We start from the raw sequence: 230686 nt of genomic DNA, 5'->3' as shown, positions 1-230686 counted from the left end.
GAGTGTTTTTGCAAATTTGTGGCCGTCACCTGTTGAGCCTGTCTGCGGCACGCTTTTGCCACCGGTCGTAATAATGACATTGCGGGCGTTAAATGTATCTCCATCGCTTGTTTTTACGCCGGTAATTTTATCGCCTTCAGTTAATACTGCAGCAACTTCCGTTTCAAAACGGATGTCTACTTTATTCTGTTCGAGCTGTTCTAAAAATACATTCAGCACATCTTTTGCTTTGTTCGAAACCGGGAACATCCGGCCATGGTCTTCTTCTTTTAATTTTACACCGTTGGATTCGACGAAATTAATAATTGATTCATTGTCGAAGACAGAAAATGGGCCGTATAGAAATTTTCCGTTACCCGGTATATGTTTAATAATTTCTTCATAAGGCAGACGGTTGGTAACATTGCAGCGGCCTCCGCCTGAAATCAGCAATTTTTTGCCGAGCTTTTTATTCTTTTCGATTAAAAGCACCTTGTTATTGTTTAAACTTGCAGCGTAGGCTGCCATAATTCCGCTGACACCGCCGCCGATTACTATTGTATCGTACATGAGTTTTCTCCTTTTAGTTTTAAAGTATTCCTTTATCCATTATAATAATGGGTATGTTTATTATAGATAAGAAGGGTTAATATATGTCGGATCAGAAAAAGATGTTTCGCGGTACATTCCTTTTAACCGCGGCTACATTTACTACCCAGATTTTGGGAATGCTTTATTTAATTCCATTTTACAGCATAATGGGCGGAGAAGAAAACCTCGCTCTTTACGGGTATGCTTATACACCGTACACAATTATGCTGTCGATTGCCGCAGCCGGCGTTCCCGGAGCGGTATCGAAATTCGTTGCAAAGTATAATGCGCTCGGTGCTTACGAGACTAGTCAGAAACTTTACAAATCAAGTCTCGTTGTCATGATGGTTTCAGGTATTCTTGCTTTTCTTGCTTTATATTTCATGGCGCCGGTTATCGCTGAAGCACAAAGTGCAGCAGGCGGGGGCGGAGAACACCGCTGGAGCACCGAAGATATCACCAGTATTATACGCGTAATCAGTTTTGCAGTCATTGTTGTACCATTTATGGCAACGTGGAGAGGGATTTTCCAGGGACACGAGTCATTCGGCCCGACGAGCGTCTCTTCAGTTGTCGAGCAGATTTTACGTATCGCAGTATTGTTATCAGGTGCCTTTATTGTTATTAATGTAATGGACGGTTCGATAAAAACCGCTAACGAAATTGCCGTTTTTGCTGCTTTTATCGGAGCGGTCGGTGCAACTGTAACACTCGCCGTATTCTGGAGAAAACGCAAACCGTTTATGGCTGAGCAGCGTAAACAGGATACGAGCGGCATTGACTTGTCCTACGGTGAAATGTATAAGGAAATTATCCGCTACGGTCTGCCGTTTATCATTGTCAGCGTGAGTATTCCGGTCGTCTTATTTATCGACCAGATGACGCATAATAACGCATTGACACTCGCTGGCGTGCCAGGCAGTGTGCAGGATTCATGGTTCGGGATGCTGAACCTGACAACGCACAAACTCGTGATGATCCCAACAGCATTCGCATCTGCCTTTGCGATTACTATTTTACCGTTCATCACAAAAAACTATCAGCAGAAATTATTTGATAATGTTCATAGCCAGGTGAAATCGATGATTCTGATGCTCCTGTTTTTCGTTATCCCGGCAGGTATCGGGATGATGATTTTATCAGCACCGATCTATACATCGTTTTACAGCTATAATGAAGTCGGAATTATGATACTGACTTTTTATGCACCTGTCAGCATTATCATTTCCTTGTTTTCTGTGACGTGCTCCATCGTTCAGGGAATAGACAAGCAGCACCTGACGTTTTACGTAGTCATTGTCATGCTTGTCATCAAAGCGGCTATCAACATTCCGCTGATTATGAACTTTTACACAGTCGGCGCAGTCATGGGGACAGCCATCGCTCTCGGTGCCGGAGTAATTATGAACCTGATTATTATTAAAAAACACGGAAAAATTCGTTTCCGCGCCTTCGTCGCACCGATCTTTCAGATTATTGTATGCGCGCTGGCAATGCTGTTGGCAGTAGAACTTGTATACTACCTGCTGATGATTAATATCGATGAAATGACGACTTTAAATTCTGTTTTAACACTGTTAATTACAGTTCCGGCAGGTGTGCTTGTTTATCTGTTTATTTCATTTAAAACAGGACTTGCAGATGAAGTGCTCGGAGACCGGGCAGGGAAAATCCGACAGAAAGTGAAGTTTTTATAATGAGACTGGATAAATATCTTGCGAATGCAAATCTCGGCAGCCGCAAAGAAGTCAATAAACTGATTAAAAAAGGAGATATTTCCGTTAACGGGGATATCGTTAAAAGTCCAAAGACAGACGTCAGTTACGATGACGAAATTTATTATATTGATGTTCCGATTGTCCTGGAGGAATTTATTTACTTTATGATGAATAAGCCGGACGGAGTAATATCTTCAACGGAAGAAGGGCCGACGGAAACAGTCATCGATTTAATCGCCCATCCGCAGCAGGGTGAATTATTCCCTGTCGGCAGACTGGACAAAGATACGGTGGGGCTTTTGTTTATTACAAACGACGGCAAACTTGCCCACCAGCTGCTGTCTCCTAAAAATGAATACTATAAAACGTATCACGTGACACTGAGAGACGAAGTGTCACCGGAAGATATCATCAGGCTTGAAACGGGAATTGAATTGAAGGACTTTACAACTAAACCTGCAAAAGCGGAACTATTAAGTCCAAACGAAGTATCGCTGTCGATTACTGAAGGAAAGTTTCATCAGGTTAAGCGGATGTTTTCAGCCACCGGCAATGAAGTTATCAGGCTGAAGCGGACGGGCTTTGCATCATTGATACTGGATGAAACACTTGCTGAAGGCGAATACCGCAGGTTAACTGAAGAAGAAATAAAAAATTTAAATAATTAAGTTTAGAATATCCAGACCAGGGTATATTTTATATTAAGTCCAATGAAAAACAATTTTATAATATGAGGTGTATCAAATGGGAAAATTATTTAATTTAGTATTTAAAGTCGGTGCGGTACTCGGTATTGCATATGCTGCAAAAAAACTTGCAGACAATAAAGATGCTGTAAAAGAAGAATATGCGAAAGCGAAAGAAGATCCGAAAGGCTATGCACAGAACGTGCAGGAGAAAGCAACTGCAAAAGTGCAGGATGTTCAGTCTAAAGCTCAGGAAGAGTATTCTAAAGCAAAAGAAGATCCAAAAGCTTACGCAGAAAACATGCAGAATAAAGTAACTGACAAAGCAAAAGAAGTACAGTCCAAAGCAAATGAACAGATGGACGCTGCTAAAGACAAAGCCGAGGAAGTACAGTCTAAAGCGAACAAAAAAGTAGATGAAGCAAAAGACAAAATTGATGATGCGCAAACTAAAGCAAACGAAAAGGTAGATTCAGCGAAAGACAAAGCTGATGACGTTCAGTCTAAAGCGAATAAAGAAGTAGATCAAGCAGCAGAAGACCCTGAAGCTTACAAAGAAAAATTAAAAGAAAAAGGTCAGAAAAAAGCGGACGAAGTAAAAAAAGACGCTAAAAAAGAAATGAATAAAGATAAATCTGATGCAGATGCTAAACCGGATAGAGAGACTCCGGATAATGTTGATCAAAGAGAATCTGTACTCGCAGATGAAGGTGGACTTTCAGAAAGCGAAGTAGAGAAATTCGAAGAAGAGCACGATGTTGATGTTGTTGGAGAAGCAGGCGCTAAAGATGAAAATCATAACGTTCATGTCGTTACTGATAACAATAAAAACAGTAATAACAACAAGAACAAAAACAACAATAATAAGAATAGCGGCAAAAACAAGCAATAATTAAGCAAATTTAAAAGGCTTAGACAAAAGCCTTGAAGCAATAAGAGAGATGGCTTGAAAATCTTGATTTTAAGATTTTCAGGCCGTTTTTTTATAGAGTAGATTAAAGACGGATTGTCAGAAAAGTTTCCTCAAGATCACTGTCATGCCAACCTGGTTTGATGGGGTTGGCATGACCGGAGCTCATGTATACGCAAGACTCGGTGCGTTGGCATGACGGGATCTCATGTATACGCAAGACTCGATGCGTTGGCATGACGGAAGCTCATGTATACGAAAGACTCGATGCGTTGGCATGACGGGTGCTCATGTATACGAAAGGCGCGATGCGTTGGCATGACGGAAGCTCATGTATACGAAAGGCGTGATGCGTTGGCATGACGGAGTCTCATATATATCCCAGTCCCTTTTCTCAAAATTTCTCCCACACCAAAACTGAAAAAACTTATTAAAAAGTATATAATAGAAGAAAATCTCTTGCTGGAGCTGATAATAATGGATGCGAAACAATTAGTTAGTCAATATAAAGATGATTTAATCAAGGATTTGATGGGGCTGCTCTCAATTGACAGTGTAAAAAGTGATGCAGTTAAGGACGCGCCTGTCGGTGAAGGGCCGAAACAAGCACTCGAATATATGATTAATCTCGGAGCACAAGAAGGACTGCCGACGAAAGTTGTAGATAATCTTGCCGGTCATATTGAATTTGGTCAAGGTGAGAAATTGTTCGGTGTTCTCGGACATGTGGATGTAGTGCCGCCGGGCAAAGGATGGACGTCGGAACCATTCGAACCGGTCCTTGCCAATAATGAAATTACCGCGCGCGGTGTACAGGACGATAAAGGCCCGACAATGGCTGCTTATTACGCCTTGAAAATTTTACATAACGAAGGGTATAAATTTAATCAGCGTGTCCGTCTAATTGTCGGCACGGATGAAGAGTCAGACTGGCAGTGTACGGATGCTTACTTCAAAAGTGAAGAAATGCCAGATGCCGGATTTTCTCCCGATGCTGCTTTCCCGGTTATTCACGGAGAAAAGGGAATTACTTCGTTTAATATCGTCCAGACGAATCTCGATGATGAATATGTCGACAGCGATATTGAATTAAAAGCATTTATTTCCGGTGAGCGTTACAACATGGTGCCGGAGTCTGCGGAAGCGAAACTAAAAGTTCTGACACAAATGAGCTCAATTATTCAGGCTTACGAAGGGTTTATCCGGAAAACAGGAAATACCGGAAAATACGAAATTGACGGCGGCTTCTTAAAACTTGAACTGTCCGGCAAAAGTGCACACGGTTCGACACCGGAAGAGGGTGTGAACGCCGGTACCGAGCTGCTTAAGTTTCTTGCGGAAATTGAGCTCGACACAAATGGCAGGCAGTTTGTCAATTTTGCAGAAAAATACATCATCGGCAATTTAAGCGGCGAACAGTTCGGCATGGCGCATCATCACGAGGAGATGGGAAATGTCAGTGTAAATACAGGCATGATTAACTATACGGAAGTTGACGGCGGTATTTTCGGGGTGAACTTAAGATATCCGGCTGGTCTTGATTTTGATCAGGGCATTGAAAATTTGGAAGAAACGATAAAAGAAACAGGTTTTACAATTGAAGATATCAGTGACCAGAAACCCCATTATGTCGATAAGAATGACCCGCTTGTTTTAAAATTGCTGGAAAGCTACCAGAAGCACACCGGTGATGACAGTGAAGCATTTACTATCGGCGGAGGAACCTATGCGCGCACCCTTGAAAGGGGTGTCGCTTTCGGTGCAATGTTCAGCGATACTGTTGATACGATGCACCAGAAAGATGAGCGTATGAATATCGATGAACTGCTGCTGGCAACAGCGATTTATCTGGAAGCTTTATATAATACGTGTGTGGTTAAACCTTGACTTTAATGCTTCAATTTACACATTAAATGAATATCTGCTGCTTAATGGACAGGCAATAATAACAGATATTTTTGAAGAATCAAACATCGGGTATACAGTATATGAAAGAATGAAATCCTCTATTCCCAGAAGGCGTAAAACCTGTTATACTAACATTTGCTTCTTTGCTCGTGGAACGGGTCCGATTCAGGCAGCCGAGTAAAAATTGAGCTTTAAAATCAGTACATCATTCAGTTAACTTTAAACAACATTTTGTTTAGTGTATAATAATTTATCTGAACAACATCACAGTTGCTATGTACTAACATTCAGTTGGCAAAAGTATTACATCTTTTGTCCTTGAAATAAAACATTAAACCCGATAAAATTTTAAACACGAACTAAATTTGCGCTATCTAATTAAATATTATAGCGCAAATTTTTATTTGAACGATGAAACGAGGTGTAAGAATTGGATCATTTCTATCAACTCGGCTGGCAATTAGATCCTTTAGGAGGCCCATCCGGTGAAGCTTATAAAGCTGAGCAGGACGGCCGCAAATTATTCCTGAAAAGAAACGCCAGCCCTTTCCTAGCGGCGTTATCCGCAGAAGGCATCGTCCCGAAACTCGTTTGGACAAAACGGATCGAGACGGGCGAAGTGGTAACAGCACAGCATTGGAAAAATGGCCGGGAGTTGACACGTGAAGATATGGGAGGGCTGCGGGTCGCAGCGCTGATGAGTAAGATACACACATCAGAACCGCTTCTCACGATGTTAAAACGTCTCGGCATGAAACCGATGCTGCCGGAAATTTTACTTAACAAAATACAGTCATCGTTATCTCCGAAAGTTAACGCCCATCACGTCGTTAGAAATGCTATCCAATACCTCGAGAACGCAGTGCCGGAAATTGAGGTTGCAGATTGCAGAGTGTGCCACGGTGATGTAAACCATCACAACTGGCTGCTTTCTGATACGGACGAGCTCTTTTTAGTCGACTGGGAAGGTGCAATGATTGCAGACCCGGCCATCGACCTCGGAATGATCTTATATCCGTATGTTGAACACAGCGAGTGGGACAGCTGGCTCAGAGACTACGGAGTAGAACTCGATAACGACCTCCGCTCCCGCATGAAGTGGTATACTTTTGTACAGGCAATTACGATGATTCAATGGTATGAAGACCGGAAACGATTTACTGAAATGAACGAATGGATATTATTCCTGTCGAAAGCTATGGACAAGGACCGTCTTATTTAATAATTGAGAGTAGTGAATATTTTTGAGAATGCGCAATAAGCCCTGGGCGATTGATTATCTGGAATCAAATGACCAGCTTGTGGATGTTAACAATAATTACAGTAAAAAAATAAAAGAGTTTTTCAGTAAGGATCAGCCGCTTCATATCGAAGTCGGTACAGGCATGGGGACTTTTATTACGACGCTTGCACAGAATAATCCCGATATTAATTACGTCGGGATTGAAATAGACAAGAACGTTATGATCCGCGTAACGGAAAAGGTAGTAGATCTCGGGTTAGAAAATGTAAGACTCGTGCTTCTGGATGCCAACAAACTGATGGATTACTTTAATGAAAACGAAGTCGATAAAGTCTATCTGAACTTTTCCGATCCATGGCCGAAGAACCGTCATGCAAAGAGAAGGCTGACACACAGCAATTTTTTATCGAGTTATAAACAGCTGTTAAAAGAAAACACAATTGTGGAATTTAAAACGGATAACAGAGGACTGTTCGAATTCAGCCTGATATCGATGAATACATACGGCATGAAATTCGAAAATCTGAACCTCGATGTTCACGCTGATGAACCCGAAACGAATATCCGTACTGAATATGAAGAAAAATTCTCGCAGCGCGGTCATAAAATATATTGGATTCAGGCATCTTTCTAAGGGAAGGTGCTTTTTTATATTCGTGTATTATCCCTTAAACAATGTTAAAATGTAAGGATACAAAACATTTAGAGTGGAGGAATATAATGACACAGTTCGATTTCAATAAAACTACGTCAAGAGAAGGTACATACAGCGTTCAGTACGACGGCACCGAAGCTTTATTCGGAGCGACAGGACTCGAACCTTTCTGGATTGCGGACATGGATATAGAAACACCCGAAGTCATCAGAGATGCGATTAAAAGACGTGTCGACAACGGGATATTCGGTTATACGATGTGGCAGAACGAGCGTTTTTACGAACCGATAAAACACTGGTGGAAAACGCGCTTTAATATTTCTTTAAACGAAGATGATATTCACTATGCTGCTTCGGTATTATATACTGTCGGGGAAGTGATGAGGCAGACGACAAACGAAGGAGACGGGGTTATCTTAACGACGCCATCCTACAACTCATTCCCGAATTTAATTAAAGGGAATGACCGTAAAATAGTGGAGACACCTCTGATTTACGATGAGAGTAAAAAGGAATACTTTTTAAATACAGAAGAGTTTAAGAATCTGTGCGCGCGTGAAGATGTAACTTTATATATTCACTGCAACCCGCACAATCCGACCGGCAAAGTCTGGTCAAAAGAAGAGCTGTCTGAAATTAAGAAAATCTGCCAGGAAAACAAGGTATATTTAATCAGCGATGAAATTCATATGGATTTTGTCCGTCCGAAAGAGGATTTTGTGTCGATGGTATCGCTGCTTGAAGAAAATGATTCCGTGCTCGTAACGACCGGACTCGGGAAGTCATTTAACCTGGCGAGTATTCCGCACTCTTATTTTATTACAAAAGACAGAAATATTACGGCTGATATTACTACTGCAATGGGGAGCAGATATAATGTCAACACAGCTTCCAGTCTCGCACTCGCGGCGATAGAGGCTGCTTATACGGAATGCGGGGAATGGATTGACCAGCTGAACGATCATGTGGCAGAGAACTTCCAGCTGATCAGCGACTATATCGACGAGCATCTGTCCGAATATTTATCATTTGATATTCCGAAGGCAACTTATCTCGGCTGGATCAGTTTTGAAAAATCCGGCCTGGATGCATCAGAGGTCCACAGAGCTCTTGTGGAAGTCGGCGGAATTGCTGTGTCTCCGGGCAAACTGTATCTGGACGATGAGAACAAACATTTCAGATTCAATGTTGCTTCGAGCAGGACACGTATAGAAGACGGTCTTGACCGCATCAGAAAAACATTTGAACATTTAAGCAAATAAAAAAATCATGGGGATTACTGAACAGTAATCTCCATGATTTCAGCTGTGTAAGGATCTGCTAAAAAGTTATATTTCACCGTATTTTCATCATTGCCGACATGCAGCACACCGCTTACGGTGTTTGTATTTAAACCAAAACGGTTTTGGCCGTCTGCCTGGTAGTCGAGTGAAATGAATGAAATGTCTTCAAATTGAAGGTGCAGGTTATCGACAATTTTCTTCGTATCGACTCTGCGGTGCAGTAATAACCATACTAATAGCGGAATAACCGTTACAGCCAATAATGTAAATACAATCAAATTACGCTTCATATGTACATCCTCCTTATGAAGTAGTTTAACACAGAATATTAAATAATTAACAATTAAAAGGGGTATTTTCATGGAACTGTCGAAAAAAACATTGGAAAGAATGAAGGCTTTAACAGAATTGCACGGTGCTCCCGGATTTGAAGATAAAGTACGTGAATACATGAGAGCTGAACTGTCGGAATATGCTGATGAAATTATTCAGGATGGCCTCGGCGGTATTTTTGCAGTCAAAAAGAGCAAAAATAAAAATGCTCCGAAAGTTCTTGTCGCAGCTCATATGGACGAGGTCGGTTTTATGGTCACTGAACTGACGGACAACGGCTTCCTTAAATTTACGCCGCTTGGGGGCTGGCCGACTGATGTTTTATTAAGTCAGCGGTTTTCAGTACGCACAGCATCGGATGAAGAAATTACAGGCGTTATCGGCAGCGTGCCGGTTCACTTCAGAAGAGGTGAAAACAAGGAGACTAAAATCGAAGACATGCTTCTCGATGTGGGTGCGGACTCAAAAGAGGAACTGCTTGAAATGGGGATCAATCTCGGTGATTCTATCGTGCCGAAAGTCGATTTTCAGGTTCTTAAAAATGACAAAAAATTACTTGCCAAAGCTTGGGACAACAGATATGGCTGCCTGATTGCGATTGAAACGCTCGAGTCGCTTAAAGATACTGAGCTCGACTGCGATTTGTATATTGGAGCAAATGTTCAGGAAGAAGTTGGACTCCGCGGAGCGAAAGCCAGCGCTAATATGATTAAGCCCGATATTGCTTTCGTTGTTGACTGTTCACCGGCCAACGATATGATGGGCAAAAAAGACGATCTTGGCAAGATAGGAGAGGGAACTCTGCTTCGTCTGTTTGACCGCACTATGATTCTTTCTCCTAAAATGCGGGAGTTTCTGCTCGATACAGCCAAAGCTTCGGATGTTAAGTATCAGTATTATCACTCACCGGGCGGAACGGATGCCGGCAGCATTCATGTCTCAGGGAACGGAGTGCCGTCAGCTGTAGTCGGTATTTGTTCACGCTATATTCACACGGCGAACTCCATTATTAACTATGAGGATTATTTGCATGCACATAATTTATTAACTTCACTGATTAAAAACGTCAATAATGAAACTGCAGACAGAATCCGGGGATAAGCTATGAAAAACATACTGCACCGCTGGTTTATAGAAGCGATGAGTTTTATGGCACTCGGCTTATTCGGCACTTTAATCATCGGTCTGATTATTAATACTGCGGCATCTTATATCCCGTTTTTAAGCAGCCTGTCGGTAATCGGCGATACAGCACAGAGCTTAACAGGCGCTGCGATCGGTGTTGCCATTGCTTACGGCTTGAAGTCTCCCCCGCTCGTTATTTTCTCGGTGCTCGCTGTCAGCCAGCACGCTTATGATCTAGGCGGGGCGGCTGCGAGTTTTATCGTAAGTTTAATAATTATTGAAGCGGCGAGACTTTATCAGCAGAAAACGAAACTCGATATAATCTTGACACCGCTGTTTACTTTAATTGCCGGTTTTCTGATCGCCGGTTTAATCGGCGAAGCAGTAGGCGGTGTAATGACGGGGCTTGGCGATATTATCGTCTTTGCGACTGATCAGCAGCCGTTTATGATGGGCATTCTTGTAAGTGTCGTCTTCGGCATCACGCTGACAGCGCCGCTGTCGAGTGCGGCTCTTGCTCTCATGCTCGACTTAAGCGGTGTAGCCGCCGGTGCAGCAGTTATCGGCTGCTGCTGCCATATGGTCGGGCTCGCTGCGATGAGCTACAAAGATAACGGCGTATCCGGTGTCATTTCAATCGGTGTCGGCACATCGATGCTGCAGGTGCCGAATATACTGAGGAATCCTTTCATTATTATGCCGTCAGTTATCGCCAGTGCAATTATTGCACCGATTATGACTGTCTTTTTTCCGATGGAAAATAATGCAGCCGGCGCAGGCATGGGAACGAGCGGCTTCGTCGGCCAGATTATGGCAGTTGAAACGATGGGGCTGTCGATGTCCACTGTTATGCTGATTCTGGTATTTCATATCGTTTTACCTCTAATTGTAACTCTGATATTCTATAAACTGTTTAGCTTTTACGGGTTTATTAAACAGGGCGATCAAATTATTAGCTTAGGTAAATAACACAGGAGGTAAATCATGAATATTTATAAATTGCGTGATCTGATTATTGAAAGAATCACGGCAAAAAGAAATGATGTTTCACATAAATTCAACCGCGAAAAGGAAGAACTGCGCGTTGAGCGTACTGATAACGGCCAGGGAATTACAATTGCTTTATCAAAAGCACTGAATAAAGCGAAGAATGATGATAAAATTATAGATGAACTTGTTTATTATATCGATGAATCTCTGACGCGTATGGGCGAAGAGAAAATCGATGCGGAGACAGCGGCGATTTACCCCGTTGTCCGTGCAACGAGTTTCCCCGATAAAACTAAAGGCGGCGAGCCGTTTATCATTACACCGCATACGAATGAAACGAATATTTATTATGCAGTTGATTTTGATAAGAGTTACCGATTAATCGACGAAGCATTGCTTGACTCTCTCGGCATGTCGGAAGAAGATATGAAAGTGCTCGCGGAAAACAATTTAAAAAATCTGCCGGTTGAAATTAAAAAACAGACAGTTCAGGACAATGATTTTTACTTCATTAATCATAATGACGGCTACGATTCGTCGCGTATTTTAAATACGGACTTCCTGCATGAAATGCTGGAAAAAACAGAAGGCGAAATGCTGGTCGGCCTGCCGCATCAGGATGTGCTGATTATAGCGGACTGTAAAAATAACGTCGGCTACGATATTATGGCACAGATGATGATGCAGTACTTTGCAGAAGGACTGACACCGATAACATCTCTGTCGTTTTCATACGACGGAGCTAAGCTGCAGCCTGTATTTATATTAGGCAAGCAGAGAAATTACAATAACAAAAACAAATAGCGAAGAAAGTAGTGAATGATGTGAGACTCACATACAATGAAAACGTTGGAGATGTATTATTTGTAACATTAAGAAAGACGAAGAATGTCTCATATGAACACCATGGCGATATTACTCTGATTAAAGACGGCGATGAAGTCATCGGCCTGAATATTTTCAAGGCAGCGGATAACCTGTCACTTGAAAATACAGACATCAGCGACTATGAAACGATGGTGCCGCGTATTAACGAACTGCTCCAGAAGAATGGTCTTGAAACAATTGAGTTCGATTTGACACCGAAGTTTATCGTCGGCAAAGTAATCGAAAAAGAAGCGCATCCGGATGCGGATAAACTGAAGGTAACAAAAGTGGATGTCGGCACAGAAGTGCTGCAGATTGTCTGCGGCGCGCCGAACGTTGATACGGAACAGAAGGTTGTCGTAGCAAGAGTCGGTGCTGTAATGCCCGGCGGTTTATATATTAAGCCTTCCACTCTCCGGGGTGTGGATTCAAACGGGATGATTTGTTCTAAAAAGGAACTTAACTTAAAAGATGACGGGGTAAAAGGTATCTATGTTTTAGACGGCAGTTACAGCGTCGGCCAGCCGTTCCCGGTCGGATAAAGGTGAGATTAAATGACGAGAAGAAAAAGACGAGAATTTAATAAGGAACGCCACGACAGAGAAGAGAGTAAAGAAGCATTCAAGTTTCCTCTTGATATCGGCAGTCCGGACGATGCGGATAACGAACCTGAAACTCCATTATATTCACCGCCTGCCTATGTCAGACGGCCGCAGCAGGAAACGAAATACAGCACGTCAAAACCGTCGGTAAAACGGCCGACGAGAATGACGATTTCTAAAGCGCGTCAGGTTCCATCGTCAGTTTACGGCTTGAAAAAGCCGGAACGGCCCGAACGGGATGAGCGTGAAATTTACCTTGAAAAATTTAAAAATTATAATTCTGTCATTGTCGATAAAATTGTGCAGGAACGTACCGAACGTGAAAAAAGGAAAGATAAACAGAAGATAAAAGAGCAGCAGCGGCGTACGGAACTTGCTGCGCTTAAAAAGAAACGCGATTCAGAAAGAGCAGGCGGCGCAAAGTCCAGGCAAAAAGTGCCAGCGAGAGAAAAGCAGCATGATACACTGAGTGTACTCGGTTCAAAACAGAACAAGCTGCGCGAAAAACAGCAGGCGGCAAACGGCAAACGAATCGGCCCGAATGCAACGCAGCCGGGTATAAGCATACTCGGAAGTGCTCAGGCAGCTGATTACAAAGAACCGGACAAAGCGCTGTCAGAAAAAATTGACGAAGCATTTGTTAAACTGAATGTGGAAGGCCGTGTCATCAGTTATACTTCAAACGGTATTATCGGCCGCTATGAAGTGAAGCTGAACCGTGCCTTTAGAGTCAGTAATATACCGCGTCTGAATGCAGCTTTGAAAGAAGAACTCAGCCTTAATGAACTGCGTATTATGAGCCCGCTGATCGGCACGTCCAACATTGGTCTCGAAGTTCCGCTTGAAAATCCGCGTCCGATTACTTTCCGCACGCTTTTTGAAGCGAGCAGTCTAAAGCTTCGTAAAAGTGATTACAAATTTGCAGTCGGTAAAACGGTTGACGATAAAATTTTCAGCTATGAATTATCAAAAGCAGGACATATTTTAATTTACGGCAATCAGCCGAATTACGATACGAATGTAATCGACAATATACTGCTGTCGCTGTTAATGAACCACAATTCGAACGATTTAAAAATTGCAATCGCAGCTGAAGATGACAAATATGATGACTATCTCGACGTGCCGCATTCATACAGCAGCAGAGTTTCACCGACAGACAAAGAAGCACTGAAAATGTTTCTGCACGAGCTGAATGAACGCAGTGTGGCGTTCAGAAGGGCACATGTCAGAAATATTCAGAGTTATAACAGCCGCGTGAAATTCGAGTCGAGAAAAGCAACCCTGGTAATTATTATCGATGATCTTGCTGCCTTATTGCAGAATAAAAATCCGGATGCAGTACGCGCGCTGATACAAATTTTAAAACAGGGAAAACCTCTCGGCATTCATGTCATTGCAAACCATATGGATACAAAAATCGATATCCGCTACGAACTTTTGCAGCTGCTGCAGACCAAGATTGCCTTTTGCGATCCGGATAATAACGCAGTCAGCGGCACAGATGAACTGACACAGGGCAATGATGCACTTGCTGTCATTCCTACTTCCAACAAACCGAACCGGATATCAATCGGCACGGTGAACAAAACAGTAAAACAGAGTGTATTTGATCATATAAAATATAATAATCGATGAAAGATTGGTGTAATCGTGAAGAAATATCATTTTATCGGAATAAAGGGTGCGGGAATGAGCGCACTTGCTCAGGTTCTCTATGACATAGGTCATGAAGTGCAGGGTTCTGATATTGAAAACGAAGTATTTACAGAGGGTCCATTGCGTAAAAAGGGAATAAAAATATTGCCTTTTTCCGAAGATAATATCGTCGAAGGCATGACATATATTGCAGGAAATGCATTTAAAGATGACCATCCTGAAATAAAAAAAGCTTATGAAATGGGCTTTGAAGTCATCCGCTATCATGTGTTTTTAGCAGACTTTATGAGCAGCTATATTTCAATCGGCGTTACCGGTTCGCACGGTAAGACATCGACGACAGGTCTTCTTTCGCACGTGATGAACGGAGATGTAGAAACGACGTATCTGATTGGTGACGGCACGGGATTTGGCCTGCCGGACAGTAAGTATTTTACTTTTGAATCATGTGAATATAAACGTCACTTCCTGAGCTACTATCCCGACTATGCAATCATTACAAACATAGATTTTGATCACCCTGATTACTTTAATGATATTTCAGATGTAGTGGACGCATTTAAGGAAATGGCATCGCAGGTGAAGAAATGTGTTATTGCTTACGGCAATGACCCGTATATCGGACAAATTAAAGAACACGTGAAGGATATGCTGACCTACGGTATTGAGAGCGGTGATGATATCATTGCGAAGAATATTAAAGTGACTGAATCCGGCACTGTTTTTGATGTGGAAATTAAAGGTGTTCATTATGATACATTTAAAATTCCGATGTTCGGTGATCACCTCGTCTTAAACTCGCTGGCAGTAATCGGAGTCTCTTATCTCGAAGACCTGGATATCGACTTGATTAAAGAATCATTTTTAAATTATAAAGGTGTAAAACGCCGTTTTTCTGAAACTAAACTTCATAATATGGTAATTGTTGACGATTATGCCCATCACCCAAAAGAAATCGATGCAACACTTGAGACAGCACGTAAAAAATATCCGGATCGTGAAATTATCTCGGTTTTCCAGCCGCATACCTTTTCGCGCACGGAAAAATTCCTGCAGGAATTTGCCGATGTACTGTCAACGTCCGATAAAGCCTATATAGTTGATATCTTTGGCTCAGCTCGTGAAACTGCCGGCAATTTATCGAGCAAGGATCTGGTCGATTTAATACCCGGGGCAGAGCTGCTGACGGAAGCCGACCTCGAACGTCTCGATAAACATGCAGACGGCGTTATTATATTTATGGGTGCAGGAGATATCCAGAAATATGAAAAACGCTTCACTGAACTGCTCTCTTAAAATAACGAAGAGATATATAAAATAAATGTTTATATCATTGTGAATTAGGTTATGATAATTAAGAATACAGAAAAGAAATATTGGAGGCGTTAGAATGGATTGGCAAATAGTTTTATATATTGCCGCGGGTATTGCCGCGATTGCATTTTTAGTACTGTGTATCGCAATTGCAGTTGTACTGTTCTCGGTTAAGAAAAACCTGGACCACGTAGCCAGCACCTTAGATGGACTGGATGGTCAGATTCAGGGAATTACACGCGAGTCAACAGACCTTCTGCACAAATCGAATCGTTTAGTTGAAGATATTCAAGGCAAGTCTGAAAAACTTAATGCTGTAGTGGATGCAGTGCAGGGTGTCGGTTATTCTGTAACCAACTTAAATGATTCTGTCGACCGTGTTACGAATTCAATTACACATAACATTTCTCAAAATGAAGAGAAAATTTCACAGGTTGTACAATGGTCAAACGTTGCTATGGAAATTGCGGATAAATGGCAAATAAGACAGCAGCAGCGCAACAGAGCTTACAATAAAGTGAATGTGGACGGGCAGTCAGAGAATTTATAAGTCTCAATGATTGATCCTGTTTGGAGGTTAAATCATGGAAACGTATAATAGAGACAGACACGTAAAAGGTGTCGAGAGCTACGATGCGCAAGTAGAAACATCGACCGGCCGCGATTTTACGGTAGGTCTCGCATTGGGATTATTCGTCGGCGTTGTCGGCGGTCTGTTTATCGCTCCTAAATCGGGAGATGCTTTAAGAGATGACATTAAGAAGCTCCAGGATTCTGTAGTCAATGAACAGAATGACGGACCTTCAATCTCTGAAAAGCTCGATGAGAAAGTCAGTGATGTTAAACAGATGGTTAAAGACAAGAAAGCTGAAATGGACGAAAAATCGAGAGTTAAGAAACTCGATGACTCAGCAGTCCAGCTTCAGCAGCAGGCAATCCAGGAGGAAGTCGCAGACAGTAATCTGAAGCGGCCGAACGTGGTTGATATGTCGAAATACGCGGAGAAATCCGTTGCAAAGCCCAAAAAATCGGATAAATAATTCAGTCACTCCATGTGACTGAATTTTTTTGTTATAATATTGTTACATATACGGTACCAAAGAAGCCAAAAATTTGGTATTATTGATTAAAACGTTTACATTTTCACATTAGACTCGGAGGGATATTATGACAGTTACTATATATGATGTGGCTAGAGAAGCAAAAGTCTCCATGGCAACAGTTTCTAGAGTCTTAAATGGTAATCCAAACGTCAAACCTGAAACAAGAAAAAAAGTTAAAGATGTTATAGATAGATTGAACTATCGCCCGAATGCGGTGGCAAGAGGACTTGCAAGCAAGAAAACGACGACAGTCGGCGTGATTATTCCGGATATTTCAGATCTTTATTATTCAGCGCTGGCGCGGGGCCTTGAAGACATCGCAGAAATGTATAATTATCAAATTATTATTACGAACACAGATCAGGATCCTAAGAAAGAACGCAATGCCTTTTTAAACCTAGTCAGCAAACAGGTTGACGGCATTATTTTCCTCGGCGGGAAACTGAACAGCGATGTGCTTCAGGATATTGAAACTTCAAGAGTGCCTGTAGTGATTTGCGGATCAGGTGAGGAAGATAATGATATTCCAAACGTTAATATTAATTACTATGAAGCAGCAAAAGAAGTTGCAGGGAAGCTCATCGCTGACGGCACTAAAAATATCTGTTTTGTTACAGCAGGATACTCCCGTTATCAGGAATCACGTATGATTTCAGGCATGAAAGAAGCATATGAAGAAGCGGGATTCAACGGCGACGATTATTTGATGACAGAAGATGCCGGAGATTACGAAAAAGGTAAAGAAATCTTCGGCAAACTGCTCGATAATGAACGCGATGCAGTCATTGTTATCAGTGACGAAGCAGCGATAGGTATACTGCACGGCGGGCATGAACATGGAGTTGCAATGCCTCAGCGTCTGCAGATTATCAGCTGTTCAAATACGCGTCTGGTAACGATGGTGAGACCGAAAATTTCGAGTGTCGCAGTACCATTATATGACCTTGGCGCAGTAGGCATGAGACTGCTGACAAAACTGATGAATGAAGAAGAAGTCGATACTACATCAGTCGAACTGCCTTACAGTATCGATTACCGTACGACCACAAGATAATGAACAAAGAAGAAACCGGAGGACCTCTTGATGAGAAGAGAGCCTCCGGTTTTTTGTTTTGTATGTACTTTGTTAAATCGACAACGTACATGGGATGAGCTGTATGAACGTTGTTAAATCGACAACGTACATAGAAAAAGCTGCATAGACTTTGTGAAAACAACAACGTCCATACAGCTCAAAAACACACCTCAAAATTCACAACCTACCGCATCTTAATGAACTTACCATAAAAAGATAAACACCCGCTCACTGTTCCAGATACATCATAAGCCGGTCGAGCGTACTCTTATTTTTCTCCGCAATCTCAACACGGCGCGGAATATCTGTAAAATCTTCCAGTGTGTCTTCCCACAGCACAGGGAAGTCCACTTGACATTTTTCCTTGTATTTATCGATAAATTTCTCCGGCAGCGGTCCTGACGGAGCATCGATATCTTTCATGGCTAGCCATACCTGGCTCCACATCCGGGGGACAACCTGCCAGATATTGTAACCGCCGCCGCCAACCGCAATCCACTTGCCGTCAGTATACTTATCTGCGAGCCCGCGAACGAAACGCGGTATTTCCTCATATGATCTGGAAGTCAAAGCTAAATGAGTCATCGGGTCCCGGAAGTGCGCATCTACGCCGTTCTGGCTCAGAATAATGTCGGGTTCAAAAATCTGGATTGCCTGTTCAATACTTGTTTTAAAGACTTCGAGAAATGACTCATCTTCAGTAAATGCATCGATGGGCAGATTCATCGTGAAACCGAAGCCTTCTTCTGTACCGCGTTCAGTAGCACTGCCTGTTCCGGGAAATAAATATCTGCCGGTTTCATGAATCGAATATGTCACAATATCGCTCCGGTTGTAGAAGGTCCACTGCACACCGTCACCGTGATGGGCGTCTGTATCGATATACATCACTTTTTTGCCGTATTTTTGGGCGAGGTATTCACACGCAATCGCAGTATCATTATAGACACAGAAGCCGTTCGCCTTGCCGCTGAATCCGTGATGGAGTCCTCCGGCTAGGCTCAAGGCCTTATCGGTCTGTCCGGTCATTACCAGATCGACAGCTGTCAGCGTGGCACCAACGAGAGCCGCACACTTTTCATGCATATCTTTAAAGCTCGGTGTATCTTCCGAATCCAGACCGTACTTCGCCAATTCTTCTTTCGACAGTTCGCCGTGTCCCGCTGCCCGCACCGCTTCGATATAATCACGGGAGTGGACGAGAGCGAGTTCCTCGTCTGTTGCTTTACGCGGTTTAATAATATCCTCATCAGTTAAAAATCCGGCATCCGTTAATAAGTCCGTCGTTAATTTTAAGCGCATCTGATTAAAAGGATGAGTATCGTTAAACCGGTATTTAAGCAGTTCATCGGTATAAACATACAAGGGTTTCATTACGACATCTCGCTTGGATCCAGTACATTAAATCCGGATTCTTTTAATTTTTCTATAGCAATTAACGGATTCATTGCATCGATGCGCAGTACGATAATTTTGTGATCTTTTTTATCTGCATTCGGATAAATTGAAATGCTGACGATTTTAATATTCAGGTCTTTGAATACTTTTCCGATATCAAATATGACTCCCATGCGGTCCTTAATATCAATTTCGATAATAGAACCGGGCTCTTTAATGCCTGTCAGCTCGAGGAAAGTATTAAGCATGTCTTTCTGGGTAACGATACCTACGATTTCTGCCCCGCGCATTACTGGAATTGCTCCAATCGCATAATGATAAAAATCTTTAGCGATTTCTTCGACGAAGTCGAGCGGATGGCAGGTGGTGACCTGCTGGCGCATAATCTTATTCAATTCGAGATCGAGCGATAAATCAGCATCCTTATTTGTAATGGACGGCAAGGCGAGATTCACATCTTTATCGGAAATAATACCTGCCAGACGGTTATTGTCATCCACAATCGGTATATGCCGGATTGATAGGCGGCTCATCAGGTTCATCGCTTCGTGTATCGTATCGTTGATGTGGAGTGTCTCCACGGGAGAAGTCATAATTCTTTCTACTAGCATTTATCATCGCACCTCTCGTTAAATTAAAAAGCGGTTTTTAAAACGGATTTCATCAAATTGCTGCATTTGTCTGTCATTAATATTTTTACCTATACGTGCCATCAGTGTGTTAGCCGGGTGACCTGTAATTTCAGGATCATTTGTCTGGAATACTTCGTAGCCCGCCCGCTGCATCAGACGGATCATAAGATTTTTGTACTCGTAGACATCGAGGCCGCTGTTTTTTAAGTCCCAGTGCCAGTAATATTCTGTCGTAATGATAATATAATTTTCGATAAAATCATCGTAAGTGGACAGTTCCAGCATCTTGCCGGCAAGACCGAGTCCCCGGCAGGGCAGGACGACTTCGACTGCGCCGAGCTCCATAATGAAAGAATGATTCCCATCTGACCAGCGCTCGAGCGGGTCGGGGTGAAGAAATATAATATAGCCGACAATATGCTTATTTATATGACTGACGATAATTCTGCCTTCCGGAAGTTCCGCAATTTCCACGAGCGCCTGAAACTGTTCATCCGGACGTCTGAACGCGGTTAAATTATCGTCAAATGTATACGTTCTTAAAGTGTCGCTGTCAACAGGGCCTTCAATAATGACCATGTCAGATTCTGTTTTAGTTTCCATTTTAAAATAGTGTTTTTGATGCCTCAATGGAACACCCCTTTTAAAAGTAATTAAATGTTATGAAAAAACAAATTCATTATCATTATATATTATCGGCTATTCATACTAAAGTGAAAGCGGTTTTATTTAATAAAAATAAAGAAAATAAAAGAAATCAGGCGTTTTCATAGAATTCTGAACTGTCTTTCAATATAATGGCTATATGAAAGCGAAATCATAAATACAAGCAAGGGGTGTCGTTAAGGATGAAAGTAGAACTTTACGAAGCAACAGATCAACATGCGAACATGCCGAATTACGAAGCGGCAAAAGAAAATTTCTCATGGGAAGAGATTGAAAAAGAATTTTCATGGTACGAAACAGGAAAAGTAAATATGGCTTATGAAGCTATTGATAAACATGTGGACGAAGGATATGGAGATAAGATTGCGCTTCACTATAAGCTGAATGATGATATTCAGTCGTTTACTTTTAAAGAAATGAAAGAGAATTCAAATAAAGCAGCTAACATTTTAAAAGATGCCGGAGTGAAAAAGGGAGACCGCGTATTTATCTTTATGGCACGGTCACCAGAATTATATTTTGCACTGCTCGGCGCTTTAAAAATCGGTGCTGTAGTCGGACCGCTGTTTGAAGCGTTTATGGAGAAAGCGGTCAAAGACAGACTTGAAAACAGTGAAGCATCAACTATTATTACAACGACGGAATTGCTGCCGAGAATTCCCGTTGATGACTTGCCTGATTTAAAAAATATTATCGTTGCAGGTGACGATGCAGAACATCAGTACACTAATTTTAATAAAGAAATGGAAAAAGCATCGAAAGAGTTTGATATTGAGTGGCTGGATAAGGAAGACGGTCTGATTTTACATTATACAAGCGGATCAACAGGGCAGCCGAAAGGTGTACTCCACGCACAGTACGCCATGGTGCAGCAGTATATTTCAGGTAAATACGTGCTCGACTTAAAAGAAGATGATGTCTACTGGTGTACAGCCGACCCGGGCTGGGTAACAGGTACTTCCTACGGAATATTTGCTCCATGGCTGAACCGGACGACTAATGTTATTGTCGGCGGCAGATTCTCTGCAGAATCATGGTACAGTGCTCTCGAACAGCTGAAAGTAACTGTCTGGTACAGTGCACCGACAGCATTCAGAATGCTGATGGGCAGCAGTGACAATGTAGTAGAGAAATATGATTTATCGTCACTGAGACACATACTGTCAGTCGGAGAACCTTTAAACCCTGAAGTTGTTAAATGGGGGATGGAAGTATTTAACCTCCGTATCCACGATACTTGGTGGATGACAGAAACAGGTGCGCATATGATTGTGAATTTCCCTTCTGTGGATATTAAGGGCGGCTCGATGGGTAAACCGCTGCCTGGAATTGAGGCGACCATTGTTGATGATCAGGGCAATGAGCTGCCGCCAAACCGTATGGGGAACCTTGCTCTGAAAGCAGGCTGGCCGGCGATGATGCGTGAAATTTGGAAAAACAAACCGAAGTATGATTCTTACTTTATCGGTGACTGGTATATTTCGGGAGACTCTGCCTACCGTGATGAAGACGGCTACTTCTGGTTCCAGGGACGCGTCGACGATGTCATTATGACAGCGGGCGAGCGTGTCGGTCCATTTGAAATTGAGTCCAAACTTGTCGAACATGAAGCAGTGCAGGAAGCGGGCGTTATCGGTAAGCCGGATCCTGTCAGAGGAGAAATTGTGAAGGCGTTTATCGCGCTTAGAAGCGGTTATGAGCCGACTGACGATTTAAAAGAAGAAATCCGTGTATTCGTAAAAAACGGTCTCGCAGCGCATGCGGCACCGAAAGAAATAGAATTTAAAGACAGTCTGCCGAAAACGCGCAGCGGTAAAATTATGAGACGGGTGCTTAAAGCATGGGAACTCGATTTACCGGCAGGCGACCTGTCATCGATGGACGATGATTAAATTAACAAATTATAAGAAAATTTAAATAGTAATCGAAAAGTAGGCCGTTTACAATGGCCTGCTTTCATTTTTTATGTCATAATGAATAAGAGTTGTGAAATCGTTTTACAACGCAAATTATACTTAGGAGCTGAGAAGATGGCACATTTGACTGACCAAGAAATTGCGTCAAAAGCCTCAATACAACCAATTCAGGAAATTGCTGAAAAAGCAGGAATTCCTGAAGACGCATTAGAAATGTATGGTAAATATAAGGCAAAAGTAGACATCAACCAACTGGAAGGAAACAAGGAAGATTCTAAGATAGTTCTTGTATCCGCGATGAACCCGACACCTGCAGGTGAAGGTAAATCAACAGTAACTGTAGGATTAAGTGATGCTTTTAATAAAATCGGTAAAAAGGTAATGGTTGCTTTACGCGAACCTTCCCTCGGACCTGTAATGGGTGTTAAGGGCGGAGCAACAGGCGGAGGCCATGCACAAGTATTGCCGATGGAAGAAATCAACTTACACTTTAACGGTGATCTACACGCAATTACTGCAGCAAATAACGCACTGAGTGCATTTATTGATAACCATATTCACCAGGGCAATGCATTAAACGTTGATCCGCGCCGTGTAACCTGGAAGCGTGTTATCGACATGAATGACCGTGCGCTTCGTCAAGTTGTTGTCGGTTTGGGCGGACCTACTAGAGGGGTTCCGCGCGAAGATGGATTTGATATTACAGTTGCAAGTGAAATCATGGCTGTCTTATGTTTATCAAACGACATCATCGATCTTAAAGAAAAATTAGCTAAAATTGTATTCGGTTATACTTACGACAAAAAGCCAGTAACAGTTGGAGAGCTTGAAGTTGAAGGTGCTTTGGCACTTCTTCTTAAAGAAGCGATTAAACCTAACCTGGTACAGACTATGGAAGGCACACCTGCCTTAATTCACGGCGGTCCATTCGCTAACATCGCTCACGGCTGTAACTCAATTATTGCAACAAACACAGCAAGACAGCTTGCTGATATCGTTGTAACAGAGTGCGGATTCGGTTCTGACCTCGGCGGTGAGAAATTCATGGATATTAAAGCACGCATGGGCGGCTTTAAGCCGGATGCTATCGTTTTAGTTGCAACAATCCGTGCACTTAAGATGAACGGCGGCGTCGCTAAAGCTGACTTAGGCGAAGCTAATGTTGACGCACTTAAAGAGGGTGTTGTGAACTTAGGCAAACACATCGAAAACGCTCGTAAATTCGGCGTTGAGCCGGTAATTGCTTTAAACGACTTTGTAACTGACACTGATGAAGAAAGAAACTTCGTTCTTGACTGGTGTAAAGAACAGGGCGTACGCGTTGCCTTAACACAAGTATGGGAAAAAGGCGGAGAAGGCGGCGTTGACTTAGCTAACGAAGTATTAGCAGCAGTTGAAGCTGGAAACGACTTCCACCACCTGTATGAAGATGAACTGCCAATCGCTGACAAGATTGAAAAAATTGTTACAGAAGTATACGGCGGAGACGGTGTTATCTTAACGGATAAAGCTAAAAAACAAATTGCTGATATCGAAGCTAACGGCTGGGGCAACTTCCCGGTATGTATGGCTAAGACTCAGTACTCTTTATCAGACGACCCTAAAAAACTTGGACGTCCGACAGGTTTCAATGTAACTGTCCGTGAAGTTATCGCCAAAGCAGGTGCAGGATTTGTTGTAGCACTGACAGGTGATATCATGACTATGCCTGGACTTCCTAAAGTACCATCAGCTGTGAAGATGGACGTAAATGCTGACGGATCTTCAACTGGATTATTCTAAAACTGAATTAAAATGATAAAAGCCCAAAATCTTCGAATTTTGGGCTTTTTGTGTTTGGTTTTGGGATGTTAGATGTTTGAATGACAACGCCGCTCATATCTCAACTAAAACACCTATCTGCACAAAAAAACACCTCCACATGTGGAGGTGTTCCTGGTAAATTAATCATCGTCATCGTCGTCATCATCATCAGATGAGGAACTCGAACTACTTGAGCTGCTCGATGATCTGCCGCCGACTGTATATCTGTCGTCATATGTCCGCGTGACACGTCCTCTTAAGTCACTGTTAGAAAGACTGCTGTCAATCGCTGCACCCATACGGGACTGGATTGCAGGGTCGCTTAGCGAACTCTTATCTGAGAACTGTGTGTCTTCTGCGATTAATCCTGTAATAGCTCTATCCATGCTGCTTGAGCAGTCATCTTCAAGTTCCATCGTCAGGGCACAGAATTCTTCTTCTCTGACTGAGGAAGGCTGCTGGAATTCTTCGTATGCACCAAGCTGTTCCGGTGCAACGTTTGTTAAGGCCTGCGCCATATTTCTCCAATTATACAGATGGTAGTACTGCTCAGCATCCGTACTGTAAACTTGAGGAATATTCCGGTCATAGCCCATCCAGATACCAAGTGTTACTTTCGGGTTAAATCCAATCATCCATGAATCGACGAATTGTTCAGATGTACCGGTTTTCGCTGACCAGTCATATACGCCCTGTACTGATTCATAATAATCTTTAATGTGATAAACAGATCCGGTCACAAACGATTCTTTAAGCATATCAGCCATTAAGAACGATGTTGAATCTTTGAATACTCTTGTCGGATCCTGCTGCTGTTCGTAGATCACTTCACCGCTCGGATTTGTAATAGATTCAATCATATAGCTCTCCGTCATTTCACCTTCGTTGCCGAAGACAGAAAATGCATCGACGTTTTCTACAACTGATACATCATTCGTACCGAGCGGTAGTGAAGTCGTACTGAGCAGTTCATCAGACACGTTCAGATTCATCTGTTCTAAATACTGTCCCGGATTATGATTTTGAACTTCGGACCATAATCGGAGCGTACTCAAGTTATACGAGTTGCTGAGTGCGTGTTTTGCTGATACGAGACCATATTCTTCAGTAGAATAGTTTTTTGGTTCATAGCCGTTAAAATTGAACTCTTTATCCAGCAGTACCGTATCCGGAACTATCAGCCCCTGATCGATAGCGGGAGCATAAGTGCTCAGCGGTTTCATAGTTGAACCTGCCTGGCGTTCTGTCTGAGTTGCATGGTTGATTTCAGATTCTTCGTAATCACGTCCGCCGACAAAACCGAGTATTTTTCCGGTAGCATTGTCTTTTAAGACCATGCCGACTTCGTGGTCGAGCATAGTTTCCTCTTCGCCTTCAGTTGCGTTCAGTGCATCAAGGCTGCTGCGCTCTCCGTAGTAGCTGAAGCTGTTATCTTTCGTTTCCTGCATCGTGTCGTAAATTGTCTTATCGATTGTCGTTTCAATCTGGTAACCTTCATTACGCATTGCTTCGTTCGCTTTCTGCGTATATTCCTGATTGATTAACGGCGTTGAATCGACATCTTCACGGCTGATGCCTTCTTCTTCTGCGAGAATATATTTAATAATCTCGACACCGCGGCGTTCTACTTCATCTGTTAAGAACGGATAATTCTGATTTGGTACGACAACACTTGAAGCCATATTTTCATATATATCAAACGAGAGCGCCTGATCGTATTCTTCCTGTGTAATCGCGCCTTCAGTCAGCATTCTTGAAAGTACAAATTCCTGGCGATTTTTACCCGCTGCAAGTAATTCTTCTTCTTTCATAGAACCGTCCTGGTTAAATGGTGTATATGCGTAAGGGTTTTGAGGCAGTCCTGCTAAAAATGCACTTTCAGCAATGTTCAGTTCTGCTGCAGGCTTGCCGAAAACACCCTGTGCGGCAGATTCAATACCTGCGATATTTTGTCCGTTGGCATTACGGCCAAACGATACTGCGTTTAAGTATGCTTCCATAATTTCTTCTTTGGACATTATATTTTCTACCCGGAATGCAAGCAGTAATTCTGCTGCTTTACGGTCGAATGTCGGATCGTTGGTCAGCATCTGATTTTTAACCAGCTGCTGTGTAATCGTACTTCCGCCCGAACTTTCTTCGCCGCCTGCAACCTGCTGCAGTGATGCGCGGAGAAATGCTTTAGGTACGACACCGTTATGTTCGTAAAAGTGTTCATCCTCAGTAGAAATTAATGCATTTGTGACGTTCTCAGAGATGTCATCATAATCGACGGTTTCTCGGATCAGGTCGGATCTCAAGGTTCCGAGCTCTTCGCCGGAGCCGAATGTTACAGTCGTACTTTCAGTCATTTCGGTAAGGTCAGTTAAAATTTCTTCTTCAGCCAGCACATCCTCATCCGAGACGAGTGCTGCGAAGTAGCCGAGACCGATGCTGAAAAGGAATATTCCGAGCAGGGTGAATGCTAATAGTAAAAATAAAACTACATTCCATATAGTGTCATATGCTGTAAAAAATGACACCCTGAGCGGGGAACCTGCTTTTTTAAAGCGGGCGACTGTATTATGATACTTGTCCTTCGCAGTTGCTCCATGAACTTTGTCTTTCTTTTTGTCAGGATCTTTACGCGAGAACATCTTTTTTATATTATCAATAAAGTCATTTTTCTTTTCCATGCCTACCTCCTGTTAAAAAGATTATATCATATGTTCTTCTTACACTCATAGTGATAAAAGCCCGTGTAAACATATTGTAAATCAACCCTGTAATCGTATCTCAAAACTGTTGAATGTCAAATGAAAAGTACGCAAAAAGGAATGCAAACTTGACTTTTAATTATACTGCTAATATACTTAGATAAAATTTAATGAATAATTTGAACGATGAGAGAAGTAGTATTTTTATTTGATTCAGAGAGCCGGCGGGTGGTGCGAGCAGGTGATGATAATTTTACGAATACACTCATTGTAAAAGTTCAAATCGTAATAGAAAACGTAAATTCTAATTTAGAGATAAATTGTTTGGTGGTACCGTGTAAAGCACCCATACTGTATAAGTATGGGTGCTTTTTTTATTCATTAAAATAACATTATTGGAGGAAATTATGACTACATTATTGGAAGATTTGCAATACCGCGGCATTGTATATCAGATGACTGACGAAGAAGAAATTAATGACATGCTCGAACAGGAGAGAATTTCCCTGTACTGCGGGGCGGATCCGACAGCGGACAGCCTGCATATCGGTCACTTAGTACCGTTTTTAACATTGCGCAGATTCCAGCAGTACGGTCATCGTCCGGTAGTTTTAATCGGCGGCGGAACAGGAATGATTGGCGACCCTTCATTTAAAGCAGATGAGCGTAAATTGCTGACAGAAGACGAAGTGGATGCGAACGTCGAAGCGATTAAACGCCAGATGGAAAACATTTTTGATTTCAGCGATGAGAATGCGGCAGTACTTGTTAATAATAAAGACTGGCTCAAAGATATCAGCCTGATTTCATTTTTACGCGATTACGGCAAGCATGTCGGCTTGAACTACATGCTGTCAAAAGATGCGATTCAATCCCGTCTTGAAACAGGAATTTCTTACACTGAATTTACGTACACTATTTTACAGGCAATCGATTACGGGCATCTAAATAAAAATTTCGATGTCAGAATTCAAATCGGCGGCTCTGACCAGTGGGGGAATATTACAAGCGGCCTTGAGTTAATGCGCAGAATGTACGGTACAACGAACGCTGAAGGTTTAACAATTCCGCTGATCACAAAAGCGGACGGCAAAAAATTCGGCAAGACTGAATCAGGCAATATCTGGCTCGACAGAAAACGTACTTCACCTTATGAGTTCTACCAGTTCTGGCTGAATCAGAGTGATGAAGATGTTATCAAATTCCTTAAATTATTTACTTTCGTTGAACGTGAAGAAATTGAAGAGCTTGCCGTTTCAGTTGCAGAAGAGCCGCATTTAAGAAAAGCCCAGAAGCGCCTTGCAGATGAAATCACTGAATTCATCCACGGCAGCGAAGGACTGGAAGAAGCTAAAAAAGTAACGGAAGCTTTATTCAGCGGCGACATTAAATCACTTGATGCTGCACAGATCAAAGACGCATTGAAAGATGCACCGTCAGCAGAAGTTGATGCCGAAGATAATACTCTTGTCAACGTGCTTGTCAACGCACAAGTTTCCCCGTCAAGACGCCAGGCAAGGGAAGATATTACGAATGGCGCGATTTATATCAATGGCGAGAGAATGCAGGACGTCAACCACAAAATTACTGAAGAAGATAAAATTAACGGTGACTTCACCGTCTTCCGCCGCGGCAAGAAAAAATACACTATTGTTAATTATAAATAGGTTAGTAAATCAGCAGCAGAAGCTCATTAATTCTGCTGCTGATTTTTGATTTTGCACAGAGTGAGGGTGCCGGATCCATATGAAATCCTGTCATACCAGTCCTGAGAGTGTCGGATACATATGAAACCCGATCATGCCAATCCCGAGAGTGTCGGATACATATGAAACCCGATCATGCCAATCCCGAGAGTCTCGGAAACATATGAGATTCTGTCATGCCAGTCCTGAGAGTGTCGGAAACATATGAGATTCTGTCATGTCAATCCTGAGAGTGTCGGAAACATATGAAACTCCGTCATACCAGTCCTGAGAGTGTCGGATACATATGAAACCCGATCATGCCAGTCCCAGAATCCCATCTTAAAACTCATAAAAAAAGTTCAGCATCTGCTGAACTTTTTTTATTAGAAAATAATATGTGCTGCAACGATAACAATCGGTAAAGTAATTGCTGTTCTGATTAAGAAAATAACAAATAGTTTTCCGAGTCCTAAAGGAATTTTCGAACCGAGTATCACGCCTCCGACTTCGGATAAGTAAATGAGCTGAGTAATACTCATTGCTCCGACGATAAAGCGCGTCATTTCACTTTGAACACTTTCAATTAAAATGGCTGGCAGGAACATATCTGTAAAACCGATAAACATAGTTTCACTCATTGCCTGTGCTTCAGGAATGCCAACGAGTTCAAGCAGCGGCACGAACGGTGCTCCGATCCAGGAGAATATTGGTGTATACTCTGCAAGTATTGTCCCGAGCGTACCGATAGCCATAACAATCGGAAGAACACCGAACCATGTATCAAATACTGTTTTGATACCTTCTTTAATCAATGGAAGAGGGCCGGGCGATGCTTCTGCTTTGTCCATCGCTTTTTTATAGCCCCATGACAAAGGATTATGGCTGTCCGGAACTGTCTCTTCGAGGACCGAACCTTCGTTGTAATAAGTATCTTCAATTCTGGATAAGGGCGGGATGCGCGGCATAATAAGTGCTGCAATAATACCGCTGACTATAATCGTTATGTAAAAAGGACCGAACATATGCATTAATCCGATTAAGTCCAGAATAACGATTGTAAATGTAATCGATACTACCGAGAAAGTTGATGCAATAACACTGGCTTCGCGTTTCGAGTAATACCCATCTTCGTACTGTTTACTTGTTAAAATAACACCGACAGTACCATCGCCGACCCATGAAGCAAGGTTATCGACAGTTGAGCGTCCCGGCAGAGTGAAGAGCGGACGCATAACTTTAGCAAATAGTGTACCGATAAATTCCAACAGACCGTAATTCAGAAGAAGCGGCAGGAAGAACCCGGCAATAATGAAGACCGTGAACAGTGTCGGCAGCAGATCGTTTAAAATCATTCCGCCGGTATTTTCTGAAATGATCATTTCAGAGCCGACCTGTATATAAGCAAGCACAGCAAAAACTGCGCCGATTGTTCTGAGAATTACCCAGAAGTTCGTTGTGTTAAATACGTCATGCATAAATCCGGATCCGGATTTAATAATCCAACTGTATATAATACTGAGCAGTGCAGACAAGACGATTGCTGCCACCGTTAAAAGTATTATCATATCAAGTGTGATAAAATTTATGATAACATCTGCGAGAAAAGCAACGGGAACCGTAGTTTCACCATCGATCTTCAGCGGTACCAGGAACATAAAGATACCGATGACAGAAGGAATGAAGAACTTTAAAAATGTAGTAAAACGCGACATAGCATACCCTCTTTTTATTAGTAATTTAAGTAATTTCATTAATGTACTAAATAATTATACAATAAAATGAATAATAGTAAAGTAGAAAACGTTTTCATATGTATTTAATTCTATTATAATGGACATAGAGAGAAAAGGGGAGATAATTATGAATATTATTGATACACATTGTGATGCACTGCTGAAATTACAAGGCGATGCAAGAGCGGCTCACGGGTATTTTCAAAAGAACAGAACGTTGAATTATTTAAATTCGGACGAACTTGATACGAACATGGAGCGGAGAATTGAAGGACAGGTGAAAGTGCAGTTTTACGCAATATTCATTTCTCCCGGCATACCTGATAATGAAAAATGGCAGCATGCACTCGAACAAATTGATGCGTTTTACGAAGAAGTGCTGACGATGGACAATATGGTGCATATTAAACAGCTGTCGGATATCAAAACTTTAAAAAATCATGAATACGGCGCAGTGCTGACACTGGAAGGCTCTGATGCTTTCGGTAATGATTTAATGAAACTGCGCACCTTATTCAGATTGGGTGTTCTGTCAGTGGGGCTTGTATGGAATAACGGCAACCTGGCAGCGGACGGAGTAGGAGAAACACGCGGTACGGGATTAAGTGAATTCGGATTCAAAGTGGTTGAAGAATGTAACAAGCATAATGTCTTAATCGATGTCAGTCATTTGAATGTTCACGGCTTTGAAGATGTAATTGAACATGGGAAATATGTATTTGCGAGCCACTCCAATGCCTGGAGCATTCATAATCATGCGAGAAATCTGCACGATGAGCAGATTATTAAGCTTATTAAAAAAGGCGGCATGATTAATATCGTTTTCTGTCCGCCGTTTATCGGAGAAGGAAAAGTGACTCTGGAAAATCTGTTAAGACATGTCGATAAAATTATCGAGCTCGGCGGAGAAGAAAATATTGGTCTCGGTTCTGATTTTGATGGTATCACTGAATTTGTAGAAGGCTTGGAAGATGCTTCTGAATACGGTAATTTAATAGAAGCTTTACGTTCAAAATACGGCGAGGAATTTACAGAAAGAATCGCTTCACGAAACTTTGTAGAACGTTTTTGTTAAAAATAGGCAGGGACAAAAGCTCATAGAAGGTAGTATTTTTAATGAAATATAAATAAAATCCGTACGTTAGACTTCTTGGGGAATAGCCTCATCGTAAGACTACAGGCTTACGCGATGCCCCAGGAAAGCTGACGTACGGATTATTTGTTCTAGAGACATTGATGTTCAAATCTCGATTTTGTATATTATTCCTCTTCATTTTCTCCGATGAGTTCATGGACATGGGTTCTTGCTGCCTGCATAGCGTCTTCCTGCTCGCTTATTTTATCCATTTCTTCATTTAAAGTTCCGTCAATGGACTCGTCGCCGAGGGGATTAACGAAAAAGAACTCTTCATTGAAACTCGAGTATAATCCCATTAAATCTTCAACCTCATTTAAATAATCAATCATCGCATCTTGAACTTCGATATGATTTTCATCAGCGAGTGTGTAATTGGAGACCGTCTGGCGGAAGTCGCTAATCCTTGGAATAATATCCTCATTTATATTTTGCAGAGCTTTTTCCCGGTTCGAATCACTGCTGATATTTTGTGCTGTTTCATCGAGCATCGTATTAAGCTCACTGTCATTACGTTCAAAAGCACTAAGCATCTGTGTATAGTTTTCTTTAGATTCACTGCTGCACGCACCGAGGAACAGTACGATAAATGGCACTAAAAACATTATTTTCCTCATATTTACACCTCATAAATTAGTTAAACACAAAAAGACATTTGAAACGTTTATACTTTATTGTATAATAATCAGGTTGCCTTTTTAAACTATATTATATTAAATGTGGGGAAAACATATGAATAAAAAGTTAATCGTTACCTTTACAGTAGGAATATTCCTGCTCGGAATGATGGAATTAATCGTTTCCGGAATTTTGGAGCTGATGAGTAATGACCTCGGAATCAGCCATGCTTTAACAGGTCAGCTGATTACCGTATATGCGGTCAGCTTTGCTTTGTTTGGGCCGCTGTTAATACGCCTGACTGAAAATATATCACCGAAAATTGTTGTGCTGCTTTCATTGACAGTATTCATTGTAGGTAATATTGTGTTCGGTCTGGCTGACTCATTTTTAACATTATCACTCGGCCGTGTGATTACAGCCATGGCTGCTGCAGTATTTATCGTAAAAATACTTGATATGACAGTAGTGCTGTCGGAACCGCATATCCGCGGGAAAATGCTTGCACTTGTTTACATGGGATTCAGTGCGGCAAACGTGTTCGGTATACCGATCGGCACGATTATCGGTGCGCAGTTCGGCTGGAGAGTTATCTTCGGCATCGTTATTGTGCTCGCCATCTTAGTCGGGCTCGGCGTGCTGTTTTTCGTCCGTCCGGAAGCTCTCGCTGATGACACTCCTGCAGGTGTGCAGAAGAGCAGAATTAAATCTAAAAAGAATGTGGCGCTGTATATTACGGTGACACTTGCGGTTTTAATCGGAAACTATATTATTCTCGGCTATATTTCGCCGCTTATGACGTCACACGGATTTACTCTTGAAAATGTTTCATTCGCTCTGTTAATTACCGGTATCGGCGGTATGACAGGAACATATCTCGGCGGTAACTTAATCGATAAAATCGGTCCGAAGAAAACCGTGATGATTATGATGTCTCTCTTCCTTGTTAGTCTCGCAGTAATGCCGTTTCTTTACGGCACGCCGGTCCTGTTCTATATCAATATGTTTGCCTGGAGTCTTTTCCAGTGGGCGACATCACCTGCGGTACAAGGCGGGCTTGTTGAAAATGTTGAAGGTTCAAGCTCGAACGTGTTCAGCTGGAATATGTCGGCACTTAACCTCGGAATCGGTGTCGGTGCTGTAATCGGAGGGCTGTTTATCAGCAACTTCGACATCAGCTACGGTCCGTGGCTTGGATTTGTTATTGTACTTTGCGGACTGATTGCTGCAACACAAATTAAACCGCAGACTGTGTAAATTCTTGAATAATAAAGTAAATCCATTATAATTAAATAACGATAAGAGGGAGCGGTTAATGTGTTAATGCGTTTAGTTATGATAGTCTTAGCCAGCGTCGCATCGATTTTTGTTATTAATTATACAGGGATTTATATACTGGATTATACATGGCAGAACATACTGTATGGTGCACTGATCATTATCGGCATCATGATTTTATATAAAATACTGACTAAGTTTTTAAAACTGTTTTTATTTGTAGTAATAGTGGTACCGGTGCTCGGTATTTGTTTCTATTATATATATTCATACATTACAGGTGAGCCGCCAGCATTTATGCAGTTCTGATACGGTGCCCGGAAATCTTAATTAAGATTTCCGGGTTTTTTTGCGGCCGTTCTTATATTCTGCCTTCTAATCCGGCTTCTGTTTTAATTTTTTCTTGATACAAGTATACTTACTGTAAATGGAGGGTGAATTATGGGAGACAATAATCCGATAGAGTTTAACAAAAGAATTTTTGAAATTGACGGCATCCGCGGATTTGCGCTGCTCGGCATACTGATGATGAATATTATGTCGTTTGCGGGCCCGGATATTGATGACAGTTTTTCAGGAACACGAAGTGAAATTTATACCGGTTTCTGGAATGAATTATCACTGTTTTTTATTAATACGTTCGTCACGGCTAATTTTTACACAATGTTTTCATTTTTATTCGGTCTTGGTTTTTACATATTTTTATCGCGTGCTGAAAAGAAAAAGCAGTCGACTTCAGCATTGTTTTTAAGAAGAATCGGCTTGCTTTTAATTTTTGGTCTGCTGCATGGAATTTTATTATGGTACGGAGATATTTTATGGACGTATGCAATTACAGGCTTATTACTGCTTCTGTTTTATAAATTCAAGCCGAAAGTGAATTTAATTATTGCAGTAAGCCTGCTCGTTATTATGACAATTATGATTATTTTAAGTGCTGTAGCGGCCTATATGATGAAGATGTACAATTCAGGCACAGGTCTTGAGACGGAAGGTTTTGTCTTTTCACTGCACATGACAGAGACAATTTTAAACGGCTCCTACGGTGACCTCGTCAGTATGAATGCAATAATTCTCGGCTTATCCGCTGCCGGTGCGATTTTTGTAATTCCAAATGTACTGGCAATGTTTTTACTTGGTCTGTATGCGGGACAGAAAGGTTATTTTAATAACTTGCGCAAGTCTCTCGGACTATTAAAAAAAGTTGCAGTTATCGGCATTGGCATCGGCTTACCGGTGAAAATATTTACAGGCTATTTAACAACGTATCAGTCACACGATGATGTATTTGTTCAGCTGGCCCAGCTGTCCAGCACCATCGGCGGACCGCTCATGTCACTCGGCTACATTGCGGCACTTGCATTAATTTTACTGAAGCTGCCGAAACTGGTCAGTCTGCTCCAGCCGGTTGGCCAGATGGCGCTGACGAACTATATCGGCCAGACTGTTATTATGCTTGTAATATTTTATGTGTTCGGGCTGTTTAACAGCGTTAATGCGGTATGGTTTATACCGATTGCACTTGGGGTCTTTATCCTGCAGCTGCTACTGAGCCATTTCTGGATGAAGTACTTTAGCTACGGTCCGCTCGAATGGCTCTGGCGCAGCTTTACCTATTTAAAAATAATGCCTCTTAGAAAACGGTAAGGAGTTTTTAAATGAAATTACTTATAATTGAAGACGATCCGGTACTGATGGATGAACTGGCAGCGCGTTTTAAAGAGTGGGATATTGACGCCTACGGCGTGACGGATTTTAATGATGTGATGAACGATTTTATCCGGTATAATCCGGAACTCGTTATCGTTGATATTACACTGCCGAAGTACGACGGATTCTACTGGTGCCGCATGATCAGGAATGTCTCCAGCGTCCCGATTATCTTTCTCTCTTCAAGAGATCACCCGGCAGACATGGTGATGAGCATGCAGATGGGGGCGGACGATTACGTGCAGAAGCCGTTTAACTTTGAAGTGCTGAATGCGAAAGTACAGGCGCTCTTAAGGAGAACGTATGAATATCAGCATAAGGAAATTGATGTGTTTAAATTCAGAGATGCGGTATTCGATTTTAAGAAACTGACGGTCACAGTAAATAATGAAACTTTGGAACTGACAAAAAATGAATCTTATATTTTGTCGATTTTATCGCAAAATACCGGGGATACGGTATCACGTACAGAAATTATCGAGTCGCTGTGGGAGGATTCAAAATTTATCAGTGATAATACGCTGACAGTCAATGTCAACAGACTGCGTAAAAAACTCGAATCCGTCGGTCTGTCGGATGCGATACTGACAAAAACCGGTATCGGTTATATTTTAAAGGAGTAGATGGTTATGTATTTTAAAGAAAACATTCCTGTCTTCCTGCTGTTTATGAGTTTTAACGCGGTGATTCTGTTTATCGGCTATGTGGATAACAGCATACCGAATGTTGCTGTGACCTACATTTTTTGCTTCAATCTGCTGATTTTTGCGGCATATATTCTGTGGGACTTGCTTAGAAAGAGACAGTTCAATAATGAGTTTCAAAAGCTCGAATCACTGGAGGATGTTGCCGGGATGACGGAAGGAAATACTCCGCAGCAGCGTATAATCTACGGCAAACTCAATGAGATGAGAATGATTCACCAGCATGAGCTCGACCGGGAATCGCAGAAAACACGTGAAAATCTGGATGAGCTGACTCGCTTTATACATGACATGAAAATGCCGGTGACGACGATGAAGCTGATGATTGATGATTTGGACGTGAAACAGAGGGAGAAACTGGCTGTGGAATGGACCCGGCTCAACAGCATGCTGAACGAGGTGCTGTACTTAAAACGTTTGCCGAATATTAAAAATGATTTATATATAGAAGAAATTAATCTTGAGAAGCTTTTAAACGTTTCCATAAAAAAACTGAGGGATATATGTATGCGGAAGAATATCGGTTTTGATATTCATCTCCATGAAAGAGCCGTCCATACAGACAGAAAATGGATGCAGTTTGTCATCGACCAGCTTATTACGAACGCAGTCAAGTATTCGGAAGATAATGATATTGTTATAAAAGGACAAATGATAGAAGGTCGGATGATTTTAACTGTAACGGATTACGGCAGAGGAATTAAAGAAAAAGATGCAGGACGCATATTCGAAGCGGGCTTCACTTCGACGAGCAATCATGACGATGAACAGTCCACCGGCATGGGCCTCTATTTAACGAAAGAAGTGTGCGACGTGCTGGGTATTTATATAGATATTGAGTCTGTCTACGGTGAATATACAACGGTAACTTTAACGTTCAGCGAGGCGAATGAATTCAGTAAAATCACTATGAAGTGACGAAAATGTCACTTTATAGTGTTTTTTGTTCGCTGAATCAAACGATTAAGCAATAAAAACAGTATAAACTGAAGTTAACCAATGAAACAGGAGGAGTTCTTATGCTGTTAAAAGCAACAGATATTAAAAAAAGTTACGGTAATAAATTCAATCGGACAGAAGTGCTGAAAGGCATAGATATTAATTTAAATAAAGGTGAATTCGTTTCAATTATGGGTGCATCGGGTTCAGGCAAGACGACGCTCTTAAATGTACTCAGTTCAATTGATAATGTAACAAGCGGTCATATTTATATAGACGGCGTAGATTTCACGACTTTAAAAGATAAAAAACTAGCTGACTTCAGAAAGAATGATCTTGGATTTATTTTTCAGGATTACAATCTTCTTGATACTCTGTCGGTCAAAGAAAATATTATGCTGCCGCTGTCCATACGTTCTATGTCAAAAAAAGAAGCGGAAGCGCAGTTTGACAGCGTAGCGGGGCAGCTCGGCATTAAAGAACTCGCGGGGAAATATCCGGGACAGATATCGGGCGGTCAGGCCCAGCGTACGAGCGCTGCCCGGGCTTTTATTCACCAGCCGAAAATCATCTTTGCGGATGAACCGACGGGTGCACTGGATTCAAAATCCGCAAGCGGCCTCTTAAAAAAATTACAGCAGTTAAATGAAACATTAAATACGAGCATTTTAATGGTAACGCACGACCCGACAGCGGCAAGTTTCTCACACCGGGCAATTTTCTTAAAAGACGGTCAAGTGTATACCAGCCTGTCGCGCGGTGAAATGACGCAGGATGCGTACTACAGTGAAATTCTGGATACGCAGCGTGTATTAGGCGGTGTCGTTGATGAAGCTGAATAATCTGGTCATAAAAAACTTTTTACGCAACCTTAAAAATTACGCGCTGTATATATTTGCTCTGGTATTCAGTGTAGCGCTGTTTTTCTCGCTCTTAACGCTGACGCTCGATGAGACAGCTATGGAAGAAATTGCCGGCAGCACACCGATGACAGCTTTATTCTCAGTCGGTTCAGTAACTGTTGTTATTATAATCATTCTGTTTGTAATGTTTGCGAATATGATTTTCATCAAAAGACGCCACAAGGAGCTGGCACTGTTCCAGCTGATTGGTATGAACAGAAATAAGGTTTTCAGAATTTTACTGCTTGAAAATTTCCTGATATATTTTGGCAGTCTGCTCGGCGGGATTGTACTCGGTTTCTTTATTTCGAGACTGCTCCTGATGCTGCTCTTAAAAATTATGCGTGTTGATATGATGGTGGAGATGAACTTCTCACCGACTGCTGTAGTGATTACAGCTGCAGTATTTGTATTTATCTTTATCGTGCTGATGATTCAGAACTACGTATTCTTAAGGCGCTCATCACTGATTAAGATGCTGAAACTGAACAAGACTTCGGAGAGCACCGGCAAACCGCTTGGTAAAATGACGATTGTGCTTGGAATCACCGGTATTGCTATGATTGGGCTCGGCTATTATATGTCGCAGACGATGTTTGAGCGGGCGATGGAAAATCCGATAATGCTGCCTGTCTATATGGTTGCAATCTTATTCCTGACGATAGCGGGGACCTATATCACTTTTAAATACTCAGTCGCATTTATTTTAAACATGATCCGCAAAAGCAAGAACGGCCACGTCAATGTGAACGATGTACTGTCAGTAACAAGTGTTATGTTTAAAATGCGCTCCAACGCATTTCTGCTGACAGCGATTGCGGTCATAACGGCTATCAGTATTACCGCGATGTCATTATCGTATATCACATATTATTCTACGGATAAAATGCTCGAGAGCACGACCCCTTACGATTACACAGTTGAGAATTCCGAAGATCTGGACTTCTATGAAAAACTGCTGAGTGATAACGATTATGAAATTGACAGAATTGAAAAATCATTTATGCACTACAGCATAGTAAGAACAGATGAAAATACCGATCTGTCTGAAGGTGAAGAGACCGGAATGGACAGCAATGAAATAGGTATTGTTGTTGCCAGCGATAAGGAATTTGAAGGATTTGACGTTGCAGAAAATGAAACGAAAGCTACGGGAACGCTTGCGATACTTGATATCCTCGTGTCATTTGAAGAAGGCGATCCTGTAACATTTACCAACGGGGCCGATTTTGATAGAACAGTTGAAGTGACAGATACGACAAGCGATGGCATCTTACCATCGAACTTATCATTCGGTTTACCGGTACTCATTATCGATGATGCTGTCTATCAGGAACTCTCTGACAATCAGCCTGAAGAAAATGAAGAATTTGAAATGCCGTCGGAATTGTATGCCTTTAATATCGTCGGCGGGGATAATGATGAAGTCCTTGAAATGATGGATAAGGAAGAACATCCATCATTCAGCTCGAAACTGCTGGACTATAAAGAAATGACACAGATGTCAGGAATGATGGCATTTATAGTAGGCTTTCTCGGCTTTGCTTTCCTGCTGACATCCGGCTGCATTCTGTACTTTAAACAAATTGATGAATGCGAAGAAGAAAAAGGCAGTTATAAAGTGCTGCGCAAACTTGGATTCTCAGAAGGGGAAATACTAAAAGGACTCGCACTGAAAATGATTATTTCATTCGGTATTCCTTTAGTTATCGGTCTTCTGCATTCACTGTTTGCAGTTAAATCCGGATGGTTTATCTTCGGGATTGAAATGTGGACACCAACCCTGATCGTAATGGGTGTCTACACGGTACTGTATTCAATATTTGCTTTAATGTCACTCGGTTATTACCGGAAAATAGTTAGAAAAAGTATATAAAACTAAAAAACTTCCGCTGTCTTTTGGACAGTGGAAGTTTTTTTAGTTTCTGACACAATGAGCGGTTCTCATCGTCACGAAAGCCGGCTAATACAGCTGTTCAGTGACATTTTTCAATAAAGCCCGTTCTTTATCGAGCTGTTTTCGGACAACACCGACGAGCAGATACACTATCGGCGTATCCAGCAGCACGATAATAATTTTAGCGATGTACTGCATAAAGATCATGCTGATTAATACATTCGCCGGTACCGTACCAATAAAAGCAATCACGATAAAAATACTCGTATCAGCAAATTGTGTAATTACTGCTGAAAAGTTATTGCGGAGCCACAAATGCCGTCTGCCGTGACGTTCTTTTAATTTATGAAAGATAAACACATCGATGTTCTGACTGACGAGATAAGAGACCAGACTCGCGATAATGACCTGGAAGCTGCCCCCTAAAATCATCTCGTATTCCGTCTGCATTTCAAAGAACGGTGCAGCCGGCACTTCTATTGCTATGTAGATAAAAAATAAAACGATGAGCTGTGTAACAAATCCTGCGCGTATAGCGCGCGCCGCCATCTTTTTACCGTATACTTCACCGATAACATCGGTAATTAAAAATGTTGCCATATAAACGATAACAGCGGCGGGTAAATCAAATCCAAAAACCGTAAATACTTTAACTGCCAGTATGTTTGAAACAACGAGCAGTCCCGCAAACAGTGCGGTTAAATAAAATATCAATATGTACCCTCCATTTTAAAATGGAAGAAATTCTTAGCCGGTCACTCTTATCTGTTGTCTATCTTTTCCGGGTACAAATCGTGATTCATCATGCGGTGGTCAGCCATCTCTTCATATTTTGTTCCCGGTCTCCCGTAATTTACGTACGGGTCAATGGAGATGCCGCCGCGGGGTGTGAACTTGCCCCAGACTTCTATGTATTTCGGGTCCATCAATTTAATGAGGTCATCCATAATCATATTCATGCTGTTTTCATGGAAGCCGCCGTGGTTGCGGAAGCTGAACAGGTATAATTTCAAGGCTTTGCTTTCAACCATTTTCACATCGGGAATGTAGCTGATGTAAATCGTTGCAAAGTCCGGCTGGCCCGTCATCGGACACAGCGTTGTAAATTCAGGACAGTTAAATTTAACAAAATAATCGCGGCCGATATGACCATTTTCAAACGTTTCCAGAATTTCCGGATTATAATCAAATTTATATTCTACATTTTGATTTCCCAATAAACTTAAATCTTTTGAATAATCTTCTGTCATTATAAAAATCCTCCTTAAATTAAAAAAACATGAGCCCGAAGGCACATGTTGTGTGTCTTAGTTTTTTTAAGAGGGTGCGGCTAAGAACCTCTTCGTAATTTATTTTCCAGTACTCATTATACATAGAGCGGAGAGAAAGGTCTATACTGTGTTTTTTGTAAGTGGATACATGATTCTTCATATAGTCTGCAGTTTTTTGGTACTATTAAAGTAACAAGAGTACGGAGGTACGGATGATGGAAATCAAAAAGTTTAAAGTAGGTAATTATCACGCAGAAGTCACAGCTTTTTTAGGTGATTCAGGTGTCAAAGTCGAAGCGAAGCCGGCCGTCGTCATTTGTCCCGGCGGCAGTTATATGTATGTATCAAAACGCGAAGCTGAACCAGCAGCTTATGAATTTCTGGCTCAGGGCTATCAAGTATTTATACTGCGCTATTCAACGATAGGAACAAGGCTTGAAGCTGAAGGAAAAGAAGCGACGCGGGATGAAATGTACAAAATCGCTGCAGGGCTGGAACCTGAAGAAATTCTCGGTTCCGAGTTTCCGAACCCGTTAATTGAGCTGGCACTTACGATGACTCATATCCGCGAAAATATTCATGAATATAACGTGGATGCGGATAATATCGGTGTCCTCGGATTTTCAGCAGGCGGCCATCTGGCAGCAAGTCTCGGTGTGCATTGGAATCAGCCGTGGCTGAGTGATCGGGTTGGGAAAGAATCCAGATGGTATCGCCCGAACTTTCAAGTATTAAGTTATCCGATACTGGATTATGATCTTAACAGAATTATTGCCGAAGAAAGAGGCATCGGAGATCCTAAATATATGTCGATGGCGAGTCGTATGGTATTCGGGCAAGCGATAGAAGCGGATACTCTCGATAAAGCAACAGTGAAAAATTATGTATCTGAAAACACGCCGCCCACTTTTATTTGGCATACGGGTGAAGACAAACTTGTGTTTATAAAAAATGCGCTGGATTTTGCTGATGCGCTCGAACGTCACAATGTGCCCTGGGAACTTCACACTTTCCATAAAGGCGACCACGGTTTAAGTACCGCGACAAAAATAACAGGAAAAGTAAATACCCACGTACAAAAATGGGTGCCGCTAATGTTTGAATGGCTGGAAGATATTAAATAAAAAAACAGCCGTATTTTAACGGCTGAAATTTAAATTATATTCCAAATATAATTCTGTATGATCCGGATAGATTAATTCAACCAGTATATTGTCTTCATCAAAAGAATTATTTTTACTCATACAGTTATATATAAAAGAATCTAAAGGTGGTTTTCCCACATCTTTATCAGTGATCAGTTTAAAAAATGTTTTGTCATTGCTGGAGTTCATACATTTCACTAATATATTCATTTTACACCAACTCCTCAATATATTAATAACCGATTTCAAGAGTTTTAAACATCATTATAATATGGAAGGAAGAGATAAATATGAACTTTGTAAAACTGACTTTAAATGATATCGAAGAGATTTTAGAACTGCAGAATTCCGTGTATGATTTTTTAGAACAAAAGGAAGTTCTCGAAAAACTGTCGAGGGAAGAATTTGAGAAAGGTGTAAACCAGGGCTATGTTGCAGGTGTTTTTTATGAAGATAAATTAATTGCAGTGCGGACAATGTATATCCCGGATATTGATGAAGAAGAGCACCTGGCTGATGATGTCGGGGTTAGGAGAGAACGATCCATTTACTCTGAAATCTCTCTCGTTGATCCTGAGCACAGGGGGCAGGGGCTGCAGACAGAAATGGGCAGGTATTTAATTGAGCAGGTACGTGCGAGCGGAGATTTTGATTATATCTTTTCAACTGTAATGCCGACGAATCTGCCAAGTTTGAAAGATAAATTTAAACTCGGCTTTAAAATAATGAGAACAAGATTGAAATATAACGGCAAGAGACGTCATGTTCTCTATCTGCCTTTAAATGAAAATATAGAAGTTTCAGGAGAAGTTTTGAAAATTAAATACGATAATTACGACTGGATGATGAACGCCGGACAGGATTATATCGGAGATGCTTTAAACGGTGAATTTATTGAATATTATAAGAAATAATTATATAGGGAGTGAGATGCAGTGGACATAAATGAAAATATTATTAACGATGCAATCGAATTTAGGAGAGTACTTCATCTTCACCCGGAATTAAGCACAGATGAATATGAAACGTCAAAACGCATTCAGGAAAAATTAACAGAGTTTGATATTCCCTATCAGACAGGGTTTGCTGATACAGGAGTCCTCGGGATTATAAAAGGTGAACAGGAAGGCGGAATTATCGGTATCAGAGCGGATATCGATGCACTGCCGATTACTGAAGCTTCCGGAGAAGAATTTACTTCGCTGAATGAAGGTGTCATGCACGCCTGCGGTCATGATGCACATACGTCAATGCTGCTTCATGCCGGGAAAGTGCTGAATGACAATAAAGATAAAATTAAAGGAACTATACTGTTGATTTTCCAGCCGGCGGAAGAGCTGTCACCGACGGGCGGCGCAAAACGCATGCTGGAAGATGGAGTGTTCGATGAATACACTCCGGATATGCTGCTTGCCCAGCACGTCTGGCCGGATCTTGAAGTCGGGAAATTCGGTGTAATGGCCGGACCGATTATGGGGAATTCAGACCGTTTTAAAATTACAATTAAAGGTTCCGGCGGGCATGCTTCTATGCCTCACAGTACGACGGATGCACTTATTGTCGGCAATCAGGTTGTCAGCGCACTGCAGACAATTGTGAGCCGCAACACGGATCCTATGCAGCCGGCAGTTGTAACAGTCGGGCGTTTTACAGCCGGAACAAAACACAATGTTATCGCGGAAACAGCGGAACTTGAAGGAACGATCCGCACCCAGTCGGATAAAACCAAAGAGATTACTAAAAAACGCTTTTTTGAAATTGTTGAACAGGTTACTGCTGCTATGGGAGCAGAGGCTGACATTGAGTTTTACGACGGATATCCTGCAACGGTAAACGACACAGAATGGGCGGCACAGCTGAAAAAATCGGTTAATAAGCTGTACGGTGAGGAAGCGACACCGGCCCTCCTGCCAAGTCTCGCTGGAGAAGATTTCAGCCGTTTCCTTTTAGAATATCCGGGAGTGTACTACTGGCTCGGTACATCGGTTGGAAAAGGACAAAAACCGCTGCACAATCCTGCTTTCAGACTCAATGAAGATGCTTTTAAATACGGCATTACAGCGATGGTTCATATGGCATTAGATTCTTTAAATAAGCTTTCGGGGGAACAATAATGACAGATATTCAGCAAAAACTGACTGCAACACGCCGTAAATTTCACCGTTTTCCGGAAGTCGGTTTTACGGAATTTATAACGACATATGAAATTTATAAAACTTTGAAACCGATGGACTACACTCTTTATCTTGGAGACGACGTGCTCTTAAGAAGTGCCCGGGTAGGTGTGCCTGGAAAAGATGCATTTCTGCACAGCTATAAAAGGGCAGCAGAATATGGTGTTCCTGAGGAGTTTTTAGACTATGTAAAAGAAGGCACTACAGGAGTAATTGCTACACTCGATACGGGAAAACCCGGTCCGCATTTTGCAGCGAGATTTGATATAGACGGCCTGCCGATTACAGAATCAGCGGATGAAGATCATATCCCGAAAAAGGGAGATTTTAAATCTCTTCACGAAGGAGAAATGCATGCCTGCGGGCATGATGGTCATATTACGACAGGTTTATTTTTAGCTGAGTATATCAATGCTGAAAAAGACAATCTTAAAGGCAGGTTTACGCTGATTTTTCAGCCTGCGGAAGAAAGTGTGCGCGGAGCAAAATCAGTCGTCGAAAAAGGATGGCTGGATGATGTTGATTATTTCTTCTCCGGTCATCTCGGCATTAGAAATCTGCCTGTCGGGACTGTCAGTGCCGGAACGACCGATTTTCTGGCAAGTTCAAAATTTGATGTGAAGTTCACAGGAAAGTCAGCACATGCAGGTGTTGAACCTGATTCAGGGAATAACTCTCTCCTTGCAGCTTCGGCCGCTGCCTTAAATTTAAATGCGATTGCACGTCACGGCAAGGGCAGAACGCGTATTAACACCGGTACACTCAGTGCAGGCAGCGGCAGAAATGTCATTGCTGACACTGCATTTATGGAAATTGAAACGCGCGGAGAAACAACTGAACTTAATCATTATATGTACAATAAAGCAAAAACAGTCATCCAGGCCGCTGCTGATATGTATGAAAATGAAGCTGAAATCATAGATATGGGTGAAGCACCGAATGCCGCATGTTCAAAAGAACTGATTGAAACAGTTAAAGAAGCGGTCAAACACAACAGCAATATTACTGATTTGAGAGATACACTGCCGCTTGGAGCTTCGGAAGATGTGACGATGATGATGGAACGGGTTGTCGAAAAAAATGGCAAAGCGACTTATATGCTCTTTCCGTTTGCTTTGAAATACGGTCATCATCATCCGAAATTCGATTTGGATGAGAGCGTTTTACACGTTGCCGTATCAACATATATAGATATTGTGAACTGGCTGATGAAAAACGGCTAAATATTTAAATAATTAACCTGAATCAGTTGGACAATTTAACAAATAATGTTATCTTAAAAATGCGGAAACAATTAAATAAGTTTTATATTTTCATCAAAAAACAAAGGAGAATTTATTTTATGATACCGTACAAGCACGAACCATTTACAGATTTCTCGTTAGACGAGAACAAAGAAGCATTAAACAAGGGGTTTGAAACAATTAAAAAAGATTTTGGATCGGATTATCCGTTAATCATTAACGGTGAACGCATCCTTACTGATAAAAAACTGGAATCATATAACCCGGCTAAAAAATCAGAAGTCATCGGCAACATGTCACAAGCTGGTGAGAAAGAAGCACTGCAGGCAATGGATGCTGCTAAAGAAACATTTAAAGAATGGAGAAAATCTTCATTTGAATTCCGTTCTGATGTACTATTCAAAGCAGCTGCAATTGTACGTAAAAGAAAATTCGAATTTACAGCAGTGCTAGTAAAAGAAGCCGGAAAACCATGGAAAGAAGCGGATGCAGATACTGCAGAAGCAATTGATTTCCTTGAATATTATGCAAGACAAAACCTTGAATTAAAAGACGGACGCAAAGTTGAATCACGTCCGGGTGAATTCAATAGATTTGATTACATTCCACTAGGCGTCGGCCTTGTTATTTCTCCATGGAACTTTGCTTTTGCAATCATGGCAGGTACGACATCAGCTGCGCTTGTAACAGGGAACACAGTTTTACTAAAACCATCATCTAAAGCGTCGGTAATTGCTTACAAATTTATCGAAGTGCTCGAAGAAGCTGGCCTGCCTAAAGGCGTAGTCAACTTCATTCCAGGTTCAAGCCGTGAAATCGGTGATCTGTTAGTTGAACACAAAGATACTGCATTTGTCTCATTCACAGGTTCAAGAGATGTCGGTATAAGCATTTACGAAAAAGCAGCCATCGTTCAGGACGGGCAGGTTAACCTTAAACGTGTTATCGCTGAAATGGGCGGTAAAGATACTATCGTTGTTGACAGCAGTGCAGATCTTGACCTTGCAGCAGATGCAATCGTTAAATCAGCATTCGCCTTCAGCGGACAGAAATGTTCAGCATGTTCACGAGTTATCGCCTTATCGGACATCCACGATGAATTACTTGAAAAAGTAGTGGAGAGAACGAACAAACTGACAATCGGCGACCCTGAAAATGACAATTACATGGGTCCTGTTATCGATGACGCTTCTGTTGAAAAAATTGAGAAGTATCTTGAAATCGGTAAAGAAGAAGGAGAACTTAAAGCTGGCGGCAAGATCGACAACGAAACAGGCCACTTCGTTCACCCGACAGTATTCGCAGGACTTAAGCACGATGACCGCTTAATGCAGGAGGAAATTTTCGGCCCTGTAGTCGGTTTCGCAAAAGCAGACAACTTCACAGAAGCTGTTGAATTTGCAAACGATACAGACTACGGTCTGACAGGTGCTGTTATTACTAAAAACAGAGAGCACATTGAAGAAGCACGCCGCGACTTCATGGTAGGTAACTTATACTTCAACCGCGACTGCACAGGTGCAATCGTCGGCTACCACCCATTCGGCGGATTCAAAATGTCAGGTACAGACTCTAAAGCAGGCGGACCGGATTACCTTCAGTTACACATGCAAGGTAAAACAACGTCAGAAATGCTTTAAGATATTAAATTTTAAGGATAATCAGTTCTATTTGAACTGGTTATCCTTTTTTATTTGCATTTATTGAGGGTCTGGGACTTTGGATTGTCATGAAACTCTGTCATGCCAGTCCTGTTGGTTGCGGACACACATGAGACCCGATCATGCGAGTCCCAGAGTCCGCGGATACACATGAGACCCGCTCATGCCAGTCCTGTTGGTTGCGGGTACATATGAGATTTTGTCATGTCAGCCCCAGAGTCCGCGGATACACATGAGACCGGCTCATGCCAATCCTGTTGGTTGCGGGTACATATGAGATTTTGTCATGTCAGCCCCAGAGTCCGCGGATACACATGAGACCGGCTCATGCCAATCCCAAAAGTATAGACAATAAAAATTAAACATATTCTTTTATATTATAGAAATTTTTTTGCTGGTTCTATAAGTAAAATTAATTACTAACAAATAATTCTAAATATTTCAAGTCTTTAAATATAAAAAATCTTATCTTATAATGAAAACTTATTAAGAAAATCTTAGGGGGAAGGTTTATTAATAAATGATCTTGAAAGCGTTTGCTCAATTTTGTAAGCGCTATAGTAAACATGGTTTTTCCCTCCCACCAGATATATAAATAGGGGGTATTTCTTTGCTTAGTATTATCGGTTTATTGGTTATTTTAACGATTGTTATTTTACTGATCACTCAAAAGCTCAATCCGATTGTAGCGCTAGTGATCATACCGTTCATCGGTGCTCTCGTTGCCGGTTTCGGTCCGGGAGAAATTACAGAATTCTTTAATGACGGAATCAGTTCTGTTATTTCTGTAGTAATCATGTTTATCTTTGCGATTCTGTTCTTTGGAATTATGCAGGATACAGGAATGTTTAATCCGCTTATTACCAAAATGGTCAGGTTATCCCGGGGGAATGTTATTCTGGTTTCCATGGCTACGGTAATTATTGGGGCAATTGCTCACTTGGATGGTTCGGGTGCTTCGACTTTCCTGATTACCATACCGGCTTTGCTGCCTTTATATAAAAAATTGAATATGAGTCCTTATATGCTCGTCATGCTAATCGGTATGAGCGCGAGTATTATGAATATGGTGCCGTGGGGCGGACCGCTCGGACGAACTGCCGCGGTACTCGGTGTGGATTCCTCAGAATTATGGCAGCCGCTTATTCCGCTCCAGGCTGTGCTGATTGTACTGCTTATTGCTATGGGAGCACTGGTCGGCAGTTTGGAGAAAAAAAGACTCCTTAAAAATGGAACGCTGACTGAAGGAATCAATTTTGATAATTTCAACGTGAATGGTGACAGTAACAGTGAAGCAACATCTTTGGAAAGACCGAAACTTCTCTGGTTTAATCTCCTGCTCACACTTGCTGTGGTCGGTCTGCTGATGTCAGGGCTACTCCCTGCAGGGTTGATATTTATGCTGGCGGTAAGTATTGCTTTGCCGATAAACTACAGAAATATGGATTTGCAAATGGACCGTATTAAAGCCCATGCACCAAGTGCTTTAATGATGGCAGCGATTATTCTGGCAGCAGGATCCTTCCTTGGCATCCTCGGGAACACAGGGATGCTTGATTCACTTGCAGAAGACATGGTAGTTATCCTCCCTGCCTTCCTCGTGCCGTTTCTGCATTATATTATCGGTTTCTTTGGTGCACCACTGGAACTGGTACTTAATACAGATGCATATTATTTTGCTCTCCTTCCAGTAGTAGAGCAGATTGTATCCACTCACGGTGTTGACAGTATTACCGCAGCTTACTCTATTATGGTTGGAAATGTTATCGGAACCTTCATCAGTCCGTTTTCTCCGGCCTTATGGCTGGCTGTCGGACTGGCAGGAATTGAGATGGGCCGTTATATAAAATATGCTATCTTCTGGGTTTGGGGATTTAGTGTCCTTGCAATGGTGGCAGCGTTTGTAATGGGAATTATTTAATACTTAATAATTAAAGCAGTATGAACTCTTAGGAGATCATGCTGTTTTTAATTAGTTAATTATAAGCTTGAAAAGATTGAGCAGTTAGAGTATAACTGAAGTGAAAATTGCTGCAGACTGGAGTGGTAATATGGAGAATACGGATGATTTAAGCATCACTGTCAAACGCCGAACCTGGTTTTTAGGAATGACGACACCCGTAAAGATTCAATTTAATGGAAGACTAATAGGAACCGTTGAATCTTTTAAAGAGAAGGAGATGTACATACCAGCAGAAAAAGGACAGCTGATTTGTACATCTCCTATGGAGAGGGAGTCAAAGGCTAATGTTAAAGCCGGCGACAGTATACTGATAAAAGATACACTGTTCAGTAAAACTGCAAATATTCTTTTGGCAGTATGGACTGTTATATTTTTAAGTAATCTTATAGTTTCAGCTCTGTCTGATCCAAATACAGAACTATTTATACCAGTGAACGGTCTGGTTATTTTAATAATATACCTCGTCTTATGTACTGTTTCTTACTTTTCGCGGCAATATAAAATTGTGATAGAACCAAAGATATAAGGACGAAATTATAAAAAATACTCAAAATGGTGCATTGAGACGTGCTAACTTGTTCAAAGTTTCCATTAAATGTTTATTCACAGATGCTTTTTATCACGTATAATAAATAGATATGAATATTAATGGAGAGTAGACAAAATGAGTATTATATTCGGTTTTTTGATTTTTATTTCAACAATTTCTACAGCGGTCTTGTTTGGACTTGCGATGCACGGGCACTGGACTGATAAAGATCAGAGCGGATCTTTTTGGAAGCCGGTATTTGTACTGCTGGCTGTGTCAGGCATTCTGATGATTAACCGTGCGCTGATTGTAGACGGTGCGACGATTAATGAAGCATTTTTAATTCTATGGGTTATGGTGTCAATCGCGATGTTTATATCGATGGCATCAAGCCGTTTTTATAAATTAAAGTACAAGGAAAAAGGGAAATTCAGTAAAATTTCACGCAACGCATTTATTCTCGGTTTTATAATATTTCTCTTATTTGCATTTACTTTGCCGGGAACAAATGTTGAAGAAGGGGCAGCTGCTGCTGAGTCAGAAACTGTAGAGAAAGCTAAGGATATTGCACAAGATAATGAAGCAGACCCAGAAGCAGAAAAGCAGGTAGAAGAAGAACGTTTGGCTGCTGAGAAAGAGAAAGAAGAAGCTGCGAAGGAAAAAGCTCAGGCTGAAAAAGAGGAAAAGGAAAAAGCTGAACGAAAAGCTGCGGAGAAAGAGAAGGCAGAGAAAGAAAGGGAAGAGAAACTTGCTGCCGAAAAGGCAGACAAAGAAAAAGCCGAACAGGAAAAAGCTGAAAAAGAAAAAGCTGAAAAAGAGAAGCAGGAGAAAGAGTCTGCTGCTAAGGATGGCATCGCGGAAGTAGAACTTTATCGTGTAGTCGATGGTGATACTGTTCATGTGCTGGACAGCGACAACAATACATTGAAGTTAAGACTTCTCTTGATTGATACGCCGGAAACGGTTCACCCGAACAAGCCTGTAGAACCATTTGGTCCTGAAGCTTCGGCAAGAATGACGGAGCTTATGAGTAATGCAGAGGAACTGCATATTGAGTACGATGAAGGAGCAGAGACGGATCATTACGGCAGACATCTTGTGTACCTGTATGCTGATGGCGTAAACGTGCACGAAGTGCTGCTGGAAGAAGGGCTTGCGAGGGTCGGTTATATTTATGAACAGCAGCGCTATCTCTCAGAATTCCGGGAGAAAGAGCAGTATGCAAAAGATAACCAGCTTGGCATCTGGTCAATTCCCGGCTACGTAAACGAGGGCGGTGAAGGTTTTAACAGTGAAGAGGAAGAAGTTGCTGCTGAAGCGGAACCTGAGATTAACACGGAGCAAAATGTAGAAAGTGATTCAGGTACTTCATATAACTTCGCCAACTGTACCGAATTAAGAACTGTATTTCCGGAAGGCGTAGGAAGTGACCATTCTGCTTACCAGCCGAAAATGGACAGAGATAAAGATAACTGGGCGTGTGAAAATTAAAAATATTTCTAATTTAGGTTGGCTTATTGGTCAGACCATGGTATATTAAGAATGTAGTTTTTAAGGCAAAGTTTAAATAGTTTCTCTTCATTATTTGAAAAAACTCTTTTAAATGTTTAAAACTGCAAAAATAACACGTGCATAAGCACAAGGAGGTTTTTTCAATGAATGAAGGAACTGTAAAATGGTTTAACGGAGAAAAAGGTTTTGGTTTCATCGAGCAAGAAGCAGGAGACGACGTGTTCGTACACTTCTCAGCTATCCAAGGTGAAGGATACAAAACTTTAGAAGAAGGTCAAAAAGTTACTTTTGAAATCGAAGAAGGACAACGCGGACCACAAGCTGTCAACGTTGCAACTGTTTAATAAATAGTTTAATTTTTTAGAGAGACACCTCAGGGTGTCTCTTTTTTTGGTTTCTATATTTATATGATTACCTGGATAAGGAATAGATTTATGTTAATTTTTTGCGGTTTTTCTCCTCTGCTTTTGAGAAGATGTTGCACATTGTCAAAGTCACAGTGACCCGGTAACAGCTCTAGCGGGTCATTGTCAAAGTCACAGTGACCCGACAACGACTCTATCGGGTCATTGTCAAAACCACGGTGACGGGATGGAACTGTTAAAGTACGATACTAAATCACCGTCGTCGTCCAGCTCTCCAATCACTCACACCAAAATCTCAAAATACCCATTTAAAACACAAAAAAACCCGAAACCATTTAATAATGATTTCGGATTTCTCAAACTTATTATCTTGAGTAGAATTCAACGATTAACTGTTCGTTAATGTCGGCATTTAATTCACTGCGTTCTGGCAGTCTGTCGAAAGTAACTTCTAAGTTATCTTTGTTGAATGTTAAGTACTCAGGTGTGAAGTTGCTTAATTCAACAGCTTCAGCAATGATATCAAGGTTACGTGATTTTTCACGAACTCCGATAACCTGACCTGGTTTAACGATAAATGAAGGGATATCTACACGTTTGCCATCCACAGTGATGTGACCGTGGTTAACTAACTGACGTGCTTGACGCTGTGTGCGGGCAAGTCCTGAAGCACGAACGATTGCGTCTAATCTAGTCGCAAGCAAGATCATGAAGTTCTCACCGTGAACACCTTTCATTTTACCTGAACGGTCGAATAAAGTGCGGAATTGACGTTCGTTAATTCCATACATGTAACGGAGTTTTTGTTTCTCCTGTAATTGCATACCGTACTCTGATAATTTAATTCTTTGTGTTGGACCGTGCTGACCCGGCGGGTACGGACGACGTTCCAATTCTTTGCCTGTGCCAGTCAGGGAAATTCCTAAGCGGCGTGATTTTTTCCAGATTGAACCTGTAAAACGAGCCATAATTAGCTCCTCCTTATGTTTTATAATATATGCAAAAAACATCATAAGGGAATAATCTCCTGCGAGGGTATACGATTTAAAGTGCCTTCGCCTCATAGCATTGGTTACGCAGCACACCAACCGCGGGGACCGCATACTTACTTGCAATGATTATCCGCTACTTATACTGTTCATTTACACAATAATTCATTTTACACCTTCGGATACCCAAAGTCAATATTAAATGTAGTTAATTAAAGTATCAACAAAGGCTTTTAAGCCGTTGCGGTCTTCTTCTGTGAAACGTTCGTAAATCGGCGCATCGATATCGAGCACTCCGATGCCTTTGCCGTCTTTGTAGAGCGGCAGAACGATTTCGGATTTGCTGTTTGCGTCGCAGGCGATGTGACCCGGGAATTCATTTACATCATCCACGATAAAAATATCGTTGCCGCGGAAAGCTGTACCGCATACGCCTTTGCCGTTTTCAATGCGCACGCATGCAGGGAGCCCCTGGAACGGTCCGAGTACTAATTCATTCGTTTTTTCTTCATATAAGTAGAAACCGACCCAGTTAATATCTTTAAGGAAATAATTTAAAAGGCTGGATGCGTTTGACAGATTCGCAATTCTGTCCGATTCATCTTCGATAAGACTTTTCAGCATTTTGTTGAGTGTCTCGTAATCTTTAATTTCAATATTAGTAAACATATTATGCCTCCGTGCTTTTTATGTATATTGGTGATTTTAAAGAATTATACATTTATATGTTTTGCAACGCAACGTTTTGAGCTATAATTGAGTATATATCTAGGAGGTAAAGTGTATGTGGGTGTATATATTAATCGCGATTATCATTTTGGTTATCGTGGCAGCAGCTGTACTGCTGTACTTAAGATCTGTAAAAACACAAATGATTGATACTCAATACAGCAGACTGCATGAAGTAAATCAGCTTCCATTTAAATTGGATTTAGTGAAATTAAAAAACTATAACCTGCACGGCGAAGCGAAAGAGCTTTACGACAAATGGCAGGATGAATGGAACGAAACATTAAATACTCATAGTACACATGCAACAAATGCACTTGAACAGTCTAAAACAAACGTTGAGCAATTTAAATTTGCCAAAAGTACAAAAAATAATGAGCTCGCAGGGGAAAATATCGAGATTATTAAAAATAAGTACGATGAACTGACTGAAGAAGTTGCAGGGTTTACAAAAGCTGTTGAAGAGGGGAAGCATCAGAATATTGAAAGCGAACGCTTGTACCGCGAAGCAAAACGCGATGTACTCGCCAACGGCCACAAATTCGGAGATGCGAAAAAACCGCTGGAAGAAGTTATTAAAGCTTATGAGCCGGAAGTTGCAAGGTACGAAAAAATGGTCAATGATGGAAACTATCTGCGTGCCAATGAGTTTATCTTCAACACTTACAACGAACTGCTGAACTTAAAAGACAGCATGGATGAAATTCCGAAACTTATTAAAGAAGTTCAAAAAGAACTGCCGCAGCAGTTCCAGGAACTGCGTTACGGCTGCAGAGATTTGCGTGCTAAAGGATACGATCTTGATCACATCAAAGTAGAAAACAGATTGTCAACGCTGAAAAGCAACTTAAACCGCGTTGAACCGCTGGTTGCGAAACTCGAGCTTGAAGAAGCCGACTCTATTTTAGAGAGTATTCACGACGAGCTGGATGATATGTATGAACTTGTAGAGCATGAAGTTAATGCAAAGAATAAGTTCGACGGCGGCAAGGATGTTATTACAGATGAATTATTTAACGCCAAAGCATTGAACTATACACTGCGCACTGAAATCGATTATATTAAAGATCAGTATCATATCGATGAATCCGATGTTCAAAAGGTAATGAATTATGAAAACGAAATTGAAAATCTGATTTCGATTTACAGCGGTATGATTGAAGAAACTGAGAAAAACACGACGCGCTACAGTGCTATCGTGGATAATATCGATTATTTAAAAAATAATGCGCATACGATTCATGAAGAACAGAACAGCATTCAGGAGCATCTGGTCAGTTTGCGTGAAGATGATGCGGAAGCTCGTGAGAATCTGCGTTACGTCAATGACCGGAAAGAAAAGGTGTACCGTGAACTGATGGCATCGAACCTCGTAACATTGCCTGAGCAGTTTATCGTTATGAAACATGAAATTGAAGTAAATATCAAAGAAATTGAAAATTACTTCAGCCGGCGCCCGCTGAATGTGGAATACGTTAAAGCCAAAGTAAATGATACTGTTCTGATGATGAATAAATTTGAACAGGAAGCATATGCGGTGATGAGAGATTCAGAGCTGACGGAGCTGATGATTCAGTACGGCAACAGATTCCGCAGTATGGATGCGGATTTGAATGCTCATTTAAATGAAGCAGAGCGCTTATTTAAAGAAAACCGCTACAAACGTGCACTGGACGTTGCTAAAGATGCAGTGGAAAGTGTGGAACCCGGCAGTGCAGCGAAAATAGAAAAACAATATGATAATAATTAACATCATGACTTAGGATATGTCATATCCTAAGTCATTTTATGTGAGAGGTGAATTAGGATGATATATTTTGATAATGCGGCGACGACAGCACCTTACAAAGAGGCGCTTGAAACATATATAACAGCGAGCGAAAAATATTTTTACAATACAGCAAGTATTCATCAGAGCGGTAAAGATGCAGCGAAGCTGCTTGAAGCGGCTCGTGCTCAAATACTGGATCTGATGGGCTTGAAGACTTATGATTTAGTTTTTACAGCAAGTGCGACGGAAAGTAATAATATAGCGATTCAAAGTATGCTGAGACGGAAGAAACAGTTCGGCAGTACGATATTGATGAGTGAGCTCGAGCACCCGAGTATCGTCAACGTGCTGGAAGAAATGAAAAAGGATGGTTTTACGGTTAAGTATATTAATACCAACGAAGACGGTACGGTAAATTTAGATCATTTAAAATCATTGCTGGATAGCGATGTTGTTTTCGTAACAGTGATGGCGCTGAATAACATTATCGGCAGCATCCAGCCGATAGAAGAAATTATCCGGATGCTTAAAGACTATCCAAAAGTTCATTTCCATGTCGATGCGACTCAAGCGATTGGCAAGACGGACTTGAATTACAACGGTGTCGATACAATCAGTATTTCCGCCCATAAATTTAACGGAGTAAAAGGCATCGGGGGACTGTTTATAAGAGATCTCGCAACAATGAGACCTATCCAGTACGGCGGAGGGCATGAGTATAATGTCAGAAGCGGGACAGTCAATCTGCCAGGAGCGGTATCAATGTCTAAAGCGCTCCGTCTGACGCTCGGTGAGGCGCGTGAAGTAAAGGAAAGACTATCGCAATTTAATGAGAAAATAAGAACGGCTGTACAGGACCTCGAATTTATTTATCTTCAGCCGAAGGCAGCGTCTTATATCGTGAACATGTCATTTATCGGTGCAAAAGGCGAAGTAGTCGTAAACGCCTTATCAAAACGCGGTATTGCGGTGTCGACGACAAGCGCCTGCGCATCCAAACTGGCCACGTTGAACGAGACGCTGCTCGCCTTAAATAATGAAGATAAAATTATCGAAGGCAGCATCCGTATATCGATGGGGCGTCATACCACTGAAGACGATGTAAATAAATTGATTACAGCATTACGAGAGGTTTACGAAGAATTAGGAGATGTACTGAAATGAAATTTGATCATATATTAATACGCTACGGCGAACTGACCCTGAAAACAAAAAACAGAAAAATGTTTGTAAATGCACTTCGCGACCGGATGATGAAAGCATTGAAACAGTATGACGTACAAATTAAAGCGAATCGAGACCGCGCTTATATCGTTTTAAACGAAGAAGATCCGCATGAAATTATTGATAAACTGACTAATATCAGCGGTATTTTAAGCATGTCGCCGGTCGTCAGACTGGAAAAAACGGATGAGGCAATGAAGGAAACAGCTCTTAAATTTGCTAATGAAATTGAAGCGGGCCATTCTTTTAAAATAGAAGTGAAACGGGCGGACAAGCAGTATCATCTGGACACTTACGGCGTTCAGCAGCTGCTGGGCAACCATGTCTTCGAAAACACATCGCATCTTACAGTTAACGTCAAAAATCCAGATTATAAAATACTGGCAGAAATAAGACCAGATGCAATTTACATGTACTACGAAACGATTAAAGGACTTGGCGGCCTGCCGCTCGGCACCGGCGGCAAAGCGCTGCTCATGCTGTCAGGCGGAATTGACTCGCCGGTAGCGGGAATTGATATTATGCGCCGCGGTGTGGAAATCGAAGCGATTCACTTTCACTCTCCGCCTTACACGAGCCCGCAGGCGACTGACAAAGTTAAGGCACTCGTCGATATTATGAGTGAAAGAACGGGTTATGATATTAAACTTCACATCGTTCCGTTTACAGAACTGCAGACAACCTTGTATGACCGAATTCCGGATAACTTGTCGATGACTTCGACACGCCGTATTATGCTCCGCATCGCTGAAAAATTAACTAAGAAAATTGGCGGAGAAGCAGTCGTCAACGGTGAAAACCTCGGGCAGGTTGCTTCGCAGACCTTGACAAGCATGTACGCGATAAATGAAGTGACCACACTGCCGGTTCTCCGTCCGCTGCTCACTTTAGAGAAAAATGATATTGTGAAAATGGCAAAAAAAATGGGAACATATGAAACTTCCATTCTGCCATTTGAAGACTGCTGTACAATCTTTAAACCGAAAGCACCGAAGACGAAACCATCATTGGAATCGGTGAAGAAATTCGAAGACGTCGTTGACTTTGAACCGATGATTGAAAAAGCGATGGAAAATATCGAAGTATATATGCCGTCGAAAAAAGAAAAAATTGAAGATGACTTCAGCGATCTGCTGTAAGGCGTGTTATCCCCGGAAGATTGACTTCCGGGGATTTTTTATATAGCTTGAAACTAAACTGAGAATTAAAGGGGGAAATTTATGAGAAGTTTAGGATTCTTATGTCTGCTAGGTGTAATTTTGTTATTTGGTACACTGGCTTTGGATTTACATAACTTTGGTCTGTTGACTTACGGACTTGGATTCATTTTAACTATTCTGGCAGCGTATTTTTTTGCTAGAGATAATAAAACGCAGAGAAGGTAATTTCTTTTAATACTGAACCGCCGTCGTACTCGGGGTTCCGTTCAAGTCCAACGGCCAATCCCCGTCGTACTCGGGAGTCTTATTCAAGTCCAACGGCAAATCGCTGTCGTACTTGGGGTTCTGTTCAAGTCCAACGGCCGATCACCGTCGTAATCGGGAGCTAGTTCAAGTCCAACGGTAAACCGCCGTCGTACTCGGGGTCCCGTTCAAGTCCAACGGTAAATCGCCGTCGTACTCGGAAACCGTCGAAAATCGTTAATTCTCCAAAAAGCCACACAAAAAGGCAGATTCTCTTCGAAATCTGAGGGTCTGCCTTTTAAATTTGCTTATATATCCCAGCGCTCAGGAAGCAGCGCGCTCAAGGGAACAATTCTGTCTCCGGATACATGAACATTGCATTCATAATTTCTGTTATTTATCTGCACGATAAACTCCCTGCATCTGCCGCATGGCGGGAGTACACGGCCGTCACGGTGCACCGCGATAATTTCTTTAATGCGTGTTTCGCCTGCCGTAACCATCGCTGCAATTGCTGAATGTTCTGCGCAAAATCCGATGGAGCAGGCGACATCAATCGCAACGCCGGTGAATACATTATCATTTTCCGTCAAAAGTGCAGAAGCAACATAGCCGGCTTTGCCGTTTCGCGCAAGTTTTCTTGGGCGCAGCGTATTTTGTGCTATCTTATGCAAATCAAGATTTTCTGTCATATTCCTCCGCCGCCTTTACAGGAAATTCCTCTGTGTTTTGTGCCAGAATGTATTGTTGTGCAGCCTGATAGTTTTAATTGTTTTATCACTTAACTTGATGCTCACTTTTTCAGTATTCTGCACACTTAGCGCTTCATTGTCCATGCTCATAATCGGATAGTAATTATCGGACTGGTCGATAACTATTGTAATAGGACGCTCCTTCGACAGGAGAAAACTCGTGCCGAGTGTACGGTGATTATTATTATTGACACTGCCGAGTTCCGTTACCTGCATGGCATTAATCAGCGGATCAACTACAGCGCCGCCGAGCGATTTGTTATAGCCCGTAGAGCCGGTCGGTGTCGAAACAACGATACCGTCTCCGTTAAAATGTTCAAACAGAAAATTTTCTATGTAAATATCCATCATAATTGTGCGGACCAGGCTCGAACGAAGCGTAAATTCGTTCAGACAGTAATTGGGCTGATTATTATTTACTTTTACTTCGATCACAGGATAGTTGCGCATCTCGAAGTTATTCAGATTAAATACCTGTCTGATTTCAGCCAGATTATGGTAGTTGAAGTCCACATACATATAATTGCGTTCTTCAATACCGATGCCGATGTACATACAGTCGTTTCTGAAATCATTTTTTCTGACCGCCTGTAAAAAGGCGCCGTCTCCGCCAATTGATGCAACAATACTCGCGTCATTACAATTATCGACAGTTTTAATTCCGAGATCATCAAACAGGTTCACGAGATCGCTGACAATTTTTTTAGAATTTTTATTACTGGGTTCAAAGAAATAAATAGTGTTATTTACCATATTTAAAGTACTCCTATATCTAAATAATTGTTTTATCGATTTTAGTTAAAATTAAATAATATAATTATTTCAAATTATATACTAATGAATAATTTTATGCATGACTATCGTTTAAATATAAGTCTTCACAGCATATCTTGTGTCTTGTCAAAAACGATAAAATCTCTACTGTAATTTGAAGATAAAATTTTCCGGCTGTGAGGCGAAACGTATTTAAAAAAATGTTATCATAAAATGGACTTTTAAAAATAGGAGGATCTTTCATGAAAAGAATTATCGCTTTAGTTTCAGCAATCGCGCTTGTGATACTCGGTCTCGGCACGTCGTTTATGACATCGCTGTGGGCGAGTGACTGGCAGGATATGTTCGATGACTTTTCAGATTCAGGAGCACCGATTTCCCAGGTGCTTGAAGAAGGGGATGCAGGCAGTAAAATTGCCGTCGTAAATTTTGACGGCGTGATTCAGGATACAGGTTCTATGGGCGGCGGAATGTTCGCAACAGAAGGTTACGACCACCCGATGACAATCCAGGCCTTAAAAGATATTGCAGCTGATGATACATACAGTGCAGTATTGCTGAATGTTAACTCACCGGGCGGCGGTGTCTTCGAAAGTGCAGAGATACATAAGTATTTAATGGAAATTAAAGAAAGCGGCAAGACAATTTACAGTTCGATGGGGAATATGGCAGCGTCCGGCGGCTACTACGTATCTGCACCGGCTGATCAGATTTTCGCCACTGATGAAACAATAACAGGTTCAATCGGTGTTATTATGCAGAGCATGAACTACAGTGAACTTGCTGAAAACTTCGGCATTTCTTTCGATGTGTACAAGAGCGGCAAGATGAAAGATATGATGTCCGCTTCACGCGAAGCTACTGAAGAAGAGCAGGATTACCTGCAGAGCATTGTCGATACGATGTTCCAGGATTTTGTTGATGTGGTAGCTGACGGCCGCGGCATGTCAGAAGAACAGGTAAGAGAGCTTGCTGACGGCAGAATTTACCTCGGCGGCGAAGCAATTGAAAATGGACTGGTTGACCAGGAAGGCTACTTTGACGATGCACTGGCTGCCTTGAAAGAAGAAATCGGCGGGACACCGCAGGTAGTTGAATTCGGCGGCGCGCAAACGACGTCATTCCCGTTCGGTGTTAAAGTCCAGAACGCTCTTGAAAGTATTACCGGCGGCGGAGAAGTTAAAATGGTTCAGGAACTGATTAACAACCGTCAGGGTGCCGAACCGATGTATCTATATGAATAAGGAGGGGTATCGATGGAAGAGACTAACGGAATTGTAAGAAAAGATACCGATTATATCCAGCAGCTGGAATATATGACCCACGCTGCCTTTTTCCCGAGATTCGTCAGCTATCTTATAGATATTATCGTCCTTTGGGCTGTGGCTCAGCTGACAATCGTGCCAGTTCTGACTATGCTCGGTGTTAGAGATGTCTTTTTCGGCATCGAAGCATTGTCGCTTGAAAATATCTCGACGACACTCTTGTATTTTATCTACTTTACACTGATGACTTACTTCTTTAAGCAGACACTCGGCAAAATGATATTAGGCATCAGCGTTATTTCTTCAAAAGGAAAGAAACTGACTTTTTCTCAGGTGTTTTTCAGGGAAACAGTCGGCAGAATCATTTCGAATACTTTATTGTATTTACCATACCTTGCAGTGCTGTTTACCGATTCAAAAATCGGACTGCATGACTTTATCGCTGACACGTACGCGGTGAATAATAAGTACAAGGCTTACGGTGATGCTATTAAAAGTGAAATGACTCCGGAGAATGCACAGAAGCTGCAGGAGAAAGAAGAATTCAGCACCGCATCAAAACGCAACTTCCAATAGAACCCGATGTTAAGTAATTGAAGCGGCGGGGACGATATAATATAATCAGGTAACTAGGACTATCCTAAATGGATAGTCCATATTTTTTTAAAGAGGGATATAAATGGCGAAAACTAAGATGGAACAAGTATATGAAGAACTGAATACCAGAATAGATGAGATTGTTAAAAAAGATGAAAAACCGAGACTGGAAGCACTTGCTGAAAGCCTGCTGCAGGTAAATGCGGAAGGTTCTTTAAGCGACCTCAGAAAAGCTTTTCAGTTTTCCTATCTGAACCAGGTCAAAGAAGAGCCGGTGCAGAGCAACCACCAGCTGACACCGGACGCGATCGGCTACCTCGTTGCACATATTATCGATTTATTTACTGCAGGCAAAGAAACTGAACTGCTCGATATCGGCAGCGGTACAGGGCATCTTGCGATGACAGTTAAGGAAATGGTCGATAATGTAAACTTGTCCGGGGTTGAAGTTGATCCGGCACTCGCGGAAATTAACGCAAACCTGTGCGAATTTTTAAAAGTGCCGATGTATATTCATCCGCAAAACGTCATTGAACCGAGCAGAATTCCGTCAGGTGATATCGCGATTGGCGATCTGCCTGTAGGGTATTACCCGCTGCCTGCTGCCAATTACAAGACAGCCTTTGAAGAAGGACAGAGCTATGCGCATCTTTTAATGCTTGAAGCGGGTATGAATTTAGTGAAAGACGACGGCCTCGGGGTCTTTATCGTACCGTCGAATATGCTGGAAGAAAATAACGAAACGATTAAAAAATATATTTCTGAAGATGCGACACTGCTGATGTTTTTAAATCTGCCGGCAACGATTTTCAAAACTGAAAAACAGCGGAAATCAATTATTGTGCTGAAGAAAGGTTTCTCGCCTCTTGTTAACAACGAAGTATTAATCGGCGATGTGCCTGACTTTAAAAATGCTGCGAAAATGCAGGAATTTTTACGTCAGCTGAACGACTGGTATGAACAGTACAGCGGAAAGCAGTGATAACACCATGACAAAAATACTTGCGATAAATGCCGGCAGTTCGTCTTTTAAGTTCGAGCTCTTTAATATGCCTGAAGAAACTGAAATTGCACGCGGGCTGGTTGAACGCATTGGTCTTTCCGGCGGGAAATTCACCTTGAACAGCGAAGGCGGCCGCGAAATAATTGAAAGAGATTTTAGAAATCATAAAGAAGCAGTTAACGTGATGCTGGAAACTCTAGTGGATAAAAATCTTATCCAATCAATCGAAGATATTGACGGTACCGGCCACCGTGTAGTGCACGGCGGAGAAACATTTACCGATGCCGTTGTTATCGATGAAGCAGTTACCAGAGAAATCGAGAAGCTGTCTGAATTTGCGCCGCTCCATAACCCGGCTAACCTCATGGGGATTCAGGCGATGATGGAGCTGCTGCCTGACGTGACTCATGTCGCAGTATTTGATACATCCTTCCATCAGACGATGCCGGAAAGTTCTTATCTGTACAGCCTGCCTTATAAGTATTATAAAGACTACCGCATCCGTAAATTCGGCTTCCACGGCACGAGTCATAAATATGTGACGAATCGTGCCGGCGAGCTGTTAAAACGTCCGCTTGAGGAACTGCGTCTGATCAGCTGCCACCTCGGTAACGGAGCGAGTATCGCTGCAGTTAAAGCAGGCGAGTCGCTGGACACATCGATGGGCTTTACCCCGCTCGCTGGTGTGACGATGGGAACGCGCTCGGGTAACATCGACCCGTCACTCATCCCTTACATAATGGAAAAAACCGATAAAAGTGCAGTGGAAGTGCTGAACGTGCTGAACAAAGAATCCGGTCTGCTTGGTGTCAGCGGATTTTCAAGCGATTTAAGAGACATTACTGAAGAAGCGAAAAATGGCAATGAACGTGCTGAACTGGCACTCGAGGTATTCAGCTCGAGCATCCATAAATATATGGGCTCCTATGCTGCCCGCATGGGCGGTGTGGATGCGATAATATTTACAGCGGGTGTCGGGGAGAACTCTGCACTGATCCGTGAAAAAGTATTGGACAGTCTCGAATTTATGGGAGTTTATCTGGATAAAAAAACGAACAATGAAACCGTCGGTATTGAAGCGACAATCAGTCATTCCTATTCACCGGTTAAGGTGCTGGTGATCCCGACGGATGAAGAAGTGATGATAGCAAGAGAAGTCTTGGGTAAGATGGCTTAGTACGAATGGCTGGAATTATACATTGTTAAATTTTCATTTGCCGCTTTCATCGGATAGTGATGGAGGCGGCTTTCTATTTTTAAAAAGAAAAAAAGCTCATGTCCGCTTGAAACACCTCTTGGATATCTCAAGCAGACACAAGCTCTACCTAAAGTTAATTTTACTATATATATTTTAAGTGTTCAAGTAATGTCATGCAGTTCAAAGGAAGATACTAGAAATAAAGGATGAGATGAACTTATGTTTGAATCTGTAAGACTGACTAATCAAATACTAAATGAACTGGGATTTTCTGAAGTAAACGATGTTGAAATTGAACCATTGAATATTGAGTATGAAAGCTGCCTTTTTTATATAGATCAAAAGAAGTACAGAAGCAGAAGAGCAAAAAAGACACCAAATAAAAAAGGTTATTTTACTGTATTTTGGATAAAAGACGATAATAATAAAAACCGGCCGTACAATTGGGAGGAAACTCCCGGGAAAATAATAATTACTTTTATAGACGAGGATAAAAAAGGCCAATTTATATTTCCGAAGGAAGTTTTATCGGAAAGAAATATTATTACAACAGATAATAAGAAAGGCAAGATGGCTTTAAGAGTTTATCCACCTTTCGAAACCTCACTGAATAAAACGGCTGAACAGACTCAGAAATGGCAAAGTGACTATTTTATTGATTTGACGGATAGTATTAATAAAACAAAATTTAGTGAGTTATATTAAAAATAAACAGAAAGGGTGATCTTTATTATGAAAATCAGAGCGCTCGAAGAAACAGATTTGGAGTTTGTCCATCAGCTGAATAATGAATATTCGATTATGTCCTACTGGTTTGAAGAGCCGTATGAATCACTGACCGAATTAAAACATCTATATAAAAAACATTTGATTGACGATGATGAGAGAAGATTTGTCATTGAGGACGACGGAGTACTGGCGGGAATTGTCGAGCTGGTTGAGATCAACTACATCCACAGAAACTGTGAAATCCAAATTATCGTGCAGCCGGAATTTAACGGCAGAGGCTATGCGAAATTTGCCTTCCGAGAATGTCTGGCATACGCCTTCGATATTTTGAATATGCACAAAGTCTATCTGTATGTCGATACGGACAATGAAAAAGCAGCTCATATATACAAAAAGAGCGGCTTTACGATAGAAGGAACTTTAAAAGAACAATTTTATACTAAAGGAGAATATCAGGACGCCTATCTGATGGGGCTGTTAAAACGCAATTGGCACCGGGGAGACTAACCAGTTCTTATGGGCTGTTTTTTTAATTCGGAAAAATAGGGTATAGAACAAGAGATAACTCTAAATTGTTTAGACAGGAGTGTAATTATGCTTGTAGTAATAGATGTTCAAAATGACACTTTTGATGAAAGAGGAAGCAACTTTGCGGAATGGTCCAAGGTCATTGAAGAGGGTGTCGCAAAAAGAATTGATCAAGCAATAGAGGATAACGAATCTATTATCTATACAAAAAATTTGTATCCCGATTTTGAATACGATGAACGCTCCGCAGAATCCATTCATTTTGATGAAGCCATATATCCGAAATTCTACAAACGGCTTGAGGATTACGGTGACGAATACACGAAAACTTTTTACGGCATTCCGCCGAACCAGGCGCAGAATATTTACGAAAATTATAGAGATGAAGTCGAGACGAACCAGATCATTGAATTTATCGGTGTCGAAACAAACGTCTGTGTCCTCGCAAATATTATGGTGATTCAAAATATTTTCCCGGAAGCGAATATTACGGTGAATAAAAAACTTGTGGCCGCAGCAAGCGATGACCTGCACGATAAAACGCTTGAAGTACTGTCGAATATGAATGTATTTGTAGTGGAATAAAGACTCGGGACAATGAATGTCCTGAGTTTTTTTGTTCTATGGGAAGTTAGGGGGGGTGGATGCCCATGTGGTTTTGACATGGGCATTTAAACGGTGTTGGATTCCCATGTGGTTTTGACATGGTCATTTAAAAGGTGTTGGATTGCCATGTAGTTTTGACATGGGTATTTAAACGGTGCTGGATTCCCATGTGGTTTTGACATGGGCAATTAAACAGTGCTGGATGCCCACCTAACTTGAACATGGGCACCCAACCAGCAAAAGTATCTCACCGCACATAAAAAAAGAGGATATCGCTCCGATATCCTCTTGAAACACTATTTATTTCTCTCGGCTTTTATCTTCTCAACGCCTTCACGCACGAGTGGTGCAACTTTTTCGCCAAACAGCTCAATCGTTTTAAGCACCTGCTCGTGCGGCATTGTACCGACCGGTGTCTGAAGTGTAAAGCGCTCAACGCCCATATGTTCATATAAGGCGATAATTTTTCTTGCCACAGTTTCGGGACTGCCAACGTACAAAGCACCTTCCGGATCGCACATATTATCGAAGGCTTCTCTCGTATACTGTCCCCAGCCGCGTTCGCGGCCGAGCTTTGACATCGAACTTGAAATTGCTGGAAAGAACAGGTCGCGTGCTTCATCGTCTGTATCCCATATGAATCCGTGTGAGTTTGTTGCGACTTTCAATTTGCTTTTATCGTGTCCTGCTGCTTCACCGATTTGACGGTAAAAGTCAGCGATCCTTGCAAACTGAAAAGGGCTGCCGCCGATTATCGCGAGGACTAAAGGCAGTCCGAGTTCTCCGGCGCGTTTAGCGGATTGCGGTGTACCGCCGCTTGCAATCCAAATCGGAATTTCATCCTGCACTGGTTTTGGGAAAATTTCAGCATTTTCTAAAGCCGCTCTGTGCGTTCCGGACCAGTTAATCTTTCCGCCTTTTTGCAGAGTCAGAAGCAGATCCAGCTTTTCATTAAACAGTGTATCGTAATCGTTTAAATTGTAGCCGAACAGCGGAAACGATTCGATAAACGACCCGCGTCCTGCCATTATTTCAGCACGGCCGCCTGAAATTCCGTCTAAAGTCGAAAAACGTTCATAAACGCGTACCGGATCATCCGAAGACAGAACGGTCACACCGCTAGACAGACGGATATTTTTAGACACTGCTGCGCCCGCTGCGAGTACGACATCCGGTGCACTGACTGCATAATCATTTCTGTGATGTTCCCCGATTGAAAACACATCGAGACCGGCGCGGTCAGCTGTTTCTATTTCGCGCACGAGTTCCTGCAGACGTTCTGCATGGGATATTGTTTTTCCGGTTTGAGGATCAAAAACCGCATCTCCAAACGTATTAATTCCAAGTTCCATAAGTAACCTCCGGTTATAAATTTGAATTCAGTGTAGCTGATATTCTTCAAATAAAAAAGTAATGAGCTCGAAAGCCCATTACTTTAATATAAATCATTCAATTTAACATTAGCGATTTTGTTCAATAAATTCTTCAGTCGCTACCATAGGCTCAAAGTCCGTAGGTAATGTTTCAGTGCGGACAACCAGCACGTCACATTTAGCGTTTCTTACGATAGCTTCAGAAACCGAACCGATAATAAAACGTTCTACAGCGTTCAAACCAGTCGATCCGCAGGCGATTAAGTCTGCGCCGATTTTTTCTACGGCTTTTTTAGGAATGATTGATTTAGGTGAACCATAGTCGATGATTTTCTCTACATGTTCAACACCTTTATCTAATGCGACTTTCTCATATCCGTCCAGCAATTTTTGCGCAAATTCGTTGGCACGTGCTGAAATTGAACGGTCGTACGCTTCAACAGACGCGAAAGAGCGAGTATCGATAACGTTGATAATAGAAAGTTTCGCGTTGTTACGTTTCGCAGCTTCGACTGCTTTCTGGAATGCCCATTCTGCTTCGTGTGATCCGTCTACTGCAACTAGGATGTTTTGATATTGTAACATTTAAAATCAACTCCATTTCCTCTTCTTAGTTATATTATACCACATGTATGCGCTCTCAAAACTTTAAATATTGAGACAATTATAGACCAAATTGTGACTTATTGTGATACAATATATTTGTTTGAATAAAGGGGGATTTGGAAATGATTATTGGTATACCGAAAGAAGTAAAAAACAACGAAAACAGAGTCGGTTTAACACCGGGCGGCGTTTACGCTTTCGTGCAGGCCGGACATACTGTTCGCGTAGAAAAAAATGCAGGCAGCGGTTCTTATTTTGAAGATGAAGCATACATTGAAATGGGTGCAGAAATCGTCGGTACTGCAGCTGAAGCCTGGGATTCAGAAATGGTTGTAAAAGTAAAAGAACCATTAGCCGAGGAATTCGATCTTATTAAAGAAGAATCTATTTTGTTTACATACTTGCACCTTGCTCCGGAAGAAGCTTTAACTCAAGTGCTTGTCGATAAAAAAGTAACGGCAATTGCCTATGAAACGATTCAGCTGCCGGACGGCTCGCTGCCCCTTCTGGCGCCGATGAGTGAAGTCGCTGGACGCATGGCACCGCAGGTCGGCGCTGAGCATCTGAAAAGCATCAACGGCGGAAAAGGTATTCTTCTCAGCGGAGTTCCGGGGGTAGAAAAAGCTAAAGTGACTATCGTCGGCGGGGGAGCTGCAGGTACGAACGCTGCTAAAATGGCAGTCGGCCTCGGTGCGGACGTAACAATTTTAGACTTGAATCCAAAACGCTTAAGAGAACTCGATGACTTATTCGGTCCGCGCGTACAGACATTAATGTCAACGCCTTTAAACATTAAAGACTCCGTAGAATCGAGTGATTTAGTAATTGGTGCAGTATTAATTCCGGGAGCGAGAGCACCGAAACTTGTCACTGAGGAAATGATTAAAAATATGGCGCCGGGCTCTGTAATCGTCGATATCGCAATCGATCAGGGCGGTATTTTTGAAACGACTGATAAGATTACAACCCACGATGACCCGACCTATGTGAAGCACGGTGTGATTCATTATGCAGTAGCAAACATGCCGGGAGCTGTACCGCGTACATCAACAAACGCACTGACAAACGCAACACTTCAGTACGGACTCTTGATTGCCAACAACGGCTACAAAGAAGCACTAGTTAAAAACCCTGTTATTGCAGGCGGATTTAACACCTTCCAAGGTCATGTAACTTATGAAGCAGTTGCAGAAGCTCAAAACAGAGAGTACGTCAGCATTCACGATTTACTGAAATAAAATAAGGAATGGCAGCCGTCGCAGCTGCCATTTTTATTTGAAATGAGATTCCATGAACGTTGTTAATTTAACAAAGTACATGCAGCACCTTCCATGAACGTTGTCGATTTAATAAAGTACATACAGCAGTTTCTATGAACGTTGTCACTTCAACAAAGTACATACACTAGATAAAACGCTCTATTTATCAATCACAGTAACATCAAACGGAATACTTTTCTTTAAATCCTCGAGCTGTTCAGTCCGGACCAGCGGAATAATCGACAGCCGCTTCTTCACGTGCATTTTTAATTTCGCAAGAGGCTGCAGTTCTTTAAAGTTTCTAATATCAATCTCCCGGAGGTCGTATATCACCCCGGACACGTCATGATCGATAAAAATCTCGGCGAGACGGCTGTGCAAAAAGTAGGGAACTTTCGTAAAGGACGGCCCGATGATAAAGTGCTTGTTCCTGATTTCATTCGACAGAGTTTCGATAAGCGCAGTATCCACATCGTGAAAGTCGCGTGTAAATATCTGGTCGACAATAAAACCGTCGGCTGCAGTTTCTCCGCGTATCGTTTCAATCAGTGTATTTTCAATCATGAAGTCGTTCGTCTCATGGAAGTTGTTTATCGCTATATAAATTTCGCCGGCTGGTGTAAGTGCGCGCTGCATGGCCGGCAGTGTTAAATTAGGTGTGTTAAAGTCAGGGTAGGCAAAGAGTGCAGCGTCAGCTTCCATACTGAGTGTATGTGTTAAATAAATATGTTTCATCGTATCGTCTCCTTATATGCAAAATGTCATTTTGATGATTATTAAAATGTATTTACGGGAATAGACTATTATTAATAATTTTAAACAGGAGTGGTAATTTTGACTGTAAAATTTCATGGACACGCGGTGCTTTCGTTCAATAATAATGACACGGATGTCATTATCGACCCGTTTATTAACGGCAACGATTTAACAGATTTAACGGTTGAGAACATTAAAGCTGATTATATTATACTAACACACGGCCACAATGACCATGTGGGCGATACAATTGAAATCGCTAAAAATAATAACGCGACAGTAATCGCACCTGTGGAACTCGCGGCTTATGTAGAATCACAAGGCGTGGAAAATACTGTCGGCATGAATGTCGGCGGGGAAGGCGAGTACGACTTCGGTAAAGTGAAATTCGTTCACGCATTCCACACGTCAAGCTATACAGATGGCGAAGGCGTAACCCATTACACAGGTGAGCCAATGGGCTTAATTTTAACAATTAACAATAAGAAAGTTTACGTTACAGGCGACACCGGTCTGTTCGGCGATATGGAACTCATTGCTAAAAGAAATGGACCGATTGATGTATGCTTTATTCCAATCGGCGACCACTTTACTATGGGCATCGACGATGCGGCTTACGCAATTAACGAACTGATTAAACCGACGATTGCTGTGCCGGTGCACTTCGATACCTTCCCGCCGATTAAGCAGGACCCGGAAGAATTTAAAGACAAAGTCAGAACGGTCTGCCAGGTGCTGAAACCGGGCGAAGCAGTCCAGTACTCATAGAAAGATGAAGGAAACTCTCTCAGCAGAGTTTCCTTTTTTCTTTTATACACACAGATTATTCGTGCTATGATAAATTTAACGGGAAATAAAGAAATTGGGTGAAGACATGTCGAAACATGAAGATATATTAAAATACATAAGAGGACTCAGAGAGGGCAGCAGTTTATCCGTCAGACAAATCTCAGGCTATATGGGCGTCTCGCTAGGCACGAGCTACCGTGCGATTAAACAGGCTGAGCAGGACGGTCTTGTGAAGACGGTGGAGAGAGTCGGCACCTTCCGCATCGTCCAGCGCGAAGTAAAAAGCCACGGTAAAATTATGTTCAGGGAAGTCAACCGCGTAATCCAGGGAACCGTTCTTTCCGGAGATAACTACCTCGATAAAGAGATTTCGAGAATATTAATCGGGGCGATGCAGACGGAAGATCTCGTAAAATATTTAGAACCGAACGGTCTGTTAATCGTCGGCAACCGTGAGAAGTCCCAGCGGAAGGCACTGGAAAATGGTGTCGGCTTATTAATTACCGGCGGCTTCGGCACCGGGGAAGAAATCCTGAAACTGGCGGAAGAAAAACAGCTGCCGGTTATTTCCACGACTCACGACTCGTTTACGTGTGCATCGATTATACACAGGGAAGTGTACAGCCTGTCGCTGTCGCAGAACATCGTTACCGCCGGCAGCCTGATGGTAAAACAGGAACAGTACACGATTGATATAAATGAACTCGGCACGGAAATTCATCCCGAAGATAAAAACATGATTCTCTTAAACGGCAACCGTTTCGTCGGAGCCATCCGTTCGAAATATCTCGATGAAATGACGAAGGATAACTATACTTCTTATTTGCTGCCGGATTACAGTGCAGAAGAGGATACGACGCTCCTGTCCCTTCGGCAGATTATGAGCTGGCATCAGCTGAATATAATTCCGGTGGTGGAGTCCGGTGATTACAGAGGCATCGTCCACCGGAGAGAAGTGTTTAAAAATATATCATCGAGAAACTTAAAATCGGGCATGTCGACAGATCAGCTGATCGACAGGGAAATTAAAATCGACAGCAATAAAATCAATATCCGGGTCATGCCGTTTATGGCGGACGAATACGGTTCGCTGTCGCAGGCAAACTTTATGCGCCTCGCGGAGCGTTTAATACTCGTTGTGCTTCAGGAGAATGATATTCACAGCTATCACATCGATACTTACAACATCATGAACTTTAAAATTGTACAGCTATATCAGGAAATAGAACTGACCGGTGAAATTATCGACCGGGGCGAGCAGTTTATCCGTCTGGAAATCATCCTCAACGTTCAGGGAACTGCATATTCCAAGGCGACCTTCATGATTCAGCATTTCAACGAAAAATAAAAAACATCCTGCTGTAAAATTTACAGCGGGATGCTTTTCTATGTATTGCTTTTATTTTTTGCGTTTGGCTTTGTTCGCTTTCATCGCTTCAAACTCTTTCCATGCCTGCTCTTCAATGGGCAGATTTCCCTTGAAGTATTTCCGCGCTTTATTAAAGTAAAACAGCTGGTAGGCACCGAGCAGCACGAACAGGCCGCCGATTAAATAAGCAACGGCAGTGTGGAACTGGACTATTGAGTTCAAACCGAACGCGATGAGAAACAGGGCAAGCCATATTCTCGCAATACTGTTATAATACGCGCCTCTGACGTCGCGGATTGTCCGTATCTTTCTGACTTTGAAAACCACAAAAAGAATAAAGGTAAAGACAATCGCTGTGACGAGAAATGACACGGCAAGCGTGTACAAGAATTCCATACGTTACAACTCCAATCTCTAATGTAGTATAATTGATTGATGAATGTAAGTAAATTAATATTGAGGAGTTTCGCCATTGTTTAATAAATTAACCGGACATTTAAATGACTTAAACACATATGCCAAAGACGTACTGGAACTGATAGAATCACACGATGAAATTGTTATACTGAGACATCAGAAACCGGATCCCGATGCCTACGGTGCTCAGCTCGGTCTTCGTGCATATTTACAAAATAAATATCCTGATAAAAGTATCAAGGCGCTCGGAAGCGGCGAGCCGTCACTTGAGTTTTTAGGAGAAATGGACCGCGTGAGTACAATTGAGCGGCCGCTGGTTATTGTCGTGGATACGGGAAACAAAGAACGCATTGACGGCACGCTCGACTACGCAGAAAAAATCGTCAAAATTGACCATCACCCGAATGTCGAATTGTACGGTGACGTGTCGATTGTTGAGACGGATGTATCATCTGCGAGCGAACTGATTTATCTCTTAATCGACAGATGGGACAGCTCAGCTATGAACGATGAAGCCGCAGCTTTGTTTTATATGGGAATCGTCGGTGACACGGGCAGATTTTTATACAATAATACGAGTGCTCTGACGCATGCAGTCGCATCCAAGCTGAAAGAGTTTAATTTCGATGCTGCGGATTTGAACAATCAGATGCATAAATCTTCTAAAAATAAATTTAAATATAAAGGTTATTTAATTAATAATGCAGTGTTTACGGATTCCGGCATCGCTTATGTGTACGTGCCGAAATCAGTCATGGAAGAATACGACTTAAGCGTCAGCGAAGCGGGACTGGATGTAAATATCTTCAGGGAAATTGAAGATGTGAAAGTATGGTTCATCGCACTGGAAGGTGACGGTGAAATCCGCGTCCGCCTCCGTTCAAAAGAGGTCGTAATCAACGATGTCGCTGCGATGTTCGACGGCGGCGGCCATCCGCTCGCTTCAGGCGTCCGTGTCAAAAACATGGATATGCTTAAAGAACTGCTTGTGAAAATTGAAGAAAAATTGTAAGAGTAGGTGTTTCAATGCTTAATTTAAATGTGCACAGCTCATTTGATTTTTTAAATTCAAATATTACATTGGAGCGTTTATACGAGAAATTAAACAGTGACGGCCAGAGCGCTGTAGCCGTCACGGATTTAAACCGCATGCACGCGGTATACCGGCTGATGGCAACAGCGCCGAAATACGGCATTAAACCGGTGCCCGGCATGGAAATTATTGTGGAGGACGGCATGAACGGCGTGCCGCTCGTGCTGCTGGCGAAAAATCATCAGGGCTATCTCGAACTCGTGCGCACTAGCGCCATGCTGTCGTACAGAGGTTCAGCGCGGACGTCGCTCAAGTTTCTTCAGGATACTATTAAAAACTGCCTCTTAATCGGCAAGACTTCGGAGGCGACGGCAATTTTAAGCGCCATGGATCTTCCGGAAGAAGATAAATATATCAGCCACGATTCAGACGGAGATTACAAGAAGGTGTTTATGAAAGCCGCGCATTACGTTAATTCAAATGAACGGGGCTCCTTAAAAGTGCTGAATGCCATCCGGGATAACGAGCGGCTCAGTATCGACAGCGTGCAGAATCTCGAGGGGGATGCCTGTATTCAGACCCGGGATATGGTGCCTGAAGCAGCACGCATGTATTTAAAAAATAATGAAGAAATTATAAATAAGTGTGAGGTGCCGATACCTTCTGTATCTCATACGCTGCCGAAATTTAATAATCCAGAAGGCAGCAGTTCAAAAGACTACTTATGGCAGCTTTTAATGGAAAGATTTGAAGCGGGAGATTTCAAAGACCGTAATGAATATATGGAACGGCTGAAGTACGAATACGGCATTATTACCGGTATGGGATTTGAAGATTATTTTTTAATTGTCCAGGATCTGGTAAATCATGCAAAATCAAACGGTATTTACGTCGGGCCGGGCAGGGGATCCTCCAGTGCAAGTCTCGTGTCGTATCTTTTGGATATTACCGAAGTCGACCCGCTTGAATACAATTTGCTGTTTGAGCGTTTTCTGAATCCGGAGAGGGTAAGCATGCCGGATATCGATATCGATTTTGAAGATTCAAGACGCGATGAAGTCGTTGAATATTTAATTAAAAAATACGGTGATATGCGGGTGGCGAACATCATTACATACGGAACGCTGAGCGCCAAAATGGCCGCGCGCGACGTGGGGCGAGTCTTCGGTTTTTCTGACGATGAACTGAAGCTCGTGTCCAATCTTGTACCGGATGAGCCGAACGCATCGCTTGAAGATGCATTTTCAAGCAGCCGTTTTAACACGCTTTTAGAAGCGGACAGAAAGTATAAAACATTTATGGATATCACGTTGAAAATTGAAGGGCTGCCGCGCCATACATCGACGCACGCAGCAGGCCTTCTTCTGAGCAGTGAAACGCTGACGAACAGCGTGCCCGTAATTTTCTCTGAAGGCCATGTAATGAGCCAGTGGCCGATGAAAGATGTTGAAGCGGCGGGGCTGTTAAAAATTGATCTGCTCGGCTTAAAAAACCTGTCGCTGATCCGCTATATGGTCCAGAGCATCAGGCGGACGGAGAAAAACTTCTCGCTTGATGATATAACAGAAGATAAAAGAGTCTATAAAATGCTGTCAAAAGGAATGACTCTCGGTATTTTTCAGCTGGAGTCATCCGGCATCAGACGGGTCATTGAAAACTTTCAGCCGGAAAGTCTGAAGGATCTCGCTGCAGTACTTGCACTGTACCGGCCGGGTCCGATGAAGGAAATCGATAACTTTATCTACAGAAAAGAACATCCTGAAACAATTAAGTATCCGCATGAAGATCTGAAAGATATTTTAAAAGAAACGTTTGGTGTCATCGTCTATCAGGAGCAGATTATGCAGATTGCCGGTAAAATTGCCGGCTTCAGCTACGGGGAAGCGGATATTTTAAGACGCGCTATGGGCAAAAAGGACCGTCATGCGCTGACTAATGAGCGCGAGCATTTTATTGCCGGAGCAGTGAAGAAAAACTACACTGCAGAGCTTGCAGAAAATATTTTCAATCTGATTATGGAGTTTGCGGACTATGGTTTTGTTAAGAGCCATGCGGTTGCCTACGGTAAAGTCGCCTACACGATGGCCTATATGAAACTGCATTATCCCGAACATTTTTACGCGGTCATATTAACACACCACCGGGGCAACGACGAAAAAATCAGCCAGCTTCTAACCGAGCTGAAGATGATGCGTATCCCGCTCCTCGCTCCGGATATTAATACATCCATATGGCAGAACTCGCAGCAAGAAGGCATCCTGCTCGGCTTTTCGATGATCAGCGGAATTTCAAGACCGCTATATGAAGCGCTCATCGCAGCGCGTAAGCACGGCGGTCCTTTTAAGGATATATACGACTTGGTTTCCCGCACAGATTTTAAATTCAATGAAAAAATCTTAAGAAACTTAATTATCTCGGGGACACTCGACGGTTTTGAAGAAAACAGAAAAACGATGCTGCAGACATTGCCCGATATTTTATCGACGGTGAGCGACGGTTATCAGCACGACTCGTTCTTAAGCTCCCTCGGTTTTAATCTTAAAAAAGAATACCGGTACAGCGAAGAAATGGACGGCGCTGAAAAAATTGAAGGCGAAAAAGAAGCGCTCGGATTTTATATTTCAACGCATCCCATCCTCTTAAAGCACCGGGAACTTGAATTTATTCCCTTTTCTCTGATTCATCATAAACGTAAACACGGTACCTATCTTCTCTATATTGAAGATTTCCGCACGATTAAAGTGAAGAAAACAGGGCAGAATATGGCCTTTTTGACACTGACTGACGGGCATTCTAATATTGACGGGGTCCTATTTGCGAAAGAGTATTTTAAATATCATCCTATGCTGAAAGAATCGATCGTGGCAGCGGATGCAACTTACGGCATGCGCCAGGGAAAACCGCAGCTCATTATAGACAGACTGTATCCGGCGGACGACTACGTCCGGACGTATATAGAGAAAACCAAGAAAATCTATATCAGGGATGTCAGTATCGATGAAATTTCAGAGCTGCTCGCAGAGAGCGGGGTGCCGATTCACGATTTTAACACGCAAGAATTCGCCGGATATATTCCAATCAGTAAAATAGAAACTTTAATTTCAAACATACAAGTCGAAAATATCCGTTTAATCGTGTAAATTTATTGTAAAATAAAAAAATTAATGATAATATACCGTGGTATGACCACTTTAGGAGGAACTAATTTGTCTTTAAAAAGCGATGCATTAGAACTGCACAAAGTTAACCAGGGAAAGCTTTCCGTCAATTCAAAAGTAGCATTAAAGGATAAAGAGGCGCTCAGCCTTGCGTATTCACCGGGAGTTGCTGAGCCGTGCAAGGAAATATACGAAGATGAAAGAAAGATATTTGATTACACGATTAAAGGTAATACTGTAGGCGTTGTAACTGATGGTTCGGCAGTGCTCGGACTCGGCAATATCGGAGCTTCAGCCAGTCTGCCGGTAATGGAAGGGAAGAGTGCGCTTCTTAAAAACTTTGCAGGCGTAGATTCTTTCCCAATCGCTTTAAAAACAAATGACGTCGATGAAATCGTCAATACAGTTAAACTGATGACTCCTGTTTTCGGCGGTATTAATCTGGAAGATATTTCAGCGCCGAGATGTTTTGAAATTGAGGAAAGACTGAAAAAGGAAACTGATATTCCTGTCTTTCACGATGATCAGCACGGGACGGCTATCGTTACGCTGGCTGGTCTGATAAACGCAGTCAAACTGACAGGCAAAACTTTATCTACTGTTAAAGTGGTACTGAACGGCGCGGGCGCTGCAGGTGTTGCTATTGTTAAACTGCTTCACAGTTTTGGTGTTAAAGATATGATTATGTGTGATTCGCGCGGAGCAATTTACGAAGGCCGTGAATCAGGCATGAACGCAATCAAAGATGAAGTTGCGAAGTTCACCAATATCGATAATGAAGAAGGCAAGCTTTCAGATGTTATTAAAGATGCAGATATTTTTATCGGTGTATCGGTGGAAAATGCAGTAACTGAAGATATGGTCCGTTCGATGAATGAAGATCCGATTATCTTTGCCATGGCAAACCCGACTCCTGAAATTATGCCTGATGTCGCAATTGCCGCCGGTGCTAAAGTAGTGGGCACAGGACGCAGCGACTTCCCGAACCAGGTTAACAATGTACTGGCTTTCCCGGGTATTTTCAGAGGTGCGCTCGATGTTCAGTCAACGCACATCAATGAAGAAATGAAAAAAGCGGCAGTGCTTGCAATCGCAGAAATTGTTAAGCCGGAAGAATTGAGTGCGGATTATGTGATTCCGGACGCCTTCCATCCGGAAGTAGCACCGATGGTTGCAGAGCGCGTGGCAGCAGCTGCTATGAATACGGGCGTGTCGCGTAAAAAAGTTGAAGCCGGTTACGTTTACTCCAGGACGAAAAAACTGATCAGCGAATTGAACGGTTAATCATGGAAAATAAAAAGGGTCTTCAGATGATTCTTGAAGAGATTAATAAAATTATTGTGGATCAGAATATCGGCATCGGAGAGAAGATACCGAGTGAACGCTATTTGAAAGAACGGCTGAATGTCAGCCGGCAGAGTGTAAGAGAAGCGCTGAGAGCGCTGGAACTTATCGGGGTTATTTACGTTAAACGCGGGGAAGGTACGTATCTTGCGAATATCGACAGCCACCAGCTCTACACTTTAATAGCGAAATATCTGCTTAGAACAGACAGACAATATGAAGAGTTAGTTGAATTGATGCATATGATTGATTATTATTACGAACATAAATATAATGGCATGAAAACTGTGGATGACGGTGATAATCAAGTGGTGCAGAGAATCTACAAACTGCTGAAAAAATATGCTGACGGCTATGACAGCTAACTTCGATGAGGTGTAAAAATGTTAAAGGATATATTTTTTAAACTGAACAAAAAAGCAAGTGACGAAAAGACGGACAAGGCTGAGAAACAGGAAACGATTATGACGAAGTGTCCGAACTGCAAGAAGATTCTTTATTCAAAAGATCTTCACAAGCGTTTGAACGTCTGTTCAAATTGCGACCATCATCTGCCGATTATAAGCACGGAGCGGATGGATGCGCTGCTCGATATTGACAGCGGCAAAGAACTGTTTGCAAATATTACATCGGTTAACCCGCTGAATTTCCCGAATTACGAAGAGAAACTTGCTTCCGATAAAGAGAAAACAGGTCTCGAAGAAGCATTAATCGTTTCCCACGGGAAAATTATGGGCAGTGAAGCGGTCGTCGCGATTATGGATCCGCGTTTCCGTATGGGCAGCATGGGTTCGGCGCTCGGTGAAAAACTGGCGCGCACTTTCCAGTATGCAACAGAACACAGACTGCCGGTCATCGTCTTTACAGCGAGCGGCGGCGCGCGCATGCAGGAAGGAATTTTATCGTTAATGCAGATGGCGAAGGTCAGCGTTGCGGTTGAAAGGCATAACAAAGCAGGTCTTCTCTACATCGCCTACATGACAAACCCTACAACGGGCGGAGTATCTGCGTCATTTGCATCAGTCGGCGATATCAACCTCGCTGAAAAAGGCGCTTTAATCGGTTTTGCCGGACGCCGCGTAATCGAAGAAACAATTAAAGAAAAACTGCCGGATGACTTCCAGACGGCCGAGTTTTTACTCAAGCACGGGCAGCTTGATGATGTCGTCAACAGAGTTAACATGAAACGCTATCTTGGCACGATTTTAAAGATGCATGAAGAGGTTGTGTAATTATGGTATTTGAATTTGAAAAACCGGTTCAGGAACTGGAAAACAAAATTAAAGAGCTTGAAAAATATGCCCATAAAAACAAGCTGGATCTGACGACTGAAATCAGCTTTCTGGAGAGAAAAGTGAAGGATAAAAAAGAAGAAGTATATTCTCAGCTTACACCCTGGCAGCGTGTTGAAATTGCACGCTACATAAAACGACCGACTTCAAAAGAATATATCGCCGCGCTGTTCGATGACTTTATCGAGTTTAAAGGCGACCGCGCCTACTCGGATGACAATGCGATTATCGGCGGCATTGCGATGTTCAAGGGACGTCCAGTGACCGTCATCGGCAACCAGCGCGGCATGGATACGAAAGATAATATTGCGCGCAACTTCGGCATGGCGCACCCCGATGGCTACAGAAAAGCACTCCGTCTGATGAAGCAGGCGGAGAAATTCAAGCGCCCGGTGATCTGCTTTATAGATACGAAAGGTGCATATCCGGGTAAAGCTGCTGAAGAACGCGGCCAGAGCGAGTCGATTGCAAGAAACCTGGTCGAAATGGCTGGTCTGACTGTGCCTGTAATCAGTATTGTTATAGGGGAAGGCGGTTCGGGCGGTGCACTAGCGCTCGGTGTCTGCAATAAATTATTCATGCTCGAAAACGCAACGTACTCGGTGATTTCACCAGAGGGTGCAGCAAGTATTTTATTTAAAGACGCTTCGCTGAAAGAAATCGCAGCGGAATCTTTAAAAATAACTGCAGCCGACCTGCTTGAACTCGGCGTGAGTGACGGCACGATAAAAGAACCGGCCGGCGGCGCTCATCACGATAAATCATTCGTTTTCAACAAAACGGATGAAGTGCTGCAGAATGCACTGGCGGAACTTACGCCGATGGACGGTAATGCTTTAGTCGATCAGCGTTACGACAAATACATGTCGATTGGACAGTTCAGTGAATAACAGGAATATATAAATCGCACTTGCCCGTATGGAGGCGGGTGCGTTTTTTTTGATTAGGTCGTCAATGACGTGTGTTCATTGGCCAGCTGGCGTCTTTACTCAGCCAATGAACTTAAGTCAGTATCGCACCGCAAGCCCGCCTTTCGATTTACTCGCATTTTCCCCGCCATATAGATAGACCGTGAAAGCATAATTATGCTATGTTTAAATGGACTGGCAGGTGGGTGATAATCATGAGGAAAATAGCGGTTTTGACAAGCGGCGGAGATGCGCCCGGCATGAATGCCGCGATACGTGCAGTGGTGCGTAAAGCAATTCATGACGGGATGGAAGTTTACGGTGTAAGTCACGGTTTTAACGGACTGATAAATAACGATATTAACAAAATGGATCTCGGTGATGTCGGCGATATTATTCACCGGGGCGGGACGGCTTTATATTCCGCACGCTGTGAAGAGTTCAGGACTGAAGAAGGCAGAAAGCGTGCGGCGGATAATTTAAAGACGTACGGTATTGAAGGTCTCGTCGTTATCGGCGGGGACGGTACGTACAAAGGTGCTTTTGAACTGTCGAAACTCGGTGTGAAAACCGTCGGTGTGCCTGCGACAATCGATAATGATATTGCCGGCACTGATGTAACTATCGGCTATGACACAGCACTCAACACCATCTTTGATATGATCGATCGTATCCGGGATACGGCAACGAGCCATGAACGGACCTTTATCATTGAAGTGATGGGCAGGGATTCCGGGGAACTTGCACTAAACGCGGGGCTCGCAGCCGGCGCGGAAACAATTTTTATTCCGGAGCGGAATACGAAGATGGAAGATGTGGCCGAACGTATTCAGGCCGGGCTTGACCGGGGGAAAAAACATTCCCTGATCGTCGTCGCAGAAGGGGTCATGACTGCAGAATACTGTAGCGCTGAACTGGCAAAGTATATTAATATAGAAACCAGAATCAGTGTTTTAGGACATATTCAGCGCGGCGGCAAACCGAGTGCCGGAGACAGGGTGCTCGGCTCGAGGCTCGGCGCTTATGCAGTGAGCCTTTTAGAGGAAGGGCAGTCGGGTGTCGGCGCCGGTATTTCCAAAAATGAATTAACAGCCACAGATTTTTCGTACGTACATGTACATGAGAAAAAGTATGACAACAGTATTTATCTGCTTTCAAAAGAGCTTTCAATTTAGGAGGAAAAGAAGAATGAGAAATACAAAGATTGTATGTACAATAGGACCGGCCTCAGAATCGGAAGAAGTGCTTGAAAAAGTAATTATGGCGGGGATGAACGTTGCGCGTTTAAACTTTTCGCATGGTGACCACAAAGAACACCAGGCGCGCATTGATACGATTAGAAAAGTAGCGAAACGCCTCGATAAAACAGTCGGTATTCTCTTGGACACAAAAGGACCGGAAATCAGAACGCACTCGATGGAAAATGGAGAGGTTGAACTTGTCCGCGGACAGAAAATCGAAGTGTCCATGACAGAGGTGCTCGGTAATTCAGAACGCTTCTCTGTTTCCTATGAAGGGCTGATCGATGATGTTGACCCGGGAGACTTTATTCTTCTTGATGACGGGCTAGTTGAACTTGAAATCGATGAACTGAATAAAGATACAGGCATTATTACGACGACTGTTAAAAACAACGGCCTCTTAAAAAATAAAAAAGGGGTTAACGTGCCTGGTGTCAGCGTAAAACTCCCAGGTTTAACAGAAAAAGATAAGGAAGATGTGAAGTTCGGCATCGAGCAGGGTGTGGATTTTATCGCGGCAAGCTTTGTCAGACGTGCCCAGGATGTGCTTGAAATCCGGGAGATGCTTGAATCACACGATGGCGAATACATTAAAATTATTCCTAAAATTGAAAACCAGGAAGGAATCGACAACATCGATGAAATCCTGAAAATTTCAGACGGCCTGATGGTAGCCCGAGGTGATCTCGGTGTGGAAATTGCACCGGAAACAGTACCGATGATGCAAAAAGAACTCATCAGAAAATGTAATTTACTCGGTAAACCGGTAATTACTGCAACACAGATGCTCGATTCCATGCAGACGAATCCGAGATGTACACGCGCTGAAGCAAGTGACGTGGCGAACGCAATTTACGACGGCAGCGATGCGGTAATGCTGAGCGGTGAAACTGCAGCAGGTGCATATCCGGTTGAAGCAGTGCAGACGATGGCGAAAATCGCAGTGTCGGCTGAAGAGGCTCAGGACTATAAGAAATTATTATCCGACAGAACGAAATCAACTCAGACGAACATGGTGACGGCAATCGGTGTATCCGTTGCCCACACAGCTCTGAATTTAAAATGTAAAGCAATTGTCGCCGCAACTGAAAGCGGACATACAGCGAATATGATTGCGAAATACCGTCCGCATGCGAATATCGTGGCGGTCACTCCTTATGAACATGTCGCGCGTCAGCTTAATCTCGTCTGGGGTGTCAACCCGATCGTTAAAGAAGCGGAAAGAGATACAGATGAACTGCTCAATACATCTGTAATGGCAACGCTTGAAAAAGGCTACGCAAATGAAGGTGACCTAATTATTATTACTGCAGGTGTGCCTGCAGGCAGAGCGGGCACGACGAACTTAATGAAACTGCACGTCGTCGGGGATACGCTGATTAAAGCACAGGGTATCGGCGATAAAACAGCAGTCGGAGAAGTAGTTACTGCAAGAAATTATAATGAACTGGAAGGCAAAGATACGACCGACAAGATTGTCGTTGTTCAGTCAGTCGACGCCTTAATGACGCCGCTCTTAATTAAAGCAGCAGGACTAATTACGGTTGAAGGCGGACTGACAAGCCAGGGTGCTATTGTCGGCTTGAATCTGGAGCTGCCGACCATCGTCGGTGCGAAAGAAGCACTTGAAGTGCTGGAAGATAATATGCTCGTTACCATAGACAGTGAACAGAGCGTAGTCTACAGCGGACATGCGCATGTGTTATAAGGATTAGAGGTGTGTTGGATGAAAAAAACGCTTGCTGCATTAGTCGGGAGTATATTGATTTTATCAGCATGTTCAGCCGGCAATGAAGAACAGCCGGCTGAAGAAGCAGCTCCCGAGACTGAGCAGGAAAATACAGAACAAGCTGCTGGCAGCAGCGATATGTCGTCAGCTGATTTAATTGAGAGTGCAGTTGAAAATAGTGAAGGTATTACGAGCTATGAAGCCCGCCAGTCATTTAAAATTACTATGCCGGAGGAAGAAAGTACAATTCGGACGATTATGACTTATGGCGGACAAAATGAGCTGAAACTCTCTGTGAATAACAATGGTGATATCATTACTCATTATATGGTTGAAGGTGACCACTTTATGTACCGGGACAATGAAATCGTCGATACAGAAGAAACAGTGGAAATTGAAGGCAGCGATTACGAGACAATCGTCTCGGCACTTCAAAACTACCCGGAAGGCGAAGTCAGCGAACTTGACGAAGGGTATGCACTCACGATAAAGATCGATGACATCTCAGGATTCAGCAGTTTTATCGATGAGGAAACACTCTCTGATATCGAATCGGCAGAAAGCATTAATGGCACGATTCAGCTGTACTTTGATGCGGAATATAAATTTACGGGCAGCGAACTTAAGGCGGACCTGGTAAATGAGGGCGAAGAAATTACGATTCACTCGACGGTCGATTATACGAATATCGACAAGGTTGACATGATTGAAAAACCGCATAATATGTCAGAATAAAATATGAAGATCAAGAAACCGGAGGCGGTGTATAAAAACGCCTCCGGTTTTTTATTAACAATTAACTTATACTTATGCTAATATATAAGATAATTAACTGATTCTTATTAAACGATAAATAATCAGTTAAACAGTAATAGAATCTCGCAGTATCAAAGGTTGCGCTTACATTTTGTATTCTTATTCACAAACTTGGGTCTGCCAGAAGATTAAACATAGATGTGACAATTTTGTTATACTTGGTTTAAAGATTCTGTTACATACTTAGGAGGGGGATTTATGACTGGAAACAGCGGTTTAGAAGGTGTTGTAATTGGAGAATCAAGAATCAGTTCAATTATCGGCACACAGCTGACTTATTGCGGTTATGAAATTGATGATTTAGCAGAAAATGCTGAGTTTGAAGAAGTGGTTTATTTATTATGGCACGATGATTTGCCAAATGCCGAAGAACTCAAACAGTTTAAAAAGGAGCTTTACGAGCACGCTTTTTTAACTGACGATGCAAAGAATTTCTACAAAACGTTTGTAGATAAATCTGTACACCCTATGAGCGCGCTGCGCACTGCGGTCTCACTGCTTGCGCATACGGACGAGAAGGCTGAAGAACAGTCTGAAGAAGCGACGCTCCGTAAAGGAATTCGCATTCAGTCGAAAATTCCTTCAATCGTTGCGGCAATTGCCCGCACACGTGAAGGAAAAGAAGTAATCGATCCGAATCCGGATTACGGTTATGCGAAGAACTTCCTGTATATGCTTTACGGAGAAGAGCCGACTGAAGTTCAGGTTGAAGCGATGAACACAGCCTTGATTCTTCATGCGGACCACGAAATCAACGCATCGACATTTGCAGCGCGTGTAATCGTCGCGACTTTATCGGATGTATATTCCGGTGTTACTGGAGCGATTGGCGCCTTGAAGGGGCCGCTTCACGGCGGAGCGAATGAACAGGTAATGGCTATGCTTGAGGAAATCGGTTCTCTTGATAATGTCGACAGCTACATCCATAAAAAATTAGACAACAAAGAAAAAATTATGGGAATCGGCCACAGAGTTTATAAAGAAGGGGATCCGCGCGCGAAATATCTTGAAGATATGGCTCGCCGCTTAACTGAAGAAAACGGACAGCCTGAACTTTATGAAATGTCTGTGAAAATTGCACGCATTATTGAAGAAGAGAAAGGTCTTTTGCCTAACGTTGACTTCTTCAGTGCATCTGTTTACCATTCACTTGGTATTGCACATGACTTATTCACTCCGATTTTTGCAGTCAGCAGAACGTCCGGCTGGATTGCACATATTTTCGAGCAGTACGAAAATAACAGATTAATCAGACCGCGTGCTGAGTACAACGGCCACACGGACAGAAAATACGAACCAATTGAAAAAAGATAATTAAAATACAACGGGGGTTTCATTAATGGCAGGAGAAAAAATTCAAACTAAAAATGGTGTACTGAACGTACCTGATAATCCGGTAATTCCTTTTATTGAAGGAGACGGAATCGGCCCGGATATCTGGGCAGCAGCGAGCAGAGTAATCGATGCAGCTGTAGAGAAAGCTTATAATGGCGAGAAGAAAATCGACTGGCTTGAAGTGTATGCGGGTCAGAAAGCATTCGACAAAACCGGCGAATGGCTTCCGCAGGATACACTTGATAAAATCAATGAGTATTTAATCGCTATTAAAGGACCGTTAACGACACCGATCGGCGGCGGTTTCCGTTCATTAAACGTTACACTGCGCCAGGAGCTCGACTTATTCGCGTGCCTGCGCCCTGTAAGACACTACAGCGGGGTGCCTTCACCGGTTAAACACCCTGAGCACTGCGACATGCAGATTTTCAGAGAAAACACTGAAGATATATATGCAGGTATCGAATTTAACGAAGGTACACCTGAAGTTAAAAAAGTGATCGACTTCCTGCAGGATGAAATGGGCGTTAAGAACATCCGTTTCCCTGAGTCTTCATCAATCGCTATCAAACCTGTATCAAAAGAAGGTACAGAACGTTTAGTGCGCTCTGCAATCAACTATGCAATCGAGCACAACAAACCATCAGTAACGCTGGTACACAAAGGAAACATCATGAAGTTCACTGAAGGCGGATTTAAAAAATGGGGTTACGAGCTAGCCCGCAATGAATTCGGCGACAAAACATTTACTTGGGCTGAATACGATGAAATCGTAGAAAAAGACGGTAAAGAAAAAGCTGATGAAGTGCAGAATCAGGCAGTTGCTGACGGCAAAATCATCATCAAAGACTCTATCGCAGATATCTTCCTGCAGCAGATTCTGACTCGTCCAAAAGAGTTCGACGTTGTTGCAACGATGAACTTAAACGGTGATTACATCAGTGATGCTCTTGCAGCTCAGGTTGGCGGAATCGGTATTGCACCGGGTGCGAACATCAACTACGAAACTGGTCACGCTATCTTTGAAGCAACACACGGTACAGCGCCTAAATATGCCGGTCAGGATAAAGTGAACCCGTCATCTGTCTTATTGTCAGGTGTCTTAATGCTGGAACACTTAGGATGGCAGGAAGCTGCTGATCTTGTGAACAGTGCAATTGAAAACACAATATCGAAAAAAATTGTCACATATGACTTCGCCCGCCTGATGGACGGTGCTACAGAAGTTAAATGTTCAGAGTTCGGCGATGCTTTAATCGAAAATATGCAATAATTCAGATTGTAAAATCTAAAGCTAAATATTATAATGGAAAAGCCGCTCCTCGGAGCGGCTTTTAATTTTGATACATATTGGAGGAAGTTTAAGCTGTGGACGAGAGTAAAAAGAAACAAGGATTGTTTCAGAAGTTTTTAGATTTTGTAGAATGGCTGGGTAACAAACTGCCGCACCCGGTTACGCTTTTTGCGCTGCTTGCGGTACTTACTTTAGTTTTATCATCAATTTTCGGAATACTTGGAATTTCCGTCACACATCCAGGTGAAGGCAATGAAACAGTTACCGTAAATAATCTATTAAATGCTGAAGGAATCAGTTATATATTTGAAAGTATGACGGATAATTTCATTAACTTCGCACCGCTCGGCGTTGTATTGTTAACAATGCTCGGTATCGGAGTGGCTGAGCGTTCCGGATTAATAGGCGCTGCTTTAAAAGCGTTTGTACTGTCAATTCCAAAAAACCTGATCACTGCAGGTCTGGTTTTTGCCGGGATTATGTCATCTGTAGCGTCTGATGCAGGTTATGTAGTACTGCCGCCGCTTGGTGCGCTTTTATACCTCGCACTCGGCAGACACCCGCTAGCGGGTCTTGCCGCGGCCTTTGCCGGGGTATCTGCAGGGTTTTCTGCGAACCTGCTCTTAAGCGGAACAGATGTGATGCTTGCTGAACTTACGTCAGCAGCTGCTGCAGTAATTGATCCTGCTTATGCAGACTCAATCAACGTGGCAATGAACTGGTACTTTATTATCGTGAGTGTGTTCCTGCTGACATTTGTCGGCTGGTTCGTTTCTGCCAAAATTGTTGAACCGCGCCTTGGTTCATTTAAAATGTCCAAAGAGCAGGAAGAAGAATTATCAGGTGAAGATGTGGACGGCATTCAAACACTTCAGCCTGTTGAGAAAAAAGGTCTGATATGGGCGCTTATCTCTGTCATAATCGGTCTCGGTCTTGCCGCACTGTTAGTAGTGCTGCCGAATTCACCGATGCGCGGATCAGATGACATCGGTTCTTACATGGACACGATTATCCAGTCACCGTTTATGAGTTCACTGGTGCCGATTATTGCGATACTCTTCTTCATTCCGGGTCTCGTATACGGTCTCGTAACAAAATCAATTAAAAACGATAAAGACGTAGCGAACCAGATGACTGACACTATGGCTTCCATGGGAATGTTTATCGTTCTGGCATTCGCAGCGGGTCAGTTTGTCGCTTACTTTACCGAATCTAATCTCGGTCTTGTCATCGGAGTTTACGGGGCTCAACTTTTAGACAGCCTCAGTCTGACGGGGGTACCATTGTTAATCGGCTTTATGCTTGTGACTGCGCTCATTAACCTGTTCATCGGAAGCGCGAGTGCCAAGTGGGCGCTTATGGCACCGATTTTCGTGCCGATTCTGATGCAGCTCGGATATTCTCCGGAACTGACGACGATGGCTTACCGTGTGGCGGACTCAAGTACAAATATTATTACACCGCTGATGACTTATTTTGCAATTATCATTGCTTTTGCACAGAAATACGATAAAAATATCGGTATCGGTACGCTGATTTCAGTTATGCTGCCGTACTCTATTTTCTTCTTTATCTTCTGGGCGCTTATGCTGATTGTCTGGAGTCTTCTCGGTCTGCCGCTCGGTCCGGATTCACCGGTTCACTATTAAAAAATACTTTAAAAACACCTGCCTCAATTTTGGGACAGGTGTTTTTTTAAAGACCTGGTCAACAGCAGGTCTTTTTTAATTGGCTAATATTCAATGGAACTGTATAATTTAAAGTAAGAATGAAGACTTAAGGAGAGTATTATGGCTAAGTTAATTCTCATGGATGGAAACAGTATCGCCTTCCGTGCATTTTACGGACTGCCGCTGTTAACGAATCAGAGCGGGCTGCACACGAATGCGATTTTCGGTTATGCGAGACTGCTTGAAAAAGTAATAAAAGAAGAAGACCCCGATTATTTTCTAGTGGCGTTTGATGCAGGTAAATCGACGTTCAGACATAAACAGTACACGGAATATAAAGGCGGCAGACAGAAAACTCCGCCGGAGCTCGGCGAGCAGTTCGCGCCGATCAGAAAGCTGATCGATGCCTATGGTATTAAACGTTTCGAGCACGAAGACTACGAAGCGGACGATATTATCGGCACATGGACCAAGCTCGCTGACAAAGAGAACTTTGAAACGATTGTTATTACCGGCGACAAAGACTTAACGCAGCTGGCAAGTGACCATACGAAAGTATATATTACGAAAAAAGGTGTTACGGATATCGAAGTGTACACGCCGGACCACGTTAGTGAAGTATATGACGGCCTTAAGCCGCTGCAGATTATCGATTTAAAAGGTCTGATGGGCGACAAATCGGATAACATTCCCGGCGTCCCGGGCGTCGGTGAAAAAACTGCGGTTAAACTTTTAAAAGAATACGGCAGCGTTGAAGAAGTACTGAATAACCTGGAAAATATCTCCGGTAAAAAATTAAACGAAAACTTAACGAACAATCAGGACATTGCGCTGATGAGTAAAGATCTTGCCACAATTTACCGCGATATGACGTTTGATTTCAATCTCGATGATCTCAAGTTCAAAAATGAGGATTCAGAAGAGAAATACGAGCTGTTTAAAGAGCTTGAATTTAATTCGCTTCTGAATAATATGGAAGCAGCCGAAGTGGAAGAGGTAGCCACTTTTACAGCAGAAACGACGGATTCTTTAAATGACTTCGGTGATGATATCAGCATTTATCTTGAAGTGCACGCGGACAACTATTTAAAACACAAACCTGAATATATCGGTATTGCTGATAAGAATTTTGTTCTCGTTAAAGCAGCATCTGAATTTGATTCCGACGAACTCAGCCAGTTTCTAAATACGCGTACTTCTGTCACGACCTATGATTTAAAACGGCAGGTTGCGCTGTTAAATCATCTGAACATTGAATTCGATCATTTTACAGAAGATATTATGCTCGGCAGCTTCTTATTAAATCCGTCTAAAAAAATTATCGATGTAGCTGAAACAGCAGCCGATTTTAACGTGTCGATTAACAGCGATGATTTCCATTATGGCAAAGGACGCAAGCAGAAAGACCCTTCAGCCGAGGAAACAAAAGCTTTTGTTGCCGATAAAGTCCAGGCGATTGAAAAAGTGGCGGAGCCGATGGCGGAAAAATTACGTGCAGATGAAATGTACGACTTATGGCATGACCTTGAAATTCCGCTGTCGAAGGTGCTCGTTCAGATGGAACTTAAAGGCATCAAAGTCAAAACGGACCGCCTGAAAGAAATGGAAACAGAACTGAGCGGCCGGCTGAAAGAGATAGAAGAGAAAATATACGCGCTTGCAGGTGAGGAATTTAATATTAATTCCCCGAAACAGCTCGGCGTAATTTTATTTGAAAAACTCGGACTGCCGGTTATTAAAAAGACAAAAACCGGTTATTCGACAGCGGTCGATGTGCTGGAGCAGCTCGCGGACAAGCATGAAATTATCGAACATATTTTAACTTACCGCACTATCAGCAAGCTGCAGTCGACTTACGTTATTGGACTGCAGGGTGAAGTCACTGAAGATTCGCGCATTCATACGCGCTTTAATCAGACACTTGCTCAAACGGGGCGTTTATCGAGTGTGGAGCCGAACCTGCAAAATATTCCGATCAGACTGGAAGAAGGACGCAAAATCCGTCAGGCTTTCGTGCCGTCGAAAGAGGGCAACGTACTGCTCGGACTCGACTATTCACAAATTGAACTGCGCGTCCTCGCTGCAATTACAAAAGATGAATCGATGATCGAAGCTTTTACGAACGATATTGATATTCATACGAAAACGGCCATGGAAGTATACGGTGTCGAACTGGATGAAGTAACACCTGAAATGCGCCGGAACGCAAAAGCGGTAAACTTCGGTATCGTTTACGGCATCAGCGATTACGGACTGAGCCAGAACTTAGGTATTACGCGGAAGGAAGCGGGCCGGTTTATCGAAACCTATCTCGAATCCTTTAAAGAAGTCAAACAGTTTATGCACGATATCGTGCAGGACGCGAAACGCGACGGCTATGTTACGACGCTGCTGCACCGCCGCCGCTACGTGCCTGACGTTAATAGCAGAAACTTTAATGCGCGCTCTTTTGCAGAACGTACAGCGATGAACTCGCCGATTCAAGGGAGTGCTGCTGATATTATTAAACTCGCGATGGTAAAATACGCACAAAGCGAAGAAGCACAGAAATTTAATGCAGAATTATTATTACAGATCCACGATGAGCTGATCTTTGATATTCCGGAAAGTGAAGTGGAAGCTTTTATTCCGGTTATCAGAGATATTATGGAGAATGCTATAGACATCGACGTGCCGCTGAAAGTAGATGCAGGCTACGGAACGGACTGGTATGAAGTGAAGTAGGTGGAAGAATGCCGGAACTGCCGGAAGTAGAACTCGTTAAGCGGGAGCTCACACCCGTTATCAATTTAAAGATTACGGATGTCGAGCTGTCGCAGTATATTTACAACGGGCATAAAACAAATAAAAGAACAATCGTCAAAGATAATCTCGAAGCCTTTAAGACTCTGGTTGCAGGCAAGACGATTATGCATATCGGACGGCGCGGAAAGTATTTATATTTCCTGCTCGGTGACGAGTATGAAACGACGCATTTAGTCAGTCATCTCGGCATGTCCGGGGCGTATTTTATCGTGTCGGATTTTGAAGATATTAAAGAACATAATTTTAAAAAGCACTGGCAGGTTATTTTCTCTCTGGATAATGGTCAGAAGCTCATATATTCCGATATACGCCGCTTCGGAGAAATGCATACGCATGAAAGTCTGCATGACTTTCCGCCGTTTGCCCGCATGGCGCCGGAATATACGGATGAACTCAGCCTGGATCATTATATGACGATGATGCGCGCGAAGAAATATGAAAACAAGCCGGTTAAGGCGGCGATTATGGACGGCGAAGTGATTCCGGGTGTCGGTAATATATATGCGGTTGAGAGCTTGTATCTGTCTCATATTCTGCCGACGCGGAAAGTGAAAAATATTTCCGATAAACGCCTCCACGAGCTGTTCGACCGGATTACGGAAGTGTTTGAACTGTCCTTATCGAGGGGCGGTTCGACGATTTCCGACTACCGGAGTGTTACCGGTGGCAAGGGCGAAATGCAAAACAGCTTTAATGTCTATCAGCGAAAAACATGTCCGCTCGGACATCCGCTCAAGACGAAAGTGATTAATACACGCAATACTTTTTATTGCACAACATGTCAGAGGTGACGAAGGTTCATGTATAAAATAATCGGTTTAACAGGCGGCATCGCAAGCGGAAAAACAACGGTGAGCGACTATTTGAAAAAGCGGGGCTACGTTGTGCTTGATGCCGATGCCTATTCCAAAAAAACAACAGCGAAAAACGGTCCGGCGATTCCTGCAATTATCGAAGCTTTCGGAGCGGATATTGTGAGTGAATCTGGCGAGCTTGACCGAAAAAAACTCGGCAGCATTATTTTTAATGATGCCGATAAACGCCGCGAGCTGAATGAAATCGTTCATCCGCTGATCAGGGAGATGATGAATGCGGATGAAGAGAAGTATATTCAAAAAGGACATGTCTTTCTCGATATTCCGCTGCTGTTTGAAAACGGGCTGAACGAACGCTGTGATCTCGTGGTAACGGTCTTTGTCGACCGCGATACGCAGATCAAACGGCTGACAGCCCGGAATGATTTAACGGTGGAAGAAGCGGAAGCACGCATTAACAGCCAGATGCCGCTGACAGAAAAAGTTCAAAAGAGCGACTTCAGGCTGGATAATAACGGGACTGTCGAAATGCTGTATGAACAAATCGACAGATTTACAGAAGACTTGGAAAGTATGTGAAAACGTGTTCAATCACGACTTTAAATGTGTTATACTATTTATGAAAAATGATCATTCAAAGGAGCTCTAGTCATGAAAAAAGTTGCAATTAACGGTTTAGGTAGAATAGGAAGAATGGTGTTTCGTATTGTCACGGAATCAAAAGAACTTGATCTCGTTGCTATCAACGCGACACACCCTGCAGAAACTATCGCACATTTACTGAATTACGATACTACGCACGGAACATGGGATAAGCATGTTGAAGTGAAAGACGGCAACCTTGTGGTAGACGGTAAAGAAATTACTGTAACAGGCGACCGCAATCCTGAGAACCTGCCATGGGCTGACCTCGGCATCGATGTAGTTATCGAAGCAACAGGCGCTTTCAACCACGGTGACAAAGCACAGTCGCACATTAACGCCGGTGCTAAAAAAGTGCTGTTAACAGGACCTTCTAAAGGCGGCAATGTACAAACTCTCGTACGCGGAGTTAACTGTGCAACCTTGGATACTTCATCATACGATGTATTCTCGAATGCATCATGTACGACAAACTGTCTTGCACCTGTAGCGAAAGTACTGAACGATGAGTTCGGCATTAAAAACGGTCTCGTAACGACAGTTCACGCTTACACGAACGACCAGATGAACATCGACAACCCGCATAAAGATTTACGCCGTGCGCGTTCAGCTGCAGAAAACATTATTCCGACTTCAACAGGCGCTGCAAAAGCAACTGCTTTAGTGCTCCCGGAACTCGAAGGCAAACTCGACGGTATGGCACTCCGCGTACCGGTATCTAACGTATCTTTAGTCGACCTTGTAGTAGACCTTGAAAAAGATGTGACTAAAGAAGAAATCAATGAAGCGTTCAAGAAATACGAAGCTGACGCAATGAAAGGTATTTTAGGCGTAAGCGACGCGCCGTTAGTATCAAGCGACTTTAATACAGATCCGCGCAGCTCTATCGTTGACTCAGCCCTGACTATGGTTATGGATAATAACAAAGTTAAAGTATTGTCATGGTACGATAACGAGTGGGGTTACTCTGTAAGATGTGTGGAACTGGCTGAAATGATCGCGAAAGATATTTAACAATACAGTCACAGGAGGATAGTTGATGCTATCCTCTTTTTTGATACAATAAAAGTAACAATATGAACGAAGGAGTGCTGGCATGAAATTAGTAAATAAAGAAGGACAAAGTACAGATTTGCTTATCAACGGCGAAACAGCATCATACAAAGGCGAAGAATACGATGTAATTATTCACGACGGAGACCTTGCAGGTGCTGGACATATTGCGACGAATAATTTTATCGTCAAAGAAGAATATATTAAAGAAATGATTAAAAGATTTAAAGGCCGGAAAGGCAACGTCGACCAGTACGACGGCTTTCAGGGCTTTATGCTGATAAAAAAAGACAACAAAATGTCGGTGCTGACAGGCTGGCAGACAACAGAAGACTTTACAGCCTGGGTGGAATCAGAAGCCTTCCAGAACTCGCACGTTAAAAAAGAACAGCGTGTAAAATCCGAAGGCAGCGATTACTTGGAAGCAATGCCGGTACGTGAAAACTTCAGCGTCGAAGGCTAAACTTTTTGTATGAAACAGTCGTGACACCTCTTACTTTGAGGTGGCGGGACTGTTTTTTTGATGAGGGGTGGATGGCGATTGAGACGGCGCGCCATTGTGGATGTGACAATGGCACAGTAAGGTGTCCAGCGCGCCACTGTGAAAGTGACAATGACGGGATAGGGCGGCTACTCCGTCACTGTGCCTCCTACAATGACGGGACAAGACGTTTACTCCGTCACTGTGATTTCCACAATGACGGGACAGATCGTTTACTCCGTCACTGTGCCTTCCACAATGACGGGACAAGACGTTTACTCCGTCACTGTGATTCCCACAATGACGTGACAAAGCGGCTACTCCGTCACTGTGATTCCCACAATGACCAGACAGCCGGCCTCCACCGCCCAATCCGCTTTCTTTTTTATGTTTCTTGCTTTCGGTGTTATAATAATTGAAACTAATCTATTACAAATGAGGTGAACATCATATGAGATGTCCAAAGTGTCAGCATACGAATTCAAAAGTGGTGGATTCGCGTCATGCGGATGAGATGAATGCGATTCGGAGACGCCGGGAATGCGAAGATTGCGCAACGCGTTTTACAACGTTTGAACGGATTGAACTGTCACCCCTTGTCGTTATAAAAAAAGACGGAACACGCGAAGTGTTCGACAGATCGAAGGTGCTTGACGGCCTTTTAAAAGCTTGTGAAAAACGGACGATTCCTTATGATGAAATTGAAAAGCGCGCGGATAACGTGGAAGCTGCTTTACGGAATTTAAACAAGGCTGAAATTTCCTCGAACGATATCGGCGAATCCGTTATGAAAGAATTAATTACTCTCGATCAGGTAGCATACGTGCGTTTTGCATCTGTGTACAGAGAATTTAAAGATATCGATCAGCTGATGGATATCCTCCAAAATCTAGAAAAAGGTAAGGCGTAAAATGAAATTTAATGAACGTTTAAAACCGAATACGGAGTTTATCGTTTACCAGCCGGGTACCTTATCCGACGATAATTACGAAGTGCTGAACGCCTTATATTTACCGGTTATCGGCACTGAAGCCTTCGGTATCTATCTGTATTTGTTTGAATCGACAAAAGTATACGATAAGCTTGCTGTCCGTTTTCATCGTGAGCTGATGGACGAGCTGTCGCTGAACTTATCGGATTTTGAAACGTCGCTCGATAAGCTCGAAGCCATCGGACTCGTGCGCACTTATGTATCGAATAAAGAACACGATGATCTCTTTGTCTACAGACTGCTGCAGCCGCTCACTCCGGAGATGTACTTCAAAGATCCCATGCTGTCCATGTATTTATACTCACAGGTCGGCTCTGCTAAATTCAACGATAAAAAAGACCGTCTTATCTATCCGGAACTGCCCGGTGACCTGACCGAGGTAACGAAGAAATTCACCGAGGTGTTCTACCACGCGAGAGATGCGAAATTCCGTACACCGGATGAGCACTTTAAACAGAATGACGTCTCCCGGGGACCGTCGATTGACCTCGATGATTTTGATTTCGAAGTGCTGTATACACACTTGAAGGGGACGCGCATCGATAAGCAGTTTTTTACAAAGGAAGTTAAAAAACTTGTCGTGCAGCTGAGCCAGCTGTTTAAATTAAATGCATATGATATTAAGCAGATTCTGCTGCAGTCATCGAGTCCTCAGTTCGGAATCGATAAAGAGCGCTTAAAAACCGAAGCCCGCAAATACTATCAGAAAGAATACGGGGAAGTTATTCCGAGTTTTACAACAGCTGAAGAAGCAGTAAGACCTTCCGGTGATGAATCGTATCTCGACAGCCTCGACAAGGTGAGTCCGCTCGACAGAATTAACGACCTCAGAAATTACAAACCTTCGGAAAACGATTTAAAAGTCGTGACGGAATTAATTGTTAAAACCGGCCTTGAAAACGGCGTGCTGAACGTGCTGCTGGAGTATGCTATTCAGATGAAAGAGGGCGATCTGCCGCTCAGATACGTGATGACCATCGCGGAAAACTGGGAAAAAGAAGGTTACCGCACAGCAGCGGAAGCGTATCAGTCGATTATGGAATTCCGTGAAGCCCAGGAAGAAAAACGTCGGAAACGCCAGTTTAAATACGCAGGTCCTGGTGAGGAACAGCCGGCCTGGCTGAAAGAGAAGACAAGCAGAAAAGAAAACCGGCAAGGAACCTCTAAGACTAAGAATACGAAGAAAACCGGTGAACCGATGAAAACGCTGAAAGATGATGAAGACTTCAGCAAACTGATTAATAAATTTAGAGAAAATTAGGTGAGGCGATGGAACCGATCAGCAGTTTCGTTAAAAATTCCAGCAGAATAGCGGAGAATAACGAACGTATTTATAACGAAATTATTAATCATCCGAAGATGAAGGCCTTTATGGAGGCACATGAAGGTAAAGTTACCCGCTCCATGATTCAAAATGATCTGATGATTTTAAAACATTATATAAATCAGCCGGCTGAATGCGAACCGGCGGGAGAGGGTAAATGCCTGAGCCATCCGGACGGCTTTATTATAAATCTCGATATCCGCCAGGGCCGGTTTAACATGATTTATACCAAATGTCCGATCAAAGCAAAACACGAGGAGTTCTTAAAACGGGAAAGTCTGATACAGAGCTTTCATATTCCGCGGGATGTGCGTGAAGCGACTTTCGATACGATTTTCTTAAATGACGGCCGCCGGGATATTTTAAAAAATGCTATTCAGAAAGCAGATAAAATTGCGCGCGGCGAAGACTTTCGCGGGCTGTATATACACGGCGAGTTCGGCATCGGTAAATCTTATATACTCGGCTGTATTGCAAACGAACTGAAAGAAAAGTCGATTTCATCGATGATGATCTACGTTCCTGAAATACTGCGCGATTTAAAGTCCGGCTTTAACGACGGCACGACAAACGAGCGCTACGATGCAATCAGAAATGCTGAAGTGCTGATCCTCGATGACCTTGGAGCGGAAGATGTAACTGCCTGGAGCAGGGATGAAGTTATCGTCAGTATTTTAAACTACCGCATGGTCGAGCAGCTGCCGACCTTTATCAGCTCAAACTTTGCAATTAATGAACTTAAAGGCCGCTACAGCTATACGAAAACAAACGGCAAGGAAGAAACAAAAGCGCTCCGCATGATTGAAAGAATCCGCGCCTTATGCGAAGAAGTCGAACTTACCGGTGATAATTTAAGAAACATATAGCTTGATTTATATGAATCGTTCGTGTACTATATAGCTATATTTCATTAATAATCCAAGGACAAGACAATTTTTAAAAGTTTATCGAAGAGAGTGCATGACTTGCTGAGACATGCATATAAACCGCGAATTGTTACTACCTGAACACGGATGCTTTTTTAATCGAAAGCCGGATGGACCGTTATCCCGAAAGCTTGAGGCACGGGATAAGTCTGTGTAAATCAGGGTGGTACCGCGGTAAAGTCGCCCCTATTTTTATAATAGGGACGGCTTTTTTTCTTGTTAAAAATAATTTGGAAACTGAAAGGATGTTTAGTATGGTTGAAAAAATCGAAGTAAGATTCCCGGACGGGAACGTAAAAGAATTTGATTTCGGCGTCACTACGGAAGAAATTGCCGGCTCAATCAGCCCGGGACTTAAAAAGGCTTCGCTTGCAGCAAAAGTGGACGGAGAGCTCTACGATTTAACACGTCCGCTCGAAACTGACAGTGAAGTTGAATTAATTACAAATAAAAGCGAAGAAGGCCTGGAAATCCTGCGCCACTCGACTGCCCACTTAATGGCCCAGGCGCTAAAACGCCTTTACGGCAACGTTCATTTCGGTGTAGGTCCGGTCATTGAAGAAGGATTCTACTACGACTTTGATATCGAAGAAAACATCTCTTCAGAAGATTTCCCTAAAATAGAAAAAGAAATGAAGCGCATTGTCGATGAAAATATCGAAATCGAAAGACGCGTGCTGTCACGGGATGAAGCGAAAGAATTATTTGCAGACGATCCTTATAAACAGGAATTAATCGAAGCAATTCCGGAAGATGAACAGGTGACTGTCTATACTCAGGGCGAATTTACGGACCTCTGCCGCGGCGTACACGTGCCGAGAACATCCAAAATTAAAGTCTTTAAACTGTTATCGGCTGCCGGTGCATACTGGCGCGGCGACTCGGACAACAAGATGCTCCAGCGCATTTACGGTACAGCCTTCTTTGATAAAAAAGAACTTGCAGCTTACATGGAGCTGCTTGAAGAACGCCGCGAGCGCGACCACCGCAAAATCGGTAAAGAGATGAAGCTGTTTGAAAACAATCAGCTGATCGGTGCAGGCCTGCCGTTATGGCTGCCGAACGGTGCGACAATCCGCCGCGAAATCGAACGTTATATAGTAGATAAAGAAGTAGCGCTCGGCTACAACCACGTTTACACACCGATCATGGCGAACACAAATCTTTATAAAACAAGCGGACATTCCGATCACTACCAGGACGATATGTTCCCGCCGATGAAAATCGGCAACGAAGAGCTTGTGCTCCGTCCGATGAACTGCCCGCACCACATGATGATTTATAAAAACGAACGCCATTCCTACCGCGAACTGCCGATCAGGATCGCAGAACTCGGCATGATGCACCGCTACGAGGCGAGCGGGGCAGTCAGCGGACTGCAGCGCGTACGCGGCATGGTTTTAAACGATGCACACGTTTTCGTCCGCCCGGATCAGATTAAAGAAGAACTAATCCGTGTCGTGGAACTGATTCAGGAAGTGTACAAGGACTTCGGTCTCAACGACTACAGATTCCGTTTAAGCTACCGCGACCCTGAAGACACAGAAAAATACTTCGACGACGATGACATGTGGCAGCGCGCTGAAAGCATGCTGAAAGATGCTGTTGATGAAATGGGTCTTGAATACGAAGAAGAAGAAGGCGAAGCGGCCTTCTACGGACCGAAACTGGACGTCCAGGTTAAAACAGCGCTCGGCAAAGAGGAAACTTTATCGACTGTACAGCTCGACTTCCTGCTGCCTGAACGTTTCGACTTAACTTATGTCGGCAAAGATGGCGAGGAACACCGTCCGGTCGTTATTCACCGCGGAGTTGTTTCTACAATGGAACGTTTCGTTGCCTTCTTAACTGAAGAATATAAAGGAAACTTCCCGTTATGGCTCGCGCCGCAGCAGGTGGAAATCATTCCGGTCAACGTCGACCTGCATTATGACTATGCCCGTGAAATCTACGATGAAATGAAGAGCCAGGGCATCCGCGTGCATATCGATGACCGCAACGAGAAGATGGGCTACAAGATCCGCGAAGCTCAAATGAAGAAAATTAAGTACCAGGTCGTTGTCGGCGATAAAGAAAAAGACGAATCACTCGTCAACGTCCGCAAGTACGGTGAAGAGAAACAGGAGAGCTTTGACAAGGAAGAATTCCTGTGGAACTTAATCGATGAAATCAGACTGAAAAAATAAGTTTGACAAAGATGACTTAATGCTGTATAGTATTAAGAGTTGAAAGAAACGGACAAGTTGGAGCTCCCGCTTCACACCCGCAAACGCTTTGAGTGACCGGGTAAATGGGGAAATGCAGACGCAGTAACTATTGCGCCTGCAACTTCTTAGGCGGGTGCAGCAATGCATTCGCCTTTTTTGTTCGTTAAATATTCTGGAGGTGCTAAACATAGCTAAAGATCAGACATTGATCAATAATCGTATTCGCGCAAAAGAAGTTCGTTTAATCGGAGAAGATGGTTCACAGCTGGGTATTAAAGCAACGAGAGATGCAATTGAGCTGGCAGAGAATGCCAACTTGGATGTAGTGCTTGTTGCACCAAATGCTAAACCGCCTGTTGCACGTATTATGGATTACGGTAAGTACAAGTACGAGCAGCAAAAGAAAGATAAAGAAGCTCGTAAGAAACAAAAGGTAATTAACCTTAAAGAAATTCGTTTGTCACCGACAATCGAAGAGCATGACTTTAACACTAAGTTAGGCCATGCTAAGAAATTCCTTGCTAAAGAAGACAAGGTTAAAGTCTCTATTCGCTTTAAAGGCCGTGCAATTACGCACAAAGAAATCGGACGCAAGGTGCTTGAGCGTTTCGCTGAAGCTCTGAAAGAAGATGGCCAGATTGAACAGAGACCGAAGATGGAAGGACGTTCCATGTTCCTGGTCGTTGCACCGCTTGCAGAGAAAAAATAACAATTAATCGGAGGACTTTATCATGCCAAAAATGAAGACGCATAAAGGTTATGCTAAACGAGTTAAAAAAACTGGTACAGGCAAATTCAAACGCTCACAAGCGTTTACTAGCCACTTATTCGCTAACAAAACTACTAAACAGAAACGCCAATTAAGAGGATCAGCTTTAGTTGCTAAATCAGATGCAAGAAGATTAGTTCACTTATTAGCTAAATCTGCTAAATAATATAAAAGGAGGAGTTAGAAATGGCTCGCGTAAAAAATGGATTAACATCTCGCAAGAGACGTAAAAAAGTATTAAAACAGGCAAAAGGTTATTTTGGTGCTAAGAGCACTTTATATAGAACAGCTAAACAAGCTGTAATGAAATCAGGTCAGTACGCATACCGTGACCGTAAACAGAAAAAACGTGAATTCCGTAAATTATGGATCTCACGTATCAACGCTGCTGCACGTCAGCACGACATCAGCTACAGCCGTCTGATGAACGGACTTAAAGTTGCAGGCATCGATATCAACAGAAAAATGCTTTCTGAAATTGCTATCGCTGACGACGCTGCTTTCGGTCAAATCGTAGAACAGGCTAAAAAAGCTTTAAATAACTAATACTGCTTTAATTTGAAAAGGGGCTGGGACATAAGTCCAGTCTCTAAATCAAAAAGCGCACTTGCTTTCCAGGGGCGTCGCGTGAGCCTGTAGTCTCACGCAGACGCTACTCCCCTAGGAGTCAAGTGCGCTTTTTTATATGGAAATATACGATATATCTACAAAAAAATAAGACCCTCAGATACAATGTAAGTAACGACACAAACAATGAAAAGAGGAATCTTATGTATAAAAATTATAACATGAACCAAATCACACTGCCACTCGAAACAGAAATCCTGATTCCAGACAACGATATATCAAAAGCAGTGCATACACTGGTCGAAAGTATGCCGGAAGATGTGTTTGATGGGTTCGGACAATCTCAAGGGGCGTCGTCCTATCATCCCAAAATGATGCTGAAAATCTTACTCTGTGCCTACAGTCAGTCTGCATTCTCTGGCCGTAAGATTGAAGCGTTACTGCAGGACAGTATCCGAATGATGTGGCTGGCGCAAAATCAAGTGCCGTCGTATCGGACCATTAATCGATTCAGAGCGCATCCGAAGATGGCGGCGCTGCTTCAGTCTGCCTTCATTCAGTTTAGAACTCAGTTGGAATCGAATGGGTTGATTGAGTCAGATGCGATTTTTATAGACGGTACAAAAATTGAAGCGAATGCCAATAAGTATACCTTTGTCTTTAGAAAGAATATTGACCGGCACGAGTCGGCACTGCTAGAAAAATCCAAAGCAAAATATGAAGCGCTGGTCGAATCAGCAGTGATTCCGGAAATGATTCGGGAATCAGATGGACCGTTGACGGCATCGGAACTGACGCATATTCATACGCAACTGACAGACACTGAAACCGAACTCACTGAACAGATCGAACGCACTGAAGATATACCCACCCGCAAAGCGATACGTACCGAACGTTCGGCGATCCGCAAATCCAAAAAAGCCATGAAAGATTATTTGGACCGGCGCTTAAACTATCAAACCCAACGGACGCTGATGAGAGACCGTAACAGTTATTCTAAGACGGATCATGATGCGACATTCATGCGCATGAAAGATGATCACATGCAGAATGGTCAGTTGAAATCCGGATATAATTTACAGATTGCGACCAATAATCAGTTTGTACTGGGATACGATATTTATTGGAATCCGACCGATACTCGCACGCTCGATCCCTTTCTCCATACGATGCAGCACACGTTCCAGCACTTACCAGAATATATTGTCGCCGATGCGGGGTATGGCAGTGAATCCAACTATGAGTGCGTGGCCGACACATATGAACGTCAGGCACTGATTCCCTACAATACGTACTATAAAGAACAAAAGAAACGGTACAAAACAGATGAGATGCATCCGAATCATTGGGAATATAACGCAATCGATGATTACTATATTTGTCCGAACGACCGCCGCTTACCTTTAAAAAGTCACACCACTCGAACAGACAAGTATGGTTACCAGCGGATATTTAAGATATATGAATGTGAAGATTGTCAGGATTGTCCGTTGATGGCGTTGTGTAAAACATCTGCACCAGACCAGCCGAAACGGATTCAAAAAAATAGGAACCTGGAGTATTTTAAAGCTCAGGTGAACCAGACGCTTTCAAGCCCGGAAGGTCGACGTCGATACGCGCAACGCAAAATCGATGTCGAAACGACTTTTGGAAACTTGAAGGCGAATTTGGGATTCACTCGGATGTCTGTTCGGGGGAATACTCCGGTCCGTAACGAATTGGGCATCGCTTTAATGGCGGTGAACCTGAGAAAACTCGTCCGGCAATCTGTGTTTACTATACTTAAACCAACAAAAAACGGCTGGGACATCTTAAAATCAAGATGTCCCAGCCGTTTCTCTTATTGCTTCAGAGCTTTTGTCCCAGCCCCTTTTTTTGTTTTATTGATGAAATTTAAGCACTTATATATTCAGTTTCAGTTTGCGGGTCTTAGTCGGGTGGTAAATACAGAAATGTAATGGTTAAAGAAAACTCAGGAGGTTGTGGAAATGAGTGAATTAGAAAAACAGACCAAATTATCCGAAGGAATTACTCCGCAAATACAGAATAGACAGCCCGGAATTGAGAGTGAGATGACTCCGGAGCCTATTTATGAACTGGAAAGCCATGTGGGTTCCGGCAAGCTGAAGGGCAGAGTCGCCTTAATTACCGGCGGAGACAGCGGAATCGGCAGAGCAGTAGCTGTCGGCTATGCTAAAGAAGGTGCTGATATAGCGATTTCCTATCTTGATGAACATGAAGATGCTGAAGAGACCAAAGCGCGTATCGAACAGGAAGGTGTCAAATGTACGCTGCACCCGGGAGATATTGCAGACGAAGCGTTCTGTTTCCAGGTTGTAGATGATGTGATCAAAGCGCACAGCAAGCTGAACATTCTCGTTAATAATGCAGCCCGCCAGGAAGTTAAAAATGGTATTGAGGATATTAGTATTGAGCAGTTTAAACACACCTTTGATGTGAACTTTTTCAGTATGGTGCATTTTACGAAGGCAGCACTGCCTCATTTAAACGCAGGAGACAGTCTGATTTATACAACTTCGGTCAATCCGTATATCGGTCATGATGCCTTGATTGATTACAGCTCTACAAAAGGCGCCATCGTCGGATTTGTACGCTCGGTTGCTAAAGAACTTGCTGAAAAAGCCATCCGCGTGAACGGCGTGGCGCCGGGACCGATTTGGACGCCTTTAATTCCTGCGACAATGACAGAAGAAATGCAGGAGTCATTCGGAGTCGCAACACCGCTCGGCCGTCCGGGACAGCCGGCGGATCTGGTGGAACCGTATATTTTACTTGCGTCTGAAGGTTCCGCTTATATGACGGGTCAATTTATTCACGTCAACGGCGGGCAGTTTATGACGACTTAAAGGAAGGTTTTACAGTCTCCATAAAGTTAAAATGATTTAAAGGGAGGATTTGCATGGCGCATTCAAAGGGCGGCACACCACTTGATTTTCGAAATACAGAAGACTTGAAAAAGCACGTATTCAGCATTCTCGATTTTTATTATCCCACCTGTATCGATTATGACAACGGGGGTTATATTAACGGTTTTTTAGACGACGGCTCGATTAATGATACGACGACAAAACATTTGGTCGCTACAAGCAGGTATATTTATATTTTCAGTATCGGCGGGCTTCTGGACGGTCCGGCCTGGTGCCAGGAAGCTGCCCGCCACGGCATTCGTTTTTTAAATAATCATCATCTCGATAAAGAAAATAACGGTTATTTCTTTGAATTGAACGGCACTGAGCCGGAAAATACGTCGAAGATGGCCTACGGCCATGCTTTTGTTCTGCTCGCATCGTCTATAGCCTTGAAGGCTGGTGTCGAAGAAGCAAAAGAGGTCCTTGAAAATGTCTATGAAGTAGTGGAGACACATTTTTGGGATTCGGAACATAATCTTTATAAAGATGAGTGGGATGCGGCATGGACAGAACTTTCATCTTACCGGGGGCAAAACCCGAATATGCATATGTGCGAAGCTATGCTGACTGCCTACGAAGCGACTGGAGAAGAAAAGTATTTAGATAAAGCTCATACGCTGGCAAAAGCAGTGACAGGTAAGCTGGCAGAACGCTCCGGCGGTCTTGTGTGGGAAAATTACACACCGGACTGGCAGCCGGATTTTGAATTTAATAAGAACAACACCAAAGATGAATTCCGGCCCTACGGTTTTATCCCGGGACACCAGTTTGAATGGAGCAAGATGCTGATGTGGCTCGACCGTTATAAATCGGAACCCTGGATGAAAGAAAGGGCAGAAGCACTGTTTCAAAAAGGATGGGATCTCGGCTTTGACAAAGAATACGGCGGCATATATTTTACCCTGTCACCGGAGTGCGACGTCATCGACACTGATAAGAACTACTGGGTAATGTCAGAAGCCATTGCCGCTGCTGCCTTGTTAGCTGAGAGAACGGGCAAGACAGACTATCTGGAATTTTACGATCAGCTGTTTAAATATTCTTCAGATTACTTTATCGATTATAAATACGGCGGCTGGTACCAGCTGCTCGACCGGGCTAATGAACGCTACAGCCATGTAAAAAGTCCGCCGCCGAAAACGGATTATCATCCGGTGGCAGCATGCTATCAGTCAATTATTGCCTTGAAGGCTTGAGAAAAACACCCGGTTTTGACGGGTGTTTTTATTTTGGGATTTTATGTAAGATTATTTTGTTTAGATAAGTAAATAAAATAACTTGTACGATAAAAAAATAATACAGCGATTTTCCCTATATATAGGATAAGAAGTATTTTATCTTGAGGAGGAAAATCATGATTCTGTTTGAGAGAACGATTGGCGCTGAACTGGCCTATTATCGAGCTTTAGCCGGCAGGGGCCGGCTGTCTGGTGAGGATGCAAAACATTTATCGGTACAGGAAAAAGGATATGCGGGGGAATGTGAATACGACCGGGTGTTTGACGAGACCGGTCATGGTTCTGTATTCGTGTTCAGAGATATTTACCTGCGGATTGAGGGAAATGTTGCACAATATGATTGTCTGATTGTCAGTGATGACGGGATAGTCGTTAATGAAATTAAAAACTATTCGGGTCTTTATCGTTATGACAGAGGGAAGTGGTATATTCGGGATTCCCAAGTGTCGGAAGATGCGCTCGCGCAGCTCCGCCGGGCGGTTGGGAAACTCGTGAAGCTGCGGTATCAGGTGAGAGGCCAGTTTGATATTACGGGGAAGATAGTGTTTCCGAATATTGAGTTCCGGCTGCAGACGAACGACGAAGAGCTTTTGGAGAATGTGGTGCTGCGGTCGGGGCTTCGGAATTACTTGCTGCAGTTTAAAAATTTGTATGCTGGGCGTGTAGCCGAGGAGATTGCAGAGCTGATTCGCGGGTATATTGTTCCCAATCCTTATTTCGATAAATGTGCCGATTTCGATGCGCTGCGTAAAGGCTTATACTGCGGCAGCTGCGGCGGATTTGAATTGGAAAATCGAAAATATCATTTGGTCTGTGAGTCATGCGGCTCGAAAGAAACGAAGGAAACGCATATCATCCGGGCGATTAGTGATTATATAGCTTTGTTTTTAGATGAGAAGCTGACTAATAAACGATTTATGAAATTTATTGGACAAAGCGTAAGTGAAAAAACAGTATTTCGAATGCTGAATAAATATTGTAATCAGCATCTGAACGGAGCAGCTACTCACTATACTTTTAAATACCGGGATTTTGATGATGCGTGTAAAAATGGTAATCGTTTATGGAGATATAAAGATTACTATACTGGAAATAAGCGGAATTGATTAGTCTTTTCAAGGATTTATCGACCTCTCTTGTCATTGTGGTTTTGACAATGACGGAATAAAGATGCTGCCCCGTCACTGTGGTTTTGACAATGACGGGATAAGGGCGCTGCCCGTCACTGTGGTTTTGACAATGACGGGATAAGGGCGCTGCCCCGTCACTGTGGTTTTGACAATGACGGAATAAAGGTGCTGCCCGCCCTTGTGGTTATGACAATGGCACAGTAAAGCCTCGAGGATCCAGCGCCGCCAATGCCGCTTTCACAAAACCCGGCCAAAATATAATCCCGAATCCACCATTGTTCAGCGCTTCTTTTATCGCTACAATATTTATAAAGGAGCGTGTTTATAATGATTCCCCAGTCGGAAATTATGATGATGGCTGCGACAGCAGTCGCAGCAGTCTTATTGCCTTTTATTTTTATGTTTATACTCAGAAAAAAGTTTAAAATCAGATGGCTGCCTTTTATCCTCGGTATCGGTATATTTATAGTTTTCGCATTAATTCTCGAACAGATTATGCACTATATCGTCCTCAGTCCGTCAGCGGACGGCACTATCGAATTATTATCAGCAGCCCCGTGGCTCTATGTGCTGTATGGCATATTCGCAGCGGGCATATTCGAAGAAACCGGCCGGCTGCTCGCCTTCTTAATTACGAAGAGACATTATAAAGATATCGACAGCGCGGTCTCGTACGGGATCGGGCATGGCGGCATCGAAGCGGCGACAGTCGTCGGCCTCGGCATGCTTAACGGCATAGTACTTGCTGTCCTCATCAATTCAGGTTCGGAAGCACTCAGCGCCTTGCCTGCTGCACCGGAAGATTTAATCCAGAGCGGCCCCTGGTATATGTATCTCGTCACGATTGGAGAAAGAATTCTCGCCATGACGCTTCATATCGGTTTGTCGGTGATCGTTTTCTGTGCGGTCATGATGAAAGGGAAGTGGTGGCTGTATCCGCTCGCGATTCTTCTTCATGCTCTGGCGAACACGACAGCAGCTATGATGCAGGCGGGTCTTCTTACCAATATTTATTTAATGTATGCAGGTCTGATAATTATGACCGCAGTGACAGTTGCTATCGCAGCAAAATTAGTCAAAGACTACAGAGAAAATATTTATTCCTTGTAAGATAAAAACCGACGGCCAGTGTTTATCGTTAAATTAAAGATTAATATTCAGATTATTCAACCTTATCCATTAAATGGATAAGGTTTTTAAATTCTGCTATCCTTTATATACCAAGGCTTTAAAGTCACAATGCTGATATATCAGCATTGTAAGCGGTAACAATATTTTAAAAAAGCATAGACAAGGGGATGTAAATAGACTATATTTGAGTGGTAATTTCTTATTATAGAAAGAAAACAAAAAAGAAAACAAAGGGGAATCATTCAAATGGAGACAGTGGTAACGTTTTTTAACGACATCGTCTGGAGTGCGGCACTGGTCATACTCCTCGTTGTCACAGGATTGTACTTCTCAATTCGCATGAGATTGTTCCAGGTGCGATACATAGTCGACATGGTCCGTCTGATGTTTAAAGGCGGCAAATCAGATGATGGAATTTCAAGTTTCCAGGCAATTGCCGTATCACTTGCAGGCCGTGTCGGAACGGGTAATATTGTCGGCGTGTCTACTGCGATCTTTATCGGGGGGCCGGGTGCTATTTTCTGGATGTGGCTCATCGCCTTCCTCGGTGCGGGGAGCGCCTTTGTAGAATCTACACTGGCACAGATTTACAAGCAGAAAGAGGATGGGCAGTACCGCGGGGGACCGGCGTACTACATCGAAAAGGGGATCGGTGGAACGTTTGGTAAATATTACGCCCTGCTGTTTGCAGTCGTGACTGTACTTGCGTGCGGGCTCTTACTGCCGGGTATTCAGTCCAACTCGATTTCGAGTTCTGCAACTAATGCGCTACCGATGATTGACGGCTGGATGATCGGTGCCTTTCTCGTAGTCATTCTTGCGGTGGTAATTTTCGGAGGAATCCGTTCAATCGCCAACGTAGCGACAGCTGTCGTGCCTTTCATGGCGATTGCTTATATAATCGTTGCGGTCATCATTGTAATTATGAACATTGGAGATGTACCTGCTTTAATCGGTTTAATCTTCAGAAGTGCCTTTGGTCTTGAACAGCAGTTTGCAGGTACGGTCGGCGCCATGATTATGATTGGTGTTAAACGCGGACTGTATTCAAACGAAGCTGGTCAGGGTACGGGAGCTCACGCAGCAGGTGCTGCTGAAGTATCCCACCCGGCGAAACAGGGTCTGGTTCAGTCGTTCTCAGTGTATATCGATACGCTGTTCGTATGTACTGCAACTGCACTGATGATTTTAATGACAGGCATGTATAACGTTTCTGACGGCAATGACGGTTTAATTATCGACAACGGCGTCTATCAGACTAACGCTGCGGGCGAAAAAGATGTCAGCGGTACGGTGACATTTACCCAAGCAGGTATCGACAGTGCTTTCCACGGTATGGATTCGTTCCAGGAAGGCTTTATCGGCTTCGGTTCGTACTTTATCGCATTCGCGCTGTTGTTCTTCTGCTATACGACCATGCTCGCTTACTACTATATAGCGGAAACCAACCTCGTCTATATGCTGAGAGGCAGAATGCCTTGGCTGAAAATTGTGCTTGGCCTCGTTTTAATCGGTTCTGCTTTTTACGGTACAGTGTCAACTGCTGACCTTGCATGGCAGATGGGTGACCTAGGTGTAGGACTGATGGCATGGATTAACGTTATCGGTATACTCATTCTGCAAAAACCGGCGCTTAAAGCGTTCAAGGATTACGAGCGCCAGTACAAGCTGCAGAAAAAAGGAGAAATCGACGAGATTGTCTATACACCGGAGCGCGGGGAATTTAAAGATCATAACTTCTGGGTGGATGAATACCCGAGAAGAGATGAAGAAGGCTACTCTTATCCGGACAGAAATTAATTTTTATGAAGCACTCTCTTAACGGGAGTGCTTTCTTATGCAGTGAAATTATTTCGAAACGTGAAATACTTATGCTAAAATTAAAGAAACAACAATTTAAAAGGGGAATTTTAAATGGATAAACAGCTTGAAATGTTAAAAGATTTAACCGATGTAAACGGTGTTGCGGGGTTTGAACATGCAGTCAAACAGAAAGCTAAATCTTATCTCGAGCCGCTCAGCGATGAAATTATTGAAGACAATTTAGGCGGCGTTTACGGAAAGAAAAATGCAAAAGACGGCAGTAAAACGATTCTGATTGGCGGCCATCTGGATGAAATCGGCTTTATGGTGACTGAAATCGATGACAACGGCTTCCTCAAATTTACGCCGATCGGCGGCTGGTGGAATCAGGTCATGCTGTCGCAGCGCATGCACATTACAACGGGTGAAGGAAAGGTCATCACCGGCGTAATCGGTTCGAAACCGCCGCACGTGCTGTCACCGGAAGAGCGTAAAAAGCCTGTTGAGATTAAAGATATGTTTATCGATATCGGTGTTGCCTCAAAAGATGAAGTGCTGGAAGCGGGCATTGAGCTCGGTGATATGGTGACACCGGCCTCGGAATTTGAAGAGATGACCAACAAAAATTACCTGCTCGCTAAAGCATGGGATAACCGTTACGGTGTCGCTTTATCAATCGATGTAATGAAGAATCTTGAAAAAGAAGATATTAATATTAACCTGGTGAGCGGGGCGACAGTCCAGGAAGAAGTCGGCCTTCGCGGTGCGAAAGTGGCGGCGAATAAAGTGAAACCGGACCTTGCCATCGCAGTAGATGTCGGTCTCGCTATGGATACACCGGGCATGAAATCATCAAACGGTACAGGAGATCTCGGCAAGGGTCCGCTGGTTCTCCTCCTCGACGGCTCGAACATCGGCCACGTACCGTTCAGAAAACACGTATTGGCAGTTGCCAAAGATAAAGATATCCCTGTACAATTACAAGTGATTCCGGGCGGAGGCACGGATGCAGGTTCTTTCCACGTATCGAACGAAGGTGTGCCGTCACTCGCCATTGGAGTACCGGTGCGCTACATGCATTCAAACGTGTCTATTATGCATAAGGAAGACTACCAGAACGCGGTGAAACTCGTAACTGAAGTAGTCAAATCATTAAACGACGATAAGGTGGACGAAATCATTTGGTAAAAGAAGTTATTTCTTCAAAAGATAACACGCGCATTAAAAATTACCGTAAGCTCCATACGGCAAAAGGACGCAGAAAGTCAGGCCAGTTTTTAATCGAAGGTGTTCACTTAGTTGAAGAAGCGGTTAATTATAACCAGCCGGTCGATACGATTATTATCGAAGACGGTTTTAAGCACGATTTAAACATTGAAAAATTTAAGACGCTGTACGTTTCACCGGATGTTATGAAATCTTTATCGACACTCGAAACACCGCCGGGCATCGCCGCTGTTATGAATCAAAAATCGCCGGGCAAACTCGATTTTAACCGGGTGCTGCTGCTTGAAAATATCCAGGATCCGGGTAATCTCGGTACGCTGATCCGCACGGCGGATGCATTCGGTTTTAAAACAGTCTTGATTACACCGGAAAGCGCGGATCCGTATAATCCGAAAGTATTAAGAAGTGCCCAGGGCAGCCATTTCCATCTGAATATTTTACAGCGCTCGGCAGCGGAAGCAGCTGAAAGTTTTAAAGGCATTAAAATCGGCACCTCGCTCAATGACGCGGTCTACATTGATGACTTCAATAAGCCCGACGGTGATATTATGCTTGTGCTCGGCAACGAAGGGCAAGGTTTGACAGACGAAACACTCAATCTGATGGATATCAATGCGAAAATTGCTATGCCGGGATCCAGTGAAAGTTTAAACGTTGCGATTGCCGGTGCGATTATGATGCATCATTTTAAATCTTGATTTTAACTGTATTTCAGCTATAATAAGTGTAACAATATTATAAATCTGCTTCGGTTGAAGTTAGGAATAAATGATTATCGAGACCAGTCACAGAGAACATTAATATCAGCTGAAAATTAATGTATGGTTTTAATCAGTGTTCACCTGATTGATGAAGTATTTGGGACCGCGTCACCATATAGACGTCAATAAGTGTCTGCAGCTGCAGAAAATTAGGTGGTACCACGGAACTCCGTCCTTTTATTAGGATGGAGTTTTTTGTTTTTAATAATATTTTTAAATATGAGGAGTGACGGGCATGACACAGGAGATGGAAACAATCCAGCTTGAATTTAACGATAAATTAAGCACAATCGATAACAGTAAAGCACTCGCTGATCTACGCGTTGAATATTTAGGTAAAAAAGGCAAAGTAACCGGATTAATGAAAGAGATGAAAAATCTTTCTAATGAAGAACGTCCGGCTTACGGTCAAAAAGTAAACGAGCTGCGGACTCACATTGAGCAGCAAATCAGCGAACTTGAAACTGAACTGTCAAAACAGGCAATGGAGAAAAAACTGGCAGAAGAAACAATCGACGTGACTCTGCCGGGCCGTACGCTTGAAATCGGCGGTTCGAATCCGATTGACCGCATCGTAGAAGACATCGAGGATTTCTTTATCGGCCTCGGTTATGAAATTAAAGAGGGCTATGAAGTCGAGCAGGACTACTATAACTTTGAAGCGCTGAATCTGCCGAAGTCACATCCGGCACGCGATATGCAGGACAGCTTCTATATTTCCGAAGAGATTCTGCTTCGCACGCACACGTCCCCGGTGCAGGCGCGCACACTTGAAGCGCAAAATGGTGAGGGCCCGGTTAAAATTATCTGTCCCGGAAAAGTGTACCGCCGCGACAGCGATGACGCGACGCATTCACACCAGTTTACGCAAATTGAGGGCCTCGTTGTCGATAAAAATATTCACCTCAGCGACTTAAAAGGCACGCTTGAGTTATTTGCGAAAGAAATTTTCGGCGCAGACAGAGAAGTTCGTCTCCGTCCGAGCTACTTCCCGTTCACTGAGCCGAGCGTTGAAGTAGATATTTCATGCTTTAAATGTAAAGGCGCCGGCTGCAATGTCTGCAAGCAGACAGGCTGGATAGAAATTCTCGGTGCCGGCATGGTGCATCCGAACGTACTTGAAATGGCAGGCTTCGATTCAAAAGAGTATTCCGGATTTGCTTTCGGAATGGGGCCGGACCGCGTAGCCATGCTGAAGTACGGTATCGAAGATATCCGTCATTTATACACGAATGATTTAAGATTTATCGATCAGTTTATTCCGACAGAGGATGGAGGAGAATTAAATGAGAGTATCTAGAGAATGGCTGGAAACGTTTATCGATATTAAAGTGCCGACTGATGAACTTGCTGAAACTATTACGCGCGGCGGGATTGAAGTGGACGATCTTATCGATTACACAAAAGATATTAAAAAACTTGTTGTGGGCTATGTGAAGTCGGTTAAACCGCATCCTGAAGCGGACCGTCTCAACTTGTGCGAAGTAGATACGGGCGAAGAAACGACGCAGATTGTCTGCGGTGCACCAAACGTGCAGAAAGACAGCTACGTTATCGTCTCGAAAGTCGGCGGCAGACTGCCGGGCGGCATCAAAATTAAGCGTGCCAAACTCCGCGGCGAAGTGTCGGAAGGCATGATCTGTTCATTAGAAGAGATTGGTGTAAAAGAAGAATTTGTCCCGGCTGAATATCAGGGCGGCATCTTCATGTTCAAGTCGGAGCAGACACCGGGCGAAGATGCGCTTAATGCTTTGTATCTGGATGATCAGGTGCTTGAATTCGACTTAACACCGAACCGTAAAGATGCACTGTCGATGATCGGCGCAGCATACGAAACGCGCGCTCTGTTCGGCGGCGAAGTTGAAGTGCCGGAAGCGTCGGTATCTGAAGCTGATGATCTTGTGACAATGACAGTTGAAAACGAAGATGCTGAAGCAGTGCCGTTTTACGCGGTCCGCGAAGTGCGGGATGTTGAAATTAAACCTGCGCCGTTATGGATGCAGATCCGTTTAATTAAAGCGGGTATTCGTCCGATTAATAATGTCGTTGATATTTCGAACTACGTGTTAATGGAATACGGCCAGCCGCTCCATATGTTTGACCGCGACCGCATCGGTTCTGATAAAATCGTGACGCGTTCCGCACGTGAAAACGAGAAGTTCACGACGCTCGATGGCAAGGAACGCACGCTGAATACTGAAGATATCGTCATTACGAATGGCGAGGTGCCAATCGCTCTCGCCGGTGTCATGGGCGGCCAGGATTCAGAAGTGACAGAGCAGACAGTGGACGTTGTCATTGAGTCGGCTTTATTCGACCCGGTTAAAATCCGCAAAGCGAGCAGCCGCCTGAACCTTCGCAGTGAAGCATCACAGCGTTTCGAAAAAGGTGTCTCGCACGAATTTATTTTACCAGCTGTAAACCGCGCAGCATATTTATTAGAAAAATATGCAGGCGGCAAGACGCTTAAGGGAATTGCATCGGAAGGACAGCTCGATTTGGAGCCGGGTGTGATTCAGACATCCGCGGACTTTATCAATAACCGTCTCGGTACGGAACTGACGGTGGCTGAAATTCTCGGGACACTGCAAAGACTGGGTCTCGGCGCGGAAGAGAAAGACGGTGCAATTGACGTACTGATTCCGTCACGCCGCGACGATTTGAAAATTCCTGAAGATATTTCCGAAGAAGTGGCGCGTATTTTCGGTTACGATAATATTCCGTCCACACTGCCTGAATACTCGGTCATTACACCGGGACGTCTGTCAGATGAGCAGCAGGAAGTCCGCGTGATTAAACGTCAGCTGAATGCGCAGGGCTTCTCGCAAGCGATTAACTACGCGCTCACCAGCAAAAAGCGCATCGGCGAGTTTACGACGCTGACTGATTCACTCGCACTGTTAATGCCGATGAGTGAAGACCGCGCAGTGCTTAGAAATTCACTTGTGCCGCACCTGGTGGATAACGCGACTTACAACGTCAACCGCCAGCAGAAAAATGTGTCACTGTTTGAAATCGGCAAAATTTTTAAGACGAACGGACAGGATCAGCTGCCGGATGAAATTGAAATGCTGGCAGGTATCGTAACAGGCGACCAGCATAAGACTGCCTGGACGAATACATCGGTGCCGTCTGATTTCTACACGGTAAAAGGTGTACTCGAGTCACTGTTTGAAAAACTCGGGCTCGTTGACCGCGTAACTTACAAACAGTCATCTGTACACGATGAACTCCACCCGGGCCGCACGGCAGAAGTCTATCTGGACGATAAAGTCATCGGCTTCGCAGGCGAACTGCACCCGCAGTACGCTGAAGATCATGACCTCGGCCAGACGGCAGTTTTTGAAATTAACCTCGCAGAAGTACTGCGCGTTAAAACAGGCAGCATACTGTATGAATTCCTGCCGAAATATCCGTCGATGTCACGCGACGTTGCGCTGGAAGTTGAAAGCGACGTGCAAGTATCTGATATTATCGGGAAAATTAAAACTGCGGCGCCGAAATATTTAGCGGATGTTTATCCGTTTGATGTATACGAAGGCGAGCATATCGCAGACGGCAAAAAATCTGTCGCCTTGCACCTCACATATTTAAACAAGGAAAAAACGCTCACCGATAAAGATATCGAAGCACTTCACACTCCTGTTGAAGAGGCTTTAAAAGAAGCGGGCTATATATTAAGAGGATAAAATAAAAAGAAGCAGAGACGAAATTTGTCTCTGCTTTTTTGCTTGATGGATGGTGAATTGCCGGGCAGTTTGCATTAGTGATGAAGATTTTGCGCTGGGTTATGCGTTTTGAGGCCGGTTTTGCATTAGTCTGGTCATTTGTGATTACACAAATGCATGAAAACGAGCAAGGTGGCGATAAAAACCATGACCCTGCTCATAATGAAGCCGAAAACGTGCAAGGTGGCGATAAAAATGATGACCTTGCTCATAATGAAGGCAGAAACGAGCAAGGTAGCGATAAAAATGATGACCTTGCTCATAATGAAGGCAGAAACGAGCAAGGTAGCAATAAAAACCATGACCCTGCTCATAATGAAGGCAGAAACGAGCAAGGTAGCGATAAAAACCATGACCTTGCTCATAATGAAGACGAAAACGTGCAAGGTAGCGATAAAAACCATGACCTTGCTCATAATGAAGACGAAAACGTGCAAGGTGACGATAAAAACCATGACCCTGCTCATAATGAAGGCAAAAACGAGCAAGGTGGCGATAAAAATGATGACCCTGCTCATAATGAAGGCAGAAACGAGCAAGGTCACTCCTAAAACGTCAACCTTGCTCAGAATGGAGGACTAAAAAGAAGAAAAACCCCCAAAATGGAGAGAACTCCCAAAAATCAGCTGCACTTATCATTAAAATCATCCGCAAACCCAATCCCGGCACCATTTTAATTCCTTGTATTAACATTAGGGGATAAGTATAATAAACTATTGAAATAGGTAAATGTGTGAGAAATTTTATCGAGATGGGGGCAATGTAATATGAGCGGAAAGAAAACACGCATTGCTGTAAAAATATACAATGAGTATTATACGCTGGTCGGCCGCGAGAATGAGGACCATCTGAGGCGGGTGGCTGATGCGGTCGACAGTAATATTACGGCGATTGCTGCTAAGAGTCCGGGGCTCGATACGACAAGAAAAGCGGTGCTTACGGCTTGTAATATTATGGATGATTATATAAAGTTAAAAGAAAAATACGAGGCGCTGGAAAAAGAACACAGCGCGCTTAAAAAAGGGAACTAGCTTATGACTTTGATACTTCTACTTATACTATTAATCGGACTGATTGCCGGTTACCGTCGCGGGGCAGTACTCCAGTTTATGCACCTGCTCGGTACAATATCGGCAATCGTCATTGCTTCATTAAATTATGAAACACTCGGCAGCAGATTTTATTTAATCATGCCGTATCCGTCCACTGCCCAGGAGAATCCGAATCCGGTGCTCAGCGAGGTCGGTAATTTTGAATATGCTTACTATTATATGTTTGCTTTCTTTATTATTTTTATCGTCAGCAAAGTAGTGATTCAGATTATCGTTAGCGGATTTGATTATTTCCAGCAGGTCACAACCGGAGGACTTGCAACTAGCATTACCGGTACAGTGCTCGGTCTCATCGAAGCGGTATACTTTATCGTTGTAATACTGTTTTTCGCTGCAACGATTCCTTATCTGCCCCTTCAGGAAGCTTTGGCGGAATCGGGCATTGCCACATTTATAATGGAACACACATTTATAATATCGGACAAATTAATAGAATGGATACAAGTAGAGTCATAGAGATATGGCTCTTTTTTCGGAGGTAGACATGAATAAAAAAGATGTAATCAGGCTGCTCGAAAAGATAGCAGTGTATATGGAACTGAATTTGGAGAATCCTTTTAAAGTTTCCGCCTACAGAAAGGCGGCGGCGTCTTTAGAAACTGACGGAAGAACCCTCGGGGAAATTCCTGATTTCAGCGCGCTGAAAGGTATCGGCAAAGGGACTAACGAGGTGATTACTGAGTTCGTTCAAACAGGCGAGTCATCGGTCTTAAAAGAATTAGAAGATAAAGTGCCGAGCGGCCTGATCCGCATGCTGAAACTCCCGACGCTCGGGCCGAAAAAAATTGCGAAAATTCACGACGAACTCGGCATCAGTACGCTGGAAGATTTAAAAGCGGCCTGCGAAGCTAATAAGGTCAGCACACTTACAGGCTTCGGCAAAAAGACGGAAGAGAACATTTTAAAATCGATAGAATCGGTGCTGACCAGACCTGAACGCTATCCGCTTGCACGCATATTAAAATTTAAAAAAGTAATAACGGACGTCATCGAGACGATTCCGGGCGTCGAACGCTACGATATGACAGGCAGCGGCCGCCGGACGAAGGAGACGTCGAGAGATTTGGATTTTATCGTCAAAGTGGAAGATTATGAACTGTTTACCGAAACGATGGTCAGCCAGAGTTTCGTAACAGATGTAGTGTCCCGGGGCGATAAGAAACTGTCGATTGAAATCGAGCACGATTTCGAACAGATTAACGTCGATTTCAGGTTTGTAAACGGCGAAGAATATATTTCAACGCTGCAGCATTTCACAGGTTCAAAAGACCATAACGTAAAAATGCGCCAAATCGCGAAAGCGCGCGGTGAAAAAATAAGCGAATACGGCGTTGAAACAAAAGAGGGCGTAAAAACTTTCAGCACGGAAAGAGAGTTCTACGAACACTTCGACCTGCCTTATATTCCGCCGGCTATGCGGGAAACGGGCAAGGAAACCGATATCGGCATTAAAGAAATCGTTAAACCGGAAGATATTAAAGGAGACCTGCACATGCATACCGTCTACAGCGACGGCGCCTACAGTGTGAGGGATATGGTAGAGGCGGCAAGGCAAAAAGGCTATGAATATATCGTGATTACCGATCACTCGAAAAGTCTGCGGGTGGCCAACGGCTTAAGCGACGAACGTCTGCTTCAGCAGCTCGAAGAAATCAGGGAGATCGATGCGGAATATGATGATATCGACGTTTACAGCGGTACTGAAATGGATATTTTAGCCGACGGCACACTCGACTATTCAGACGAAATATTACAAAAACTGGATTACGTCATTGCCGCAATTCATTCGAGTTTCCAGCAGTCTGAAGAACAAATTATGCACCGTCTGAAAACGGCGATGGATAATCCTTACGTGCGGCACATAGCTCATCCGACGGGGCGCTTAATCGGCGTTCGGGACGGGTATCCGGTAAATATGGACGACTTGTTTCTTTATGCACAGAAGACAAATACGGTGCTTGAAATTAACGCCAATCCGCAGCGTCTTGATCTGTCTTCAGAAGTCATTCATAACCGCGATGTTATGTTTACAGTCAACACCGATGCACACCATACCGATCATTTCGACTTTATGAAGTACGGCGTGGCTACGCTGCAGAAAGCCTTCGTGAAAAAATCGCAGGTATTGAACACATGCACAAGGGAAGAATTTAAAGCATTTATTAAAAAAGGTAAGCAGAGTGATATAAATGAATGACAAAACATTCACCAAACTGGAATTCGATAAAATTCTCGAATCCGTCAGAACATTTGCAGTCAGCGATAAGACGAAAGAGAAACTGAATTTTTCAATCGTCGAAACTGACTTAGCTACAGTAGTTAAAAATATAGAAGAAGTTGACGATGCCTCGGCTATGCTCCGTTACCGCCACGTTGAACTCGGAGGGATCAGCGACATTAAACCCTTCGTCAAGCGGGCGGAAATCGGAAGCATTTTAGGCGTGAGCGATTTTAATAAAATTAAATCGCTTTTAAACAGAAAGCATATGTTAGCGGGTCTCGTGAACGCTTTTGAAGAAGATGAAATCTTTCTGCCGAATATTAAACCGTATATCGCAGAACTTGAAGACATTCATTTTCTCTACAAGCGTATAACGGAAACTGTCGATGAAGTAACTGTCCTTGACCACGCGTCACCTGAACTTCTCCGTATTAGAAGGAGGATCGGTGCGGAAGAACAGAAAATCCGCGAACGCTTAAACGATATCGTCAGAAAAAATCAGCGCAAGCTCTCCGACAGTATTATCACCATGCGGAACGGCCGCTATGTGATTCCGGTCAATGTGGATTACCGGAGCGAATTTAAAGGCATTATCCACGACTCGTCACAGAGCGGACAGACGATTTATGTCGAACCGACAGCAATCGTTGATATGACGAATAATATTACGCGCTTAAAAGAATCTGAAGAAGCGGAAATCACCCGTATTTTAAGCGAACTGACCGGCCAGGTCAGCACAGTCGCGCATGATTTATATGAACATAATATAAATCTGCATCATATTGATTTCGTCTTTGCAAAAGCGAAATACGGTGCGCATATTAAAGGAACGAAACCGCTGATTGCAGATGATGAAAGCATTCGTTTAATCGGCGCCTTCCATCCCTTAATTGACAGTGATACGGTCGTGAAAAATGATATCGTCGTCGAACCGGAAACAAAAGCCGTTATTATTACCGGACCGAATACCGGCGGTAAAACAGTAACGATTAAAACAGTCGGCTTATCCGTCTTAATGGCGCAGGCCGGCATTCCGATTCCTGCCCGCGACGGCTCTGAGATTTCAGTCTTTAAAAATGTCTATGCAGATATCGGTGACGAGCAGTCGATTGAGCAGTCGCTGTCGACTTTCTCAAGCCATATGGTAAATATCGCTGACATTTTAAAGCGCGTTGACAGCGATTCGCTGGTTATTCTGGATGAGCTCGGCGCGGGCACAGACCCTGAAGAAGGTGCTGCACTCGCCATCAGCATTATTGAATACCTGCTCAAAAAACAGGCGAAAATTATTTCCACGACGCATTATCCTCAGCTGAAATCGTTCAGCTATACGCGCGAAGATGTTATCAATGCGAGTGTCGAGTTCGACGTGAGCACTTTATCGCCGACCTACAGACTGTTAATGGGCATTCCGGGTAAATCAAATGCCTTTGAAATTTCTGAGAAGCTCGGCCTTAGCACCAGTGTAATTGACCGGGCACGGAAGCTCACCGGCCGCGATAATATGGAAGTCAACGAAATGATTACAGCACTCGAGCGCCACACAACACTTGCGCGCGAGCACGAGCAGGATACACAGGAGCTGCTGAGAGAAGCTGAAAAACTGCATAAGGAACTGAAAGAATCGAATGAGCAGTTTACCAACTTTAAAGATAAATTAATTAAGAACGCTGAAGATGAAGCGAACCGCATAGTTAAACAGCGGGAACTTGAAGCGGCGGAAATTATTAAAGAGCTCGAAATGATGAAGGAGCTTGGTGCGGACAGCATTCAGGAACACGAACTCATCAAGGCTAAAAAAGAATTATCCGACAGTTATTACGCGCGTGACATTAAAAAAGACATCCGTAATGAAAAAGAAGAAACCCTGCAGACCGGCGATGAAGTCGATGTGCTGACTTACGGACAGAAAGGTGAAATCATCGGTCTTAACGGCGATGAAGTCACTGTGCAGATGGGTATTATTAAGATGAAGCTCGACAAGTCAGAAGTGAAGAAAAGAAAAGCGAAAAAAGCTGAAAAACCGGTGACCATCCGGCAGAATAAAACCCAGGTCAGCCGAACGCTTGATCTTCGCGGCGAGCGTTATGAAGATGCTTTAATTCGTCTCGAGCACTATCTTGACCAGGTGCTTCTGTCGAACTACGCAGATGTCGAGATTATTCACGGAAAAGGCACCGGCGCCCTGCAAAAAGGTGTGCAGCAGTATTTAAAACGCCATCCGAAAGTAGCTTCATTCCGGGGCGGCATGCCGAGTGAAGGCGGCTTCGGCGTAACGATAGTCGAAATGAAGTAGGTGATTCCGGTGGATAACTTTGATATGTATAAACTTGCGAAAGTACTTATTGTTATCAGTATGATAATGTTTATAAGCGGCATTGTTTACCTGATATATTTCGCCTAAGCAATACCGTTGAGTGACAAATTGAATTGTTGTATAATGAAATCATTACAAATATGGAGGTAGTTTTAGATGGCTATTATTGAAGTGAACGACGCAGGATTTAAAGAAGAAATTGGTAGTGGAATTACATTAGTAGACTTTTGGGCACCATGGTGCGGGCCTTGTAAAATGATCGCTCCAATCCTTGAAGAATTAGCGCCTGAAGTTGAAGGCAAAGCTAATATTGCTAAATTAAATGTTGATGAAAACCAAGCTACAGCAAGCGAGTACGAAGTAATGAGTATTCCAACTTTAATTCTTTTCAAAGACGGCGAGCCTGTTGACAAAGTAGTTGGATTCCAGCCTAAAGAACAACTTGCTGCATTAATAGAAAAACATGCTTAAATTTTAAAGCCGCCATTGAGGCGGCTTTTTTTATGAAGAAGGGATGAATCATGTCTGAACTTAAATTGAAACTATCAGTCCTGCCTGTTGAACCCGGCTGTTACTTAATGAAAAACAGCGACGGTGAAATTATTTATGTGGGCAAGGCGAAAAACCTGCGGAACAGGGTGCGTTCGTACTTCACCGGCGCGCATGATGAGAAAACGATGCGGCTCGTCGCCGATATCGTCGATTTCGATTTTATCGTTACGCAGTCGGAAGTCGAATCGCTCCTCCTGGAAAATACTTTAATTAAAAAACATCTGCCGAGATATAACATCCTGCTGAAAGATGATAAAAGCTATCCCTTCATTAAAATTACGAAGGAAAAACATCCTAAGCTGGTTGTCACGCGGACGGTAAAACCGAAAACCGGCAAGTTTTTCGGACCTTACCCGAACGCCTACAGCGCGCATGAAACGAAAAAGCTGCTGGATCGTATATATCCGCTCAGAAAATGTAACGTCATGCCGGATAAACTCTGTCTGTACTATCATATCGGCCAATGTCTCGGTCCTTGTGTGTTTAACGTTACAGACGAACAAAACCAGAAGATGATAGACGGCATCACAAACTTTTTAAACGGCGAAACTGACGAGGTAATGGCGGAACTGAAAGAAAAAATGCAGGCAGCTGCTGAAGAGCTCGAATTTGAGAAAGCGAAAGAATACCGGGATCTGATGGGGCATATTGAAAATACTATGCTGAAGCAGAACATGCTGACAGCCGATATGACCGCGCGCGACTGTTTCGGCTACGCGGTGGATAACGGCTGGATGTCGGTATCGGTGCTCTTTATCAGAAGTGGTAAATTAATCGAGAAAAAAGCGGAAATGTTTCCGATGAATGACTCGACGGAAGAAGAGTTTTTCAGATTTATCGTGCAGTTTTACGATTTGAATTCGAACCTCATGCCAAAAGAAGTGCACATTCCTAAAGAATTTAACGTTTCACTGCTCGACGAAGCGCTGCCGGCAAAAGTGAAAGCACCGGCGCGCGGAGCAAAACGCGAAATGGTGGACCTTGCGATTAAAAATGCCGGCATCGCCATCGAAAATAAATTTGAAATGATTGCGCGCGATGAAGAGCGGACGATTAAAGCGATTGAAACCCTCGGCGACGTCATGAATATCGAAACACCGCGCCGCATCGAAGCGTTCGACAACTCGAATATTCAAGGGGTAGACCCGGTCAGCGTGATGGTGTCCTTTATCGACGGGAAGCCTTCGAAGAAGGACTACCGCAAATATAAAATTAAAACGGTCAAAGGACCGGATGACTACGCCTCGATGGCTGAAGCGGTCAGACGCCGCTACACGCGCGTCTTAAAAGAACGGCTGCCGCTCCCTGACCTGATTATTGTAGACGGAGGAGTCGGCCATATGAACACGGTTAAAGGGGTACTCTTGAACGAACTGTCGCTCGATATTCCGGTCGCGGGCCTTGCGAAAAATGACAAGCACTCGACAGCGGAACTTCTGTATGGGGATCCGGCGGAAATTGTGCCGATGAAAAAGAACTCGCAGAGTTTCTATCTTCTCCAGCGGATTCAGGACGAAGTACACCGCTTTGCAATTTCATTTCACCGGAATACGCGTCGGAAAACGTCAATTGTGTCCCAACTGGATAATATCGAAGGGGTCGGACCAACTCGGAAACGAAAGTTACTTTCAAAATTCGGTTCAATCAAAAGGATGAAGGAAAAGAATGTGAGCGACTTCACAGAGATTGGCATTCCGAAAAATGTGGCGGAAAATATAGTTGAAAAACTAAATGAACAGGCATAAGACTGCGAATGTATAAGAAAAGTGTAAAAGATTAAACGGTATCTTGATTTGTAAAATTATTACGGGTAAAATAAGAGTTAAAGTTTGTTGACAAATAGTTAGGGGGGTCTTTTGTGTCGAATCAAGATTCAGGTTTTTACATTCGCAGATTACATTCATTGCTCGGAGTTATTCCGCTGGGAGTCTTTTTAATCCAGCACTTGCTCGTGAACTTTACCGCTACATACAGTGAAGAAGCATTTAACTTCGCTGCAGGTATTATGGGTAACCTGCCGTTCGTTATTCTGCTTGAAATTTTCATCATTTACTTACCAATTCTGTTCCACGGTATCTACGGTATTTATATCGCTTTTACTGCTAAAAATAATGTGGGCAGATACGGAACATACCGCAACTGGATGTTCCTGCTTCAAAGAATTTCCGGTGTTGTGGCGTTTATCTTCATCGCGGTGCACGTTTACCAGACTCGTATTCAGGTCTTTTTAGGTGAAGAAGTAAACTTCCAGATGGTTGAACAGATTGTTGCAAATCCATTCTGGCTTGTATTCTGGATTGTCGGTGTGGTTGCAACGGTATTCCACTTTGCAAACGGTTTATGGACGTTCATGATTACATGGGGAATTACGCAGTCCGACAAATCACAGCAGGTTATGAGCTACATTGCAATTTTAATTTTCTTAATCATTTCTACAATTGGAGTAATGGCAATTTTTGCGTTTGTATAAAAGGAGTGTAAATAATGGCGGATAATAAAGTAATCGTTGTCGGCGGGGGACTCGCAGGGTTGATGGCAACGATCAAAGCAGCAGAATCTGGTGCGAATATAGATCTATTTTCAATCGTTCCGGTTAAGCGTTCACACTCGGTGTGTGCACAAGGCGGAATTAACGGGGCAGTAAACACGAAAGGTGAAGGCGATTCACCGCTGATTCACTTTGACGATACTGTATACGGCGGAGACTTTTTAGCAAACCAGCCTCCGGTTAAGGCAATGACGGAAGCAGCGCCGAAGATTATCCATCTTCTTGACCGCATGGGAGTAATGTTCAACAGAACGCCTGAAGGTCTGCTTGACTTCAGACGTTTCGGCGGAACGCTTCACCACCGTACAGCTTACGCAGGTGCAACTACAGGACAGCAGCTTCTGTACGCGCTCGATGAGCAGGTGAGAAGCTTTGAAGTTAAGGGACAAGTCGACAAGTACGAAGGATGGGAATTCCTCGGTGTTGTCGTAGACGATGAAGGCAAAGCACGCGGTATTACAGCTCAGGAAATTACAAGCGGTGAAATTAAAACCTTTAAAGCTGACGCTGTGATTATGGCGACGGGCGGCCCTGGTATTATCTTTGGTAAATCGACGAACTCGATGATCAACACAGGATCAGCGGCATCGATCGTTTATCAGCAGGGTGCAGTATACGCAAACGGTGAATTCATTCAGATTCACCCGACAGCAATCCCGGGAGACGATAAACTCCGTCTGATGAGTGAATCAGCACGCGGAGAAGGCGGACGTGTCTGGACTTATAAAGACGGCAAGCCATGGTACTTCCTCGAAGAAAAATATCCGGACTACGGTAACCTTGTACCCCGTGATATCGCAACACGTGAAATCTTTGACGTGTGTGTGAACCAGAAACTCGGCATTAACGGCGAAAACATGGTTTATCTTGATTTATCACATAAAGATGCACATGAACTCGATGTAAAACTCGGCGGAATTATTGAAATCTACGAGAAATTTACAGGCGACGACCCGCGTAAAGTACCGATGAAAATCTTCCCGGCGGTACACTACTCGATGGGCGGTCTGTATGTAGACTACGATCAGATGACAACGATTCCAGGGCTGTTTGCAGCGGGCGAATGTGATTACTCGCAGCACGGCGGGAACCGCTTAGGTGCGAACTCACTGCTGTCAGCAATTTACGGCGGTATGGTTGCAGGACCGAAAGCGATGGAATACGTGAAGACACTTGAGACTTCCTACCAGGATCTTGATGAGTCAGTTTACGAGAGACATGCTCAGGCTGAGCAGGAGAAATTCGACAACATCCTTGCGATGGACGGTACGGAAAACGCTTATGTAATTCACAGAGAACTTGGTGAAATCATGACAGCTAACGTAACAGTAGTTCGTCATAACGATAAATTGCTTGAAACTGACAAGAAAATCTTAGAGTTAATGGAGCGCTACAAACAAATCAACATTAACGATACTAAGAAATGGAGTAACCAGGCGGCCTTCTTTACACGCCAGTTATGGAATATGCTTGTCCTTGCGCGCGTGATTACTATCGGCGCATACAACAGAAACGAATCGCGCGGTGCACACTTCAAACCGGAATTCCCGGACCGCAACGACGAAGAATGGCTGAAAACGACTAAAGCATACTACGAAGGACCGGCTGAAGCACCGAGATTCGAATACGAAGACGTTGACGTGAGCCTGATTCCGCCGCGTATTCGTGACTATTCAACTAAACATTAGTAGAAGGGGATGGCTAAATAAAAATGAGTACTACAGCAACTGAAACAAAAACAATAAAGCTAAGTATCAAACGCCAGGAAAATCCGGAAACTAGCAGTTACTGGGAAGAATTCGAAATTCCATACCGCCCGAATATGAATATCATCAGTGCACTTATGGAAATACAAAGAAACCCGGTCAACGCAAAAGGTCAGAAAACAACACCGGTAACATGGGACGCGAGCTGTCTTGAAGAAGTCTGCGGCGCATGTTCAATGGTTATCAACGGCACGGCGCGCCAGTCATGTACTGCGCTCGTTGACCAGTATGAGCAGCCGATTAAATTAGAACCGATGAGCACTTTCCCTATAGTGAGAGACCTGCAGGTAGACCGTTCATTCATGTTCGATAACTTAAAACGCGTCCAGGCTTGGGTACCGATCGATGGTACGTACGACCTTGGACCAGGACCTAGAATGCCTGAGAAAAAACGTCAAATCGCGTATGAATTATCTAAATGTATGTCTTGCGGTGTATGTTTAGAAGTTTGTCCGAACGTTAACAGCAAATCTAATTTCATGGGCGCAGCACCAATTTCACAAGTGCGTCTGTTCAACCTTCATCCGACAGGCAGCATGTCTAAAAACGAAAGACTAGATGCACTCATGGGTACAGGCGGCATCGCAGAATGCGGAATGGCGCAAAACTGTGTCGAAGCATGTCCAAAAGGTATTCCTCTAACGACATCAATCGCATCAATGCAGCGCGAAACAACATTCCACATGTTCAAATCATTCTTCGGAAGTGACCACGAAGTTAACTAATATTTATACTGGTAAGGCGAGACCCCCGCTGTTGCGGGGGTCTTTTTTGTTTGAGGAGTTTTTGTCCATGTGATGAGCAAGGTCGTCGTTTTTGTCGCCACCTTGCACGTTTCTGCCCTCATAATGAGCAAGGTCGTTGTTTTTGTCGTCACCTTGCACGTTTCTGCCCTCATAATGAGCAAGGTCGTTGTTTTTGTCGCCACCTTGCACGTTTTTGTCCATGTGATGAGCAAGGTCGTCGTTTTTGTCGCCACCTTGCACGTTTTTGTCCTCATAATGAGCAAGGTCGTTGTTTTTGTCGCCACCTTGCACGTTTTTGCCCTCATAATGAGCAAGGTCATCGTTTTTATCGCCACATTGCACGTTTCTGCCTTCATAATGAGCAAGGTCATCGTTTTTGTCGCCACCTTGCACGTTTTCGCCTTCATAATGAGCAAGGTCATCTTTTTTATCGTCACCTTGCACGTTTTTGTATTAGTTATAAGGAAAACGAGCTCACTAATGCATATCTAACCCCCAAACGCATTAGTATCGATAAAAATCAGCAGACCAATGCAAAATTCCCCCATACGCCTGTATTTCCACACCAATCTGCGGTACTATTTTCATAAAGAACCACCTCATTCCAAAATAAGGGCGTGATTCCGCAATGATTATGAAATTATCCTATTCAATTATAGGTATGTCCATAACAGGGGCTCTGCTGATCATCTCGATACCTTTCTTATTCAACAATCCGATAGGAAATATCTTGTATTTTATAATTGCAATTCTCGCAGCGGCCTTAATATTTTTCACCGTTACGTCAATCAGAACCCGCCGCAAATTAGATGAAGAATTTAAGCAGAAGTTTTATTAAAGAGCAGACCGCGATGTCTGCTCTTATTCATTTTCACCATCCGCACCAAACGCATCCGCCCATCTTCCTATTTTTTTCTTTCGATTTACGTTATTATATTGATAAAGGATGTTTAAGGGGACTGGCTACTATGTATGATGAGCAGGAGACTAAATCAATTGAAAAATCGTTGCGCTACATCGCGTCGCATGTCCGGGTGAACGGCAGGGAAATTCTAAAGCATCATGATATTTCGCCGCTCCAGTTTGTGGCGCTGCAGTGGGTGGGCGACAAGGACGGCATTACCATTGGCGAACTTGCGACGAGACTGTACCTTGCGCACTCGACGACGACGGATATTGTCGATAAACTCGAGAGCGGCAATTACGTCAGGCGTGACCGTTCCGATAAGGATAAACGCCTCGTGCTTGTGAGCATGGAGAAAAAAGGCAAAGAGATTATCCAGCAGGTCATCGATAAACGGATCGATTATATTGCGAAGATTACGGCGAACCTGGATGAAGCAGAACGTAAAATTCTGCCTGCAGCACTGGAGCATGTTCTCAGGGAAAGCGAGAGAATAACATATGAATAAACCGATAGGCATTATGGATTCGGGGGTCGGCGGGCTGACGGTAATGAAGGAAATTATTCACGCCCTGCCGAGCGAGGAAGTGTATTATTTTGCGGACAGCCTGCACTGTCCGTACGGACCGAAAAGTCAGGAGGATGTTAAACGCTACACGGCGGAGGCCGTGGAGTTTTTAATTAATAAAGGCGTCAAAGCCGTCATTATTGCCTGCAATACGGCGACGGCGGCAGTGATGCCGGAGCTCCGCGATGAAATTGATATCCCGGTTTACGGGGTAATCAATCCGGGCTCACTCGGTGCGCTCAGAAAGAGCGATAATAACGAAATCCTGCTTTTAGCGACCGAAGGCACGATAAAATCCGGCGCTTATGAGCAAGGTATTTTAAGTTTTGATCAGGATGTAAAAATTCACAATCTGGCCTGTCCGGAATTTGTGACGCTGATCGAAAGTCTAGATTATGAAAATCCGGATATTACTAGACGGACCGTAGCAGAAAAGCTCGCGCCCTACAGAGAGATTAAGGCAGATACGGTCATTCTCGGGTGTACGCATTTCCCGATTATCGAAAAGTATATCGATGAGTTTTTTAAGGGAGAAAAGCATATTATCGATGCGGGATTTGAAACGGTGTCGGTTGCGCTGGTGCAGCTGCATAAGAAGAAACTGCTGACAGCGGATAACAAATCAACGGTCCATAAGATTTTTATCCACGGAGAGAATCAGCGTTTTGAAAAGGTAATGAACAGCTGGATTCCGAATATAGATTACAGCATCGAAAATATTTTATTACAGGAGAGTTATTAATGACAAAAATAGTTATAGCAAGCGGAAACCAGGGAAAAATTAACGACTTTAAAGCAATATTTGAAGGCTTCGAAGTTGTCGGCATCAAAGAATTATTACCGGAATTTGAAGTTGAAGAAACCGGTACGACTTTCAGAGAGAACGCGATTTTAAAATCCGAAGCAGCTAAAGAAGCATTAAACCTGCCAGTCATCAGCGATGATTCGGGCCTGTCGGTGGAAGCACTGGAGGGCAGACCGGGTGTATATTCTGCACGCTATTCAGGCGAAGGTGCGACAGATGAAAAGAACAATCAAAAACTGCTCGAAGAGCTGGAAGGCATCGACAACAGAGCTGCATATTTCACATGTGTGCTCGCTTTATCGATTCCGGGAGAAGAAACACTTACTTATGAAGGCACTTTAGCCGGTGGAATTTTACATGAACCGCACGGCGATAAAGGCTTCGGCTACGATCCTCTGTTTAAAACGCTGAAAGGAATTTACCTCGGCGAGATTACTTCCGAAGAAAAAGGGGAAATCAGTCATAGAGGGAAAGCACTCGAAAAATTAATGAATGATACGAAAGCATTCGACAAGTTAAAAAAATAGGGGGATTTACAGATGAGAGTTTTAGTCATTAGCGACAATCACAGTGAAAGAAATATTTTAACTGAAGTGTATGACACGGTAAAACCCGACGCGGCGATACATCTCGGCGACAGTGAATTTCCATATGACGACCCGGACATGGAAAAATTTCTGCGTGTTCTTGGCAATACTGACCGCGATGACACTTATCCTGAAACGGGACTTTTAGAAGAAGCAGGCATGTTTTATACGCACGGCCACCTGTTCGGCATTAAATCTGACCGTCATACCCTCGCGGAAAAAGCGGCGGAAACTGGCGCAAAATATGCGCTATACGGGCATTCCCATGTAGCTAAAATCGAGAAAATCAATGGCGTTTACGCGATAAACCCCGGCAGCATTACGTCTTCAAGAAATGAGTATCCGGAAAGCTATTTAGTCATCGACACGGATACACAAATCGCCTCGTACTACAGCCGGAAGCATAAGCTGATGGATGAATTTAACCTCGGCAGCTAAAAAAGGGGGATTTGCAGCATGAAAATCAAAATTAATGAAGATCTGGAACTGAAACAGGTTCAAGTAAATGAAAGAAAAGAAATGTTTAACCTGATTGATGAGAACAGAGCCCAGCTCCGTGAATGGCTGCCCTGGGTGGACTTTATGAAGACGCCGGAGCAGTACGGACCGATTATCAAAGAGTGGATCGAAACGAACGATGCCCGGTCGGCCTTAACGCTCGGAGTGTATTATCAGGGAGAACTCGCAGGCACTTGCGGTTTCAACACGATTGACGGACTCAGCAGGCGCGGTCAGATCGGCTACTGGCTCGCCGAAAAATATACCGGTACAGGGACAATGTCAAAAGCTGTAGAAGGATTAGTCAACTACGGCTTTCAGGAAATCGGCCTGCACCGGATAGAAATTATAGCGGGAACAGAGAATATAAAAAGCAGAAAAATTCCGGAACGGCTGAATTTTACCCAGGAAGCGGTTATGAAGGATTATGAATTTTTATACGACCATTACCATGACTGCGCGCTTTATCGTCTCTTAAAAACAGAGTGGTTAACGTAAAATTAACATTATATTAAAAAAACCAAAAAATGCATTGACTTTCACTATGCGCTCTGGTTATAATAACTATTGTGTTAATTAAGTCCTGGTAGCTCAGCTGGATAGAGCAATGCCCTTCTAAGGCATCGGTCGGGGGTTCGAATCCCTCCCAGGACGTCAATGTTTAATAAGCTCTTACATCTGAAAATGGTGTGAGAGCTTATTTTTTTCGCATTTCTAAAGTGAATATTAAAACTGTAAATATTCAACATCATTTATAAGACTGAATAATTTATGTTTACAGCTGATGTATTTTATTTATAGAAATTTCGTCAAAGAAATAATTAATTTGAAAATAAAAACGTTAGAAGAAAAGATTTTATCCCGCACCATCAATTTCCCTCCTAAAATAGCAGCTGTGAGACTTTAGTCCAGTTAACCAACAAGATCCTAGCCTTGTCACTGCGAGGCCTTCAGACACCTTAAAATACGTCATTGATTCAATGACGTCATAACTCTTAATCGGGTGCGCTTTTTGTTATGATTGAGATATTAACCATAGGGGGAAGGTCATGAGTAACTTATTAGAGTTTAAAAGAAGTTTTATGAAATCCCAAATGCATTTTGGAGAACTCAGTGAGTATAGCAGTTATACATTCGATAGGAAATTGAAAGATTTCTATGAACATATTACAGAAGATGCTTACATGGAGCCTTATTTCTCTCAATTAAAAGAAGGATTCAAAGACTTCAACGAGAAAGACAGAGAAGAAATGGGACAAGGTGCTGTTTTCTTACCGGATGACAAAAAGGATAGACTGCCTTCTGTATTAGGAATGATGAATGAAGTAGCGCGAGGTAGTGACGTTGTAACAATTTTAAAACATAAGTACGGTGGTTCGTCTACTAGAGACGCCTTTAATGGTTGGTATCATGACATCGCAACATATGTAATAAATGATATATTTTCAGATATAGCGTTTGATATACAAGCGATTGAAAACAAACAAGAGAATAAAGATAAAGATGATGAAAATATAACTGTTCCTCAAAATGTATTCAATTATCATGGAGGAACGCACAACACGCAGATTGGAAATAACAACGTGCAAAATATAACTGCAGACGAATTTATAGGTGAGTTACACAAATCTGATCTATATAGTAATGATGAAAATAAAACTATCGTCGTTCAGCATGCGAGAGATTTACACGAAGAAGTATCTAAAGAAGAACCTTCCAAATCTAAAATTAAAAAATTACTCGGAAAGATTAAAGAAACGGGTGAGGACGAAGCGATAGAGTGGGTTTTCAGTAACTTAAAAGAGTTTCCTATTGTTATAGAAGCGTTAACTGATTTAATATAAAACAATTATGTAGAGACACCTCATAACGAGGTGTCTTTTTTGGTATCTGAACAACGTTCATACTAAAAATAGCATGAAAGGTTTGATATAATAAAATCAAAATAATGAGGTAGATATTGTGAAAACTGCAAAGCTATCAGATATACGCAAGAAAAATACAGAACGAAGAGAACGAGGACTTCAAGCGGCCAGACGAGTTAACCCTGATTTTGTTCCAGGCATGCGTGTATTCGACAAACCGCGCAAAAATTCAGAGAAACAAAGAATTCTTGAAGAAATGAAGAAGCGTGAACCTTAATTCGAAAAACTTTTGTTCCTGAAGCGGAGCCGTAGTTCTGTTATAATATAAATATTATTAAACTATGTCCCGGTAGCTCAGCTGGATAGAGCAGCGCCCTCCTAAGGCGCAGGCCGCGGGTTCGACTCCCGCTTGGGACGTTAAAACATTTACTTAAAATATCAGCTCTCATTCCGAAGTGGAATGGGAGCTTTTTTATACCTTAATAATAATTTTTAAAATTTTGTAAATTTCAACAATTTTGTGAAGAAGTTTAGTATCCTAGGTAAGAATACACTTTTATGGAGGTCAAAAATGAAATATAAGAATCGTTTAATTGTACCGACACTCGTTTCAACGAGTCTGCTGGCATCGACAATGGTTGCTAACGCAGAAGAAGTAGATCAGGATGAGCAGTACCAGAATCCGAACACAGAAGAATACGCGGTAAGTGAAGAAGAGCCAGAAAGAGAGCTCGACTTTATTGAATCAGAAGAAGACGAAGCATGGGATGAGAATGAAGAAGATAAAGCATCAGATGAAGCTGATGAAGAAAGTTCCGAACTAGAAGAAACAGAAGAGACAGAAACAGCGGAAGAAGAAGTCGCTGAAAATGAATTAGATGAAAGTAATATTGAAGAACAGGCTGCTGAAGAACCAGCAGAAAAACCGGTGGAAGAGCCAACAGAAGTAAACATTGTTGAAGAAGAAAGTGCTGAGCCGGCTGAAGAACAAGTTGAGGAAACGGCTGAAGCGGCTGAGCCTGCAGAAGCTGAAGAAATTATAGAAGCAACTTCAGCGGAAGAAACAGTTGAAGAAGATACTGCAGTTGAAACAGAAGCAGTTGAACCAGAACAGGAAGTTGAACCTGAAGTATCAGCAGAGCCTGAAGCTACAGTGACATCGGAAGAAGTTGAAACTGAAGAAACAGCTGAAACGGAGTCCGCAGAAGAACCGGCTGAACCAGCGGAAGAGCCAGTTCAGGAAACACAAGAATCTGAAGATGTTCAGTCTGAAGAAACTGATGCAGTAAAAGGAGCAGATTCTCAGGAAGGTGAACAGCCATCAGAGATCGAAAACGAAACTGAAACAGATCTCGAAGCTGAACCAGCGAACGAAGAAGCAGCTGCTGAAGAAACAGAAACAACCGAAACTCCCCAATCTCAATCAGAAGAAGCTGCTACATACAAATATAATTCTGATTCCCTGGAAGAGGAGCTTGAGAATTTATCGGCAGAGGAACAAGCTGCTTTCTTAGAAGAGAATGCGGACAATATCGAAGCGGACGAACAAATGTTAGCTGATTTAACTGAATCGCTTGCTTTAGAGAATGAAGAGTTAAATAGAGAGGAAGTCTACGCTGCAGCGAGCACCGTGAGCACCATGTCATTATCTGACGCAATTACTGACATCAACCAGTATATAGCTGACAATAATTTTGATGTGGCAGAGATTAAATATGATTATATTCCTAACCTGCCGAAATACGCATATCACTCCGATTATGGCTGGGAGCCTGAGAACGGTGAGGTCGGAAAGCCTAAGGGTGTCGTACTTCACGATGTTGGTAACGAGAACTCAACTATATATGGTGAAATTGAATATATGTCGCGTAACTGGGAGAACGCTTTTGTACATGCGTTTGTAGATGCGGATAACATTATTCAGGTCGCAGATACAGATTACCTGGCCTATGGTGCGGGTCCTGTATCAAACGATATGCACATGCACGTTGAATTAATGCGGTACGATAATGCGCATGACTTTGCGAAGTCGATTAACAACTATGCAGACTATATTGCGAACCTCTTATACAAATACAAGTTGCCGGTAGTCAGTGCCGAGGAAACAGGCGAGGGGACCTTATACTCTCACGTTGCAGTTTCGAATCACTTAGGCGGAACAGCTTCACCTGACCCTTATGAATACTTTGCACGTTTTGACTATGAATATAATGACGTAATTAATCTGATCGGCCAGCGCTACAACGACATGTACAATAAACTTACTGCGCCTGAGATTTCTATGCCTGTTGAGGAAGGAAATACAGATTTAGTCGCTGAAGTTAATCCCAATAACCTCGGCTTATACGAAAGTGTGACTGATGTCAGAACTAAAAATGCTGACGATCTTTTAGGCCAGCAGTTCCGTGTAGTCAGAACGGCGACTTACAACTATGATGATTATTACCTTCTTGAAGACGAGAACGGCGTTTCCCTCGGCTGGATGTATGCTGGTGATTTAACGACATCAGATTATGTTCCGGAAGCTGAAGAAGATGAAAACCTCGAGGAGGAAAAACCTGCAGAAACTGAAACTCCAAAAGAACCGGCTGAATCAGAAGAAAGTATATCTGAAGAAAAAGAGGACACAGATAACAGCACGGATAACGAGTCAAATCAAAACGAAGAAGAATCAAATGAATTTTTAGAAGATGAGGAAGCTAACGATACTCCGGATGAAGATTCAGACAGTGAATCCGTAAGCGATGATAACGAGACCGAAGAAGAATCAGCATCTGAAACTCCGGAAGCTTCAGATGACGATACTGAAGGCACGGACCAGCCTTCAAGAGACCATGAGGAATCAGCTGAACTTGAAGTTCAGGAAGAAGGAGAAGTTTTATCTTCTATAGAAGATGGAGCAACGGGGATCCGCGTAGTTAGTGAATCTGATGAACTGGACGGTAAGTCATTAGCTGTGACGGTCTTGAACCCTTCAAATGCTATTAATGCGGCGCACGATTTATACGACATCCATGTTCTTGACGAAAATGGGTTACTGTACAACCTGCAAAACCCGGTGACAGTGTACCTGCCTGCGAATGGCTACGTGTCGAACGTTTACTACCTGGGTGATATCGGTGAAACGCTTGAAGCGGTGAACTACAGAACTGAAGACGGATACGCTGTCTTTAATGTAAACAGCTTCAGTCAGTATGCGGTAGTTTACGGTAACGACAACGAAGACAATACAGCATTGCCGGTACTGACAAGCGAGAATGATACTGGCGGAGAAGAAGGCACAGCTGACAAAGAGAACGAACATCAGACTGTTTACACAGAGCAGGATGTGGATTCAGCAGATGAAACAGCTCCGGCTGCTTCGAATGATGTTAGTCAGGATGGTTCTGGAGAAGACGAAGAAACGCAAATGCTGCCCGACACAGGAACGCCGGCACAAAATACATCAATATTTGCCGCGATCTTAGCAGCGCTTGGACTAGGCTTCCTGGTGAAAAGAAGAAAAACGACAGAAAAATAGTTAACAGAACAGCTCTCATTCCTTAAAAGGGGTGGGAGCTTCTTTCTATGAAAGAATAATCTAGCAAATAAAAGGTAAAAGCATTATCTTTAATAATCTTTTTAAAGATGCAGATGATTAATAATACTTCAGCAATGAATGCGGGCATTAATTCCACCCCTTGAAAACACTTCTAATATTGTGTAAACTTCCATGAGTGAATAATTATCTTGATATTTGATATACTAAATATCATTTAATTTATATAGAACGATGGCTAATTTTCTTAAAAATGACTTTCTAAAGTTTTTTTAAAATTACTAAATACAGAGAAAGATTCACCCTGCGAGGAGACTATACATGAGTAAATTTGATGAACAGATATTAGTAGTAAAACGCGATACATTATTTAATGGGGAAGCGCATGCTTTTAACGGCTTTATTTCTAAAGATGACAACCGCTACAAGGAAATCGTGAAGTCATTCGGCGATTTCGAAGTGAAGCGCCGCGGTGATATGGAAGAGGATCCGAGCTACAAGCAGCTGATCAGCTATTGCATTATTACCAACAGTGACGAAACGCTTGTCTACAAACGTCTTGAAGGCGGCGGCGAGGCGCGTCTCCACGGTCTTCTTTCGATCGGGGTCGGCGGCCATATGAATGATGTTGAGTCTGAAGAGAATATCAACGGCAAGCTCCGCGTTAACGCTGCACGCGAGCTTGAAGAGGAAGTCGGCTTAAGTGCTGACGACGTGAGAAATATTGAAATTCACGGCTTAATCAACGATGACGATAACGAAGTCGGTAAAGTTCATATCGGTCTCGTTTTAAAAATCGACGTTGAAAAAGATAAAATTATTAATAAAGAAGAGGACACCATTGCACTTGAATGGGTTAAAAACGATATCCTCGAAACGATGTCTCCGTACGAATCGTGGAGTGAACTGATTATCCGTGATGCTTATGGACAATAAGGTTACGACGCACCACAGATTTATTAAGAAGTTCGAACGCGATCTGAAGGCTTATTTTGATGCAGGTGATGACGCGCGTTTCCTGTCAACGTTTTCTAAGTACACGAATCTCACAGAACCGTCAGAGCACGCTGAAGAGATGCTGTATGAAACACTGCTCCGGTCGAAACGTCCGGGGGAGCTCGTTGATTATTCTCTTGAACAGATGAACAACGGCGACGGCAATTACGAAACGCATATGGTATATATGCTGCAGGCGTTATCCGATATGGGCAATTACGAAGAGGTGCTGGAGTTTTCCGGCCACCTGCTCGAAGAGCCGATTCCTCAAGGTTTCCGCATCGATATTTTGTCCTTGAGACAAAATGCAGCCAACAAGCTCCGCGGAATGCTGAGCGACCAGGAACCGGTCATTTCTAAAGAGGAATTCGATAAATTCAACCTGTTTCAGCAGCTTGAATTTGTGGAAAAGATTACGGCAGCGCACGATATAACCTATACGAATCTCATAACGGAAGCTTTCAGCGAGGCAAATCGCAACGAGCTTAAGACTGCTATGCTTTTATATTTGCGAAGCGTACGTTCTAATGGTACGCTAACCATTGAGAAATGCGGCGTGAAGATGACAGTGCAGCCGGCAGAGCTCGGCAGTCTGGAAGAGTATTTTATCGTCAAGGATGTCCTGCCGAAGGTGTTGGATGAAGTTGAACAGTTCAACCCGTCCTTTACCGAGGCAGCGACAGAGCTCCTTATGGGGCACGCGATATATATGTATCCGGTGCAGCCTGATTTTACGGCTGAAGCGGCAGTGAAAGCTTACTGTGAACGTATTGAAGAAATGCTCGGCATGCCCGCGTCTTACGATGCGGACGCTGAAGTCAAACACTGGCTCGGTGAAATCGAACGCGAGATCGCAGAGAATTCGCTGTAAATCAATCATTTGAATCAATATTTGTATGTGTTATAATATACAGGTTAATTGAAAAAACGACTTAATGGAGGAAAATGTATTATGTCTCAAACATGGGAAAAACAAGAAGGTAACGAAGGGATTTTAACAATTACAATTCCAGCTGAAGAATTAAACACTGCTTTAGATGAAGCATTTAAAAAAGTTTCTAAGGACATTAACATGCCTGGATTCAGAAAAGGTAAAGTACCCCGTCAAATGTTTGAAAAACGTTTCGGTGTAGAATCTCTTTACCAGGATGCATTAGACATTCTGTTACCTGAAAACTACGCGAAAGCTGTTGATGAAGCTGGTATTACACCGGTTGCTCAGCCTGACGTGGATGTTGAACAGATCGAAAAAGGTAAAGATGTTATTCTTAAAGCAACTGTTACAGTTGAGCCTGAAGTTAAACTTGGCGAATACAAAAACCTTGAAGGTGAAGAAATCGACACTGACGTGACTGACGAAGAAGTTGATCACCAGATCGATCACATCCTTACTGAGTACTCTGATTTAGTTGTTAAAGAAGAAGGCACTGTTGAAGAAGGCGACATCGCTACTATCGATTTCCACGGATTCGTTGACGGCGAAGCTTTCGAAGGCGGACACGCTCATGACTACGAAATTGAAGTCGGTTCAAACTCATTCATCCCGGGCTTTGAAGAGCAGATGGTCGGCATGGAAATAGGCGAAGAGAAAGACGTTAACGTGACTTTCCCTGAAGAGTACCACGCTGAAGAGTTAGCTGGTAAGGAAGCTGTATTCCAAGTTAAAGTGAACTCACTTAAGCAAAAAGAAACTCCGGAATTAACAGATGAGTTCGTATCAGAACTTGAAAACCGCGACGCTAAAACTGTCGACGAATTAAAAGCTGCACTTAAAGATGAAGTGAAAGCTCAAAAAGAAAACAACTACGAAGTAACATTAAAAGAAAGCCTTGTTGCTAAAGCAGCTGACAATGCTGACATCGATGTACCGGATGCAATGGTGGATACAGAAACTTCACGCATGCTGCAGGAGTTCGAACAGAACTTATCACAGCAGGGTCTGAACCTTGAACTTTACACACAGCTGTCAGGTCAGGACGAAAACGGCCTCCGCGAACAGATGAAAGAAGATGCTCTGAAACGCGTACGTACTAACTTAACGTTAAGACAAATCGCTGAAGAGGAAAACATCGAAGTGACTGACGAAGATGTAGATGCTGAAATTAACCGTTTAGCTGAACAATTCGGCATGCCTGCTGACGATGTGAAAAAAGCACTCGGCGATGCAACGATGATTAAAGAAGATGTTAAAATCCAAAAAGCTTTAAACGTATTGGTAGACAACCGTAAAAAAGCTGAGTAATCTATAAATTGAACCACATACATGAAAAGCTCTGCACGTCTAGTGTAGAGCTTTTCATCAATATGCAGCTCAATTGATTTAAGATAGATTTTCTAGTATATTTTATTGGAAGTATATAATGAGGTGTATATAAATGTTTAAATTTAACGAAGATGATACAGATTTAACCTGCTCTTTCTGCGGTAAAGATCAGGAACAGGTCAAAAAACTTATTGCCGGCAGCGGCGTGTACATTTGTAACGAATGTATCGAGCTCTGCTATGAAATTATAGAAGAAGAACTGAAGATGGATACGACTGCAGTTTTCGATTATATTCCGAAACCTCAGGAGATTTTAGAGTCTCTTGACGAGTATGTAATCGGCCAGCTGAATGCTAAACGCGCACTCAGCGTTGCTGTCTACAACCACTACAAACGCATTAACAATATGGGCGAAGATGAAGTTGAAATTGCGAAGAGCAACATCGCTTTAATCGGTCCGACAGGAAGCGGTAAAACACTGCTTGCACAAACACTTGCACGCTCATTAAACGTGCCGTTTGCAATTGCGGATGCGACGAGCCTGACTGAAGCGGGTTACGTCGGTGACGACGTTGAGAACATTCTGCTCCGTTTAATCCAGGCAGCGGACTTCGATGTTGAACGCGCGGAACAAGGTATTATTTATGTCGACGAAATCGATAAAATCGCGCGCAAGAGCGAAAACACTTCGATTACAAGAGACGTATCCGGTGAAGGTGTCCAGCAGGCCCTTCTTAAAATCTTAGAAGGTACAACAGCAAGCGTGCCGCCTCAAGGCGGACGGAAACACCCGAACCAGGAGTCTATCCAGATCGATACGACGAATATCCTGTTTATTCTCGGCGGTGCCTTCGACGGTATGGAAGACATCATTAAACGCCGTCTCGGCGACAAGGTAATCGGCTTCGGTGGTGCAACTGAGGACTTCTCAGACAAAGATGCGCTGATGGCGAAAGTCCGTCCCGATGACCTTCAGAGTTACGGCCTGATTCCTGAATTTATCGGCCGTGTGCCGATTATCAGCTATCTTGAAGAACTCGATGTCGACGCCTTGAAATCTATTTTAACAGAGCCGAAAAACGCGCTTGTTAAACAGTATACGAGAATGATGGCAATCGACGACGTTGAACTGATCTTTGAAGAGGATTCACTCGATGCAATCAGTGAACTTGCTATTGAACGTAAGACAGGTGCCCGCGGACTGCGCTCTATTATTGAAGAACGCATGGTGGACATTATGTTTAAAGTTCCTTCAAATGACGATATTAAGAAAGTCGTTATTACACGGGAAACGATTATCGATGAAAAAGATCCGCTGATTTACGATGCAGAAGGCAACGAAATTAGAGCAGACCAGAAAAGTGCATAAATACTAGAGGCTGTCATTGCGACAGCCTTTTTTAAAGGAAGTGACAAGATGAAAATTAATCCAAGTAATGTAGATATTATAATTTCCGCAGTATCTAAAGAGCAGTACCCTGAAACAGGTCTGAAAGAGATTGCCTTAAGCGGACGCTCGAATGTCGGCAAGTCATCTTTTATAAATGCAATCTGCGGCAGAAAAGGTGTTGCACGGACATCTTCAAAACCGGGTAAAACGATTACGCTGAACTTTTATAATGCGGACAACAAGTTTGTCTTCGTCGATGTGCCGGGTTACGGGTATGCGAAACAGTCGAAATCAGAACGCGAAAAGTGGGGCGGCATGATTGAAGGCTATCTTAAAAACCGCGAAACTTTATCGTGTGTCGTGCAGCTGATCGATCTCCGCCATCCGCCGACAAATGATGATATCGCGATGTATGACTTCTTAAAATATTACGAGCTGCCGGTCATTATCGTGGCAACAAAATCGGATAAGATTGCCCGCGGCAAAATACAAAAGCATATCAGCGTGATTAAAAGAGAGCTTGAGATGGAGCCGGAAGACCAGATTTTTCCATTTTCATCTGTAGATAAAGTGAAATTGCCTGAAATTATGACAGCTTTACAAAAGTTTGTCTAGATTGCTTGATATCTATCTAATTTATAATTAGTATAAATAGGGAATAGGTAAACTCGCGCATTTTAAAAAATATGTGCGGATTAGTTTTGAGGGGGCATTATAGTGCATATTATTGCATTAAGTCTAAATTATAAAAATACCGGTGTGGAAGAGCGTGAGCAGGTTACCTTCCAGGACGATGAAGTCGTTGAAGCGCTGCACAAGCTGCGCGAGCAGAAGAGTATTTTGGAAGCGACATTGCTGTCGACGTGCAACCGCACGGAACTTTATGTCGTGAGTGATCAGGAACATACGGGGGCGTATTATTCCAGAAAATTTCTCGCGGACTGGTTCGACGTTGATTATGAAAAAATTAAGCAGCTGACGGATATGAAAGTGGCAGATGAGGCCGTGTCTCATCTCTTTAAAGTAACAGCAGGACTCGATTCTATGGTGCTCGGCGAAACGCAGATTCTCGGACAAATCAGAGACGCGTTTTTAACAGCCCAGGAAGAACATACGACAGGGACCATCTTTAATAAGCTGTTTAAAGAAGCGATCACTGTCGCGAAACGCGGTCATAACGAAACCGATATTTCGAAAAATGCAGTATCGATTTCTTATGCTGCGGTGGAACTTGCTAAACGCATCTTTGCGAACGTTAAAAAGAGCCGGGTGCTCGTTATCGGCGCAGGCGAAATGGCGGAAGAATCACTCTTGAATTTAACATCAAACGGCATCGAAGATGTTGTCGTCTTAAACCGCTCGCTGGAAAAAGCGGAAGAGCTTGCTGCACGCTTTAACGGCCGTGCAGAGAACCTGCACGCCCTGGAGTCTGAATTAAAAGAAGCGGATATCGTTATTTCAAGCACATCGTCACCGGATTATGTCATTAAAAAAGATATGATCGATGAGGTCAATAAAACAAGAGGCACTTCACCGCTGATTCTGATTGATATCGCGCTGCCGAGAGACATCGATCCTGCCATTGATTCGAGCGGCAATGTATATATGTACAATGTCGACGATCTGCAGGGCTTAGTCGATGCTAACCTCGCTTCACGCGAAGAAGAAGCAGAGAAGATTATGGCAATGATCGACGGCACGACAGCGGAATTCGAAGAGTGGCTGAACGTGCAGGGTGTCGTGCCTGTTATCCAGGCAATGCGCACGAAGTCACTTAACATTCACGACGAAACGCTGGATTCTCTAGAGCGCAAGCTGCCGGATATGTCCGACCGCGAACGCACGGTGATTTCAAAACATATGAAGAGTATTATTAACCAGATGCTGAGAGATCCGATTATCTTTACGAAAGAAATCGCCGGCGACAAAAAACGCGATGAGAAACTTGAAGATATTATGGCGATGTTCCACATCGAAGAAGAAGTCGAGGCTCAGCGTGAAGTTTCGAACTCCAAACAGAGAGAGAAACTGCAAGCAAGAAAAGAACAGCTTAACCTTAATTAGCAGGGTGGATATCTTATGGATATGATGTTCCGCGTTCAAGAAATTATATTACTGTTATATTTTATCAGCCTTTCTGCACTGTCATATGATTTGTTTTTAAGAAATCGACAAGTCAGAAAGGTTTCTCTGTATGTGCTGACCCCTGCTGTTATACTGCACTTTTTGTCGGTAGTGCAGCTCGGGGTCCAGCTCGGCAGAATTCCGATTCTGACACTCGCTGAAAGTATCTTCAGCTTAAGCCTGATACTGATCATCGTTGGAATTATTCATTTTATAAGGACGAAGTCGGAATTTATACTGCTGTTTTACTTAATGATTACTATATTTTTAATGACGATTTATACATTTTCATCGCTGAACTTCAGCTCGACGGCGCTGACGCTTGAAATTGTCAACGAACTTTTAGTCGTTCATGTGGGCAGTGCGCTGCTCGCTTATGTCGTCTTCTTTATCGGCATGCTGAACGCCGTTATATACTTAATTCAGCGCCGGAATTTAAAAGAGAAAAAGTTCAATAGAAGTTTCTTTTCGCTGTTCAGTATCGGCACGGCGGAAAAAGTAATGCTCAGACTGACCTTTATCGGTGTGATTTTAATGAGTATAAGTATTATAATAGGAATCGTCTGGGGACTCCAGATTATCGGTCCTTCTGTTCTCTACGACCCGAAAGTTATCGGCACCGTGTGTGTTATTATTATGTACAGCATCATTTTAACAATGGTTAAATTTAAAGCCGATACGGCTAAGTTTGCCGTCTACAGCATCGCAATTTTTGTGCTGGTCATGCTGAATTATTTAATTCTTTCAGAAATATCCAATTTTCATTTCTGGTCACTTTAAGGAGAGTATAAAATATGAGAAAAATTATTGTTGGTTCACGCCGGAGCGGCCTTGCTTTAACGCAGTCGAAGCAGTTTATAAAGAAGCTTGAAGCGGCCTTCCCGGAAGCTGAAATTGAAATAAAAGAAATCGTTACTAAAGGCGACCGCATCGTCGATGTTCAATTATCTAAAGTCGGCGGCAAGGGGCTCTTTGTTAAAGAAATCGAAGAAGCACTGAAAAATAAAGAAATCGATATGGCGATCCACAGTCTGAAAGACGTACCGAGCGAACTGCCGGAAGGCTTTACTATTGCCTGTGTGCCTGAGCGCGAAGATATGCGCGATGCGTTTTTATCGAATAACAAAGTCTTATTTAAAGACCTGCCGAAAGGGAGCATCGTCGGCACGTCAAGTCTCCGCCGCGGCGCCCAGCTGCTCTCTATGCGCGATGACATTACAGTCAACTGGGTCAGAGGAAATATCGACACGCGCATTAAGAAAATGGAAGCGGGCGAGTACGATGCGATTCTGCTTGCAGCTGCAGGACTGAAACGCATGGGCTGGAGCGACAGTGTCGTAACGGAATACTTTGATCCGGAAGAGTTCATCCCGGCGATTGCCCAAGGAGCACTCGGCATTGAAGTGCGCGAGGACGACAAAGAACTGATCGATATGCTGGCATCAGTGCATTCAGAAGAGGATGCAACGTGCACTACAGCAGAACGCACTTTCTTAAAACGCATGGACGGCAGCTGCCAGGTGCCAATCGGCGGTTATGCAACGCTTGAAGATGGAGAATTATATTTAACAGGCTTAATTATGTCTGAAGACGGCAACGAACGCTACGTCGTTAAAAAATCACATGAAGATCCTGTAAAACTCGGCAACCTTGTGGCGGACGAAATGGAAAAAGTCGGTGCCAAAGAGATTATAGATATGATTAATGAGAATAATGCCGGCAAGTAAACCGGTGGTCTATGTCACTCAGTCAACCTTTGAGGAGGCGCCGGACGACAATTTAACTCTCGTCCACGCCCCGCTCATTACGACTGAAAGTCTGCCTTTTGATACTGACGTCCTGAAGACGCATTATACCTGGCTCGTTATGACGAGTAAAAATACGGTGAAGCATTTTCTGCCGTATTTTAAAGAGGTGCAGGCGGATAAAATCTCGAGCATCGGCGTAAAGACGACGGAAGCTTTGAACATGCACGGCATCGACGTGGACTTTGAACCGTCGACGTATACGCAGGAAGGCTTTATCGAGGAATGCACGATTCATCCAGGCGATAAAATACTCTATCCCGCAAGCAGCCAAAAACGGCCGCTGATGCGCGATTATATGCGGGACAGAGGTGCTGACGTTACTGAAATCGAGCTGTATTACCCGAAAGTTCACGAAGGGTCAATTGAGAGAATCAGGGATAATCTCGGCAGCATCGATTATTTAACCTTGTCATCGCCGTCTGCGGTAGAAAGCCTTATGGGGCATTTTAGCAAAGAAGAGCTTAAAGATATTCATTTTATCGCAATCGGCCATGTGACCGAAACGCGTTTAAATAAGTACGGCTTAACTGCTTCAAAACCGGAGCATGAAACACTCGGACATATGATTAATTTTATTAAGGAGAGTATTCAATAATGAATTTTGACAGACACCGCCGTTTAAGACAAAGCGGTTTTATGCGCGATATGGTGCGCGAAACGAAACTATCAAAAGATGATTTAATCTATCCGATTTTTGTCGTTGAAAAACCGGACATAAAACAGGAAGTGTCATCGATGAAAGGTGTATACCAGATTTCATTGAACCTGCTTAAAGAAGAGCTCGATGAAGTGGTGGCACTCGGCATTAAAAGCGTTATTTTCTTCGGTATTCCGAATGAAAAAGATGCAGAAGGCACAGGCGCCTACCACGATCACGGCATCGTCCAGGAGGCCTGCCGCCTGTCGAAAGAACATTATCCGGAACTGCTCGTTATACTGGATACGTGCCTGTGTGAATATACAGACCACGGCCACTGCGGACTGATCGATCCCGTTACAGAAGATGTGGACAATGATGCATCCCTGCCGCTCCTTGTACAGACTGCGGTGTCGCAGGCTAAAGCGGGCGCTGATATTATAGCACCGAGCAATATGATGGACGGTTTTGTCGCAGAAATCCGCAGTGGACTCGATCAGGCTGGTTTCTCTCATATTCCGATTATGAGCTACGGTATTAAATATGCATCTAAATTCTACGGTCCGTTCAGAGATGCTGCGGAATCGACACCGTCCTTCGGCGACCGCCGCACTTACCAGATGGATCCGGCCAACCGTCTTGAAGCGCTCCGCGAATTAGAAAGCGATACGCTGGAAGGGGCGGATATGATGATCGTCAAACCCGCGCTGTCGTATCTCGATATTATCCGCGATGTGCGCAACAATTCCAACTTGCCGATTATCGCCTATAACGTGAGCGGTGAGTATGCGATGACGCGGACTGCGATTGACCTCGGCCTCGTCGATGAAGAAGTGATCGCAGAACAGATGATTTCCATGAAGCGAGCAGGCGCAGATATGATTATTACTTATTTCGCAAAAGAGCTTGCGGAAAAAATTAATAAGGGAGAGATTTAGGATGTATAACAAGTCAAAAGAACTCTACGATGAAGCGGTTAAAGTAATGCCCGGCGGTGTTAACTCTCCGGCCCGCGCCTTTAAATCAGTCGGCGACCACCCGCTCTTTATCGACCACGCGAAGGGTGCCCGTCTCTACGACGTCGACGGCAATGAATTTATCGACTACTCGCTCAGCTTCGGACCTTTAATTTTAGGCCACGCAGACGATAAAGTCGTAAAAAGCGTGCAGGACGCTGCGGTTAAAGGTACATCTTTCGGTGCGCCGACAGAGCTTGAAACGACTATGGCTGAGCTTGTTATGGAACGCGTACCGTCCATCGAAATGGTCCGCATGGTATCGTCAGGGACAGAAGCGACGCTGGCAGCACTACGTCTCGCCCGCGGTTATACAGGCAGAAGCAAGATACTTAAATTCGAAGGCTGCTACCACGGTCACAGTGATTCGCTCTTAATTAAAGCAGGTTCCGGTGTTGCGACCCTCGGTCTGCCGGACTCTCCAGGCGTGCCTGAAGGGACTGCGAAAAACACGATTACTGTGCCTTACAACGATGAAGCTAGCTTAACAGAAGCATTCGATAAATTCGGCGATGATATCGCAGCAGTCATTATGGAGCCTGTCGCAGGCAACATGGGTGTCGTGCCGCCGGTTGAAGGCTACCTTCAATTTGTGCGCAATCTTACAGAAAAAAATAATACGCTGTTAATCTTCGATGAAGTAATGACCGGCTTCCGTGTCGGCTACAACTCAGCACAGGGCTACTTCGGCATTACACCGGACTTAACATGTCTCGGTAAAGTCATCGGCGGCGGCCTGCCGGTCGGCGCTTACGGCGGTAAAAAAGAAATTATGGAACGTATCGCGCCAAGCGGTGATATTTATCAGGCTGGAACGCTTTCGGGCAACCCGCTCGCTATGAGCGCGGGACTTGCAACGCTCAGCCAGCTGACTGAAGAAAGCTACGATTACTTCGGCAAGCTCGCAGACCAGCTTGAAGCGGGACTGAAAAAAGTATTTGCCAAACACGATAAGCCGATTACGGTTAATCGCGCAGGCTCAATGATCGGTTTCTTCCTGACTGAAGGTCCGGTGACTGACTTCGACAGTGCAAATACAAGCGACCTGGAATTATTCAGAGCGATGTACCAGGCTCTTTTAGATGAAGGAGTTTACCTCCCGCCGTCCCAGTTTGAAGGTATGTTCTTGTCTACAAAACATACTGAAGAAGACATCGAGACGACAATTAATGCGTTTGACAAGGCATTAAGTAAAGTTACGGGTAAATAATTTAAATTTTGTACTTCATGACTAGAGCGACAAGGGATTGAGGGTTTTTATAAAACAGTAAAATTTATGGAAATAACGAAGTTTTAGCGCTTTATAATTTAAAATCTTTGAGAAAAATATACTTTATAGAAACATTACCTTGAGTTGCTTAGACTAAGTAATTTTTGTAATCATCTCCACTTTTTCATTTATTAAAAATGAAAAAGTGGATTTTTTAATGCTTAAAAAGAAGAGTAGACCAAGATTCACACGGAACAAACAGGATAAGATTTTTAAACTTAGAGAGTTTAGCAAAATTGTTTATGAACATAAAATGACTAATGTTACAAATGGACAAGCAAGAAAATATAGAAGAGTTCATATTGTTAATTTTTTGGATATTGGTATAGTTAGATATAAATTTAAATATTGGAGGAAGATGATATTGGGAGGAAAAGAGAAGGGGCTTGAAGAACAAGGTGAGAAAGCGCCAGAAAGTAGTAAATCTTTTAATAGAATAACCACAGTGGGACTAGTGTTGTATATTTTTATAATTGCTTTAATTGTAGTTATTAACTTCACAGAGAAAACAGAGAATATTAATGAACTAACTAATATTATTTTTATATTGTCACCCATATTATTCACAAAATTTTTAAAAGAGCGGTATGAATATCTTCACACTAAAGAATATTATAATAATTCAAGAAATGATAAGGAAATAGATTTTGAAAATAAAGCTCTAACTTTTTTACTGTCAGCTATGGCGACATTTCCGATGATCGTATATTTAGTTATTATCACATTAAGAAGTGTCGACCATGCTCTATATTTAGTGATTATTATTTTACTGGGGTTACTTGCTGCATTTATATATTATGTTTTCACTGCTGTCAAGTTTCCTGAAGATAATGATAAAAATGGTTCTAAAGAGAATTCAGAAGAAAATAATTCTATTCCACCAAGCAGCTAAAATATTAGCTGCTTTTTTCATCTAAATTTTCATTTCATTTTAAGTTTAAAAGGTTTTTTTGTTACTCAAATTTTGTATCTAGAGTAGTAAGATAAGAAGATTTTATAAAGGTGATTAATAGACTAGTAGATAAATAAAATCCATCTTCTAGAGCAACTTATCCTCGATTAGATATGGTGCTTTTTTGTATAGCTATTTCGATATAGTAATATTATACTTAATGTAAATATATTTAAAACGAGGTATAGAATTGAAAAAGCACATAATATTATTTATATCGTTATTTGTTTTAGGTGCATGTAGTAATGAGGGGAAAGTATCTTTTGAAGAATATGAAAACTTGCAAGCAGAGAATAAAAAAATTCAGGAAGAAAATAAACTAATCAGCACTCAGCTAGATGAAGTTATAGTAGAGAATAGTGAACTTCTAGAACTAAAGGAAGAACAAATCTCTTTCGAAAGTAACAATCTGAAAGAGAAGGATAGTGTTCAGAACTTTTTAGATGAGCTAGGGGCTGAGCTTGAAGATGTTGTATACACCGTTAATGAATTGACGTCCCAAGTTACAGTTACATATACGGGAGAGTTAGAGGAGGCAACAGAATTAGCTCTTTCTCAAGAAGGTACAGAGGCATATGAAAATGATTTAGATGCTATTAGAGAAATAATACAACTGTACTCAGAAACAATTATGCAAAAGTTTGGAGAAGGTTATACTGTTGCATTGCAGCTTGAAACAAACCCTATACCAGCTCTAATAATCTATAAAGACGGAAAATATTTAATTGATACATTTGAGTCTCACGCAGAAAGAATAATAGGAAAATGAAATCTATATTTAGAGAGCAACTTACTTATCGAGGTAAGTTGTTTTTAAATTTGCCTATAGCTATTTAGAATTAGAAACAATATAGTTAACGTAAATATATTGAAGATGAGGTAGATTTATTGAAAAAATTCTGTTTTATATCTATATGTTTTCCTGATAACTGCATGTAGTTAGGAAAAGAAATTTATACTTTAATGAGCTTATCTACAGAGAATTATCTATTTTAGCGTGTTAGGATTTAACAACTATTCAATGAGGTAGAAGCTGTGTTGACAATCATTACTCAAAGGGGTAAAGTTTAATTAAATGAAAAAGATAGAATTTATATTTCTCTCCTAAGTATTGATACACTAGCTTTTAATAGCCTTTCAAATTATTTTATTTCCCTGACTAATTCATATTTTTTTATCCACAAAACATACTGAAGCAGACATCGAGACGACAATTAATGCGTTTGATAAGGCATTAAGTAAAGTTACGGGTAAATAATTTAAATTTTGTACTTCATGACTTATAGATTATGTGTATAATAGTGAGTGATAGTATAAATGGGGGGTAGACATAATGAGTGATAACAAAAAACGTCCACGCGGAACAAAAGTCGATGGCCAACCTCGCTACATCGAAAAAAATCCGTCTGACAAAACTAAAGGCACAGTACACCTTTACTGGTTAGTACCTGTGATTATCGTTTTCTTAATCGTTCCTTTACTTATTTTCCACTTAGGCAGCGGCGGCGGTGATACTGCTTCCGAAGAAGAATCCGGAACTGAAGAAACAGCGGATTCAGGAGAAGAGTCGGGCGGCAGTGAAGGCGAAGAAGCTTCTGAAGAAGGCGGCGAAGAAACTGCATCGAGCGGAGACGTTGATGCTGAAGGAATCGCACGCGACAACTGTGCATCATGTCACGGTCAGGACTTCTCAGGTGCAATGGGTCCAGCTTTAGCAGGTACAAGCCTTGCTGAAGATGAGTTTACATCAATCGTCCGCGAAGGCCAGGGTTCAATGCCTGCCTTCAGTGAAGATCAGATTGCTGACGATGAGCTGACTGCACTTTATGAGTTCTTTGGTGAACAATAATATTTGAGATAAAGAGACAAACTCGTATTGTATGAGTTTGTCTTTTTCTATATATAAACAAACTTAGGGCAGGGGACTGGCACTATGAATAACACAAAGGAAAGAGGAAATTTAAAGGCGCGCAATCTGGTCATTGCCATATTAATTGTCGGTGCTTTTATTTCGATTTTAAATCAGACGCTGCTGGTGACGGCGGTGCCTGTCATTATGAAAGATTTGAATATTCCGTTCAGCACCGCCCAGTGGCTGACGACGGGCTTCTTTTTAGTGAACGGAATTATGATTCCGATATCCGCATTTCTAATTAATAAGTTTACGACGAGGAAACTGTATATGACCGCGATGATTTTATTTACAGCAGGCACGGTAGTGGCAGCACTGTCGACGGTATTTCCTATACTGCTTACAGGGCGCATTCTGCAGGCCGGAGGCGCGGGTATTATGATGCCGCTGTCCCAGGTCATTCTCCTGCAGATGTTCGACGTTGAAAACAGAGGAAAAGCGATGGGGCTGTTCGGGTTGATTATCGGTTTTGCGCCGGCTATCGGACCGACTCTGTCGGGTTATATCGTAGAATTCTGGCCGTGGCGCTCCCTCTTTATTATTATTGCGCCGCTCGCAGCACTGAATATCGTCTTTGCGTATTTTTATATGCGGAACGTTACAGAACAGACCAATCCAAAAGTCGATATACTGTCGATTGTTATGTCCACTTTAGGCTTTGGCGGTTTGCTGTACGGCTTCTCAGTCGCCGGAGTCAGCGGCTGGACGAGCTTAGAGGTGATCGTGCCTATTCTGGCAGGTCTCGTAATCGTTGGTCTCTTTGTCCGCAGGCAGTTTATATTAGTTCAGCCGATACTTGAAATCCACGTTTTAGCTAATCCGTACTTTCTCATGGCCTCGCTGATCGGGATTATCGTTTTCGTCTCGATGGTCAGCGCCAATAATATCGTCCCGGTCTTAATGCAGGACATGCTCGGCTTCACGGCCTTTCAATCGGGGCTATCACTCTTGCCGGGCGCTCTTGTGATGGGGATTATGTCGCTCGTCGCCGGCTGGCTGTTTGACCGCTACGGCATCCGGATTCTTACCTTTACCAGTCTCGGCCTGATTTTAGCGACCTCTGTGCTGCTGTCCTTTTTGACAGTTGAAACGACATTCACCTATATTACGATTGTTTATACTGTGCGCCTGCTCGGAGTCGGCTTATCCATGATGGCATTAACAACTTACGCCATGAATGCGCTCGAAAATCATATGATCTCCCACGGCACATCGCTGAACAACACGATGCGCCAAATCGGTGGGTCGCTTTTCACCGCACTATTTATTACGATTATGACGGGAGTCGCGTTCAATGTTTCGGGCGGCTCCGCTGACGGCCCGTCGCCTGCCGACGAAATCATCGGCGTCAATTATACCTTTATCGCCTCGGCAGTGCTCGCAGTCATCGGTTTGATATTCGCCTTCTTCTTAAAAGAGCAGGAAAGAGTTGTGAGCGATAAAGAAGACGGGGATAGCTAGTGTTTGTGTGATAAAGATTGTGAAAGTGAGGGGCGGCGGATAACAACGGCGACTTCCCGTTGTGAATCGGAGGAGCTGGGATAACAACGGCATTTTCCCGTTGTGAACCGGACAGCTTGGGATAACAACGGCATTTTCCCGTTGTGAATCGGGTGGCTTGGGATGACGACGGCGATTCCCCGTTCTATACCGGGCGTAAGCACAGCGAGTGTTAACGAAGAATGAGGGTATTGTGTCATTATAATACTTGTCCGCATGGACTTTTGATAAAATAAGCGGCTTCAAGTACGAAACGAAATCGCCGTCGTACTCGGGAACAGCTGCAAGTACGACACGAAACCGCCGTCGTACTCGAAATCAAGTTCAAGTACGACACGGAATTGCCGTCGTACTCGGGAGTAAGTTCAAGTACGAAACGAAATCGCCGTCGTACTCGGGAACAGCTGCAAGTACGACACGAAACCGCCGTCGTACTCGAGATCAAGTTCAAGTACGACACGGAATTGCCGTCGTACTCGGGAACAGCCGCAAGTACGACACGAAATCGCCGTCGTACTCGGGAACAGCCGCAAGTACGACACGGCACCCCCGCCGTACTCGGGATCAATCGCAACCAACCCCAAGTACATCACCGCCCGCACCTCGCATAAGTGTAAAAAGCAACTTACTTTATATCGAGCGTAATATAAGTTATTATTATAGATGACACTTGAATAGATAAGGTGATTTTATGAAAGTACTTCGTTTCCTGCTGCTCGTCGTTGCGGCGGCTCTGATTTCAACGGGCTTATCCGCACTCGGCATGATTTTGCCGTGGCTTTTCGGTTCGATGATTGCGACGATTCTTTACATCCGGCTGGTCCGCCGCGAGTTGTTTTTTCCGCGCTGGCTCGGTGATCTCGGGGTCACGATTATGGCCGTCGAAATCGGCTCCACTCTGACGCTCGATGCTTTAATGGACATGCGCGATGATTTATTTAACATTTTTCTTATGACCATTCTCGTTCTTTTACTCAGTCTCGCCTTGTCCCGGCTGTTTATCTACCTGACCGGCAGTACGCCGGAAACAGCAATTCTCGCTTCAGTTCCGGGAGCCCTCTCCCAGATGCTGATTATGGCGGAGGAGGAGAAGCGGGCGGATATTCTGCTCGTGACGCTCACTCAGATGTCGCGGATTATTTTAATCGTGCTGATTGTCCCTTTCGTTTCAGGGCTCTTCCAGCCGTCTTCTGAAATCGGGGCGGAGCCTGCCGCGGTCGATTACATCTCAACTATCTTTATACCGGAGATGCTGATTATTCCCGTCGCTGCCTTTGGGCTAATTTACCTTCTTCAGAAGATAAACTTCCCGGCAAGCTTAATGCTCGGACCGATTATCGTCTTAATTATATGGAATTTAACGACGGGCATTGAGTTTTCGCTGGATCTTGTTTTTATTAATATTGCGCAGATCCTCTTCGGTATCCGGATCGGCCTGCAGATCGCATCCCTGATGACACAGCTGAACAAGCGCCTGATATTTTCGATTCTCCTGCAGAATCTGATTCTTATCTTCGGTACGATGTTTATCGTCTTTATCTTCCAGCTGTTTACAGTGCATCAGTTTAACGACCTCTTCTTAAGTGCCGCACCGGGCGGGCTTGGGCAGATTATCGTTATAGCGATTGAAACAGGCGGTAATATCGCAATGATTTCGAGTTATCATATCTTCAGGATATTCTTTATCATTATCGTCGTTGTGCCGATTGTCGGCTATTATTTAAAATATTTGAACAGAAAACGCACGCAGTAACAGAGGCCGACTTCAATCTTGACAGTTTTTTAAAAGTCGCATACTATTAACTTATATAAATATGAGAGACGTAGAAGAGTAGCTGTATGCAGGCGTCAAAGAGAGTAAACGATAGTGGTGAAAGTTTACCGGTGCATACTGTGAAAGTAGCTATGATAAGTTTTGTGTGAACGCTCCAATAGGAGTGAGTAGCGCAAAACGTGCGGTGAGCGTTAATCACCAAGTTGAGATGCAGGCTCATAGCCTGAATTTAGGTGGCACCGCGGAACTCCCGTCCTATTACTGGACTGGAGTTTTTTGTTTTTAAAATAATAAGGAGTGATCGATATGGAAATGCCGAAAAAGTATAATCCGGCTGAAGTTGAAGAGGGCAAGTATGAGAATTGGGTTAAAGCAGGCTTATTTAAATCTGATGTAACAAGCAGTAAAGAACCGTTTTCCATCGTCATTCCGCCGCCGAACGTGACAGGGAAGCTGCACCTCGGCCACGCCTGGGATACGACGCTGCAGGATATTATTACGCGCATGAAGCGCATGCAGGGCTACGATGTACTGTATCTGCCCGGGATGGATCATGCTGGAATTGCGACGCAGGCTAAGGTGGACGCGCGCCTTCGTGAAACTGGCATTAAAGCATCTGATATCGGCCGTGAGAAGTTTTTAGAGCACGCCTGGAACTGGAAAGAGGAGTACGCTTCTCATATCCGCGAACAGTGGGCGAAAATGGGCCTCGGTCTCGATTACGATAAAGAGCGCTTTACGCTCGATTCAGGTCTGTCAAAAGCAGTGCGTAAAGTATTCGTTGACATGTATAACAAAGACTTAATTTACCGTGGTGAATATATTATTAACTGGGACCCGGAAACCGAGACGGCACTCAGTGATATCGAAGTTATTCACAAAGATATTGAAGGCAAGTTCTATCACGTGAAATATCCGCTGACTGACGGTTCCGGCTACCTTGAAATCGCAACGACGCGTCCTGAGACCATGCTCGGGGATACAGCAGTTGTGGTTCATCCGGATGACGAACGCTACCAGGACCTTATCGGCAAGACGGTTACTTTGCCGATTGTCGGCCGCGAACTGCCGATTATTGCAGATACTTACGTCGATAAAGATTTCGGCTCCGGCGCTATGAAAGTGACACCGGCACACGACCCGAACGACTTTGAAATCGGTAACCGCCACGATCTTGAACGCATTAACGTCATGCACCCGAACGGTGTAATTAACGAGCTCGGCGGCAAATATGAAGGGCTAGACCGTTTCGACTGCCGCAAACAGCTGGTTGGTGACCTTGAAGACGAGGGCTATATGCTGAAAATTGAAGCGCATATGCACTCTGTCGGTCACTCTGAGCGCTCGAACGCTATCGTTGAACCGTATCTGTCGACGCAGTGGTTCGTCAGCATGAAGCCGCTCGCTGAAAAGAGTCTCGACAACCAGAACACGGACAACCGCATCGACTTTGTGCCGAACCGTTTTGAGCATACCTTTAACGGCTGGATGGAAAACATTCGCGACTGGGTTATTTCTCGCCAGTTATGGTGGGGCCACCAGATTCCTGCCTGGTATCATAACGAAACAGGTGAAATTTACGTCGGTGAGGAAGCGCCGGAAGACAGTGAAAACTGGACGCAGGACGAAGATGTCCTCGATACTTGGTTCTCAAGCGCGCTCTGGCCGTTCTCTACGATGGGCTGGCCGGAAGAAACGCCTGACCTTGCTAAATACTTCCCGACTAATGTGCTGGTGACGGGTTACGACATCATCTTCTTCTGGGTGGCGCGCATGATCTTCTCATCTCTCGAGCAGACCGGCGAGAAACCGTTTGACGATGTGCTCCTGCACGGCCTGGTCCGCGATGAGCAGAACCGCAAGATGTCGAAATCACTCGGCAACGGGGTTGACCCGATGGATGTTATCGACAAGTACGGTGCGGATGCGCTCCGTTACTTCTTATCGACCGGTTCAACGCCGGGGCAGGACCTTCGCTACAGTGACGAAAAAGTGGAAAGCGTCTGGAACTTTATCAACAAGATCTGGAATGCTTCGCGCTTCGCACTGATGAACATCGGTGAGGACTTTACGCTTGCAGACATTAACTTAGAGGGCGATAAATCGCTCGCTGACAAGTGGATTCTCACTCGTCTTAACGAGACAATCGCAGATGTAACCCGCCTGTCTGAAGACTACGAGTTCGGTGAAGTGGGGCGGGCGCTCTACAACTTCATCTGGGATGACTTCTGTGACTGGTATATCGAGATGGCCAAGGTGCCGATGACTCACGGAACGGACGAAGAGAAACAGATGACGCGTTCAGTGCTCTTATATACACTCGATAAAATTCTGAAAATGCTGCACCCGTTCATGCCGTTCGTAACGGATGAAATTTATCAGACGATTAATAAAGAAACATCGATTGTCGTGAGCGACTGGCCGGTTGTCGACGAGACTTTAAGTTTCGACGATGCGTCGGCTGAAATGGAACTGCTCGTTAATATCATTAAATCAGTCAGAACGACACGCAACGAAGTCAACACGCCGTTATCGAAACCAATCGATATTAAACTGGAAGTGAAAGATGATGCGAGACGGGCTGCGGTTGAGCGCAACAAGCATTACATCGAGCACTTTACAAACCCGGAACATTTAACTATTTCTGCATCAATCGACAAGGGTGACGATGATAAGACAGACGTTGTAAAAGGAGCAACAGTTGTCCTGCCGCTCGCTGGACTTATCAACAAAGAAGAAGAAATCGCGCGTCTTGAAAAAGAACTGGACCGTCTTCAGTCTGAGTTAAAACGCGTGGCAGGCAAGCTGAACAATGAGAAATTTGTCAGCAATGCGCCTGATGCAATCGTAGAAGAAGAACGTAAAAAACAAGCGGGCTACGAGGCGCAGTATGAAGAAGTTGAGGCGCGCCTTAAGAGCTTGAGAGGTGTGGAATAGCCGATGGATTATCAGGACAGTCTGAAGTGGATACACGAACGGACGAAATTTGGCATTAAGCCTGGTGTGAAGCGCATGGAATGGATGCTCGGGGAGTTAGACCATCCTGAAAGAAAAATTACAGGCGTTCACATTGTTGGCACCAACGGCAAGGGCTCGACGTTGTCGTATATGCGGAGTGCACTGAATGAAAACGGCTATACAGTCGGGAGCTTTACATCTCCTTATATCGAAGTCTTCAATGAACGCATTTCGATTGACGGCAAGCCGATTTCAGATGAAGATATTGCCCTCTTAGCTAACCTCGTGCGCCCGGTCTCGGAGCGCATGATCGAAGAAACCGATCTCGGCAACGCCACGGAATTTGAGATTATTACGATGATGATGTTCGTCTACTTCGGTAACGTGCATCCGGTAGATTACGTACTGGTGGAAGCGGGCCTCGGCGCAACCCATGACTCGACCAATGTCTTTAGTCCGGTCATGACACTTCTCACCAGCATCGGTCTTGATCATATCGACATTCTCGGTGATACGCTTTTAGACATCACTAAGGATAAGTCCGGCGTCATTAAAGAAAATATTCCGCTCGTCTTTAACGTCAAAGACGATACATGCCGCGACTATATTTACAAAGTGCTGGATGAGAAGAACGCCAAAGGCATCGAATTCTCCCGGGATATTATTTTGACGGAAAACGGTGAGGAATTCAGTTTTAAATACGGCAAATTTGACTTTGACGATATTAAACTGGAAATGCTCGGCCGCCACCAGCAGGAAAACGCCTCGATTGCGATTGCGGCGCTCCTTGAAATGATGGAACGCGATTTAGTCAAACTCGACGTCAACAAGATGATCCAGGGTGTTGAGAAAACCTTCTGGACCGGCCGGATTGAGAGAATCAGCGAAGACCCGCTTATTATTTTAGACGGCGCGCACAACAATGAAGCGGTGGATGCTCTAGTGGATACGATGCGGTCGAATTACGGCGACAAGAAAATCACCGTACTGTTCTCCGCAGTCAAAGGCAAGCCGCTCGATACGATGGTATACAAAATCGGTATGCTTGCGGACACTTTCAATGTAACAGAATTCGACTTCTTTAAAGCAGAAGACGGGGAAGTGCTGTTTAATGCTATTGATCATCCGGATAAACACTTCGTTAAAGACTATGTAGACTATGTGAAACATTTTGACGGAGATCTGCTGCTCGTGACAGGCAGCCTGTACTTTATCAGTGAAGTGAAAAAAGGATTAAGAGAAGAATAGGAATTTAAAGCAGCAGGGGCGGGGGTCTCTGCTGCTTTTTTTCTCCTTGGAGAGGTTTATGGGAGATGCGGATATACATGAGAAGCGGTCATGACTATGTAAAAGTAAATGCGTATACATGACGCACCGTCATACCGATGAAAGAGGCTATGCGTATACATGAAACGGCGTCACGCCTATGCAAGGACAAATGCGTATACATGAAACGGCGTCACGCCTATGCATCGACAAATACGTATACATGACAGCCGTTCACGCCTATGCATCGACAAATACGTATACATGAAGCAGCCTCACGCCTATGCATGGACAAATACGTATACATGAAGCAGCTTCACGCCTATGCATCGACAAATACGTATACATGACAACCGCTCACGCCTACGCAACAACAAATACGTATACATGAGCCCGACAAAAAAATAACCCAACAAAAAAAGAGCACACCATGTGCTCTTCAAAAATTATAAACCAGTACCATCTTTTTTGCTGTCTTCCATACCTTTTAAGGAATCCCGCATTTCACGCAGCAGCACCAGCTGCTCGTCTTCTGCTTCTTCTTCGACAAAGCGGTTTCTGGTTAACTTATTGACAACTTTAACGAAGACAAATACTGCTGCACCAACGATGATAAAGTCGATAATTGCCTGAATGAAGACACCGTAAGTAATTCCCATGTACTGCCAGTCAGATGCAAAGTCCGTGTCTCCGAAAATCAAAGCGATTGACGGCATAATGATATTTTCAACCAGCGCCTGGACGATTTTACCGAACGCGGCCCCGATGACTACTGCGACTGCCAAATCTAGAACGTTGCCGCGCAACATAAAGTCTTTAAATTCCTGCCACATAATATGACCTCCTGTGTATTTGATTTGCTAACTTTAATTATATTACATGAAAAAACACTGATTTCAAGTGTGATTTTACATTTTAATAATATCTTAACACAGCGAAAATAAGCATTTTATTAATAATGTTTAGTTATGAATGTTATAATTAAAGATAAATAAATGTTATCCATATCACAAGCTTATTCATATCACTAATTTTTCTGAAAGCATTTACTTTAGCTTCGGAGTAAGTATACAATTAGGATGACTAAATTTAGAGGGGGCTTTTAATGATGTCAAAGAATGTGAAAGACAATTCTCGTCAGACATTATCGGTAAATGGTAAAGATTATACTTATTACAGCCTGCAGTCGCTTGCAGACAAAGGCATGAGCAAATCTGAAAACCTGCCGTATTCAATTCGTGTATTACTTGAATCAGTATTAAGACAGTACGATGGCAGAGTCATCAATGATGACCACATTGAAGCATTGGCAAACTGGGATAAAGGGGATATTAAAGGTAAGGAAGTTCCGTTTAAACCTTCCCGCGTTATTCTGCAGGACTTTACAGGGGTGCCTGCGGTAGTTGACCTTGCATCACTGCGTAAAGCTATGGATGATGTAGAAGGCGACGTTCAGAAAATTAACCCGGAAGTACCGGTTGACTTAGTCATTGACCACTCGGTGCAGGTTGATGAGTACGGCAGCTTAAATGCCTTGCAGAAAAACATGGACCTTGAGTTCGAGCGCAACATGGAGCGTTATGAGTTCCTGCGCTGGGCAACTAAAGCCTTCGACAACTATCAGGCAGTTCCGCCAGCGACTGGTATCGTTCACCAGGTCAACCTTGAGTACCTCGCAAATGTAGTGCATTCAAGAGAAGAAGACGGCGAACAGGTACTTTATCCGGATACATTAGTGGGAACTGACTCACACACGACAATGATAAACGGTCTCGGCGTTCTCGGCTGGGGTGTCGGCGGTATTGAAGCTGAAGCAAGTATGCTTGGACAGCCTTCATACTTCCCGGTTCCAGAAGTTATCGGTGTGAAGATGACTAACTCATTACCTGAAGGTACAACTGCAACTGACCTTGCTCTAAGAGTAACTGAAGAGCTTAGAAAGAAAGGCGTTGTCGGTAAATTTGTTGAGTTCTTCGGTAAAGGGGTAACAGAATTACCGCTTGCTGACCGCGCAACAATCGCAAACATGGCGCCTGAATACGGTGCGACTTGCGGATTCTTCGCAGTTGACGATGAAACTCTCGATTACTTAAGACTGACAGGCCGCGACAGCAACCACGTAGACGTTGTCCGCGAATACCTGAAAGAAAACAATCTCTTCTTCGATCCATCAGTCGAGCCGACTTATACTGACGTTGTCGAGCTTGATTTATCTACAGTTGAATCATCACTTGCAGGACCAAAACGTCCTCAGGACTTAATCAACTTATCAGATATGAAAGAAGAATACAGAAAATCAGTAACAGCTGAGAGCGGCAACCACGGCCACGGCTTAACTGAAGAAGAATTCGATAAAACAGCAGCTGTAGAGTACAACGACGGCGACAAAGATGAGCTGAAAACAGGTGACCTTGTAATCGCAGCGATTACATCATGTACCAACACATCTAACCCGTACGTTATGCTCGGTGCCGGTTTAATCGCTAAAAAAGCAGTCGAAAAAGGACTGACTGTGCCGAAATACGTTAAGACGTCACTCGCACCAGGTTCTAAAGTTGTTACAGGCTACCTAGAAGACGCAGGTCTTCAGCCTTACCTTGACCAGCTTGGCTTCAACTTAGTTGGTTACGGCTGTACAACATGTATCGGTAACTCAGGTCCATTACGCCCTGAAGTCACGAAAACAATCGTTGATAACGATATGCTTGTATCATCTGTTTTATCAGGTAACCGTAACTTTGAAGGACGTATCCACCCGTTAGTGAAAGCGAACTACTTAGCTTCGCCTCAGCTTGTTGTGGCATACGCACTGGCAGGTACAGTAGATATCGATCTTCGCAACGAGCCGTTAGGAAAAGATAAAGATGGCAATGATGTGTACATGAAAGATATCTGGCCTTCAATTAAAGAAGTCAGAGACACAGTAATGTCTACAGTGACACCTGAATTATTCAGAAAAGAATACGAAACAGTATTCGACTCCAACGAAACTTGGAACAAAATCGACGTTACAGATGCACCATTATACGATTTTGATGAAAGCTCAACATATATCCAAAACCCGTCATTCTTCCAGAACTTATCTAAAGAAGCAGGTACAATCGAGCCGTTAAACGGTCTCCGTGTACTTGGTAAATTTGGAGACTCTGTAACGACTGACCACATTTCACCAGCAGGAGCGATCGGTAAAGATACGCCGGCAGGTAAATGGTTAATCGAGCAGGGCGTATCACCGCGCGACTTTAACTCTTACGGTTCACGACGCGGTAACCACGAAGTCATGGTGCGCGGTACATTCGCCAACATTCGTATCCGCAACCTGATTGCACCGGGTACAGAAGGCGGCTATACAACTTACTGGCCGACAGGCGATGTAATGAGCATTTACGAAGCATCACAGAAATACCAGGAAGACGGCACAGGCCTGATGATTGTTGCCGGCGACGACTATGGTATGGGCTCAAGCCGTGACTGGGCAGCTAAAGGAACTAATCTCCTTGGCGTTAAAGCGGTTCTCGCTGCGAGCTACGAACGTATCCACCGTTCAAACTTAGTAATGATGGGCGTTCTGCCATTACAATTTGTTAACGGTGAAAACGCTGAAGACCACGGTCTTGACGGTTCTGAAAGCTTCGATATCAATATCGATGAAAGTGTGACAGCAGGAGAAGTCATCGACGTTGTTGCAACGAAAGAAAACGGCGAACAAGTCACTTTCCAGGCTAAAGTACGCTTTGACTCCGAAGTAGAAGCAGACTACTACAGACACGGCGGCATTCTGCAGCTGGTTCTCCGCAACAAGATTGCATCTGCTTAAGCAGAATTTAAAACAGATTTGAAAAATCCATCAAAGCATTGCTTTGATGGATTTATATTTTAAGGCAGGGAACCGCATGTGATTCTTTCATCGGGGCACAACTGCCCAAGAAAAAAACGACCTGAAAGTCTAAACCAGACTTCAGGCCGTTTCTTTTAGGTTACCCATCACATAAATGTAATTTTCGGTTCAGTGCCTTCCTTAATGCGTTTCATATTGGAAATGTGTTTTACAATTACGATAATCCCGAGTATAATTCCAAAACCGATCATAAACAGATCACCTGTAAACATCACGCTGATCAAGAGGGCAACTGCTGCGAGTACACTGCCAAGGGAGACGTATTTCGATAATTTCAAAGTGATTAAAAACGTCGCCAGTACTATAAGAAAGATAATTGGCGCAGCGGCTAAAATGGCACCACCGCCTGTTGCGACTGCCTTGCCGCCTTTGAATTTTAAAAATATCGAATAGACGTGGCCGATGGCTGCGACAACCCCGAAAATAACGACAGGGAAATCGACGTCAGTACTGACCAGCATAGCAACCCATACAGGGACCGCTCCTTTTAACAGGTCGAGTATCAGTACAACGATACCGGCTTTCTTGCCGAGAATACGGAAGGTGTTCGTCGTACCGACGTTGCCGCTCCCGTGTTCGCGCAGATCAATATTGTAAAATGTTTTGCTGATAATCAGGCTGAATGGAATAGAGCCGAAAAGGTAACTGAAAAGTAATAATAAAATAACTGTATACACTAAATAATCCCCTTTTGCTATCAGGTACTAATAGTTTACCATAAAAAAATATATTCGCACACACTTATATAAGGTGTCTATAATAATATTATGTTAACTTAATAGATTTTGTTGCAAAAATGCAGGTTTTATATAAAAATAGATAAGTAGATTAATTTAACGAACATACGTTTGTATTGTTTGTAGGAGGATACAGACTTGGCTAAACAAACTGGATATACTGATGAGTCCATTCAAATATTAGAAGGCCTGGATGCTGTAAGAAAGCGTCCGGGTATGTATATCGGTTCGACGGATACGAGAGGTCTGCATCACCTCGTATATGAGATTACCGATAATGCGGTCGATGAGATTATTAACGGCCACGGGAACGAAATCAACATTACGATTAACAAAGATGAAAGTATTACGATCCGCGATAATGGCCGCGGGCTGCCGACAGGCATGCACTCGTCGGGACGCCCGACAGCGGAAGTTATTTTTACAGTGCTGCACGCGGGCGGCAAGTTCAGCTCGGATAACTACAAATCCGCAGGCGGACTGCACGGCGTTGGATCTTCTGTCGTGAACGCTTTGAGCGAATCGCTAAAAATAAGAGTCTTCCGCAATGGCAAGATTCACGAAATATCATTTAAAGACGGCGGAAAGGTCGATACACCGCTGAAGGAAACCGGCAAGACGAAAGAGACCGGGACAGAAGTTACCTTTAAACCGGACCCTGAAATCTTTAAACAGACAATTGCCTTTAACTTTGAAACGATCGCAGAGCGCATGCGGGAGTCGGCTTTCTTAACGAAAGGCTTAAAAATTACGATTAACGATAAACGGACAGATGAAGAGGAAATCTTCGAGTTCGAAGACGGGCTGAAGTCATTCATTGAATTCTTAAATGAGGGCAAGGATGATATCGGCAATATCGTCATGTTCGAAGGGACCTATAATGAAATGATTGCCGAAGTCGCTTTCCAGTTTAACGACCAGTATTCGGAAACGATTATTTCATTTGTCAACAACGTCCGTACTAAAGACGGCGGTACCCACGAAGTCGGCTTTAAAACCGGCTTCACCCGCGCCTTTAACGAGTACGCGCGTAAAATCGGCGAACTGAAAGCAAAAGATAAAAACCTAGAAGGCAGCGATATCCGGGAAGGGCTGACTGCAGTCATTTCCATCAAGCTGCCCGAACACCTGCTCCAGTTCGAAGGTCAGACTAAAGGCAAGCTTGGTACGAGTGAAGCCCGCAATTTAATGGAAACTTTATTAACGGAACAGCTGCCGTACTATTTAGAAGAAAACGGCGCCTTATCGACCCAGCTCGTTAAAAAAGCGATTAAAGCGCGCCAGGTGCGGGAAGCTGCCCGTAAGGCGCGTGAAGAAGCGCGGAACGGCAAGAAAAATAAATCGAGAGATACACTTTTGTCAGGTAAACTGACACCGGCACAGAGCAAGAACGCGAAGAAAAATGAACTCTTCTTAGTCGAGGGAGACTCCGCCGGCGGTTCGGCTAAGCAGGGACGCGACAGACGTTTCCAGGCTATCCTGCCGCTCCGGGGCAAGGTCATCAATACTGAAAAAGCAAAGTTCGAAGATATTTTTAAAAACGAAGAAATCAATACGATTATTCATACAATCGGCGCCGGTGTCGGCACTGACTTTAAAGTCGATGATACCAACTACGATAAAATTATTATTATGACCGATGCGGATACGGACGGGGCGCATATTCAGGTGCTGCTCCTCACGTTCTTCTTTAACTATATGCGCCCGCTCTTTGAAGCCGGCAAGATTTATATTGCACTGCCGCCGCTCTTTAAACTCGAGAAAAAAGGCAAGAAAAAAGAAGTGAAGTATGTCTGGACTGAAGATGAACTTGAGGCAGCCCAGGAAGAAATGGGCTCTGCCGAACTGCAGCGCTACAAAGGTCTCGGTGAAATGATGGCCGAACAGCTGTGGGAAACGACGATGAATCCGGAGACGCGGACGCTGATCCAGGTCCGCATTGAAGATGAAGCATTATCGCTGAAACGTGTGACTACGCTGATGGGTGACAACGTTGAAATCAGACGTAAATGGATCGATTCAAACGTGTCCTTTACGCTGGAAGAAGGCAACAGCATTCTTGATAATCAGGATGTAGAAAAATTAGCAGAGAGTGATGAAGATTATGGCCGAGCATAACCCCTTGCAGCAATTAAAATTAGAAGATGTAATCGGAGACCGCTTTGGGAGATACAGTAAGTATGTCATTCAGGACCGTGCAATACCGGATGTGCGTGACGGCCTGAAACCCGTCCAGCGCCGTATTTTATACGCTATGTATAAAGAGGGTAATACTTTCGATAAAAATTACCGTAAAAGTGCCAAAACTGTCGGTAATGTCATCGGTAACTATCACCCGCACGGTGAGAGCAGTATATACGATGCCATGGTCCGCCTCGGGCAGGACTGGAAAATGCGTGAAGAACTCATTTTAATCCACGGCAACAAAGGGAGCGTCGACGGAGATCCTGCAGCAGCCATGCGTTATACGGAAGCAAAACTCGCTGAAATCTCCAACGAGCTCTTAAGAGACCTCAACAAAAACACAGTGCCGTTTATGGACAACTTTGATGATACAGAAAAAGAACCGTCCGTCCTGCCAGCGAAATACCCGAACCTGCTGGTGAACGGGGCGACGGGTATTTCTGCAGGTTACGCGACGGATATTCCGCCGCATAACTTAGGCGAAGTAATCGATGCGACATTAAAAGTAATCGATAAGCCGGCAGTATCAATCGATGAACTCCTTGAAATAGTCAAAGGTCCGGATTTCCCGACAGGCGGGATTATTCAGGGCAAGAAAGAACTTAAAAAAGCATATACAACAGGCCGCGGCCGCGTCGTTGTCCGGAGTCTCGTGTCTAAAGAAGAAACGAGAGGCAACAAGGTAAACATTGTCATCACTGAAATACCGTATGAAGTCAACAAGGCGAATATGGTTAAAAAGATGGACGAAATCCGCGCGGACAGACAGGTCGACGGTATTATCGAAGTCCGTGATGAAACGGACAGAGAAGGTTTAAGAATTGTAATCGAAGCGCGGAAAGACGCGAATATCGATGCCATTATTAACTACCTGTATAAGAAAACCGATCTGCAGATTTCCTATAACTTCAATATGGTGGCAATCAGTGACCGGGCACCGAAGCAGATGGGGCTGAAAGATATACTGGAAGCCTATATTAAGCACCAGAAAATCGTCGTGACCAACCGCTCGCAGTACGATCTGGAACATGCCGAAAAACGCATGCACATTATCGAAGGGCTGATTAAAGCTTTATCTATTCTCGATGAAGTAATCCGGACGATCAGAGAATCCGAAAATAAACGGAACGCCAAGGAAAATCTTGTGGAGCGCTACGACTTCACTGAGCGCCAGGCGGAAGCGATTGTCATGCTCCAGCTGTACCGTTTAACGAATACGGATATCGTGGAACTGGAAACCGAACAGAGTGATCTTGAGTACCAGATTAATCAGCTGACTGAAATTTTAAATGACGAGAAAAAGCTGAAAAAGGTTATAAAAGCAGAACTTAGGGAAATTAAGAAAAAGTATGCTTCTGAGCGGCTGACTTCTATCGAAGATGAAATCGAAACGATTGAAATCTCAAAAGAACAGCTGATCGCGAAAGAAGATACGGTCGTTTCCCTGACAAAAGAAGGTTATGTCAAACGCACGAGCCTCCGCAGCTACAATGCATCGAGTCCTGATGAACTCGGCATGCGTGAAGGGGATAAAACGCTCTTCAGCGGCATGTCCCATACATTAGAGCAGCTGCTCGTCTTTACGAACTACGGCAACTATATGATTATGCCGGTTCACGGTCTGCAGGATATTAAATGGAAAGATATGGGTCAGCATTTATCGTCCCGCTTTAATTTAAAACATGGAGAAGAACCAATATTTGCTACAACAGTCGAGAAATTCGATGAAAATATCAGTGTCGTTATGGCGACGAAACACGGCCAGGTCAAACAGACTCATCTCAGCGAGTTTGAAGCGACGCGTATTTCACGGCCGATTGTTAATATTAAACTTAAAAGCGATGATGAAGTCATCGGCATCTCTATGACAGAAACAGGCAGTGAATCCTTGCTCTTTGTGACAGAAAAAGGCTTAACGCTTAAATATCCGGTCAGTGAAGTATCACCGACAGGCCTGAAGTCGCAAGGTGTGAAAGCGATGAACGTTAAAGCGGATGATGCGCTCGTCTTCGGAGAACTCATTCCTGAAGAAGGCAATCTCGTTACGGTATCGAACAGAGGTGCGGTCAAACGCACAAGTCTAGATATTTTCGAAACGGGTGCAAGAGCCCAGGTCGGTTCCATGCTGTATAAAGATATTAAGTCAAAACCTCACAGGATCGTTGCAGCGTCAGTGGCAGGTGCAGGCAAAGACCAGACAATCGAAATTATGTCGGAAACGAATACTCACACACTGCGTGCCAATGAAGTGCGTCTCAGCGGAAAATATTCCAACGGCTCTTTTGTCGTTGAAGAAGAAACTTTCGGTGTGGTAACAGAAGCACACTTCAGCGCGTTATAAATACAAAAAAATGCAGGATAGGTGAAGTAGATGGAACAAGCATTCAATGTTTTTGAAAGTGCGGTAAATTTCGCTAATGATTTACTGTGGGAGGAAATACTGATCGGGCTGTTAATCATAGCCGGCTTATATTTCTCGGTCACTTCAAAATTCGTTCAGTTCCGCTGGCTGAAGATTATGTTTTCTTCCCTCGGAGAAAAACGGGCGAAAATGCCGGATGGTTCGAAAGGAATTTCATCTTTCCAGGCATTTACAATCAGCGCTGCCCAGCGTATCGGGACAGCGAATATCGCAGGGGTCGCAACGGCCATCGTCGTCGGCGGACCCGGTGCGGTCTTCTGGATGTGGATTGTGGCACTCTTAGGTGCCGGGACGGCTTTCTTTGAAGCGACGCTCGCCCAGGTGTATAAGGTGCGCGATAAAGAATCGGGCTTCCGCGGCGGCCCTGCTTACTACATGACGAAAGGACTCAATCAAAAAGGCATCGGCTACCTCTTTGCGGTACTGATGACGATTACGTTTGGTATTGTTTTTGTTATGCTGCAGTCGAATACAATTGCCAATGCCTATGATGAAGCCTTCGGAGTGAATACGACAATCAGCGGTGTTATTGTTGCGACCCTTGTCGGTCTGGTCATTTTCGGCGGCGCGAAATCAATCGCTAATGTTGCAACAGCCATCGTTCCGGTTATGGCAGCCTTATACTTAATATTGGTTACAGCAGTATTAGTTATGAACTACGATATGATACTGCCAATGCTGCAGACGATTGTGATAAATGCCTTCGGTCTTGAAGAAGTATTCGGCGGTGCGATTGGTGCTGCCATTATTAACGGTTTCCAGCGCGGACTGTTATCGAATGAAGCGGGGATGGGATCTGCTCCGAACGCCGCAGCGTCAGCTGCCGTCCGCCACCCGGTCCAGCAGGGACTGATTCAGTCGCTTGGTGTATACTTCGATACGATTATCGTCTGTACAGCAACGGCGATTGTGATACTGATGTATACAGACTTAAGCTTCGGTGCGGACGCGCCGCAGGGCATTGCAGTCACCCAGGCAGCTATGGATCAGCAGTTCTTCGGCTTCGGCGGAACGATTATTGCAGTCTTTATATTGCTGTTTGCCTTTTCAACAATACTCGGCAACTATTTCTATGCACAGAGTAACTTAAGTTTTATTATAGATAATAAGAAAGTAACATTTGTCTTCAGAGCGATTGTGGTCATTATGACAGCAGTCGGTGCCGTACTCGGCGTTCAGCTGGTTTGGACACTGGCCGACCTCTTTATGGCCTTCCTTGCGATTATCAACTTAATGATGGTTGTGGCGCTCAGTCCGCTGGTGTTTGAGCTGATGCGAGATTATAAGGTGCAGAAGGACAGAGGAGAATCTCCGATCTTTTATGCGAAAAACATCACTTACAAACTGCCGGATGACAATGAGTGGGGCGATGAAGATTATCGTAAAGATGCCCCTGAGGATTATAACAAGTAAGAGAGAAACCAGCCGGACTCCGGCTGGTTATTTTTTGCCATTCAATTTCTTGCGGTGTAAAATTAAATTGTGGTAAGGTATCTATTATGTCTAAGCATAGAAGGATGCACTTATGGAACTTTGGGACTTATATGATAAACATAGAAAACTGACCAATCAGACGATGACTCGAGGAGATGCCATGCTTAAAGATACGTATCATCTCGTCATTCATGTGGTTATCTTTAACAGTAAAAATCAGATGCTGATTCAAAAACGTCAAGGGAATAAAATCGGTGCACCGAATATGTGGGATATCTCAGCAGGCGGGAGTGTCACTGCCGGTGAAACGAGTCAGCAGGGGGCGATGCGGGAAACAGAAGAGGAACTGGGTCTCAGTATCGATTTACATAATCAGCTGCCGCATTTATCGATTACCTTTGAACGGGGCTATGATGATATCTACATCGTGAACCGTGAAGCGGACCTAAGAACACTGGCAGTGCCGAATGAAGAAGTATCGGACGTAAAATGGGCATCAATCGATGAAATATATCAAATGATCGATGACAAAACATTTATCTCTTACCGCAAAAGCCTGATTCAGCTTCTGTTTGATATGAGATATCAGTACGGGGCAGTGAAAAGAGATTAAGAAAATATAGAGGAGAGATTGCATGACCAAGTGTGCAAGCTGCAACAAGCAGTGGACCGGCATGTTATTGTTTAAGGCACATTTTGCTTCGGAGAATGGGGTAGAGTGTGATTACTGTCATGAAAAGCAGTATGTTTCTGAGAAATCGAAAAAACGGATGATTATTCCGCTGCTGCTCGTGACGGCTATGCTGATGATCGGCTTATTTGCACCGCCTTCTATTACCCAGTATTTCTGGGTATATATTACGATTACAGCGGTGACGATAATCTTTATGTATGTGAGTCTGGAACTGACGAATGTGCCGCCTGATAAAGAGAAAAAATAAAATCAAAATAACAGGGACAGATTTTCAATTGTCCCTGTTATTTTTCTGAATTTTTGATATACTTCTGTAATACATAAAAAGAAGAAGGTTTAATATATGTCCAATCAACTGCGAATCGGCTCGAGTATTTACATCAATTACATATTACTGGGTATGATCAATTTAATTATTGCCCTCCATATGGGGTTTTTAACAGAACAGCTTAATACAGATGCAGCGGCAATTTCGGCTTTAATATCTGCGATCGGAATCGGCAAGCTGATTGCCTTATCGTTTGCGGGTAAGTTATCGGATAATCTCGGACGGCGTCCGATGCTGATTACAGCGTGTTTTCTTTATGTGGTCTTCCTCGTTGCGATTCCGTTTGCGCCAACGTATACTATCGCGTTTATGTTTGCGCTCCTGGCCGGAATGGGGAACTCCATCCTCGATACGAGTTCGTATCCGGCACTGATAGAAGTGTTCAGAAAGCGTTCGAGTTCGGCTACAGTACTTGTCAAAGCATTTATGTCGGTAGGCTCGACCATCCTGCCTCTCATGATTACGTTCTTTATGGCGCGTGATATGTTTTACGGCTACACCTTCTTTATCATGGCGGGTATTTTCTTAATTAATGCGCTGCATTTAATGACGCTGAAGTTCCCGGAAGCGAATGTGCTGGAGGAAGAGCCTAAAGAAGAAACTAAACAAGATAAAAAACCAGTCAAGAAGTTAATCTTCAAAGAGAAACCGAAGTTTCTGCGCGAAGGCATTACAGTTATTGCAATCGGCTATACGTCGGTGGGACTGTTTTTAATTATCCAGACCTGGCTTGCGACTTATGCTGAAGAAGTGGTGGGACTGCCGGAAGCACAGGCAATTAATCTTCTGAGCGTTTACAGCTTCGGGGGCTTTGCGACAGTCATTATTTTAGCAACCTTGCTGGACAGATTGTTCAGACCGATTACGGCTTTAATTATCTACCCGTTAATTGCGATTGCAGCCCTCACGACACTGCTCTTTGTTGAAAGCTATACAATACTAATCATCATTGCGTTTATACTGGGTATGGCAACATCGGGGCTCTTCCAGTTGGCGGTTACCCTGATGGCGCAGTTCTTCCCGGAGAAAAAGGGGACGAGCACGGCCTTTGTGACCTTGTCATCGAGTATCGGTTTTATTACACTGCCTTATCTAACGGGACTGATTAACCGTCATATCGGAGTGTCGTATGTATTTATATTTGAAATTATTATAGCGGTAATTGCGGTTATACTCGCAGCATTCATATCCTACCGCTACCGTAAGGTGTTTGATCTGGAAATCAGAAAACCGGTAATGTGGCGGAATCCGTAAACAGGTGTAAGAGAAGAGGACATACATTGGCAAAGCTATTTAATATCGTTTTATTTATTTTAGGAATTTCATCTCTGATAAATGGTTTTTCTCATTTACCATCGAATATTCTGCTTGCATCAGTGAATTTAATTGCGGCTGTTATCTTACTATATGTAAGCATCAAGATGTTTAAGACAGGAAAAGAAGTGGACTCAGGTAAATCGAGTAAAACAAAATAATGAAATTAAAGACCCCGAAACTTCAGTTAAGCGAAGTTTCGGGGTTCAATATTTTTATGTGATCCCACCGGTCGGGATCTGACCAAGACTCTTTTGAGAAGTATTGGATTTTGAGACCAATGCGTCGGGTGGTTTATATATTATTTCTTAAAATAAGCCTTTAAAGAATTCTACAATTCTGTCCCAGAAGTTTCTGAGTGAATCCATGAAGGAGCTCGCTTCTTCAGAGTTCGCAATTTCTTTGCCGAGTTCTGAAGCTTTGTCTTTAGCATCCTGGAAACTGTCGCTTGATGTGATTCTATCGAGTAGGTCTTTAGAACTGTTGACCAATCTGTCTGCTTCTTCACCGGTAAATAGTCCCGAGTCTTTAATGTTCATAATAATCACGATAATACGGTCGATCTGATCCTGAGATAATATTCCGTCTAAACCGTTTTCTGCTAATTTTTCATCGACGATATCTCTGACCTGGTCTTCAGTAACATCACCGTTAAAGTTATTGACAATTTCAACTTTAACTTCAGTAATGACTTTGTTCAATTGAACTTGTGAGAAACCTTCGACGTTTGAGTTTTCTTCAGAGATGTCTGAAATGGTTTCGAGTTCATCCTGGGCATTCCGTGTCTTTTCAGGGTCAATCTCTTCACCCTGTGCCTGATATGCTTTATAGACACCGGCTAAGGCACTTTCACCTGTAACGTCCTGGGCTGCTGCGATTGTCACGTCAGCGTCTGTAATGCCTGAAGTGAGCAGGGCATTCTGGTAAGTTTCTTCAGAGATTAAAAGAATCTGGCCCATGTCTTCATTAATATCAATCTTAAGACCGTCACCCTCAGAGGTCTGTATAATACGGATACTTGATTTCAGTACACTGTTATCGTAGTTCTGATTGATGTATTGATTAACGTCTTCTGAGTAAACGTAATCGACGATATCGGTATCTTCAACACCGAGTAGGTTTGCTGTTTCGTTTTGAAGATTTGAATCCTGTTCTAATGCGGCACCGTAGACAGTAACTGCATTGTCCCATTCACTTGCTGCATTGGCATTTTGTGCGCCGAATGGAAGCATTGCAGCGATTAATGCGGTTGCAAGTAATTTTCTAATCATAGTGTTAACTCCTAACTGATTTTTTCTTATAATACTATAAATGTAGTATCGTTTCTATTTTAAACAATATTTATTAAAAGATGATTAAAGGAGTATATGAATCTCGGTATATATAAATGAGAGCCATTCGTGTTGAATGACTCTCATGATGAACTCTATTCAGTTTGTAAAGTGAAACCAGGGTTCTCTATAAGACTTTCCTGCTTTTCGATTAAAAGTAATTCCTGGTTGATCTTTTGCTGGAGTTTTTCTTTTTTGTCCTCGCTCAAATCATCTGTAATCATTTGCTGTTCGTACTTCCATATTTTCTGCATGGATTTTTCGATATTCTTTTCATGTGCGTCGATACGTTTTTGTTCTTTCTTATCTGTAGACATATACAACATCTCCTGACTTATACTATCAATATAACAAGTATGTGGGGGAAGTCACAAATTATATGAGTTCGGCGTTATATATTACAGCTTTTGCTTTATAAAAAATTCAAGAAAGCGTACAATAAATGCTTAAGAAATAATTAGGGGCATTGCAATGGACAAAAGGACGATGAGACGGACTGATAAGGAAGAGTACAGTACTGTCACGAAAACAAGAGTAAGAAAAAGAGGCTTTATAATTTTAGGGATTTTTGCGCTAATTGCAATTATACTTTTATATATTTTTTTCAGTTTTAGGTCGGGATTGAATATCGCAAAAGAAAATGGTGTAGAGAACACTGGTGAAGAGTTTAACGCGATAGATAATCATGACGGTAAAAAGACGATAATGATTATTGGTAAAGACAGAATGGACGAAGGTGCAGAACGTACCGATGTCATTATGCTTGGTCAATATGACTATATGCAGAAGGAAATGAAGTTGGTCTCTGTAATGAGAGATATTTACGTAGATATACCTGGTTATCAAAGTTATAAAATTAATGCGGTATATTCGCTCGGAGGAGTAGAGCTTCTCCGTGAGGTCATTGCACATAATTTTGATATTAATGTAGAAGAATACGTTACAGTAGATTACGATGCCTTTATGGAAACCGTGAATGTCGTGAATCCAAACGGTGTCACTATAGATGTAGAAAAAGATATGTCTGAGAAAATTGATACTGAACTGAAGCAAGGTGAACAGCAGCTGAATGGTAAGGATCTACTTGCCTATGCACGTTTCCGTAATGATGAAGAAGGTGACTTTGGCCGAGTCAGACGCCAACAGCAGGTGTTAAGTGCAATTCAGGACGAAATTATCAGTGTCGGCGGTATTGCTAAACTGCCTAAAATACTTGGAACAGGTATGGGTTATGTTGATACCTCGATGACGAACAAGGAAATGTACCGGATGATTATGAGCTTTATGATCAGAGGGGATAAGGATATCGACACGATGACCCTGCCGCTTGATAATACGTATCAATTTATGGATACGAGCCACGCCGGCAATGTAATTGATATGGATTTTGAAACTAACAGTGCGGCCTTGAAAGAGTTCTTAAATAACAGTAACTCTAATGAAGAAAATGAAACAGAAACTGAATAAATATGTTAGACAATCTCGGTTAAATGACAACTGAGATTGTCTTTTTTATTATAAAAGAATATTAACAGTTAAAATTTTTAAATTTTTGTCATTTATAACGAAAATGTGATAATTCTCATATCTTTTTTAAATATTACGATATATAATTAGTTCAGAATCTAAGTAAACAATTTTATTAATATATAACAAAATTACAAAATATTAACAAAAGTACTGTTGTAATGTGTTATAGTTACTTAAAGTAATGTGATGAAGAAATGTCGGAGGCTGTTATGGAAGAAACATTGAATTTGGAAGATATTCTAGAAGTCATTAAAAAGAATTTTTTGATGATAGCAATTATGACACTGTTGTTTGGATGTATCGCAGCTTATGGAACAATTTTTTTAATGACACCGCAATACGAGGCTAAAACGCAGATTTTAGTCAGTCAGGCTCAGGAAACTGAAGTAGTAAATAATCAGGATATCCAGGCGAGTCTGCAATTAATAAATACATACAGGGACATTATAAAAAGCCCGACAGTGCTGGATGACGTAGTGAGTAATTTAGAACTACAGGAATCATCAACAGCTATTTCAAATAAAATTGAAGTGACAAACCAGGATCAGTCACAAGTGCTTACTGTAACAGTCACAGATGAATCAGCACAAAGAGCAGAGGATATTGCCAATGAAGTAGCAGCAGTATTCCAAAACACTGTACCTGAAGTAATGAACGTGGATAACGTATCAGTGCTCGCTGCAGCAGATGTTGGAGAAAATCCATCACCGGTATCACCGCAGCCAGTTATTAATATAGCAATCGGTTTAATTTTAGGATTGCTGGTTGGCTTAGGTATCGCCTTCTTAAGAGCATTTATGGATAAGCGTGTGCAGACTGAAGAAGATGTAGAAAAATACTTGGACTTACCAGTACTTGGTACAGTTGCAAGATTTAAAAAGTAGGGAGGGTTTAATATGTTTGGTAAAAAGAATCATAGAAAGTTCCAATCGGGACCGAGGGAACTTGTTGTTGAAAGAGAACCGAAATCACCGGTCAGTGAACAGTTTAGAACAATCAGAACGAATATTACATATTCCAACATTGATAATCCTGTAAAATCCGTACTTTTCACTTCAGCAACACCAAGTGCTGGGAAATCAACTGTCGCAGCAAACGTGGCAATTGCTTATGCACAAGCAGGAAAGAATACATTATTGATCGATGCGGATTTAAGAAGACCAACAACGCATTATACATTTGAAATGCAGAATGTTCGTGGCTTGTCGACTGCGATTATTAACGACTTGCCGTTAAATGAAGTTACAAGAGAATCTGGTATCGAGAATCTGGATGTTATTACATCGGGGCCGATTCCGCCGAATCCTTCAGAATTGTTATCTTCCAAAAAAATGAGTTTATTTATGAAGATGGTCTCTGATCATTACGATATGGTCATTGTAGATTCACCGCCTGTTCTTGCAGTAACAGACTCACAGATACTGAGTCAACTGACGGACAGTGCAATTCTTGTTACGAATGTAGATGATAATAACCGAGATGCTATTTCACACGCCAAAGATTTACTGGAAAAAGCAGATGCGAATATTATCGGTGTCGTATTGAATAATAAGAAAATGGATAACAAAAAAGATAGTTATTACTATTATTACGGGAGTGAGTAGCCGTTGATTGATATCCATAACCATTTATTAGTCGGGGCTGATGACGGCCCTGCAACAGAACAAGATGCATTAGACTTGCTTCTTCAGGCAAAAGACAATGGAATTACTGACATCATTGTAACCCCACATCATTATAGTGGGGATTTCATTAATCATAAAAGTAAAATTCTTACTGAAATGGAAGATTTACAATCTGTCATTCATAAGAATAATATTGATATTAATATCTATCCTGGTCAGGAAATCAGAATCAATGGTGATCTTGTCAATGAACTGGAGACGGGTTTAAATCTGTCATTAAATCATTCTAACTATGTGTTAGTTGAGTTTTCGTTTACGGAAATACCTGCTTATGCAGAGAAATTATTTTTTGAACTGCAGATGAAGGGTTATACACCTGTTATTGCACATCCGGAAAGGTGTAGACCATTAAAAGATAATCCCGAGAAGTTATATGACTTGATAGAAAAGGGTGCTCTTGCACAGGTTACTGCAAATTCTGTTGCTGGGAAATTGGGAGAAGGTATTCAAAAAACAAGCTTGGAAATGCTACAAAATAATTTAATCCATATTGTCGGCAGTGATGCACATCATGCTAAAAATCGACCGTTTATGTTAAAGGAAGCGTACGAAGTAATTGAAAAAGAATTGGGCGCTTCATATGTAGATTATTTAAAATATAATTCTAAAGCAATACTGAACAATAAAGAAGTAAAATTAAAAGCACCGATTCAATATAGTGCTGATAAGCAAAAAAAGAAAAAAAGAAAAAAATTTTTAGGTTTATTTTAGGAGAAGGTGTGTTGGAATGGGAGCAAAAGAAAGATACTTCTTACTCTTGTTAGTGGATTCAATCATAGTTACATTTTCGGTGTTTGCAGGATATTATATTCTGGCGCCGTTTTTTTTGGCTTATACATTACCGGAGTTGGCAGTTACCTCCATTGTTTTATTAATCAGTCATCATGTATTTGCATATATATTTAATTTGTACCACCGTGCTTGGGAATATGCAAGTGTGCGTGAATTGATATCAATTACTCAGGCAGTATCTTCCTCAATTATCACTACTTACATATTAAATATACTGATTTTTCAAACGAGTTTTACAAGGTTAATGATTATTACTTGGATGATGCATCTCATCTTAATAGGCGGGTCAAGGCTATCATGGAGAGTCTGGCGTAAATATTTTGTAGGACAGAGTTCTAAAAAAAGCAAACTTGTTCGAACACTAATTGTAGGAGCTGGTAAAGGCGGTTCAATGCTGGTCAAACAAATGTTAGATACACCTTCAATGGGAATGAATCCTATTGTAGCGGTTGATGATGATAATTCTAAACAACAGATGGAATTGAACGGTGGGGTCAGAGTTGAGGGTAAACGAACTGATATTCAACAACTAATTAAGAAATATGACATACAGAAGGTTGTTATCGCTATTCCCTCGTTATCAAAATCAGTACTTAAAGAAATACACAGTCTTGCGATTGCAGATGGTGTCGATGTGATGATTATGCCAAATATTGATGATATTATGGCTGGCCGTGTTGAAGTTAATGCACTAAAGAAAGTAGAAGTAGAAGACTTGTTAGGTAGAGAACCAGTTGAACTAGATACTGAGGGAATTGAAGAACAAGTCAGAGATAAAGTAATTCTAATTACGGGTGCAGGTGGAAGTATAGGTTCAGAAATTGTAAGACAAATAACTAAGTTCCAACCGCGTAAAATAGTTATGTTAGGTCATGGAGAAAACAGTATTTACTCTATTTTAGAAGAAGTAACTAGTCTTAATAATCTTATAGAGTATATTCCTATTATTGCTGACATACAAGATAGAGAAAGAATATTCACAGTTTTTGAAGAGTATCAACCAGATATTGTATATCATGCGGCAGCACACAAACACGTACCTCTCATGGAATATAACCCAATAGAAGCTGTGAAGAATAATATTCTAGGCACTAAAAACTGCGCTGAAGCGGCTTGTAAATATGGTGTAATAAAATTTGTTATGATTTCCACAGACAAAGCAGTAAATCCACCAAATGTTATGGGTGCTTCAAAACGTGTCGCTGAAATGGTAGTTCAATCTTTGAACAAATTATATCCTGAAACGACTTTAGTAGCTGTAAGATTTGGAAATGTTTTAGGAAGTCGTGGCTCAGTAATCCCGAAATTTAGGAAACAAATTGAAGCGGGGGGGCCTATTACTATAACAGATGAGCGGATGACAAGATACTTCATGACAATACCTGAGGCATCCCGACTAGTAATTCAAGCGGGAACAATAGCAAATGGTGGAGAAGTATTTGTACTGGACATGGGAGAATCAGTAAAGATAATAGATTTAGCAAAAAATATGATTAAGTTAAGCGGTTACTCAGAAGATGAGATAGGTATAGAAATCGCAGGTATTAGACCCGGGGAGAAGCTTTTTGAAGAATTACTAAGTGAGGATGAAATTCATCCTGATCAAGTGTATGAGAAAATATATATTGGCAAAACTAATCAAGAATTTAACGTAGATATAGATTCATTATTGTTAAGCAAAGATATTAAATCTACATTAATAAAAATTGCAAATAAGGATAAAAATAATGAACTTCTTTAGGAAAATAAAGTCAATACTGTCGGGCAATATTATTTATAGTGCCTCACAGTTCATAATACTCTTGATAATAGTAAAGTTTGGTACATCCCATGACTTGGGAATTTACACAGTCGTAATTTCTATAATAACTCCAATTAGTGTATTCTTAGGGTTTCAGTTGAGAAATCAACTTGCAGTAGATAGTAGTAACAGTTTGGAAATAAAAACAGTTTTTAGTCTAAGAAATACATTAAATATTATTTTCATAATGGTTACAACTCTCATATATATATTTACAAATATAACTATAATATTAGTTTTTGCTTTATTTAAAATTGTAGATTCGTATCTTGAAATTATATATGGTCTATTATTGAGAGATTCTAAAAACCATAGGATGGGTAGATTACTATCTATTAAATCATTGATTAACTTATTTGTATTTGCAATTCTGTACGTCTTTACTAATGATTTATTATTAACAATGATAGTTCAATTAATTGTGCTTGTAGTAATATTATTCATATTTATAAGAATGAATAGTAATCTATTTGATAACGCAAATAACAGTAATAATGAAAATAGTATTAGAACAATACTAATTAAAACAACTCCACTTGCGATATCAGCTTTATTGATATCTTTAACTCCACAAATACCCCGTTACTTCATAGGTATTTTTGATTCTGTCGAGATGGTAGGAATATTTTCATCCTTAGCATACTTAATTGTTGTGGGTACTTTGTTTATTAACTCAATAAATTCAAGCTTTTATAATGAATATTCTAAGCTGATCGCAGAGGGTAAGTATAATATCTTTATAAAGCAATTGATGAAGAATGCAGGAATATATTTAGTTTTGTGGTTACTTATGTGTACTGCAATAATTATATTTAATGAAAATCTATTAGTTACAATATTTAATGAAGAATTTTCATATTTTTATACAGAGTTTTTAATCATTGCTTTAAGCAGTATATTCCTATTTATAAGTACTTTATTTATAAATTTTACTTTATTTACCAAAAAATATTTATATCAACTATATATATATATTATTGTAAATGTATTCAGTATCATAATTAGTTATATTTTAATTGATATGTATGGAATTACAGGTGCTGCTTTTTCACTTGGAGCTACCTATCTGGTTCAGTTAATAGTTTCGTTCCTATTTTTTGTAATGATATTTAGAGGGAGGAAAAATAATGAAAAATAAAAGCTTAATAAATCCCAAAAGGCTAATTAAGAACAATCTACATAAACTATATAGTAAGAAAGTCGAAATTTTTTATAATTTGAGTAGCGATGAAATTTTAGATTATCGAAATAAAAGATTTAAAGATATTTTAGAGCATAGTTTAAAATATGTTCCATATTATAATCAGCCTATTTATCATGAATTTTATAATTCATTTGAAAAAACTCATTTTAACCATTTGAATGAGCTACCAATATTAAAAAAACAAGATGTCAAAGATTTCAATGATAAGTTTTGGAGTTCAAAAAAATTTAAAATAAGAACAGTTCATACAACGAGTGGTACTAGTGGGAAAACAATTAAAATGAATACATTTTTGGAGGAAAAATTATTTCAACTTTCGACGCTAAACACATGGTATAAAAAAATTGGGATTGAAACAGGTTGGAAAATATATCTTTCAGGTTTTATGACTCCTAATAATAACTCTGATGATAAATTTTGGATAGACAAATTAGATAAATCTATTTACTTATCTATATACGATATTAATAAAAAAAATATATCTCTTTATGAAAAATTATTCTCGCAATATAATCCTAAATTAATATATGGATATCCTTCAACAGTATATGAATTTTCCAAAGTAATTACTGAATCAATCAGTATTATTAAAATTTTAAGATATACTAATTTAAAAGTTGTTACAACTTCCGAAGTACTTCAACCAGGGTGGGCGGATTTTATATTAAACAACGTTGGAGATATTTACAATCTATATGGATCACAAGAAGGAGCACATTTTGCAACTACCTTTAAAGACGGTTATATATACAATCATCCATATTATGGAGTTATTGAAACTGTCGATGATAACAATAGAATTATAGAAGGTTCTTTAGGTAATGTAATAGTTACGGGATTAAATAAGAAAAGTATGCCTCTGATTCGTTATGATATTGGTGATACAGCAACTATCGAAAAAATGACGGATGGATGGGATAAAATTCATGAAATCGGTGGTAGATCTGAGGATTTAATTAAGAAAAAAGATGGTTCTAAAGTAAGTCTTCTTAATTTCCACGCTAGTAAGAATATTAATGAAATAAACTTATCACAAATCATTCAGTATAGTTATGACAGGTTTTTAGTGAATATTAACTATATTGAGAATACAAACGAGAGTCTAAAACATCAAGTAAATGAAAAGTTTGCATCTGCAATGAAAAACAGATTAGGTAACAAGAATCTTGATATTAAATTTAAAGAAATGGAAGAGTTTAGTAAAGGGCCAAATGGTAAATTCAAATCAGTTATTGTTAAGGAATTTTAACTATGAAGAAAAAGACTCTGTATCCATTTGTGTTTTGTATAATAGCAAACACTTTAGTTTACCTATATTTTATTGGAACAACACAAGAAGTTAGGCACTGGTTTCTGGTACCTAATTATATAACAGGTTCTCTTTTAATATATATGTCTATAGCCAGTTACTTTGAGAGTAAGTATAAATTTTTTGCAGTGAAATTTATAGTTTTTGTATTTAGCTTTTATTTCTTTACTATAGTTCCATTATTAACTATTAAATGGAATTATTTTATATCGAATGTGATGCAACCAAATGATTGGAATACTTGGATAGGTCTTCTGTCTGTAATGAATTTAATTGGCATAATTATATTCATATTGATTCAAAAATTAAATATTTTTAATTTTAAATTTAAGAGTTGGAATATTAATTATAAAAAGTTCTACATTTTTTCCGGTTTAATTTTGGTGTTTTCATTTTTAGTACAAACATATTATTATGTCTCACTCGGAGGTATTTCTTCATATATCAACCTCTATTCTGATCGAGGTAATAATGAAGCATTTGATGATGCAGGACTAATCTTTACATTAACCGAGGCATTTCCTATAGTTTTAGGCACGCTGGTAATAATACACATGAAAAGAAAAAATTATGAACCTAAATGGATATGGTTAGTACTCTTTTTGATAGTTATCTTTATAATTAGAATGTATTTTGGAGGATTACGTGGAAGCAGAAGTAACACTATATGGGCGATATTCTGGATTACAGGGTTAATACACTTTTGGATAAGACCTATTAATTTAAAAGTTATTACATTAGGAACTGTACTACTTATTTTATTTATGAATATTTATAGTGTTTATAAAATCCATGGATCAGATTTCTATGAAATTTTTATTGAAAATGATGAAAGAGTTGTGGTACTTAATGAGAATAGTACTGGATTCGAAACAATATTTTTACAAGATTTTGGCAGAACCGATACCCAATCATACTTGCTCTACAAAAATTTTAAAGATGAAAATTTCAACAAAGCTTCAGGTGAAACCTATTTAGGAACGCTGACTTTATTCATACCGGATAAAATTGATTTTATGAATTTTGACAGAAAGGCACGTTTTGGAACCGATGCATTATATGGAAATGGTTCTTATGAAAATGGGCTTACTTCTTCGAAAGTATATGGTTTATATGGAGAAGCTATTTTAAACTTTGGGATGATAGTTGGTCTTTTATCCTTTGTTTTTTGGGGTGTTACTGTTAATTATATAAATAAACTACAACATGGTATTGAAAGATATGATGCAAGGATGATAATAATTCCATTGTTATTAATCACATCAATACTTATGTTAATAAATGATTCTGATAACATATTGTTTTTCTTGATTAAAAATGGTTTAATTCCATTCTTACTAATATTTTTATCAAAGAAGGAGTAAAAAATGAAAATTCTAATTACTGGTGTAGCAGGATTCATTGGATCACATCTAGCAAAAAAACTAATTTTTCAAGGCTTTGAAGTAGTTGGAATAGATAATATTAATGATTATTATTCTGTAAACTTAAAGAATGATAGATTAGATATTCTATTAAAGAAAAAAATTAAAAATTATAATATTGACTTAGAAAACACAGAAGATGTTCTATCAGTATTCGAAAAAGAAAAACCACAGGTTGTAATTAACTTAGCGGCTCAGGCAGGTGTGAGATATAGTTTAGAAAATCCGCATACTTATATTACAAGCAATGTAAATGGATTTGTTAATATTTTAGAAGGTTGTAGACATTATAATGTTAAAAACTTAATTTATGCATCTTCTAGTTCTGTGTATGGTGCAAATACTACTAAACCATTTTCTACCTCAGATAATATAGATCACCCATTAAGTTTATATGCAGCCACTAAAAAGACTAACGAACTTATGGCTCATACATATAGCCATTTATATAATTTACCAACTACCGGCCTACGATTTTTCACTGTATATGGTCCTTGGGGAAGGCCAGACATGGCTCTTTTTAAATTCACAAAATCTATATTAAATAATGAGCCTCTTGACGTATATAATCATGGAAACATGATGAGAGATTTTACTTATGTTGATGATATTGTTGAATCTATCTCAAGATTAGTAGAAAAACCAGCTCACTCAAATCCTGAATGGTCAGGAGAAAACCCTGATCCTAGTTCTAGCTATGCTCCATATAAAATTTATAATATTGGAAATAATTCCCCTGTACGATTAATGGAATTTATTGAAGCTATTGAAAATAAAGTGGGTAAAATTGCTAAGAAGAATTTTATGGATTTACAGCCTGGAGATGTGCCAGAAACATACGCTAATGTAGAAGATTTATTTAATAATATTAATTTCAAACCCTCTACAAAAATTCAAGATGGTGTTAACAGTTTTGTAGATTGGTACTTAGATTACTATAATATTAAATTATGAGGTTAGGTGGAGAAGTAAAATGAATCGTAAAATTGCTGTTGTTGGTCTTGGATATGTCGGTTTACCTGTGGCAGTTTCTTTTGGAAAACATCACGAAGTAATTGGTTTTGATATTAGTGAGCAGCGCATTAAAGAATTGAAAGAAGGTTTCGATCGGACAAATGAAGTAAGCGATAAAGATTTATCAGAAACAAATATAGTTTTTACTGCAGATAAAAATGAGCTAAAAAAAGCTGACTTTATTATTGTTGCTGTTCCGACACCTATTAATAAACATAACCAACCTGACTTAACTCCTCTTCTTAAAGCCAGTGAATATGTTGGTTCTGTAATGAAAAAAGGTACAATAGTAGTGTACGAATCAACTGTTTACCCTGGAGCTACTGAAGAAGATTGTGTCCCTGTTTTAGAAAAGCACTCAGGTCTTAAATCAGGTAAGGACTTCTTCGTAGGCTATTCTCCTGAACGTATTAATCCGGGTGATAAAATACATACATTTGAAAAAATAACTAAAGTGGTCAGTGGTCAGACTCCTGAAGTCTTAGACATAGTAGCTGATGTATATTCATCGGTTGTTAAAGCAGGGGTACATAAAGCTGCAACGATTAAAGTAGCTGAAGCTGCCAAGGTCATTGAAAATACTCAACGCGATGTCAATATTGCATTGATGAACGAGCTGTCAGTAATTTTTGACAAAATGAATGTAAGTACTAAAGATATACTAGAAGCTGCAGGGACAAAATGGAACTTCTTAAAATTCAGTCCGGGTTTAGTTGGCGGTCACTGTATAGGAGTAGATCCATATTACTTAACACATAAAGCGCAAGAACTAGGTCATCATCCAGAAGTAATTCTAGCAGGACGTAGAATTAACGATGGAATGGCTAAGCATATTGCATCGTCAATCATAAAAAAAATGCTTAAAAAAGGTTTTCCTGTTGTAGGGAAAAATATTAATATACTGGGTCTTACTTTCAAGGAGGATACTCCTGATCTAAGAAACACAAAAATTACCGAAGTTATAAAAGAACTTAAAGATTTCGGTCTAAATGTCATTGTAAATGATGTTGAGGCAGATCCAATTGAAGCTAAAAAGTTTTATGATTTAGACTTGAAAGATATTGATGAACTTAATACTGAAGAAGTATTAGTATTTGCAGTTCCACATGAAGATTACTTAACAAATAAAGAAGAATATCTAAAATTAGTTTCTGACAATGGTCTGATATTTGATATTAAAGGTATATTGAACGATTCAGATATTAAAGAAGGTCAGTCTGTTTGGAGGCTGTAATATGACTGTGATTTGGGCGCATGATCATAGATTTTACCATTACAATAGTAAGGTATATTCAAAAGTTGAGTTTCCATCCACCTTATGGGAAAGATATTTAAAGTTTACACCAACATTAAAAGTAATTTCAAGATTATATGAACTTGATAAGAACGACATTCAACATATTAAAAACTTTAATGTATCTTCAAGCCCTAATGTCCATTTTATGGGTGTAGATTATTCTGGGAAAGCTTTGGATTATTTAAAAGATTACCAAAGTATAAAAAAAAATGTTTCAAATGAAATAAAGAAGGCCAATAAAGTAATCGTTAGATTACCAAGTCTGATAGGTACTGTAGTAGGTTTTGAAGCTCTTAAACAAAAAAAACCTTTGTCTATCGAACTTGTTGGAGATCCATGGGATGCTTATACGAATTTACCAAGTAAAAGTGCAAAAATATATGCAACTTTAATATATTGGCAGACCAAAAAAATCGTTGAAAAAGCAAATCAAGTATTATATGTTACAAAATCATATTTGCAGAAAAGGTATCCTAATTCAAGCTCTGACAACATTAATGCATCAAATGTCAATATCAAAATCAGTCATAGAATACCTAAAAAATTAGAAAAAAGAAATAAACAGCAAATTGGCACTATTGCTTTCTTATCTCCTTATAAAGGTATTGATACAGCAATAGAAGCCTTAGCAAGATTAAATGAAAGTAATTCTACTGATTATTATCTTACAATACTCGGAACCGGTGAACGAAAACAATATGAAGACTTAGCGGCACGTTTAGGTGTTTTGAATTTTTTAAAGTTTAAAAGTCTACCTTCGGGACAACCTGTTTTAGATTGGTTGGATAGCTTGGATATATATATACAGCCTAGTAGAACTGAAGGTTTACCAAGAGGACTAGTAGAAGCTATGAGTAGAGGTATTCCTTCGGTGGGAAGTAATGCGGGTGGGATTCCTGAATTGCTGCCCGAGGAGAATGTATTTAATATGGGAGACTCAACTCAACTGCAGAAAAAAATTCAAGATTTATTAAGTGATGAGGATAAATACTTTAGTGTTTCTCAAGCAAATTTAAATAAAGTAAAAGAGTATGATTCAGAATATTTGCGTAAGAAAAGAGACGTGTTTTATAAAAAATTTTTAGAGGGTGAATATAATGAGCACATCTAAACAAATATTTAATCAAATTAGATATAATATACCATTTTCACTTATTTCTTCTCTCACTAGTTTTTTACCAGATAATAGATATAGTATAAAAATTAGGGGGAAATTACTTAAGCCATTCCTCAGACAGTGTGGAAAGAATTTTCAAATAGGAAGAGATGTTACAATCTTAAACACTAATAATATTTTTATTGGTGATGATGTCTATATTGCAAAAGGATCATGGTTAAATTGCAAAGGTAAATTAGTGATTGATGATGAAGTATTGTTAGCTCCATATGTAACAATCAGTACTCTTCAGCACGGATTTAAAAATAATTCATTTAGATTTGCTGAGTCCCAAAGTGGTAGTGTCAGAATAGGAAGAGGATCATGGATTACAGCACATTGTAGTATTAAACAAGGCGTCACAATAGGGGAAGGATCCCTTATCGCTGCAAATTCATCAGTCATTAAAGATGTTGATGCATTTACAATAGTCGGTGGTGTGCCTGCGAAATTCATAAAAGAAAATAAAAAATCTTGATGATGTGGGAGTTTTGAAATGTTTAAGCCAAAAGTATTCCATATTGTTACAGTTTCAAAGAGTGTAATTCTTATGGAGGGACAAATTGAATTTCTAAATAATGAAAACTACGATGTTCATTTAGTTTCTTCAAAAGGAAAAGAATTGAATGAGTATCACCCGTCAAAAGTTCATATTGTAAATATGAAAAGAGAAATTAGTTTAATTAATGACCTGAAATCACTTGTTACTATGATTAAATTATTTTTAAAAGAGAAACCAAGGATTATTAATTCAGGAACTCCTAAAGCAGGACTCATTGGTACATTAGCAGGTTTTATTACAAGAAGACCTGTAAGGATTTATACGGTTAGAGGTTTGAGATTAGAAACTGTTACAGGCATTAAATATAAAATATTATACATGATGGAAAAAATAGCAATGTTTTGTGCTACTGATATTATAGCAATTTCAGATAGTCTTAAAGATAAAATTATCGAACTAAAATTAGTAAAAGAAAATAAAATTGAGGTTCTAGGTAGTGGTAGTAGTAATGGTTTAAAATTAGAAAAATTCGACTTAAATATGTCTGATATAGATTCTGATATAAAACAAAGTATTAAAGACAAGTTTGTGATTGGTTTTGTTGGACGCATTACAAAAGATAAGGGTATTTCTGAACTATTGGAGTCTTTTAGAAAAGTTAATAATCAGCATGAAGAAAGTGTTTTATTAATTATAGGATCTATGGAAGTTGGGGATCCTGTGTCAAAATATGATCTAGATTTTATTCAAGATAACCCTAATATTATACATATCAATCATGTTGATAATCCTATAAACTATTATAATAATATGGATGTATTAGTTTTTCCTACACATAGAGAAGGTTTTGGAAATGTTAGTATCGAAGCACAATCGTTACAAGTTCCTGTAATCACATATGATGTTACAGGAGCTAAGGATACAGTGCTTAATGGATACACAGGTTATATTGTTGAGAAAAATAATATAAATGCTATAACTGATAAAATAAATTACTTTATTCAGAATGAAGACGCTAGAGTAACATTTGGACGGAATGGTCGTAAGTGGGTGTTTGAAAATTTTTCAAACGAAATTATTTGGAAAAATTTGTTGAATTTTTATAATCGTCGAGTGAAATAAACTATTGAAAGAGTGATTAGATGGTTTTGAAAAGAATATTTGATGTTTTGAGTGCTACGACTGCATTCCTGCTTGGAACACCTGTAATTCTTGGTACTGCATTAGTCGTTAAAAATAAATTAGGATCTCCTGTGATTTTCAAACAAACAAGACCTGGTCAAAATGGTAAACCTTTTGATTTGTATAAATTTAGAACGATGACGGATGAATTAGATGAAAAAGGAGAACTTTTACCCGATTCTGTACGTTTAACAAAGACCGGTAAAATATTGCGAAAACTAAGTGTAGATGAGCTACCGCAGCTTATTAATGTTGTTAAAGGTGATATGAGCCTTGTCGGTCCACGTCCATTACTTATGGAGTATGTTGAACTCTATGATGATAGACAAATAAAACGTTTAGATGTGAAACCAGGAATAACAGGCTGGGCGCAAGTGAATGGTCGTAATAATCTTTCTTGGGAAGAAAGATTTGAACTAGATGTGTGGTACGTTGAACATCAATCATTTATGCTCGATATGAAAATACTTTATATGACATTGCAGAAGGTTGTCAAAAGTGAAGGTGTTAGCCAGCCGGGACAGGCAACAATGGAGAAATTCACAGGCTCATCAAAGGCTGAAACCGTATGAAGAAAATTATTCTTATAGGCAACGGCGGTCACGGAAAGGTAATCCAGGCAATAATACATAGAACAGAAGGTTATGAATTGGTGGGTATACTTGATGAGGCTATAGAAGGTTACTATGAAAAAGACACTATATTTTATGATAGCCTTGATAATCTTTCCAATTATACAAATGATTATTTATTTGTCATTGCTATAGGTGATAACTCTGTTCGTAATGCTATTATCAAGAGTAATAATTTAACAGATGATAACTTTACTTCTATTATAGATGCTAATACTATCATTCCTCCGGATGTTTCCATAGGCACAGGTACAGTCGTAATGCCTGGTGTAGTTATTAATCCTGGAAGTACCATAGGAAAACATTCTATTGTGAATACAAGAGCTGTAGTAGAACATGATAATACTCTAGGTAACTTTGTTCATATATCTCCTAATGCCACACTGGCAGGGACAGTAACTGTAAAAGATTTTGTTCATGTAGGATCGGGTGCAACGGTTATACCAAACACCACAATATATCAGCACTCTGTTATTGCAGCTGGCGCTGTTGTGACAGAGGATATAGAAGAAAATTCATTAGCTGTAGGAGTGCCGGCAAAAATTATTAAGAGGAGCTGAGTCTGGTGGAAGAATCAAGAATCTTATTATCTTCCCCCCATATGGGCGGAACTGAAGAGAAATATGTACAGGAAGCATTTGATACGAATTGGATTGCTCCTTTAGGTAACAACGTAAACGAATTTGAGAATCAGGTTAAGGTATTTACTGGATCTAACGCTGCATGTGCTTTATCGAGTGGTACCGCAGGTATACATATTGCCCTTGATTTACTAGGAGTTCAACAGGATGATGTTGTATTCTGTTCTTCTCTAACATTCATTGCTAGTGCAAATCCTATTCTTTACTTAGGGGCTGAACCTGTATTTATCGACTCGGACTTGGAAAGCTGGAATATGTCTCCAATTGCTTTGGAGAAAGCTTTTAAAGCATATAAAGAAAGAGGTAAGATGCCTAAAGCAGTTGTGATTGTGAACTTATACGGTCAATCAGCGAAGATGGATGAACTGATGGCTATCTGTGATAAATATAATGTTCCTGTGGTGGAAGATGCAGCAGAATCATTAGGTGCAACATATAAAGGTAAAATGAGCGGAACATTTGGTAAGTTTGGTATCTTCTCATTTAACGGTAATAAGATTATTACGACATCCGGTGGCGGCATGATTGTCTCCGATGATGAAGAAATGATTCAAAAAGCATTGAAAAAAGCAACTCAAGCGAGAGATCAAGCTGTACATTATCAACATAGCGAGGTTGGCTATAACTACAGATTGAGTAACATAAGTGCTGGTATTGGCCGTGGACAAATGGAAGTACTGGAGCAACGAGTTAACGAAAAACGAGAGATATTTGATCGTTATGAATCAGCATTAGGTGCAATCGAGGGTATAGATATGATGCCAGAATTAGAGGATACATACCATAACCGCTGGTTATCTACGATGACTGTTGATTCGGAAAAACTTGGGGTAACTGCACTTGAGATTGTTGAACATCTCGCACAAAGCAATATAGAAGCACGTCCTGTGTGGAAACCAATGCATATACAACCACTGTTTGTAGAATGTGATTACTTTAGCGAAAGTGAAGATAACTCTAAGTATTTATACGAGAATGGTATATGCTTACCGTCGGATACAAAAATGACTGTAAATCAGCAAGAGTTAGTGATTAGTCAGATAAATGAGCTACTTAATTAACCGTATATATTGTATGCGGTTTTAAATATAATTTAAATTATATTCTGAAAATTAAAACAGGAGAGAAACTCAATGGGGAAAGCGAAGAGAACATATGATGGAGAGACAATAAGATTTAACAAGCAAATAACCAATCAGTTAAATAAATTAAAGGTAGTTCTACCTAAAAATTATACTAAGCAAGAGATATTAAATAAATATAAAGAGTTTTATCCATCGGAGTGGTTTCTACTTCAAGATAGACAAAGATATTACATTGAAAAAGCTAAACATCTAAAAAAGTATAAAGGTTACTCTAAAAGATATAATACTCAAAAACCTGAATTATACTTTCTCACATTACAAAAAGTAAAGAATATGGTGAGTAAAAATCAACAGGAAAAACATTTGAAATATTATGATACGAAAGAATATCACATTGAGCTAACTACATTCAGAAATAAAAAAGAGAAAGCTAACAAAAAAATTAGAGAGAAATGGCAGAATACAAGAATTAATACTCAAACAGTCGATCCTGTATATTTAGATTCTTATATAAAAAAATATCATAAAAAAGGTTCTTCTAATCAAGAAAAATTGATGATAGTTAGTGAACTTATGAAATATGATGATGAGAATGTAATAAGATTCTTCCGAAAATTAAATGATGCCGAACGTAATGATATGCTTCGAGAAAAGGCATTTTTTCATCTTCAAAGTTTAGGTTATTACGTAAAGCTTCGTGGAAAATTTAAAGGTAAAATAAAATCGTATCATACTGAAAAATCAAGCATGAGCAATATGAAACCCATAGATTTATTCAACTCAATTAAAGAGAACGGGATGCATAGAAATAATAGTTATAATGCATTTATATCTCACAGCAGCAGAGATAAAGAGTTGGTTAGAGAAACAATTAAAAAACTTAATGATGAGCGGAAAACTTGTTATTGTGACTGGTCGATGGATAATCATTATTTAAAAAGGGAGTTTGTCACTGAAATTACTAGCGAAATATTAAAAATAAGAATGCGACAGTGTGATGAATTAATTTATTTAAGAACAGAAAGTTCTGTTAAATCTGAATGGGTTAAATTTGAGTTAGATTACTTTGAACATTTAAATAAAAATATATATGTGATAAATAAAATTAATGATAATTTTAATAAGTATCCACCTTACTTCGAATCATAATATATAAAATAAGGAAGATTTTCATATTGAAGATAAGCATAAAAATTATTAAATTATATTTCACTTTTTTTAAAAGAATTTATACTATTATTAAGAAAGGGGCGAATATTACTTTGAAATTAATTAAAAGTAGATTTATTTGGTCAATAGTCACATTTTGTGTATTGACTATAGGTATGATTATAACTTTGTGGAAAATAGAAGATATAACGACTCCTGCGAGTAAAGCAATTTCAATCTTATTAACTTCATTAATACCAATGCTGTTTTTAATATTGATTCTTTCTGCAATTTTCTCTAAAAGAATTCGTGTACAAGCTGAACGTATAGATATTTCAGGTATTAGTCTGTTACTAGACAGTCCTGAAGAGACTTTTAGGAAAAGTATGAAAAATTTTCTAGAGACCAAAAGAACATTATTTTACATAAATGAACAATTTGATAACTTCGATGAAACATTAAACTCTTATTATGAAACCTACCAATTTATAAAAAAAGAAATGCCCCTTATAGATATAAATAAAAATAAAAGGCTGTATGACTTATGTACAGAAACCATTCAGAAACTTAATAAATTTTTAACTCAAAATCAAAATAATTATAGAAGATGGTTTAATAACGTTCAAGAAAATGATCGGATTTTATATCTAGATAATAAAGAAATTAAGACATATGAAGTTAATGTACATTTAATGAGAATTGATGAGGTACAAAAATATTACTATAATTATGATGAGATTCTAAAAGGATTTAGAGAAATTAATACTTACTTTCGAAAAGAAATATCTCCAGAATTTATCGTAAATATCGAGAAATGGAAGTGCATTAATAATGGTTAGACATAAAACATTTATATCATATCATCATGGGAATGAACAAAATGAAAAAAATAGAATCGTTGAAGAATTTAAAGATGAGGATTTTATTGATGCCTCAGTAAGTGAGGGAGATATTGACATAAATTTATCAGAAGATAGTATTATGAGAAAAATAAGAGACCAATATTTGAAAGACTCTTCAGTTACTCTAATATTAATTGGTAGGGAAACAGCCAGTAGACCATTTATAAATTCAGAAATTCAAGCGTCTCTATGGGGAGATAATCCGAATGGACTATTAGCGGTTGTAACTGATGATTTATACGAATATATATATGATGCAAGTGTTTGTAATTGTGGTACGAAAGTTCGTATCCCCGTAAATCATGACTTGTATTTGCCAGATTTGGTTAAGAAAAATAGAGAAATAGAAAGAAATAGTAACAGAAAAAGTGAATGTCACTATAGTGATTCAGAATTATATTGCTCTTTAATCAGTTATTCGCAATTTTTAGATAACCCGGATTACTATATTCATGACGCTTATATTAAACGTACAGAATTAGACTATAACATTGCAAAAAAATTAGATAAAAGCACTCCAAAAATACAAAAGAATATTTATAGTAACTTAGCTAATTAAAAATTTAAATTTTGTAATCAAGTTATTTAAAAGACTTTATGGAAAATAAGATAAAAGGTGTAAAGAATTTAACTTAGGGTAAACACAACTAAGATAAATTTTAGGAGTGTTTAAATGAATTCAAATATGCCAAAGGATTCTGGTTTCGACAAGACTTTAAGCGTTCTTAAAGAGGGTTACGAGTTCGTCATGAATCGTGACAAGGAGTTGGACACAAACATTTTCGAAACGCGTATCCTCGGTGAAAAGACGATCTGTCTCACAGGCAGTGAACAGGCTGAACTGTTTTACGACACCACCCGCTTCAGACGCAGTGATGCTGCTCCCGCCAGAGTACAAAAGACGCTCTTCGGCGAAGGCGGCGTCCAGGGTCTCGACGGTGATGCGCACAAAAATCGTAAAGCGATGTTCATGTCTTTAATGGATAACAAGGCCATGGATGAGATTGAGGATTTGACAGAGAAATACTGGCACGAATTTTTTGCGGAAATTAATTGGAACGATACTGTGGAGTTATACGAAGCAGCGAAGGTAGTACTTCTGCAGGTTGCCTGCGACTGGGTCGGTGTTTCGCTGGAAGATGAAGATCTTAGATCTCGTGCGAAACAGATTTCCGATTTATACGAGTCGCCTGCAGCGCTCGGAATCCAGCACTGGAAAGGGCGTAAATCACGGTCTGAGGCTGAGGACTGGATTCAGGGGCTTATTGAAGGTGTGCGTAATGGTGAGATTGAAGCGGATAAAGACAGAGCGCTCTATCAGTTCGCTATGCACAAAGATTTAGACGGCGAGCTTTTAGATTCTCAGATTGCGACAGTGGAGCTTTTAAATCTTATCCGTCCGATTAATGCCATCAGCGTCTGGGTCGCTATGATAGGTCTTGCTCTTCATGAGCATCCGGAGGCAGCAGAAAAACTGCAGGATGCCAATCAAGAGCAGCTCGAATGGTTCATTCAGGAAGTCAGACGTTATTATCCTTTCTTCCCGGTCGCAGTCGCACGTGTGGCGATTGATTTCGAATGGCAGGGCTATGAGTTTAAGGAGGGGACTTTAACGCTCTTGGACTTATACGGTACCAACCGTCATCCTGATGACTGGTCAGAGCCTGAAGTATTTTCTCCGGAGCGGTTTGAAGGCTGGCAGCAGACACCGTTTAACTTTATTCCGCAGGGCGGTGGATCTTATGACTTCGGTCACCGCTGTGCAGGGGAGTTTATCACCATAGTCGTCATGCGGACAACACTCGACTTTCTGGTCAATCACTTGGAATTCGAAGTGCCGGACCAGGATTTCAGCTTTGAATACAACGATATTCCAGCTGTGCCGAATGACAAAGTAAAAATAAAACCGACGCGTTTAAAATAACTGAAATAATCAACTGAAATTGAATGGAGAAGGATGGGGGAAAATATTAACCCCCATCCTTTTATGGAATAATTTCATTTAATAATTGACCGTACATACCAATATTATTCTCAGATAAGAGATGACCGTAATTTTTAAGAATGATTCTTTCAGTTTTCCATCCCTGATCTCTGTAAAATCTTTCACCTTGTTTGCTTGCTGCCAATGCATTGAACGGGTTGTCATCACTAGAATCCCCGGTATCATTCTCTCCAATAAACCAGGTTATAGGGAAGCTTCCATCAATTACATCTTCTTTTCTAAGTGATTCATTCAATTCTCATCAGACTTTACTTTCTATTTAAGTTATATGTGCTATTATAATGCTTATTAATGAATCAAGACAATTGGGAGATAACCATGAAAATAAGAATAATAGTCATCATCATATGTATTGTTTTAATGCTGATGGTGACATCAGTCATAGACAGCTTTAATCATAATGAAACAGACACACCAGAAAAAGCGGATGTCATTATTATGCTCGGAGGCGGAGATAAGGGCCGCATGGAAAAAGCGGCCGAACTCTATTATGAAGGCTACGCGGACTATGTCATCATTACACCGGAGAGCGAGGATATCTACCCGCAGAGTACAGCATTTGCTGTGGAGCTCGGTATTCCTGGGGATGCTATTATAGAAGAATATGAAGCAACGAGTACTTATACTAACGCAGTTGAGTCATTCAAGATTATGGATGAACACAGCTTTGACAGTGCCTTAGTTGTCACCAGCGACTATCACCTGAAGCGGTCCAAACTGATTTACGACAGAGTCAGTGACGGGCAGTACGACTTGAAATATATCGCAGCCCTTGGTGCAGGCGGTGAAAAGTGGAGCGAAAGATCTTATGCAGACAGAATCTGGTTCAGTGAATTTTACAAGCTGTGGGGATACCGGCTCGGTTTGTACAACTTTATAGATGTGCCGGACGCGGAATGATTGTTACAGTAAGAAGTGTCCAGTCATTTTAAGTGAATCGTATTAAATAAAATGGTGAATCGTAAAGTTTCCAGGCTGTTAATACAGATTGGAACTTCGGCGATTCACCTTTTTACTGTTCAGAGCCGATGATTTTACTTTTGTTCATCAGGGACCAATGACCTTATCCGCCAGACGTTTACAGTTTTCCTGGTCAAAATAATCGAAGTAAGCATCTGCTTTTTTATAGAAGGGGTTAGCTGGTGCTTCTGTCACAATATGCTTCAGTAAATCCATAACTTCTTCTGTATTGACTGCTTTATAGCCGTATAAGTCCTTATCGAGATCGAGATAAGTGCCGCGTTCCGCTTCCAGTGTCTCCTGATCAAACATATAAAAGATAATCGGTTTATTCTGATAGAGAAAATCCCAGGATACACTTGAATAATCTGTTAAGAGCATATCCGCTTCAATCACTTCATCTTTAATCGAAACGTCATCAAAGGTCTCAAATGAAATGCTGCTGCCGCCTTTTAAACTTTTAAAATGGTCTTCATAGTTTTTCATAAAAGGATGTAAAACGACTTTAATATTCAGATTACAGGTTTCAATCAGTGCTTTCAGTCCAGGCGTGTTTAACAGGGTCTTCATGCTTTTAAAGTAATCACTCTCTATAAATTCTTCCTCGCTCAGGTCAAGCAGCCATTCCCGCCAGGTCATCATCAGCAGAATATTTTTAACCTGTTTAGCCGGATGATCTGTTGTCAGACGGTCAAAACGCGCCATGCCTGTCGTAATTAATTTCTTCTCTGGAAATTTCCAGCCCTTTAATTTAATATTCCGTTCGTATCCGGACGCGCAGTTAAAGAAGTCCGTCCGGCGGAGGAGCGGTTTATCTTCTTTTTGAATTAAAATCTTTTTAAACCCTTCAATGCCGTGGCTAATATGGGTCATCACTGTTTTTTTATTCAGGTGGATATAATTTTCAATATCCGGTGCCAGGTCATAAATAATCGAGTGGCCGTGGAAGGTATAGTCCGCTCTGAAAAACAATAAGTAATTTTTAAAACTGCCAAGCTTTACTGCATTTGGAATATTCTCTTCCCGGACGCAGCTGAATTTTTTATCATACATCCAGTAAGTCTTGACGGCCGGACGGTTTTCAACCATGTATGTATGAAAAACCGACGCATTGTCTTCGTATTTTTCTCCCAGGTTTCCGCCAATCAGTACGATGGGCGTTTTGTTTTTCGGCAGCAGGCTCGCAATCCATCGTGCGGTATTTATCTTAAATTTGATTAAGAGCGATTCGTGCCATTTGTATGTTTTTAACTTCATCCTTATCTTCCCCTCTGAATTTTTCATCTTTGTTGATTGTCCCTATTTATACCCATATCCCTAGCGTTTTACTCTGCTTTTGTTTAAACAGCAGTATTAAGGGTATTTACATAGTTAACAATATTGAGATAAATTTTTACATTGTCTTATAAGAGGTCTTAGTATTAGAGGGGGGAAGGTCAAATGAATGTAAAAAAAATATTATTTATATCAGACCACGGGGATCCGCTTGCTGAGCTCGGGGGAGAGCAGGCGGGCGGCCAGAACAACTATGTGAAACGGCTGGCGACTTCTCTCAGCAAAAGGAAACTCCAGATAGATGTTGTCACTCACTGGAGCAATGACTCTGCACCGCGGATTGAAACGTTCGGCAAAGATAAGTCCTGCCGGGTAATCCGCATCGCCGCAGGCAGGAAAGGTTTTGTGCCAAAGGCGGAGATCGCAGATCTTCTTGATGATTTTTATTCAGAAATGAAAGTTTTGCTTAACTTAGAAGAATATGATGTGATTCACAGTCATTACTGGATGTCCGGTCTTCTCGGACTCGCTGTGAAAGAGGAATTCGGCATTCCGCTTGTCCATACATCCCACTCCCTTGGTATTGCCAAAGCTGCAGCGACAGGGGTACGTGAGGAAAGACGCCTGAAGGCTGAAAGAAAAATTCTTAGAAATGCGGATCGTGTTATAGCGACAACACCGACTGAAAAAGTACTGATTGGAGAGTTTGCAGGACCAGAAACAGCTGTGTCTGTCATTCCTATCGGCGTGGCGAAAATATTTGAAAAAATCCGGCTCAGAAAACCGCCTGTCCAGCCGACTTTTGTCTACGCGGGACGCTTTGCAGAGACTAAAGGTTTGTTTACGCTTCTCGAAGCGTTTCAAAATCTGGTCAAAGAAGGACAGGCAGCGGAACTTATTCTTGCAGGGGGAGATGAAGATGATATTGATCCAAAAACGCACTTACCTGTCATTTCTGACCTCTGTGAAGCCGTTCAGGGTATTGAAGACAGAGTGACTTTTCTTGGACCGCAATCGCAAAAAGAACTAGCTTCTTTGTTTTCTAAGGCAACCGCAGTCGTTGTGCCGTCTTATTATGAATCGTTTGGCATGGTGGCCGCGGAAGCGCAGGCGTGCGGGACACCGGTAATTGCTTCTGAAGTCGGCGGACTGCAGGATGTGGTCCGGGACGGACAAACTGGAATACTTGTCCCGCCTGAAGATGCCAAAGCACTTGCCGGGGCAATGTGTACATTGGCAAAAGAAGGGCACTTTGCAAAAGACCTGGGAGAAGGCGCCTTAAAACGCGGGGCACTGTTATTTACCTGGCCGTCTATCGCAAGGTTAATGAAAGACTTATACGAGGTGATTGCTGATGAAGAATATACTCCATCTCTTAGCGACGGATCTTGACGGGACTTTTGTCGGGGATCAAAATAGCTTAAAGCGGCTTTTATCCCATTATGAAACACTGACAGAACCGGTATCCCTTGCTTATATTACAGGGCGGCACCGGGCTTCGGTTGCCCAGCTGATTTACGAAGAATCACTGCCCACTCCGGATTTTTTGATTACTGACGTCGGGACAGTCATCTATGCAGGTCCCCATTTTGAAGAAGATGAAGAGTGGAAAAAGAAAATGTCAAAAGAATGGCATCCGGAGCAAATTTTAAAAACCGCAGAAAATATTCCCGGCCTGACATGCCAGGATTTACCGAATAAGAGACGCGTATCGTTTTATTCCGAAGGATCACGTCCTGCTAAGGTGCTACAAAAAGCACTTCTAAAAAACGGGATTCCTCACAATTTTATCTTCAGTTCAAACAGAGATGTGGATATATTGCCAAAAGGCGGCGGAAAGGGCGAAGCGCTTAAATTTTTAATAAAAAAATATGCAGATAAAGAAGCAGATATCCTTGTGGCCGGCGATTCTGGCAATGACCTGGATATGCTGCAGGCAGGTTACCCCGCTGTCATTGTGTCAAATGCCCGTCCGGAGCTTGCCGCAATAACAGGAAGTGAAAAACTCTTTCGTGCATCTTATCCGTATGCCGAAGGCATACTGGAAGCATGGCAGCATTTTTACGGAAACAAAGAGAGATTATAAGAATATTAAATAAATGTGCTTCTCTTAAAATGGATGACTGATTACAGGGATCCATTTTAGGAGAGGTACTTTTTTGTTTAAGAAATGATGATTTCAGATATACCAAATAAACCATCTAAGGTAATGCTATTGGTCAGGATATGTATAACTTCCCATTTTTAATCATATTATATGATATTTTGCACTGATTTAGGCGATAACTTGTACTATAATGGAGAAGCTTCAATAAAATCGGTGTTGTTCTTATTTCATTGTGTACTGTACCTGTACATAATCAATCATATTTCTGGTCTGTCTGCTGAGAACGGTACGGCTTTTTTGGGTTTTGATGGGAAAACAGGCCAGATGCTAAGCGTGTCAAAATCTCACAGTATTTATGAGAATTTGGACACTGTAATTATTTAAATAAAGTTCAGGAGGCTTTATAATGAGTCGAATCAATGTTTTATTTATAGGATTCATGCTTTTTTCTTTATTTTTTGGCGCTGGCAATCTTATTTTCCCGCCTCTGTTAGGCTGGGAATCCGGGGACAATTTTGGGCCTGCGATTACAGGTTTTCTCATCACAGGTGTTCTTTTACCGTTTATGGCCGTCATGGCTGTAGCACTGGAAGATAACGGTTTAATCTCCATGGGCAGCCGTGTGCATCATATTTTCGGTATCGTCTTTGCTATCATTATCTACCTTTCTATTGGTGCTTTTTATGGAATTCCCCGTGCTTCCAGCGTGGCTTATGAATTAGGTTTCCAGCAGATTTTTAAAATTGATGATAGATTTGGCATTTTTGTATTTTCACTGATATTTTTCACTATTACATATTTAATCAGTTTAAATCCTAAAAAAATTGTGAACCGCATCGGGCAATATCTGACGCCTCTTTTACTGCTTGTTTTAGCTGTACTTGTCATCCAATCTTTTATGACATTTGAGAACGTTTCCACACCAGCTGCTGGAAAGTACGCATCGGCGCCTCTGGTTACCGGAATCCTGGAAGGATATTTCACGATGGATGCGGTCGCAGCTCTGGCGTTCGGAATCGTCATTATCAATGCGTTGAAAGATAAAGGTGCAGCATCCAAAAAGGAGCTTGTCAAGGGGACGCTTGTCTCTGCTCTTGTAGCCGGTACAGGTCTCGTTGCAGTTTACTTTTCTTTAGGCTGGATTGGCCGTGTGATCCCGGGAGAGACCAGCTTTCAAAACGGCGCAGAAATCTTAACCTCTGCATCAGGTATCTTATTTGTTACCAGCGGCAATATTTTGTTTGGTCTTATCGTTATGCTCGCATGTCTCACCACATGCGTCGGACTCATCAATGCCTGCTCAAGTTTTTTTAACGAAATTTATCCAAGGCTGTCTTATTCCCGCTATGTTACTATTTTTGTCATCATTGGGTTACTGGTATCCAACTTAGGCTTAAATATGATTTTGCATGTGGCAGTGCCTTTATTGAGTTTCATCTATCCTATCGCTATTATGCTGATTGTTCTCAGTTTGTTAGAGCATATTACCGGAAAGAGCAAAACAATGTTCCAGCTTGCGGTAGCTGTGACAGCTTTCTATGCACTGTATGAAGCACTGGTCAGCATCGGGTTTGAACTGGAATTCCTCACCGGTCTATTGGATATCGCTCCCTTCTTTGAACAGGGACTCGGCTGGGTGCTTCCCGGCTTTCTTGCAGCCATGATCGGTTACGGAATAGATATAATTAAGAACAAGCCCGTCGATGAATCCCGGCAGAATCAGTAATTATAAAATAAGTATGATTACAGTCAGCGCTTTACCTTTAAGCCGATAAAAATGAGCCTGGCAATGACCAGACTCATCTGTAAAATATTAATTCGACGTCGGACTGGAAGCGTATTTTGCATATTTGGAATCTAAGGTATTCGCAAGTATGGCCGTTTCAAAGCCGAAGGCGCGCATGACTAAAAGATGGACTTTCGCCTGGGTCAGCGTATAGACAAACCACGGCAGGGTCGGTTCATATTCATGAATCGCGACCAGCACTTCGTTCGTATCAAGAATTCTTCTGAACTCCAGGCGCGCCCGGCCGTCTTTTCTTTCCTGAGAAAACCTGCCGCCCTTAATATAGTAGAGAATCCGGTCTTCATACGATCGTTCTTCCGAGCGTTCCAGTATCAGAATCGGATTGTTAAAGAAGGGCAGAGTTATGGACGTTTCAGCATCCTGGACCTGTGTGGTAATAAACTTGCCACCGATCCTCGATAGCCAGTTGACATAGTAATCAGCCGTGTCATCGATGGACCACTGTTCAGGAATCCGGATACGCTGGACGGATTTCACATCATTTTTCTCAAGATCTTTTTTACTCACAAACTCCGGAGCAGACGGAGTATTTTGATCCATTTCGCCGTCGAGCGCAATACGGATACTCTCTTTAAAGGTTGTCGGCGCATTAGAAATCCCTTCGACATAATTCTTTTTGCTCATGACCATATTATGCGTCAGACTTTCAAGTAACGGATAGACCATTTCTTTTGGTTTCTGGGCAATCAGCCGTACCCATAACTTCGACAGGAAGATTGGAATAATTGGCAAATCCATCATCGGCAGTTTTTTGCCGACTACTTCAGCGGTTTCCTGAAACAGCTCTTTATAAGTTTTTTCTTCAGGGCCGCCGATATCGATGGATTCATTTACTTTCGGCTGACGTTTGACCACTTTGGATAAGCCGGTAATTACATCTTTAAGTGCAACCGGATGCGTGCGGTTATATGCCCAGACCGGCAATACTAAAGCCGGCAGCCGTTTCACCAGATTATAGAGAATCGGGAAGGATGAGCCTTTCGGTCCGACAATGAGTCCTGCTCTTAAGGTGGAGACGGGAATGCCGTAAGAACCGAGAATTTTTTCACACTCCAGACGGCTGGATAAGTGTTCCGACAGCTTTTCATCGTCCGGAATAATACCGCTTAAGTAGATAATCCGCTTCACACCTTTTCGTTTCGCTGCCCATGCAAAATTATCTGCAAGTATTGCGTCCATATCTTTAAACTTCGCCTGGGAGAGTTTGGAAGACGGCTGCATGGAGTGGACTAAATATATCGCAATATCAATATCTTCCATTACATTTTCTATATCAATCTGAGAATATAAATCCGCTTCTTTCCAGGTGACATTCTTTTCATCTTTTTTATTTTTTGTATTTCTGGAGATCGCCACAATATCGTAGTCTTCTTTTAAACTCTTCAGTAAATTTCCGCCGATATAACCCGACGCTCCGGTTAACAGTATTTTCATGTGTTCACTCCTTAAATTTAATATTTAACACTTATACCCGTATTTTTACAGAACAGTCTTTATAGCTTACACTTTTGGTCCGAGCACCTTATCTGCCAGCCGGCGGCAGTTTTCCTGGTCAAAGTAATCAAAGTAATCGCCTGCTTTTTCATAGAAGGGATTGGCCGGCGCCTGTGTCACAATATACTCCAGTAAATCGAAGACTTCTTTTGTGCTTTTTGCTTTATACCCGTATAAGTCCTTATCGAGATCCAGATAAGTCCCGCGTTCTGCTTCCATCGCCTCCTGGTCAAACATATAAAATATAATCGGCTTATTCTGATAAAGAAAATCCCAGGACACACTTGTATAATCCGTTAAGAGCATATCCGCTTCAATGACTTCATCCTTAATCGACACGTCATCAAAAGTCACAAATGAAAGGCTGCCGCTGTCTTTTAATGAAGTAAAGTGTTTTTCATACGATTTCATAAAGGGATGCAGGATGACTTTAACATTCAGTTCTTTAGATATTATCAGGTGGTTAAATTCAGGGTCGTTTAATAGGTCTGCTGTTGCATGAAGGTAATCACTTCTTATAAATTCTTCTACTGTCAGATCTAAAAGCCATTCTCTCCATGTCATCATTAAAAACTTTGTACTTTCTTGGATGGACTGTCAGTTTTGAGGCGATCAAAGCGTGCCATGGCCGTTGTGATTAATTTTTCCTCAGTAAATTTACAACTTTTAATTTTATATTCTGTTCGTAGCGAGATGCACAGGTGAAGAAGTTCGTTTGGCTGAAGAAAGTTTACCTTCTTGCAGAAATGTAATCTTTTTAAAACGTGGTTGATATGCGTCATGACCGTATGTATATTCAGATGGATATAATTTTCAATATTCGGTGCAAGGGCATAAATAATCGAATGTCTGTGGAAGGGATAGTCCGACTGAAAAAACAGCAGGTAATTTTAAAAATGCTAAGTTTCACTGCAGCTGTTAGGTTATTATGACAGCAGTGTATAATCCTCGGAAGTGTTAACACTTCATTTCTGCAGCAGGATATACTCTATACCCTTATCTTCAGCTCCAATAGAGATGTAGACATTTTGCTGGAAAGCGAAGGTAAATGCGAAACAATTAAATTTTTAAGTGAAAACTATGTTTAAAAAGAAGCCGATATCCTTGTTGCCGAGGACTCAGGCAACGATTTCACTATGCTTGAGACAGCATATCCTACAGTCATTGTAGCAAACGTTCATCCGGAACTTACTGGCATAGAAGCAAGTGACCTGCTCTATCGTGTATCACCTTCGTATGCGGCAGGTAGTTTTACGGGAACAGGATTATATTAAGAATAGTTTTTGCACCTATGATGATACATAGGTGCATTTTTTATCTAGAAATAATATTTATAAACCCGTCGGTTTTCGAAATATAAGCATTGATTTAATATTCTGAATAATATATAGTTTCTTTAAACGGAATGTTAAAACGCTTACATAAAACTAAAGGGCGGAGATCTATGAAGAGATTTTTCCAGTTTTTCATGTTAATAGCCATCGTATTTTTCGTTTCAGCATGTACCGATGACAGTGAGTCTGCAGTAGAAGGAGGGAGTCCATCAGAAGGCGGAGATTTAATCATGTCTTTCCCAACTGATATTATATCCATGGATCCTCACGGCAGTGAAGATACTCCTTCTGAACAAGTTCGCCATACTATCTACGAAGGACTGGTTACACATGATGAGAACATGGAAATTGCACCAGCGCTAGCAACAGAGTGGGAACAAATTGACGAGACAACATGGGAGTTTAGCTTACGTGAGGGGGTCACATTTCACGATGGCTCCGAATTTAACGCAGAAGTTGTAGAGGCGAATATAGACCGCTTAAAAGATATTGCAAGAGCTTCACCGAGATTGTTTATCTTAGATATGATTTCAGAAGTTAATGTAATCGATGATTACACTGTGGAAATTATTACTGAATATCCTTTTTCTCCATTACTCGGTAATTTATCTCATGGTGCCGGAAAAATGATTAGTAAAGAATTGATTGATGAAGATTATCAAAATGCTATTGACGAAGCAGAGTTAGATATTACTTTAGATGAATATTATGAACTTCGGGAAGACGGGGGTTCAGAGCACGAAGAGATTGCTTCTCAAATTGGAAATAGCACAGGTACCTTAGTCGAACAGCATCCAGTAGGTACAGGTTATTTGCAATTTGACAGCCGGACGCCTGGGGAAAGCACTACGCTTGTAGCTTATGAAGATTATTGGGATGGTGCTCCGACAATTGACTCAGCGGAATTTAAGGCAGTGTCTGAAACAAGTGCCCGAATTGCAGAATTAGAAACTGGAACTTCTGATTTCATTGCTCGTTCAGAATCAAATAACATTGACCGAATTGAATCGAATGAAAACTTAACATTAGACAAAACTGATGCCTTAGCTATTGATTATATTGGTATTAATACTGAAAAAGAGCCATTTAGCAATAAATTGGTCCGTCAGGCAATTACTCATGCTTTTAATCAAGAAGCTGTATTATCTGGTGTATTCAATGATTCTGGAACTCCGGCTATCGGAGCGCTTTCACCTGTTACATTAGGTTATGACGAAAACTTGGAACCTTTAGAATACGACATGGAGCGTGCAGCGGAGCTTTTGGCAGAAGCGGGTTATGAAGATGGTTTTGAAGCAAATATTATGATTAACGAGGATAATCCCGAACGTTTAGATACTGCAATTTGGCTCCAGGAATCTCTGGCAGACCTGAATATTGATATTAATATTCAACAAGTTGAATGGGGCGCGTATCTTGAAATGACAGGTAATGGTGAGCACGATATGTTCGTGTTAGGCTGGTCAAATCCTCCGGCTGATCCTAACCATCTGCTTTCAACTTTGTTCCATTCTGACATGATTGGTACAGCCGGCAACCGTTCTTTCTTTTCTAATGAGGAATTTGACCGCTTATTAGATGAAGGGAAACGAGAATCAGATCAAGCAGCCCGTGAACAGATTTATAAGGATGCTCAAGAGATTCTTATAGATGAAGCACCAGCTATCTTTATCAGATATCCAGAAAATCTTAATGCTTACCAAAGTAACATCAATGGATTAATTATAGATAATAATAACCTTTTAGATTTACGCAATGTCACTAGGGAGTAAATATAACGATCTATATTAACAACTCAGCTAAAAAATTAAGGGAGAGTTTATATGATATTAAAAATACCTGCTTATGAATTTCAGCAAAGACAATCCGCTTTTTTTGAAAAAGTTCAGAACTCCGGAAGTGATTGCGCAATTATATTTTCTGTCACGGATATTTTCTATCTTACAGGATTCCATTTCCATGCAACTGAAAGACCAATGGGGCTAATTATTGATACTAGAGGTAAATATCACTTATTTGTACCTGCTTTAGAACATGAACATGCTGAACATTACAGCATCATTGATAAAGTTCATTCTTATCCTGAATACCCGGGCTTAAGACATCCGATGGAATATTTGCAAGATGTTTTAACAGAATTGAACTTTGAGAATGAAAATATTGGTTATGATTCTATAGGCTATGGTTCGCCAATGGGATATAGAGGTCCAGGTATCGACACTTTAATTAATGCAAGTTCATTTGTTTCGTTATATGGGCTTATAGAAGAAATGAGATTTGTAAAATCTGAAAATGAAATTGCTCTTATTAAAGAATCGTGCAGATGGGGGAATCTGGCACATAAATTGCTGCAAAAATATACTGCAGAAGGACTGGAAGAAATTGAAGTGACAAATAGAGCTTCAATTGATGCGACCGTCGCAATGACAAATACGCTTGGACCTGAATACAAACCACATGGTAAGACCGCCTATGCAATGTATAGAGGACAAATTGGAGAAGAATCCGCATTCCCACATGCTGTTACACAAAATAAGATCTTTAAAAAAGGTGATACTTTAGTGACTGGTGCAGCTGCTGATGTTTTTGGGTATCACAGTGAACTTGAACGAGTGATGTTTGTAGGAGAATATAATAAGGAACAAGAAAAGTATTTTAATCATATGTATGAAGCTCAAGAGGTCGCATTTAAATCAATCAAAGCTGGAGAGAAATATTCTTCTGTAGAAGAGAATGTACAAAAGTATTTCAAAGAAGAAGGCATTACTCATCTCACAAAACATCATACAGGGCATAACATTGGTCTCTTGGGACATGAAGCACCATTCTTTGACTTAGGCGACGACACAATAATGGAACCGGGAATGGTCGTTACTGTGGAACCAGGTATCTATGTAAATGGCTTAGGAGGATTTAGACATTCCGATACTGTCCTGATAACAGAAAACGGAATAGAGATGCTCACTTATTATCCGAGAGATATAGATTCATTAATTTGCTAATAAATTAATATATGAGAACAACCTTAAGCTTAATCAGATTATTATCTGGTTAAGCTTTTTAGATAAGTAACTTGCTGATTATTACATCATAAAAGAAAATTAACATGAAGCTTGAACAGAGTGATTCGATATTACTGGAACACAAAGTCATATATTTGCAGAGGAACACGATATACCCACTGGTACGATTATAGAAGAATATAAAGCACCAGGCACGTACACGAATGCTACGGAGTTATTAAAGATAATGGATGAATACGGATTCGGCAGTGCCGTGTTCATTACCACTGATTATCATCTGAAGCTGTCCAAAATGATCTAAGATAGACAGAGCGACGGACATTACGATTTGAAATATATCGTAGCACTTATTCCAATGAGTAAAAATGGAACGAAAGACTCAATAAGAACAGAATATAGTTCAGTAAATTTTACAAGCTGTGGGAGGGGTATAGTTTCGGTTTATATAACTTTATAGGCATGCCGGATAAAGACAGATGTTGATACACATGTGAGGGTTCGTATGTGTATTTTTTTATGACACAATTATCAGCATGTATATTTAAAAAAAGCACTTTAACTGACTGGTGTATTTAAACTAACTAAAGGTGAATTTGAAATAAATAATTAAATATCATTTACTCTTTGATTTAAAATATTTTCAATTTTTAAATGTGTTTCATAAATATATCTATATTTTAAAATAGCAGGCTCTTCAAAATTTTGATCATCATCAGACTCTAATTTAAACTCACCTTTATTTTTGTAGATATACCTAATTCTAATTGATCTATTGTTTAAATAAACAAGGTCTCTAGCAATACCTTTATAGCCGGGATTGTATTTACTCTTTAAACTGATAGCACAATTCAATATATAATCCAAATGAGATTTATAACTGTTAATTAAACTTTCAAGTTCTTTATATTTATCAATTTCAAAGTACTTTCGAGATAAAAGTAATTGATTTTGTAATTCAATTACTAACCAGGAATAATCACTCGTTTGCTCAATTATTAATTCACCTAATTTTTTAGAATCCTCAATATTAATATCTTCAACTTTAATAAATTGTTCTTCTTTATAATATGAGAAAGCATTATTACTGTAATCATATTTAAGATTTAAAATATTAACTCTTTCGTTATCTTTTTTACTATCGAAAAATGATTCTACATAAATATTAAATTTATTATAGGCTATATAGAGGTTATTAATTGTATCTATTTCTCTATTTTTATTTTCTATATTCCAAAGGTTTTCATTATTATTTTTGGCTATGTTATTGGCAATATTACCGCTATATTTAGCCGCAAGATAAGTTGCTATGGCAGTTCCAACTACTGTAAGAATGCCAATTACTATATTTTCTAAAGGGATGCTACTATTCAAAAAGTGAAAATCAAAATGAACCATTATTAACCTCCAAGATTATTCTTCGTGTATGTAATTAAATTTTCGGGAATTTAGCACTTCAGTATATCTCTGACTTTACCAGCATGGATTTTATAATATGTTACTTACACTCAATGGATGTCTCGAAATTAAGAATATGAGTGTCATTAATTAATTATTAAACTAAATATAACAAGTCTTATGTATATATATGATTTAACTTTTCGAGTAATCTGTTTATCAAAAAAAGAGTAGAGAGTAATTATTAAAAGATACATATATTGATAAATCGTATGTGTTTTTATTTTAAGAATATATTTCCATTTAAACCTTTTATGAGCTATAAATAAACAATCTGATATAATTGAATTATCAGTTAATTAGGGGGGCTAAAGTTAAAGGTATCAGTAAGATAAAACAACTACTGTTATAAATTAAATATAGTGAGAGTAAATCAATACTACATCTTGTTGATAACGAGCATGACAGATAACAATATTCTTTAATGAAAGATACAGGGAACTTAGACTATAATTTACAAAAGATTAGTAATAATAAATTCAGTTACATGGGTTTACGCATTACTGACAGTGGACAAGATTATATTAATTCATTTGAGATAAAATAGAGGCTTAAGAAGATTATTATAAAATCATAAAGGATGGATAAAATGGATTCACATATTGTGCAGTTAGGTATGAATTTATTTGAAACTGCTGGGAGACATACTTATGGTATGATCACTGATAAAATGACATTGGCGAAAGAAAAGAAAAATTCGACTGAACAACAAATAATATATGAAGAAATTATAAATGATTTAATGCAAGATAAAAACGAACTAGAAAAATATGCACAGGAGTATAAAAGACTTTATGAGAATTTAACTATTAGTGACGAAGACATAGAACACCTTCAAGCAACACTTGAAAGAATAGCTGATATTATTTTAGATAATGGCATTGTTCCTCCGGAGAAGAGTGTAGATACTAGAACTGTAATTGAATTATTTAATAAGGACACGTTAAAAACTGCCCAGTTATTAGGTTTCAATTATAAAGAAGCAATCGGGATTCCACTAACAGAAGTCAGCTCTTCATTTATAAGATCAAATTGGGTTTCGGAAGATAAGTCGTCAGATAAAAGAAAGAAAAAGAGCAAATAAGATTTAAATCATTTCAACCTATAAAAAAGATCCGATCTTATGATTTTAGGGCTGGATCTTTTTCTAAGACGACCACCCGATTAAGGGCAGTGAGAAATCGATTGACTTCTCTTTTCTTAATCTCATTTGGTTAATAATTATCATACTTATTTATCCGTAATATTTTGTATGAGTTCTTAAAACTTCTTAAAACTAGCTATGAGTATATAGAAGAGATTGGATATATCTTTTTTCTAAATCTATGCATTCTATAGTATCAGGTTCAAATAACATTAGATTGTGCCCATCGCCTAATGTACTATCAAAAATAATTCCATCATATCTTTCTTCATTCTGTAAACCTAAACTCTTTATAAAATCTACTATAAACTGAGTAGGTAAATAATCTAATTTGGTATCAATACTGCTTATAGGCTTAGAGATAGCTGTTATCATTTCATTTAAAATATCAATATTGATAGCGAATTTTGTAACTTCTTGCATTTCGAAAACATCAATATTATTTACTAACCTGAAATCAATGACTTTTAATTCTTTTCTAATAGGGAACCTTCCTACGTATACTTCATCACTTTTGTTTGGTTGGATTTCACTTATAGCTGTAAGAGTATCATTTCCTAAATAAAGATGGCTGACTCCTTCGGCATTAGCACGTCCTGCAGTAGCCTTTTCTTTTGGTGGTGCACTCATTTCATCTTTAGTTAATACTTCACCATTTGAGTTTCTAGCTCGATAGTAATCTACATCATGTATGGTATCAGTCAACAATGATAGAAAATATTTTAATACATCATAATTTACGTAATTTGAATGAAAACGTATCTCGTGTTTGATATGAATCAAAAATTCATCCCATGATTTACCTTTTAGAATAGAGTTCTTTTCCATATAATCATCGTTTATAAATTCAAATATACCAACTTGACCATTTAATAATTCAAGTTTTTTAGGATAGTTATTTTTAAGAAGAGATTCAAGAAATCGATGTATATCTGTATCAGTATGGAAGTTGAAGATATTCCATTTGTTTTTCAGTTCTGTTTTTAAGGCAAAAAGATCATAATTAGGATAACCATTTGAAATTAGTGTATCATCTTTACTAAAAACGTTTAGCAATTCGTTGAATTTACTATCTAATCCATTATTTTTCTCCATATTGTAAACAAGAACCTCTGTACTTTTACAAAAATCACAATTTCCTTCTTCATTAAAGTTCCTTATAAATGATCTAAGTACTTCAGAGTTAAAGCACATTTCACAACAAATCATAATAGTTCTTCCCCATCTAATATTGTCTCTACTAATTCAATATGATGCATTATACAAAGTTTTTTGAGTGTTGGTAGTCCCGGATAAGTTCCCAATTTATAATGTTCGAGTAATGTTTGAAGACCAAGAGTATCTAATCTGCTATCCTGAGGTTTAGATTCATACCATATATTTAATTTTTTTGCTGCTTCGTTGAACTTACCAGCAGGGTTACTGATATCATCATTTGTATCAGAAACAAAATGGATTATATTAAAACTATTATCATCATTTGGATATACAATATGTATTGCTACAGCATATGGAGCAAAGCCACCTTCGTTAAACTCTTTTCCAACTATTGAATAATCAGAAAAACCTATATAACCTTCATCTTTGTAATATAAATGTTCTTCGGAGAAAAATTCGTCCTCATAATCCTCATAGTCTCTATTTCTTAATTGTCTATTAAATTTATCTTCAAGAATAATCAAGTTTTGACCATTTAATTTTCTTTTAAATGAGCGGTCGTCTGGAATAAAGTTATATTTTGGTGGCATACTTTCAAAAATGTCAGAATATGAATCCATAAGTGAACGTTCTGAATGCAGTAATGCAATTTCTTCTCTGGTAATTCCATAATTATCTTCAATTTCTAAAATCTCTTCTTCAGAATCTTTATTTAAGTAATGTCCTATTAATACAGCAGGGCTTTGAATAATCTTTAAAAACTCATCATTCAAAGATTCTATATTTAAGTCTCCTTCAAGAGATCCTACCTTCGGATTGACAATAATTATTAATTTAGCGGACTTATTCTCGAATTCTGCCACAGTTGATTTTAATGTGGGACTGATTTTTACGGGTTCTATTATTGGAATAATTTTTTCTGTTATACAATCTTCTGATTTCAAATCTCTAATAGCTAAGAGGTCATACTGTCTGCCTCTTAATAACGGAAAATACATGTCTAAAAACCTCCATTAATATATCTTATTCAGTAAATCAGTATAATTTTTATCTGAAAGGTTGGCGGAATAAATTAACCAATTTACTTCTTTAGGTATTTTTTCTATATAATTTGTAGGATTCGGTAGATATCTTTTTTTGATAGTCTTTAAAACCTCTTTTTGAGCCTTTGTTTTTTCAAGCAGTTTGAAATAATAAAAGTAATTATCAAAATGATCTACAGGTCTAATGTTATCTGGGACATCATAATATTTCATAATCAAATTTTGATATTCATTCTTTCGTAAAAGCTTAAATAACGTTAAATAATCTAAATCATCATTATTGATAATTGATTTTCTTTTTATAGACAGACGATTTCTATTTGTTAATACGATAATACCTATATTTTTATAATACTTACTTATTGTTTTATAAACAGGATAATAATATTGTTCTGTCGTTACTATATATACATGAGAAAACACCTTATAATAATCTGAGATTTGATAAACAAGTCTGTCAAGATTATCTAAGTCTGTTTTAATTTCATAAACAATACTATTTAAATTATTAATAATGACAAAGTCAGGTTTTGATTTAGCCACTTTAATCTCGCTTAAAGCAACTGCGGTATTGAGGCTATAGTTTCTTAAAAAGATATTGTTGAACAAAGTATTTTTAAAAAAATACTCATTCCTATACTCATTTTCCAAACTAATATAGTGTTGTTCTACGTTCTGGATGAACATACTCTTATTAAACTCTGGTTCATTTAATATATTAAAAATATTTTTCTTAGTAAAATATGCTTTATAGTCTAAATAATTCAAAAAACCTCACGCTTTCATAAATCTTTATACTAGCTAAGTATATCTTAAATTATATTTAATTGAAATTTATTCAAGTACATGTATCTAGTTTAAAACGTTCTATTCAAAATTTTATGTATCGTTTGCAGGGTCTGAGATTATACAGATAGCAGAGACCAGATTGTATTAGATGAATGACAGGGAGTGGAATATATGTCTGTTTTTATGTCTTGAATTTTTATCATTACCTCTAAAATTGTAGTAATATTGTGACAACTACTATTCTATCCAAAAGGGGAACTGACATGACACTTGAAAAGATGGATGATTTTATTCTAAAGCACCGTGACGACTACCTGAATCAGCTTTTTAATCTGCTTAAAATTAAGAGCATCAGCACTAACGAGGATGAGATTCGACATTGCGCTAATGTCTTGAAGAGCGAGATGGAAACCCTCGGACTCGATACGCAGCTCATCGAAACCGGCGGTAATCCTGTTGTCTACGGCGAGCTTCTAAACGATAAAAACCGCTTCACCTTGCTAATCTACGGACACTATGATGTCCAGGCTGTGGAACCGATTGAGCTATGGGATTCGAATCCTTTCGAACCTGAAATTAGAGACGGCAGAATATATGCACGAGGTGCCGGGGATAATAAAGGCCAGCTGATGGCCCAGCTGCTCGGACTGAAGACTTATCAGGCGCTCTACGGCGAGCTTCCTATTAACGTGAAGTTTATCTTTGAAGGGGAAGAAGAACTCGGGAGTGTGCATCTGGCGGAGTTTGTCGAGAATCACAAGGAACTGCTTGAAGCGGATTTAGTCTATACGTCGGATGGTTCTTCGCATAACAGCGGCGATCCGTTAATTCTGCTCGGTGTCAGAGGGGTGCTGACGCTTGAAATGACGGCGAAAGGTGCGGATTTTGATAACCATTCCGGCAATACGGGCAATATCGTGCCGAATCCTGCCTGGAAACTGATGCGGCTGTTGAACACGATGCGGGATGATGACGGGAATGTGCTGGTGGACGGTTTTTACGATAAAATTCGAAAGCCGAGCGACAAGGAAATGGAACTCCTGAAGCGGCTGCCTTATGACCAGCAGGATATCGCAGAGAAAATCGGTTATAAGAATCTGGATATGGACGGGGCATCGTATTACCATAAGCTGACCATGGAACCGACCTTTAATATTGCGGGTATAGAGAGCGGTTATACAGGTAAGCATGCGAAAACAATTATCCCGTCGACGGCGACGGTTAATATGGATATCCGGCTGGTGGCGGACCAGGACCCGAAAGATGTTTTTAGAAAAATTGAGGATCATGTTAAGAAAGTAGATCCAAGTGTGACTGTAACTTATAAAGGCGCCATGCGCCCGTCGAGAACACCAGCGGAACTGGAGATTGTTCAAGTCGTGACAGATGCTATTGGTCACGCCTACGGCAAAGAACCTTTAGTCCAGCCGAGCATGCCGGGCTCCCTCCCGGACTATGTGTGGACGGAAATATTAAACACGCCGTCCATCATCATGCCGTACGCCAACTTCGACCAGCACAACCATTCACCGAACGAGAATTTGAAAGTAGAGAACTTTTTGAACGGGATTAAGTGTACGTGTAATTTGGTGAGGGAATTGGGGGAGAGGAATGTTTAAACTGATGTAACTGTCTCATATTCTATAAATGCTAGTTTAAAATGGATAATGAATTAAAATTTTTGTCGGACTTAAAGAGAGAACTTAAAGGGCGGAAATATCTTAAACATAAAAGATATTTAGGTGAAAAAGAAAAGTATATACAATGATATTCAGAAACAGAAAGCGAAAGAAGTCTAATGTTATTTCTAACGATAGACTTCTTTTTAATTCCTGCATTTAATTTTATAAAAGTACCTTAACAATAATTATCCGAGGAGTCTTAATAAATCGTAATTAACATAGACTTTATTTTTAGTTTTAGCTTTGTCAGTATCTAATAGTTTTAAATCAACTAAATGATTTAATCCGTTTCTGGCAGTAGTTGGGCTGATATTTAAAAAATCAGCAACTTCCCGGGTGGAGACTGATGGTTTCGTAAATGAGTAAAACCAAATTTTATTGATACTGCCGGTAGAATTGATTAGCCTTAACCCTTTTCTAGCCAGCTGTTCTATAGATTCAAGTTTGTTAAGTATGCTTGTTGCCATTCTTTTACAAGCATCAAGGAAAAATTTTATCCAGGCATACCAATCTGGGTTATTGCCGCGTACACCATTTAAAAGATTATAGTATCTAAGTCGTTCCTTTTCTAATTCTTCACTTACGAAGAAAACAGGATATTCAATTAAATTGTCACTCATAGTATTGAGCACAATTAATATTCTCCCCATTCTTCCATTACCGTCGAGAAAAGGGTGGATAGATTCGAATTGGGCATGCATGATTGCAGTTTTAATTAAAGGATCAGAGTCTATATCAAGCAAGATATGATTTTCTTGATTACTTGTATTGAAAGTATAATGTTCTTGACCGTTAACATAATTTTCAAGATTACTCATGTAATCGCTAATATCACTAGCAGGTATCGGAATGTATACAGCATCCTCAATTCGATCCGTTGGACCAATGAAGTTCTGAATCTTTCTAAATTCACCGGCCGATATTGTAGTGCCTCTAGTATTTTCTCCCATAAGTATTTCGTGGAGCTGTTTAATTAAACGAGTTGAGATAGGATAGCCCTGATTAGTCAACTCAATTCCTTCTTTTAATGCAGCTAAATAATTATCAACTTCAACTACTTCACTACTTTTTCTTTTCTTAGTGGCATCTTCAATCATGTCGGCAAAAGTAACCTGTGTACCTTCGATACGAGTAGATTGTACAGATTCTTGTAAACTTAATATCTGTATAAGCTGAGAATTAATGATTGAATGATTTAATTCAGAATTCAATTTCCCAATCAGAGTTTTAATTTCTGCAATTTCTTTATACAGTACTAAAGCATCTTCCATTTTAACTTCCGGTGGAAGCATTTGAATACCTTGGATAGCCATAACGCACCTCACATTCCTTTTAGTTTCTAATTATCGCACTCTATTAGTCAAAAAACAACATAAATTGGTTTATAGATTGAGAGTTATAATGTAATAAGTCTTGTTGAAGTGGGTTACAATAGAGTTAAATAAAATAAAATGGTAATTATAAATTTTAACTCAAAGGAGGTTCTAATGAAAAATCTATTCCTATTAATAATTTTTATTTTAATTATTGTACTCGGTAATTCTTTTGAAACTTTAGAACCTGTATCTAATACCTTCGAGTTCCTGTATGTTAATTTTAATTTCCCTTTATTAATATTAATTATTATATTTATATTCAAACAAGAATTGAAAGATTTAATCAATAGAATATCCAAAATCACACACGGAGAAACTAGTATCCATTTGGATTTAGAGTACTTAAAAGAAGGTTTAGAGAATAAAGCGGATTTTTATAAGGATGTTGAAATCAAGCAGGCTCCCAGAATTGGTGGTGGAGGCAGATTTAATATTCCTAATGAAGATCTTATTAGAATGACAAAGATTCAAATATTATATACTCAAAATATGTTAAATAACTATTTAGAAAATGAAGGCTCAGTTGCAACTATACAGAAGTTATATATGGCATATGAAGAAGTGCTTAAATTGCACTACAATTTAACCTATACAGATATAAATACTATGAAAAATAGAATTAGACATGATGGAACTGAAGAGGAACTGCAGTTATTTGATGAAATAGTTGCTTTCTATTCTGGAGTGACTTATTTTGACTCACATGAGAATGGCACAGGAAAATTATTGAGAGACAAAGATGTAATGAACTATAAGAAGCTTATATCTGTAGCTGTGAGTCAGTTCTATTTTTACTCAGTATTTAATCATCCACCCGATAATATGCAAAACAACTAAATATTTATTGATGAAGATATTTTTGTAACAGTATTAAAAATAAAGACACGGGGTGACAGTATGTCTGAAGATCATAAAAAAGTATTTGTCAGCTATGATTGGGGAACACTTGAACATGAACAGTGGGTATTTGATTTAGTGAAGGATTTACGCAGTGATGGAGTAGATGCCATGATTGATAAATTAATCACTCAAACAAATACAGTGCAATTAGAAAGAATGATGGTTGAGAGGATGAATGAAAGTGATCATGTAATTATGGTACTCACTAAGGAATACGCTCAGAAAGCAGATAGTATGCAAGGCGGAGTTGGTTTTGAAACTCTTCAGAGTTTACCAGATTTACTTAGTAACTCTGATAAGTATATTTTTATACTGCGTCATGATGGAGACTTCAAGGATGCGGTTCCATCTCATCTTCGAGGCTTTCATTTTATAGACTTTTCAAGCAATAGTGAATACAAAAGAAAGTATGAGCAACTGTTATACAGAATAGAGGGGGTGCCGTATTATGAACTACCTCCGCTTGGTAAGAAGAAGGAATTAAAGCCGGGATATTCTAATATAGAGAACCTTACATCTAATAATCAAGTATTTGATGATATTGATTTACCAAAGCTAAAAGAGTTGAATGATTTAGAAAAAGATAAGCTGGAAGGCAGTGTTTATAGCGAACTGGTTGATTTATTCAACCAGCTGTTTATAGAACTGGAAAATAAAAATTCTAATTTCCAGTATACTAAAGAAGAAATAAATCAGCAGAAGCATGTCTTTAAGTTATATCTTGATGGGAACTTAAAGACAGGAGTGAAAATATGGAGAGGAAATCATCTCTTTCAAGGAATCAATTTTCAATTCGGACATATGCTTGATATTAATTCCGATAATACTCTGAATGAAAGTCTCGTATTTAATTATAACCAAAATGGTGAATTCACTATGAAATTAATGATGAATATACCGGGGAATTCTGAGTATAAAGAGATAGCTGCAGTAGTCAAAGAATTATGGAATACCAGAATAGAGCCCGTATTGAAACAATAGGATTGAAATTTTAATATTTAATGTAAATAAAACCTCAAATATTATATATGTCTGAGGTTTTTATCTTCTTGATTAATCTTTTATAAAACTTGTTATGCCTTCTCTATAATGACCTTTAACTGACCATCTTAATAATATCGTCGTCATTTCTTTCGGTGTATACGGATAGTCGTTTTTTATCCACCAGACGATACTGTTGAAGTATGCGCCCGTTGAATAGCTGATCAATAGGTTTTCCAGCACCAATACCTCGTCTTTTGATGCTGCATAATCAATTCTTCTTTTTATATACTCTTCCAGTATATATCAGATAGATGGCTAATAATTATTTTGTCGTTTAGTATAAGAATAAAGGATTATATAAGGAGGACTATCATGGAGAGAATTAGAACACTTGTAAATGAACTCAGAGTAAATGATGAAAATTTTGCATTCGAACATGTTCTTAATAATCTGGAAGACGTTATTGAAAAATTTGGAGTGAAGGTTTTCTATAGTGATATGTCCGGTTTTCCTAATCCACGAAAAGTAAGCGGATATACCCGAATGGCCAAAAATGGTCAGCCTGAAATCGTTGTAAATGCTAAGGAGTCAGAAGGCAGAAGAAGATTTACAATGGCTCACGAACTCGGGCATATTATTATGCATTGGGGATATCCTGAAAGTAAGATATCAAAAGATCAAATGACTATTTTATATAGACAGGACTCATATTATAATCACGATTTGTATGAGTATGAGAAAGAAGCGAATGAATTTGCTGCTCAATTATTAGCACCGATAGACGTTATTGAAAGAGTCATTGTTGAACCTGTAAGTTCATTTGAAGAAGATCAACTCGACTTTTTAAGTTCGAGAATTGCAGAGTCTTTTAATATTACGAAATCATTTGCAAATGTGCAGTTAGAAAAATTAAGGGCCTAAGTTAATGAGCGAAAAGAAAACAACGATAGATGAAGAGCTGCTGGAAGAGTTGAAAAAAGACGTTAATCCTGAAAACATAAGATTGACTATCACTTCTAAAGAAGAACGTGAATATGCAGAAGAAGATAGAAAAAACGCTTTTGATGATTACCAAGAATATAAAAAAGCCGTGGGTGGGGTTATACTTTTCCGACAACTGAAAAAATTATTATTATCGTGTTCGTAAGTGCGACCTTTTTAAACACTTTTGCTTTATTGACACTAATATTTAAATATATATTTAGTCCAACAGATAATCTAATGCAACATAATAAAGATATAGAATGACAAATGTGTCAAACAATATTAGTTCGTTTTTATTAGAACCCCAGAACCTCCAAACGCCGGGAAGAGAGTTCGGGGGTTTCTTGGTGCTTATCGCCTAATCTTTTCTTTGCAGCTCAAGCCAGCGCTTAAACAGCTGCACGATGCACCCGACGATAATCGGGCCAACGGAATATAAAAAAATAGTGTCCATGAATTCCACCTTCTCCCGATCCGTATTTCGTCCAGAAAGAATAGAAGATACATTAATTATACTAAAACGGAACATTTGCTCGATTATTAAATACACTTTTCTTAAAATAGTATTAGTTTTTAAGGATGCAGTGGGTATAGGATTGTAGATGAGACGGGGAGGGATTATTATGAGGTATATCAAGAGAAGAGATTTAGATATTAGTAATATACCGGATAATCGAATTATTGCCTTAAACAAGTCCATAGAAGAAGGATGTCGATCTGTAGGGAAATTATCGCCACTCGTTGGCAAAAAGAAAATTAGTATCAAATCTAAACGGGCAGATAAGAAGTGATTTCAAGTTGTTATGATAATTTAGGCTAATTTTCTAACTGATTATCTTCAAACTAGAATCCATTTTGTTATATATTAAATTATAAGTAATAAAAATAGTGCGTATAACTTCGCTAAACCTCCAAACACTGGGAAGAGTGTCTGGAGGTTTTTCGTTTTAAATTAAATCTTTAGCTGAATGTAACTAAGTTGTAGTCGACTACACAATATTGTATAATTAAGTAGCCTAAGGAGTGAACCTAAATGAAAATGAATGAAGTTGTAATTAAAAATGTGAAGCACTGGCTTAAAGAAAATGATAAGACTCATGAATGGTTGGCGGCTGAATTAAATGTAAGTAAATCATTGGTTGGCCATATGTTGTCCGGGAAAAGAGCGATTTTGCCGAAACGTATTGAAGACTTGTCAAGAATCACCGGTATTCCCATGAAAGAATTAGTTAAAGACAGTTCTCAATCAGGTGGTTTAACTGTGCAACTTCGTGGTCAAACTTCTAATCGTCGTTCCAGACAGGATTTGAAGTCAATGATATTTGCTATTGAAGATTACATTGGTTTAAAGAGCAGGTGATAATATGGACTTAAAAATTCAAGCTGAAAAAACAGCAGAAGCTTTTGCGCAGGACTTTTTAGAAGAAAAGTTTGGCAATGATATTTTTATCGGTGCACATATTGAAAAACTGATAGATGACAAAGTCAATCTGATTTATCAATATACCGAGGATGAGAATTATCACGGGGCTGCAGTGGTTCATGAATCGGGTGAGGAGTTTATCGCATTGAATACGTTTCAGCCGCTTCGAATGCGTTATTTTACAGCAGCGCATGAACTATGGCATTTATCTGAAGGCAGTCAAATGCAGTCTGAATCATTTGACCATGAAAGAGCAGCAGACCGTTTTGCAGCTGCAGTGATGTTGCCCAAAGGTCTGACAAAAGATTTATGGAAAAAGTTTAAACGTGAATATGGTACAGAAGAAGCGGTGATTCATCTTGCGGATTTTGCTAGTGTACCATATGACGCAACGGCCCGGCGTGTCAGAGAACTTGGGGATAGGGATGCTCCAGTGAGTATACCGGAAGATGAGTGGAAGCAGAAACGTTTTGTGTACAACTTACCTGAAAGTTTTCTAGATCAACCTCAGGCTATTGAAAAATTCGAAGCGTACGAAACGATTGTACGAAATGCAGTTGAGCAGGAGAAGCTGGACAGTCTGACTGGAGCAAATAAGATAGGGAGATATAATCCCAAACTTGCAGAGGTGCTGCAGGAACAGAAAGCCGAATACCTGAATAATAGAGAACAAAACGATGCGTAAGGGTAAAGTATTTATAGATGCTAATATTATTATTTATGCGGACAGCTTTGGGAAGACAGATGTGTTTGAATGGATTAATAATTTATATGAAGAAATCTATATTCATAAAATAGTTTTAGAAGAAGTAAAATTATCATCTGCAAGGAAAAAGATTGAAGGTTTCATTACTGAAAAACGCTGGTTACTGTTTGATCCTGAAGATGAAAAAGCTTTAACGGATAATCAATACGATTTGTATGAAGCCTATTTAGATGATGTACACGAATCATTTCGACAATTAGATGCTAAGAAAATTCCTGATTTTAAACTCTGAGATTGCCTCAAACTGGAAACCAGATTCACTCTATGTTAAATTAAAAGTAACAAAAATAGTGCACATGATTTCATCACCCCCAAATGCTGGGAAGAGCATCTGGGGGTTTTAATGTCTTGTCATTTTACTTTTTATTATGACTGATGTTATAATTCAAGTAACAAAAAGATATTCCATTGCAACACCGAACCCCCAATCTACTGGTCCTAGATTGGGGGTTTTTTTGGTGTGGTTTTCGCCTATCATTCATCGCGTTTGTCTAACCAGTATACAAAGTACGCAACCAGGCACCCGGTGATTATGGGTGCTAAAATTTCTACAAAAAGATAATCCATTGCTTCCACCTCCTCCCGGTCCGATTTCGCCCGGGATGGATAGGCGATATACTAATTATACCAAAAATCGAACGTTTGTTCGATTTATTTCGGAAAATTAAAATGAAATCCCGCATTTTTTATCACTCTTATGCTAAAATAGAACATAAGTTCTATATAGGGGTGATCTTCATGTATGACTATAATCTGTGTCCGCAGTACGATATTCTGTGCATTGATTTGAAAAGTTTCTTTGCGAGCGTGTCCTGCAGGCTGAAAGGGCTGGATCCGCAAACGATCAAGCTCGCTGTTGTCGGGGATACCAAGAGCATGGGTTCTGTCGTGCTGGCTGCAACGCCTGAATTAAAGAAGCTCGGGATTAAAACAGGGTCCAGGCTGTTCGAGATTCCCGCCAGAAGCGATATTTTTATCATCAATCCTTCCATGAAAATCTATTTGGATTACTCTATGAGAATAACGGAAATTGCGCTCAAATATGTTGCACCTGAAGATTTTCATCAGTATTCCATCGACGAGTTCTTCATGGACGTGACGCACAGCTATCACTTATTTGTCGCTTCACCGAGAGAGCTTGCCAAGAAGATAAAAACCGAAATCTATGAAGAGACCTTAATCGAATGTGCCGTCGGGATCGGTGATAATTTGCTGTTAAGCAAGGTGGCTTTGGATATTGAAGCGAAGCATATGCCGGACGGGATTACCGAATGGCGCTACGAGAATGTTGTTGAGAAAATGTGGCACATCAAGCCTTTGAGTAAATTTTGGGGCATTAATAAGAAGAGTGAAAAGAAGCTGAACCAGCGCGGTATTTTTAATATCGGAGACTTGGCCCGCTATCCGCACGAGTACCTGAAGCGGGATTTCGGCATTATCGGTGTCGACTGGCATCTGCACGCGAACGGCATCGATTTCAGCAAGATCAGCGAGAAACATAAAGTCCATTCACCCTCGATTGCAAAAAGTCAGATTCTGATGCGCGACTACAAGTTCAGTGAAACTTATGTTGTTTTGTTTGAACACGTGGATGAAGTGACCCACCGCATGCGGCTCATGCATCAGCTTGTAAAGACGGTGCAGTTTTCCGTCGGCACGAAAGACGGGCATATTTACCGCAAGCAGTTCACTATTAAAGAAGGCACCAACAGCGAAGATGTGATTATGAAAAGACTCTGGCAGGAGCTGAAGACAATCGCAGATCCGTACGCTCTCTACCGGACCATCAGCGTCACGCTGACGAACTTTATCCCGGACAGCCAGAAACAGGTCTCGCTTTTTCAGGACGTCGACAAAATGCTGAAAGAAGAAGCGCTCATGAAGACCATCGATGCGCTGAAAGTAAAATACGGCCAGCTGAGCGTCATGCGGGCCATCAGCTGCACCGAAGCGTCTACGCTGAAACTCCGGGAAGGTTTAATCGCCGGTCATAAAAGGTAGAATATGGATAAGGAGTGATATGATGCGGATATTAATACTTATTTTATCAGTACTGAACTTAATCTATCTGATTACGACAATCGCAGCGAATGAAGCGGGTAATATTTACCTGTCACCGATGGGGCTGCCGTATTATATTGCAATCGGACTCGCAATTTTAAGTGTCGTTATACTCTTAATTACGAAAACCGGCGAAGGCAGAGCGAAGAAATTGAGTTTGTCAGCAATACTGGTCAACGTTGTTGGAATCTTTTTAGTGAGCATATTGTTTATGTAAGGAAAGATGAAACGCCTGGTGAAGAGCTAGGCGTTTTTATCAAAAAGTGTAAAGGAATAGAATTTTATCATTGTAATGAAGCTTGACTAATACCTGGAAGAGAGAAGTTGATGACATGGCTAAGAGTTATTTAATTAAGGATCTTACAAAAGGCGAAATCTCTTTAATAAATGCATTAGAAAGACTACTTATCATAACTTATTCAATGGAAAACTTAGAGATAAAAAACTGGGTTATGAAAGAGATAAGTGGTTATAAAGATAATGAAAAGATTCCTAACTACAGAGAACATAAAAGTATGAATTTCACTTATCAAGGAATAAATGGTCAAATGCAAGTTAAGAATGCCCCGTTACCAATTACATGTTTCCCAGAAGAACTTCAAGAATCTGTATCTACAGTAACAATATCTGAAGGAGTAGGTGTTATAGAGAAAATAGTTAATAAAAACTATAGACCTAGTTATGATTTAACATTATATGCACCGTATATCTATGAAAAGACAGGAATACAATGTTTGAGCATCACACATAATATCAATTCGACAATATACGAAAAGGTATACAGCACAATTAGATTGAAAGTTATTCAAATACTTTTAGACTTAGAAAAGAGTTTTGGGGTATTAGACGACTTAGATATAAATACTGGAGATTTAAGTAAAGAAGAAATTAAAGAAGTAGAGCGAAGAGTAATCTCTATTATTGCTGATGGAAAGGAATTGGATGTTAATGATTGATGAAGTATTTGTAAACGATGTGACATTACTACTTATCGGGTCAGTAATAACGTTAATTGGTGCTATATTACTATACTTTTTACAGCAGATGATATTAAGATATGTTCAACGAAGAGGTGAAATTTCACTATACTATAAACACGTACATAATAAAGTGAATGGGTTACCAGCATCAATTAGAGAAGGAGGAACTCTTTTAACAATTCCTTTATGGCTAGAACTTCATAATAATAAAGAGGTTAATCAAGTTGTAAGAAATATTAACGTAGCATTATATAATTCAGAGAGGATGGTAGATAAAGCAATCCAAACTAACTACATGACCAAAGGTGAAGAGAAAATGTATTTGGGTAATAATGGATCATATTCTTTTAACTTACCATCAGAATCGATACAACAATTTGAAGTGTATTATCTATTTAAGAAATCTGATGTAAATAAGAAATTTGACTCTGTATACATAACTTACTACACATCTAAGGATGAAATGATTCAATCGAAAATTTTAGACTTAAAAGATGGCTGGAATACTAAAAAGTTGAATTTAAAGAATGATTGGATTAAAAGCAAGTCTTAAAAGACTGCTTCATTAATTTAGGAAAGGAAGAAACTATGGAAAAAGATTAAGTATCTTATTTTGGGAGCCTGTAGTAATTAAGTAGACTGAACCAAGTGAAGCGGTAATAAAATTTCATCCTGAAAGAAAAATCGGAAATGAATAAGAGTCAGCCATCCCATGACCAGACAGTGGAACTTGCTGAAATCGGTAACCTGGAAGGAATAACTCACGGAGCAACGGTATAGGTGATTGATATGCATGCTGAGACACTTGAAGAATCAGTGCAGAATGTAAATCAGGAAAACTCTGAATTTGATTATTTCAACATACACGGCTGTCGACGGTGTGGCATTTTAGCCTGAAAGTAGTGGCTTTTAATAAAATCCTGAGGACAATGTGAGAGATAGACGAATAACAAGAATAAACTTTTAATCAATTACAAGATAATTCATATAGAACTTCAATAAAACAATTACTGTGATATTTAATAAAATTTCAAATATACTTTATATATTATTTAGAATACTTAAACTGATAATGTTATTAATTCAAAAGGGGAGTATAACTATGATTAACGAACTTGATGAAATATTAAAATCTAGTGAATCGCTACCGTTCTTATTTGTTGGATCGGGTTTCTCTAAAAGATATCTAGCTACACCAGATTGGAAAGGTTTATTAAAGGAAGTAGCTAATAAAATAGATAGTAACCCATTTTATTTTGGAAAATTAGAAACGATAGCAAGCAAAAAATTTGATGAATCATCAGAATATAATAATTATATGACCTATTTATGTGATTTAATATCCATCGATTTAGACGAGCTTTGGTTTAGTGAAGATGAGTTTAAAGAAAATCGGGAAAAACATGGAGATTTAGTGTTGTCTCAGAAAGTAGAACCTATAAAAATAGAGATTTCAGAGATATTAAAAAAGAAAACACTTCATACAGAGGAATATGCAGAGGAACTAACATCTTTAAACGATATTACATACAAATCTGTCGCAGGTCTTATAACGACTAATTACGATGAATTATTGGAAAACATATTTGATTTTAAAACATATAATTCTCAAGATGAACTTTTATTTAATCAAAATTTAGAAGTAGGAGAAATATATAAGATTCATGGGAGTGTTACAGATCCTTCATCTCTTATGATAAATACTAAAGATTACCAGAGGATTGAAAAAAAGAACAAATATATAGCAGCTAAACTCATGACTATTTTTATAGAACATCCTGTTATATTTATGGGGTATTCTATAGGTGATGAAGATATTAGAAATATATTAAGCGCGATAACAGATTGTCTTGAAGAACCTCAAAAATTAGAATTACAAAGAAGATTGATTTTCATTGAGTGGGATGAAAAAGTCGAAAAAACGGAAGAGTCTACACTGATGATTACTTTTTCACCTAATGAAGATATCACACTTACAAAATTTATAGTTAAGGATTTTGGTGATGTATATAAAACTGTTGCTAAAAATAAATCCGATATACCAGTGAAAACTTTGAGGAAATTAAAGCAAGCAATGTATAATTTGGCTTTATCTTCTTCCAATGATGAAACAATTTTTGTGCAAAGCCCGGATGAAATAATAGAGAATGATGAATTTGAGATTATAGCAGGGTTTGGACTAATGGAATTAGCTAAACGTGGCTACGGGAGTATAGACCCTGCAGAAATATATCAAGATATCATCTTAGATGATTCTAAGTTCAATAATGAATTACTAGTTGAAACTACTTTGTCAGATGCGCTACATAAAAAATCTGGTTATCTACCTTATAGAAAATATCTATCAAACTATCCATATGAAATTCCTGAAAGAATTAGGAAGAATATGAGAAGATTTGATAGGATAGAACAATTCTTACCTCAAGCAGTTTTAGACAATAGAAGATATATGGAAGTTTCATTTGACGAAGCTTTGACTATGAAGAATCCTCATGAATCTCTTGCATTAGTAGATTACAGTGTAGAGGAAAACCTTAACAGTCTTCATCCTTATTTGATGCAAGAACTTGAGAACAATCCTGATTTGATTAGAACAAGTAATCCATTTAGGAGATTAATTAGATTATTTGACTTTATAAAATACACTTAAAAAATAGTTTATTCAGATACAATTAAACCATTAAAAAATTGCTGTCGGTGTAGTCCGACAGCAATTTTTGTGTTTTACGTTCTATTAAATTACATCGTCTGTTACTTTCATCAGCTTCAAATTGTTCAATGCCATTAATATCGTTGTTCCCACATCTGGTAATATTACAATCCATAGTGTTATCCGCCCTAGGATAACTAATAGTAGCGCAGGGACTGTAATTGCTATGCAGAACGTAATATTTGGTTTAATAATGTTCAACGTCTTTCTGTTTGGTTTAATAGTGAACGGCAGCTAACGCAGATTACGGACTATTGAAGTAACATTTGTGGTTTCTAGTCCAGTGTCCATACCTGTCACCGATGAGGCTGCCGTATTATATTGCAATCGGACTCGCAATTTTAAGTGTTGTTATACTCTTAATTACGAAGACCGGCGAAGGCAGAGCGAAGAAATTGAGTTTGTCAGCAATACTGGTCAACGTTGTTGGAATCTTTTTAGTGAGCATATTGTTTATGTAAGAAAAGAGGCGTCCGGGAAACCGGGCGTTTTTTTGGGAAAACAATTGCTGCCTAAATGTATATATGATAATATGTTCATATACTTACATAGACTATTTTAATAACGAAAGAGAGGTTATGAGAATATTGGAGAAATTTGAATCGGCGAGTGGTACTCCTCCAGAGATTGATGACGAAACATTATTTCTTGTTACTCAAACGTTTAAAGCATTAGGTGATCCAACCAGGGTAAGAATTCTTCATTTACTCTTTAAAAAAGAATGTTCAGTTAACGAGATTGCAGAGACGCTGGACATAAGACAATCGACTGTTTCCCATCAGCTGCGTTTTTTAAAGAATTTGCGGCTGGTAAAATATCGCCGCGAAGGAACAACACTGTATTATTCTCACGATGATAATCATGTGATGCAGATTCTGGAACAAATGATCAACCATGCTTGTCACAGTTAACTTACTATAATCACTTATGATACATAAGTGATATTCATTATATTGTTATATGTATATATATGAATATAGGCATAATATAAAGGAGGTTGTAACATGGGACATGATCATCACGACCATGCACATGGTGCAAATAAAAAAATATTATTAATCAGCTTTCTCATTATTACAGCATTTATGATTGTAGAAGTAATTGGGGGAGTGCTGACTAAAAGTTTAGCCTTGTTAGCTGATGCGGGACATATGCTGAGTGACTCTATTTCACTCCTGATTGCTTTAATCGCTTTTACCTTAGGGGAAAGAGCTGCCAATTACGGGAAGACGTATGGCTATAAACGTTTTGAAATCTTGGCTGCTATTATAAATGGTGCAACTTTACTTATTATTTCCCTATATATTTTCTATGAGGCCTTCCAAAGATTATTGGACCCGCCTGCAGTAGCTTCGACTGGAATGCTGATGGTTGCTTCACTTGGTTTAGTTGTAAATATCATCGTGGCATTTATCATGATGCGCGGCAGTGATACAGAAGGCAATCTGAACATGCGTGCTGCATTTCTGCATGTTTTAGGAGATTTATTAGGATCTGTGGGTGCGATTATTGCAGCGCTCCTGATGATTTTCTTTAACTGGGTATGGGCAGACGCGATAGCAAGTGTCCTTGTAGCAGTACTGATTTTAATCAGCGGATGGCGGGTGACGAAAGCTTCTATCCATGTATTAATGGAAGGTACGCCTGCTAATATAGATGTAAAAGAAATTATTACTCTGATGAAGGATACAGAAGGCGTTAAAGGGATTCATGATCTGCACGTGTGGAGTGTTACAAGCGGACAAAATGTGCTTTCCTCTCATCTTGTAGTGGATGAAAGTATGACCATAGGGGAAAGCCAGTCATTACTTGAAACACTTGAAGACAAATTAAAAGATAAAGGAATCGGCCATGTGACGATTCAAGTTGAAACATATAATCATCCGCACGAGAATTCAATTATGTGTCAAGGAGAGTATAGTATGGAAACATCTCATCATGGTCATAGTCATTAGACTAAAGCAGAACTCGGAGTGTTTAAAGAGAATATTTAAATGGAAAGCATGTGTCCCGGATTGTTCGGGATGCATGTTTTTTGTTTTTGCAAACTGATGTGTGTCAGTAATTATTTATATTTAAGCTGGCAGGTTGACAAAAATCGATTACAGTTGTAAACTTAAGTTAAATCAAATCGATTACAAACGTAAACGAAGTAAGGGGGAAACGATATGATTCGAGAATTAGATACTAATATTACTGATTCAGAATGGGAAATTATGCGTGTGGTCTGGGCGCAGGATCGTGCTGTGAGTAAAGAGATTGTAGATGTACTGCAGCAGAAAAATGAATGGAAACCTGCAACGATTAAGACCTTTATCGGAAGACTGGTCAAGAAAGGCATGCTCCATACAGAGGAGGAAGGCAATAAATATATTTATTCTGCTAATATCAGTGAACGTGAATTTATTAAACATACACTGAAGGATACATTCTCCAACATATGCGACAAGGACAACGGTAAAACGATTGAAGAATTAATTTCAAAATCAGTTTTAAGCTTTAAGGATATTGAGATGCTTGAGAAAGCACTTGAGATGAAGAAAAAAGATGCGGTTGACGTGGTGCCCTGTAATTGTGTGCCGGGCAAGTGTAACTGCTCATTATATTAAAAAAAGGAGTTGTAACTGTATATGATTACTAAAACATTAAGTATTGAAGGCATGACCTGTGCGTCATGTGTCCAAACAGTCGAAAAAGCGGCTAAGAAGCTTGATGGTGTCGAAGATTCCAATGTCAATCTTGCCACTGAAAAGCTGAAAGTTACTTTTGATAACAATATTTTATCTGAACAGGATATACAAAAAGCAGTCGAAGATGCGGGGTATAAGGCCCTTGCAGACACAGAAAAGAAAACATTTAATATCGAAGGCATGACATGTGCATCTTGTGTGCAGTCCGTTGAGAAAGCGACAAAAAAACTGGACGGTGTGATCAGTGCTAATGTGAACCTTGCGACAGAGAAAATGTCAGTTGAATATACGCCCGGTGCTGTAACTGCTTCTGATATTACAGCAGCAGTTGCCGATGCCGGTTATACTGCCAATGAAGCGATTGATGAAGCGGATACTATGGATGCGGATAAAGAGAAAAAACAAAAGAAAGTTCAGGCAATTTGGTCGAGGTTTGTCTGGTCTGCTGTTTTCACGATTCCATTATTATATATTTCGATGGGTCATATGGCAGGATTGCCGATTCCTGAAATTATCAGTCCAATGTCCAGTCCGGTGTGGTTTGCACTGCTTCAATTTATATTAACGCTGCCGGTGATGCTGCTTGGAATGAAATTCTTTACAGTCGGTTATAAAACATTGTTCAGAGGACATCCGAACATGGACTCGCTTGTAGCGCTCGGAACTAATGCTGCGTTTCTATACAGTGTAGGCGCAACGATTGCTGTACTAGCTGGCAATAGCGGCTATGTAAACAATCTTTACTACGAATCAGCTGCGGTTATTTTAACACTGATTACACTCGGTAAATATATGGAAGTCCGCTCCCTCGGCAAAACCTCCGAAGCAATCGGCAAACTTATGGGTCTGGCACCGAAGAAAGCAACGGTCATCCGAAACGGACAGGAAATGGAAGTTTCCGTAGATGAAGTCGCTGTGAATGATACTGTCATCGTTAAACCGGGCGAGAAAATTCCGGTAGACGGTGTTGTGATTGAAGGAATAACTTCAATTGATGAGTCGATGTTAACGGGGGAAAGTATGCCGGTCGACAAGAATACCGGAGACAATGTAATTGGTGCAAGTATTAATAAAAACGGTACAATCCGTTATCAGGCAACAAAAGTCGGAAAAGATACAGCACTGTCACAGATTATTAAACTAGTTGAAGATGCACAAGGTTCAAAAGCACCTATTGCAAAAATGGCAGATATTATTTCCGGCTACTTTGTCCCAATCGTAATTGGTCTTGCTATTCTTACAAGTCTCGCATGGTTTATCGGCGGAGAAACAGGATTATTCGCGCTGACAATTGCAATTTCAGTACTGATTATTGCTTGCCCGTGTGCGCTTGGACTGGCAACACCGACAGCAATTATGGTCGGAACCGGTAAAGGTGCAGAGAACGGTGTGCTCATTAAAAGTGGCGGTGCTCTCGAGACAGCGCACAAACTGGATACGATTGTTTTTGATAAAACAGGAACAATTACAGAAGGTCAGCCGAAAGTCACAGATATTATTACAGTTAACGGCGTTACGGAAGATGAAATGCTTCAATTAACAGCATCTGCAGAAAAAGGATCGGAACATCCGCTCGGTGAAGCAATCGTCAGAAAGGCTGCAGAACAGAAATTAGAAACCATTAAACTGGACAGCTTTAATGCGATACCGGGTCTCGGCATTGAAGTCAGCATCGACGGTAAAACATTATTGGCCGGCAACAAGAAACTCATGGATACACGTCAAATTACCTTAGATGCAGTGAGCGGACAGTCAGATGACTTGGCGCACCAGGGTAAGACCCCTATGTATATTGCGGTGGATGGACACATCGCAGGTATTATTGCAGTGGCAGATACAGTTAAAGAAAACAGTTTAAAAGCGATTGAAAAACTGCACAAAATGGGTATTGAAGTCGCGATGATTACCGGTGATAACAAGGGCACAGCTGAAGCAATTGCGAGACAGGTCGGCATCGACCGTGTGCTGAGTGAAGTACTGCCGGAAGATAAAGCGGAAGAAGTAAAAAAACTGCAAAGCGAAAACAAAAAGGTCGGCATGGTCGGAGACGGTATCAATGATGCGCCGGCACTTGCCCAGGCGGACATCGGTATTGCGATTGGTTCAGGAACGGACGTTGCCATGGAATCAGCAGATATTGTGCTGATGAGAAGTGATTTAATGGATGTACCTACAGCAGTAGAGCTGAGCAAATCGACAATCAGAAATATTAAACAAAACTTATTCTGGGCTTTCGCCTACAATGTTATCGGAATTCCATTTGCGATGGGTGTATTCTATCTGCTCGGCGGCCCGCTCTTGAGTCCGATGATTGCCGGGGCTGCGATGAGTCTGAGCTCAGTATCTGTACTTGCGAATGCACTGCGTCTGAAACGTTTTAAACCATCAGCAGCTTAAGAGAAAAGGGAAGGAAAGATTAATATGGACAGCAAAATTGAATTTGAACTATATACAAGGCCAACATGCTCAGACTGCCAGGATGCTAAAGCTTATATGGAGGCAAATAAGATTCCGTATACGAGTAAAGATGTCGGGCAGCACCCTGAGCTTGAAGCGGAAATGATTAAAATATCTGGAAACCGTATCGTTCCCTTATTCGCCTTTTACAAAAAAGGATTATTAGGCAGAAAGAAACTCGTAAACCATTTTATCGGCTTTGAAAACAACAAGGAAGAAATTCTCAGTTTAATAGAAAGCAGATAGAGGGTATATTTTTTTGAAAACTAAATACCATACGGGGGTATAGTATGTTATTATGAGTTTGTAAGACTAAACATTATAGGAGGAATTGATATGCAGCAGGTAACATTGGATGTTAAAGGAATGTCATGCGGATCATGCGCTAATACAATTGAAAAATCGGTAGGAGAACTGAGTGGAATTGAACTCGTAAAAGTTCTTCTTTCAGAAGGTAAAGTAGACGTATCTTATAACGAAAACACTGTAGGACTGAAAGATATTAAGAGTGCGATTTCAGAATCAGGTTATGAAATAACCGACGCACCTGAAAACAACAGCAGCTGCTCTTGCTGCAGTTAATATAGAAAATAAAGCACCCCTAATCAGAGATTCATCTGAAGAGGGGTGCTTTTTAGTAATTAGGGTATAGAAATATATAATAAGAAGTACATATGTTCAATTGCGCATCTTTCTCCAATAACGGTAGGAAATCCAGGTGGATACGAGTACTGTAATCCAGGCAGTAACAAGGACGATGCCATTAAAGAGAGACTGATTGACTGCGAAGGCGCCGAGGGCGACCAGTGAAACTTGTCCCGGGATAGAAGCGATAAAGGTTGCTGACAAAAAAGCAGACTGACTGACACCTAAAGCGCCTGCGCCATAATTGACTGGCCAATAGGGCAATCCCGGCATCAGCCTTGCTGTACACATAGCTAAAAAGCCTGCATTACTCAAATATTTTTTAACCGTCGGTCCATGTCTGCCAAGGAGTTTGAATGTCAGGTTTTGACCGGTGAATCTCGCTAACCAGTAGCCGATCCATGAGCCGATCAATATGCCGGTAAAAGAAAATAAACTGCCGGCTATGACACCGTATAGAGAACCTGCGACCAAGGCCGGGATAGTGACAGGAATCGGGGTAATGGCAATTAAAGCTGTAATACCGATAAAAACCAGCCAGCCAGCCCAGCCGTATCCCTGAATCATCTCTCTTAAGACTGCAGGTTCTGGAATATGTACATTAAAACTTAACCATATCAAGATGCCTATGAATACTATTAAAGTTACTAGGGAAATGATTGAACGGGGAGAAAAAGCATCGGTATAATCTTTTTCTGACTTCATTATGTTTCCTCTTTCCTGGATATTTTATCGAATGATATATATTTAACTTTAACTAAGGTCTTGGTAAAAGGGAATAGATTTTTAAAAAGTTTAAAATTATAGGAGGCAGCTGTTCTATGCGTATTTATACTGTCGGTCATTTTGATTATTCACTCGATAAATTTCAGGAAATGCTGCAAACAGCAGATGTGACATTCGTGATGGATGTGCGGGCATTTCCTAACAGTAAAAGCCATCCGCAATATAATCAAGAATCATTTCAGACGTGGCTAGAAGATAATGATGTAAAATATTTTCATAATAAGCTGCTCGGCGGACGACGAAAACGGTCAGGCACTGTAGGAGAAAATTTGAATGAAGGCTGGAAAAATCAATCATTTCATAACTACGCAGACTACACGCTGACAGACGACTTCAAACAAGGTATTAAAGCGTTGATGGAAGATGCGAAAGAAAATACAGTCGCTATTTTATGTGCTGAACGTCATCCTTCCAGATGCCACCGTTTAATCGTTAGTAACTGGTTAGCTGCCCACGATGTGGATGTTAATCATATAATAGTGAATAATAAAGAGGAAATAGAAATAGTGCCGCATCAGCTGGGACAATGGGGCGCCATGCCGATTATAGAAGATGATGGGGAAGTCGTTTATCCTAAGAAAACGACGAATAACTAAGCTCATCATAATTGAGCGAAAACTTAGTAAATAGTATATAAAACCTATATAATGTTATGTGTAAACAAACTAATTGGAGGCTATATATCATGACATTAGACAGAGTTGCAGTCATTACAGGTTCAGCTCAAGGTTTAGGTAAAGGTATTGCAGAAAAATTAGGCGAAAACGGCTTTAAAGTTGTATTAAGTGATATTAATGAAGAAGTGCTTAATGAGACTTTAGAAGAACTTAAAGGTAAAAACTACGAAGTGACAGCAAAAGTCGCGGATGTTTCAAAACAGGATGATCACACTGCTCTGGTTAAACATGCAGTAGATACGTTTGGTAAGTTAGATGTTTATATTAATAACGCTGGTGTTGAAGGCGCAGTTGAGCAGATAGAGAATATCAGTGAAAAAGATATT

217 protein-coding genes, 2 tRNA genes, 1 pseudogene, 1 riboswitch and 1 other annotated feature (2 of these 222 only partly in view) are annotated in these 230686 nt (G+C 41.2%); of the genes and pseudogenes, 182 read left to right on the top strand and 38 right to left on the bottom strand.

Going from position 1 to position 230686, the window contains the following annotated elements:
* Positions 1 to 549, bottom strand: the 5' portion of a protein-coding gene (locus tag MHH58_RS07990) for a BaiN/RdsA family NAD(P)/FAD-dependent oxidoreductase (protein WP_341345569.1). 705 nt of this gene lie to the left of the window's left edge; 549 of the gene's 1254 nt are visible here — the first part of the coding sequence; its start codon is at positions 547 to 549; its stop codon lies off the left edge, out of view.
* An 83-nt stretch (positions 550 to 632) separates the two neighbouring features.
* Here MHH58_RS07990 and MHH58_RS07985 point away from each other — a divergent pair, with 83 nt between their 5' ends.
* From MHH58_RS07985 to MHH58_RS07955, 7 genes are all read left to right on the top strand, one after another.
* Positions 633 to 2267 (top strand): putative polysaccharide biosynthesis protein, encoded by a 1635-nt coding sequence (locus MHH58_RS07985; RefSeq protein ID WP_341345568.1) that lies wholly within the window; start codon positions 633 to 635, stop codon positions 2265 to 2267.
* Positions 2267 to 2956: a pseudouridine synthase gene (locus MHH58_RS07980; RefSeq protein ID WP_341345567.1), complete on the top strand. Its 690-nt coding sequence runs from the start codon at positions 2267 to 2269 to the stop codon at positions 2954 to 2956. The genes MHH58_RS07985 and MHH58_RS07980 overlap by 1 nt, the downstream gene beginning before the upstream one ends.
* A 76-nt stretch (positions 2957 to 3032) precedes the next feature.
* Complete coding sequence (locus MHH58_RS07975) at positions 3033 to 3866, top strand: hypothetical protein (RefSeq protein ID WP_341345566.1); 834 nt, start codon at positions 3033 to 3035, stop codon at positions 3864 to 3866.
* Positions 3867 to 4361: 495 nt separating this feature from the next.
* A complete protein-coding gene (gene pepV, locus MHH58_RS07970; protein WP_341345565.1) occupies positions 4362 to 5771 on the top strand; it encodes a dipeptidase PepV in 1410 nt (469 codons plus the stop codon).
* A 451-nt stretch (positions 5772 to 6222) separates the two neighbouring features.
* Positions 6223 to 7014 (top strand): phosphotransferase family protein, encoded by a 792-nt coding sequence (locus MHH58_RS07965; RefSeq protein ID WP_341345564.1) that lies wholly within the window; start codon positions 6223 to 6225, stop codon positions 7012 to 7014.
* Positions 7015 to 7036: 22 nt separating this feature from the next.
* Positions 7037 to 7669, top strand: coding sequence for a tRNA (guanosine(46)-N7)-methyltransferase TrmB (gene trmB / locus MHH58_RS07960; protein ID WP_135098202.1), 633 nt, complete (start codon positions 7037 to 7039; stop codon positions 7667 to 7669).
* 86 nt (positions 7670 to 7755) lie between these two features.
* A complete protein-coding gene (locus MHH58_RS07955) occupies positions 7756 to 8952 on the top strand; it encodes a MalY/PatB family protein (protein WP_135098200.1) in 1197 nt (398 codons plus the stop codon).
* Positions 8953 to 8966: 14 nt separating this feature from the next.
* Here MHH58_RS07955 and MHH58_RS07950 read toward each other — a convergent pair whose 3' ends face one another.
* Positions 8967 to 9263, bottom strand: a complete 297-nt coding sequence (locus MHH58_RS07950) for a hypothetical protein (protein ID WP_115884084.1) — start codon at positions 9261 to 9263, stop codon at positions 8967 to 8969.
* Positions 9264 to 9333: 70 nt separating this feature from the next.
* Here MHH58_RS07950 and MHH58_RS07945 point away from each other — a divergent pair, with 70 nt between their 5' ends.
* The 9 genes from MHH58_RS07945 to ccpA all read left to right on the top strand — a co-directional run bounded on the left by MHH58_RS07945 (position 9334) and on the right by ccpA (position 18020).
* Complete coding sequence (locus MHH58_RS07945) at positions 9334 to 10407, top strand: M42 family metallopeptidase (protein WP_135098198.1); 1074 nt, start codon at positions 9334 to 9336, stop codon at positions 10405 to 10407.
* A gap of 3 nt (positions 10408 to 10410) precedes the next feature.
* The gene (locus tag MHH58_RS07940) at positions 10411 to 11400 is read left to right on the top strand and encodes a PTS transporter subunit IIC (protein WP_341345563.1); all 990 of its coding nucleotides are present in this window, start codon (positions 10411 to 10413) and stop codon (positions 11398 to 11400) included.
* Positions 11401 to 11415: 15 nt separating this feature from the next.
* A complete protein-coding gene (locus MHH58_RS07935; RefSeq protein ID WP_341345562.1) occupies positions 11416 to 12225 on the top strand; it encodes a DUF1444 family protein in 810 nt (269 codons plus the stop codon).
* Positions 12226 to 12245: 20 nt separating this feature from the next.
* Positions 12246 to 12830 (top strand): YtpR family tRNA-binding protein, encoded by a 585-nt coding sequence (ytpR, locus tag MHH58_RS07930; RefSeq protein ID WP_341345561.1) that lies wholly within the window; start codon positions 12246 to 12248, stop codon positions 12828 to 12830.
* A gap of 12 nt (positions 12831 to 12842) precedes the next feature.
* Positions 12843 to 14528, top strand: a complete 1686-nt coding sequence (locus MHH58_RS07925) for a DNA translocase FtsK (protein ID WP_341345560.1) — start codon at positions 12843 to 12845, stop codon at positions 14526 to 14528.
* A gap of 15 nt (positions 14529 to 14543) precedes the next feature.
* Complete coding sequence (gene murC, locus MHH58_RS07920; protein ID WP_135098190.1) at positions 14544 to 15845, top strand: UDP-N-acetylmuramate--L-alanine ligase; 1302 nt, start codon at positions 14544 to 14546, stop codon at positions 15843 to 15845.
* A 94-nt stretch (positions 15846 to 15939) separates the two neighbouring features.
* Entirely contained in the window at positions 15940 to 16413 is a 474-nt protein-coding gene (locus MHH58_RS07915; RefSeq protein ID WP_135098188.1) for a DUF948 domain-containing protein, read from the top strand.
* 34 nt (positions 16414 to 16447) lie between these two features.
* Positions 16448 to 16903, top strand: coding sequence for a YtxH domain-containing protein (locus MHH58_RS07910; RefSeq protein ID WP_115884091.1), 456 nt, complete (start codon positions 16448 to 16450; stop codon positions 16901 to 16903).
* Between the two features lie 127 nt (positions 16904 to 17030).
* Positions 17031 to 18020 (top strand): catabolite control protein A, encoded by a 990-nt coding sequence (gene ccpA, locus MHH58_RS07905; protein WP_135098185.1) that lies wholly within the window; start codon positions 17031 to 17033, stop codon positions 18018 to 18020.
* 249 nt (positions 18021 to 18269) lie between these two features.
* Here ccpA and MHH58_RS07900 read toward each other — a convergent pair whose 3' ends face one another.
* The 3 genes from MHH58_RS07900 to MHH58_RS07890 are packed head-to-tail and all read right to left on the bottom strand — an operon-like array spanning position 18270 to position 20701.
* Positions 18270 to 19415, bottom strand: a complete 1146-nt coding sequence (locus MHH58_RS07900; RefSeq protein ID WP_341345559.1) for an acetoin utilization protein AcuC — start codon at positions 19413 to 19415, stop codon at positions 18270 to 18272.
* Positions 19415 to 20050, bottom strand: a complete 636-nt coding sequence (locus tag MHH58_RS07895) for a CBS and ACT domain-containing protein (protein WP_135098181.1) — start codon at positions 20048 to 20050, stop codon at positions 19415 to 19417. Before MHH58_RS07895 ends, MHH58_RS07900 begins: the two co-directional genes overlap by 1 nt.
* A gap of 18 nt (positions 20051 to 20068) precedes the next feature.
* The gene (locus MHH58_RS07890; RefSeq protein ID WP_445922973.1) at positions 20069 to 20701 is read right to left on the bottom strand and encodes an N-acetyltransferase; all 633 of its coding nucleotides are present in this window, start codon (positions 20699 to 20701) and stop codon (positions 20069 to 20071) included.
* Between the two features lie 218 nt (positions 20702 to 20919).
* Here MHH58_RS07890 and acsA point away from each other — a divergent pair, with 218 nt between their 5' ends.
* Both acsA and MHH58_RS07880 read left to right on the top strand, forming a co-directional pair.
* A complete protein-coding gene (gene acsA / locus MHH58_RS07885) occupies positions 20920 to 22629 on the top strand; it encodes an acetate--CoA ligase (protein ID WP_341345557.1) in 1710 nt (569 codons plus the stop codon).
* A gap of 138 nt (positions 22630 to 22767) precedes the next feature.
* The gene (locus MHH58_RS07880) at positions 22768 to 24435 is read left to right on the top strand and encodes a formate--tetrahydrofolate ligase (protein WP_135098177.1); all 1668 of its coding nucleotides are present in this window, start codon (positions 22768 to 22770) and stop codon (positions 24433 to 24435) included.
* 161 nt (positions 24436 to 24596) lie between these two features.
* Here MHH58_RS07880 and MHH58_RS07875 read toward each other — a convergent pair whose 3' ends face one another.
* Complete coding sequence (locus MHH58_RS07875; protein ID WP_341345556.1) at positions 24597 to 27131, bottom strand: transglycosylase domain-containing protein; 2535 nt, start codon at positions 27129 to 27131, stop codon at positions 24597 to 24599.
* 425 nt (positions 27132 to 27556) lie between these two features.
* Here MHH58_RS07875 and tyrS point away from each other — a divergent pair, with 425 nt between their 5' ends.
* Positions 27557 to 28819, top strand: a complete 1263-nt coding sequence (gene tyrS / locus MHH58_RS07870) for a tyrosine--tRNA ligase (RefSeq protein ID WP_318272316.1) — start codon at positions 27557 to 27559, stop codon at positions 28817 to 28819.
* A gap of 404 nt (positions 28820 to 29223) precedes the next feature.
* Here the strand turns inward: tyrS and MHH58_RS07865 are convergent, their stop codons facing one another.
* Entirely contained in the window at positions 29224 to 30552 is a 1329-nt protein-coding gene (locus MHH58_RS07865) for a YjiH family protein (RefSeq protein WP_341345555.1), read from the bottom strand.
* Positions 30553 to 30700: 148 nt separating this feature from the next.
* Between MHH58_RS07865 and MHH58_RS07860 the strand changes: the two genes are divergently transcribed.
* Positions 30701 to 31648, top strand: a complete 948-nt coding sequence (locus MHH58_RS07860) for a dipeptidase (RefSeq protein ID WP_341345554.1) — start codon at positions 30701 to 30703, stop codon at positions 31646 to 31648.
* 185 nt (positions 31649 to 31833) lie between these two features.
* Here the strand turns inward: MHH58_RS07860 and MHH58_RS07855 are convergent, their stop codons facing one another.
* Positions 31834 to 32325 (bottom strand): hypothetical protein, encoded by a 492-nt coding sequence (locus MHH58_RS07855; RefSeq protein WP_341345553.1) that lies wholly within the window; start codon positions 32323 to 32325, stop codon positions 31834 to 31836.
* Positions 32326 to 32440: 115 nt separating this feature from the next.
* Between MHH58_RS07855 and MHH58_RS07850 the strand changes: the two genes are divergently transcribed.
* From MHH58_RS07850 to MHH58_RS07820, 7 genes are all read left to right on the top strand, one after another.
* On the top strand, positions 32441 to 33583 hold the full coding sequence (locus tag MHH58_RS07850) for an MFS transporter (RefSeq protein ID WP_341345552.1): 1143 nt from the start codon (positions 32441 to 32443) through the stop codon (positions 33581 to 33583).
* A gap of 78 nt (positions 33584 to 33661) precedes the next feature.
* Positions 33662 to 33913, top strand: a complete 252-nt coding sequence (locus MHH58_RS07845) for a hypothetical protein (protein ID WP_341345551.1) — start codon at positions 33662 to 33664, stop codon at positions 33911 to 33913.
* Between the two features lie 132 nt (positions 33914 to 34045).
* Positions 34046 to 35251, top strand: a complete 1206-nt coding sequence (locus MHH58_RS07840) for a DUF418 domain-containing protein (protein ID WP_341345550.1) — start codon at positions 34046 to 34048, stop codon at positions 35249 to 35251.
* 11 nt (positions 35252 to 35262) lie between these two features.
* Positions 35263 to 35937, top strand: a complete 675-nt coding sequence (locus tag MHH58_RS07835) for a response regulator transcription factor (RefSeq protein WP_341345549.1) — start codon at positions 35263 to 35265, stop codon at positions 35935 to 35937.
* A 6-nt stretch (positions 35938 to 35943) separates the two neighbouring features.
* Entirely contained in the window at positions 35944 to 36936 is a 993-nt protein-coding gene (locus tag MHH58_RS07830) for a sensor histidine kinase (protein WP_341345548.1), read from the top strand.
* A 101-nt stretch (positions 36937 to 37037) separates the two neighbouring features.
* Complete coding sequence (locus tag MHH58_RS07825; protein WP_341345547.1) at positions 37038 to 37799, top strand: ABC transporter ATP-binding protein; 762 nt, start codon at positions 37038 to 37040, stop codon at positions 37797 to 37799.
* Positions 37786 to 39735 carry an ABC transporter permease gene (locus tag MHH58_RS07820; protein ID WP_341345546.1) on the top strand — a complete coding sequence of 650 codons (1950 nt, stop codon included), beginning with the start codon at positions 37786 to 37788 and terminating at the stop codon, positions 39733 to 39735. The genes MHH58_RS07825 and MHH58_RS07820 overlap by 14 nt, the downstream gene beginning before the upstream one ends.
* Positions 39736 to 39822: 87 nt before the next feature.
* Here MHH58_RS07820 and MHH58_RS07815 read toward each other — a convergent pair whose 3' ends face one another.
* Positions 39823 to 40470, bottom strand: coding sequence for a queuosine precursor transporter (locus MHH58_RS07815; RefSeq protein ID WP_135098151.1), 648 nt, complete (start codon positions 40468 to 40470; stop codon positions 39823 to 39825).
* A gap of 47 nt (positions 40471 to 40517) precedes the next feature.
* Positions 40518 to 41006 carry a preQ(1) synthase gene (gene queF / locus MHH58_RS07810; RefSeq protein ID WP_135098149.1) on the bottom strand — a complete coding sequence of 163 codons (489 nt, stop codon included), beginning with the start codon at positions 41004 to 41006 and terminating at the stop codon, positions 40518 to 40520.
* A 51-nt stretch (positions 41007 to 41057) separates the two neighbouring features.
* A riboswitch (PreQ1 riboswitch) is annotated at positions 41058 to 41103 on the bottom strand.
* A 136-nt stretch (positions 41104 to 41239) separates the two neighbouring features.
* On the opposite strand from queF, the gene MHH58_RS07805 reads away from it, so the two are divergent.
* The 9 genes from MHH58_RS07805 (at position 41240) to MHH58_RS07765 (ending at position 51599) form a co-directional block, all read left to right on the top strand.
* Positions 41240 to 42151, top strand: a complete 912-nt coding sequence (locus MHH58_RS07805) for an alpha/beta hydrolase (RefSeq protein WP_135098147.1) — start codon at positions 41240 to 41242, stop codon at positions 42149 to 42151.
* A 311-nt stretch (positions 42152 to 42462) separates the two neighbouring features.
* On the top strand, positions 42463 to 43086 hold the full coding sequence (locus MHH58_RS07800) for a GNAT family N-acetyltransferase (protein ID WP_135098143.1): 624 nt from the start codon (positions 42463 to 42465) through the stop codon (positions 43084 to 43086).
* A gap of 21 nt (positions 43087 to 43107) precedes the next feature.
* Positions 43108 to 44286, top strand: a complete 1179-nt coding sequence (locus MHH58_RS07795) for a M20 metallopeptidase family protein (RefSeq protein ID WP_341345545.1) — start codon at positions 43108 to 43110, stop codon at positions 44284 to 44286.
* Positions 44286 to 45569: an amidohydrolase gene (locus tag MHH58_RS07790; RefSeq protein WP_341345544.1), complete on the top strand. Its 1284-nt coding sequence runs from the start codon at positions 44286 to 44288 to the stop codon at positions 45567 to 45569. The genes MHH58_RS07795 and MHH58_RS07790 overlap by 1 nt, the downstream gene beginning before the upstream one ends.
* A gap of 119 nt (positions 45570 to 45688) precedes the next feature.
* Positions 45689 to 47230 carry an L-glutamate gamma-semialdehyde dehydrogenase gene (gene pruA / locus MHH58_RS07785; RefSeq protein ID WP_135098137.1) on the top strand — a complete coding sequence of 514 codons (1542 nt, stop codon included), beginning with the start codon at positions 45689 to 45691 and terminating at the stop codon, positions 47228 to 47230.
* 631 nt (positions 47231 to 47861) lie between these two features.
* Positions 47862 to 49172 carry a CitMHS family transporter gene (locus tag MHH58_RS07780; RefSeq protein ID WP_341345543.1) on the top strand — a complete coding sequence of 437 codons (1311 nt, stop codon included), beginning with the start codon at positions 47862 to 47864 and terminating at the stop codon, positions 49170 to 49172.
* Between the two features lie 130 nt (positions 49173 to 49302).
* Positions 49303 to 49740: a hypothetical protein gene (locus tag MHH58_RS07775; RefSeq protein ID WP_341345542.1), complete on the top strand. Its 438-nt coding sequence runs from the start codon at positions 49303 to 49305 to the stop codon at positions 49738 to 49740.
* Positions 49741 to 49878: 138 nt separating this feature from the next.
* Positions 49879 to 51234 carry a thermonuclease family protein gene (locus MHH58_RS07770; protein ID WP_341345541.1) on the top strand — a complete coding sequence of 452 codons (1356 nt, stop codon included), beginning with the start codon at positions 49879 to 49881 and terminating at the stop codon, positions 51232 to 51234.
* 164 nt (positions 51235 to 51398) lie between these two features.
* Positions 51399 to 51599 carry a cold-shock protein gene (locus MHH58_RS07765; RefSeq protein ID WP_135098129.1) on the top strand — a complete coding sequence of 67 codons (201 nt, stop codon included), beginning with the start codon at positions 51399 to 51401 and terminating at the stop codon, positions 51597 to 51599.
* 386 nt (positions 51600 to 51985) lie between these two features.
* Here MHH58_RS07765 and rpsD read toward each other — a convergent pair whose 3' ends face one another.
* Together rpsD and MHH58_RS07755 are read right to left on the bottom strand one after the other, a co-directional pair.
* On the bottom strand, positions 51986 to 52588 hold the full coding sequence (rpsD, locus tag MHH58_RS07760) for a 30S ribosomal protein S4 (RefSeq protein ID WP_115884120.1): 603 nt from the start codon (positions 52586 to 52588) through the stop codon (positions 51986 to 51988).
* Positions 52589 to 52807: 219 nt separating this feature from the next.
* Complete coding sequence (locus tag MHH58_RS07755; RefSeq protein ID WP_135098126.1) at positions 52808 to 53278, bottom strand: GAF domain-containing protein; 471 nt, start codon at positions 53276 to 53278, stop codon at positions 52808 to 52810.
* Between the two features lie 115 nt (positions 53279 to 53393).
* Here MHH58_RS07755 and MHH58_RS07750 point away from each other — a divergent pair, with 115 nt between their 5' ends.
* From MHH58_RS07750 to MHH58_RS07735, 4 genes are all read left to right on the top strand, one after another.
* Positions 53394 to 55088, top strand: a complete 1695-nt coding sequence (locus tag MHH58_RS07750) for a septation ring formation regulator EzrA (RefSeq protein ID WP_341345540.1) — start codon at positions 53394 to 53396, stop codon at positions 55086 to 55088.
* A 57-nt stretch (positions 55089 to 55145) separates the two neighbouring features.
* On the top strand, positions 55146 to 56273 hold the full coding sequence (locus MHH58_RS07745; protein ID WP_341345539.1) for a cysteine desulfurase family protein: 1128 nt from the start codon (positions 55146 to 55148) through the stop codon (positions 56271 to 56273).
* The gene (thiI, locus tag MHH58_RS07740; protein ID WP_341345538.1) at positions 56270 to 57472 is read left to right on the top strand and encodes a tRNA uracil 4-sulfurtransferase ThiI; all 1203 of its coding nucleotides are present in this window, start codon (positions 56270 to 56272) and stop codon (positions 57470 to 57472) included. Before MHH58_RS07745 ends, thiI begins: the two co-directional genes overlap by 4 nt.
* A gap of 81 nt (positions 57473 to 57553) precedes the next feature.
* Positions 57554 to 57718 carry a hypothetical protein gene (locus MHH58_RS07735; RefSeq protein WP_341345537.1) on the top strand — a complete coding sequence of 55 codons (165 nt, stop codon included), beginning with the start codon at positions 57554 to 57556 and terminating at the stop codon, positions 57716 to 57718.
* A 326-nt stretch (positions 57719 to 58044) separates the two neighbouring features.
* Here the strand turns inward: MHH58_RS07735 and MHH58_RS07730 are convergent, their stop codons facing one another.
* The gene (locus MHH58_RS07730) at positions 58045 to 58428 is read right to left on the bottom strand and encodes a cytidine deaminase family protein (RefSeq protein WP_341345536.1); all 384 of its coding nucleotides are present in this window, start codon (positions 58426 to 58428) and stop codon (positions 58045 to 58047) included.
* Between the two features lie 15 nt (positions 58429 to 58443).
* A complete protein-coding gene (locus MHH58_RS07725; protein ID WP_341345535.1) occupies positions 58444 to 59241 on the bottom strand; it encodes an NAD kinase in 798 nt (265 codons plus the stop codon).
* Between the two features lie 263 nt (positions 59242 to 59504).
* On the opposite strand from MHH58_RS07725, the gene sppA reads away from it, so the two are divergent.
* From sppA to MHH58_RS07690, 7 genes are all read left to right on the top strand, one after another.
* Positions 59505 to 60506 carry a signal peptide peptidase SppA gene (gene sppA, locus MHH58_RS07720; RefSeq protein ID WP_341345534.1) on the top strand — a complete coding sequence of 334 codons (1002 nt, stop codon included), beginning with the start codon at positions 59505 to 59507 and terminating at the stop codon, positions 60504 to 60506.
* A 12-nt stretch (positions 60507 to 60518) separates the two neighbouring features.
* On the top strand, positions 60519 to 61103 hold the full coding sequence (locus tag MHH58_RS07715; RefSeq protein WP_341345533.1) for an RDD family protein: 585 nt from the start codon (positions 60519 to 60521) through the stop codon (positions 61101 to 61103).
* Positions 61104 to 61206: 103 nt separating this feature from the next.
* The gene (locus tag MHH58_RS07710; RefSeq protein WP_341345532.1) at positions 61207 to 62106 is read left to right on the top strand and encodes a class I SAM-dependent methyltransferase; all 900 of its coding nucleotides are present in this window, start codon (positions 61207 to 61209) and stop codon (positions 62104 to 62106) included.
* Positions 62107 to 62113: 7 nt separating this feature from the next.
* Complete coding sequence (locus MHH58_RS07705) at positions 62114 to 63304, top strand: acetate kinase (protein WP_341346096.1); 1191 nt, start codon at positions 62114 to 62116, stop codon at positions 63302 to 63304.
* A gap of 240 nt (positions 63305 to 63544) precedes the next feature.
* The gene (locus tag MHH58_RS07700; RefSeq protein ID WP_341345531.1) at positions 63545 to 64030 is read left to right on the top strand and encodes a MepB family protein; all 486 of its coding nucleotides are present in this window, start codon (positions 63545 to 63547) and stop codon (positions 64028 to 64030) included.
* A 27-nt stretch (positions 64031 to 64057) separates the two neighbouring features.
* Positions 64058 to 64561, top strand: a complete 504-nt coding sequence (locus MHH58_RS07695) for a GNAT family N-acetyltransferase (RefSeq protein WP_341345530.1) — start codon at positions 64058 to 64060, stop codon at positions 64559 to 64561.
* A gap of 87 nt (positions 64562 to 64648) precedes the next feature.
* On the top strand, positions 64649 to 65167 hold the full coding sequence (locus MHH58_RS07690; protein ID WP_341345529.1) for a cysteine hydrolase family protein: 519 nt from the start codon (positions 64649 to 64651) through the stop codon (positions 65165 to 65167).
* Between the two features lie 317 nt (positions 65168 to 65484).
* Here the strand turns inward: MHH58_RS07690 and MHH58_RS07685 are convergent, their stop codons facing one another.
* Both MHH58_RS07685 and MHH58_RS07680 read right to left on the bottom strand, forming a co-directional pair.
* Positions 65485 to 66540, bottom strand: coding sequence for an LLM class flavin-dependent oxidoreductase (locus tag MHH58_RS07685; RefSeq protein WP_341345528.1), 1056 nt, complete (start codon positions 66538 to 66540; stop codon positions 65485 to 65487).
* Positions 66541 to 66648: 108 nt separating this feature from the next.
* Positions 66649 to 67146 (bottom strand): universal stress protein, encoded by a 498-nt coding sequence (locus MHH58_RS07680; RefSeq protein ID WP_115884134.1) that lies wholly within the window; start codon positions 67144 to 67146, stop codon positions 66649 to 66651.
* Between the two features lie 143 nt (positions 67147 to 67289).
* On the opposite strand from MHH58_RS07680, the gene ald reads away from it, so the two are divergent.
* Positions 67290 to 68405 (top strand): alanine dehydrogenase, encoded by a 1116-nt coding sequence (gene ald, locus MHH58_RS07675; protein ID WP_135098102.1) that lies wholly within the window; start codon positions 67290 to 67292, stop codon positions 68403 to 68405.
* 180 nt (positions 68406 to 68585) lie between these two features.
* On the opposite strand, the gene MHH58_RS07670 is transcribed toward ald, so the two are convergent.
* A complete protein-coding gene (locus tag MHH58_RS07670; RefSeq protein WP_341345527.1) occupies positions 68586 to 69161 on the bottom strand; it encodes a hypothetical protein in 576 nt (191 codons plus the stop codon).
* A gap of 99 nt (positions 69162 to 69260) precedes the next feature.
* Here MHH58_RS07670 and MHH58_RS07665 point away from each other — a divergent pair, with 99 nt between their 5' ends.
* Complete coding sequence (locus tag MHH58_RS07665) at positions 69261 to 69950, top strand: metal-dependent hydrolase (RefSeq protein WP_341345526.1); 690 nt, start codon at positions 69261 to 69263, stop codon at positions 69948 to 69950.
* Positions 69951 to 70056: 106 nt separating this feature from the next.
* Complete coding sequence (locus MHH58_RS07660; RefSeq protein ID WP_135098096.1) at positions 70057 to 71319, top strand: DRTGG domain-containing protein; 1263 nt, start codon at positions 70057 to 70059, stop codon at positions 71317 to 71319.
* Between the two features lie 51 nt (positions 71320 to 71370).
* On the opposite strand, the gene MHH58_RS07655 is transcribed toward MHH58_RS07660, so the two are convergent.
* Positions 71371 to 71736, bottom strand: a complete 366-nt coding sequence (locus MHH58_RS07655) for a YtpI family protein (RefSeq protein WP_135098094.1) — start codon at positions 71734 to 71736, stop codon at positions 71371 to 71373.
* A gap of 76 nt (positions 71737 to 71812) precedes the next feature.
* Here MHH58_RS07655 and MHH58_RS07650 point away from each other — a divergent pair, with 76 nt between their 5' ends.
* The 44 genes from MHH58_RS07650 (at position 71813) to sdhB (ending at position 125346) form a co-directional block, all read left to right on the top strand.
* Complete coding sequence (locus tag MHH58_RS07650; protein ID WP_135098092.1) at positions 71813 to 72769, top strand: DHH family phosphoesterase; 957 nt, start codon at positions 71813 to 71815, stop codon at positions 72767 to 72769.
* Between the two features lie 14 nt (positions 72770 to 72783).
* Positions 72784 to 75930, top strand: a complete 3147-nt coding sequence (locus tag MHH58_RS07645; RefSeq protein WP_341345525.1) for a DNA polymerase III subunit alpha — start codon at positions 72784 to 72786, stop codon at positions 75928 to 75930.
* A 66-nt stretch (positions 75931 to 75996) separates the two neighbouring features.
* Entirely contained in the window at positions 75997 to 77232 is a 1236-nt protein-coding gene (locus tag MHH58_RS07640; RefSeq protein ID WP_135098088.1) for an NAD(P)-dependent malic enzyme, read from the top strand.
* Between the two features lie 2 nt (positions 77233 to 77234).
* A complete protein-coding gene (locus MHH58_RS07635; protein ID WP_135098086.1) occupies positions 77235 to 77657 on the top strand; it encodes a FadR/GntR family transcriptional regulator in 423 nt (140 codons plus the stop codon).
* A gap of 18 nt (positions 77658 to 77675) precedes the next feature.
* Positions 77676 to 78524: an acetyl-CoA carboxylase, carboxyltransferase subunit beta gene (gene accD / locus MHH58_RS07630; RefSeq protein WP_341345524.1), complete on the top strand. Its 849-nt coding sequence runs from the start codon at positions 77676 to 77678 to the stop codon at positions 78522 to 78524.
* 2 nt (positions 78525 to 78526) lie between these two features.
* Positions 78527 to 79474 (top strand): acetyl-CoA carboxylase carboxyltransferase subunit alpha, encoded by a 948-nt coding sequence (locus tag MHH58_RS07625; protein WP_135098082.1) that lies wholly within the window; start codon positions 78527 to 78529, stop codon positions 79472 to 79474.
* Between the two features lie 233 nt (positions 79475 to 79707).
* Entirely contained in the window at positions 79708 to 80667 is a 960-nt protein-coding gene (gene pfkA / locus MHH58_RS07620; protein ID WP_341345523.1) for a 6-phosphofructokinase, read from the top strand.
* Positions 80668 to 80680: 13 nt separating this feature from the next.
* Positions 80681 to 82441, top strand: a complete 1761-nt coding sequence (gene pyk, locus MHH58_RS07615) for a pyruvate kinase (RefSeq protein ID WP_135098078.1) — start codon at positions 80681 to 80683, stop codon at positions 82439 to 82441.
* A gap of 18 nt (positions 82442 to 82459) precedes the next feature.
* A complete protein-coding gene (locus MHH58_RS07610) occupies positions 82460 to 83197 on the top strand; it encodes a hypothetical protein (RefSeq protein WP_135098076.1) in 738 nt (245 codons plus the stop codon).
* Between the two features lie 279 nt (positions 83198 to 83476).
* Complete coding sequence (gene citZ / locus MHH58_RS07605) at positions 83477 to 84592, top strand: citrate synthase (protein ID WP_135098074.1); 1116 nt, start codon at positions 83477 to 83479, stop codon at positions 84590 to 84592.
* A gap of 25 nt (positions 84593 to 84617) precedes the next feature.
* Entirely contained in the window at positions 84618 to 85886 is a 1269-nt protein-coding gene (icd, locus tag MHH58_RS07600; protein WP_115884149.1) for an NADP-dependent isocitrate dehydrogenase, read from the top strand.
* A 95-nt stretch (positions 85887 to 85981) separates the two neighbouring features.
* On the top strand, positions 85982 to 87556 hold the full coding sequence (locus MHH58_RS07595) for an AbgT family transporter (protein ID WP_341345522.1): 1575 nt from the start codon (positions 85982 to 85984) through the stop codon (positions 87554 to 87556).
* 141 nt (positions 87557 to 87697) lie between these two features.
* Positions 87698 to 90301, top strand: coding sequence for a DNA polymerase I (polA, locus tag MHH58_RS07590; protein WP_341345521.1), 2604 nt, complete (start codon positions 87698 to 87700; stop codon positions 90299 to 90301).
* Positions 90302 to 90309: 8 nt separating this feature from the next.
* On the top strand, positions 90310 to 91173 hold the full coding sequence (gene mutM / locus MHH58_RS07585) for a bifunctional DNA-formamidopyrimidine glycosylase/DNA-(apurinic or apyrimidinic site) lyase (RefSeq protein WP_341345520.1): 864 nt from the start codon (positions 90310 to 90312) through the stop codon (positions 91171 to 91173).
* 9 nt (positions 91174 to 91182) lie between these two features.
* Entirely contained in the window at positions 91183 to 91776 is a 594-nt protein-coding gene (gene coaE, locus MHH58_RS07580; RefSeq protein WP_135098066.1) for a dephospho-CoA kinase, read from the top strand.
* Positions 91777 to 91848: 72 nt separating this feature from the next.
* On the top strand, positions 91849 to 92853 hold the full coding sequence (gene gap / locus MHH58_RS07575) for a type I glyceraldehyde-3-phosphate dehydrogenase (protein WP_341345519.1): 1005 nt from the start codon (positions 91849 to 91851) through the stop codon (positions 92851 to 92853).
* 82 nt (positions 92854 to 92935) lie between these two features.
* Positions 92936 to 93355, top strand: coding sequence for an antibiotic biosynthesis monooxygenase family protein (locus MHH58_RS07570; RefSeq protein ID WP_135098058.1), 420 nt, complete (start codon positions 92936 to 92938; stop codon positions 93353 to 93355).
* Positions 93356 to 93824: 469 nt separating this feature from the next.
* Entirely contained in the window at positions 93825 to 94283 is a 459-nt protein-coding gene (nrdR, locus tag MHH58_RS07565) for a transcriptional regulator NrdR (RefSeq protein ID WP_115884157.1), read from the top strand.
* Position 94284: 1 nt separating this feature from the next.
* Entirely contained in the window at positions 94285 to 95625 is a 1341-nt protein-coding gene (locus MHH58_RS07560) for a replication initiation and membrane attachment family protein (RefSeq protein WP_135098056.1), read from the top strand.
* An 8-nt stretch (positions 95626 to 95633) separates the two neighbouring features.
* Complete coding sequence (dnaI, locus tag MHH58_RS07555) at positions 95634 to 96554, top strand: primosomal protein DnaI (RefSeq protein WP_135098054.1); 921 nt, start codon at positions 95634 to 95636, stop codon at positions 96552 to 96554.
* A gap of 314 nt (positions 96555 to 96868) precedes the next feature.
* A complete protein-coding gene (gene thrS / locus MHH58_RS07550; protein ID WP_135098052.1) occupies positions 96869 to 98800 on the top strand; it encodes a threonine--tRNA ligase in 1932 nt (643 codons plus the stop codon).
* A 199-nt stretch (positions 98801 to 98999) separates the two neighbouring features.
* Positions 99000 to 99530 (top strand): translation initiation factor IF-3, encoded by a 531-nt coding sequence (gene infC / locus MHH58_RS07545; RefSeq protein ID WP_194194253.1) that lies wholly within the window; start codon positions 99000 to 99002, stop codon positions 99528 to 99530.
* A gap of 22 nt (positions 99531 to 99552) precedes the next feature.
* Positions 99553 to 99756: a 50S ribosomal protein L35 gene (gene rpmI / locus MHH58_RS07540; protein WP_135098050.1), complete on the top strand. Its 204-nt coding sequence runs from the start codon at positions 99553 to 99555 to the stop codon at positions 99754 to 99756.
* A 20-nt stretch (positions 99757 to 99776) separates the two neighbouring features.
* Positions 99777 to 100136, top strand: coding sequence for a 50S ribosomal protein L20 (gene rplT / locus MHH58_RS07535; protein WP_135098048.1), 360 nt, complete (start codon positions 99777 to 99779; stop codon positions 100134 to 100136).
* A 224-nt stretch (positions 100137 to 100360) separates the two neighbouring features.
* Positions 100361 to 102115 carry an IS1182 family transposase gene (locus tag MHH58_RS07530; protein ID WP_445922976.1) on the top strand — a complete coding sequence of 585 codons (1755 nt, stop codon included), beginning with the start codon at positions 100361 to 100363 and terminating at the stop codon, positions 102113 to 102115.
* 30 nt (positions 102116 to 102145) lie between these two features.
* Positions 102146 to 103024, top strand: a complete 879-nt coding sequence (locus tag MHH58_RS07525) for an SDR family oxidoreductase (protein ID WP_341345517.1) — start codon at positions 102146 to 102148, stop codon at positions 103022 to 103024.
* A gap of 53 nt (positions 103025 to 103077) precedes the next feature.
* Complete coding sequence (locus tag MHH58_RS07520) at positions 103078 to 104283, top strand: AGE family epimerase/isomerase (protein ID WP_341345516.1); 1206 nt, start codon at positions 103078 to 103080, stop codon at positions 104281 to 104283.
* A gap of 158 nt (positions 104284 to 104441) precedes the next feature.
* Complete coding sequence (locus tag MHH58_RS07515; RefSeq protein ID WP_341345515.1) at positions 104442 to 105431, top strand: nuclease-related domain-containing protein; 990 nt, start codon at positions 104442 to 104444, stop codon at positions 105429 to 105431.
* Positions 105432 to 105782: 351 nt separating this feature from the next.
* Entirely contained in the window at positions 105783 to 106565 is a 783-nt protein-coding gene (locus MHH58_RS07510) for a YhfC family intramembrane metalloprotease (protein ID WP_135098040.1), read from the top strand.
* Between the two features lie 267 nt (positions 106566 to 106832).
* The gene (locus MHH58_RS07505; RefSeq protein WP_135098038.1) at positions 106833 to 108386 is read left to right on the top strand and encodes an alanine/glycine:cation symporter family protein; all 1554 of its coding nucleotides are present in this window, start codon (positions 106833 to 106835) and stop codon (positions 108384 to 108386) included.
* Positions 108387 to 108500: 114 nt separating this feature from the next.
* Positions 108501 to 109577: a M42 family metallopeptidase gene (locus tag MHH58_RS07500; RefSeq protein WP_135098036.1), complete on the top strand. Its 1077-nt coding sequence runs from the start codon at positions 108501 to 108503 to the stop codon at positions 109575 to 109577.
* A complete protein-coding gene (locus MHH58_RS07495) occupies positions 109571 to 110314 on the top strand; it encodes a TrmH family RNA methyltransferase (protein ID WP_135098034.1) in 744 nt (247 codons plus the stop codon). Before MHH58_RS07500 ends, MHH58_RS07495 begins: the two co-directional genes overlap by 7 nt.
* Before the next feature lie 298 nt (positions 110315 to 110612).
* Positions 110613 to 111677: a phenylalanine--tRNA ligase subunit alpha gene (gene pheS / locus MHH58_RS07490; RefSeq protein WP_135098032.1), complete on the top strand. Its 1065-nt coding sequence runs from the start codon at positions 110613 to 110615 to the stop codon at positions 111675 to 111677.
* Positions 111664 to 114066, top strand: coding sequence for a phenylalanine--tRNA ligase subunit beta (gene pheT, locus MHH58_RS07485; RefSeq protein WP_341345514.1), 2403 nt, complete (start codon positions 111664 to 111666; stop codon positions 114064 to 114066). Before pheS ends, pheT begins: the two co-directional genes overlap by 14 nt.
* 77 nt (positions 114067 to 114143) lie before the next feature.
* A complete protein-coding gene (locus tag MHH58_RS07480; protein WP_341345513.1) occupies positions 114144 to 114656 on the top strand; it encodes a hypothetical protein in 513 nt (170 codons plus the stop codon).
* Between the two features lie 216 nt (positions 114657 to 114872).
* Positions 114873 to 115136, top strand: coding sequence for a cell division protein ZapA (gene zapA, locus MHH58_RS07475; RefSeq protein WP_135098026.1), 264 nt, complete (start codon positions 114873 to 114875; stop codon positions 115134 to 115136).
* 3 nt (positions 115137 to 115139) lie between these two features.
* Positions 115140 to 115673: a CvpA family protein gene (locus MHH58_RS07470; RefSeq protein ID WP_341345512.1), complete on the top strand. Its 534-nt coding sequence runs from the start codon at positions 115140 to 115142 to the stop codon at positions 115671 to 115673.
* Between the two features lie 28 nt (positions 115674 to 115701).
* Positions 115702 to 117414, top strand: coding sequence for a DNA polymerase/3'-5' exonuclease PolX (gene polX, locus MHH58_RS07465; protein WP_135098022.1), 1713 nt, complete (start codon positions 115702 to 115704; stop codon positions 117412 to 117414).
* On the top strand, positions 117407 to 119734 hold the full coding sequence (locus MHH58_RS07460) for an endonuclease MutS2 (protein WP_341345511.1): 2328 nt from the start codon (positions 117407 to 117409) through the stop codon (positions 119732 to 119734). Before polX ends, MHH58_RS07460 begins: the two co-directional genes overlap by 8 nt.
* 177 nt (positions 119735 to 119911) lie before the next feature.
* On the top strand, positions 119912 to 120226 hold the full coding sequence (gene trxA / locus MHH58_RS07455; RefSeq protein ID WP_115884176.1) for a thioredoxin: 315 nt from the start codon (positions 119912 to 119914) through the stop codon (positions 120224 to 120226).
* Between the two features lie 50 nt (positions 120227 to 120276).
* Positions 120277 to 122052: an excinuclease ABC subunit UvrC gene (gene uvrC, locus MHH58_RS07450; protein WP_341345510.1), complete on the top strand. Its 1776-nt coding sequence runs from the start codon at positions 120277 to 120279 to the stop codon at positions 122050 to 122052.
* 113 nt (positions 122053 to 122165) lie between these two features.
* Entirely contained in the window at positions 122166 to 122777 is a 612-nt protein-coding gene (locus MHH58_RS07445; protein ID WP_135098016.1) for a succinate dehydrogenase cytochrome b558 subunit, read from the top strand.
* 14 nt (positions 122778 to 122791) lie between these two features.
* Positions 122792 to 124543, top strand: a complete 1752-nt coding sequence (gene sdhA / locus MHH58_RS07440) for a succinate dehydrogenase flavoprotein subunit (RefSeq protein WP_135098014.1) — start codon at positions 122792 to 122794, stop codon at positions 124541 to 124543.
* 23 nt (positions 124544 to 124566) lie between these two features.
* Positions 124567 to 125346 carry a succinate dehydrogenase iron-sulfur subunit gene (sdhB, locus tag MHH58_RS07435; RefSeq protein ID WP_135098012.1) on the top strand — a complete coding sequence of 260 codons (780 nt, stop codon included), beginning with the start codon at positions 124567 to 124569 and terminating at the stop codon, positions 125344 to 125346.
* A 3-nt stretch (positions 125347 to 125349) separates the two neighbouring features.
* Here the strand turns inward: sdhB and MHH58_RS07430 are convergent, their stop codons facing one another.
* Positions 125350 to 125811 carry a hypothetical protein gene (locus MHH58_RS07430; protein ID WP_341345509.1) on the bottom strand — a complete coding sequence of 154 codons (462 nt, stop codon included), beginning with the start codon at positions 125809 to 125811 and terminating at the stop codon, positions 125350 to 125352.
* Between the two features lie 184 nt (positions 125812 to 125995).
* Here MHH58_RS07430 and MHH58_RS07425 point away from each other — a divergent pair, with 184 nt between their 5' ends.
* From MHH58_RS07425 to MHH58_RS07300, 26 genes are all read left to right on the top strand, one after another.
* Positions 125996 to 126205 carry a hypothetical protein gene (locus tag MHH58_RS07425; RefSeq protein ID WP_135098008.1) on the top strand — a complete coding sequence of 70 codons (210 nt, stop codon included), beginning with the start codon at positions 125996 to 125998 and terminating at the stop codon, positions 126203 to 126205.
* A gap of 130 nt (positions 126206 to 126335) precedes the next feature.
* On the top strand, positions 126336 to 126779 hold the full coding sequence (locus tag MHH58_RS07420) for a MarR family winged helix-turn-helix transcriptional regulator (protein WP_341345508.1): 444 nt from the start codon (positions 126336 to 126338) through the stop codon (positions 126777 to 126779).
* Positions 126772 to 127581 (top strand): glutamate racemase, encoded by an 810-nt coding sequence (murI, locus tag MHH58_RS07415; protein ID WP_341345507.1) that lies wholly within the window; start codon positions 126772 to 126774, stop codon positions 127579 to 127581. Before MHH58_RS07420 ends, murI begins: the two co-directional genes overlap by 8 nt.
* Positions 127581 to 128171: an XTP/dITP diphosphatase gene (locus MHH58_RS07410; RefSeq protein ID WP_341345506.1), complete on the top strand. Its 591-nt coding sequence runs from the start codon at positions 127581 to 127583 to the stop codon at positions 128169 to 128171. Before murI ends, MHH58_RS07410 begins: the two co-directional genes overlap by 1 nt.
* Before the next feature lie 12 nt (positions 128172 to 128183).
* Complete coding sequence (locus MHH58_RS07405; RefSeq protein WP_135098002.1) at positions 128184 to 128669, top strand: metallophosphoesterase family protein; 486 nt, start codon at positions 128184 to 128186, stop codon at positions 128667 to 128669.
* A gap of 18 nt (positions 128670 to 128687) precedes the next feature.
* Positions 128688 to 129227, top strand: coding sequence for a GNAT family N-acetyltransferase (locus tag MHH58_RS07400; protein WP_115884187.1), 540 nt, complete (start codon positions 128688 to 128690; stop codon positions 129225 to 129227).
* A gap of 82 nt (positions 129228 to 129309) precedes the next feature.
* Positions 129310 to 129383 (top strand) — tRNA-Arg (locus MHH58_RS07395).
* A 395-nt stretch (positions 129384 to 129778) separates the two neighbouring features.
* On the top strand, positions 129779 to 130573 hold the full coding sequence (locus tag MHH58_RS07390) for a hypothetical protein (protein ID WP_341345505.1): 795 nt from the start codon (positions 129779 to 129781) through the stop codon (positions 130571 to 130573).
* A gap of 118 nt (positions 130574 to 130691) precedes the next feature.
* Positions 130692 to 130871 (top strand): hypothetical protein, encoded by a 180-nt coding sequence (locus tag MHH58_RS07385; protein ID WP_341345504.1) that lies wholly within the window; start codon positions 130692 to 130694, stop codon positions 130869 to 130871.
* A 66-nt stretch (positions 130872 to 130937) separates the two neighbouring features.
* Positions 130938 to 131011 (top strand) — tRNA-Arg (locus MHH58_RS07380).
* A 154-nt stretch (positions 131012 to 131165) separates the two neighbouring features.
* Positions 131166 to 134114: an N-acetylmuramoyl-L-alanine amidase gene (locus tag MHH58_RS07375; RefSeq protein ID WP_341345503.1), complete on the top strand. Its 2949-nt coding sequence runs from the start codon at positions 131166 to 131168 to the stop codon at positions 134112 to 134114.
* A 339-nt stretch (positions 134115 to 134453) separates the two neighbouring features.
* On the top strand, positions 134454 to 135068 hold the full coding sequence (locus MHH58_RS07370; protein WP_341345502.1) for an NUDIX domain-containing protein: 615 nt from the start codon (positions 134454 to 134456) through the stop codon (positions 135066 to 135068).
* On the top strand, positions 135058 to 135999 hold the full coding sequence (locus tag MHH58_RS07365) for a hypothetical protein (RefSeq protein WP_341345501.1): 942 nt from the start codon (positions 135058 to 135060) through the stop codon (positions 135997 to 135999). Before MHH58_RS07370 ends, MHH58_RS07365 begins: the two co-directional genes overlap by 11 nt.
* 81 nt (positions 136000 to 136080) lie before the next feature.
* The gene (gene tig / locus MHH58_RS07360; RefSeq protein WP_341345500.1) at positions 136081 to 137370 is read left to right on the top strand and encodes a trigger factor; all 1290 of its coding nucleotides are present in this window, start codon (positions 136081 to 136083) and stop codon (positions 137368 to 137370) included.
* A gap of 133 nt (positions 137371 to 137503) precedes the next feature.
* Positions 137504 to 138760 (top strand): ATP-dependent Clp protease ATP-binding subunit ClpX, encoded by a 1257-nt coding sequence (gene clpX / locus MHH58_RS07355; protein ID WP_135097075.1) that lies wholly within the window; start codon positions 137504 to 137506, stop codon positions 138758 to 138760.
* A gap of 48 nt (positions 138761 to 138808) precedes the next feature.
* Complete coding sequence (gene yihA, locus MHH58_RS07350) at positions 138809 to 139396, top strand: ribosome biogenesis GTP-binding protein YihA/YsxC (RefSeq protein ID WP_115884192.1); 588 nt, start codon at positions 138809 to 138811, stop codon at positions 139394 to 139396.
* Between the two features lie 102 nt (positions 139397 to 139498).
* Complete coding sequence (hemA, locus tag MHH58_RS07345) at positions 139499 to 140845, top strand: glutamyl-tRNA reductase (protein ID WP_135097073.1); 1347 nt, start codon at positions 139499 to 139501, stop codon at positions 140843 to 140845.
* A gap of 15 nt (positions 140846 to 140860) precedes the next feature.
* Positions 140861 to 141685, top strand: a complete 825-nt coding sequence (ccsA, locus tag MHH58_RS07340) for a cytochrome c biogenesis protein CcsA (RefSeq protein ID WP_341345499.1) — start codon at positions 140861 to 140863, stop codon at positions 141683 to 141685.
* 14 nt (positions 141686 to 141699) lie between these two features.
* Positions 141700 to 142632 carry a hydroxymethylbilane synthase gene (hemC, locus tag MHH58_RS07335; protein WP_135097070.1) on the top strand — a complete coding sequence of 311 codons (933 nt, stop codon included), beginning with the start codon at positions 141700 to 141702 and terminating at the stop codon, positions 142630 to 142632.
* Complete coding sequence (locus tag MHH58_RS07330; protein ID WP_341345498.1) at positions 142610 to 143308, top strand: uroporphyrinogen-III synthase; 699 nt, start codon at positions 142610 to 142612, stop codon at positions 143306 to 143308. The genes hemC and MHH58_RS07330 overlap by 23 nt, the downstream gene beginning before the upstream one ends.
* On the top strand, positions 143308 to 144288 hold the full coding sequence (gene hemB, locus MHH58_RS07325) for a porphobilinogen synthase (protein ID WP_341345497.1): 981 nt from the start codon (positions 143308 to 143310) through the stop codon (positions 144286 to 144288). Before MHH58_RS07330 ends, hemB begins: the two co-directional genes overlap by 1 nt.
* A 1-nt stretch (position 144289) precedes the next feature.
* Positions 144290 to 145576 carry a glutamate-1-semialdehyde 2,1-aminomutase gene (gene hemL / locus MHH58_RS07320; protein ID WP_341345496.1) on the top strand — a complete coding sequence of 429 codons (1287 nt, stop codon included), beginning with the start codon at positions 144290 to 144292 and terminating at the stop codon, positions 145574 to 145576.
* Between the two features lie 217 nt (positions 145577 to 145793).
* Positions 145794 to 146528, top strand: coding sequence for a hypothetical protein (locus MHH58_RS07315; protein WP_341345495.1), 735 nt, complete (start codon positions 145794 to 145796; stop codon positions 146526 to 146528).
* A 250-nt stretch (positions 146529 to 146778) separates the two neighbouring features.
* On the top strand, positions 146779 to 147357 hold the full coding sequence (locus MHH58_RS07310; protein WP_341345494.1) for a hypothetical protein: 579 nt from the start codon (positions 146779 to 146781) through the stop codon (positions 147355 to 147357).
* A gap of 564 nt (positions 147358 to 147921) precedes the next feature.
* Positions 147922 to 148437, top strand: a complete 516-nt coding sequence (locus MHH58_RS07305) for a c-type cytochrome (protein ID WP_228063409.1) — start codon at positions 147922 to 147924, stop codon at positions 148435 to 148437.
* A gap of 84 nt (positions 148438 to 148521) precedes the next feature.
* The gene (locus tag MHH58_RS07300) at positions 148522 to 149961 is read left to right on the top strand and encodes an MDR family MFS transporter (protein ID WP_341345493.1); all 1440 of its coding nucleotides are present in this window, start codon (positions 148522 to 148524) and stop codon (positions 149959 to 149961) included.
* 404 nt (positions 149962 to 150365) lie between these two features.
* Here MHH58_RS07300 and MHH58_RS07295 read toward each other — a convergent pair whose 3' ends face one another.
* Complete coding sequence (locus MHH58_RS07295) at positions 150366 to 150590, bottom strand: hypothetical protein (RefSeq protein ID WP_341345492.1); 225 nt, start codon at positions 150588 to 150590, stop codon at positions 150366 to 150368.
* A 101-nt stretch (positions 150591 to 150691) separates the two neighbouring features.
* On the opposite strand from MHH58_RS07295, the gene MHH58_RS07290 reads away from it, so the two are divergent.
* The 3 genes from MHH58_RS07290 (at position 150692) to MHH58_RS07280 (ending at position 155980) form a co-directional block, all read left to right on the top strand.
* Positions 150692 to 151753, top strand: a complete 1062-nt coding sequence (locus MHH58_RS07290) for an AbrB family transcriptional regulator (RefSeq protein ID WP_341345491.1) — start codon at positions 150692 to 150694, stop codon at positions 151751 to 151753.
* A gap of 56 nt (positions 151754 to 151809) precedes the next feature.
* Positions 151810 to 152035 (top strand) — a binding site (T-box leader).
* A 45-nt stretch (positions 152036 to 152080) separates the two neighbouring features.
* Positions 152081 to 154711 carry a valine--tRNA ligase gene (locus tag MHH58_RS07285; protein WP_341345490.1) on the top strand — a complete coding sequence of 877 codons (2631 nt, stop codon included), beginning with the start codon at positions 152081 to 152083 and terminating at the stop codon, positions 154709 to 154711.
* A gap of 3 nt (positions 154712 to 154714) precedes the next feature.
* On the top strand, positions 154715 to 155980 hold the full coding sequence (locus MHH58_RS07280) for a bifunctional folylpolyglutamate synthase/dihydrofolate synthase (protein WP_341345489.1): 1266 nt from the start codon (positions 154715 to 154717) through the stop codon (positions 155978 to 155980).
* A gap of 464 nt (positions 155981 to 156444) precedes the next feature.
* Here the strand turns inward: MHH58_RS07280 and mscL are convergent, their stop codons facing one another.
* On the bottom strand, positions 156445 to 156831 hold the full coding sequence (gene mscL, locus MHH58_RS07275) for a large conductance mechanosensitive channel protein MscL (RefSeq protein ID WP_135097054.1): 387 nt from the start codon (positions 156829 to 156831) through the stop codon (positions 156445 to 156447).
* Between the two features lie 275 nt (positions 156832 to 157106).
* Between mscL and acnA the strand changes: the two genes are divergently transcribed.
* Positions 157107 to 159815: an aconitate hydratase AcnA gene (acnA, locus tag MHH58_RS07270; protein WP_341346095.1), complete on the top strand. Its 2709-nt coding sequence runs from the start codon at positions 157107 to 157109 to the stop codon at positions 159813 to 159815.
* A 167-nt stretch (positions 159816 to 159982) separates the two neighbouring features.
* Here the strand turns inward: acnA and plsY are convergent, their stop codons facing one another.
* Positions 159983 to 160573 carry a glycerol-3-phosphate 1-O-acyltransferase PlsY gene (plsY, locus tag MHH58_RS07265; RefSeq protein WP_341345488.1) on the bottom strand — a complete coding sequence of 197 codons (591 nt, stop codon included), beginning with the start codon at positions 160571 to 160573 and terminating at the stop codon, positions 159983 to 159985.
* Between the two features lie 198 nt (positions 160574 to 160771).
* Between plsY and parE the strand changes: the two genes are divergently transcribed.
* From parE to MHH58_RS07230, 7 genes are all read left to right on the top strand, one after another.
* A complete protein-coding gene (parE, locus tag MHH58_RS07260) occupies positions 160772 to 162751 on the top strand; it encodes a DNA topoisomerase IV subunit B (RefSeq protein ID WP_341345487.1) in 1980 nt (659 codons plus the stop codon).
* On the top strand, positions 162738 to 165158 hold the full coding sequence (gene parC / locus MHH58_RS07255; protein ID WP_341345486.1) for a DNA topoisomerase IV subunit A: 2421 nt from the start codon (positions 162738 to 162740) through the stop codon (positions 165156 to 165158). The genes parE and parC overlap by 14 nt, the downstream gene beginning before the upstream one ends.
* Before the next feature lie 30 nt (positions 165159 to 165188).
* Entirely contained in the window at positions 165189 to 166652 is a 1464-nt protein-coding gene (locus tag MHH58_RS07250) for an alanine/glycine:cation symporter family protein (protein WP_341345485.1), read from the top strand.
* Positions 166653 to 166764: 112 nt separating this feature from the next.
* Positions 166765 to 167286, top strand: coding sequence for an NUDIX hydrolase (locus MHH58_RS07245; protein ID WP_341345484.1), 522 nt, complete (start codon positions 166765 to 166767; stop codon positions 167284 to 167286).
* Between the two features lie 22 nt (positions 167287 to 167308).
* Complete coding sequence (locus MHH58_RS07240; RefSeq protein WP_341345483.1) at positions 167309 to 167614, top strand: TIGR04104 family putative zinc finger protein; 306 nt, start codon at positions 167309 to 167311, stop codon at positions 167612 to 167614.
* Positions 167615 to 167710: 96 nt separating this feature from the next.
* Positions 167711 to 168949, top strand: a complete 1239-nt coding sequence (locus MHH58_RS07235; protein WP_341345482.1) for an MFS transporter — start codon at positions 167711 to 167713, stop codon at positions 168947 to 168949.
* 26 nt (positions 168950 to 168975) lie between these two features.
* Positions 168976 to 169170, top strand: coding sequence for a hypothetical protein (locus MHH58_RS07230; RefSeq protein WP_341345481.1), 195 nt, complete (start codon positions 168976 to 168978; stop codon positions 169168 to 169170).
* Between the two features lie 147 nt (positions 169171 to 169317).
* On the opposite strand, the gene MHH58_RS07225 is transcribed toward MHH58_RS07230, so the two are convergent.
* Entirely contained in the window at positions 169318 to 170280 is a 963-nt protein-coding gene (locus tag MHH58_RS07225) for a DUF1002 domain-containing protein (RefSeq protein WP_341345480.1), read from the bottom strand.
* Positions 170281 to 170435: 155 nt separating this feature from the next.
* Complete coding sequence (locus tag MHH58_RS07220) at positions 170436 to 170657, bottom strand: hypothetical protein (RefSeq protein ID WP_341345479.1); 222 nt, start codon at positions 170655 to 170657, stop codon at positions 170436 to 170438.
* A 154-nt stretch (positions 170658 to 170811) separates the two neighbouring features.
* On the opposite strand from MHH58_RS07220, the gene MHH58_RS07215 reads away from it, so the two are divergent.
* The 20 genes from MHH58_RS07215 (at position 170812) to MHH58_RS07120 (ending at position 191569) form a co-directional block, all read left to right on the top strand.
* Entirely contained in the window at positions 170812 to 171807 is a 996-nt protein-coding gene (locus MHH58_RS07215; protein ID WP_341345478.1) for an LCP family protein, read from the top strand.
* A gap of 272 nt (positions 171808 to 172079) precedes the next feature.
* Positions 172080 to 172754: a YveK family protein gene (locus MHH58_RS07210; protein WP_341345477.1), complete on the top strand. Its 675-nt coding sequence runs from the start codon at positions 172080 to 172082 to the stop codon at positions 172752 to 172754.
* 12 nt (positions 172755 to 172766) lie between these two features.
* Positions 172767 to 173474: a CpsD/CapB family tyrosine-protein kinase gene (locus tag MHH58_RS07205; protein WP_341345476.1), complete on the top strand. Its 708-nt coding sequence runs from the start codon at positions 172767 to 172769 to the stop codon at positions 173472 to 173474.
* A 3-nt stretch (positions 173475 to 173477) separates the two neighbouring features.
* Positions 173478 to 174266, top strand: coding sequence for a tyrosine-protein phosphatase (locus MHH58_RS07200; RefSeq protein WP_341345475.1), 789 nt, complete (start codon positions 173478 to 173480; stop codon positions 174264 to 174266).
* A 16-nt stretch (positions 174267 to 174282) separates the two neighbouring features.
* Positions 174283 to 176088 (top strand): polysaccharide biosynthesis protein, encoded by a 1806-nt coding sequence (locus MHH58_RS07195; RefSeq protein WP_341345474.1) that lies wholly within the window; start codon positions 174283 to 174285, stop codon positions 176086 to 176088.
* A 61-nt stretch (positions 176089 to 176149) separates the two neighbouring features.
* Positions 176150 to 177286, top strand: a complete 1137-nt coding sequence (locus MHH58_RS07190) for a lipopolysaccharide biosynthesis protein (RefSeq protein WP_341345473.1) — start codon at positions 176150 to 176152, stop codon at positions 177284 to 177286.
* On the top strand, positions 177276 to 178601 hold the full coding sequence (locus MHH58_RS07185; RefSeq protein ID WP_341345472.1) for a hypothetical protein: 1326 nt from the start codon (positions 177276 to 177278) through the stop codon (positions 178599 to 178601). Before MHH58_RS07190 ends, MHH58_RS07185 begins: the two co-directional genes overlap by 11 nt.
* Positions 178602 to 178603: 2 nt before the next feature.
* On the top strand, positions 178604 to 180025 hold the full coding sequence (locus tag MHH58_RS07180; RefSeq protein WP_341345471.1) for a hypothetical protein: 1422 nt from the start codon (positions 178604 to 178606) through the stop codon (positions 180023 to 180025).
* 3 nt (positions 180026 to 180028) lie between these two features.
* Positions 180029 to 181039, top strand: coding sequence for an NAD-dependent epimerase (locus MHH58_RS07175; RefSeq protein WP_341345470.1), 1011 nt, complete (start codon positions 180029 to 180031; stop codon positions 181037 to 181039).
* A 19-nt stretch (positions 181040 to 181058) separates the two neighbouring features.
* The gene (locus tag MHH58_RS07170) at positions 181059 to 182333 is read left to right on the top strand and encodes a nucleotide sugar dehydrogenase (RefSeq protein ID WP_341345469.1); all 1275 of its coding nucleotides are present in this window, start codon (positions 181059 to 181061) and stop codon (positions 182331 to 182333) included.
* 1 nt (position 182334) lies between these two features.
* On the top strand, positions 182335 to 183507 hold the full coding sequence (locus MHH58_RS07165; RefSeq protein WP_341345468.1) for a glycosyltransferase family 4 protein: 1173 nt from the start codon (positions 182335 to 182337) through the stop codon (positions 183505 to 183507).
* Positions 183494 to 184030: an acyltransferase gene (locus MHH58_RS07160; RefSeq protein WP_341345467.1), complete on the top strand. Its 537-nt coding sequence runs from the start codon at positions 183494 to 183496 to the stop codon at positions 184028 to 184030. Before MHH58_RS07165 ends, MHH58_RS07160 begins: the two co-directional genes overlap by 14 nt.
* An 18-nt stretch (positions 184031 to 184048) precedes the next feature.
* A complete protein-coding gene (locus tag MHH58_RS07155; protein WP_341345466.1) occupies positions 184049 to 185176 on the top strand; it encodes a glycosyltransferase family 4 protein in 1128 nt (375 codons plus the stop codon).
* A 20-nt stretch (positions 185177 to 185196) separates the two neighbouring features.
* Entirely contained in the window at positions 185197 to 185808 is a 612-nt protein-coding gene (locus MHH58_RS07150) for a sugar transferase (protein WP_341345465.1), read from the top strand.
* Positions 185805 to 186428 carry an acetyltransferase gene (locus tag MHH58_RS07145; protein ID WP_341345464.1) on the top strand — a complete coding sequence of 208 codons (624 nt, stop codon included), beginning with the start codon at positions 185805 to 185807 and terminating at the stop codon, positions 186426 to 186428. The genes MHH58_RS07150 and MHH58_RS07145 overlap by 4 nt, the downstream gene beginning before the upstream one ends.
* Positions 186429 to 186433: 5 nt before the next feature.
* The gene (locus MHH58_RS07140) at positions 186434 to 187570 is read left to right on the top strand and encodes an aminotransferase class I/II-fold pyridoxal phosphate-dependent enzyme (protein ID WP_341345463.1); all 1137 of its coding nucleotides are present in this window, start codon (positions 186434 to 186436) and stop codon (positions 187568 to 187570) included.
* 72 nt (positions 187571 to 187642) lie between these two features.
* On the top strand, positions 187643 to 188743 hold the full coding sequence (locus MHH58_RS07135) for a toll/interleukin-1 receptor domain-containing protein (protein WP_341345462.1): 1101 nt from the start codon (positions 187643 to 187645) through the stop codon (positions 188741 to 188743).
* A 113-nt stretch (positions 188744 to 188856) separates the two neighbouring features.
* Positions 188857 to 189582 carry a hypothetical protein gene (locus tag MHH58_RS07130; RefSeq protein ID WP_341345461.1) on the top strand — a complete coding sequence of 242 codons (726 nt, stop codon included), beginning with the start codon at positions 188857 to 188859 and terminating at the stop codon, positions 189580 to 189582.
* Positions 189575 to 190204 carry a TIR domain-containing protein gene (locus MHH58_RS07125; protein WP_341345460.1) on the top strand — a complete coding sequence of 210 codons (630 nt, stop codon included), beginning with the start codon at positions 189575 to 189577 and terminating at the stop codon, positions 190202 to 190204. Before MHH58_RS07130 ends, MHH58_RS07125 begins: the two co-directional genes overlap by 8 nt.
* A gap of 114 nt (positions 190205 to 190318) precedes the next feature.
* Positions 190319 to 191569, top strand: coding sequence for a cytochrome P450 (locus MHH58_RS07120; RefSeq protein WP_341345459.1), 1251 nt, complete (start codon positions 190319 to 190321; stop codon positions 191567 to 191569).
* A gap of 61 nt (positions 191570 to 191630) precedes the next feature.
* On the opposite strand, the gene MHH58_RS07115 is transcribed toward MHH58_RS07120, so the two are convergent.
* Positions 191631 to 191885 carry a hypothetical protein gene (locus tag MHH58_RS07115; protein WP_341345458.1) on the bottom strand — a complete coding sequence of 85 codons (255 nt, stop codon included), beginning with the start codon at positions 191883 to 191885 and terminating at the stop codon, positions 191631 to 191633.
* An 83-nt stretch (positions 191886 to 191968) separates the two neighbouring features.
* Between MHH58_RS07115 and MHH58_RS07110 the strand changes: the two genes are divergently transcribed.
* Entirely contained in the window at positions 191969 to 192550 is a 582-nt protein-coding gene (locus tag MHH58_RS07110; protein WP_341345457.1) for a YdcF family protein, read from the top strand.
* Positions 192551 to 192697: 147 nt separating this feature from the next.
* On the opposite strand, the gene MHH58_RS07105 is transcribed toward MHH58_RS07110, so the two are convergent.
* The gene (locus MHH58_RS07105) at positions 192698 to 193867 is read right to left on the bottom strand and encodes a CDP-glycerol glycerophosphotransferase family protein (protein WP_341345456.1); all 1170 of its coding nucleotides are present in this window, start codon (positions 193865 to 193867) and stop codon (positions 192698 to 192700) included.
* A 183-nt stretch (positions 193868 to 194050) separates the two neighbouring features.
* Between MHH58_RS07105 and MHH58_RS07100 the strand changes: the two genes are divergently transcribed.
* The 3 genes from MHH58_RS07100 to brnQ all read left to right on the top strand — a co-directional run bounded on the left by MHH58_RS07100 (position 194051) and on the right by brnQ (position 197718).
* The gene (locus MHH58_RS07100; protein ID WP_341345455.1) at positions 194051 to 195277 is read left to right on the top strand and encodes a glycosyltransferase; all 1227 of its coding nucleotides are present in this window, start codon (positions 194051 to 194053) and stop codon (positions 195275 to 195277) included.
* The gene (locus MHH58_RS07095; protein WP_341345454.1) at positions 195240 to 195971 is read left to right on the top strand and encodes an HAD-IIB family hydrolase; all 732 of its coding nucleotides are present in this window, start codon (positions 195240 to 195242) and stop codon (positions 195969 to 195971) included. Before MHH58_RS07100 ends, MHH58_RS07095 begins: the two co-directional genes overlap by 38 nt.
* 427 nt (positions 195972 to 196398) lie before the next feature.
* Positions 196399 to 197718, top strand: coding sequence for a branched-chain amino acid transport system II carrier protein (gene brnQ / locus MHH58_RS07090; protein WP_341345453.1), 1320 nt, complete (start codon positions 196399 to 196401; stop codon positions 197716 to 197718).
* An 87-nt stretch (positions 197719 to 197805) separates the two neighbouring features.
* Here the strand turns inward: brnQ and MHH58_RS07085 are convergent, their stop codons facing one another.
* Entirely contained in the window at positions 197806 to 199233 is a 1428-nt protein-coding gene (locus tag MHH58_RS07085; protein ID WP_341345452.1) for an NAD-dependent epimerase/dehydratase family protein, read from the bottom strand.
* Positions 199234 to 199299: 66 nt separating this feature from the next.
* The gene (locus tag MHH58_RS07080) at positions 199300 to 199860 is read right to left on the bottom strand and encodes a CDP-glycerol glycerophosphotransferase family protein (protein WP_341345451.1); all 561 of its coding nucleotides are present in this window, start codon (positions 199858 to 199860) and stop codon (positions 199300 to 199302) included.
* 533 nt (positions 199861 to 200393) lie between these two features.
* On the opposite strand from MHH58_RS07080, the gene MHH58_RS07075 reads away from it, so the two are divergent.
* From MHH58_RS07075 to MHH58_RS07065, 3 genes are all read left to right on the top strand, one after another.
* Positions 200394 to 200567, top strand: coding sequence for an HAD family hydrolase (locus tag MHH58_RS07075; RefSeq protein WP_341346094.1), 174 nt, complete (start codon positions 200394 to 200396; stop codon positions 200565 to 200567).
* A gap of 170 nt (positions 200568 to 200737) precedes the next feature.
* On the top strand, positions 200738 to 202399 hold the full coding sequence (locus MHH58_RS07070) for a glutathione ABC transporter substrate-binding protein (RefSeq protein WP_341345450.1): 1662 nt from the start codon (positions 200738 to 200740) through the stop codon (positions 202397 to 202399).
* A 51-nt stretch (positions 202400 to 202450) separates the two neighbouring features.
* A complete protein-coding gene (locus MHH58_RS07065) occupies positions 202451 to 203629 on the top strand; it encodes a M24 family metallopeptidase (protein WP_341345449.1) in 1179 nt (392 codons plus the stop codon).
* Positions 203630 to 204256: 627 nt separating this feature from the next.
* Here MHH58_RS07065 and MHH58_RS07060 read toward each other — a convergent pair.
* The gene (locus MHH58_RS07060; RefSeq protein ID WP_341345448.1) at positions 204257 to 205045 is read right to left on the bottom strand and encodes a hypothetical protein; all 789 of its coding nucleotides are present in this window, start codon (positions 205043 to 205045) and stop codon (positions 204257 to 204259) included.
* A 649-nt stretch (positions 205046 to 205694) separates the two neighbouring features.
* Here MHH58_RS07060 and MHH58_RS07055 point away from each other — a divergent pair.
* The gene (locus MHH58_RS07055) at positions 205695 to 206189 is read left to right on the top strand and encodes a hypothetical protein (protein ID WP_341345447.1); all 495 of its coding nucleotides are present in this window, start codon (positions 205695 to 205697) and stop codon (positions 206187 to 206189) included.
* A gap of 192 nt (positions 206190 to 206381) precedes the next feature.
* Here MHH58_RS07055 and MHH58_RS07050 read toward each other — a convergent pair whose 3' ends face one another.
* From MHH58_RS07050 to MHH58_RS07040, 3 genes are all read right to left on the bottom strand, one after another.
* Positions 206382 to 207344 (bottom strand): RES family NAD+ phosphorylase, encoded by a 963-nt coding sequence (locus tag MHH58_RS07050; protein WP_341345446.1) that lies wholly within the window; start codon positions 207342 to 207344, stop codon positions 206382 to 206384.
* 110 nt (positions 207345 to 207454) lie between these two features.
* A complete protein-coding gene (locus MHH58_RS07045; RefSeq protein ID WP_341345445.1) occupies positions 207455 to 208405 on the bottom strand; it encodes a sce7725 family protein in 951 nt (316 codons plus the stop codon).
* Between the two features lie 15 nt (positions 208406 to 208420).
* Complete coding sequence (locus MHH58_RS07040) at positions 208421 to 209218, bottom strand: sce7726 family protein (protein ID WP_341345444.1); 798 nt, start codon at positions 209216 to 209218, stop codon at positions 208421 to 208423.
* 284 nt (positions 209219 to 209502) lie between these two features.
* On the opposite strand from MHH58_RS07040, the gene MHH58_RS07035 reads away from it, so the two are divergent.
* Positions 209503 to 210858 carry a M20/M25/M40 family metallo-hydrolase gene (locus MHH58_RS07035; protein WP_341345443.1) on the top strand — a complete coding sequence of 452 codons (1356 nt, stop codon included), beginning with the start codon at positions 209503 to 209505 and terminating at the stop codon, positions 210856 to 210858.
* Between the two features lie 248 nt (positions 210859 to 211106).
* Here MHH58_RS07035 and MHH58_RS07030 read toward each other — a convergent pair whose 3' ends face one another.
* Positions 211107 to 212234: a Fic family protein gene (locus tag MHH58_RS07030; protein WP_135097007.1), complete on the bottom strand. Its 1128-nt coding sequence runs from the start codon at positions 212232 to 212234 to the stop codon at positions 211107 to 211109.
* Between the two features lie 174 nt (positions 212235 to 212408).
* Between MHH58_RS07030 and MHH58_RS07025 the strand changes: the two genes are divergently transcribed.
* Together MHH58_RS07025 and MHH58_RS07020 are read left to right on the top strand one after the other, a co-directional pair.
* Positions 212409 to 213134 carry a hypothetical protein gene (locus MHH58_RS07025; RefSeq protein ID WP_135097005.1) on the top strand — a complete coding sequence of 242 codons (726 nt, stop codon included), beginning with the start codon at positions 212409 to 212411 and terminating at the stop codon, positions 213132 to 213134.
* A gap of 60 nt (positions 213135 to 213194) precedes the next feature.
* A complete protein-coding gene (locus MHH58_RS07020; RefSeq protein ID WP_135097003.1) occupies positions 213195 to 214178 on the top strand; it encodes a toll/interleukin-1 receptor domain-containing protein in 984 nt (327 codons plus the stop codon).
* Between the two features lie 72 nt (positions 214179 to 214250).
* Here the strand turns inward: MHH58_RS07020 and MHH58_RS07015 are convergent, their stop codons facing one another.
* Positions 214251 to 214466, bottom strand: a complete 216-nt coding sequence (locus MHH58_RS07015; RefSeq protein WP_416212702.1) for a TetR-like C-terminal domain-containing protein — start codon at positions 214464 to 214466, stop codon at positions 214251 to 214253.
* 87 nt (positions 214467 to 214553) lie between these two features.
* Here MHH58_RS07015 and MHH58_RS07010 point away from each other — a divergent pair, with 87 nt between their 5' ends.
* Both MHH58_RS07010 and MHH58_RS07005 read left to right on the top strand, forming a co-directional pair.
* Positions 214554 to 215102, top strand: a complete 549-nt coding sequence (locus MHH58_RS07010) for an ImmA/IrrE family metallo-endopeptidase (protein ID WP_135097001.1) — start codon at positions 214554 to 214556, stop codon at positions 215100 to 215102.
* A gap of 4 nt (positions 215103 to 215106) precedes the next feature.
* Positions 215107 to 215328, top strand: a complete 222-nt coding sequence (locus MHH58_RS07005) for a hypothetical protein (RefSeq protein ID WP_135096999.1) — start codon at positions 215107 to 215109, stop codon at positions 215326 to 215328.
* Positions 215329 to 215523: 195 nt separating this feature from the next.
* Here MHH58_RS07005 and MHH58_RS07000 read toward each other — a convergent pair whose 3' ends face one another.
* Positions 215524 to 215619, bottom strand: coding sequence for a type I toxin-antitoxin system Fst family toxin (locus MHH58_RS07000; RefSeq protein WP_167753359.1), 96 nt, complete (start codon positions 215617 to 215619; stop codon positions 215524 to 215526).
* 169 nt (positions 215620 to 215788) lie between these two features.
* Here MHH58_RS07000 and MHH58_RS06995 point away from each other — a divergent pair, with 169 nt between their 5' ends.
* The 4 genes from MHH58_RS06995 (at position 215789) to MHH58_RS06980 (ending at position 217586) form a co-directional block, all read left to right on the top strand.
* Complete coding sequence (locus MHH58_RS06995) at positions 215789 to 215956, top strand: hypothetical protein (RefSeq protein ID WP_167753358.1); 168 nt, start codon at positions 215789 to 215791, stop codon at positions 215954 to 215956.
* A 242-nt stretch (positions 215957 to 216198) separates the two neighbouring features.
* Entirely contained in the window at positions 216199 to 216525 is a 327-nt protein-coding gene (locus MHH58_RS06990) for a helix-turn-helix domain-containing protein (protein ID WP_135096994.1), read from the top strand.
* A 4-nt stretch (positions 216526 to 216529) separates the two neighbouring features.
* Positions 216530 to 217273, top strand: a complete 744-nt coding sequence (locus MHH58_RS06985) for an ImmA/IrrE family metallo-endopeptidase (RefSeq protein ID WP_135096992.1) — start codon at positions 216530 to 216532, stop codon at positions 217271 to 217273.
* A complete protein-coding gene (locus tag MHH58_RS06980; RefSeq protein ID WP_341345441.1) occupies positions 217266 to 217586 on the top strand; it encodes a hypothetical protein in 321 nt (106 codons plus the stop codon). The genes MHH58_RS06985 and MHH58_RS06980 overlap by 8 nt, the downstream gene beginning before the upstream one ends.
* 242 nt (positions 217587 to 217828) lie before the next feature.
* Here the strand turns inward: MHH58_RS06980 and MHH58_RS06975 are convergent, their stop codons facing one another.
* Entirely contained in the window at positions 217829 to 217921 is a 93-nt protein-coding gene (locus MHH58_RS06975; protein WP_135096988.1) for a type I toxin-antitoxin system Fst family toxin, read from the bottom strand.
* 171 nt (positions 217922 to 218092) lie between these two features.
* Here MHH58_RS06975 and MHH58_RS06970 point away from each other — a divergent pair, with 171 nt between their 5' ends.
* The 5 genes from MHH58_RS06970 to MHH58_RS06950 all read left to right on the top strand — a co-directional run bounded on the left by MHH58_RS06970 (position 218093) and on the right by MHH58_RS06950 (position 223045).
* The gene (locus tag MHH58_RS06970) at positions 218093 to 219355 is read left to right on the top strand and encodes a Y-family DNA polymerase (protein ID WP_341345440.1); all 1263 of its coding nucleotides are present in this window, start codon (positions 218093 to 218095) and stop codon (positions 219353 to 219355) included.
* A gap of 19 nt (positions 219356 to 219374) precedes the next feature.
* A complete protein-coding gene (locus tag MHH58_RS06965; protein WP_341345439.1) occupies positions 219375 to 219632 on the top strand; it encodes a hypothetical protein in 258 nt (85 codons plus the stop codon).
* A gap of 115 nt (positions 219633 to 219747) precedes the next feature.
* On the top strand, positions 219748 to 220371 hold the full coding sequence (locus MHH58_RS06960) for an AbiTii domain-containing protein (RefSeq protein ID WP_341345438.1): 624 nt from the start codon (positions 219748 to 219750) through the stop codon (positions 220369 to 220371).
* A complete protein-coding gene (locus MHH58_RS06955) occupies positions 220364 to 220948 on the top strand; it encodes a hypothetical protein (RefSeq protein WP_341345437.1) in 585 nt (194 codons plus the stop codon). The genes MHH58_RS06960 and MHH58_RS06955 overlap by 8 nt, the downstream gene beginning before the upstream one ends.
* Positions 220949 to 221497: 549 nt before the next feature.
* On the top strand, positions 221498 to 223045 hold the full coding sequence (locus MHH58_RS06950) for an SIR2 family protein (RefSeq protein ID WP_341345436.1): 1548 nt from the start codon (positions 221498 to 221500) through the stop codon (positions 223043 to 223045).
* Positions 223046 to 223129: 84 nt separating this feature from the next.
* Here the strand turns inward: MHH58_RS06950 and MHH58_RS06945 are convergent.
* Positions 223130 to 223399: pseudogene (locus MHH58_RS06945) on the bottom strand (cation-transporting P-type ATPase); the annotation flags it as partial.
* Here MHH58_RS06945 and MHH58_RS06940 point away from each other — a divergent pair.
* From MHH58_RS06940 to MHH58_RS06910, 7 genes are all read left to right on the top strand, one after another.
* The gene (locus MHH58_RS06940) at positions 223372 to 223566 is read left to right on the top strand and encodes a hypothetical protein (RefSeq protein ID WP_341346113.1); all 195 of its coding nucleotides are present in this window, start codon (positions 223372 to 223374) and stop codon (positions 223564 to 223566) included. The pseudogene MHH58_RS06945 and the gene MHH58_RS06940 sit on opposite strands and share 28 nt — an antisense overlap.
* A 117-nt stretch (positions 223567 to 223683) precedes the next feature.
* The gene (locus MHH58_RS06935; protein ID WP_445922972.1) at positions 223684 to 224016 is read left to right on the top strand and encodes an ArsR/SmtB family transcription factor; all 333 of its coding nucleotides are present in this window, start codon (positions 223684 to 223686) and stop codon (positions 224014 to 224016) included.
* A 93-nt stretch (positions 224017 to 224109) separates the two neighbouring features.
* Complete coding sequence (locus tag MHH58_RS06930; protein ID WP_341345434.1) at positions 224110 to 225060, top strand: cation diffusion facilitator family transporter; 951 nt, start codon at positions 224110 to 224112, stop codon at positions 225058 to 225060.
* 213 nt (positions 225061 to 225273) lie between these two features.
* Positions 225274 to 225714 (top strand): CopY/TcrY family copper transport repressor, encoded by a 441-nt coding sequence (locus MHH58_RS06925; protein ID WP_341345433.1) that lies wholly within the window; start codon positions 225274 to 225276, stop codon positions 225712 to 225714.
* A 21-nt stretch (positions 225715 to 225735) separates the two neighbouring features.
* Positions 225736 to 228192, top strand: coding sequence for a heavy metal translocating P-type ATPase (locus tag MHH58_RS06920; RefSeq protein ID WP_341345432.1), 2457 nt, complete (start codon positions 225736 to 225738; stop codon positions 228190 to 228192).
* Between the two features lie 24 nt (positions 228193 to 228216).
* Positions 228217 to 228498 carry a glutaredoxin family protein gene (locus MHH58_RS06915; protein ID WP_341345431.1) on the top strand — a complete coding sequence of 94 codons (282 nt, stop codon included), beginning with the start codon at positions 228217 to 228219 and terminating at the stop codon, positions 228496 to 228498.
* A 90-nt stretch (positions 228499 to 228588) separates the two neighbouring features.
* On the top strand, positions 228589 to 228834 hold the full coding sequence (locus MHH58_RS06910; RefSeq protein WP_341345430.1) for a copper ion binding protein: 246 nt from the start codon (positions 228589 to 228591) through the stop codon (positions 228832 to 228834).
* 96 nt (positions 228835 to 228930) lie between these two features.
* On the opposite strand, the gene MHH58_RS06905 is transcribed toward MHH58_RS06910, so the two are convergent.
* Positions 228931 to 229602 carry a TVP38/TMEM64 family protein gene (locus tag MHH58_RS06905; RefSeq protein ID WP_341345429.1) on the bottom strand — a complete coding sequence of 224 codons (672 nt, stop codon included), beginning with the start codon at positions 229600 to 229602 and terminating at the stop codon, positions 228931 to 228933.
* A gap of 116 nt (positions 229603 to 229718) precedes the next feature.
* Here MHH58_RS06905 and MHH58_RS06900 point away from each other — a divergent pair, with 116 nt between their 5' ends.
* Positions 229719 to 230279 (top strand): DUF488 domain-containing protein, encoded by a 561-nt coding sequence (locus MHH58_RS06900; RefSeq protein ID WP_341345428.1) that lies wholly within the window; start codon positions 229719 to 229721, stop codon positions 230277 to 230279.
* Between the two features lie 89 nt (positions 230280 to 230368).
* Positions 230369 to 230686, top strand: partial view of an acetoin reductase gene (locus MHH58_RS06895; protein ID WP_341345427.1) — the beginning only. 462 nt of this gene lie beyond the right edge of the window; only the first 318 of its 780 coding nucleotides appear in the window; its start codon is at positions 230369 to 230371; its stop codon lies off the right edge, out of view.

Source organism: Jeotgalicoccus sp. FSL K6-3177, from assembly GCF_038050175.1.
Lineage (GTDB): Bacteria > Bacillota > Bacilli > Staphylococcales > Salinicoccaceae > Jeotgalicoccus > Jeotgalicoccus nanhaiensis.
The sequence above is the reverse complement of the archived record's forward strand: the minus strand, read 5'-3'. Positions and strand labels throughout refer to the sequence as shown.

Coding starts and splice junctions, on each gene's coding strand:
- MHH58_RS06930 (WP_341345434.1), top strand. CDS start 224,110: ATGGGACATGATCATCACGACCATGCACATGGTGCAAATAAAAAAATA.
- yihA (WP_115884192.1), top strand. CDS start 138,809: ATGAAAATTAATCCAAGTAATGTAGATATTATAATTTCCGCAGTATCT.
- pfkA (WP_341345523.1), top strand. CDS start 79,708: ATGAGGAAAATAGCGGTTTTGACAAGCGGCGGAGATGCGCCCGGCATG.
- polX (WP_135098022.1), top strand. CDS start 115,702: ATGAATAAAAAAGATGTAATCAGGCTGCTCGAAAAGATAGCAGTGTAT.
- MHH58_RS07635 (WP_135098086.1), top strand. CDS start 77,235: ATGGAAAATAAAAAGGGTCTTCAGATGATTCTTGAAGAGATTAATAAA.
- MHH58_RS07070 (WP_341345450.1), top strand. CDS start 200,738: ATGAAGAGATTTTTCCAGTTTTTCATGTTAATAGCCATCGTATTTTTC.
- MHH58_RS07300 (WP_341345493.1), top strand. CDS start 148,522: ATGAATAACACAAAGGAAAGAGGAAATTTAAAGGCGCGCAATCTGGTC.
- ccpA (WP_135098185.1), top strand. CDS start 17,031: ATGACAGTTACTATATATGATGTGGCTAGAGAAGCAAAAGTCTCCATG.
- MHH58_RS07685 (WP_341345528.1), bottom strand. CDS start 66,540: ATGGAACTTGGAATTAATACGTTTGGAGATGCGGTTTTTGATCCTCAA.
- MHH58_RS07985 (WP_341345568.1), top strand. CDS start 633: ATGTCGGATCAGAAAAAGATGTTTCGCGGTACATTCCTTTTAACCGCG.
- acnA (WP_341346095.1), top strand. CDS start 157,107: ATGTCAAAGAATGTGAAAGACAATTCTCGTCAGACATTATCGGTAAAT.
- MHH58_RS06985 (WP_135096992.1), top strand. CDS start 216,530: ATGGACTTAAAAATTCAAGCTGAAAAAACAGCAGAAGCTTTTGCGCAG.
- MHH58_RS07010 (WP_135097001.1), top strand. CDS start 214,554: ATGGAGAGAATTAGAACACTTGTAAATGAACTCAGAGTAAATGATGAA.
- MHH58_RS07250 (WP_341345485.1), top strand. CDS start 165,189: ATGGAACAAGCATTCAATGTTTTTGAAAGTGCGGTAAATTTCGCTAAT.
- MHH58_RS07145 (WP_341345464.1), top strand. CDS start 185,805: ATGAAGAAAATTATTCTTATAGGCAACGGCGGTCACGGAAAGGTAATC.
- MHH58_RS07505 (WP_135098038.1), top strand. CDS start 106,833: ATGGAGACAGTGGTAACGTTTTTTAACGACATCGTCTGGAGTGCGGCA.
- MHH58_RS07825 (WP_341345547.1), top strand. CDS start 37,038: ATGCTGTTAAAAGCAACAGATATTAAAAAAAGTTACGGTAATAAATTC.
- MHH58_RS07700 (WP_341345531.1), top strand. CDS start 63,545: ATGTTTGAATCTGTAAGACTGACTAATCAAATACTAAATGAACTGGGA.
- MHH58_RS07400 (WP_115884187.1), top strand. CDS start 128,688: ATGAAAATCAAAATTAATGAAGATCTGGAACTGAAACAGGTTCAAGTA.
- MHH58_RS07210 (WP_341345477.1), top strand. CDS start 172,080: ATGGAAGAAACATTGAATTTGGAAGATATTCTAGAAGTCATTAAAAAG.
- MHH58_RS07950 (WP_115884084.1), bottom strand. CDS start 9,263: ATGAAGCGTAATTTGATTGTATTTACATTATTGGCTGTAACGGTTATT.
- MHH58_RS07185 (WP_341345472.1), top strand. CDS start 177,276: ATGAAAAATAAAAGCTTAATAAATCCCAAAAGGCTAATTAAGAACAAT.
- MHH58_RS07855 (WP_341345553.1), bottom strand. CDS start 32,325: ATGAGGAAAATAATGTTTTTAGTGCCATTTATCGTACTGTTCCTCGGT.
- MHH58_RS07910 (WP_115884091.1), top strand. CDS start 16,448: ATGGAAACGTATAATAGAGACAGACACGTAAAAGGTGTCGAGAGCTAC.
- MHH58_RS07225 (WP_341345480.1), bottom strand. CDS start 170,280: ATGATTAGAAAATTACTTGCAACCGCATTAATCGCTGCAATGCTTCCA.
- MHH58_RS07690 (WP_341345529.1), top strand. CDS start 64,649: ATGCTTGTAGTAATAGATGTTCAAAATGACACTTTTGATGAAAGAGGA.
- MHH58_RS07020 (WP_135097003.1), top strand. CDS start 213,195: ATGTCTGAAGATCATAAAAAAGTATTTGTCAGCTATGATTGGGGAACA.
- MHH58_RS07005 (WP_135096999.1), top strand. CDS start 215,107: ATGAGCGAAAAGAAAACAACGATAGATGAAGAGCTGCTGGAAGAGTTG.
- hemB (WP_341345497.1), top strand. CDS start 143,308: ATGAATTTTGACAGACACCGCCGTTTAAGACAAAGCGGTTTTATGCGC.
- MHH58_RS07670 (WP_341345527.1), bottom strand. CDS start 69,161: ATGAAACATATTTATTTAACACATACACTCAGTATGGAAGCTGACGCT.
- MHH58_RS07655 (WP_135098094.1), bottom strand. CDS start 71,736: ATGGAATTCTTGTACACGCTTGCCGTGTCATTTCTCGTCACAGCGATT.
- MHH58_RS07050 (WP_341345446.1), bottom strand. CDS start 207,344: ATGGAGAAAAATAATGGATTAGATAGTAAATTCAACGAATTGCTAAAC.
- MHH58_RS07045 (WP_341345445.1), bottom strand. CDS start 208,405: ATGTATTTTCCGTTATTAAGAGGCAGACAGTATGACCTCTTAGCTATT.
- MHH58_RS07175 (WP_341345470.1), top strand. CDS start 180,029: ATGAAAATTCTAATTACTGGTGTAGCAGGATTCATTGGATCACATCTA.
- MHH58_RS06975 (WP_135096988.1), bottom strand. CDS start 217,921: ATGGATTATCTTTTTGTAGAAATTTTAGCACCCATAATCACCGGGTGC.
- citZ (WP_135098074.1), top strand. CDS start 83,477: ATGACTGGAAACAGCGGTTTAGAAGGTGTTGTAATTGGAGAATCAAGA.
- murI (WP_341345507.1), top strand. CDS start 126,772: ATGAATAAACCGATAGGCATTATGGATTCGGGGGTCGGCGGGCTGACG.
- hemC (WP_135097070.1), top strand. CDS start 141,700: ATGAGAAAAATTATTGTTGGTTCACGCCGGAGCGGCCTTGCTTTAACG.
- MHH58_RS07080 (WP_341345451.1), bottom strand. CDS start 199,860: ATGATGACATGGAGAGAATGGCTTTTAGATCTGACAGTAGAAGAATTT.
- pheT (WP_341345514.1), top strand. CDS start 111,664: ATGAGAGTATCTAGAGAATGGCTGGAAACGTTTATCGATATTAAAGTG.
- mutM (WP_341345520.1), top strand. CDS start 90,310: ATGCCGGAACTGCCGGAAGTAGAACTCGTTAAGCGGGAGCTCACACCC.
- MHH58_RS07865 (WP_341345555.1), bottom strand. CDS start 30,552: ATGTCGCGTTTTACTACATTTTTAAAGTTCTTCATTCCTTCTGTCATC.
- MHH58_RS07560 (WP_135098056.1), top strand. CDS start 94,285: ATGAAATTTAATGAACGTTTAAAACCGAATACGGAGTTTATCGTTTAC.
- MHH58_RS07945 (WP_135098198.1), top strand. CDS start 9,334: ATGGAACTGTCGAAAAAAACATTGGAAAGAATGAAGGCTTTAACAGAA.
- parC (WP_341345486.1), top strand. CDS start 162,738: ATGGCCGAGCATAACCCCTTGCAGCAATTAAAATTAGAAGATGTAATC.
- MHH58_RS07280 (WP_341345489.1), top strand. CDS start 154,715: ATGGATTATCAGGACAGTCTGAAGTGGATACACGAACGGACGAAATTT.
- MHH58_RS07235 (WP_341345482.1), top strand. CDS start 167,711: ATGTCCAATCAACTGCGAATCGGCTCGAGTATTTACATCAATTACATA.
- MHH58_RS07510 (WP_135098040.1), top strand. CDS start 105,783: ATGATTCCCCAGTCGGAAATTATGATGATGGCTGCGACAGCAGTCGCA.
- pruA (WP_135098137.1), top strand. CDS start 45,689: ATGATACCGTACAAGCACGAACCATTTACAGATTTCTCGTTAGACGAG.
- MHH58_RS07195 (WP_341345474.1), top strand. CDS start 174,283: ATGGGAGCAAAAGAAAGATACTTCTTACTCTTGTTAGTGGATTCAATC.
- icd (WP_115884149.1), top strand. CDS start 84,618: ATGGCAGGAGAAAAAATTCAAACTAAAAATGGTGTACTGAACGTACCT.
- MHH58_RS07285 (WP_341345490.1), top strand. CDS start 152,081: ATGGAAATGCCGAAAAAGTATAATCCGGCTGAAGTTGAAGAGGGCAAG.
- MHH58_RS07220 (WP_341345479.1), bottom strand. CDS start 170,657: ATGTCTACAGATAAGAAAGAACAAAAACGTATCGACGCACATGAAAAG.
- trxA (WP_115884176.1), top strand. CDS start 119,912: ATGGCTATTATTGAAGTGAACGACGCAGGATTTAAAGAAGAAATTGGT.
- MHH58_RS07055 (WP_341345447.1), top strand. CDS start 205,695: ATGGATTCACATATTGTGCAGTTAGGTATGAATTTATTTGAAACTGCT.
- MHH58_RS07410 (WP_341345506.1), top strand. CDS start 127,581: ATGACAAAAATAGTTATAGCAAGCGGAAACCAGGGAAAAATTAACGAC.
- MHH58_RS07755 (WP_135098126.1), bottom strand. CDS start 53,278: ATGTTTACTAATATTGAAATTAAAGATTACGAGACACTCAACAAAATG.
- sdhB (WP_135098012.1), top strand. CDS start 124,567: ATGAGTACTACAGCAACTGAAACAAAAACAATAAAGCTAAGTATCAAA.
- MHH58_RS07180 (WP_341345471.1), top strand. CDS start 178,604: ATGAAGAAAAAGACTCTGTATCCATTTGTGTTTTGTATAATAGCAAAC.
- MHH58_RS07375 (WP_341345503.1), top strand. CDS start 131,166: ATGAAATATAAGAATCGTTTAATTGTACCGACACTCGTTTCAACGAGT.
- MHH58_RS07955 (WP_135098200.1), top strand. CDS start 7,756: ATGACACAGTTCGATTTCAATAAAACTACGTCAAGAGAAGGTACATAC.
- MHH58_RS07940 (WP_341345563.1), top strand. CDS start 10,411: ATGAAAAACATACTGCACCGCTGGTTTATAGAAGCGATGAGTTTTATG.
- MHH58_RS07150 (WP_341345465.1), top strand. CDS start 185,197: ATGGTTTTGAAAAGAATATTTGATGTTTTGAGTGCTACGACTGCATTC.
- MHH58_RS07245 (WP_341345484.1), top strand. CDS start 166,765: ATGGAACTTTGGGACTTATATGATAAACATAGAAAACTGACCAATCAG.
- MHH58_RS07160 (WP_341345467.1), top strand. CDS start 183,494: ATGAGCACATCTAAACAAATATTTAATCAAATTAGATATAATATACCA.
- MHH58_RS07060 (WP_341345448.1), bottom strand. CDS start 205,045: ATGGTTCATTTTGATTTTCACTTTTTGAATAGTAGCATCCCTTTAGAA.
- MHH58_RS06990 (WP_135096994.1), top strand. CDS start 216,199: ATGAAAATGAATGAAGTTGTAATTAAAAATGTGAAGCACTGGCTTAAA.
- MHH58_RS07980 (WP_341345567.1), top strand. CDS start 2,267: ATGAGACTGGATAAATATCTTGCGAATGCAAATCTCGGCAGCCGCAAA.
- MHH58_RS07880 (WP_135098177.1), top strand. CDS start 22,768: ATGGCACATTTGACTGACCAAGAAATTGCGTCAAAAGCCTCAATACAA.
- MHH58_RS07100 (WP_341345455.1), top strand. CDS start 194,051: ATGAATGTAAAAAAAATATTATTTATATCAGACCACGGGGATCCGCTT.
- tig (WP_341345500.1), top strand. CDS start 136,081: ATGTCTCAAACATGGGAAAAACAAGAAGGTAACGAAGGGATTTTAACA.
- MHH58_RS07745 (WP_341345539.1), top strand. CDS start 55,146: ATGATATATTTTGATAATGCGGCGACGACAGCACCTTACAAAGAGGCG.
- MHH58_RS07500 (WP_135098036.1), top strand. CDS start 108,501: ATGGATAAACAGCTTGAAATGTTAAAAGATTTAACCGATGTAAACGGT.
- MHH58_RS06920 (WP_341345432.1), top strand. CDS start 225,736: ATGATTACTAAAACATTAAGTATTGAAGGCATGACCTGTGCGTCATGT.
- MHH58_RS07775 (WP_341345542.1), top strand. CDS start 49,303: ATGGAGAATACGGATGATTTAAGCATCACTGTCAAACGCCGAACCTGG.
- MHH58_RS07065 (WP_341345449.1), top strand. CDS start 202,451: ATGATATTAAAAATACCTGCTTATGAATTTCAGCAAAGACAATCCGCT.
- coaE (WP_135098066.1), top strand. CDS start 91,183: ATGTATAAAATAATCGGTTTAACAGGCGGCATCGCAAGCGGAAAAACA.
- MHH58_RS07735 (WP_341345537.1), top strand. CDS start 57,554: ATGAGAAGTTTAGGATTCTTATGTCTGCTAGGTGTAATTTTGTTATTT.
- MHH58_RS06915 (WP_341345431.1), top strand. CDS start 228,217: ATGGACAGCAAAATTGAATTTGAACTATATACAAGGCCAACATGCTCA.
- sppA (WP_341345534.1), top strand. CDS start 59,505: ATGAAAAGAATTATCGCTTTAGTTTCAGCAATCGCGCTTGTGATACTC.
- MHH58_RS06935 (WP_445922972.1), top strand. CDS start 223,684: ATGAGAATATTGGAGAAATTTGAATCGGCGAGTGGTACTCCTCCAGAG.
- MHH58_RS07915 (WP_135098188.1), top strand. CDS start 15,940: ATGGATTGGCAAATAGTTTTATATATTGCCGCGGGTATTGCCGCGATT.
- MHH58_RS06970 (WP_341345440.1), top strand. CDS start 218,093: ATGTATGACTATAATCTGTGTCCGCAGTACGATATTCTGTGCATTGAT.
- MHH58_RS06955 (WP_341345437.1), top strand. CDS start 220,364: ATGATTGATGAAGTATTTGTAAACGATGTGACATTACTACTTATCGGG.
- MHH58_RS07895 (WP_135098181.1), bottom strand. CDS start 20,050: ATGCTAGTAGAAAGAATTATGACTTCTCCCGTGGAGACACTCCACATC.
- MHH58_RS07295 (WP_341345492.1), bottom strand. CDS start 150,590: ATGTACTTGGGGTTGGTTGCGATTGATCCCGAGTACGGCGGGGGTGCC.
- MHH58_RS07105 (WP_341345456.1), bottom strand. CDS start 193,867: ATGAAGTTAAAAACATACAAATGGCACGAATCGCTCTTAATCAAATTT.
- MHH58_RS07935 (WP_341345562.1), top strand. CDS start 11,416: ATGAATATTTATAAATTGCGTGATCTGATTATTGAAAGAATCACGGCA.
- MHH58_RS07305 (WP_228063409.1), top strand. CDS start 147,922: ATGAGTGATAACAAAAAACGTCCACGCGGAACAAAAGTCGATGGCCAA.
- MHH58_RS07095 (WP_341345454.1), top strand. CDS start 195,240: ATGAAGAATATACTCCATCTCTTAGCGACGGATCTTGACGGGACTTTT.
- sdhA (WP_135098014.1), top strand. CDS start 122,792: ATGGCGGATAATAAAGTAATCGTTGTCGGCGGGGGACTCGCAGGGTTG.
- MHH58_RS07695 (WP_341345530.1), top strand. CDS start 64,058: ATGAAAATCAGAGCGCTCGAAGAAACAGATTTGGAGTTTGTCCATCAG.
- thrS (WP_135098052.1), top strand. CDS start 96,869: ATGGTTGAAAAAATCGAAGTAAGATTCCCGGACGGGAACGTAAAAGAA.
- mscL (WP_135097054.1), bottom strand. CDS start 156,831: ATGTGGCAGGAATTTAAAGACTTTATGTTGCGCGGCAACGTTCTAGAT.
- rpmI (WP_135098050.1), top strand. CDS start 99,553: ATGCCAAAAATGAAGACGCATAAAGGTTATGCTAAACGAGTTAAAAAA.
- MHH58_RS06925 (WP_341345433.1), top strand. CDS start 225,274: ATGATTCGAGAATTAGATACTAATATTACTGATTCAGAATGGGAAATT.
- MHH58_RS07205 (WP_341345476.1), top strand. CDS start 172,767: ATGTTTGGTAAAAAGAATCATAGAAAGTTCCAATCGGGACCGAGGGAA.
- MHH58_RS07840 (WP_341345550.1), top strand. CDS start 34,046: ATGGGAGACAATAATCCGATAGAGTTTAACAAAAGAATTTTTGAAATT.
- MHH58_RS07025 (WP_135097005.1), top strand. CDS start 212,409: ATGAAAAATCTATTCCTATTAATAATTTTTATTTTAATTATTGTACTC.
- MHH58_RS07525 (WP_341345517.1), top strand. CDS start 102,146: ATGAGTGAATTAGAAAAACAGACCAAATTATCCGAAGGAATTACTCCG.
- gap (WP_341345519.1), top strand. CDS start 91,849: ATGAAAAAAGTTGCAATTAACGGTTTAGGTAGAATAGGAAGAATGGTG.
- MHH58_RS06965 (WP_341345439.1), top strand. CDS start 219,375: ATGATGCGGATATTAATACTTATTTTATCAGTACTGAACTTAATCTAT.
- pyk (WP_135098078.1), top strand. CDS start 80,681: ATGAGAAATACAAAGATTGTATGTACAATAGGACCGGCCTCAGAATCG.
- rpsD (WP_115884120.1), bottom strand. CDS start 52,588: ATGGCTCGTTTTACAGGTTCAATCTGGAAAAAATCACGCCGCTTAGGA.
- MHH58_RS07725 (WP_341345535.1), bottom strand. CDS start 59,241: ATGGTAAATAACACTATTTATTTCTTTGAACCCAGTAATAAAAATTCT.
- MHH58_RS07035 (WP_341345443.1), top strand. CDS start 209,503: ATGACACTTGAAAAGATGGATGATTTTATTCTAAAGCACCGTGACGAC.
- dnaI (WP_135098054.1), top strand. CDS start 95,634: ATGGAACCGATCAGCAGTTTCGTTAAAAATTCCAGCAGAATAGCGGAG.
- nrdR (WP_115884157.1), top strand. CDS start 93,825: ATGAGATGTCCAAAGTGTCAGCATACGAATTCAAAAGTGGTGGATTCG.
- MHH58_RS07530 (WP_445922976.1), top strand. CDS start 100,361: ATGTATAAAAATTATAACATGAACCAAATCACACTGCCACTCGAAACA.
- MHH58_RS07860 (WP_341345554.1), top strand. CDS start 30,701: ATGAATATTATTGATACACATTGTGATGCACTGCTGAAATTACAAGGC.
- MHH58_RS07715 (WP_341345533.1), top strand. CDS start 60,519: ATGGAAGAGACTAACGGAATTGTAAGAAAAGATACCGATTATATCCAG.
- pheS (WP_135098032.1), top strand. CDS start 110,613: ATGACACAGGAGATGGAAACAATCCAGCTTGAATTTAACGATAAATTA.
- MHH58_RS06960 (WP_341345438.1), top strand. CDS start 219,748: ATGGCTAAGAGTTATTTAATTAAGGATCTTACAAAAGGCGAAATCTCT.
- MHH58_RS07845 (WP_341345551.1), top strand. CDS start 33,662: ATGATAGTCTTAGCCAGCGTCGCATCGATTTTTGTTATTAATTATACA.
- MHH58_RS06950 (WP_341345436.1), top strand. CDS start 221,498: ATGATTAACGAACTTGATGAAATATTAAAATCTAGTGAATCGCTACCG.
- ald (WP_135098102.1), top strand. CDS start 67,290: ATGATTATTGGTATACCGAAAGAAGTAAAAAACAACGAAAACAGAGTC.
- MHH58_RS07610 (WP_135098076.1), top strand. CDS start 82,460: ATGAAAAAAACGCTTGCTGCATTAGTCGGGAGTATATTGATTTTATCA.
- MHH58_RS07520 (WP_341345516.1), top strand. CDS start 103,078: ATGGCGCATTCAAAGGGCGGCACACCACTTGATTTTCGAAATACAGAA.
- MHH58_RS06980 (WP_341345441.1), top strand. CDS start 217,266: ATGCGTAAGGGTAAAGTATTTATAGATGCTAATATTATTATTTATGCG.
- MHH58_RS07925 (WP_341345560.1), top strand. CDS start 12,843: ATGACGAGAAGAAAAAGACGAGAATTTAATAAGGAACGCCACGACAGA.
- MHH58_RS07420 (WP_341345508.1), top strand. CDS start 126,336: ATGTATGATGAGCAGGAGACTAAATCAATTGAAAAATCGTTGCGCTAC.
- queF (WP_135098149.1), bottom strand. CDS start 41,006: ATGACAGAAGATTATTCAAAAGATTTAAGTTTATTGGGAAATCAAAAT.
- MHH58_RS07730 (WP_341345536.1), bottom strand. CDS start 58,428: ATGACAGAAAATCTTGATTTGCATAAGATAGCACAAAATACGCTGCGC.
- MHH58_RS07365 (WP_341345501.1), top strand. CDS start 135,058: ATGGACAATAAGGTTACGACGCACCACAGATTTATTAAGAAGTTCGAA.
- hemL (WP_341345496.1), top strand. CDS start 144,290: ATGTATAACAAGTCAAAAGAACTCTACGATGAAGCGGTTAAAGTAATG.
- MHH58_RS07770 (WP_341345541.1), top strand. CDS start 49,879: ATGAGTATTATATTCGGTTTTTTGATTTTTATTTCAACAATTTCTACA.
- MHH58_RS07000 (WP_167753359.1), bottom strand. CDS start 215,619: ATGGACACTATTTTTTTATATTCCGTTGGCCCGATTATCGTCGGGTGC.
- MHH58_RS06910 (WP_341345430.1), top strand. CDS start 228,589: ATGCAGCAGGTAACATTGGATGTTAAAGGAATGTCATGCGGATCATGC.
- MHH58_RS07470 (WP_341345512.1), top strand. CDS start 115,140: ATGACTTTGATACTTCTACTTATACTATTAATCGGACTGATTGCCGGT.
- MHH58_RS07155 (WP_341345466.1), top strand. CDS start 184,049: ATGTTTAAGCCAAAAGTATTCCATATTGTTACAGTTTCAAAGAGTGTA.
- MHH58_RS07830 (WP_341345548.1), top strand. CDS start 35,944: ATGTATTTTAAAGAAAACATTCCTGTCTTCCTGCTGTTTATGAGTTTT.
- MHH58_RS07125 (WP_341345460.1), top strand. CDS start 189,575: ATGGTTAGACATAAAACATTTATATCATATCATCATGGGAATGAACAA.
- clpX (WP_135097075.1), top strand. CDS start 137,504: ATGTTTAAATTTAACGAAGATGATACAGATTTAACCTGCTCTTTCTGC.
- MHH58_RS07645 (WP_341345525.1), top strand. CDS start 72,784: ATGCTTAATTTAAATGTGCACAGCTCATTTGATTTTTTAAATTCAAAT.
- MHH58_RS07570 (WP_135098058.1), top strand. CDS start 92,936: ATGAAATTAGTAAATAAAGAAGGACAAAGTACAGATTTGCTTATCAAC.
- polA (WP_341345521.1), top strand. CDS start 87,698: ATGGCTAAGTTAATTCTCATGGATGGAAACAGTATCGCCTTCCGTGCA.
- rplT (WP_135098048.1), top strand. CDS start 99,777: ATGGCTCGCGTAAAAAATGGATTAACATCTCGCAAGAGACGTAAAAAA.
- MHH58_RS07370 (WP_341345502.1), top strand. CDS start 134,454: ATGAGTAAATTTGATGAACAGATATTAGTAGTAAAACGCGATACATTA.
- MHH58_RS07030 (WP_135097007.1), bottom strand. CDS start 212,234: ATGGCTATCCAAGGTATTCAAATGCTTCCACCGGAAGTTAAAATGGAA.
- MHH58_RS07135 (WP_341345462.1), top strand. CDS start 187,643: ATGGGGAAAGCGAAGAGAACATATGATGGAGAGACAATAAGATTTAAC.
- pepV (WP_341345565.1), top strand. CDS start 4,362: ATGGATGCGAAACAATTAGTTAGTCAATATAAAGATGATTTAATCAAG.
- MHH58_RS07390 (WP_341345505.1), top strand. CDS start 129,779: ATGAGTAACTTATTAGAGTTTAAAAGAAGTTTTATGAAATCCCAAATG.
- MHH58_RS07835 (WP_341345549.1), top strand. CDS start 35,263: ATGAAATTACTTATAATTGAAGACGATCCGGTACTGATGGATGAACTG.
- ccsA (WP_341345499.1), top strand. CDS start 140,861: ATGGATATGATGTTCCGCGTTCAAGAAATTATATTACTGTTATATTTT.
- MHH58_RS07850 (WP_341345552.1), top strand. CDS start 32,441: ATGAATAAAAAGTTAATCGTTACCTTTACAGTAGGAATATTCCTGCTC.
- MHH58_RS07315 (WP_341345495.1), top strand. CDS start 145,794: ATGCTTAAAAAGAAGAGTAGACCAAGATTCACACGGAACAAACAGGAT.
- brnQ (WP_341345453.1), top strand. CDS start 196,399: ATGAGTCGAATCAATGTTTTATTTATAGGATTCATGCTTTTTTCTTTA.
- MHH58_RS07805 (WP_135098147.1), top strand. CDS start 41,240: ATGATGGAAATCAAAAAGTTTAAAGTAGGTAATTATCACGCAGAAGTC.
- MHH58_RS07680 (WP_115884134.1), bottom strand. CDS start 67,146: ATGTTACAATATCAAAACATCCTAGTTGCAGTAGACGGATCACACGAA.
- MHH58_RS07085 (WP_341345452.1), bottom strand. CDS start 199,233: ATGAAAATACTGTTAACCGGAGCGTCGGGTTATATCGGCGGAAATTTA.
- MHH58_RS07710 (WP_341345532.1), top strand. CDS start 61,207: ATGGCGAAAACTAAGATGGAACAAGTATATGAAGAACTGAATACCAGA.
- MHH58_RS06905 (WP_341345429.1), bottom strand. CDS start 229,602: ATGAAGTCAGAAAAAGATTATACCGATGCTTTTTCTCCCCGTTCAATC.
- MHH58_RS07215 (WP_341345478.1), top strand. CDS start 170,812: ATGGACAAAAGGACGATGAGACGGACTGATAAGGAAGAGTACAGTACT.
- acsA (WP_341345557.1), top strand. CDS start 20,920: ATGAAAGTAGAACTTTACGAAGCAACAGATCAACATGCGAACATGCCG.
- MHH58_RS07625 (WP_135098082.1), top strand. CDS start 78,527: ATGGTATTTGAATTTGAAAAACCGGTTCAGGAACTGGAAAACAAAATT.
- MHH58_RS07790 (WP_341345544.1), top strand. CDS start 44,286: ATGACAGATATTCAGCAAAAACTGACTGCAACACGCCGTAAATTTCAC.
- MHH58_RS06900 (WP_341345428.1), top strand. CDS start 229,719: ATGCGTATTTATACTGTCGGTCATTTTGATTATTCACTCGATAAATTT.
- zapA (WP_135098026.1), top strand. CDS start 114,873: ATGAGCGGAAAGAAAACACGCATTGCTGTAAAAATATACAATGAGTAT.
- MHH58_RS07170 (WP_341345469.1), top strand. CDS start 181,059: ATGAATCGTAAAATTGCTGTTGTTGGTCTTGGATATGTCGGTTTACCT.
- MHH58_RS07800 (WP_135098143.1), top strand. CDS start 42,463: ATGAACTTTGTAAAACTGACTTTAAATGATATCGAAGAGATTTTAGAA.
- accD (WP_341345524.1), top strand. CDS start 77,676: ATGTTAAAGGATATATTTTTTAAACTGAACAAAAAAGCAAGTGACGAA.
- MHH58_RS07330 (WP_341345498.1), top strand. CDS start 142,610: ATGAGAATAATGCCGGCAAGTAAACCGGTGGTCTATGTCACTCAGTCA.
- MHH58_RS07110 (WP_341345457.1), top strand. CDS start 191,969: ATGAAAATAAGAATAATAGTCATCATCATATGTATTGTTTTAATGCTG.
- MHH58_RS07750 (WP_341345540.1), top strand. CDS start 53,394: ATGTGGGTGTATATATTAATCGCGATTATCATTTTGGTTATCGTGGCA.
- MHH58_RS07975 (WP_341345566.1), top strand. CDS start 3,033: ATGGGAAAATTATTTAATTTAGTATTTAAAGTCGGTGCGGTACTCGGT.
- MHH58_RS07120 (WP_341345459.1), top strand. CDS start 190,319: ATGAATTCAAATATGCCAAAGGATTCTGGTTTCGACAAGACTTTAAGC.
- MHH58_RS07705 (WP_341346096.1), top strand. CDS start 62,114: ATGACAAAAATACTTGCGATAAATGCCGGCAGTTCGTCTTTTAAGTTC.
- MHH58_RS07425 (WP_135098008.1), top strand. CDS start 125,996: ATGATTATGAAATTATCCTATTCAATTATAGGTATGTCCATAACAGGG.
- MHH58_RS07405 (WP_135098002.1), top strand. CDS start 128,184: ATGAGAGTTTTAGTCATTAGCGACAATCACAGTGAAAGAAATATTTTA.
- thiI (WP_341345538.1), top strand. CDS start 56,270: ATGAAATTTGATCATATATTAATACGCTACGGCGAACTGACCCTGAAA.
- MHH58_RS07290 (WP_341345491.1), top strand. CDS start 150,692: ATGAAAGTACTTCGTTTCCTGCTGCTCGTCGTTGCGGCGGCTCTGATT.
- MHH58_RS07875 (WP_341345556.1), bottom strand. CDS start 27,131: ATGGAAAAGAAAAATGACTTTATTGATAATATAAAAAAGATGTTCTCG.
- uvrC (WP_341345510.1), top strand. CDS start 120,277: ATGTCTGAACTTAAATTGAAACTATCAGTCCTGCCTGTTGAACCCGGC.
- MHH58_RS07660 (WP_135098096.1), top strand. CDS start 70,057: ATGTCGAAACATGAAGATATATTAAAATACATAAGAGGACTCAGAGAG.
- MHH58_RS07460 (WP_341345511.1), top strand. CDS start 117,407: ATGAATGACAAAACATTCACCAAACTGGAATTCGATAAAATTCTCGAA.
- MHH58_RS07240 (WP_341345483.1), top strand. CDS start 167,309: ATGACCAAGTGTGCAAGCTGCAACAAGCAGTGGACCGGCATGTTATTG.
- MHH58_RS07900 (WP_341345559.1), bottom strand. CDS start 19,415: ATGAAACCCTTGTATGTTTATACCGATGAACTGCTTAAATACCGGTTT.
- MHH58_RS07765 (WP_135098129.1), top strand. CDS start 51,399: ATGAATGAAGGAACTGTAAAATGGTTTAACGGAGAAAAAGGTTTTGGT.
- MHH58_RS07515 (WP_341345515.1), top strand. CDS start 104,442: ATGATTCTGTTTGAGAGAACGATTGGCGCTGAACTGGCCTATTATCGA.
- MHH58_RS07820 (WP_341345546.1), top strand. CDS start 37,786: ATGAAGCTGAATAATCTGGTCATAAAAAACTTTTTACGCAACCTTAAA.
- MHH58_RS06995 (WP_167753358.1), top strand. CDS start 215,789: ATGAGGTATATCAAGAGAAGAGATTTAGATATTAGTAATATACCGGAT.
- MHH58_RS07165 (WP_341345468.1), top strand. CDS start 182,335: ATGACTGTGATTTGGGCGCATGATCATAGATTTTACCATTACAATAGT.